The organism is Pseudomonas sp. GW821-FHT03E01, from assembly GCF_059420765.1.
On record NZ_JBWKUI010000004.1, the window covers coordinates 112,848 to 342,341 of the forward strand.

General features: G+C 60.5%; 207 protein-coding genes, 1 pseudogene and 1 riboswitch (2 of these 209 running past the window's edge). Of the genes and pseudogenes, 110 read left to right on the top strand and 98 right to left on the bottom strand.

The features are described 5' to 3' along the window. From AC07VO_RS08310 to AC07VO_RS08325, 4 genes are all read left to right on the top strand, one after another. Positions 1–808, top strand: partial view of a polyamine ABC transporter substrate-binding protein gene (locus tag AC07VO_RS08310; RefSeq protein WP_086944379.1) — the 3' portion only. Its footprint begins 290 nt before the window's first position; only the last 808 of its 1,098 coding nucleotides appear in the window; its start codon lies beyond the left edge, outside the window; its stop codon occupies positions 806–808. A gap of 61 nt (positions 809–869) precedes the next feature. Then, a complete protein-coding gene (locus AC07VO_RS08315; RefSeq protein ID WP_018928636.1) occupies positions 870–2,012 on the top strand; it encodes an ABC transporter ATP-binding protein in 1,143 nt (380 codons plus the stop codon). Beyond that, entirely contained in the window at positions 2,009–2,929 is a 921-nt protein-coding gene (locus AC07VO_RS08320; protein WP_018928637.1) for an ABC transporter permease subunit, read from the top strand. Before AC07VO_RS08315 ends, AC07VO_RS08320 begins: the two co-directional genes overlap by 4 nt. Next, complete coding sequence (locus tag AC07VO_RS08325; protein WP_018928638.1) at positions 2,926–3,816, top strand: ABC transporter permease subunit; 891 nt, start codon at positions 2,926–2,928, stop codon at positions 3,814–3,816. Before AC07VO_RS08320 ends, AC07VO_RS08325 begins: the two co-directional genes overlap by 4 nt. 142 nt (positions 3,817–3,958) lie before the next feature. On the opposite strand, the gene AC07VO_RS08330 is transcribed toward AC07VO_RS08325, so the two are convergent. Together AC07VO_RS08330 and AC07VO_RS08335 are read right to left on the bottom strand one after the other, a co-directional pair. Then, on the bottom strand, positions 3,959–6,361 hold the full coding sequence (locus AC07VO_RS08330; RefSeq protein ID WP_086944380.1) for a penicillin acylase family protein: 2,403 nt from the start codon (positions 6,359–6,361) through the stop codon (positions 3,959–3,961). A 103-nt stretch (positions 6,362–6,464) separates the two neighbouring features. Continuing rightward, positions 6,465–7,043 carry a DUF6436 domain-containing protein gene (locus AC07VO_RS08335; RefSeq protein ID WP_086944381.1) on the bottom strand — a complete coding sequence of 193 codons (579 nt, stop codon included), beginning with the start codon at positions 7,041–7,043 and terminating at the stop codon, positions 6,465–6,467. 97 nt (positions 7,044–7,140) lie between these two features. Between AC07VO_RS08335 and bipL the strand changes: the two genes are divergently transcribed. Then, positions 7,141–8,088 carry a phospholipase BipL gene (gene bipL / locus AC07VO_RS08340; protein WP_018928641.1) on the top strand — a complete coding sequence of 316 codons (948 nt, stop codon included), beginning with the start codon at positions 7,141–7,143 and terminating at the stop codon, positions 8,086–8,088. Between the two features lie 42 nt (positions 8,089–8,130). On the opposite strand, the gene AC07VO_RS08345 is transcribed toward bipL, so the two are convergent. Beyond that, positions 8,131–8,883 carry a DUF2059 domain-containing protein gene (locus tag AC07VO_RS08345; RefSeq protein WP_018928642.1) on the bottom strand — a complete coding sequence of 251 codons (753 nt, stop codon included), beginning with the start codon at positions 8,881–8,883 and terminating at the stop codon, positions 8,131–8,133. 133 nt (positions 8,884–9,016) lie between these two features. On the opposite strand from AC07VO_RS08345, the gene AC07VO_RS08350 reads away from it, so the two are divergent. Both AC07VO_RS08350 and AC07VO_RS08355 read left to right on the top strand, forming a co-directional pair. Continuing rightward, the gene (locus tag AC07VO_RS08350) at positions 9,017–9,649 is read left to right on the top strand and encodes a 2OG-Fe(II) oxygenase (RefSeq protein ID WP_018928643.1); all 633 of its coding nucleotides are present in this window, start codon (positions 9,017–9,019) and stop codon (positions 9,647–9,649) included. A 2-nt stretch (positions 9,650–9,651) separates the two neighbouring features. After that, positions 9,652–10,137 (top strand): 2-thiouracil desulfurase family protein, encoded by a 486-nt coding sequence (locus AC07VO_RS08355; protein WP_018928644.1) that lies wholly within the window; start codon positions 9,652–9,654, stop codon positions 10,135–10,137. A gap of 29 nt (positions 10,138–10,166) precedes the next feature. Here AC07VO_RS08355 and AC07VO_RS08360 read toward each other — a convergent pair whose 3' ends face one another. Next, on the bottom strand, positions 10,167–10,751 hold the full coding sequence (locus AC07VO_RS08360; protein WP_064621014.1) for a transporter substrate-binding domain-containing protein: 585 nt from the start codon (positions 10,749–10,751) through the stop codon (positions 10,167–10,169). A gap of 140 nt (positions 10,752–10,891) precedes the next feature. Here AC07VO_RS08360 and AC07VO_RS08365 point away from each other — a divergent pair, with 140 nt between their 5' ends. Next, positions 10,892–11,317: a DUF4399 domain-containing protein gene (locus AC07VO_RS08365; RefSeq protein WP_086944382.1), complete on the top strand. Its 426-nt coding sequence runs from the start codon at positions 10,892–10,894 to the stop codon at positions 11,315–11,317. Positions 11,318–11,394: 77 nt separating this feature from the next. On the opposite strand, the gene serA is transcribed toward AC07VO_RS08365, so the two are convergent. Further along, positions 11,395–12,624 carry a phosphoglycerate dehydrogenase gene (gene serA, locus AC07VO_RS08370; protein ID WP_018928647.1) on the bottom strand — a complete coding sequence of 410 codons (1,230 nt, stop codon included), beginning with the start codon at positions 12,622–12,624 and terminating at the stop codon, positions 11,395–11,397. 204 nt (positions 12,625–12,828) lie between these two features. Here serA and AC07VO_RS08375 point away from each other — a divergent pair, with 204 nt between their 5' ends. The 4 genes from AC07VO_RS08375 (at position 12,829) to AC07VO_RS08390 (ending at position 17,037) form a co-directional block, all read left to right on the top strand. Continuing rightward, positions 12,829–14,223 carry an FAD-binding oxidoreductase gene (locus AC07VO_RS08375; RefSeq protein WP_018928648.1) on the top strand — a complete coding sequence of 465 codons (1,395 nt, stop codon included), beginning with the start codon at positions 12,829–12,831 and terminating at the stop codon, positions 14,221–14,223. Between the two features lie 38 nt (positions 14,224–14,261). After that, positions 14,262–14,927 (top strand): fumarylacetoacetate hydrolase family protein, encoded by a 666-nt coding sequence (locus AC07VO_RS08380; protein ID WP_018928649.1) that lies wholly within the window; start codon positions 14,262–14,264, stop codon positions 14,925–14,927. Positions 14,928–15,108: 181 nt separating this feature from the next. After that, on the top strand, positions 15,109–16,044 hold the full coding sequence (locus tag AC07VO_RS08385) for an SdiA-regulated domain-containing protein (RefSeq protein WP_064621008.1): 936 nt from the start codon (positions 15,109–15,111) through the stop codon (positions 16,042–16,044). 87 nt (positions 16,045–16,131) lie between these two features. Then, the gene (locus tag AC07VO_RS08390; RefSeq protein WP_026286613.1) at positions 16,132–17,037 is read left to right on the top strand and encodes an SdiA-regulated domain-containing protein; all 906 of its coding nucleotides are present in this window, start codon (positions 16,132–16,134) and stop codon (positions 17,035–17,037) included. Positions 17,038–17,098: 61 nt separating this feature from the next. Here the strand turns inward: AC07VO_RS08390 and rpiA are convergent, their stop codons facing one another. Further along, positions 17,099–17,770: a ribose-5-phosphate isomerase RpiA gene (gene rpiA, locus AC07VO_RS08395; protein ID WP_018928652.1), complete on the bottom strand. Its 672-nt coding sequence runs from the start codon at positions 17,768–17,770 to the stop codon at positions 17,099–17,101. Positions 17,771–18,118: 348 nt separating this feature from the next. Between rpiA and ilvA the strand changes: the two genes are divergently transcribed. Further along, the gene (ilvA, locus tag AC07VO_RS08400; RefSeq protein ID WP_086944383.1) at positions 18,119–19,633 is read left to right on the top strand and encodes a threonine ammonia-lyase, biosynthetic; all 1,515 of its coding nucleotides are present in this window, start codon (positions 18,119–18,121) and stop codon (positions 19,631–19,633) included. Between the two features lie 39 nt (positions 19,634–19,672). Further along, entirely contained in the window at positions 19,673–20,101 is a 429-nt protein-coding gene (locus AC07VO_RS08405; protein ID WP_018928654.1) for a DUF2269 domain-containing protein, read from the top strand. Between the two features lie 117 nt (positions 20,102–20,218). Here AC07VO_RS08405 and AC07VO_RS08410 read toward each other — a convergent pair whose 3' ends face one another. Then, entirely contained in the window at positions 20,219–20,875 is a 657-nt protein-coding gene (locus tag AC07VO_RS08410) for a histidinol-phosphatase (protein WP_018928655.1), read from the bottom strand. A 143-nt stretch (positions 20,876–21,018) separates the two neighbouring features. Here AC07VO_RS08410 and AC07VO_RS08415 point away from each other — a divergent pair, with 143 nt between their 5' ends. Together AC07VO_RS08415 and ptsP are read left to right on the top strand one after the other, a co-directional pair. After that, positions 21,019–21,498, top strand: coding sequence for an RNA pyrophosphohydrolase (locus AC07VO_RS08415; protein ID WP_007897732.1), 480 nt, complete (start codon positions 21,019–21,021; stop codon positions 21,496–21,498). A gap of 22 nt (positions 21,499–21,520) precedes the next feature. Further along, complete coding sequence (gene ptsP / locus AC07VO_RS08420) at positions 21,521–23,800, top strand: phosphoenolpyruvate--protein phosphotransferase (RefSeq protein ID WP_018928656.1); 2,280 nt, start codon at positions 21,521–21,523, stop codon at positions 23,798–23,800. 130 nt (positions 23,801–23,930) lie between these two features. Here ptsP and AC07VO_RS08425 read toward each other — a convergent pair whose 3' ends face one another. Further along, a complete protein-coding gene (locus AC07VO_RS08425) occupies positions 23,931–24,677 on the bottom strand; it encodes an NRDE family protein (RefSeq protein WP_086944384.1) in 747 nt (248 codons plus the stop codon). Between the two features lie 134 nt (positions 24,678–24,811). On the opposite strand from AC07VO_RS08425, the gene AC07VO_RS08430 reads away from it, so the two are divergent. The 3 genes from AC07VO_RS08430 (at position 24,812) to AC07VO_RS08440 (ending at position 27,526) form a co-directional block, all read left to right on the top strand. Further along, positions 24,812–25,594, top strand: coding sequence for a sulfite exporter TauE/SafE family protein (locus tag AC07VO_RS08430; RefSeq protein ID WP_018928658.1), 783 nt, complete (start codon positions 24,812–24,814; stop codon positions 25,592–25,594). Positions 25,595–25,677: 83 nt separating this feature from the next. After that, entirely contained in the window at positions 25,678–26,490 is an 813-nt protein-coding gene (gene lgt, locus AC07VO_RS08435; RefSeq protein WP_064621002.1) for a prolipoprotein diacylglyceryl transferase, read from the top strand. A gap of 64 nt (positions 26,491–26,554) precedes the next feature. After that, positions 26,555–27,526, top strand: a complete 972-nt coding sequence (locus tag AC07VO_RS08440; RefSeq protein ID WP_064621000.1) for a thymidylate synthase — start codon at positions 26,555–26,557, stop codon at positions 27,524–27,526. A gap of 84 nt (positions 27,527–27,610) precedes the next feature. On the opposite strand, the gene cadR is transcribed toward AC07VO_RS08440, so the two are convergent. Further along, entirely contained in the window at positions 27,611–28,060 is a 450-nt protein-coding gene (cadR, locus tag AC07VO_RS08445) for a Cd(II)/Pb(II)-responsive transcriptional regulator (protein WP_007897786.1), read from the bottom strand. An 84-nt stretch (positions 28,061–28,144) separates the two neighbouring features. Here cadR and AC07VO_RS08450 point away from each other — a divergent pair, with 84 nt between their 5' ends. The 8 genes from AC07VO_RS08450 to AC07VO_RS08485 all read left to right on the top strand — a co-directional run bounded on the left by AC07VO_RS08450 (position 28,145) and on the right by AC07VO_RS08485 (position 37,686). Further along, positions 28,145–30,448 carry a heavy metal translocating P-type ATPase gene (locus AC07VO_RS08450; protein WP_495007510.1) on the top strand — a complete coding sequence of 768 codons (2,304 nt, stop codon included), beginning with the start codon at positions 28,145–28,147 and terminating at the stop codon, positions 30,446–30,448. Positions 30,449–30,464: 16 nt separating this feature from the next. Continuing rightward, a complete protein-coding gene (locus tag AC07VO_RS08455) occupies positions 30,465–31,328 on the top strand; it encodes a LysR family transcriptional regulator (RefSeq protein WP_086944386.1) in 864 nt (287 codons plus the stop codon). A gap of 227 nt (positions 31,329–31,555) precedes the next feature. Continuing rightward, a complete protein-coding gene (locus tag AC07VO_RS08460) occupies positions 31,556–32,632 on the top strand; it encodes a putative 2-aminoethylphosphonate ABC transporter ATP-binding protein (RefSeq protein ID WP_064620994.1) in 1,077 nt (358 codons plus the stop codon). Further along, on the top strand, positions 32,632–34,356 hold the full coding sequence (locus AC07VO_RS08465; protein ID WP_086944387.1) for a putative 2-aminoethylphosphonate ABC transporter permease subunit: 1,725 nt from the start codon (positions 32,632–32,634) through the stop codon (positions 34,354–34,356). Before AC07VO_RS08460 ends, AC07VO_RS08465 begins: the two co-directional genes overlap by 1 nt. A 32-nt stretch (positions 34,357–34,388) precedes the next feature. Next, positions 34,389–35,414: a putative 2-aminoethylphosphonate ABC transporter substrate-binding protein gene (locus tag AC07VO_RS08470; protein ID WP_086944388.1), complete on the top strand. Its 1,026-nt coding sequence runs from the start codon at positions 34,389–34,391 to the stop codon at positions 35,412–35,414. Between the two features lie 61 nt (positions 35,415–35,475). Next, positions 35,476–36,609, top strand: coding sequence for a TIGR03364 family FAD-dependent oxidoreductase (locus AC07VO_RS08475; RefSeq protein ID WP_086944389.1), 1,134 nt, complete (start codon positions 35,476–35,478; stop codon positions 36,607–36,609). Next, a complete protein-coding gene (locus tag AC07VO_RS08480; RefSeq protein ID WP_086944390.1) occupies positions 36,609–37,175 on the top strand; it encodes a phosphonate degradation HD-domain oxygenase in 567 nt (188 codons plus the stop codon). Before AC07VO_RS08475 ends, AC07VO_RS08480 begins: the two co-directional genes overlap by 1 nt. Positions 37,176–37,260: 85 nt before the next feature. Then, positions 37,261–37,686 (top strand): hypothetical protein, encoded by a 426-nt coding sequence (locus tag AC07VO_RS08485; RefSeq protein ID WP_064620988.1) that lies wholly within the window; start codon positions 37,261–37,263, stop codon positions 37,684–37,686. Between the two features lie 10 nt (positions 37,687–37,696). Here AC07VO_RS08485 and AC07VO_RS08490 read toward each other — a convergent pair whose 3' ends face one another. Both AC07VO_RS08490 and AC07VO_RS08495 read right to left on the bottom strand, forming a co-directional pair. Next, positions 37,697–39,073, bottom strand: a complete 1,377-nt coding sequence (locus AC07VO_RS08490) for a GTPase/DUF3482 domain-containing protein (protein ID WP_086944391.1) — start codon at positions 39,071–39,073, stop codon at positions 37,697–37,699. Beyond that, a complete protein-coding gene (locus AC07VO_RS08495) occupies positions 39,066–40,445 on the bottom strand; it encodes a DUF2868 domain-containing protein (protein ID WP_086944392.1) in 1,380 nt (459 codons plus the stop codon). Before AC07VO_RS08495 ends, AC07VO_RS08490 begins: the two co-directional genes overlap by 8 nt. Positions 40,446–40,530: 85 nt before the next feature. Between AC07VO_RS08495 and AC07VO_RS08500 the strand changes: the two genes are divergently transcribed. Next, positions 40,531–41,043, top strand: a complete 513-nt coding sequence (locus tag AC07VO_RS08500; protein WP_086944393.1) for a dihydrofolate reductase — start codon at positions 40,531–40,533, stop codon at positions 41,041–41,043. Between the two features lie 44 nt (positions 41,044–41,087). On the opposite strand, the gene AC07VO_RS08505 is transcribed toward AC07VO_RS08500, so the two are convergent. Continuing rightward, positions 41,088–42,479, bottom strand: coding sequence for an L-cystine transporter (locus AC07VO_RS08505; protein ID WP_192350804.1), 1,392 nt, complete (start codon positions 42,477–42,479; stop codon positions 41,088–41,090). Between the two features lie 238 nt (positions 42,480–42,717). Between AC07VO_RS08505 and AC07VO_RS08510 the strand changes: the two genes are divergently transcribed. Then, positions 42,718–43,785 (top strand): HAD family hydrolase, encoded by a 1,068-nt coding sequence (locus AC07VO_RS08510; RefSeq protein WP_018928673.1) that lies wholly within the window; start codon positions 42,718–42,720, stop codon positions 43,783–43,785. Positions 43,786–43,876: 91 nt separating this feature from the next. Here AC07VO_RS08510 and ilvD read toward each other — a convergent pair whose 3' ends face one another. From ilvD to AC07VO_RS08535, 5 genes are all read right to left on the bottom strand, one after another. Beyond that, entirely contained in the window at positions 43,877–45,718 is a 1,842-nt protein-coding gene (gene ilvD, locus AC07VO_RS08515; protein WP_018928674.1) for a dihydroxy-acid dehydratase, read from the bottom strand. Between the two features lie 257 nt (positions 45,719–45,975). Next, positions 45,976–47,196: an MFS transporter gene (locus tag AC07VO_RS08520; RefSeq protein WP_086944395.1), complete on the bottom strand. Its 1,221-nt coding sequence runs from the start codon at positions 47,194–47,196 to the stop codon at positions 45,976–45,978. Continuing rightward, positions 47,189–48,166, bottom strand: coding sequence for a diiron oxygenase (locus tag AC07VO_RS08525; RefSeq protein WP_086944396.1), 978 nt, complete (start codon positions 48,164–48,166; stop codon positions 47,189–47,191). Before AC07VO_RS08525 ends, AC07VO_RS08520 begins: the two co-directional genes overlap by 8 nt. Continuing rightward, positions 48,163–49,242, bottom strand: coding sequence for a SagB family peptide dehydrogenase (locus AC07VO_RS08530; protein ID WP_086944397.1), 1,080 nt, complete (start codon positions 49,240–49,242; stop codon positions 48,163–48,165). Before AC07VO_RS08530 ends, AC07VO_RS08525 begins: the two co-directional genes overlap by 4 nt. A 440-nt stretch (positions 49,243–49,682) precedes the next feature. Then, complete coding sequence (locus AC07VO_RS08535; RefSeq protein ID WP_017341306.1) at positions 49,683–50,879, bottom strand: class I SAM-dependent rRNA methyltransferase; 1,197 nt, start codon at positions 50,877–50,879, stop codon at positions 49,683–49,685. A gap of 232 nt (positions 50,880–51,111) precedes the next feature. On the opposite strand from AC07VO_RS08535, the gene AC07VO_RS08540 reads away from it, so the two are divergent. Genes AC07VO_RS08540 through AC07VO_RS08550 form a run of 3 tightly spaced genes read left to right on the top strand, consistent with a single transcriptional unit; the run spans position 51,112 to position 53,145 of the window. Next, positions 51,112–51,924 (top strand): HDOD domain-containing protein, encoded by an 813-nt coding sequence (locus AC07VO_RS08540; RefSeq protein WP_173861133.1) that lies wholly within the window; start codon positions 51,112–51,114, stop codon positions 51,922–51,924. Between the two features lie 30 nt (positions 51,925–51,954). Continuing rightward, entirely contained in the window at positions 51,955–52,767 is an 813-nt protein-coding gene (gene mutM / locus AC07VO_RS08545) for a bifunctional DNA-formamidopyrimidine glycosylase/DNA-(apurinic or apyrimidinic site) lyase (protein WP_018928680.1), read from the top strand. Positions 52,768–52,821: 54 nt separating this feature from the next. Continuing rightward, positions 52,822–53,145: a multidrug transporter gene (locus tag AC07VO_RS08550; protein WP_018928681.1), complete on the top strand. Its 324-nt coding sequence runs from the start codon at positions 52,822–52,824 to the stop codon at positions 53,143–53,145. A gap of 57 nt (positions 53,146–53,202) precedes the next feature. Here AC07VO_RS08550 and AC07VO_RS08555 read toward each other — a convergent pair whose 3' ends face one another. From AC07VO_RS08555 to AC07VO_RS08575, 5 genes are all read right to left on the bottom strand, one after another. Then, positions 53,203–53,454, bottom strand: a complete 252-nt coding sequence (locus AC07VO_RS08555; protein ID WP_003195146.1) for a YfhL family 4Fe-4S dicluster ferredoxin — start codon at positions 53,452–53,454, stop codon at positions 53,203–53,205. 123 nt (positions 53,455–53,577) lie between these two features. Next, complete coding sequence (coaD, locus tag AC07VO_RS08560) at positions 53,578–54,057, bottom strand: pantetheine-phosphate adenylyltransferase (protein WP_007939322.1); 480 nt, start codon at positions 54,055–54,057, stop codon at positions 53,578–53,580. 115 nt (positions 54,058–54,172) lie between these two features. Beyond that, positions 54,173–55,768: a GMC family oxidoreductase gene (locus AC07VO_RS08565; protein WP_086944399.1), complete on the bottom strand. Its 1,596-nt coding sequence runs from the start codon at positions 55,766–55,768 to the stop codon at positions 54,173–54,175. 73 nt (positions 55,769–55,841) lie between these two features. After that, positions 55,842–56,387, bottom strand: coding sequence for a twin-arginine translocation pathway signal protein (locus AC07VO_RS08570; RefSeq protein WP_086944400.1), 546 nt, complete (start codon positions 56,385–56,387; stop codon positions 55,842–55,844). Positions 56,388–56,415: 28 nt separating this feature from the next. Further along, a complete protein-coding gene (locus AC07VO_RS08575) occupies positions 56,416–57,846 on the bottom strand; it encodes a coniferyl aldehyde dehydrogenase (protein ID WP_086944401.1) in 1,431 nt (476 codons plus the stop codon). Between the two features lie 146 nt (positions 57,847–57,992). Between AC07VO_RS08575 and AC07VO_RS08580 the strand changes: the two genes are divergently transcribed. Next, the gene (locus tag AC07VO_RS08580; RefSeq protein WP_018928685.1) at positions 57,993–58,664 is read left to right on the top strand and encodes a TetR/AcrR family transcriptional regulator; all 672 of its coding nucleotides are present in this window, start codon (positions 57,993–57,995) and stop codon (positions 58,662–58,664) included. A gap of 33 nt (positions 58,665–58,697) precedes the next feature. Then, complete coding sequence (locus AC07VO_RS08585) at positions 58,698–59,552, top strand: sulfurtransferase (RefSeq protein ID WP_086944402.1); 855 nt, start codon at positions 58,698–58,700, stop codon at positions 59,550–59,552. 51 nt (positions 59,553–59,603) lie between these two features. Here the strand turns inward: AC07VO_RS08585 and AC07VO_RS08590 are convergent, their stop codons facing one another. From AC07VO_RS08590 to AC07VO_RS08610, 5 genes are all read right to left on the bottom strand, one after another. Beyond that, a complete protein-coding gene (locus AC07VO_RS08590; RefSeq protein ID WP_018928687.1) occupies positions 59,604–60,446 on the bottom strand; it encodes an AraC family transcriptional regulator in 843 nt (280 codons plus the stop codon). Positions 60,447–60,449: 3 nt separating this feature from the next. After that, positions 60,450–61,460 (bottom strand): hydrolase, encoded by a 1,011-nt coding sequence (locus AC07VO_RS08595; protein ID WP_018928688.1) that lies wholly within the window; start codon positions 61,458–61,460, stop codon positions 60,450–60,452. A gap of 73 nt (positions 61,461–61,533) precedes the next feature. Next, positions 61,534–62,145 carry a 16S rRNA (guanine(966)-N(2))-methyltransferase RsmD gene (rsmD, locus tag AC07VO_RS08600; protein WP_018928689.1) on the bottom strand — a complete coding sequence of 204 codons (612 nt, stop codon included), beginning with the start codon at positions 62,143–62,145 and terminating at the stop codon, positions 61,534–61,536. Beyond that, complete coding sequence (locus AC07VO_RS08605; RefSeq protein ID WP_018928690.1) at positions 62,145–63,635, bottom strand: M16 family metallopeptidase; 1,491 nt, start codon at positions 63,633–63,635, stop codon at positions 62,145–62,147. The genes rsmD and AC07VO_RS08605 overlap by 1 nt, the downstream gene beginning before the upstream one ends. Next, the gene (locus AC07VO_RS08610) at positions 63,628–64,983 is read right to left on the bottom strand and encodes a M16 family metallopeptidase (RefSeq protein WP_018928691.1); all 1,356 of its coding nucleotides are present in this window, start codon (positions 64,981–64,983) and stop codon (positions 63,628–63,630) included. Before AC07VO_RS08610 ends, AC07VO_RS08605 begins: the two co-directional genes overlap by 8 nt. Before the next feature lie 345 nt (positions 64,984–65,328). Here AC07VO_RS08610 and ftsY point away from each other — a divergent pair, with 345 nt between their 5' ends. The 4 genes from ftsY (at position 65,329) to rpoH (ending at position 69,510) form a co-directional block, all read left to right on the top strand. Beyond that, positions 65,329–66,852: a signal recognition particle-docking protein FtsY gene (ftsY, locus tag AC07VO_RS08615; RefSeq protein ID WP_192350802.1), complete on the top strand. Its 1,524-nt coding sequence runs from the start codon at positions 65,329–65,331 to the stop codon at positions 66,850–66,852. Further along, positions 66,849–67,520, top strand: a complete 672-nt coding sequence (gene ftsE / locus AC07VO_RS08620; protein WP_018928694.1) for a cell division ATP-binding protein FtsE — start codon at positions 66,849–66,851, stop codon at positions 67,518–67,520. The genes ftsY and ftsE overlap by 4 nt, the downstream gene beginning before the upstream one ends. Beyond that, positions 67,517–68,542 carry a permease-like cell division protein FtsX gene (gene ftsX / locus AC07VO_RS08625; protein ID WP_018928695.1) on the top strand — a complete coding sequence of 342 codons (1,026 nt, stop codon included), beginning with the start codon at positions 67,517–67,519 and terminating at the stop codon, positions 68,540–68,542. The genes ftsE and ftsX overlap by 4 nt, the downstream gene beginning before the upstream one ends. A 113-nt stretch (positions 68,543–68,655) precedes the next feature. Then, a complete protein-coding gene (gene rpoH, locus AC07VO_RS08630; RefSeq protein WP_007897890.1) occupies positions 68,656–69,510 on the top strand; it encodes an RNA polymerase sigma factor RpoH in 855 nt (284 codons plus the stop codon). A gap of 99 nt (positions 69,511–69,609) precedes the next feature. Here the strand turns inward: rpoH and mtgA are convergent, their stop codons facing one another. After that, positions 69,610–70,332 (bottom strand): monofunctional biosynthetic peptidoglycan transglycosylase, encoded by a 723-nt coding sequence (gene mtgA / locus AC07VO_RS08635; protein ID WP_086944404.1) that lies wholly within the window; start codon positions 70,330–70,332, stop codon positions 69,610–69,612. 74 nt (positions 70,333–70,406) lie between these two features. On the opposite strand from mtgA, the gene AC07VO_RS08640 reads away from it, so the two are divergent. From AC07VO_RS08640 to trmB, 4 genes are all read left to right on the top strand, one after another. Further along, a complete protein-coding gene (locus AC07VO_RS08640) occupies positions 70,407–70,778 on the top strand; it encodes a DUF423 domain-containing protein (protein ID WP_019580607.1) in 372 nt (123 codons plus the stop codon). Positions 70,779–70,868: 90 nt separating this feature from the next. Continuing rightward, positions 70,869–71,069 (top strand): sulfur carrier protein ThiS, encoded by a 201-nt coding sequence (thiS, locus tag AC07VO_RS08645; RefSeq protein WP_007897898.1) that lies wholly within the window; start codon positions 70,869–70,871, stop codon positions 71,067–71,069. A 63-nt stretch (positions 71,070–71,132) separates the two neighbouring features. Next, positions 71,133–71,927 (top strand): thiazole synthase, encoded by a 795-nt coding sequence (locus AC07VO_RS08650; RefSeq protein WP_007939343.1) that lies wholly within the window; start codon positions 71,133–71,135, stop codon positions 71,925–71,927. Between the two features lie 9 nt (positions 71,928–71,936). After that, positions 71,937–72,662: a tRNA (guanosine(46)-N7)-methyltransferase TrmB gene (gene trmB, locus AC07VO_RS08655; RefSeq protein ID WP_086944405.1), complete on the top strand. Its 726-nt coding sequence runs from the start codon at positions 71,937–71,939 to the stop codon at positions 72,660–72,662. A gap of 123 nt (positions 72,663–72,785) precedes the next feature. Here trmB and AC07VO_RS08660 read toward each other — a convergent pair whose 3' ends face one another. The 10 genes from AC07VO_RS08660 to AC07VO_RS08705 all read right to left on the bottom strand — a co-directional run bounded on the left by AC07VO_RS08660 (position 72,786) and on the right by AC07VO_RS08705 (position 79,674). Beyond that, complete coding sequence (locus AC07VO_RS08660) at positions 72,786–73,109, bottom strand: DUF3392 domain-containing protein (protein WP_018928699.1); 324 nt, start codon at positions 73,107–73,109, stop codon at positions 72,786–72,788. A gap of 9 nt (positions 73,110–73,118) precedes the next feature. Further along, on the bottom strand, positions 73,119–74,321 hold the full coding sequence (gene hemW / locus AC07VO_RS08665) for a radical SAM family heme chaperone HemW (protein ID WP_064620952.1): 1,203 nt from the start codon (positions 74,319–74,321) through the stop codon (positions 73,119–73,121). Then, positions 74,318–74,914, bottom strand: a complete 597-nt coding sequence (rdgB, locus tag AC07VO_RS08670; protein ID WP_007939349.1) for an RdgB/HAM1 family non-canonical purine NTP pyrophosphatase — start codon at positions 74,912–74,914, stop codon at positions 74,318–74,320. The genes hemW and rdgB overlap by 4 nt, the downstream gene beginning before the upstream one ends. Then, the gene (locus tag AC07VO_RS08675; protein WP_018928701.1) at positions 74,911–75,345 is read right to left on the bottom strand and encodes a DUF4426 domain-containing protein; all 435 of its coding nucleotides are present in this window, start codon (positions 75,343–75,345) and stop codon (positions 74,911–74,913) included. Before AC07VO_RS08675 ends, rdgB begins: the two co-directional genes overlap by 4 nt. Positions 75,346–75,371: 26 nt before the next feature. Further along, positions 75,372–75,992 carry a methionine biosynthesis protein MetW gene (gene metW / locus AC07VO_RS08680; protein ID WP_007939351.1) on the bottom strand — a complete coding sequence of 207 codons (621 nt, stop codon included), beginning with the start codon at positions 75,990–75,992 and terminating at the stop codon, positions 75,372–75,374. Between the two features lie 7 nt (positions 75,993–75,999). Continuing rightward, the gene (gene metX / locus AC07VO_RS08685) at positions 76,000–77,139 is read right to left on the bottom strand and encodes a homoserine O-succinyltransferase MetX (protein ID WP_018928702.1); all 1,140 of its coding nucleotides are present in this window, start codon (positions 77,137–77,139) and stop codon (positions 76,000–76,002) included. Positions 77,140–77,235: 96 nt separating this feature from the next. After that, positions 77,236–77,529 carry a DUF167 domain-containing protein gene (locus tag AC07VO_RS08690; RefSeq protein ID WP_018928703.1) on the bottom strand — a complete coding sequence of 98 codons (294 nt, stop codon included), beginning with the start codon at positions 77,527–77,529 and terminating at the stop codon, positions 77,236–77,238. A 4-nt stretch (positions 77,530–77,533) separates the two neighbouring features. Next, positions 77,534–78,124: a YggT family protein gene (locus AC07VO_RS08695; protein ID WP_019580613.1), complete on the bottom strand. Its 591-nt coding sequence runs from the start codon at positions 78,122–78,124 to the stop codon at positions 77,534–77,536. Positions 78,125–78,134: 10 nt separating this feature from the next. Further along, entirely contained in the window at positions 78,135–78,953 is an 819-nt protein-coding gene (gene proC / locus AC07VO_RS08700) for a pyrroline-5-carboxylate reductase (protein WP_086944406.1), read from the bottom strand. Between the two features lie 34 nt (positions 78,954–78,987). Further along, the gene (locus AC07VO_RS08705) at positions 78,988–79,674 is read right to left on the bottom strand and encodes a YggS family pyridoxal phosphate-dependent enzyme (protein ID WP_018928706.1); all 687 of its coding nucleotides are present in this window, start codon (positions 79,672–79,674) and stop codon (positions 78,988–78,990) included. 56 nt (positions 79,675–79,730) lie between these two features. Here AC07VO_RS08705 and AC07VO_RS08710 point away from each other — a divergent pair, with 56 nt between their 5' ends. Next, positions 79,731–80,765, top strand: coding sequence for a type IV pilus twitching motility protein PilT (locus tag AC07VO_RS08710; RefSeq protein WP_064620948.1), 1,035 nt, complete (start codon positions 79,731–79,733; stop codon positions 80,763–80,765). A 155-nt stretch (positions 80,766–80,920) separates the two neighbouring features. Here AC07VO_RS08710 and AC07VO_RS08715 read toward each other — a convergent pair whose 3' ends face one another. Beyond that, positions 80,921–81,541: a C40 family peptidase gene (locus tag AC07VO_RS08715; RefSeq protein WP_018928708.1), complete on the bottom strand. Its 621-nt coding sequence runs from the start codon at positions 81,539–81,541 to the stop codon at positions 80,921–80,923. Between the two features lie 250 nt (positions 81,542–81,791). Between AC07VO_RS08715 and AC07VO_RS08720 the strand changes: the two genes are divergently transcribed. Beyond that, positions 81,792–82,223 (top strand): NINE protein, encoded by a 432-nt coding sequence (locus tag AC07VO_RS08720; RefSeq protein WP_018928709.1) that lies wholly within the window; start codon positions 81,792–81,794, stop codon positions 82,221–82,223. A 37-nt stretch (positions 82,224–82,260) separates the two neighbouring features. Here AC07VO_RS08720 and AC07VO_RS08725 read toward each other — a convergent pair whose 3' ends face one another. The 7 genes from AC07VO_RS08725 to gshB form a co-directional block, all read right to left on the bottom strand. Further along, a complete protein-coding gene (locus AC07VO_RS08725; protein ID WP_018928710.1) occupies positions 82,261–83,532 on the bottom strand; it encodes a dihydroorotase in 1,272 nt (423 codons plus the stop codon). After that, positions 83,529–84,533 carry an aspartate carbamoyltransferase catalytic subunit gene (locus AC07VO_RS08730; protein ID WP_007939362.1) on the bottom strand — a complete coding sequence of 335 codons (1,005 nt, stop codon included), beginning with the start codon at positions 84,531–84,533 and terminating at the stop codon, positions 83,529–83,531. The genes AC07VO_RS08725 and AC07VO_RS08730 overlap by 4 nt, the downstream gene beginning before the upstream one ends. 27 nt (positions 84,534–84,560) lie before the next feature. Then, positions 84,561–85,064 carry a bifunctional pyr operon transcriptional regulator/uracil phosphoribosyltransferase PyrR gene (pyrR, locus tag AC07VO_RS08735; protein ID WP_086944407.1) on the bottom strand — a complete coding sequence of 168 codons (504 nt, stop codon included), beginning with the start codon at positions 85,062–85,064 and terminating at the stop codon, positions 84,561–84,563. A 99-nt stretch (positions 85,065–85,163) separates the two neighbouring features. Next, the gene (gene ruvX / locus AC07VO_RS08740) at positions 85,164–85,610 is read right to left on the bottom strand and encodes a Holliday junction resolvase RuvX (protein ID WP_018928712.1); all 447 of its coding nucleotides are present in this window, start codon (positions 85,608–85,610) and stop codon (positions 85,164–85,166) included. Next, positions 85,610–86,182 carry a YqgE/AlgH family protein gene (locus tag AC07VO_RS08745; protein ID WP_018928713.1) on the bottom strand — a complete coding sequence of 191 codons (573 nt, stop codon included), beginning with the start codon at positions 86,180–86,182 and terminating at the stop codon, positions 85,610–85,612. Before AC07VO_RS08745 ends, ruvX begins: the two co-directional genes overlap by 1 nt. Positions 86,183–86,309: 127 nt before the next feature. Beyond that, entirely contained in the window at positions 86,310–87,209 is a 900-nt protein-coding gene (locus AC07VO_RS08750) for an energy transducer TonB (RefSeq protein ID WP_026286615.1), read from the bottom strand. 77 nt (positions 87,210–87,286) lie between these two features. Next, positions 87,287–88,240, bottom strand: coding sequence for a glutathione synthase (gene gshB, locus AC07VO_RS08755; RefSeq protein ID WP_018928715.1), 954 nt, complete (start codon positions 88,238–88,240; stop codon positions 87,287–87,289). Positions 88,241–88,462: 222 nt separating this feature from the next. Between gshB and pilG the strand changes: the two genes are divergently transcribed. Genes pilG through AC07VO_RS08785 form a run of 6 tightly spaced genes read left to right on the top strand, consistent with a single transcriptional unit; the run spans position 88,463 to position 98,341 of the window. Further along, on the top strand, positions 88,463–88,867 hold the full coding sequence (gene pilG, locus AC07VO_RS08760; RefSeq protein ID WP_007897954.1) for a twitching motility response regulator PilG: 405 nt from the start codon (positions 88,463–88,465) through the stop codon (positions 88,865–88,867). A 57-nt stretch (positions 88,868–88,924) separates the two neighbouring features. Beyond that, positions 88,925–89,290: a twitching motility response regulator PilH gene (gene pilH, locus AC07VO_RS08765; protein ID WP_007897961.1), complete on the top strand. Its 366-nt coding sequence runs from the start codon at positions 88,925–88,927 to the stop codon at positions 89,288–89,290. Positions 89,291–89,300: 10 nt separating this feature from the next. Continuing rightward, positions 89,301–89,855, top strand: coding sequence for a chemotaxis protein CheW (locus AC07VO_RS08770; RefSeq protein ID WP_018928716.1), 555 nt, complete (start codon positions 89,301–89,303; stop codon positions 89,853–89,855). A gap of 40 nt (positions 89,856–89,895) precedes the next feature. Further along, a complete protein-coding gene (locus tag AC07VO_RS08775) occupies positions 89,896–91,953 on the top strand; it encodes a methyl-accepting chemotaxis protein (RefSeq protein WP_018928717.1) in 2,058 nt (685 codons plus the stop codon). 36 nt (positions 91,954–91,989) lie between these two features. Then, positions 91,990–97,893: an Hpt domain-containing protein gene (locus tag AC07VO_RS08780; RefSeq protein WP_495007511.1), complete on the top strand. Its 5,904-nt coding sequence runs from the start codon at positions 91,990–91,992 to the stop codon at positions 97,891–97,893. Then, positions 97,886–98,341 carry a chemotaxis protein CheW gene (locus AC07VO_RS08785; protein WP_086944409.1) on the top strand — a complete coding sequence of 152 codons (456 nt, stop codon included), beginning with the start codon at positions 97,886–97,888 and terminating at the stop codon, positions 98,339–98,341. The genes AC07VO_RS08780 and AC07VO_RS08785 overlap by 8 nt, the downstream gene beginning before the upstream one ends. Before the next feature lie 153 nt (positions 98,342–98,494). Here the strand turns inward: AC07VO_RS08785 and AC07VO_RS08790 are convergent, their stop codons facing one another. Next, positions 98,495–98,872, bottom strand: a complete 378-nt coding sequence (locus AC07VO_RS08790) for a DUF6124 family protein (RefSeq protein WP_086944410.1) — start codon at positions 98,870–98,872, stop codon at positions 98,495–98,497. 590 nt (positions 98,873–99,462) lie between these two features. On the opposite strand from AC07VO_RS08790, the gene AC07VO_RS08795 reads away from it, so the two are divergent. The 11 genes from AC07VO_RS08795 (at position 99,463) to madM (ending at position 107,755) form a co-directional block, all read left to right on the top strand. Continuing rightward, the gene (locus AC07VO_RS08795; RefSeq protein ID WP_026331824.1) at positions 99,463–100,092 is read left to right on the top strand and encodes a nucleotidyltransferase domain-containing protein; all 630 of its coding nucleotides are present in this window, start codon (positions 99,463–99,465) and stop codon (positions 100,090–100,092) included. Continuing rightward, on the top strand, positions 100,055–100,453 hold the full coding sequence (locus tag AC07VO_RS08800; RefSeq protein WP_086944411.1) for a hypothetical protein: 399 nt from the start codon (positions 100,055–100,057) through the stop codon (positions 100,451–100,453). The genes AC07VO_RS08795 and AC07VO_RS08800 overlap by 38 nt, the downstream gene beginning before the upstream one ends. A gap of 30 nt (positions 100,454–100,483) precedes the next feature. Then, positions 100,484–102,154 (top strand): malonate decarboxylase subunit alpha, encoded by a 1,671-nt coding sequence (gene mdcA / locus AC07VO_RS08805; RefSeq protein ID WP_019580630.1) that lies wholly within the window; start codon positions 100,484–100,486, stop codon positions 102,152–102,154. Continuing rightward, positions 102,154–103,029: a triphosphoribosyl-dephospho-CoA synthase gene (locus AC07VO_RS08810; RefSeq protein WP_086944412.1), complete on the top strand. Its 876-nt coding sequence runs from the start codon at positions 102,154–102,156 to the stop codon at positions 103,027–103,029. Before mdcA ends, AC07VO_RS08810 begins: the two co-directional genes overlap by 1 nt. Next, positions 103,029–103,328: a malonate decarboxylase subunit delta gene (locus AC07VO_RS08815; RefSeq protein ID WP_007941972.1), complete on the top strand. Its 300-nt coding sequence runs from the start codon at positions 103,029–103,031 to the stop codon at positions 103,326–103,328. The genes AC07VO_RS08810 and AC07VO_RS08815 overlap by 1 nt, the downstream gene beginning before the upstream one ends. Then, the gene (locus AC07VO_RS08820) at positions 103,321–104,184 is read left to right on the top strand and encodes a biotin-independent malonate decarboxylase subunit beta (protein WP_086944413.1); all 864 of its coding nucleotides are present in this window, start codon (positions 103,321–103,323) and stop codon (positions 104,182–104,184) included. The genes AC07VO_RS08815 and AC07VO_RS08820 overlap by 8 nt, the downstream gene beginning before the upstream one ends. Continuing rightward, positions 104,181–104,984, top strand: coding sequence for a biotin-independent malonate decarboxylase subunit gamma (mdcE, locus tag AC07VO_RS08825; RefSeq protein ID WP_019650241.1), 804 nt, complete (start codon positions 104,181–104,183; stop codon positions 104,982–104,984). Before AC07VO_RS08820 ends, mdcE begins: the two co-directional genes overlap by 4 nt. Then, a complete protein-coding gene (locus AC07VO_RS08830; RefSeq protein ID WP_086944414.1) occupies positions 104,978–105,598 on the top strand; it encodes a malonate decarboxylase holo-ACP synthase in 621 nt (206 codons plus the stop codon). The genes mdcE and AC07VO_RS08830 overlap by 7 nt, the downstream gene beginning before the upstream one ends. Continuing rightward, positions 105,595–106,506 carry a malonate decarboxylase subunit epsilon gene (gene mdcH / locus AC07VO_RS08835; RefSeq protein WP_086944415.1) on the top strand — a complete coding sequence of 304 codons (912 nt, stop codon included), beginning with the start codon at positions 105,595–105,597 and terminating at the stop codon, positions 106,504–106,506. The genes AC07VO_RS08830 and mdcH overlap by 4 nt, the downstream gene beginning before the upstream one ends. A 66-nt stretch (positions 106,507–106,572) precedes the next feature. Next, positions 106,573–106,989 carry a malonate transporter subunit MadL gene (madL, locus tag AC07VO_RS08840; RefSeq protein WP_018928727.1) on the top strand — a complete coding sequence of 139 codons (417 nt, stop codon included), beginning with the start codon at positions 106,573–106,575 and terminating at the stop codon, positions 106,987–106,989. Position 106,990: 1 nt separating this feature from the next. Further along, complete coding sequence (madM, locus tag AC07VO_RS08845) at positions 106,991–107,755, top strand: malonate transporter subunit MadM (protein WP_018928728.1); 765 nt, start codon at positions 106,991–106,993, stop codon at positions 107,753–107,755. Between the two features lie 149 nt (positions 107,756–107,904). On the opposite strand, the gene AC07VO_RS08850 is transcribed toward madM, so the two are convergent. After that, positions 107,905–108,819 carry a LysR family transcriptional regulator gene (locus AC07VO_RS08850; RefSeq protein ID WP_019580637.1) on the bottom strand — a complete coding sequence of 305 codons (915 nt, stop codon included), beginning with the start codon at positions 108,817–108,819 and terminating at the stop codon, positions 107,905–107,907. A gap of 158 nt (positions 108,820–108,977) precedes the next feature. Here AC07VO_RS08850 and trhA point away from each other — a divergent pair, with 158 nt between their 5' ends. Next, complete coding sequence (trhA, locus tag AC07VO_RS08855; RefSeq protein ID WP_018928730.1) at positions 108,978–109,595, top strand: PAQR family membrane homeostasis protein TrhA; 618 nt, start codon at positions 108,978–108,980, stop codon at positions 109,593–109,595. A gap of 42 nt (positions 109,596–109,637) precedes the next feature. Here the strand turns inward: trhA and AC07VO_RS08860 are convergent, their stop codons facing one another. Both AC07VO_RS08860 and AC07VO_RS08865 read right to left on the bottom strand, forming a co-directional pair. Continuing rightward, positions 109,638–110,357, bottom strand: a complete 720-nt coding sequence (locus AC07VO_RS08860) for a 16S rRNA (uracil(1498)-N(3))-methyltransferase (RefSeq protein WP_064620925.1) — start codon at positions 110,355–110,357, stop codon at positions 109,638–109,640. Between the two features lie 178 nt (positions 110,358–110,535). Then, complete coding sequence (locus AC07VO_RS08865; RefSeq protein WP_018928732.1) at positions 110,536–111,942, bottom strand: adenosylmethionine--8-amino-7-oxononanoate transaminase; 1,407 nt, start codon at positions 111,940–111,942, stop codon at positions 110,536–110,538. Positions 111,943–112,164: 222 nt separating this feature from the next. Between AC07VO_RS08865 and AC07VO_RS08870 the strand changes: the two genes are divergently transcribed. Continuing rightward, positions 112,165–114,033, top strand: coding sequence for a flavin monoamine oxidase family protein (locus AC07VO_RS08870; RefSeq protein WP_192350798.1), 1,869 nt, complete (start codon positions 112,165–112,167; stop codon positions 114,031–114,033). 87 nt (positions 114,034–114,120) lie between these two features. Here the strand turns inward: AC07VO_RS08870 and AC07VO_RS08875 are convergent, their stop codons facing one another. Beyond that, on the bottom strand, positions 114,121–114,969 hold the full coding sequence (locus AC07VO_RS08875) for a YncE family protein (protein WP_018928734.1): 849 nt from the start codon (positions 114,967–114,969) through the stop codon (positions 114,121–114,123). Positions 114,970–115,332: 363 nt separating this feature from the next. Between AC07VO_RS08875 and AC07VO_RS08880 the strand changes: the two genes are divergently transcribed. Both AC07VO_RS08880 and AC07VO_RS08885 read left to right on the top strand, forming a co-directional pair. Further along, on the top strand, positions 115,333–115,884 hold the full coding sequence (locus tag AC07VO_RS08880) for a cytochrome b (protein ID WP_018928735.1): 552 nt from the start codon (positions 115,333–115,335) through the stop codon (positions 115,882–115,884). 32 nt (positions 115,885–115,916) lie between these two features. Beyond that, positions 115,917–116,510 (top strand): YceI family protein, encoded by a 594-nt coding sequence (locus tag AC07VO_RS08885; RefSeq protein WP_018928736.1) that lies wholly within the window; start codon positions 115,917–115,919, stop codon positions 116,508–116,510. A 142-nt stretch (positions 116,511–116,652) separates the two neighbouring features. Here the strand turns inward: AC07VO_RS08885 and rhlE2 are convergent, their stop codons facing one another. The 4 genes from rhlE2 to ahcY all read right to left on the bottom strand — a co-directional run bounded on the left by rhlE2 (position 116,653) and on the right by ahcY (position 122,161). Beyond that, positions 116,653–118,509 carry an RNA helicase RhlE2 gene (gene rhlE2 / locus AC07VO_RS08890; protein WP_018928737.1) on the bottom strand — a complete coding sequence of 619 codons (1,857 nt, stop codon included), beginning with the start codon at positions 118,507–118,509 and terminating at the stop codon, positions 116,653–116,655. Between the two features lie 222 nt (positions 118,510–118,731). After that, positions 118,732–119,547: a substrate-binding periplasmic protein gene (locus AC07VO_RS08895; protein WP_018928738.1), complete on the bottom strand. Its 816-nt coding sequence runs from the start codon at positions 119,545–119,547 to the stop codon at positions 118,732–118,734. 168 nt (positions 119,548–119,715) lie between these two features. Next, on the bottom strand, positions 119,716–120,561 hold the full coding sequence (gene metF / locus AC07VO_RS08900) for a methylenetetrahydrofolate reductase [NAD(P)H] (protein ID WP_086944417.1): 846 nt from the start codon (positions 120,559–120,561) through the stop codon (positions 119,716–119,718). A 190-nt stretch (positions 120,562–120,751) separates the two neighbouring features. Beyond that, entirely contained in the window at positions 120,752–122,161 is a 1,410-nt protein-coding gene (ahcY, locus tag AC07VO_RS08905) for an adenosylhomocysteinase (protein ID WP_018928740.1), read from the bottom strand. Positions 122,162–122,184: 23 nt separating this feature from the next. Then, a riboswitch (S-adenosyl-L-homocysteine riboswitch) is annotated at positions 122,185–122,283 on the bottom strand. A 198-nt stretch (positions 122,284–122,481) separates the two neighbouring features. On the opposite strand from ahcY, the gene AC07VO_RS08910 reads away from it, so the two are divergent. Both AC07VO_RS08910 and AC07VO_RS08915 read left to right on the top strand, forming a co-directional pair. Beyond that, a complete protein-coding gene (locus AC07VO_RS08910; protein WP_064620913.1) occupies positions 122,482–122,886 on the top strand; it encodes an acyl-CoA thioesterase in 405 nt (134 codons plus the stop codon). Between the two features lie 242 nt (positions 122,887–123,128). Then, positions 123,129–124,016 carry a formate/nitrite transporter family protein gene (locus AC07VO_RS08915; RefSeq protein WP_018928742.1) on the top strand — a complete coding sequence of 296 codons (888 nt, stop codon included), beginning with the start codon at positions 123,129–123,131 and terminating at the stop codon, positions 124,014–124,016. A gap of 6 nt (positions 124,017–124,022) precedes the next feature. Here the strand turns inward: AC07VO_RS08915 and AC07VO_RS08920 are convergent, their stop codons facing one another. Continuing rightward, entirely contained in the window at positions 124,023–125,192 is a 1,170-nt protein-coding gene (locus AC07VO_RS08920) for an MFS transporter (RefSeq protein ID WP_086944418.1), read from the bottom strand. Between the two features lie 210 nt (positions 125,193–125,402). On the opposite strand from AC07VO_RS08920, the gene AC07VO_RS08925 reads away from it, so the two are divergent. Both AC07VO_RS08925 and AC07VO_RS08930 read left to right on the top strand, forming a co-directional pair. After that, positions 125,403–126,236, top strand: a complete 834-nt coding sequence (locus AC07VO_RS08925) for an EamA family transporter (protein ID WP_018928744.1) — start codon at positions 125,403–125,405, stop codon at positions 126,234–126,236. Between the two features lie 50 nt (positions 126,237–126,286). After that, positions 126,287–126,673, top strand: coding sequence for an MAPEG family protein (locus tag AC07VO_RS08930; RefSeq protein WP_018928745.1), 387 nt, complete (start codon positions 126,287–126,289; stop codon positions 126,671–126,673). 116 nt (positions 126,674–126,789) lie between these two features. Here the strand turns inward: AC07VO_RS08930 and mltA are convergent, their stop codons facing one another. Further along, positions 126,790–127,962: a murein transglycosylase A gene (gene mltA / locus AC07VO_RS08935; protein ID WP_086944419.1), complete on the bottom strand. Its 1,173-nt coding sequence runs from the start codon at positions 127,960–127,962 to the stop codon at positions 126,790–126,792. Between the two features lie 128 nt (positions 127,963–128,090). Between mltA and AC07VO_RS08940 the strand changes: the two genes are divergently transcribed. Further along, positions 128,091–128,540, top strand: a complete 450-nt coding sequence (locus tag AC07VO_RS08940) for a c-type cytochrome (protein WP_086944420.1) — start codon at positions 128,091–128,093, stop codon at positions 128,538–128,540. Between the two features lie 20 nt (positions 128,541–128,560). Here AC07VO_RS08940 and AC07VO_RS08945 read toward each other — a convergent pair whose 3' ends face one another. From AC07VO_RS08945 to AC07VO_RS08960, 4 genes are all read right to left on the bottom strand, one after another. Then, positions 128,561–128,956, bottom strand: coding sequence for a DUF1090 domain-containing protein (locus AC07VO_RS08945; protein ID WP_018928748.1), 396 nt, complete (start codon positions 128,954–128,956; stop codon positions 128,561–128,563). Between the two features lie 91 nt (positions 128,957–129,047). Continuing rightward, positions 129,048–130,727 carry an NAD-dependent DNA ligase LigB gene (ligB, locus tag AC07VO_RS08950; RefSeq protein WP_086944421.1) on the bottom strand — a complete coding sequence of 560 codons (1,680 nt, stop codon included), beginning with the start codon at positions 130,725–130,727 and terminating at the stop codon, positions 129,048–129,050. A gap of 157 nt (positions 130,728–130,884) precedes the next feature. Then, entirely contained in the window at positions 130,885–132,075 is a 1,191-nt protein-coding gene (gene metK / locus AC07VO_RS08955) for a methionine adenosyltransferase (protein ID WP_007937912.1), read from the bottom strand. Between the two features lie 18 nt (positions 132,076–132,093). After that, positions 132,094–133,089: an ArsR/SmtB family transcription factor gene (locus tag AC07VO_RS08960; protein ID WP_064620901.1), complete on the bottom strand. Its 996-nt coding sequence runs from the start codon at positions 133,087–133,089 to the stop codon at positions 132,094–132,096. 273 nt (positions 133,090–133,362) lie between these two features. On the opposite strand from AC07VO_RS08960, the gene tkt reads away from it, so the two are divergent. From tkt to fba, 6 genes are all read left to right on the top strand, one after another. After that, on the top strand, positions 133,363–135,360 hold the full coding sequence (gene tkt / locus AC07VO_RS08965) for a transketolase (protein WP_086944422.1): 1,998 nt from the start codon (positions 133,363–133,365) through the stop codon (positions 135,358–135,360). A gap of 163 nt (positions 135,361–135,523) precedes the next feature. Beyond that, positions 135,524–136,597 (top strand): erythrose-4-phosphate dehydrogenase, encoded by a 1,074-nt coding sequence (epd, locus tag AC07VO_RS08970; RefSeq protein WP_086944423.1) that lies wholly within the window; start codon positions 135,524–135,526, stop codon positions 136,595–136,597. A 25-nt stretch (positions 136,598–136,622) separates the two neighbouring features. Continuing rightward, complete coding sequence (locus AC07VO_RS08975; RefSeq protein WP_086944424.1) at positions 136,623–137,786, top strand: phosphoglycerate kinase; 1,164 nt, start codon at positions 136,623–136,625, stop codon at positions 137,784–137,786. 34 nt (positions 137,787–137,820) lie between these two features. Beyond that, complete coding sequence (locus AC07VO_RS08980) at positions 137,821–138,042, top strand: hypothetical protein (RefSeq protein WP_064620894.1); 222 nt, start codon at positions 137,821–137,823, stop codon at positions 138,040–138,042. 57 nt (positions 138,043–138,099) lie between these two features. After that, positions 138,100–138,432: an MliC family protein gene (locus AC07VO_RS08985; protein ID WP_086944425.1), complete on the top strand. Its 333-nt coding sequence runs from the start codon at positions 138,100–138,102 to the stop codon at positions 138,430–138,432. A 295-nt stretch (positions 138,433–138,727) separates the two neighbouring features. Next, positions 138,728–139,792 carry a class II fructose-bisphosphate aldolase gene (gene fba / locus AC07VO_RS08990; protein WP_018928755.1) on the top strand — a complete coding sequence of 355 codons (1,065 nt, stop codon included), beginning with the start codon at positions 138,728–138,730 and terminating at the stop codon, positions 139,790–139,792. 95 nt (positions 139,793–139,887) lie between these two features. On the opposite strand, the gene AC07VO_RS08995 is transcribed toward fba, so the two are convergent. Next, positions 139,888–140,250 carry a DUF6124 family protein gene (locus AC07VO_RS08995; RefSeq protein WP_086944426.1) on the bottom strand — a complete coding sequence of 121 codons (363 nt, stop codon included), beginning with the start codon at positions 140,248–140,250 and terminating at the stop codon, positions 139,888–139,890. A 523-nt stretch (positions 140,251–140,773) separates the two neighbouring features. Further along, complete coding sequence (locus tag AC07VO_RS09000) at positions 140,774–141,442, bottom strand: polysaccharide lyase family 7 protein (protein WP_018928757.1); 669 nt, start codon at positions 141,440–141,442, stop codon at positions 140,774–140,776. A gap of 319 nt (positions 141,443–141,761) precedes the next feature. Between AC07VO_RS09000 and AC07VO_RS09005 the strand changes: the two genes are divergently transcribed. The 3 genes from AC07VO_RS09005 to AC07VO_RS09015 are packed head-to-tail and all read left to right on the top strand — an operon-like array spanning position 141,762 to position 144,750. Further along, on the top strand, positions 141,762–143,885 hold the full coding sequence (locus tag AC07VO_RS09005; protein WP_018928758.1) for a putative bifunctional diguanylate cyclase/phosphodiesterase: 2,124 nt from the start codon (positions 141,762–141,764) through the stop codon (positions 143,883–143,885). 45 nt (positions 143,886–143,930) lie between these two features. Then, positions 143,931–144,422: a M48 metallopeptidase family protein gene (locus tag AC07VO_RS09010; RefSeq protein WP_007937938.1), complete on the top strand. Its 492-nt coding sequence runs from the start codon at positions 143,931–143,933 to the stop codon at positions 144,420–144,422. A gap of 31 nt (positions 144,423–144,453) precedes the next feature. Then, positions 144,454–144,750, top strand: a complete 297-nt coding sequence (locus AC07VO_RS09015) for a winged helix-turn-helix domain-containing protein (protein ID WP_007937940.1) — start codon at positions 144,454–144,456, stop codon at positions 144,748–144,750. Between the two features lie 52 nt (positions 144,751–144,802). Here AC07VO_RS09015 and AC07VO_RS09020 read toward each other — a convergent pair whose 3' ends face one another. Continuing rightward, on the bottom strand, positions 144,803–145,255 hold the full coding sequence (locus AC07VO_RS09020) for a GNAT family N-acetyltransferase (RefSeq protein ID WP_086944427.1): 453 nt from the start codon (positions 145,253–145,255) through the stop codon (positions 144,803–144,805). Between the two features lie 256 nt (positions 145,256–145,511). On the opposite strand from AC07VO_RS09020, the gene AC07VO_RS09025 reads away from it, so the two are divergent. Continuing rightward, positions 145,512–146,249, top strand: a complete 738-nt coding sequence (locus tag AC07VO_RS09025) for a substrate-binding periplasmic protein (RefSeq protein ID WP_018928760.1) — start codon at positions 145,512–145,514, stop codon at positions 146,247–146,249. Positions 146,250–146,310: 61 nt separating this feature from the next. On the opposite strand, the gene yccS is transcribed toward AC07VO_RS09025, so the two are convergent. The 9 genes from yccS to betI form a co-directional block, all read right to left on the bottom strand. Next, a complete protein-coding gene (yccS, locus tag AC07VO_RS09030; protein ID WP_086944428.1) occupies positions 146,311–148,494 on the bottom strand; it encodes a YccS family putative transporter in 2,184 nt (727 codons plus the stop codon). Between the two features lie 212 nt (positions 148,495–148,706). Next, positions 148,707–149,885, bottom strand: coding sequence for a BaiN/RdsA family NAD(P)/FAD-dependent oxidoreductase (locus AC07VO_RS09035; RefSeq protein ID WP_018928762.1), 1,179 nt, complete (start codon positions 149,883–149,885; stop codon positions 148,707–148,709). A 148-nt stretch (positions 149,886–150,033) separates the two neighbouring features. Continuing rightward, positions 150,034–151,371 carry an ATP-dependent RNA helicase DbpA gene (dbpA, locus tag AC07VO_RS09040; RefSeq protein ID WP_230139067.1) on the bottom strand — a complete coding sequence of 446 codons (1,338 nt, stop codon included), beginning with the start codon at positions 151,369–151,371 and terminating at the stop codon, positions 150,034–150,036. 231 nt (positions 151,372–151,602) lie between these two features. Further along, on the bottom strand, positions 151,603–153,144 hold the full coding sequence (gene mdtD / locus AC07VO_RS09045) for a multidrug transporter subunit MdtD (RefSeq protein WP_457326869.1): 1,542 nt from the start codon (positions 153,142–153,144) through the stop codon (positions 151,603–151,605). Positions 153,145–153,156: 12 nt separating this feature from the next. Further along, positions 153,157–154,506: a TldD/PmbA family protein gene (locus tag AC07VO_RS09050; protein WP_086944430.1), complete on the bottom strand. Its 1,350-nt coding sequence runs from the start codon at positions 154,504–154,506 to the stop codon at positions 153,157–153,159. Beyond that, the gene (locus AC07VO_RS09055) at positions 154,506–155,948 is read right to left on the bottom strand and encodes a TldD/PmbA family protein (RefSeq protein ID WP_086944431.1); all 1,443 of its coding nucleotides are present in this window, start codon (positions 155,946–155,948) and stop codon (positions 154,506–154,508) included. The genes AC07VO_RS09050 and AC07VO_RS09055 overlap by 1 nt, the downstream gene beginning before the upstream one ends. 259 nt (positions 155,949–156,207) lie before the next feature. Next, positions 156,208–157,905, bottom strand: coding sequence for a choline dehydrogenase (betA, locus tag AC07VO_RS09060; protein WP_064620863.1), 1,698 nt, complete (start codon positions 157,903–157,905; stop codon positions 156,208–156,210). 214 nt (positions 157,906–158,119) lie between these two features. Beyond that, entirely contained in the window at positions 158,120–159,592 is a 1,473-nt protein-coding gene (gene betB / locus AC07VO_RS09065) for a betaine-aldehyde dehydrogenase (RefSeq protein ID WP_018928768.1), read from the bottom strand. Between the two features lie 110 nt (positions 159,593–159,702). Next, complete coding sequence (betI, locus tag AC07VO_RS09070) at positions 159,703–160,296, bottom strand: transcriptional regulator BetI (protein ID WP_018928769.1); 594 nt, start codon at positions 160,294–160,296, stop codon at positions 159,703–159,705. A gap of 380 nt (positions 160,297–160,676) precedes the next feature. Here betI and AC07VO_RS09075 point away from each other — a divergent pair, with 380 nt between their 5' ends. Next, complete coding sequence (locus tag AC07VO_RS09075; RefSeq protein ID WP_245846248.1) at positions 160,677–162,626, top strand: BCCT family transporter; 1,950 nt, start codon at positions 160,677–160,679, stop codon at positions 162,624–162,626. Between the two features lie 256 nt (positions 162,627–162,882). Here the strand turns inward: AC07VO_RS09075 and choV are convergent, their stop codons facing one another. The 3 genes from choV to AC07VO_RS09090 form a co-directional block, all read right to left on the bottom strand. Continuing rightward, entirely contained in the window at positions 162,883–164,061 is a 1,179-nt protein-coding gene (choV, locus tag AC07VO_RS09080; protein WP_018928771.1) for a choline ABC transporter ATP-binding protein, read from the bottom strand. Next, positions 164,058–164,903, bottom strand: a complete 846-nt coding sequence (gene choW / locus AC07VO_RS09085; protein WP_018928772.1) for a choline ABC transporter permease subunit — start codon at positions 164,901–164,903, stop codon at positions 164,058–164,060. Before choW ends, choV begins: the two co-directional genes overlap by 4 nt. A 66-nt stretch (positions 164,904–164,969) precedes the next feature. Continuing rightward, positions 164,970–165,917 carry a choline ABC transporter substrate-binding protein gene (locus AC07VO_RS09090; RefSeq protein WP_018928773.1) on the bottom strand — a complete coding sequence of 316 codons (948 nt, stop codon included), beginning with the start codon at positions 165,915–165,917 and terminating at the stop codon, positions 164,970–164,972. Positions 165,918–166,353: 436 nt separating this feature from the next. Between AC07VO_RS09090 and AC07VO_RS09095 the strand changes: the two genes are divergently transcribed. Both AC07VO_RS09095 and gbdR read left to right on the top strand, forming a co-directional pair. Further along, complete coding sequence (locus AC07VO_RS09095; RefSeq protein ID WP_018928774.1) at positions 166,354–167,730, top strand: L-serine ammonia-lyase; 1,377 nt, start codon at positions 166,354–166,356, stop codon at positions 167,728–167,730. 490 nt (positions 167,731–168,220) lie between these two features. Further along, positions 168,221–169,324 carry a choline metabolism transcriptional regulator GbdR gene (gene gbdR / locus AC07VO_RS09100; RefSeq protein ID WP_007975492.1) on the top strand — a complete coding sequence of 368 codons (1,104 nt, stop codon included), beginning with the start codon at positions 168,221–168,223 and terminating at the stop codon, positions 169,322–169,324. Positions 169,325–169,388: 64 nt separating this feature from the next. Here the strand turns inward: gbdR and AC07VO_RS09105 are convergent, their stop codons facing one another. From AC07VO_RS09105 to AC07VO_RS09130, 6 genes are all read right to left on the bottom strand, one after another. Continuing rightward, on the bottom strand, positions 169,389–169,652 hold the full coding sequence (locus AC07VO_RS09105; RefSeq protein ID WP_019580667.1) for a hypothetical protein: 264 nt from the start codon (positions 169,650–169,652) through the stop codon (positions 169,389–169,391). 372 nt (positions 169,653–170,024) lie between these two features. Beyond that, positions 170,025–171,188 (bottom strand): gamma-butyrobetaine dioxygenase, encoded by a 1,164-nt coding sequence (locus AC07VO_RS09110; RefSeq protein ID WP_018928776.1) that lies wholly within the window; start codon positions 171,186–171,188, stop codon positions 170,025–170,027. Positions 171,189–171,201: 13 nt separating this feature from the next. Then, complete coding sequence (locus AC07VO_RS09115) at positions 171,202–171,672, bottom strand: thioesterase family protein (protein WP_064620857.1); 471 nt, start codon at positions 171,670–171,672, stop codon at positions 171,202–171,204. 179 nt (positions 171,673–171,851) lie between these two features. Then, on the bottom strand, positions 171,852–172,817 hold the full coding sequence (locus AC07VO_RS09120; RefSeq protein WP_018928778.1) for an L-carnitine dehydrogenase: 966 nt from the start codon (positions 172,815–172,817) through the stop codon (positions 171,852–171,854). A gap of 141 nt (positions 172,818–172,958) precedes the next feature. After that, the gene (gene cdhC, locus AC07VO_RS09125; protein ID WP_086944434.1) at positions 172,959–173,846 is read right to left on the bottom strand and encodes a 3-dehydrocarnitine:acetyl-CoA trimethylamine transferase CdhC; all 888 of its coding nucleotides are present in this window, start codon (positions 173,844–173,846) and stop codon (positions 172,959–172,961) included. Positions 173,847–173,946: 100 nt separating this feature from the next. After that, positions 173,947–174,891 (bottom strand): choline ABC transporter substrate-binding protein, encoded by a 945-nt coding sequence (locus AC07VO_RS09130; RefSeq protein ID WP_086944435.1) that lies wholly within the window; start codon positions 174,889–174,891, stop codon positions 173,947–173,949. A 210-nt stretch (positions 174,892–175,101) separates the two neighbouring features. Between AC07VO_RS09130 and AC07VO_RS09135 the strand changes: the two genes are divergently transcribed. After that, positions 175,102–176,049 carry a GlxA family transcriptional regulator gene (locus tag AC07VO_RS09135; protein WP_064620848.1) on the top strand — a complete coding sequence of 316 codons (948 nt, stop codon included), beginning with the start codon at positions 175,102–175,104 and terminating at the stop codon, positions 176,047–176,049. 117 nt (positions 176,050–176,166) lie between these two features. Here AC07VO_RS09135 and AC07VO_RS09140 read toward each other — a convergent pair whose 3' ends face one another. The 3 genes and pseudogenes from AC07VO_RS09140 to AC07VO_RS09150 form a co-directional block, all read right to left on the bottom strand. Further along, the gene (locus tag AC07VO_RS09140) at positions 176,167–176,583 is read right to left on the bottom strand and encodes a DUF3010 family protein (RefSeq protein ID WP_019580672.1); all 417 of its coding nucleotides are present in this window, start codon (positions 176,581–176,583) and stop codon (positions 176,167–176,169) included. 31 nt (positions 176,584–176,614) lie between these two features. Further along, positions 176,615–176,848 (bottom strand): annotated as a pseudogene (locus tag AC07VO_RS09145) (helix-turn-helix domain-containing protein); the annotation flags it as partial. A gap of 7 nt (positions 176,849–176,855) precedes the next feature. Continuing rightward, complete coding sequence (locus tag AC07VO_RS09150) at positions 176,856–177,257, bottom strand: lysozyme inhibitor LprI family protein (protein WP_018928783.1); 402 nt, start codon at positions 177,255–177,257, stop codon at positions 176,856–176,858. A gap of 235 nt (positions 177,258–177,492) precedes the next feature. On the opposite strand from AC07VO_RS09150, the gene AC07VO_RS09155 reads away from it, so the two are divergent. The 10 genes from AC07VO_RS09155 (at position 177,493) to AC07VO_RS09200 (ending at position 194,546) form a co-directional block, all read left to right on the top strand. Then, complete coding sequence (locus AC07VO_RS09155; RefSeq protein ID WP_007907542.1) at positions 177,493–178,470, top strand: dipeptidase; 978 nt, start codon at positions 177,493–177,495, stop codon at positions 178,468–178,470. Between the two features lie 79 nt (positions 178,471–178,549). Further along, positions 178,550–179,080 (top strand): DUF5943 domain-containing protein, encoded by a 531-nt coding sequence (locus AC07VO_RS09160; RefSeq protein WP_007926354.1) that lies wholly within the window; start codon positions 178,550–178,552, stop codon positions 179,078–179,080. A gap of 15 nt (positions 179,081–179,095) precedes the next feature. After that, positions 179,096–181,156, top strand: a complete 2,061-nt coding sequence (gene dgcA / locus AC07VO_RS09165) for a dimethylglycine demethylation protein DgcA (RefSeq protein ID WP_086944436.1) — start codon at positions 179,096–179,098, stop codon at positions 181,154–181,156. Between the two features lie 210 nt (positions 181,157–181,366). Then, positions 181,367–183,316 carry a dimethylglycine demethylation protein DgcB gene (gene dgcB / locus AC07VO_RS09170; protein ID WP_018928784.1) on the top strand — a complete coding sequence of 650 codons (1,950 nt, stop codon included), beginning with the start codon at positions 181,367–181,369 and terminating at the stop codon, positions 183,314–183,316. Further along, positions 183,316–184,536: an electron transfer flavoprotein subunit alpha gene (etfA, locus tag AC07VO_RS09175; RefSeq protein WP_064620846.1), complete on the top strand. Its 1,221-nt coding sequence runs from the start codon at positions 183,316–183,318 to the stop codon at positions 184,534–184,536. Before dgcB ends, etfA begins: the two co-directional genes overlap by 1 nt. A gap of 15 nt (positions 184,537–184,551) precedes the next feature. Further along, on the top strand, positions 184,552–185,322 hold the full coding sequence (gene etfB / locus AC07VO_RS09180; RefSeq protein ID WP_019650283.1) for an electron transfer flavoprotein subunit beta: 771 nt from the start codon (positions 184,552–184,554) through the stop codon (positions 185,320–185,322). Between the two features lie 206 nt (positions 185,323–185,528). Continuing rightward, positions 185,529–186,095, top strand: a complete 567-nt coding sequence (locus tag AC07VO_RS09185) for a GNAT family N-acetyltransferase (RefSeq protein ID WP_018928787.1) — start codon at positions 185,529–185,531, stop codon at positions 186,093–186,095. 1,642 nt (positions 186,096–187,737) lie between these two features. Next, complete coding sequence (locus AC07VO_RS09190; protein WP_086944437.1) at positions 187,738–191,190, top strand: GMC family oxidoreductase N-terminal domain-containing protein; 3,453 nt, start codon at positions 187,738–187,740, stop codon at positions 191,188–191,190. Positions 191,191–191,406: 216 nt separating this feature from the next. After that, positions 191,407–193,275: a c-type cytochrome gene (locus tag AC07VO_RS09195; protein ID WP_064620840.1), complete on the top strand. Its 1,869-nt coding sequence runs from the start codon at positions 191,407–191,409 to the stop codon at positions 193,273–193,275. Between the two features lie 26 nt (positions 193,276–193,301). Next, entirely contained in the window at positions 193,302–194,546 is a 1,245-nt protein-coding gene (locus AC07VO_RS09200; RefSeq protein ID WP_086944438.1) for a metallophosphoesterase family protein, read from the top strand. A gap of 48 nt (positions 194,547–194,594) precedes the next feature. On the opposite strand, the gene gbca is transcribed toward AC07VO_RS09200, so the two are convergent. Beyond that, on the bottom strand, positions 194,595–195,890 hold the full coding sequence (gbca, locus tag AC07VO_RS09205; RefSeq protein WP_018928791.1) for a glycine betaine monooxygenase oxygenase subunit: 1,296 nt from the start codon (positions 195,888–195,890) through the stop codon (positions 194,595–194,597). A gap of 283 nt (positions 195,891–196,173) precedes the next feature. Here gbca and gbcB point away from each other — a divergent pair, with 283 nt between their 5' ends. Beyond that, positions 196,174–197,274 (top strand): glycine betaine monooxygenase reductase subunit, encoded by a 1,101-nt coding sequence (gbcB, locus tag AC07VO_RS09210; RefSeq protein WP_018928792.1) that lies wholly within the window; start codon positions 196,174–196,176, stop codon positions 197,272–197,274. A gap of 71 nt (positions 197,275–197,345) precedes the next feature. Here the strand turns inward: gbcB and AC07VO_RS09215 are convergent, their stop codons facing one another. Beyond that, a complete protein-coding gene (locus tag AC07VO_RS09215; protein WP_086944439.1) occupies positions 197,346–198,170 on the bottom strand; it encodes an SDR family oxidoreductase in 825 nt (274 codons plus the stop codon). 343 nt (positions 198,171–198,513) lie between these two features. After that, positions 198,514–199,554 (bottom strand): threonine aldolase family protein, encoded by a 1,041-nt coding sequence (locus tag AC07VO_RS09220; RefSeq protein ID WP_018928794.1) that lies wholly within the window; start codon positions 199,552–199,554, stop codon positions 198,514–198,516. 127 nt (positions 199,555–199,681) lie between these two features. On the opposite strand from AC07VO_RS09220, the gene AC07VO_RS09225 reads away from it, so the two are divergent. The 9 genes from AC07VO_RS09225 to AC07VO_RS09265 all read left to right on the top strand — a co-directional run bounded on the left by AC07VO_RS09225 (position 199,682) and on the right by AC07VO_RS09265 (position 210,650). After that, positions 199,682–200,398 (top strand): TraX family protein, encoded by a 717-nt coding sequence (locus AC07VO_RS09225; protein WP_064620833.1) that lies wholly within the window; start codon positions 199,682–199,684, stop codon positions 200,396–200,398. 316 nt (positions 200,399–200,714) lie between these two features. Next, positions 200,715–201,968 (top strand): serine hydroxymethyltransferase, encoded by a 1,254-nt coding sequence (glyA, locus tag AC07VO_RS09230; RefSeq protein WP_018928796.1) that lies wholly within the window; start codon positions 200,715–200,717, stop codon positions 201,966–201,968. A gap of 23 nt (positions 201,969–201,991) precedes the next feature. Then, a complete protein-coding gene (locus tag AC07VO_RS09235; RefSeq protein WP_007936415.1) occupies positions 201,992–203,242 on the top strand; it encodes a sarcosine oxidase subunit beta in 1,251 nt (416 codons plus the stop codon). Between the two features lie 14 nt (positions 203,243–203,256). After that, positions 203,257–203,586, top strand: coding sequence for a sarcosine oxidase subunit delta (locus tag AC07VO_RS09240; RefSeq protein ID WP_007907563.1), 330 nt, complete (start codon positions 203,257–203,259; stop codon positions 203,584–203,586). After that, entirely contained in the window at positions 203,583–206,600 is a 3,018-nt protein-coding gene (locus AC07VO_RS09245; RefSeq protein ID WP_019650294.1) for a sarcosine oxidase subunit alpha, read from the top strand. Before AC07VO_RS09240 ends, AC07VO_RS09245 begins: the two co-directional genes overlap by 4 nt. Positions 206,601–206,663: 63 nt before the next feature. Next, positions 206,664–207,296, top strand: coding sequence for a sarcosine oxidase subunit gamma (locus AC07VO_RS09250; RefSeq protein WP_018928798.1), 633 nt, complete (start codon positions 206,664–206,666; stop codon positions 207,294–207,296). A gap of 178 nt (positions 207,297–207,474) precedes the next feature. After that, positions 207,475–208,332 (top strand): formyltetrahydrofolate deformylase, encoded by an 858-nt coding sequence (purU, locus tag AC07VO_RS09255; protein WP_018928799.1) that lies wholly within the window; start codon positions 207,475–207,477, stop codon positions 208,330–208,332. Between the two features lie 152 nt (positions 208,333–208,484). Continuing rightward, positions 208,485–209,684 (top strand): formaldehyde dehydrogenase, glutathione-independent, encoded by a 1,200-nt coding sequence (fdhA, locus tag AC07VO_RS09260; RefSeq protein WP_018928800.1) that lies wholly within the window; start codon positions 208,485–208,487, stop codon positions 209,682–209,684. A 351-nt stretch (positions 209,685–210,035) separates the two neighbouring features. Further along, entirely contained in the window at positions 210,036–210,650 is a 615-nt protein-coding gene (locus tag AC07VO_RS09265; protein WP_018928801.1) for a DUF2780 domain-containing protein, read from the top strand. A gap of 1 nt (position 210,651) precedes the next feature. Here the strand turns inward: AC07VO_RS09265 and yihG are convergent, their stop codons facing one another. Next, positions 210,652–211,536, bottom strand: a complete 885-nt coding sequence (gene yihG, locus AC07VO_RS09270; protein ID WP_018928802.1) for a 1-acylglycerol-3-phosphate O-acyltransferase, YihG family — start codon at positions 211,534–211,536, stop codon at positions 210,652–210,654. 337 nt (positions 211,537–211,873) lie between these two features. Between yihG and rloA2 the strand changes: the two genes are divergently transcribed. From rloA2 to creD, 4 genes are all read left to right on the top strand, one after another. Beyond that, positions 211,874–212,380, top strand: coding sequence for a retropepsin-like aspartic peptidase RloA2 (gene rloA2, locus AC07VO_RS09275; protein WP_018928803.1), 507 nt, complete (start codon positions 211,874–211,876; stop codon positions 212,378–212,380). 59 nt (positions 212,381–212,439) lie between these two features. Further along, positions 212,440–213,129, top strand: coding sequence for a two-component system response regulator CreB (creB, locus tag AC07VO_RS09280; RefSeq protein WP_086944440.1), 690 nt, complete (start codon positions 212,440–212,442; stop codon positions 213,127–213,129). Continuing rightward, positions 213,129–214,556 carry a two-component system sensor histidine kinase CreC gene (creC, locus tag AC07VO_RS09285; RefSeq protein WP_086944441.1) on the top strand — a complete coding sequence of 476 codons (1,428 nt, stop codon included), beginning with the start codon at positions 213,129–213,131 and terminating at the stop codon, positions 214,554–214,556. The genes creB and creC overlap by 1 nt, the downstream gene beginning before the upstream one ends. Positions 214,557–214,675: 119 nt before the next feature. Further along, the gene (gene creD, locus AC07VO_RS09290) at positions 214,676–216,046 is read left to right on the top strand and encodes a cell envelope integrity protein CreD (protein WP_064620818.1); all 1,371 of its coding nucleotides are present in this window, start codon (positions 214,676–214,678) and stop codon (positions 216,044–216,046) included. 210 nt (positions 216,047–216,256) lie between these two features. Here creD and AC07VO_RS09295 read toward each other — a convergent pair whose 3' ends face one another. The 3 genes from AC07VO_RS09295 to AC07VO_RS09305 all read right to left on the bottom strand — a co-directional run bounded on the left by AC07VO_RS09295 (position 216,257) and on the right by AC07VO_RS09305 (position 219,737). Continuing rightward, entirely contained in the window at positions 216,257–216,886 is a 630-nt protein-coding gene (locus tag AC07VO_RS09295; protein ID WP_018928807.1) for a glutathione S-transferase, read from the bottom strand. A 206-nt stretch (positions 216,887–217,092) separates the two neighbouring features. Then, a complete protein-coding gene (locus AC07VO_RS09300) occupies positions 217,093–217,800 on the bottom strand; it encodes a 3'-5' exonuclease (RefSeq protein WP_018928808.1) in 708 nt (235 codons plus the stop codon). Further along, complete coding sequence (locus AC07VO_RS09305) at positions 217,797–219,737, bottom strand: putative nucleotidyltransferase substrate binding domain-containing protein (protein WP_018928809.1); 1,941 nt, start codon at positions 219,735–219,737, stop codon at positions 217,797–217,799. The genes AC07VO_RS09300 and AC07VO_RS09305 overlap by 4 nt, the downstream gene beginning before the upstream one ends. 265 nt (positions 219,738–220,002) lie before the next feature. On the opposite strand from AC07VO_RS09305, the gene AC07VO_RS09310 reads away from it, so the two are divergent. Further along, the gene (locus tag AC07VO_RS09310) at positions 220,003–220,449 is read left to right on the top strand and encodes a response regulator (RefSeq protein ID WP_018928810.1); all 447 of its coding nucleotides are present in this window, start codon (positions 220,003–220,005) and stop codon (positions 220,447–220,449) included. A 278-nt stretch (positions 220,450–220,727) separates the two neighbouring features. On the opposite strand, the gene AC07VO_RS09315 is transcribed toward AC07VO_RS09310, so the two are convergent. After that, positions 220,728–222,905, bottom strand: coding sequence for a malate synthase G (locus tag AC07VO_RS09315; RefSeq protein ID WP_086944442.1), 2,178 nt, complete (start codon positions 222,903–222,905; stop codon positions 220,728–220,730). A gap of 580 nt (positions 222,906–223,485) precedes the next feature. Here AC07VO_RS09315 and AC07VO_RS09320 point away from each other — a divergent pair. Further along, positions 223,486–224,004, top strand: coding sequence for a glycine cleavage system transcriptional repressor (locus tag AC07VO_RS09320; RefSeq protein ID WP_007936467.1), 519 nt, complete (start codon positions 223,486–223,488; stop codon positions 224,002–224,004). 215 nt (positions 224,005–224,219) lie between these two features. Here the strand turns inward: AC07VO_RS09320 and rarD are convergent, their stop codons facing one another. The 5 genes from rarD to AC07VO_RS09345 all read right to left on the bottom strand — a co-directional run. Beyond that, positions 224,220–225,107: an EamA family transporter RarD gene (gene rarD, locus AC07VO_RS09325; protein WP_018928812.1), complete on the bottom strand. Its 888-nt coding sequence runs from the start codon at positions 225,105–225,107 to the stop codon at positions 224,220–224,222. A gap of 176 nt (positions 225,108–225,283) precedes the next feature. Further along, positions 225,284–226,258: a serine/threonine protein kinase gene (locus AC07VO_RS09330; protein ID WP_018928813.1), complete on the bottom strand. Its 975-nt coding sequence runs from the start codon at positions 226,256–226,258 to the stop codon at positions 225,284–225,286. Positions 226,259–226,421: 163 nt separating this feature from the next. Beyond that, entirely contained in the window at positions 226,422–228,323 is a 1,902-nt protein-coding gene (locus tag AC07VO_RS09335; protein ID WP_086944443.1) for a PhoX family protein, read from the bottom strand. A gap of 72 nt (positions 228,324–228,395) precedes the next feature. Next, on the bottom strand, positions 228,396–229,160 hold the full coding sequence (locus AC07VO_RS09340; RefSeq protein WP_018928815.1) for a TOBE domain-containing protein: 765 nt from the start codon (positions 229,158–229,160) through the stop codon (positions 228,396–228,398). A 63-nt stretch (positions 229,161–229,223) separates the two neighbouring features. After that, positions 229,224–229,494 carry the final stretch of a ComF family protein gene (locus AC07VO_RS09345; RefSeq protein ID WP_086944444.1) on the bottom strand. Its footprint extends 470 nt past the window's final position, so only the last 271 of its 741 coding nucleotides appear in the window; its start codon lies off the right edge, out of view; its stop codon occupies positions 229,224–229,226.

Below are 229,494 nucleotides of genomic sequence, written 5' to 3' on the forward strand. Positions count from 1 at the left end.
GCTCGACAAGTCTAAGCTAGGCAACTATTCCAACCTCGACCCGGTGTTGCTCAAGCGCCTGGAGCAGAACGATCCGGGTAACCAATATGCCGTGCCATATCTGTGGGGCACCAACGGCATCGGTTACAACGTCGACAAGATCAAGGCTGTGCTGGGGCTCGACAAGATCGACTCCTGGGATGTGGTGTTCGAGCCGCAAAACATCAAGAAGCTGCACAGCTGCGGCGTCGCGTTCCTCGACTCCGCCGATGAAATGATGCCCACGGTCCTCAATTACATGGGCCTGAACGCCAATAGCACCAACCCCGAAGACTACAAAAAGGCCGAGGCTAAATTGCTGGCGGTGCGGCCTTATGTGACGTACTTCCACTCATCCAAATACATCGCGGACCTGGCCAACGGCGATATCTGCGTTGCAATCGGTTTTTCCGGCGATATGTTCCAGGCCAAGGCCCGCGCGGCTGAAGCCGGTAAAGGCATAAACATCGCCTACTCGATTCCAAAAGAGGGTGGCGCGCTCTGGTTTGACATGCTGGCGATTCCCAAGGATGCGGCCAACGTCAAGGAAGCCCACGCCTTCATCAACTATTTGCTCAAGCCTGAGGTGATCGCCAAGGTCAGCGATACCGTGGGCTACGCCAACCCAAACCCTGGGTCGGACAAACTGATGGAACAATCCATACGCACCGACGCGTCGGTTTATCCGCCGCAAGCGGTCCTCGACAAGATGTACGTGTCCATCGAGTTACCGCCGAACATTCAACGTTTGATGACGCGCAGCTGGACCAAGGTCAAGTCGGGCAAATAGCGTCAAACTATCCAGGTTCGCCACGTTGAGCGAACTGCAAATTCTGTTGGGAGTTTCGTAAATGGCAGTTGCCTCCGGCGCCTATAAGAAAGCCCTCGAGGGCGACCAATCACCTAAACAGGTGTTGGTCAAAATCGACCGGGTCACCAAAAAGTTCGACGAGACGATTGCCGTGGACGACGTGTCCCTGGAAATCAAGAAAGGCGAAATCTTCGCCTTGCTCGGCGGCTCGGGTTCGGGCAAATCCACCTTGCTGCGGATGCTGGCAGGTTTCGAACGGCCCACGGAGGGGCGCATTTTCCTCGATGGTGTAGACATCACTGACATGCCGCCGTACGAGCGGCCGATCAACATGATGTTCCAGTCCTATGCGTTGTTCCCGCACATGACCGTGGCGCAGAACATCGCCTTCGGCCTCAAGCAGGACAAGATCCCGACGGCCGAGGTCGATGCCCGCGTGGCCGAGATGCTCAAGCTGGTGCAGATGAGCGAGTACGCCAAGCGCAAACCGCATCAGCTGTCCGGTGGTCAGCGTCAGCGCGTGGCCCTGGCGCGTTCGTTGGCCAAGCGGCCGAAGCTGTTGTTGCTCGACGAACCGATGGGCGCGCTGGACAAGAAGCTGCGTTCGCAAATGCAGCTGGAACTGGTCGAGATCATCGAACGCGTCGGCGTAACCTGCGTCATGGTGACCCACGACCAGGAAGAGGCCATGACCATGGCCGAGCGCATCGCGATCATGCACCTGGGCTGGATCGCCCAGATCGGCAGCCCGATCGACATCTACGAAACCCCGACCAGCCGCCTGGTCTGCGAATTCATCGGCAACGTCAACATCTTCGAAGGTGAAGTGGTGGACGACGCCGAGGGCCATGCACTGATCACCTGCAAGGATCTGGACCGCAACATTTACGTGGGTCACGGCATCAGCACCTCGGTGCAGGACAAGTCCGTTACCTATGCGATCCGTCCGGAAAAACTGCTGGTGACGGCCGAAATGCCGACCTGCGAACACAACTGGTCCAGCGGCAAGGTGCACGACATCGCCTACCTCGGCGGCCATTCGGTGTTCTACGTCGAACTGCCGAGCGGCAAGCTGGTGCAGTCCTTCGTCGCCAACGCCGAGCGCCGTGGCCAGCGCCCGACCTGGGGTGACCAGGTTTACGTGTGGTGGGAAGACGACAGCGGCGTGGTACTTCGCTCATGAACATGCGCAAACTCAAACGCCGGCTCAATCGAATACTTCCCGGTGGCCGTCAGCTGGTCATCGGGGTTCCGTTCATCTGGCTGTTCATGTTCTTCATGCTGCCGTTCTTCATCGTCCTGAAGATCAGCTTCGCTGAAGCCGACGTGGCCATTCCGCCGTACACCGAGATCTACACCTTCGTTGACCAGAAACTGCAGGTGCTGCTCAACCTGGCCAACTACGCGATGCTGGGCGATGACGAGTTGTACATCGCCGCTTACCTAGGCTCGCTGAAGATGGCGCTGTTCAGCACCATCCTCTGTCTGCTGATCGGCTACCCGATGGCCTATGGCATTGCCACCGCCCGCAAAGAGCTGCAAACGGTGCTGGTGCTGCTGATCATGATGCCGACCTGGACCGCGATCCTGATCCGCGTGTATGCGTGGATGGGCATCCTCAGCAACAACGGGCTGCTCAATGGTTTTCTGATGAGCATGGGCTGGATCGACGAGCCGTTGCAGATCCTCAATACCAACCTGGCGGTTTATATCGGGGTTGTTTACTCCTATCTGCCGTTCATGATCCTGCCGCTCTACGCCAACCTGGTGAAACACGATCACAGCCTGCTGGAAGCCGCATCGGACCTCGGTTCGAGCAACTTCAACAGCTTCTGGAAGATCACCGTGCCGCTGTCGAAAAACGGCATTATCGCCGGCTGCATGCTGGTGTTCATCCCGGTGGTGGGGGAGTTCGTGATCCCGGAACTGCTCGGTGGTCCGGAAACCCTGATGATCGGTAAAGTGCTCTGGCAAGAGTTCTTCAACAACCGCGACTGGCCGGTGGCGTCTGCCCTGGCGGTGGTGATGCTGGCAATCCTGATTGTGCCGATCATCCTGTTCAACCGCAGTCAGGCCAAGGAAATGGAGGGTAAAGAATGAAGCGCTTCCGTTTCTCGAACCTGATGCTGGTGCTGGGTCTGCTGTTCATCTACGCGCCAATGCTGATCCTGGTGATCTACTCGTTCAACGCCTCGAAACTGGTAACGGTGTGGGGCGGCTGGTCGGTGAAGTGGTACGTCGGCCTGCTCGACAACACGCAACTGATGGGCTCAGTGGTGCGCTCGCTGGAAATCGCTTGCTACACGGCGATAGCGGCGGTGGCATTGGGGACGCTGGCGGCGTTCGTGCTGACCCGCATCACCCGCTTCAAGGGCCGCACACTGTTTGGCGGCCTGGTGACGGCGCCGCTGGTGATGCCGGAAGTGATCACCGGTCTGTCGCTGTTGCTGCTGTTCGTGGCCATGGCGCAGATGATCGGCTGGCCGCAGGAGCGCGGCATCGTCACCATCTGGATCGCTCACACCACATTCTGTGCAGCCTATGTGGCGGTGGTGGTGTCGGCGCGCTTGCGTGAATTGGATTTGTCCATCGAAGAAGCGGCCATGGACCTCGGTGCGCGGCCATGGAAAGTGTTCTTCCTGATCACCATCCCGATGATCGCGCCGTCACTGGCGGCCGGCGGCATGATGTCGTTTGCCTTGTCGCTGGATGATTTGGTGTTGGCGAGCTTTGTTTCGGGGCCAGGGTCGACGACCCTGCCGATGGAAGTGTTCTCGGCGGTGCGTTTGGGCGTGAAGCCTGAGATCAATGCCGTGGCCAGCCTGATTCTGCTGGCGGTGTCGCTGGTGACCTTCCTGGTCTGGTTCTTCAGCCGTCGCGCCGAAGAAAGCCGCAAGCGTGCGATCCAGCAAGCCATCGAGGAAGCCGCTGCCGACTCCTGGAAACAACCGGACGTACGTCGGGCGCAGGCACCGGAAGCGGCTTAAAACTGCTGCCGATCAAAAGATCGCAACCTGCGGCAGCTCCTACAGTGGAATGTGAATCCCGTAAGAGTTGCCGCAGGCTGCGATCTTTTGACTTTATGGCCCAGAGTTTTGCGGCGAAGGCGTCAGCCCGGCCAGAAAAAATCTACCGCGCCGGCAACAGCTTCAAGGTGCTGCGGGTATTGGCCATCACTTCTTCCTCATTGAAATTCGCCTGGTAATAAACCCCTTCGATATACGCCTCGGCTTGGTCGGCATAATGGCTGTCGAACGGCACGCCGCTCTGGCCCACCGGGTTGATGGTCAGGCTGTGGGCCGGGTCGGCGAAGTCGATCAGCCGCCGGGTCGACGGGCCGTAGGTCACGGGCCACGGCGCCGGGCCGATCTTGGCCGAGAGGTTGTTCGGTACTTCGTGGGTGCCGGGGGCCGCGAATGGGCCAACGTTGAAAATCTGGTCCAGGGGCTTTTGCATCCCCAGCGGATGGCCGTGGGTCAGGGTGTGCGCCTTGCCCCACTGCCATTGCGCGGAATCGGCGCCAAGGGTGGCTTTGAGATGAGCCATGCTCGCTTGCCAGGCCACCTTGACCGTATCGGCGCGGGTTTCCTTGCCAGGGGTGTTGCGGTTGTCCCACCACGGCGAGTCGGCGGAGGCCGCCAGGCGCGGCAGCGCGGCATCGATCACCCGGGTCGGGAGCAGCGTTTCGAAGAAGTCATTGCCCAGTTCATCGCGCAGCGCCGCGTCGGCGAGGTTGAACAGGAACTGGTTGAACAGGGTGGCGCTGATGGAGTCCAGCGGGTAATCGCCGCTCCACTGCGCCAGTTGCTCCACCAGTTTGAGTTCGGCCGGATCGCTCACCACTTCACGCAGTACCGGCAGCAAAGGCGCCAGCAAGCGCGGCCCGTAGGCGGTGGTGGTACCCAGTTGCAGCTTCTGGTTGGCCGCGTTGTCCCACTTCACGTTCTTGTCGCTGAGCTGGCGATTGAGCTGCTGCCCGCGATCGGCGAGGTTGTAGTAGCCGGGAATTTCCATGCCGGTCGGCGACACCGGTTGGAAGTTGGCCGAGACGATGTAGCCCCGCGCCGGGTTCTCTTCCTGCGGGTTGGCACTGAACGGGTAAAAACCTTCCTTGTCCGCCTGAGGGGTGCTGCCGTCGAGGATGAAACCGGGCTTCACCCCGGCCGGACGCTTGGGCAGCAACGCCGAGGCCCACCAGCCGATGTCGCCCTTGGCGTTGGCGTAGACGATGTTCAGCCCCGGTGCCTGAACCTTGGCGGCCGCGGCGCGGGCCTTGGCCAGGGTGTCGGCGCGGTTGAGCTGGTAGAAACCGTCGAGGATCGGATTCGGGGTTTCGAGGAACGCCCACCACATGGCAACCGGCGTCTTGCCGGCGGCAGTGCCAAGCGCATCGTTGACGATCGGGCCATGGGGCGACTGGCGCAGCGTCAATGTGACCGGTGACTGGCCTTTCACTGCGATCTGTTGTTCGGTGGTGACCATGTCCACCCACTTGCCGCGATACCAGACCTGGTCCGGGTTGTCCGGGTTGACCTTCTCGGCGATCAGGTCCAGATCGTCGTTCTGGAACATCGTCAGGCTCCAGCCGAAGTCCAGGTTGTGGCCGAGAAATGCAAACGGCACCAGCGCCTGATGGTAGCCATACAGCTCGAAGCCTGGCGCCGACAGGTGCGCCTCGTACCACACTGACGGCACCGAGAAGCGTATGTGCGGGTCACCGGCCAGCAGCGGCTTGCCGCTTTTGCTGCGGTTGCCGGAAATCACCCAGGCGTTGCTGCCTTCGAATTGCGGCAGGCCGTGGTCGGCCAGAGCCTGCTCACTCAGACGGGCAAGGGCGTTCAGGTCTTTCCAGTCACTGGCGGCGAGGACCGGCGCGGGGCTGGGGCGCCTTTTGGCCAGCAGGCCCTTGGGCTGCCAGTCGAGGTCGAAGATGTTCAGGTAATCGGCGCCCAGTTGGTCACGCACGTAAGTCAGCAAGGGTTCGGTGCGAAACGCCGCGGCAAAGCTGTAGGCCATGTAGCCGGCGATGCTGATGCTGTCTTCGGCGGTGAAAGGGCGCTTGGGGATTCCCAGCACGTCGAACTCTACTGGCGCGGCGTGGCTGTCCTGATATTGATTGATGCCGTCCAGATAGGCTTGCAGGGCCTTCCACGCCGGCGACTCACGATCCAGCGCGGCCACGTAACTGTCAGCACGTTCGCGGATGCGCAGGCTGCGAAACAGTTTGTCGGTGTCGAGCAGTTTCGGGCCGAGGACTTCGGCCAGCTCACCACGGGCCAGGCGCCGCACGGCTTCCATCTGGAATAGTCGGTCCTGGGCCTGCACGTAGCCGAGGGCGCGGTAGAGGTCGGTTTCGTTTTCGGCGCGGATATGCGGCACGCCGCGCTCGTCGTAGCGCACGGTCACTGAGCCTTGCAGATGCTGCAACGCCACCTGGCCCTGGCGCGTCGGTTGTTTGCTGTACACATACCAGCCGCCCCCGGCGGCGAGCGCGACGATCAGCAAGGCAAGTACGGTCAGGACGCGTTTCATGGTGGCTCCTTGTTCTTTCGGGATTGCCGCCCGTGTGGGCTGCAAACGTGTAGCACAGACCTCCTGTGCCGGGCATCGCGGTCCTGGAAAAGTCAGGAATGCCTTACTTCGCCACCGCGGGCCACGGGCAGTAGCAACCCACCGCCATCGTATGGGTGGCGTTCACCGCCCTGCCTGCGTTCAGCGCTTGCAGGATAGGCTCGATAAAACTGTTGCTCGAATTGCAGGTCAGGCCTTCGCTGTACGGGCCGAAATATGCCAGCTTGCCGTCGCGGTCCCATATCGCCACTGCCGGACTGGCGGGAATCTGTTCGGAGCCAGGCAGGACAGCGAGGGTTTTCAGGCGGCTCAAGGTGCCGGGCAACTGGCCGTGACTGCCGGGCTTTTGTACCGTATAGAACTCGACGCCCTGCGGTACATATTGCTCAACCAGTTCAGTCAGGTGTTGTTGGTTGCCGACATTGCATGGGCAGGCCGGGTCCCAGAAGTGCACCAGGCGAATGGCGCCGGGGCCGGCGAGTTCGTCGGGCAGGCGCAACGGGTCGCCGGAGAACACGGCGGTGTGCGAACTGAAGGCTCGCAGGTAGCGTCCCTGAAACCAGTCGTAAGCGGCCCACAGCACACTGGCACACACAAGGGCGAGCAGGCTGGCAAGCAGTGTGGTGCGATAGGCCGGGCGCATGGGTTTCAATCCTCGAAGGTCGGCTAGCTTGCCATGCTTGCTGCGACAGATGAATATCGCAGGCCGATAAAGTCCGTTTAGCGCTCTGGAATAGCCCATGTCTGCCACTTTCGACCCCGATCATTTGCGTGCCAGCCTGCGGCCGTTGGCCGAGTGGCGGCCGCTGTCGACGGAGGCCATGGCCTATCAGCGTTTTTACGGGCTGGATTTTCCACAGCGGACCCTGCGCCGTGGCTTGGGGCGTTTCGAGATCGATGGTTATGAAGTGGTCAGCCAGCTCTGGTGGCCCGAGCGGGCGAAGGCGACGCTGTTTCTATTTCACGGCTTCTACGATCACACCGGGCTCTACCGGCATGTGATTGAGTGGGCGCTGGACCAAGGGTTTGCGGTAATCGCCTGCGACCTGCCGGGGCATGGCTTGTCCAGTGGCGAACGGGCGAGTATCAAGGACTTCGCCGAGTACCAGAGCGCCCTGCAAGGCCTGCTGGCCGAGGCGCAGTCGTTGGGCCTTCCGCAGCCCTGGCACTTGTGCGGGCAAAGCACCGGCGGGGCGATTGTGATCGACCATGTACTCAATCAAGGTGCGAGCAGCCCGGCCCAGGGGCAAGTGATTCTGCTGTCGCCCTTGGTGCGGCCGCGAGCCTGGGGTTGGTCGCGGCTCAGTTATTACCTGCTCAAGCCGTTTGTCAAAGGCATCGCCCGGCGCTTCAGCGAGAATTCCAACGACCCTGACTTCCTCGCGTTCCTGCAGGCCGATCCGCTGCAACCGCTGCGTCTGCCAACGGCCTGGGTCGGTGCGCTGGGACGGTGGATCAAGCGTATCGAAGCGGCACCGAGCAGCCCGCGGCGGCCGCTGATCGTGCAGGGGCAGGCGGACATGACCGTGGATTGGGAGCACAACCTTGAAGTGCTGCGAGGCAAGTTCGATCGGCCCCAGGTGTTGATGCTGCCTGAGGCGCGGCATCATCTGGCGAATGAGTCGCCGGGGCTGCGGCAGGAGTATTTCGGGTTTTTGACCAAGCGCATGAGTCGGGATCGGCGGTGACATTTCGATAGTCTTCGCGGGCCATTTCACGGACGCCAAAAATTACTGGGTCAGGCTCGACGTACTTTGCCCCACTGCCAACCCCGCCCGAATCGCCGCCAATGCCGCTTGGTAATAAGCCTTGCCTTCAGAGGACTCGGCAAAGGTCGAAAACTCTTCCAGTTCGTCATCCGACAGGTCGCGATAGACATACAGCAGCGTGTTGTTCAGGTCGGCGCCGATCTGCTCCATCAGGCGCTGGCGCTGACCGTTCAACATGCCTTGAGCCTGACCGTTGCCGAGCAGGCCGGGGATCATCGAACTCAGGCTGTCGGCCGCGACGCCTGCGATCGCCAGGCTGACTTCAGCGCCGGCCTCGCGGGCGGGCAGGGCCTGGGCCAGGTGGCCGATGATCAGTTGACGGGTATCGCTGGCTTGCATCTTCGGCAAGCCCTTGGCGTTTTTCGCCAATTGATCGCGACGGGTCGCCAGCAGTTCGGCGGCGACGATTTTCTTGCCCAGGGGCGATTGAAAGAAGGTCAGCGCAGGTTTCGGGTCGGCGAGCTTCTTGCGCAGTTGCGCTTCGGCGCGCTGGTCCATGGCCTTGGGGGCGAACCGCAGATTGCTGTTGTCGACCAGGGCCTGGAACACTGCCGGTGGCAAGCTGTTCTGATAGCGCTGCTGAGCGGCCGAGAGAGCATCGTTGAAATGCGCGCGTTGTTCTGGCCAACCGGCGACCTTGTACAACTGGTCGTGGCCGTCCGCCCAGGCGGGCAAAACGCAGAACATCAACAGTGAGAAAAGCAAGCGACGCATAGGGACTCCTGTCAGCAGGCGACTATTCTCCGTGCGGCATTCGTACTTGTCGAGAATTCGTATCAGGTTGAGTACCTTATCCGACCAATCCTCCGCTGCGTGGCTCTGTCGGATTTGCGGGCACAGGAATACTATGCGCGCCATGCACATACCCTCTGATCATCCACTGCTGTTACGTATCGTCGACGACCTGGCCGAACACGGCTGGTCGCAGCAGAATATTTTCCTGCCCCTGGACCTGACCCGGGCGCTGGCCGCCGAATGTCGTAAACGTGCCGCCGAGGGTGAGCTCGCCCCGGCCGCCGTGGGGCGCGGGGCGTTTTCGGAGATTCGCGAGGGCATTCGCGGCGACCATATCCAGTGGCTCGAACCCGGCCAGGCCGAGTCCTGCGACAGCTACCTGGGGTTGATGGACAGCCTGCGTGAGGCGATGAATCGTGGTTTGTTCCTGGGCCTGGAAGATTTCGAAAGCCATTTCGCCCTATACCCGCCCGGCGCTTTCTACCTCAAGCATGTCGACCGTTTCCGTGACGACGACCGGCGCATGGTCTCGGCGGTGATCTACCTCAACGACGCCTGGCTGCCCGAGCATGGCGGTCAGTTGCGCATGTACCTGGACGAAGGCGTCGAGCACGATGTGGTGCCCACCGGCGGATGCCTGGTGGTGTTCCTGTCGGGCGACGTGCCCCACGAAGTCCTGCCCGCGACCCGAGAACGCCTGTCCTTGACGGGCTGGTTCCGCCGTCGTGGCAACGAGCCGTTCTAATCATGCAAAAAATTCTGGTAAGCCGCTGTTTGCTCGGTCACCGCGTCCGTTACGACGGCGGGGCCAGCGGGCCGTTCGATCTGTTGGAACAGTGGATTGCCGAGGGCCGGGTGGTGCCGTTGTGTCCGGAAGTCGCCGGCGGGTTGCCGACACCCAGGGCTGCGGCGGAAATTCCCGGCGGGCAGGGCGGTGAAGTGCTTGATGGCCTTGCATCGGTCATCACCACCGAGGGCGAGGACGTCAGTGCCGAGTTTCTATCGGGGGCTTCTCAGGCGCTGGAGCTGGTGCAACAGCACGGCATCCGGATTGCCGTGCTCAAGGCCAACAGCCCGTCTTGCGGGAATCTGCTGACCTATGACGGGACGTTCAGTGGAGTGAAGGTCAGCGGTGAGGGCGTGACCGCCGCGCTGCTCAAGCGCCATGGTGTGCAAGTCTTCAGCGAGCTGGAGTTGCCGCAAGCGGCGCAGGCCCTGGCAACCCTGAAGTAACAGCCCGCAGGGTTACTCATTCGCCCGAATCAAGGTTTCGGCGCCACACCCGCATCTGCCCCAAACCACTTTTGCTCCAGCGCCTCCAGCCGGCCATCGGCCTTGATCCGCTGCATTGCATTCTCAAGGCTGGCATGAAATGCCGGATTACCCTTCTGAAACGGAATCGCCAGGCTCACAGGGGTGGCCTTCGGTTTTTGTTCCGTCAGCGACTGCACCAACAGGATTGATCGCGGTTGCTCTTCTTTCTGCGCGATCAATTGTGCGTTGGTGTGAATGTAAGGTTCGCTGAAGTCGAAACGATCCTTCAGGTCCGGGGTCAGTGCTATGTGATTGATGGCAACGTCGTATTTGCCGCTTTCGACGCCGGTCATCAGATCGTCGGAATCGGTGACGACGAAGTCGGCCCGTACATCCAGCTCATTGGCCAGCAGTTGACCCAACTCGACCTCGAACCCGGTCAGTTTGCCGTCATCCTTGAAATTGAAGGGCGGTGTATTAGCCTCAAGAGCAATGCGCAATTCGCCGCGGTCGTTTACATCGTCCATCAGTTCGGCATGAGCCAAAGGGCTCAAAAGGGGTAGCAGGCAGATCAGGCCAGGCAAAAAGCGCATGGTCACTCCTTTGAATTCATTTATCTATCGCGACGCGCTGTTCAGGCTCGCTTTGCTATGGTTATTGAGTGCCTTCGACAACGAATGGCCGTTAAGTTGTTCACGGTCGAGCGAATTTTACGGAAAAACTGGAGAAGAGAATGAAAAGCTTTATGTCACGAGCAGCATTGGCTGGTGTGCTGATGGGTGTTTCGGTGCTGGCCGGTGCCGCCACCCCGGCTCCGAAGGGGGCAGAAGTGTTCATCGTATCTCCTGCGGACGGAGCCACGGTCGCGCAAACCTTTACAGTGAATTTCGGCGTCAAGGAAATCGCACTGGCACCAGCGGGCGACACCACCAAAAACACTGGGCACCACCATCTGCTGATCGATGTCGACAAACTACCGGCTGCCGGCGCTCCGATTCCAAACGATGCCAATCACATGCACTTTGGCAAAGCGCAGACTCACGCTGAAATCAAACTGGCACCGGGCAAGCACACCTTGCAGCTCGAACTGGGCGACAGCGGTCACATGCCGTTCGATCCGCCGATCGTGTCGAAGAAAATCACCGTGACGGTGAAGTAGCTTTTCCACAGCGATGAAAAAGCAGCCGTAAAAAAGGGAGCTCCGAGGAGCTCCCTTTTTTGTCGCTCAAGTCGCGATCAGAACAACACGCGGCAACGAATGGTGCCGTTGATGTGCTGCAGCTTCTCTTGCGCCATTTCCGAGTAATCGGCATCCACGTCGATCACGACGTAGCCGACTTTCTCGTTGGTCTGCAGGAACTGACCGGAAATGTTGATGCCGTTTTCGGCGAAGACCTTGTTGATCTCGCTCATCACACCCGGAATGTTTTCGTGGATGTGCAGCAGACGGTGCTTGCCAGGGTGAGCCGGCAAGGCCACTTCCGGGAAGTTCACGGACGATACCGACGTACCGTTGTCGCTGTACTTGACCAGTTTTTCCGCCACTTCCAGGCCGATGTTGGCCTGCGCTTCAGCGGTAGAACCACCGATGTGCGGGGTCAGGATCACGTTGTCCAGGCCACGCAGCGGGCTTTCGAACTCTTCTTCGTTGGAGCGTGGCTCCACCGGGAATACGTCGATGGCCGCGCCGATCAGGTGCTTGTCCTTGATCGCGTCCGCCAGGGCGTCCAGTTCGACCACGGTGCCGCGCGCGGCGTTGATCAGGATGCCGCCCTTCTTGATGGCGCGGATTTCCTTCTCGCCGATCATCCACTGGGTGGCAGCGGTTTCCGGAACGTGCAGGGTGACGATGTCGGACATGCCCAACAGCTCGTGCAGGTTGCCGACCTGGGTGGCGTTGCCCAATGGCAGCTTGGTCACGGTGTCGTAGAAGTAAACCTGCATGCCCAGGCCTTCCGCCAGGACCGACAGTTGAGTGCCGATCGAGCCGTAACCGACGATACCCAGCTTTTTACCGCGGATTTCGAAGGAGTTGGCTGCGCTTTTGATCCAGCCGCCACGGTGGCAGGAAGCGTTCTTCTCAGGGATGCCGCGCAGCAACAGAATCGCCTCGGCCAGCACCAGCTCGGCAACGGAGCGAGTGTTGGAGTACGGCGCGTTGAATACCGCGATACCGCGTTCGCGAGCCGCGTTGAGGTCGACCTGGTTGGTGCCGATGCAGAAACAGCCGACAGCCACCAGTTTCTTCGCGTGATCGAAGATCTCTTCGGTCAGTTGAGTGCGGGAGCGAATGCCGATGAAGTGAGCATCAGCGATCTTTTCCTTCAGCTGGGCGTCCGGCAGAGAACCTGTGAGGTACTCGATGCTGGTGTAGCCCGCCGCCTTGAGGACGTCGACAGCCGATTGGTGGACGCCTTCGAGAAGAAGGAACTTGATCTTGCTCTTATCGAGAGAAGTCTTGCTCATCTGCGTAAACCTGTGTCCCGGAGAAAAAATGGCAGGGAAGGGAGCAGCCAGAGCTGACCCGGACGGCAGGAAAGCCGTCGCCGCAGAACAGCCTTTGGGCACTATCCTGCGGGGTCGGTATGCTAGCATATGCGACCTGCTAACACTCATTCTGCGACGTGAAGCGTACTCAGGATGACCATGAATTGTTCGAGAGTTCTGTCGATGACCAATCCTGCGCTGATTGATGAGCTGAAGACCCTGGTTGAGCCTGGCAAGGTGCTGACCGACGCCGACTCCCTGAACGCTTACGGCAAGGATTGGACCAAACATTTCGCCCCGGCCCCGACGGCCATTGTGTTCCCCAAGACCATCGAGCAGGTCCAGGCCATTGTCCGTTGGGCCAATGAACACAAGGTTGCGCTGGTGCCGTCCGGCGGTCGTACCGGGCTTTCTGCCGCAGCAGTGGCGGCCAATGGCGAAGTGGTCGTGTCCTTCGACTACATGAACCAGATTCTCGACGTGAACCTCACCGATCGCACCGTTGTTTGTCAGCCGGGCGTGGTTACCGAACAATTACAGAACAAGGCTGAAGAGCACGGTTTGTACTATCCGGTGGACTTCGCTTCGGCAGGTTCCAGCCAGATAGGTGGCAATATCGGCACCAATGCCGGCGGGATCAAGGTGATTCGCTACGGCATGACCCGTAACTGGGTGGCCGGCATGAAAGTCGTCACCGGCAAGGGCGATCTGCTGGAACTGAACAAAGACCTGATCAAGAACGCCACCGGCTACGACCTGCGTCAGCTGTTCATCGGCGCTGAAGGCACCCTGGGTTTTGTCGTCGAAGCCACCATGCGTCTGGACCGTGCGCCGAAAAACCTCACCGCGATGGTGCTCGGTACAGCCGATTTCGATTCGATCATGCCGGTATTGCACGCGTTCCAGAGCAAACTTGACCTGACTGCCTTCGAATTCTTTTCCGACAAAGCCCTGGCCAAGGTCATGGCACGCGGCGATGTGCCGGCGCCATTCGAATCCGACTGCCCGTTCTATGCGCTGCTGGAATTCGAAGCGACCACCGATGAAGTAGCCAACCACGCCCTGGAAACCTTCGAGCACTGCGTCGAGCAGGGCTGGGTGCTGGACGGCGTGATGAGCCAGAGCGAAACCCAGTTGCAGAACCTCTGGAAGCTGCGCGAGTACATCTCCGAAACCATTTCCCACTGGACGCCGTACAAAAACGACATTTCGGTCACTGTGTCGAAAGTCCCGGGGTTCCTGAAGGAAATCGACGCGATCGTCGGCGAACACTACCCGGACTTCGAAATCGTCTGGTTCGGCCACATCGGCGACGGCAACCTGCACTTGAACATCCTCAAGCCGGATAACCTGAGCAAGGATGAGTTCTTCGCCAAGTGCGCCACCGTCAACAAGTGGGTGTTCGAAACCGTCGAGAAGTACAACGGTTCGATTTCCGCCGAACACGGCGTGGGCATGACCAAACGTGACTACTTGACCTATAGCCGCTCACCGGTTGAGATCGAGTACATGAAAGCCGTCAAGGCGGTGTTCGACCCGAACGGCATCATGAACCCGGGCAAGATTTTCGCTGTTTGATTCTTCGAATTTTAAGAGCACGAAGCAGGAGTCGGTCAATGAGCTATCAGCACCAGTATGTCGACGGAACGCGTATTCATTTTCCGCTGGGGAAAGTGGTGTGCATCGGCCGCAACTACGCCGAACACGCCAAGGAACTGGACAACCCGGTGCCCACCGAACCACTGCTGTTCATCAAGCCCGGCAGCTGCGTGGTGCCACTGGAAGGCAGCTTCAGCATTCCGACCGAGCGCGGTTCGGTGCATTACGAAGCAGAAATAGCGGTGCTGATCGGCAAGCCATTGTCGACCAAGCCGAGCCGCGAAGAAGTGCTGGATGCCATCTCCGGCTTCGCCCCGGCCCTGGACCTGACCCTGCGCGACAAGCAGGCCGAGCTTAAAGCCAAGGGCCTGCCGTGGGAAATCGCCAAGTGCTTTGACGGTGCGGCGGTGATTGCGCCATTCGTGGCTGGCAGCACGTTTACCGACCTGACCGACATCGGCATCCGCCTGACCATCAATGGTGAAGTCCGCCAGGATGGCAACACCAAGGACATGCTCAATCCGATCGTGCCAATGATCCAGTACATGGCCGGCTGCTTCTCGCTGCAGGCCGGTGACGTGATCCTCACTGGCACGCCGGTGGGCGTTGGCCCGCTGAACGTCGGTGACGAACTGGTGCTCGAATTGCCGGGTGTCAGCCGCTTTACCAGTAGCGTTCTCTAAAAAGCAAAAAACCGCAGCCTGCCGCAGGCTGCGATCTTTTGATCTTGGCTGCCCACACAGGGCAATCCGGCCATTTCCCGTTTTTTTCACATTTTGTCTGGATAATTCCGGGGCTTATGGCATCTGAGCCTGTCCCAATGTGCTATTACCCATAGCCTGAATTTCTGGAACGCATCCCTGAATGGCCATCGAATCGCTGCCCAAGCTGAAAACTGCCCGCCGCTCGCGCTTTGTCATGCGTTGGTATTCCTGGCTTTTACTGGTGGCGGTCGCCGCTTATGGCCTTGCGTTTGCGATGCATTGGGATGATCGCGGTGTGCTCTGGGTGAAGGAGCGCTTCGAAAGCCCTGCCGAACGAAAAGAGAGTGTCTGGCTGCCGGACTATCGGGCGGTGATCGACGCCAAACTGCTGCCGGGCATGGAGAAGGACGAAGCGTCGGACGTGTCTTACGACCCGCAGACCAAAACCCTGTTCTCCGTGATGGGCAAGAACCCGTTCCTGGTCGAGCTGACGTTGCAAGGCGACGTGTTGCGCAAAATGCCGCTGGTGGGGTGGAGCAACCCGGAAGGGGTGACGGTAATGGGCAATGGTTTGCTGGCGATTACCGATGAGCGCGAACACCTGCTCTCGATCGTCAAGGTCGATGCCGATACGCGCGAGCTGAACATCGCCAATTTCCCGAAGTACGATCTCGGTCCCTCGAAAAACCAGAATAAAGGCTTCGAAGCCGTCGTCTGGGATGCCCGTCGCCAGCAACTGCTGCTGGGTGAAGAGCGTCCACCAGCGCTGTTCAGCTGGAAAAGCGATGGCAGCCAGATCCTGAAGGGGGACAAGCAGAAACTCTCCAGCGACGCACTGGATGTCCGTAACCTGTCGGCCCTGGCCATCGATCCGCGCACCGGTCACACCCTGGTGCTGTCCGCCGACTCTCACTTGTTGCTGGAACTGGACGAGAAGGGCGAGCAGGTCAGTTTCATGACCTTGCTCGGAGGGTTCAATGGCCTGAAGAAAACCATTCCCCGTGCCGAAGGCGTCACCATGGACGAAGCAGGCACGCTGTACATGGTGAGCGAGCCGAACCTGTTCTACCGCTTCGAAAAGCAACAGGTTCGGTAGTTGCGGTAGAAGGTCGCGGGCCATTAGGGTTTTAATTCAGGCAGCCGTGGTGTTTCATCCGCCCGTCCTGTTTCCGAGTTTGCCTGAATGCGTCGACTTGTCCGCCCCAAACCCCTGATGCTGATCCTGTCGGTCATTGCCCTGATCGTGTTGGTTGCCGTCGGCCAGTACCAGCGCCTGTTCGAACGCAGCGGGTTCAATGTGCAGGCGCTATGGCAGCCGATGAATACCCGATCCATTGGCCTGGACCAGTATCAGGTGGCGATCGAGGCGCGAGTCATTGACGGTCTGGACGACGATGTTTCAGCGCTGACCTTCGATCCCGTGCGCAAAAGCCTGTTCACGGTCACCCAAAAAAACGCCGAGCTGATCGAGTTGTCCCTGGAAGGCAAAATCCTGCGGCGTGTGGCGCTGGTCGGATTCGGCGACCCGGAAGCAGTGGAGTTCATTAGCGCTGACACTTACGTGATCACCGATGAGCGTGAGCAACGGCTGATCAAGATTCATCTGCGCAAGGGCACGACGTTCCTCGATGCCGCGGACGCCGAGCAGATGACCCTCGGCGTGCACATGAGCGGCAACAAGGGATTCGAGGGGTTGGCCTATGACTCGGTGGGCAAGCGCTTGTTCGTCGCCAAGGAGCGCGACCCGATGCTGATCTACGAAGTGCAGGGCTTTCCCCATTACAACCCGGAGAAGTCCTACGCGGTGCACGTGGTGAACAATCCCAAGCGCGATGGCGGAATGTTCGTGCGAGACCTGTCGAGCCTGCAATATGACGAGCGCAGCGGCCATTTGCTGGCACTGTCCGATGAGTCGCGGTTGATTCTTGAACTGGATGTGGACGGGCGACCGCTGAGCACCCTGTCACTGAGCAAGGGTCGTCAGGGATTGCACAAGCCGGAAGGCATTGCCATGGATGACGACGGCACCCTGTACCTCGTCAGCGAGCCGAACCTGTTCTACGTCTTCAAAAAACCGGCACAGCCCTGACCAACACCGCAAAACCAATTGTAGGAGCGAGCAAGCTTCGCTCCTACAAATGGGTGTGGCATCAGGCCTTGAGGGTTTTCACGCCTTCGCTCGTGCCCAACAGCAGCAAGTCCGCCGGGCGCGCCGCGAACAAACCGTTGGTGACCACGCCGACGATGGCGTTGATCTGTGCTTCCAGCTCCACCGGGTTGGTGATCTGCATGTTGTGCACGTCAAGGATGATGTTGCCGTTATCGGTCAGCACACCTTCACGGTAAACCGGGTCGCCGCCCAGCTTCACCAGTTCGCGGGCCACGTGGCTGCGAGCCATCGGGATCACTTCCACCGGCAATGGGAACGCACCGAGCACCGGCACCAGTTTGCTGGCGTCGGCGATGCAGATGAAGGTCTTGGCCACGGCCGCCACGATCTTCTCGCGGGTCAGGGCTGCACCGCCGCCTTTGATCAGGTGCAGGTGCTCGTCGCTTTCATCGGCGCCGTCGACGTAGAACTCCAGATCGCTGACGGTATTGAGCTCATACACCGGAATCCCGTGGCCCTTGAGGCGCGCGGCGGTGGCTTCGGAACTGGCCACTGCGCCGTCAAACGCGCCTTTGTGCTTGGCCAGGGCGTCGATGAAGCAATTGGCGGTAGAGCCGGTGCCGACCCCGACGATGCTCTTGTCATCGAGTTTAGGGAGGATGAAGTCGACGGCGGCCTGAGCCACTGCCTGTTTGAGTTGATCCTGGGTCATGCGGGCTCCGAGGTGCCGAAGAGGGGGACGAAAGGCCGGCATTATAGGCCTCGCGATGTGGAAGGTCATTGCCAGTGTGTCGAATGGAGACGAGGGGGCTTGTCTGTGGCGAGGGAGCTTGCTCCCGCTCGGCTGCGCAGCAGTCGTAAACCTGCCAATACAGTGTGTTTGAAGAAACGGGCTGCCTGTTTTGGGGAGCACTTCGCACTCCAGCGGGAGCAAGCTCCCTCGCCACAATGAGTCTCTTGCGTTTGCGAGTGGCTAAAACCACCTGTTTAGTGTGGTCGCCCGCCCGAAAGCCGGGTTAGACTCCTTGGCCCTGCCCAACCCGTTCAGTGATGCTTTCCGATGCTCGAACAGTACGTCAAAAAGATCCTCACCTCGCGCGTTTATGACGTTGCCGTAGAAACCCCATTGCAGACTGCTCGCCAGCTCTCCGAGCGGCTGGGCAACGAGATTTGGCTCAAGCGTGAAGACTTGCAGCCGGTGTTCTCGTTCAAGATTCGCGGCGCTTACAACAAGCTGACGCAACTGAGCGATGAAGAGCGCGCCCGTGGCGTGGTCACCGCTTCGGCGGGCAACCATGCGCAAGGCCTGGCCCTGGCAGCCAAAGTGCTGGGCGTGAAAGCGACCATCGTGATGCCCAAGACCACCCCGGAGATCAAGGTCGAGGGCGTGCGTTCGCGCGGCGGCAAAGTGGTACTGCACGGCGATTCGTTCCCGGAAGCCCTGGCCTACTCGCTGAAACTGGTCGACGAAAAAGGCTACGTCTACATTCACCCCTACGACGATCCCCACACCATTGCCGGGCAGGGCACGGTGGCCATGGAGATTCTGCGCCAGCACCCGGGGCGTCTGGATGCGATCTTCGTTCCGGTGGGCGGTGGCGGATTGATCGCCGGGATTGCGGCGTACGTGAAATACCTGCGTCCGGACGTCAAGATCATCGGCGTCGAACCGGATGACTCCAACTGCCTGCAAGCCGCCATGGCGGCCGGTGAGCGCGTGGTGTTGCCGACCGTGGGCCTGTTTGCCGATGGCGTCGCGGTGGCGCAGATCGGCCAGCACACCTTCGATATCTGCAAAGACTACGTTGATGAAGTGATCACCGTCAGCACCGATGAAATCTGTGCGGCGATCAAGGATATCTACGACGATACCCGCTCGATCACTGAACCTGCCGGCGCCTTGGGCGTGGCCGGGATCAAGAAATACGTCGAGCAACGTGGCGTCACCGGCCACACCTTCGTGGCCATCGATTCCGGCGCCAACGTCAACTTCGACCGCTTGCGACACGTCGCCGAGCGTGCCGAGCTGGGCGAGGGCCGCGAAGCTATCATCGCCGTGACCATCCCCGAGAAACCGGGCAGCTTCAAGGCGTTCTGCGAAGCCATCGGCAAGCGCCAGATCACCGAATTCAACTACCGCTACAACACCGGCAGCGAAGCGCACATCTTTGTCGGCGTGCAGACCCATCCGGAAAACGACCCGCGCAGTGCGCTGCTCGCCAGCCTGACCGAGCAGGGTTTCCCGGTACTCGACCTGACCGACAACGAACTGGCCAAATTGCACATTCGCCATATGGTTGGCGGGCGTGCCGCCCAGGTGGTCGATGAGGTGGTGCTGCGCTTCGAGTTCCCGGAGCGTCCGGGTGCGTTGTTCAACTTCCTCAACAAGCTCGGTGGGCGCTGGAACATTTCGATGTTCCACTACCGCAACCACGGCGCGGCGGATGGCCGTGTGGTCGCGGGCCTGCAAGTGCCCCACGACGAGCGTCATCTGGTACCGGCGGCGCTGGAAGAAATCGGCTACCCGTACTGGGACGAAAGCGACAACCCGGCCTATCAGCTGTTTCTCGGCTGAGCGGCTACGCTGATGGGCAGCCTATAAGGAATTCGAACAATGGAAACGTTAACCGCCCTCAAAGTCGCGCATGGCGTGGCGACGGTGCTGCTGTTGATCAGCGCACTGGGGCTGGCAATCTGGGTCTGGCGCACTCGTCGTAACGGTGATGCGACGGCGCCTGCGCGTACCTTGCAGCGACCGCAGGTGTTCATCTGGTTGTTGATGGGCCTGGCGCTGTTGAGCATGCCGTTTACCGGCTGGTGGATGGTGCATCTGGTGGGCTGGCCGTTGGGGCAGACCTGGTTGCTGGCGTCCAGTGTGCTGTACACCGTGGCGGCGCTGGGCTGGTTCTGGCTGCTGGTGCGGCTCAATCGGCTGCGCAAGGCGCCGGCGGCGGGGAATGGGAAGTTTACGTTGGCGTTGGCGTTGTTCAGTTTTGTCTGCTTGATCGCCATTGCGGGGTTGATGGGGGCCAAGCCGGTATAGCGCGGAATCTGTAGCTGCTGCGAGGTGCGAGGCTGCGATGGGCTGCGAAGCGGCCCCGAAGGGCGGTCCTGCGGACCGCAACGCAGCCTCGTACCTCGGTAGCTGCTACAGGCTTAATCAATCGCGCAAACTGATCACCGGCCAGCCACGTTTCTCGGCCTCGGCCCGCAAGTTAGGGTCCGGATCGACCGCGATCGGATTCGTCACTTGCTCCAGCAACGCCAAGTCGTTCATCGAGTCGCTGTAGAAATAACTGTCTTCCAGGCTGTGGCCGGTTTCTTCCAGCCAACGATTCAACCGGGTCACCTTGCCTTCACGGAAGCACGGGATATCGGTGCTGCGCCCGCTGTACCGGCCGTCGATCATTTCGCATTCGGTGGCGATCAGGGTTTCAACGCCTAAACGCGTGGCAATCGGCCCGGTCACAAAACGGTTGGTGGCGGTGATGATGACCAGCTTGTCGCCGGCCTCACGGTGTTGGGCCAACAGTTCGAGGCCCTTGGGCAGCACGAGCGGTTCGATGCAGTCGCGCATGTAATCCAGGTGCCATTGATCCAGTGTCGCCATTTCGGTGCGGCCGAGGACTTCCAGGCAGAAGTTCAGGTAGGCGGCCTGATCCAGCTTGCCGGCCAGGTAGTCCTGATAGAACTCGTCGTTGCGTGCCTTGTAGGCGACGGCGTCGAGGAAACCGCGTTCGCACAGATAATCGCCCCAGGCGTGGTCACTGTCGCCGCCCAGAAGCGTGTTGTCCAAGTCGAATAAAGCCAGCCGCATTGCAGTTACTCGCTGAAAAGTCTGTAGAAAGGTCTCCAGAATACGGACTTTTCACAAGAGTGCACATAAGGTAGGTCGGCTCGTTGCTGCTTTCACAACCTTTGTGGAACAATGCGGCGACATGCGTTTGCGAGGTTGTTGCCGTGATCGACCCCGATGGTTTCCGCCCCAATGTCGGGATCATTCTGACGAATGATGCTGGCCAGGTGCTATGGGCTCGCCGAATCAATCAAGATGCCTGGCAGTTTCCACAGGGCGGGATCAACCCCCAGGAGACGCCGGAAGACGCCTTGTACCGCGAGTTGAACGAAGAAGTGGGCCTGGAGCGCGAAGATGTTGAAATTCTCGCCTGCACCCGGGGCTGGTTGCGTTATCGTTTGCCGCAACGTCTGGTCAGAACGCACAGCCAACCGCTGTGCATCGGCCAGAAGCAGAAATGGTTTCTCCTGCGCCTGATCTCCAACGAGCAGCGGGTGCGGATGGATTTGACCGGTAAACCGGAATTCGATGGCTGGCGCTGGGTCAGCTATTGGTATCCGTTGGGCCAGGTGGTGACATTCAAGCGCGAGGTGTATCGACGCGCTCTCAAAGAGCTTGCCCCGCGCCTTTTAGCGCGCGACTGACGACGGAGTTCGACCCCGAGCCATGCTCAATACGCTGCGCAAGATCGTCCAGGAAGTTAACTCCGCCAAGGATCTCAAGGCGGCGTTGGGGATTATTGTGTTGCGCGTCAAAGAGGCCATGGGCAGCCAGGTCTGCTCGGTCTACCTGCTTGATCCAGAGACCAACCGCTTCGTGCTGATGGCCACCGAGGGCTTGAACAAGCGCTCGATCGGCAAAGTCAGCATGGCACCCAACGAAGGTCTGGTCGGCCTGGTCGGCACGCGTGAAGAACCCCTGAACCTCGAAAACGCCGCGGATCACCCGCGCTACCGTTACTTCGCCGAGACCGGTGAAGAGCGCTACGCGTCGTTCCTCGGGGCGCCGATCATTCACCACCGCCGCGTCGTCGGCGTATTGGTCATTCAACAAAAGGAACGCCGCCAGTTCGATGAGGGTGAAGAAGCCTTCCTCGTGACCATGAGCGCGCAGCTCGCCGGCGTTATCGCCCATGCCGAGGCCACCGGTTCGATCCGTGGCCTGGGCCGTCAGGGCAAAGGTATCCAGGAAGCAAAGTTCGTCGGCGTACCTGGTTCGCCGGGCGCGGCGGTCGGCACCGCAGTCGTCATGCTGCCGCCGGCCGATCTGGATGTGGTGCCGGACAAGACCATCACCGACATCGATGCAGAACTTGGGCTGTTCAAGACGGCCATCGAAGGCGTGCGCGCCGACATGCGTGCCTTGTCCGCCAAGCTGGCAACCCAGCTGCGACCTGAAGAGCGGGCCCTGTTCGACGTCTACTTGATGATGCTCGACGATGCTTCGCTCGGCAGCGAAGTCACCACCGTGATCAAGACCGGTCAGTGGGCCCAGGGCGCGCTGCGTCAGGTGGTTACCGATCACGTCAACCGTTTCGAACTGATGGACGACGCCTACCTGCGTGAGCGGGCCTCGGACGTCAAGGACCTCGGCCGCCGTTTGCTCGCCTACTTGCAGGAAGAGCGGCAGCAGACGCTGGTCTACCCCGACAACACCATTCTGGTCAGCGAAGAACTGACGCCGGCAATGCTCGGCGAGGTACCGGAAGGCAAGCTGGTGGGCCTGGTGTCGGTACTCGGTTCTGGCAACTCCCACGTGGCGATCCTGGCGCGCGCCATGGGTATTCCGACGGTGATGGGCCTGGTCGACCTGCCGTACTCCAAGGTCGACGGCATCCAGATGATCGTCGACGGCTACCACGGCGAGGTCTACACCAACCCGAGTGACGTGCTGCGCAAGCAGTTCGCCGACGTGGTCGAGGAAGAGAAACAACTGGCCCTCGGGCTGGATGCATTACGCGACCTGCCGTGCGTAACGGTTGATGGCCACCGCATGCCGCTGTGGGTCAACACCGGCCTGCTGGCGGACGTGGCACGGGCGCAGAAGCGCGGTGCCGAGGGCGTGGGTCTGTACCGCACCGAAGTGCCGTTCATGATCAACCAGCGTTTCCCGAGCGAAAAGGAACAGCTGGCGATCTATCGCGAGCAACTTGCCGCGTTCCATCCACAACCAGTGACCATGCGTAGCCTGGACATTGGCGGTGACAAGGCGCTGTCGTACTTCCCGATCAAGGAAGACAACCCGTTCCTCGGCTGGCGCGGGATTCGCGTGACCCTCGACCACCCGGAAATCTTCCTGGTGCAGACCCGCGCCATGCTCAAGGCCAGCGAAGGCCTGAACAACCTGCGTATTCTGCTGCCGATGATTTCCGGCACCCATGAACTGGAAGAAGCCTTGCACCTGATCCACCGGGCCTGGGGCGAAGTCCGCGACGAAGGCACCGACGTGCCGATGCCGCCGGTTGGCGTGATGATCGAGATTCCGGCAGCGGTGTATCAGACCAAGGAACTGGCGCGGCAGGTGGACTTCCTGTCGGTCGGCTCCAACGACCTGACCCAGTACCTGCTGGCCGTGGACCGAAACAACCCACGGGTGGCCGACCTCTACGACTACCTGCACCCGGCGGTGCTGCAAGCCCTGCAGAGCGTGGTGCGCGATGCGCATGCCGAAGGCAAACCGGTGAGTATCTGCGGCGAAATGGCCGGTGACCCGGCGGCGGCGGTGCTGTTGATGGCAATGGGCTTCGACAGCCTGTCGATGAACGCCACCAACTTGCCGAAAGTGAAGTGGATGCTGCGTCAGATCAACCTGAGCAAGGCCAAGGAACTGCTCGCCGAGCTGATGACCATCGACAACCCGCAAGTTATCCACAGCTCGCTGCAACTGGCGCTGAAAAACCTTGGGTTGGCACGGATGATCAATCCGGCTTCGGTCAAGACCCTTTAAAAGGCTGATGGCCTCATCGCTGGCAAGCCAGCTCCCACAGGAATTTGGGTCGATTCACTGATTTGTGATCAACACCAAAACCTGTGGGAGCTGGCTTGCCCGCGATGGGGCCAGTCCAGGCAGCACAAAATTAAATCCTGACTTCCACTTCCCCCAAATGCCCCCCATACGGCCCGAAACTCCGCTCGACCATATGCCGCATCCCATTCGCCTGAACAATCAACGCCGTGCTCGCCCGCGTCCCATAAGCCTGGCTCTTGATAAACACGCTCGACAACAACGTCTCGGTGGCTTGCCCCACGCCAGTGTCCGGCAGCTCGGCAAGTGGTGCGATCTGCGGATCGCTCAGCAAGGCCAATAACGCCTGTGGTTGTGGATCGTCCAGGACTTCGCTCAACGCTGCCTTGGCCTTGAGCACTTTTGGCCACGGCGTATTCAGCCCCGCGTTCGATAACCCATAAAGCCCTGGTTCGAGCCTGACCGCCGAGGTTTCCCGAGCGTTGAAGTGCCAGAGCTCTTTGGCATTGCCGATCAGCAGATTGAACCCGGCATATTCAGCCGAACGTGCGATAACGTCGCTTAAATAGTCTTCAATGGGCGTTTCCCCGCTGAGAAACTGCGCCACCAGTTCGCCTCGCGACTTGGCGGCCGGCGGTTGAAGGGGATTACGGATGTTGGTCAGTGCGGCGAAGCGCCCATTGGCGCCGACACCGAGCCACGTACCGCCGGCCTCGAGGTCACGCCCGGCGTAGACATGCGGGGCGTGCGGCCATTGCGCCAGGGGCAGGCTGGGCCGGGCATAGAATTCGTCGCGGTTGGCCGCCACGATCAGCGGCTGGGCATGACCCGGCCGCCAGGCAAAGACAATCAGGCACATAAGGTGGTCCTTGTGTGTTTTTTGCTCACTCTACGCAGACATCGCTCATCGATCCATCGCCATCCGCAGTGGAGCCCGAGGCCATGCATCCGTTACCATGCCGCTCCTGTTTCGGGATGCTTGGGGACGTGGCCATGGAATTTTTGCTCTATCTGGCGCTGGGCGCCTGTGCGGGCGTGCTGGCCGGGCTGTTTGGGGTAGGCGGCGGGATTATCATCGTCCCGGTGCTGGTGTTCAGCTTCACCTTGCAGGGATTTGATCCGTCGATCCTGACGCATCTTGCAGTCGGTACTTCCCTGGCGACGATCATTTTTACGTCGGTCAATGCGGTTCGCGAACATCATCGCCGCGGCGCCGTGCGTTGGCCGATTTTTGCCTGGATGACTCTCGGCATTCTGATCGGTGCCGGTTTCGGCGCGCTGACCGCCGAAGCGATCTCCGGGCCGAATCTGCAGAAGATCATCGGCATATTCGCGTTGATCATCGCTGTTCAACTCGCCTTGGACTTCAAACCCAAGGCCAGCCGAACGGTGCCCGGTAAAGTCGGTCTGACCGTGGCCGGCAGTGTGATTGGCTGGGCTTCGGCGATTTTCGGGATCGGCGGCGGCTCGCTGACCGTGCCATTCCTGACCTGGCGCAGCGTTCCGATGCAACAAGCGGTGGCCACATCGTCGGCCTGTGGCCTGCCCATCGCTTTGGCAAGTGCATTAAGTTTCATGATTCTGGGCTGGCACGATCCACTGCTGCCGGCCCATAGTCTCGGTTTTGTTTATTTGCCGGCGCTGCTGGGGATCGCTCTGACCAGCATGGTCTTCGCCCGCCTCGGTGCACGACTGGCCCACAGGCTGTCGCCACGCTTGCTGAAAAGACTGTTTGCCGCTTTGCTGTTTTGCGTCGGCTTGAACTTCCTGCTCTGACACCTAACGCAATCCTGGCTTAATCCTGGCGTGACAGCGTCGCCCGGGAATTTTGAAGGTTTCAACTCTAACGAGGAGTCGCAATGCTGCCTTACCCGCAGATCGACCCGGTGGCCCTGGCCATCGGTCCGCTGAAAATCCACTGGTACGGCCTGATGTATCTGGTCGGCATCGGCGGCGCGTGGCTGCTGGCGTCCCGTCGGCTGAACCGCTTCGACCCGACCTGGACCAAGGAGAAACTCTCCGACATGGTGTTCTGGATGTCGATGGGCGTCATCGTCGGCGGCCGTCTGGGTTATGTGCTGTTTTATGATCTGAGCGCTTACCTGGCCAACCCGATGTTGATCTTCGAAGTGTGGAAGGGCGGCATGTCGTTCCACGGTGGCTTCATCGGTGTGATGCTCGCAGCGTTGTGGTTTGGTAAAAAGAACAACAAGTCGTTCTTCCAGCTGATGGACTTCGTTGCGCCGATGGTGCCGATCGGTCTGGGTGCCGGGCGCATCGGCAACTTCATCAACGCCGAGTTGTGGGGCAAGCCGACCGACGTGCCGTGGGCGATGATCTTCCCGCCGTTCAGCGACCCGGCGCAGTTGCCGCGTCACCCGTCGCAGCTGTACCAGTTTGCGCTGGAAGGTGTGGCGCTGTTCCTGATCCTCTGGCTGTTCTCGCGCAAGCCACGGCCGACCATGGCGGTATCCGGGATGTTTGCGCTGTTCTATGGCATTTTCCGTTTCATCGTCGAGTTCGTCCGCGTTCCGGATGCGCAACTGGGCTATCTGGCGTGGAACTGGCTGACCATGGGCCAGGTGCTGTGCGTACCGATGATCGTCGGCGGTCTATTCCTGATCTGGCTGGCTTATCGACGCGCCCCGGCGGCCCCCGCAGCGGCTGTATAAGCAGCTGGCGCAAAAAATTCGAACCCCGGGGCGACGGCTCCGGGTTCAAGGACACAGGTAATTCATGAAGCAATATCTCGATCTGGTCGCCCACGTCATCAAGAACGGCACCAAACAGGCCAACCGCACCGGCGTGAACACCATCAGCTTTCCGGGTGCGATGCTGCGCTTCGATTTGCAGGAAGGTTTCCCGGCGATCACCACCCGCAAGATGGCCTTCAAGTCGGCCATCGGCGAGATGTGCGGTTTTCTGCGCGGGGTGAACAACGCCGCTGAATTCCGTGCGCTGGGTTGCAAGGTCTGGGACCAGAACGCCAACGAAAACGCCCAGTGGCTGGCCAACCCGTTCCGTCAGGGTGAAGACGACCTCGGCGAGATCTACGGCGTGCAATGGCGCAAATGGCCGGCGTACAAGCAGATCCCGGTCAGCAACCAGGCCGCCATCGAGCAGACCCTGAGCCAGGGTTATCGGCAGATTGCTGAAGGCGAAGAAGATGGCCAGGCGTATGTGGTGTTGTACAAGGCGATCGACCAGATCCGCCAGTGCGTCGACACCATCATCAAGGACCCGGGCAGCCGTCGCATTCTGTTCCACGGCTGGAACGTTGCGCAGCTCGATGAAATGGCCCTGCCGCCGTGCCACTTGCTGTACCAGTTCCACCCGAATGTCGAGACCAGGGAAATCTCCCTGACCCTCTACATCCGCTCCAACGACCTGGGCCTGGGCACGCCGTTCAACCTCACCGAAGGCGCCGCGCTGCTGAGCCTGATCGGTCGCCTGACCGGTTACACGCCGCGCTGGTTCACCTATTTCATCGGTGATGCCCACGTCTACGAAAACCACCTGGACATGCTCAACGAACAGCTCAAGCGCGAGCCATTCGCCATGCCGAAGCTGAAGATCTCCGACCGTGTGCCAGAGTTTGCCAAGACCGGTGTGTATCAGCCGGAGTGGCTGGAGCTGATCGAGCCAAGTGATTTCTCGCTCGAAGGCTATGAGCACCACGCTCCGATGACGGCGCCGATGGCGGTCTGAGTCTGGCACCGCTTCGCGGGCAAGCCTCGCTCCTACAGGTTCACACGATACCTGTAGGAGCGAGGCTTGCCCGCGAAGGCATTCTTAATGCCCATGGCTTCGGCCGACATGGGAATGCTCAACCTCCGTCGCCACAACCCCGCCACTCACCTCCAGCCGCTGCAAAATCCCGCACTGATCGATATCCGGCCCTTCGCTGCAGCGTTGGCGCAGGTCGAGCAGTTGTGTCTGCAAGGCCAGCAAACCGTCGATTCGTGCCTTCACATGATGGATATGTTCGTCGATCAACGCGTTGACGTTTTCACATTGATCCTGCGGGCTGTCGCGCAGGGCCAACAGGCTGCGGATTTCCTCCAGGGTCATGTCGAGGGTCCGGCAATTGCGGATGAAGGTCAGGCGTTCGGCGTGGGCCTGGGTGTAGACGCGGTAATTGCCGTCGCTGCGGGCCGGTTCCGGCAGCAGGTTTTCGCGCTCGTAGTAGCGGATGGTTTCCACGGCGCAGTCGGTGAGTTTCGCCAGTTCTCCTATTTTCATCGCGTCAATCTCCAAAAGGGTGCTTGACCCTATAGTGGCTACAGGGTCTTTACTTGGCAACAGGCACCTTCATGGACGCGACCAATGAGCGATTCTCTTCACACCCACAAACCCGAGGCTGATCACGATCACGATCACGATCACGATCACGATCACAGCCACAAGCTGCAGCCTGCGTCCCAGCATGCCCATGGTAGCCATGATCATGGCGGCCACGGCGATTCCTGCTGTTCCTCCAAAGCCGCGGCGCCATCGCTGATCAAGTTGAGCGAGACACCGACCGCCGGCGCGCGGCTGAGCAGCTTCCGCATCGAGGCCATGGACTGCCCGACCGAGCAGACGCTGATCCAGAACAAACTCGGCAAGCTTGCGGGCGTACAGCAACTGGAGTTCAACCTGATCAACCGGGTGTTGGGCGTGACCCATGACCTGCCAGGCACCGCGCCGATCATCGAGGCGATCAAGTCCCTCGGCATGCACGCCGAGCCGCTGGAACAAGGCGTCGAAGCGCCAATACCTGTGCCAGAGAAAAAACCTTGGTGGCCATTGGCGCTGTCCGGCGTTGGTGCGTTGGCGGCTGAAGTGATCCACTTCACTAACGCGGCGCCCACTTGGGTGGTGGCGGTGATTGCGCTGATCTCAATCCTCAGTGGCGGCCTGGGTACCTATAAAAAGGGCTGGATCGCCCTGAAAAACCTCAACCTGAACATCAACGCGCTGATGAGCATCGCGGTGACCGGTGCGGTCCTGATCGGCCAGTGGCCGGAAGCGGCAATGGTGATGTTCCTGTTTACCGTCGCCGAGTTGATCGAAGCCAGGTCCCTGGACCGGGCGCGCAACGCCATCGGCGGACTGATGCAGATGGCGCCCGAGCAAGCCACGGTGCAACAAGCCGACGGCAGTTGGGTCGCACAACCGGTGAAAAGCATCGAACTGGGCGCACGGGTGCGGGTGCGTCCCGGTGAGCGGATCGGTCTGGACGGCGAAGTGTTGTCTGGCAGCTCGACCATCAACCAGGCGCCGATCACCGGTGAAAGCCTGCCGGTCGAAAAAACCATCGGCGACAAAGTGTTCGCCGGCACCATCAACCAGTCCGGTTCACTGGAATACACCGTGACCGCAGCGGCCGACCACTCGACCCTCGCGCGGATCATCCACGCCGTCGAACAGGCCCAGGGCGCGCGGGCGCCGACCCAGCGTTTCGTCGACAGCTTTTCGAAAATCTACACACCGGCGGTGTTCATCCTGGCCCTCGCCGTGGCGGTGATCCCGCCGCTGTTCATGGATGCGCTGTGGTTCGACTGGATCTATCGGGCGCTGGTGTTGCTGGTGGTCGCCTGCCCATGCGCCTTGGTGATTTCCACTCCGGTGACCATTGTCAGCGGCCTCGCGGCAGCGGCGCGCAAAGGGATTCTGGTCAAGGGCGGCGTCTACCTGGAGCACGGCTACAAACTCGACTACCTGGCCCTCGACAAGACCGGCACCCTCACGCATGGCAAACCGGTGCAGACCGACTATTTGTCCCTCGACCCGACCGCCGATCAAACAGCCCCGGCCCTTGCGGCGGCGCTGGCTGGTCGCTCGGATCACCCGGTGTCGCTGGCCATCGCCAACGCGGCAGTTGTGGATAACCAGCGCGCGCCGCTGACTGTGGATAACTTCGAAGCCTTGGCGGGGCGTGGAGTACGCGGTGAGATCAATGGTGAGCTCTATCACCTGGGCAACCATCGACTGGTGGAAGACTTGGGCCTGTGTTCTCCAGCGCTGGAAGAAAAACTGTTTGCTCTGGAGAAACAGGGCAAGTCGGTGGTGCTGTTGCTCGACAAGTCGGGTCCGCTGGCCTTGTTTGCCGTCGCGGACACCGTGAAAGCGACCAGTCGCGAAGCGATCCAGCAGTTGCATGAACTGGGCATCAAAACCCTGATGCTGACCGGTGACAACGTTCACACCGCCGAGGTCATCGCCGCCCATGTGGGCATCGATCAGGCGCAAGGCGATCTGTTGCCGAGCGAGAAGCTGCAGGCCATCGAAACGCTGTATGCCCAGGGCTATCGCGTGGGGATGGTCGGCGACGGCATCAACGACGCTCCTGCACTGGCGCGGGCCGAGATCGGTTTCGCCATGGCGGCCGCCGGGACCGACACCGCCATCGAAACCGCCGATGTCGCCCTGATGGACGACGATCTGCGCAAGATCCCGGCCTTCATCAGCCTGTCGCGGCAGACCTCCAATATCCTCAAACAGAACATTGCCCTGGCATTGGTCATCAAAGCGATCTTTCTTGGGGTAACCTTCGCCGGGATCGCCACCATGTGGATGGCGGTGTTCGCCGACATGGGCGTGAGCCTGCTGGTGGTGTTCAACGGTTTGCGCCTGTTGCGCAAATAGACGATGGGGAAAGGGTGTGCTGAGTGCCGAGCTGAAGGCGTTTTACATGGTGGCCCGGCTGGGCAGCATTACCCTGGCGGCGAAAAAGCTCGGCCTGAGCCAACCGACGGTGACGACCCAGATCCGGCACCTGGAAAGCCAGTATTCGGTTGAGCTGTTCTACCGTGGCGGCCGCCGCCTCAGCGTCAGCGACGAAGGTGCGCGGCTGTTGCCGATGGTCAAGGCACTGCTGCAGCAGGAAGCCGATATCGAGTTCTTCCTGCGTAACAGCGGTCAGGTCCAGGGCACGTTGCGCATCGCCGCCACGGCGCCGTATTACATCCTCGATCTGGTGAAGACCTTTCGCGAGCGCTTGCCGCAGGTGGAGGTGTCGGTGGAAATCGGCAACTCCCAGCAGGTGCTCGAAGCGCTGGAGGATTACCGGGTCGATGTTGCCGCGTCCTCGCAGTTGCTCGACGATGCGCGGTTGATTCGCCGGGTGCTCGGCAGCGATCCGCTGGTGTTGGCGGTGCATCGAAATCATCCGCTGGCGGTGCATGACCATGTGCCGCTCAGTGCGTTGGCTGGGCATACCTTGTTGATGCGCGAGTCGGGCTCGACCACCCGGCGCTTGACCGAAGAGTTGCTGGCCAGTGCCGGGGTGAGTTTCGGGCCGCTGCTGGAGATTGGCAGCCGCGAGTCGATCCGTGAAGCGGTGCTGCGCAACATCGGCATCAGCATCATCGCGCGGCAGGAAGTGCCGCACGATCCGCAATTGCGGGTGCTGACCCTCGAGAATGCGCCGCAGATTCCCGAGTACCTGTACTGCCTCAAGGAGCGAAGAGGCGCCCGGCTGCCGGCGGCGTTTCTCGGACTGGCGCAGGAAATGGCCCCGGCGTAGATCCTTGTGGCGAGGGAGCTTGCTCCCGCTGGACTGCGCAGCAGGCCCATTTTCTGGGGCCGCTTCGCAACCCAGCGGGAGCAAGCTCCCTCGCCACAGGTTACTCATCGCTCGTTCTACCCAACCCAAATCCTTGAATACCACTATCGGCCGTTTTTGCCTCGTTGCCACATGACGGACGCATTGCAAACCTAGGATGGCCCTCATCTGCTTGATGAGGCCTGTCCATGAACCACTCGATCGCAACTGCCCTGACCAACCCCGGCGCGCCGATGAAAGTGCGCGGCGTGCAGAAGCGCTTCGGCGCGTTCACCGCGCTGGATAACGTTTCCCTCGACGTGGCAGCCGGTGAACTGGTGTGTCTGCTGGGGCCGTCGGGTTGCGGCAAGACCACCTTGCTGCGTTGCATCGCCGGCCTTGAGCGCCAGGACAGCGGCGAGTTATACCTCGGTGATCGCGACGTTTCCCACCTGGCGCCTCAGGCCCGGGACTACGGCATTCTCTTCCAGTCCTACGCGCTGTTTCCCAATCTCACCGTCGAAGCGAACATCGCCTACGGCCTCGCCGGCAGCGGTCGCGATGAGGTGCGCAAGCGTGTCGGTCAGATGCTGGAGCTGGTTGGCCTCACCGGCAGCGAGAAAAAATACCCCGGCCAGTTGTCCGGCGGTCAGCAGCAACGCGTAGCGCTGGCCCGGGCTCTGGCGCCGGCCCCTTCCTTGTTGCTGCTGGACGAACCGATGTCGGCGCTCGATGCCCGGGTCCGCGAGCATCTGTGCACCGAGTTGCGCCAATTGCAGCGCAACCTCGGCATCACCACCCTGATGGTCACGCACAATCAGGACGAAGCCATGCTGATGGCCGACCGCATCGCCGTGATGAACAACGGCAAGGTCGAGCAGTACGCCACACCGCAGGACATCTACGACCGCCCGGCCACACCGTTTGTGGCGGAGTTCGTCGGTCAGGGCAACTGGCTGCCGTTCCGCCGTAGCAGCGACAGTCATGCCCTGGTCGGCGGGATGCACATGCGCCTGGCCGAAGGCAGTGCGAAAACCGCGTCGGGCCGCTTGTTCTGCCGCCCCGAAGCGATCAACGTCAACCCGCTGGTGCATGAAGAAAACCTGTTCCCGGCCAAGGTTCGCGAAATCACTTTCCTCGGCAATCGTTGCCGCATGAGCTTCGAACTCGATCAGCTGCCGGGTCATGCATTGCTGGCGGAACTGGCGCCGGAAGCGATGCCGCGTCTCGGTGCGCAGCAGATCATGGTCGCCTTGCCGCCGCGTAGCCTGCAGGTGTTCGCCTGATGAGCGCGAACGTCGCGCTGCCGATACCGCACAAGCAGCTTCGGCAGGCCTCGCGTGCCGAGATCGGCGACCGGCTGTTCGTGGTCGGCGGCAAGCTGCTGTTGTTGGTGTTGCTCTGTGTGGCAGTGTTGATGCCGTTACTGGCGATCTTCTGGCGCGGGTTCAGTTCGCAGGCCGGGCAGGGCGGTGGTCTGGTGGCTGCCGGTGAATTGCTGACCGGTGCGAATTTCCATTGGTTGCTGGGTAACAGCCTGAAGGTTTCCCTCAGCGTGGCGGCGATTGTCGTACCGTTGGCCTACCTGTTTGCCTACGCCCTGCAACGCACGTTGATTCCCGGCAAAGGTATCTGGCGCGGCATGTCGCTGCTGCCGTTGATGGCGCCGTCGATGTTGCCGGGGATTGCGCTGGTTTATCTGTTCGGTAATCAGGGCCTGTTGCGCGGTCTGTTCTCGGACAATATCTACGGTTTCTGGGGCATTGTGCTCGGCGAGGTCATCTACACCTTCCCGCACGCCTTGATGATTTTGCTGTCAGCGCTGTCCCTGGCGGATGCGCGACTGTTCGATGCCGCCTCCAGCATGGGCGCGAGCCCGGCGAAAGCCTTTCGCAGCATCACTTGGCCGGCGACGCGTCAGGCGGTGTTCGCAGCGTTCTGTCTGGTGTTCACCCTGACCATCACCGACTTCGGTGTGCCCGTGGTGGTCGGTGGCGACTATCAGGTATTGGCGCTGGAAGCCTACAAAGCGGTGGTCGGCCAGCAACAATTCGGTCGCGGCGCACTGATCGGCATGGTTCTGCTGCTGCCGGCGCTGTTCAGCTTTGGTGTCGACGCCTGGCTGCGTCGGCGTCATGGCGATTCCATGAGTGGTCGGGCGCAAGTCTTTCAGCCAATGCCGTCGAGGCTGCGCGACGGTTGTTATCTGGCCATCGTGCTGCTGATCTGTGCGGTGTTGCTGCTGGTGTTCGGCATGGCGGTGTACTCGTCGCTGGTGAAGTTCTGGCCGTACAACCTGTCGCTGTCGCTCAACCATTACCAGTTCAACGACACCGCGGGCGGCGGCTGGCTGGCCTACGGCAACAGCGTGAAGATGGCGTTGTGCACGGCGTTGATCGGCAGCGTGCTGATCTTCACCGGCGCCTACCTGATGGAGAAAACCCGTGGCCAGCGCGGCCTGAATCTGACACTGCGCATGCTCAGTTTCGTACCGATGGCGGTGCCGGGTCTGGTGCTGGGCCTGGGTTACGTCTTCTTCTTCAACCTCAGCGGCAATCCGCTGCATGTGCTCTACGGCAGCATGACGCTGCTGGTGGTTTGCACCATTGCTCACTATTTGACCACCGCGCAAATGACCGCCACCACCGCGCTGCGCCAGCTCGACGCCGAGTTCGAAGCCGCCGCGCTGTCGCTCAAGGCGCCGCTGTATCGGCATTACCTGCGAGTCACCGTGCCGATCTGCCTGCCGGCGTTGCTGGACATCGTGCGCTACCTGTTCGTCTCGGCCATGACCACCGTTTCGGCGGCAATCTTCCTCTACAGCCCTGACACCATCCTCGCGGCGGTGGCGGTGCTGAACATGGACGACGCCGGCAACGTCGGCGGTGCGGCGGCGATGTCGACCCTGATTCTGTTCACCTCGGCGGGCGTGTCCCTGCTGCTGGCCTGGGCCTCGCGCGGTTTATTGCGCCGCTCCCAGGCCTGGCGGCAGACCGCGCCCGGTCTTTGATTCACACCTTCAACTCACACAGGAATTGCACCATGTTCAAGCCCTTGGCCCTGGCCGCTGCTGTCCTCACCGCTTTCAGCCTGAACGCCTTCGCTGCGAAAACCGAGTTGACGGTGTACACCGCCCTCGAAGCCGAACAACTGAAGACCTACAAAGAAGCCTTCGAGAAGGCCAACCCGGACGTCGAGATCAAGTGGGTGCGCGATTCCACCGGCATCATCACCGCCAAGCTACTGGCCGAAAAAGCTCGCCCGCAAGCCGACGCGGTGTGGGGTCTGGCGGCATCGAGCCTGGCGATCCTCGATCAGCAAGGCATGCTGCAAAGCTACGCGCCGAAGGACCTGGGCAAGATCGGCGGTAACTACCGTGATGTTGCCAACCCACCGGCCTGGGTCGGCATGGACGTGTGGGCGGCGACCATTTGCTTCAACACCGTCGAAGCCGAAAAGCAGGGGCTGAGCAAACCGGTCAGCTGGCAGGACCTGACCAAGCCTGAGTACAAAGGCAAGATCGTCATGCCCAACCCGGCCTCGTCCGGCACCGGTTTCCTCGACGTCAGCGCCTGGCTGCAAACCTTCGGCGAGAAGCAGGGCTGGCAGTACATGGACGACCTGCACCAGAACATCGGCCAGTACGTTCACTCCGGTTCCAAGCCGTGCAAGCTCGCCGCTGCCGGTGAATTCCCGATCGGTATTTCCTTCGAATACCCGGCTGTTCAACTGAAGCGCCAAGGCGCGCCGCTGGACATCATCCTGCCGAAAGAAGGCCTGGGCTGGGAGATCGAAGCGACTGCCGTGATCAAAGGCACCGCGCATGAAGAAGCAGCGAAGAAACTGGCCGACTTCTCTGCAAGCCCGGCGGCGATGGAGCTTTATAAAGAGAACTTCGCAGTGCTCGCACAACCGGGTATCGCCAAGCCACAGACCGAATTGCCGGCGGACTATGAGCAGCGCTTGATCAAGAACGACTTTGCCTGGGCCTCGAAGAATCGCGACGAGATCCTGACTGAATGGCGCAAGCGCTATGACGGCAAGTCCGAGAAAGTGGCTGCCAAGTAACTGACTCACACCTTGTGGCGAGGGAGCAAGCTCCCTCGCCACAAAAAGCGGGATTATCTTCATGACACACCACAGCGACATGCTGATCGTCGGCGCCGGCATTCTAGGCCTGTCCCACGCCTATGCCGCCGCCAGGCGCGGCCTCAAGGTCAAAGTCTTCGAGCGCAGCGCCACACCATTGGGCGCATCTGTACGCAACTTCGGTCAGGCACTGGTCACCGGCCAGCCACCAGGGCCGATGCTCGAATTGGCCAGGGCCAGTCGAGAAATCTGGGGCCGATGGGCAGAACTTGCCGGCCTGCACCTCAAGCGCAACGGCTCGTACCTGTTCGCGCGTACCGAAGCGGAAGAATACCTGCTGGAAGCCTTCTGCGCCGGGCGTGCCGTGGAGCACGGTTACCGTGTCGAGCTGTTGCGCGGCAACCCATTGCGGGATTTATACGGCGGTCAATTCAGCCATCACCGCGCCGCGTTGCACGGCATGGACGATCAACAGCTGTATTCCCGCGAGGCGATTCCGGCATTGATCGACTACCTGCGCCGTGAGTGGGGTGTCGAGTTTCACTTCTCCACCCTGGTGCGCGACATCGAGCCGGGCCGCTTGCACAGCACCGCCGGCACCTTCAGCGCCGAGCAGATCATCGTTTGCTCCGGCCACGATTATCAAACTTTGCTGGCCGAGCCGATTGCCGAACTCAACCCGCAAATCTGCCGCCTGCAAATGCTCCGCGCCCGGCCGCAGATCAACCTCAACCTGCAACACGCACTGCTCACCGGTCTGAGTTGCGTGCACTACGGCGCCTTCGCCGATCTGCCGGAAGCTGCGGCGGTACAGGCGCAAATTCTGCGCGAGGCGCCCCATCTGCATGAAAACGGCATTCACCTGCTGATCAGCCCGACACCGTACGGTGAGTTGATCATCGGCGACTCCCACCATTACGGCAGCGATCCATCACCGTTCAATGCCGAACAGGTGGACGACTGGATGCTCGAACTGGCCGAGCAGACGTTGGGCTGCAAAGTGCAAGTGGTCGAGCGTTGGCAGGGTGTTTACGGTTCACGCGGCCCCGGCCCGTTTTCTTTTCTGCGTCCGATGCCGGGTGTGAGCGTGGCGCTGATGCACTCCGGTGTCGGCATGAGCGTCGGGCCGGCGTTGGCGGAACGTAATGTCGCCAGCTTATTGGGAGACAGGTGATGGACCGCCATCAGAAAGTGATCGCCGAGGTGTTCGGTCTGTACGAACGGTTTGGCGATCACGACTACATCGGTGAACCGGTGTCGCAGATCGAGCACATGTCGCAAGCGGCCGAACTGGCGATGGCCGAGGGCTTCGATGATGAAGTGGTACTGGCGGCGTTCTTTCACGACATCGGGCATCTCTGTGCCGAGGGGGTCGAGAGCATGGGTGGCTTCGGGGTGGTCAGCCATGAGCGTTTGGGCGCTGATTATTTGCGTCGGGCCGGTTTCAGCGAACGCATGGCGCGGCTGGTGGAATATCACGTGCAGGCCAAGCGTTATCTGACGCTCAGAGAGCCTGGGTACTACGAGCGTTTGAGTGAAGCCAGTCGGCGGACGCTGGAGTATCAGGGTGGGGTGATGAGTGCTGAAGAGGCTGAGGCTTTTGAGCTCGATCCATTGTGCGAGGTCAGTCTGCGGATGCGTCAGTGGGATGAGTGCGCCAAGGACATGGACGTGCCGGTGATGGACCTCGACGTCTTGAAACGCAAGGCTGCGGGCCTGTTGTCCGGCGTTCTGCGCTGAGTTGTCTGACACACGATAGGGAATCGGTTTATGGATCAACGCGCGTCGAAGCATCAATCTGGCCTTTTCGCAAAGGAGCGCATGGATGCATTTTTTGAAAGTGATTGCACAGGATCGAAGCGGGAAGGGCTCGGCAGATACCGTCGTTTTCCAGTTCTTTGAAGGTGAACAGTTGCAGCGCGAGGCGACGGACGCGGATCGTCAACAGCTCAAGTCGTTTGGCAAGACGTACTTGAAATGCGCCTGGTATAACGCGGATGAAGCTGAGGAGCGGCACTTGCGCATCTTCTCGCAGAATCCATCCGCTGACGGTACGCCTGAGACGGTACGACTGCATTTTCATGACGGACCGAGGATTGCCTACAAGGCTGCGGTCCGCGATCTGGATAACGATGGGGTTTTTGAGTGGGTGTTGAGCTCGGATGTGGACAATGACGGGCGAGCGAACAGGACCGATCGTAGCCGTGTGAAGGCATTGGCCAAAGAGTTTCTGAAACTGGATTGGCGCTGACGATCGTTGGTTAGAGCTGCTGCGCCAACACCTCAACCTGCTCCTGCCGCTCCGCCTGATTCACCTTCGAATGAGGATTGAGCGACGACCACAGCGGATGTGCCCGCGCCTTGTTCAGCGCTTCCGGCAGTTTGCCTTCGCGCCAGGTTTTGTCCTGTGGTGTGGCGACCTGAATGCTGTCCATCGCCGCGTGCCCGCGCTGGTTCAGGGCTTGCAACAGTTGTCGCTGACGCAGGGCCAACAACCGCAGCACGCTGTCGTCGACAGTCAGTTCTCGCTGGCCCTTGATCTTGCCCAGCAGGCGGCTGCCGTAACTGCGGGCGGTTTGCAGGGCGCCGCCGGCAATCGCTCCGGCCAGTGCCGCCGCGCCGAGGGTCAGGCCGCCCACCAGCAAATCGACGCCGGCCCCGGCCGCCGCGCCAGCCGCGATGCCACCGCCGACTCGCACACCGAGCTGCTTCAGGGTTTCCGGGTTGAACAGGTCATCGCCCCAGCGGCCATCGAGCAGCGGCAGGTCACTGGCCGCCGCGTCCTGTGGGCGGAAGGCGTAGAGCTTGAGCAAGGCTTCGACGCAACGTTGTTCACGCTGACGCACCGCTTTGCGCAGTTCGCTGATCGCTTGCTGTTCCTGCTCCGCCTCGCTGGCGACACTGCGGCGGCAGGCGGCGCAATCGATCAATAAATCGGCAATCAACTGCGCTGCACTCTGCTGACGGGCCAGGCGTTGGGCCTGCTGATCGGCGATCAGGCGTTCCAATTGTTCGCGGGAGTTTTCCAGCAGCAGCGCGAGGCTTTCATACAGTCGGCGTTCGCCATCTTCCGGCGGCGCGACGCTGTCGAACCGCACCAAGGCATGCAAGCCCAACCGCGCCAGGGCTTCACGCCAATCCGGTTCGCGCTGCTGGGCGCTGCTGACAAAATTCAGCACTGGCAGCAGCGGTTTGCCGCAACTGGCCAGCACTTGCAGTTCGTCGCGGTACTTGGCCAGCACTGGCTCCCGAGCGTCGATCACATAGAGGCCGGCGTCGGAGGCGAGCAATTGTCGCAACACCTTGGCTTCCTGTTCGAAGCGCTGCCGGGCTTCGCTGCCCTCAAGGAAGCGCGCCAGCCGCGCCGGGCCGTCGAGGCGTTCACCGGGTCGCTCCAGGCGCTCGAGGTAGTCGAGCAGGGCGATGGCATCTTCCAGGCCCGGCGTGTCGAACAGATCGAGCAACGGCTCGCCGTCTACCGACAATCGCGCGCCTTCGACGTGGCGCGTGGTGCTGGGGCGATGGGAGACTTCGCCGAAGCCGACATCCCGCGTCAGCGTTCGCAGTAACGAGGTTTTGCCGACGTTGGTGTGGCCGACCACGGCGAGTTTCAATGGCCGTTTCCAGGCATCAGTCATGACCCGTCTCCAGCCAGCTCAACGGCGCGCAATCGGCGAATGGCAAGTCCAGTTGTTGCAGCGCAACGTGCCAGTCGCCCAGGCGTTCGGCATCCAGCGCTTCGCCGGGCGGCGCTTGCAGCAACCACACGCGGGTGGCGGTGGCGCTGCGAGCCAGTTCGGCAATCAGCGCGAGGCTGCCACGGTCCGGCGAACGCCGTGGATCGCAGGCGATGGCCAGGCGGGCCGGGGGAAAGCGACTCAGCTGTTCGAGCAGTTTGTGCCGGGATTCGCGGCTGTCGAGGATGCCGGCGTCGTTGACGCTTTTCGGCAGCTGCGGCGGCCAGGGGCGTTGATCGTCCAGCTCGATGGCCACCAACAGTGCGCCATCGCTTTGCAGATCGCTGGCCGCGTTTTCAACCCGGTGAAGTTGCTCAGGCGCGGCATCGCTAATACCCAGGCGTTCGCTGGTGGGCATCAGCCGTTCGCGCAGTTGGGCGTAGCCGGGCAGGTTCAAGTCCAGATGCAAGGCTGCCTGGCCGGTTTTCCAGCGCCACCGGCAGAACAATGCGAGCAGCAAACGCGGTAACACGCCGTACACCAGCAGCACGCCCACCAGCCACGCCGCCCAAGCCTGGCGGGCGCTTTCGATGTTCAGCGCGGCATCGCCGCTGGCGCGGATCATCTCCACGCTGGGCACACTTAAACCGAGCAAGGCCGGCAGGGCGCCGAGGGCCTGGGTCATGGCGACGAAGGTGTCGGCGCCGAGAATGGTGGTCTCCCAGACGAAGCCATAGCGCCGGGTCGCCATCAGCGTCAGCAGCATCACCAAGGCACTGAGCATCGCCAACAACCACAAGCCGTTGACCAGCACACCCAGCGCCCACCGATTGAGTTTCTGCCGTTGCAGTAACAGCAGCAGGGCTGGCGCCAGTTGCGCGGCGTTGGCATCGCGGGCGAGTTTTTCACTGAGCCACAACCACAAGCGTCCGAGAGCGGCGCCCTGTTCGCCGGCGAACACAAGGCCCAGGGCCCAGCTCAATAGCAGAATCAGGTTCAGCCCCAGCAGGCTGCCCAAGGCCCAGAACACATTGACCGGGGACTGGCCGTCGCCCAGCGCGGCAAACGCCAGGCCGGCGCCACTGATCACGGCCAGCACGGCGAGCACGATCAACGCCAGTCGCGCGCCTTGCAGCCAGTGTTTGAGGGCGCGGGTCTGCCCGTCGCGCTCGGCCAGCCACCGGGCGCGGCATTGAATACGCGTCGGCAGGTCGCCGCCGGCGCTACGGGCGACTCGGTTGGCTTCCAGATCATCCAGGGGGCCGGCGTGTTCTTCACGCAGGCGTATGGTTTCGCTCAGCCAGAGGTTTTGCAGGGGCGTCAGTTCAGTCACGCGGCATCCCGTCGCTTCATTGAGCGATGAGCATAACCGCTGTGACGCTTATCGGGGTAAGGGAGGCTCTGGTATCCTCGCCGGCATGACTAAATCACTCCCCCTCAGCCTGATCGCAGCCCTCGGTGAAAACCGTGTGATCGGCGTCGACAACAGCATGCCCTGGCACTTGCCGGGGGACTTCAAATACTTCAAGGCCACCACCCTCGGCAAGCCGATCATCATGGGGCGCAAGACCTGGGATTCCCTCGGTCGTCCGCTGCCGGGCCGGTTGAACATCGTGGTCAGTCGCCAGGCGGATCTGCAGCTGGAAGGCGCGGAGGTTTATCCGTCACTGGAGACGGCCGTGGTTCGCGCCGAGGAATGGGCGCTGGAGCAGGGTGCCAATGAGTTGATGTTGATTGGTGGTGCGCAGTTGTATGCGCAAGGTCTGGAGCAGGCCGATCGGCTATACCTGACGCGCGTGGCGCTGAGCCCGGAAGGGGATGCGTGGTTTCCGGAGTTTGATGTGAACCAGTGGAAGCTGGTGTCGAATGTTCCGAATCCGGCAGAAGGCGACAAACCGGCGTATAGCTTTGAGGTTTGGGAGAAGGCCTGAGCGCATCGCGGGCAAGCCCGCGATAGCGATCCATCAGGCGCCAATCAAGCCTGAGCCAACGCCCCATGCTCATCTGCGTCCAACAGCGCTTTATCCGTCTGCTGCATGATCTGGCTGGTGATCGCCCCAGCGGTGATCGAGCCACTGACGTTCAACGCCGTGCGACCCATGTCGATCAGCGGTTCAACGGAAATCAGCAACGCCACCAGTGACACCGGCAAACCCATGGCCGGCAACACGATCAGCGCGGCGAAGGTTGCACCGCCACCAACCCCGGCCACCCCGGCCGAACTCAGCGTCACAATCGCCACCAACGTCGCGATCCACAGCGGGTCCAGCGGGTTGATGCCCACGGTTGGCGCAACCATCACCGCCAGCATTGCCGGGTACAGACCGGCACAGCCGTTCTGGCCAATGGTCGCGCCAAACGAGGCAGCGAAACTGGCGATGGACTGTGGAATACCCAAACGGCTGGTCTGGGCTTCGATGCTCAGCGGAATGGTGGCGGCGCTGGAGCGGCTGGTGAAGGCGAACGTCAGCACTGGCCAGATCTTGCGGAAGAAGCGCAACGGGTTGATCCCGGCGGCCGACACCAGCACGCCATGGATCACAAACATCAGGCCCAGGCCGATGTACGACACCACCACGAAACTGCCGAGCTTGATGATGTCTTGCAGGTTGGAGCCGGCGACCACTTTGGTCATCAGCGCCAACACGCCGTATGGGGTCAGCTTCATCACCAGGCGCACCAGACGCATCACCCAGGCTTGCAGGGTGTCGATGGCGTTGATCACTTTCTGACCTTTCTCGACATCATCCTTGAGCAGTTGCAGCGCCGCGACCCCAAGGAATGCGGCGAAGATCACCACACTGATGATCGACGTCGGTTTGGCGCGAGCGAGGTCGGCGAACGGGTTCTGCGGGATGAACGACAACAACAGTTGCGGCACATTCAGGTCGGCGACCTTGCCCGCATAGTCGGTCTGGATGGTTTGCAGACGCGCCATTTCCTGGGTGCCGGCGACCAGACCTTCGGCGGTGAGGCCGAACAGGTTGGTCAGGCCGATACCGATCAGCGCCGCGATGGCGGTGGTGAACAGCAGCGTGCCGATGGTCAGGAAGCTGATCTTGCCCAGCGACGAAGCGTTGTGCAGACGGGCCACGGCACTGAGGATCGAGGCGAACACCAGCGGGATCACGATCATCTGCAGCAACTGCACGTAACCATTGCCCACCAGATCGAACCAACCGATCGAAGCTTTCAACACCGGGTTGCCCGCACCATAAATCGTGTGCAGGGCGATACCGAATACCACGCCCAGCACCAGCGCCAGCAACACCTTTTTCGCCAGGCTCCAGGTGGTGTGACGGGTTTGCGCCAGGCCAAAGAGCAAGGCGAGGAATACCAGCAGATTGAGGATCAGCGGCAGATTCATAGAGGCTCCATAGACTTGTGCCAGCCACCTTCGTGTGTGACTGCGAACCGGTGAGCCTAACAGCTTGATATGTAATGATTTAATATCAAAAACAGCGGTCAACTGTCGTTTTTGGAATAAGCCAATGCCGCTATAAGGAATGCCGCTGACGGAATCAGGATGCAAGCGGTCGCGGGCAGGCGAGGACTGTCACACTTATTTGTTAGCGTCGATTTCTTTGAACCGGGGAGAAACGCCGATGAAGCTTGCACCGAAATTTCTTGCTGCTGCACTTGGATTGGGTTTGAGTCTTGGCCTTGCCGGCCAGGCGTTCGCTACCGACCTGAAGCACTGGCCAGCGGATCAGGCCAAGGCGCTGGACGCGATGATCGCGGCCAATGCCAACAAGGGTAACTTCGCGGTGTTCGACATGGACAACACCAGTTACCGCTACGACCTCGAAGAGTCATTGTTGCCGTTCATGGAAAACAAGGGCCTGATCACCCGCGAGAGCCTCGACCCCTCGCTGAAACTGATCCCGTTCAAAGACACCGCCGACCACAAGGAGAGCCTGTTCAGCTACTACTATCGTCTCTGCGAAATCGACGACATGGTCTGCTATCCATGGGTCGCCCAAGTGTTTTCCGGCTTCACGCTTCAAGAGCTCAAGGGCTACGTCGATGAGCTGATGGCGTCTGGCAAACCGGTGCCGAGCACTTATTACGACGGCGATGTGGTCAAGACCATCGACGTCCAGCCGCCGAAAGTCTTCACCGGCCAGGCCGAGCTCTACAACAAGCTGATGGAAAATGGCATTGAGGTCTACGTGATGACCGCTGCCTCCGAAGAATTGGTGCGCATGGTCGCTGCCGATCCGAAGTACGGCTACAACGTCAAACCGCAGAACGTGATCGGTGTGACCACGATGCTCAAGGACCGCAAGACTGGTGAACTGACCACGGCGCGTAAGCAGATCACTGCGGGCAAGTATGACGAGAAGGCCAACCTTGGCCTCGAGTTGACCCCGTACCTGTGGACTCCGGCAACCTGGATGGCCGGCAAGCAAGCGGCGATCCTGACCTACATCGATGAATGGAAAAAACCGGTCCTGGTGGGTGGTGATACGCCGAGCAGCGACGGTTACATGCTGTTCCACAGCGTCGACGTGTCCAAGGGCGGCATCCATTTGTGGGTCAACCGCAAAGACAAGTACATGACCCAGATTAACGGCATGATGGCCAAGCACGCAGCGGCCCAGGCGAAAGAAGGGTTGGCGGTGACGGCGGACAAGAACTGGGTGATCGTCAAACCGGAAGAGATTCAATAAGCGCTGTGATCTCGTTCCCACGCTCTGCGTGGGAACGATCAAAAAAATGCCCCGCACTTGGCGGGGCATTTTTTTGTTCGACGGTTAAGTATTACAGCCCGTCGAGCATCGCTTTGTTACGCACGGCACCCTTGTCGGCGCTGGTCGCCAACAGGGCATAGGCTTTCAGAGCGGTGGTCACTTTACGTGGACGCTTTTCCACCGGCTTCCAGCCTTTCTTGTCCTGCTCGACCCGGCGCGCGGCCAGTTCTTCGTCGCTGACCAACAGGTTGATCGAGCGGTTCGGAATGTCGATCAGGACCTTGTCGCCGTCCTGCACCAGACCAATCGCGCCACCGGCAGCGGCTTCTGGCGAAGCGTGGCCGATGGACAGGCCCGAAGTGCCGCCGGAGAAACGGCCGTCGGTCAGCAGGGCGCAGGCTTTGCCCAGGCCTTTGGATTTCAGGTAAGAGGTCGGGTAGAGCATTTCCTGCATGCCCGGGCCGCCTTTCGGGCCTTCGTAACGAATGATCACGATGTCGCCAGCCTTCACTTCGTCGGCGAGGATGCCGCGTACGGCGCTGTCCTGGCTTTCGAAGATCTTCGCGTTGCCTTCGAAGACGTGGATCGACTCGTCGACACCGGCGGTTTTCACCACGCAACCGTCCAGCGCGATGTTGCCGTACAGAACGGCCAGGCCGCCTTCTTTCGAGTAAGCGTGTTCGACACTGCGGATGCAGCCGTTTTCACGGTCGTCGTCCAGGGTTTCCCAGCGGGTCGACTGGCTGAACGCGGTTTGCGTCGGGATGCCCGCCGGGCCAGCCTTGAAGAAGTGATGCACCGCTTCGTCGTTGGTCTGGGTGATGTCCCACTTGGCGATACCTTCGGCCATGGTCTTGCTGTGTACGGTCGGCAGGTCGGTGTGCAACAGGCCGCCACGGGCCAGGGAGCCGAGGATGCTGAAGATCCCGCCGGCGCGGTGCACGTCTTCCATGTGGTACTTCTGGATGTTCGGCGCGACCTTGCACAGTTGCGGTACATGGCGGGAGAGGCGGTCGATGTCGCGCAGGTCGAAATCGATCTCGGCTTCCTGGGCCGCGGCCAGCAAGTGCAGGATGGTGTTGGTGGAACCGCCCATGGCGATGTCCAGGGTCATGGCGTTTTCGAACGCCTTGAAGTTGGCGATGTTGCGCGGCAACACCGACTCGTCGTTCTCGCCGTAGTAACGCTTGCACAGCTCGACGATGGTGCGGCCGGCTTGCAGGAACAGCTGTTCGCGGTCGCTGTGGGTGGCCAGGGTCGAACCGTTGCCCGGCAATGCGAGACCCAGGGCTTCGGTCAGGCAGTTCATCGAGTTGGCGGTGAACATGCCGGAGCAGGAGCCACAAGTAGGGCAGGCGCTACGCTCGTACTCGGCGACCTTCTCGTCAGAGGCGCTGGAGTCGGCGGCGATCACCATGGCGTCGACCAGGTCGAGACCGTGGCTGGCCAGTTTGGTCTTGCCGGCTTCCATCGGGCCGCCGGACACGAAGATTACCGGGATGTTCAGGCGCAAGGCGGCCATCAGCATGCCAGGGGTGATCTTGTCGCAGTTGGAAATGCAGACAATGGCGTCGGCGCAGTGGGCGTTGACCATGTATTCGACGGAGTCGGCGATGATCTCGCGGCTCGGCAGCGAATAGAGCATGCCGTCGTGGCCCATGGCAATGCCGTCATCCACGGCGATGGTGTTGAATTCTTTGGCTACACCGCCGGCCCGTTCGATTTCACGTGCGACCAGTTGACCCAGATCCTTCAGGTGCACATGGCCCGGTACGAATTGGGTAAAGGAGTTGGCAATAGCGATGATCGGCTTCTTGAAGTCGTCATCTTTCATCCCCGTGGCGCGCCACAGTGCGCGAGCACCGGCCATGTTGCGACCGTGGGTGGATGTTTTCGAGCGGTAATCAGGCATGGAGCACTCCGGGCGGCAAATCAGGTATCAAAAGGGAAGTGAGCTTCTATTGACGTCTGGAACACTCAGAAATGGCCGTGTGTCCGGAAGTTGCCGATAACTTTGCGGGATCGCCGCGCGCCTCAGCTTGAGCTCATAAACCCGCCGGGGGATGACTGGCGATGAATCTCGCGATTCTACACCGCTGGCGTCAGGAGGGAATGCCGGAAAACGTTGATCCAGTGCTGACGGGGCGTGTGGGATGACGACTGGCAGGATTATTCGACGCTTGGGCTGGCTCCCGGGCTCTTGGCTCGGCTATGGATACGACTGTTGAGTACCAGCGCCACGCTGCTCAGGATGATAAAGCTGTATCCCAGCGTGGATTGCAGGTTGGCCGGGCTCAGGCTGATGAGCGCACTGATCAACCCGCCACAGATGAAAATCACCGTACTGCCGGCCGACGCCGAAGTTCCCGCATTTTCAGGGAACAGGCTCATGGCTTTGGACGTGGCGGCCGGTCGGGCAATGGTGGTGCCGGCGGTACAGATGAGCATCGGTACCAGGACGGTGATCGGGGACAACGCAAAGTGGCTTGAGAGGTAAAGCATGATCAGGCCGGACAGCAGGATCAGGCTCAGCCCGCTGATGACTTGATGGCCGGGACTGAGACGTTTACCCAGCAGCGTCGCAACCATGCCGCCGATAATGTAGGCGCCGCCGTATGCCAGCAGGACCAGGGAGAAGTCATAGGCCGATAGCTGCAGTCGATCCATGAAAATCAGCGGCGAAATCACGATGAAGGAAAAATGGCAGGCGAAAGCAAAGGCTGAAATCAGCCAGTAGGACAGAAAGTCGACATCGCACAAGACCCGGCGGTAGGGCTGGAAGATATTCGATAGCGCCCTGGTTGCCGCAGGCCGAGTGTTTTCGAGAAAAAAACAGGCCTTGAGCAGTACTATTCCAGCCAGTGCGATAAACACCACAAAGCTGCCCTGCCAGCCCAGCGTGGCTTGCAGGAACGTGCCGGCCAACGGTGAGACCGAGATGAAAACGCCGGTGGCAGTCACCATCAGGATCCGCAAGCGGTCACGCTCCTCGCCCTCGAACAGGTCCTGGATCAATGCTTGTGACAGCACGAAACACCCGCAGCCGAGTGCCTGAATCACACGGAACAACAGGAAGTGAACATAGTCCGTGGTCAGCGTGCAGCCCACTGCACCCAGCATCGAGATGGTTATTCCAGCGAGCAACAGTCCTTTGCGCCCGATCACATCCGACAGCGGCCCGATCAGCAGTTGGGAGACCGCTATGCCGACGGCAAACAGACTGATCGACAGCGCAATGTCGGCGGGTGTGCTGCGAAAGTGTTCGGCGAGCGCCGGGAAAGAGGGCAGCAGGACATCCAGCGGGAACACGCCAAGCAGTACCATGGCCAACAAAAGGCTGACCGCCCCCCGACGTTGTTTGACGGTCGCCGCGGATTGTCCTTCAGCCATCGATAAGCCCTGCCTTCATGAACAGTTGCTGGTTGGAGGGCAGGTCGAAGAAACCAGCCTTTTTTAACGCCTGAAGCGTTGCGCCAGCACCGGATCGCGCCCGTTGATGGGTGGCTTGGGGGCTGGTCAGTCCGCCAAGAATTTCCGTGATGGAGGTCTCGCCAAGACCCGCGCTGAGCAGGCTTTCGCGCATCCATCGCTCATCGGCTTCGAAGAACATCCGGATGATGTCCAGCAGCGCTTTGGCGACAAACGTGCGTTGAGGGCTGTTCAGCGTCAGCCACAGGTAATGGAACACTTCAGAGAAATAGCGACTATGGCGCGCCTCGTCCGCCAGATGATCCCTGAGCATTGCCTGGACGCTGGAAACCAGGTCGTTACGGCAGACATCGAGCAGTTCCTTGGCAATGATCGTCTCCGACACGAACCCGACGAGGAACCAGGCCAGCGCCCTGTATCTTTCCGGGGCGCCGTCAAGCAGGGCGTTCAATCGCATGATGCGGTGGGGCATGACCGGACGTCGGCTGATCCCGTAGAAACTGGCTACTTGCTCGGCAAGGCTGTTGGAAAACAGGGCGTGATAACCCTCGTCGGTATAAAGCTGAAGCGCGGCGGTCTTCATTCGTGCGGGAATGTGGACGTTCAGTTCATCATGGATGATGGTTTCCACGGAGCGGTTGACGATGCGGTGCTCAAGCAAGGTGGTGTAGTCGAGGAAGTACACCAGATGACTGGCCGACAACCGATGGATGACGGTTTGACCTGCCGCCTGGATGGCCGGGTGAGTCAGGTAAGCCAGGAAGCCTGGAGGAAACCAGTGGCGCGTTTCCAGTTGCTGTTCCAGGTCTGGTGGTAATAGATAGTCGTGTTCGCTGGTGCGCACTGACGCACGGGTATTCCAGTCGCCCAGGGTGTAACGATGAGCCCAGGACACGGGCTGCTCCAACGGGGCAATGATGGGAGTGGTCATTGTTGCGGCTCCCGACTGCTCAGAAGATCTTTCAATTCCTTGCACATCACTTGTCCGTCGCTGTAGCCACAGCCGACAAAAAACAAAGGTTGTTCCGCGCTGTTCTCGATCCCCAGCAAGACCTCGACCTGATCATCGGCCAGCGCCCCCGTCAGCCAGGTGTTCAACCCCAGTGCAGTGGCCACCAGTTGGAATGTTTGCGAGATATGCCCTGCTTCCACGAAGGCCATTCGGTAGGCTCGCGAGTGTTCATATTTCCACCACAGCTTGTCGAACCGACTGGTGATGAACAGGCCCACGGGCAGGTTGTTGATGAAGTGCTGTCCACACAGCAACTGCCCCAGTGGTGAGTCAGGTGTCGGGTTGACGAAACTCAAGGCGTGGTCGGTGGGGTGATAGGCGTAGAGCCCGGGTTTCAGGCCGCTGACGTTGTGTACATGAAGAAAGCCTTCGCAGGCATTCAGCCCGCCACCGGATGGGCTGCTGCGCCGGGCATCGAGACCTTCGACAAGGGTTTCGTCGACATCGTTTTCGCGCTCATGCAAGTAGCCAAGGGACAGGTAAAGCAGCGTGCCGATAGCTTCCAGTGAAACTGCTGCGTCCGTGAAGGTGCGGCAGGTTTTTCGGCCGATCAGGACGTTGGCAAGAGACCCTTCCGGCAGGCAGGAAGGCTTTGGCAGGCCAATCAGCTCCCGCGCCTGGCGTTCTGTGGGCCGGTTGCTCGGCGCAGGAGCGGCCAGCACTTCGGTGCAGTGGTCCAGGTAGTGTCTGGACCATTCATGAATATCCTGAGGGATATGTTCGCAGGGGATGTTTTTGGTACCGATATGGAATATCTTCGACAGTTCATCCCAGCCCCATTCAACAGTACCTTGTATTGATGTTGTCAGTATTCCTGCGTTCAGGAGTTGAGTGTCAACTATGTTGCTGTCGTTATAAAGTTCGGGGTTGTTGATTAGTTGCGTAAGTCTGCTTGAGTACTCAAGGCTTAGTTCAAATTGTTTGTGATTTTTGTAATCCCAGACTATTTGGCCAGGAGTGCGAGGAAGTATGAATAAATATGGGTTTATCTGCATGGTGGGGCGGTTCGCTCTGGACGGGTGCCATAGAACACGCTGGGTAGCCGGCACTCCCCAGCGTCTCATTTACTTAGCGGGCTTTTGGTGCAACCAGAAAAGCCAGGTTGGCGATTTTGTTAGCTTCCAGAGTAATTGCTTTCATGTTGTTGACTCCTTGTCATTTGATAGTGAGTGTCACTTCGAGGTGACAACTCAATCATAGGCTTTAATAGGCTCTTATCAAGGGGGGATTAAGTAGGAATATTCCAGTAATTTTGTCGGAGCGGTCTTGGGGTTGGAGAAAGTTTGTAAGTTATATTCTTTCAAATCAAATGTGCAGGGAAACGTCCTGCAAGTTTGTAGGACTGCAAGAGTAAGACGATGGGGCGGGAGAGGAGATGTCGCGGCGTCAGAATGGCTGACGGAGAGCCTGTCGGCTCCCCGTCAAACCGGCGTACTCAGCTGTTTGGCAGCAGACGGCAGGTAATGCTCTTGATGTAGCGGGTTTCGGCAATGGCTGGGTGAACCGGGTGATCCGGGCCTTGTCCGCCGCGCTCCAGCATCTGGATGTTGCGGTCCAGGTGACGGGCGCTGGTCAGCAGGATGTTCTGCAAATCGTCTTCCGGCAGGTGCATCGAGCACGATGCGCTGACCAGGATGCCGTCCTTGCTGAGCAGGCGCATGGCTTGTTCGTTCAGGCGACGGTAGGCACCTTCACCGTTTTTCATGTCTTTCTTGCGTTTGATGAATGCAGGAGGGTCGGCCACGATGACGTCGAAACGTTCTTCGCTGGCTTTCAGCTCTTTGAGGGCTTCGAACACGTCGCCTTCAATGCAGGTCATTTTTTCGGCGAAACCGTTCAGTGCGGCGTTGCGCTCGACGCCGTCGAGGGCGAAGGCCGACGCATCGACGCAGAACACTTCACTGGCGCCGAAGGCGGCCGCTTGCACGCCCCAGCCGCCGATGTAGCTGTACAAGTCCAGCACGCGTTTGCCTTTGGCATAAGGTGCCAGACGCGCGCGGTTCATGCGGTGGTCATAGAACCAGCCGGTTTTCTGGCCCTGGATGACCGGCGCTTCGAACTTCACGCCGTTTTCTTCCAGCGCCACCCACTCCGGCACCAGGCCGAACACGGTTTCGACGTAACGGTTGAGGCCTTCGGCGTCACGGGCTGCGGAGTCGTTCTTGAACAGGATGCCGCTTGGCTTGAGCACTTGGGTCAGGGCCGCGATCACGTCATCTTTGTGAGCTTCCATGGTCGCCGAAGCGATCTGGACCACCAGGATGTCGCCGAAACGGTCGACCACCAGGCCTGGCAGCAGGTCGGAGTCGCCGTAGACCAGACGATAGAACGGCTTGTCGAACAGGCGATCGCGCAGCGACAGGGCGACGTTCAGGCGATGCACCAGCAGCGATTTGTCCAGCGGCAACTTGATGTCGCGCGACAGCAGGCGGGCGCAGATCAGATTGTTCGGGCTCATGGCAACGATGCCCAGCGGCTTGCCGCCGGCGGCTTCGAGGATCGCCTGATCGCCAGCCTTGAAGCCGTGCAATGGGGTGGCGGCTACATCGATTTCGTTGCTGTAGACCCACAGGTGACCGTTGCGCAGGCGTCGGTCGGCGTTGGCTTTGAGGCGCAGGCTAGGCAGGGACATGACGTCGCTCCGGAAAAAAGAGCGGGAGTATAGCGTGTTGAGGGAGTGGCGGGTTTGACGGACGATGAAACGCGCATGGCGCCATCGCGGGCCCGCACACATATGGATTGAGTTTGACTGGCTGTCGGATCGATCTTTTTAAGGGTTAGAATCCCCGCCTGACCCGGAGTGCGTACTTATGTCCCAAGAGCTGTCTTCTGAACAGATTCAACAGTCCCTGCAAGGCATCAGTGTGCCGGCCCAGCCGCAGATCATGGTGGATCTGCAGATGGAGCAATATATGCCCGACCCGGACCTGGAGGTGATCGCCAAACTGATCTCCCAGGATCCAGGCCTTTCGGGCGCCTTGTTGAAAATCGTCAATTCGCCGTACTACGGCTTGAGTAACAAGATCACCGCGATCCAGCGTGCAGTAAACCTGTTGGGCAGTCGTTCGATCATCAACCTGATCAACGCGCAGTCGATCAAGGGCGAGCTGAACGACGAGACCATCGTCACCCTTAACCGTTTCTGGGACACGGCGCAGGACGTGGCGATGACCTGCCTGAGCCTGGCCAAGCGCGTCGGTGTCCAGGCTGGCGATGAAGCTTATGCGCTGGGCCTGTTCCACGATTGCGGCATTCCGCTGATGCTCAAGAAATTCCCCGATTACATGAAAGTGCTGGAGCAGGCCTATGCCAACGCCAGCGTCGAATGCCGCGTGGTGGATACCGAGAACAAGCACTACAACACCAACCACGCCGTGGTCGGGTATTACACCGCCAAGTCCTGGCGTCTGCCGGAACATGTCACCCAGGCCATTGCCAACCATCACAATGCCCTGGCCATTTTCAGCGATGAGTCATGCCGCAATACGCCGCTGAAAAACCTGCTGGCAATCCTGAAGATGGCCGAGCACATTTGCGCCTCCTATCGGGTGTTGGGCAACCAGGCCGAAGACCACGAATGGAACAATGTCGGGCATCTGGTGCTCGATTACATCGGTCTATCGGAATACGATTTCGAAACCCAGAAACAAGAAATTCGCGACCTCGCCACACGTTGAGTGTCGAACCTCGCCTGATTCGAGAGCCCCATGCCAGAACTGCCGGAAGTCGAAACCACCCGCCGCGGAATTGCACCGCACCTGGAAGGCCAGCGCGTCAGCCGGGTGATCGTGCGTGAGCGCCGTCTGCGCTGGCCGATCCCCGAAGACCTGGATGTGCGGCTGTCGGGCCAGCGCATCGTGCTGGTGGAACGGCGGGCCAAGTATTTACTGATCAATGCCGAAGTCGGCACGTTGATCAGCCATTTGGGCATGTCGGGGAATCTGCGGCTGGTGGAAGCTGGCTTGCCGGCGGCCAAGCATGAGCATGTGGACATCGAGCTGGAATCGGGCCTGGCCCTGCGTTACACGGACCCGCGTCGGTTCGGGGCGATGCTCTGGAGTCTGGACCCGCTGAATCACGAACTGCTGGTTCGCCTGGGGCCGGAGCCGTTGACCGATCTGTTCGATGGCGAGCGTCTGTTCCAGCTGTCCCGCGGGCGATCCATGGCGGTCAAGCCGTTCATCATGGACAACGCGGTGGTGGTTGGCGTCGGCAATATCTACGCGACCGAAGCGCTGTTTGCTGCCGGCATCGACCCGCGCCGCGAGGCCAAGAGCATTTCCCGGGGGCGTTATTTGAAGCTGGCGATCGAGATCAAGCGCATCCTGGCGCTCGCCATCGAACGGGGCGGCACCACGTTGCGGGATTTTATCGGCGGCGACGGCCAGCCGGGGTACTTCCAGCAGGAGCTGTTCGTGTACGGGCGTGGTGGTGAACACTGCAAGGTCTGTGGCACGGGGCTGCGGGAAGTCAAACTCGGGCAGCGCGCCAGTGTCTTTTGTCCGCGCTGTCAGAGCTGATATCGGCTACGGTCTATAGTCAGTGTTCTCACTGCCTAGCCGAAGGACCGTGCCATGAATCTGTTTCGAACCTTTGTCGTCACGCTGCTGCTGAGCATCGCTGCGCCCACGCTGGCTACTGAGAACGGCAGCGGCGACCCGCGTTACACCATCCAGAATCCACCGGCCTACGCCATGCTTGGCGATCTGCTGATTGCCCGACCGTTGCTGGTGGTGGCGACAGTGATCGGTGCCGGGGCGTTTGTGGTGTCGCTGCCATTTACCGCGCTGGGCGGCGGCATTGGCGATGCAGGGCAGGCGCTGGTGGTCGACCCGGCGAAAGCGGCGTTTGTGCGGTGTCTGGGGTGCGTCGGGGAAGGGTTTGAGCAGCGGGAGTGAGGCATAAAAAAGATCGTCCGAAGGTTCGGGCCGCCTTCGGACGATCTTTCCAGGCTTTCAAGCCTTACCGGTAATCTTCCGGTACTTCTCCATCAACTGTTCTTCAGTTTCCGGATGGGCCTCGTCCAGTGGAATGCAATCCACAGGGCAGACCTGCTGGCACTGCGGTTCGTCGTAGTGGCCGACACATTGCGTGCACAGGTTCGGGTCGATCACGTAGATCTCTTCGCCCTGGGAAATGGCGGCGTTCGGGCACTCGGGTTCGCAGACGTCGCAGTTGATGCAATCGTCGGTGATGATCAGGGACATGCTAACTCCAGCCGGGGCGGCAGGCCCTGGCGCAATAAACCAATGCGCACAATTGTGCCGCATTGGCGCCCGCAGTGCACGCGGGCGCGATCAAGTGCAGCAGATCGCAGCCTTCGGCAGCGCCTACTTTTTGAAGCGTTCGGTGAGGGCATCGGCCACCACCGGGTGGACGAACTTGGTGATATCGCCGCCCAGGGCCGCGATTTCACGGACCAGTGTCGAGGAAATGAACGAATAACGCTCGGACGGGGTAAGAAACAGGCTTTCCACATCCGGTGCCAGTTGGCGGTTCATATTGGCCAGCTGGAATTCATATTCGAAGTCCGACACCGCGCGCAAACCACGCAGGAACACATTGGCGTTCTGCTCTTTGGCGAAATGCGCGAGCAGCGTCGAGAAGCCGACGACTTCAACGTTCGGCAAATGTTTGGTGACCTCGCGGGCCAGCTCCACACGTTGTTCCAAGGGAAACAGCGGGTTTTTCTTCGGGCTGGCGGCGACGGCGATGATCACGTGATCGAACAGGCGCGAGGCGCGTTCGACCAGATCGCCATGGCCCTTGGTAATAGGGTCGAAGGTACCTGGGTACAACACTCGGTTCATCGCGTCGTCCTGGCGGGAGTCCGTTGGGGAGTCGGATGGTATCGCAGCCTTCCCGGTCGGCCAAGTCGCCTGTTGGGTAAGAAAGCACTATAGACGATGGGAATATTCCTCGTTTTCATGGGTTTTTCAAACGCTGGGCCAGTGAATTCGCCAGTTGTGCCGTCAGTCCGTAGACCGACAATTGTGGGTTTGCACCAATGCTGGTGGGGAATAGCGAGCCGTCGTGAATCGATAGATTGTGCAGTTGGTGATGTCGGCCGAGGCTATCGGTCACGGCGTTTTTCGGGTCTTCACCCATGGCACAACCGCCCATTACATGAGCACTGCCCAGGCGCGTGCGATACAGCTCAAGGCTCAATCCATCGATCAAGGCACGCGCTTCGGTGAGGGTTCTGACGTAACGGGCGTCGGCATGCATCGGCATCACGGCGTTGGCGCCACCGGCGAACTGGATCTCGGCCATGCTATGGAACGCCCGACGCAACCCGTCCCAGGCATACGATGAAACCTGATAGTCGAGCACCGGCGTGCCGTCACTGCGCAATTCGACATTGCCGCCGGGGCTGTCCGGGTGAAAGCCGTCTCGCAGCAATGCCAGCATGGCGTGGGTATGCGGAAGGTTTTCCATGTGCCGGGCGTTTTCCGTGCCGAAGCCACCGAGCAGGGTGGTGGCCAGCGCCGGGTGCAGCGGTGGGACCTCCAATTTGTAGGACATCTTGCCGGTGATGCCGTCCTGCCACTGGAAATGGTCGGAATAAATCGACTGCGGCGCGCCGTAGAACGGGTTGATCACCTCGTCGAACAGCCCGGCGGACATGTTGACCAAATGCAGGAACGTCCGTTTTCCCAGTCGCTCATGGGGATCCGGCGCCTCTGAACGCAATAGCAGCGCCGGGCTGTTGATCCCGCCGCCGGCCAGCACGTAATGCCGTGCCTTGACCGTGATTGTGCGTCCGGTAGGGGCAACGCAACGCTCATCCATCGCCACACAGTGCAGACCCGTGACCCTGGCGTCCTTGATCGACAACTTTTCAGCGCGGGCTAGATAGAGCAGCTCGCCACCTTTTTCCAGGGTCGCCGGGATGGTCGTGACCAGCATCGATTGTTTGGCGTTGGTCGGGCAACCCATGCCGCAGTAGCCGATGTTCCAGCAGCCGCGCACGTTGCGCGGGATCACATGCCAGGCGTAGCCGAGTTTTTCGCAGCCTTTGCGGATGACGTCGTTGTTGGCGTTGGGCGGCACTAGCCACGGGGCGACGCCCAGGCGTTGTTCCATTTTCTCGAACCAGGGCGCCATCTCGGCCGGTGTGTGGCCTACGACGTCATGTTCTTTGGCCCAGTGTTCGAGCGTCTGATCCGGGGTGCGAAAGCTCGAAGTCCAGTTGATCAGCGTGGTACCGCCCACCGCCCGGCCCTGGAGGATGGTGATCGCACCGTCCTTGCTCATGCGCCCGATGCCTTCCTGATAGAGGCTGGTGTAGGCCTGATCTTCGAGCATCTTGAAGTCGCTGCTGGTCTTGAGTGGGCCTTCTTCGATGAGCAAGACCTTGTAGCCTGCGGCGCTGAGGATTTCGGCGGTGGTTCCGCCGCCGGCACCGCTGCCGATGATCGCCACATCCGCTTCGAGGGTCAGGTCCTGGGGCAATTGCGAACCGTTATAGGTTTTCCAGCCACGGGCCAGGCCTTCGCGAAACGGATCGGGTACGGGCATGTTCGGGTTCTCTTGTTGTTATGTTTTGGGTGCGATGGTGAGGCGGCTTGCCCGCGAAAGGGACGCCACGGTTTCAGACCGTAGGCGGCCCCGGATACCCACAATGCGCCCAAGACTCCGCCCGGCTGTACCACGCCATCATCACCATTTGCAGCAACGAGCTATGGCCCATGCGCAGCAGGCTCAACGAGCTGTTTTCCCAACGGTCGAGAAAATGTCGGATGGCTTCGCTGCTGGCGTTTTCCCAGCTGCCCCAGATCCCGGTCAGTGGGCCGCGGGTGATGCTCATCCCCAGCGCATCGAACAATTGTCGGGTCAGCTTGAGCATTTCCGGCGACAGGTGATCGAGGCTGTAATCCAGGCTTTTGAGGGTGCCTTCGACGGCGGCCGGCATTTTCTCGACGGCCAAGGCTCCGTCGAGCATCACCGGGATCAGTGCCCGCAGAAACAACAGGTCACCGCTGCGCAGAGTCGCGAAACCGCTGGCCGCCGTGCTCGACGAGCAGCCGCTGAGGCTCGCGCCGAATCCGGCTGTGGCCAGAAAGGCGCTGGCGCCCAGGCTGAATTTAAGCAGGCCGCGCCGTGACAGCGCGGGTGTGTCGGACAGGCTTGGGCTCATTATTGTTATTACCCGGCGGTGTTGATCGTTAGCGGATAAACAGCTTCTGGATCAGTTTCTGAATGGATTTGCCGTACGGCGGATAGATCAGCTTCGCCGCGTTGAAGCGCTGTTTGATCAGCACGCCCTTGGCCTTGCTGAAGGTCAGGAAACCCTCATGGCCGTGGTAGTGGCCCATGCCCGAGGCGCCGATGCCGCCGAACGGCATGTCGTCCTGGGCAACGTGCAGCAAGGTGTCATTGAGGCATACGCCGCCGGAATGGGTTTCGTGGAGAACGCGGTTTTGCTCGCGCTTGTCGTAGCCGAAGTAATACAGCGCCAGCGGACGAGGCCGTTGGTTGATGTAGGCAAATGCTTCATCGAGATCCTTGTAGGGGACGATCGGCAACAGCGGGCCGAAAATTTCGTCCTGCATCACCGTCATGTCGTCGCTGACGTTGAGCAGCAGGCTATGACCCATGCGCCGGCCCTGGCCCTGATCGAACAGCGGAATCAGCAGCGCGCCCTTGCTGGTAGCGTCGCTGAGGTAACCGTTGAGCCGCGCCAGTTGTCGGTCATTGATGATGGCGGTGTAGTCCGGATTGTCGGACAGGGTCGGATAAAACCCGCGAATTGCCTGGCGATAGGCTTCGACGAAGGAGCCGACGCGGTCTTCCGGCACCAGCACGTAGTCCGGGGCGACACAGGTTTGCCCGGCGTTGAGGGTCTTGCCGAAAGCGATGCGTTCGGCGGCATCCTTGAGCGGCACATCGCGGGAAACGATGGCCGGGGACTTGCCGCCCAGTTCGAGGGTCACTGGAGTCAGGTTCTCGGCGGCTGCGCGCATCACGTGTTTGCCGATGCTGGTGGCGCCGGTGAACAGCAGGTGATCGAAGCGCAACCGGGAGAACGCCACGCCGATGTCGGCCTCGCCGAGCACCACGCAGACCAGGTCTTGAGGGAATATCCGCCCCAGCAATTCCTTGAGCAGCAAACCGGTGGCGGGGGTCGATTCGCTGAGTTTGAGCATCACCCGGTTACCCGCCGACAGCGCCCCCACCAGTGGCCCGATGGCCAGATACAACGGGTAGTTCCACGGCACGATCACCCCGACTACGCCCAGCGGTTGATAAACGACTTTGGCCGAGGCGGGTTGAAAGGCGATGCCGACTTTACGCCGCGAGGCCTTCATCCAGCTTTTGAGGTGTTGGCTGGCGTAGTGAATACCATGCAGACTGGGCATCAATTCGGCGAGCAAGGTTTCGTCGGCGCTGCGGTGGCTGAAATCCTGGCTGATGGCGTCGATCAAGGCCTGGCGCTCATTGCTCAACAGGTCCCGCAATGCCTTTAGCCATTGTTGGCGCTGAGCTGCCGGCGGCATCGGGTTGCCTGTATACGCAGCGCGTTGAGCATCGAACAGGGTTTGGAGCTCGTCCAGAGGCTGCTGCAAGTTCTTCAGGTAGGCGATGTCAGCAGGCATGGTCGGCTCCGGATTTATTGTAATGAGGGGATTTTTAGAGTCAGTACTCTAAAAAGTCAAATGACATCCTGACGCAGCTTTGTTTTATCCACCCGCGGATAGGTCGTAAGATGCCCGTCACCGCACTCTGAATTAAAGCTCAAGCCATGGCCCCTCGGATCAAAACCAGCGAGCGCATCGTGCAGAACAGCCTGGAGCTGTTCAATCAGCAGGGCGAGCGCAGCATCAGCACCAACCACATTGCTGCCCACATGGAGATTTCTCCGGGCAACCTGTACTACCACTTCCCCAACAAGCAGGCGATCATCGCTGTGCTGTTCAGTGAGTACGAAAGCCTGGTGGACAGCTTCCTGCGCCCACCCCAGGGCCGCGCCGCGACGGTCGAAGACAAGCGCTTCTACCTCAAGGAATTGCTCGCCGCCATGTGGCGTTACCGTTTTTTGCATCGCGACCTCGAGCACTTGCTCGACAGCGATCCCGAGCTGGCCGCCCGTTACCGGCGCTTTTCCCAGCGCTGCCTGATCCAGGGCACCGCCATTTACGAAGGGTTCGTCGCCGCTGGCATCCTGAACATGGATAAGGTTCAGATCGAGTCCCTGACGCTGAACGCCTGGATCATCCTCACGTCGTGGGTGCGGTTTCTGTGCACCACGCGGGAAAACTCCAACCACTTGAGCGAACAGGCTATTAAGCGCGGCGTGTATCAGGTGTTGGTGCTTGAGGCCGGGTTCGTCACCGATCAATCGCGCGACGCGGTAAATGCGCTGTTCGACGAATTTTACGTGCCACTGGCCCAGGCGCTGGAAGAAGTGCATTAGGATTCAAGACTGACAACATCACAGGAGCCCGTTATGCCCATTGCGCAACTGATCAGCCCGCAAGCGTTGGACCTGAAAAAGGAGACCCCGGGGCTGGTGATTCTGGATTGTCGTTTTGCCCTCGAAGACCCGGATTATGGTCAGCGCAGTTATGCCGAAGGGCATATTGCCGGGTCGAGTTTTGCCGATCTCGAGCGTGATCTGAGCGGGGCGGTGGTCAAGGGGGTTACCGGGCGTCATCCGTTGCCTGAACCCGAAAAGCTGATCGAGCGCCTGCAAGCCTGGGGCATCAATGCCGACAGCGAAGTGGTTTTGTACGATGACGGTCCAGGCGCCTACGCGGCGCGGGCCTGGTGGTTGCTGGCCTGGCTGGGCAAGCGCGACGGTGTGTTCATTCTCGATGGCGGGCTGAAAGCCTGGCATGCCGCCGGATTACCCCTGAGTCTTGATCCGCCGTCGATCAATCGCGGCACCTTCACCGGGACGCCGGATGCTTCGCTGGTGCTCAGCGCCAAACAGCTCCAGAAACGTCTCGGCCAGCCCGCGTTGACCTTGCTCGACGCCCGCGCCCTGCCGCGCTTCAAGGGCGAAGTGGAACCGATCGATCCGATTGCCGGGCACATTCCCGGCGCACAATGCGCCGCGTTCACCGAAAACCTGGGCAGCGACGGACGTTTTCTGCCCGCCGATCAGCTCAAGCAGCGGTTTGCCGCGAAGCTCGGTGATCGTTCGCCGACGGAGCTGGTCGCGTATTGCGGTTCCGGCGTGACGGCCTGCCACAACCTGTTCGCCCTGTGCCTGGCGGGTTATCCATTGGGGGCGTTGTATGCCGGTTCGTGGAGTGAGTGGATCAACGACCCTGCACGAGGCGTCGCCACCGGCGAGTAAGCGCAGAGCAGATGTGGGAGCGGGCCTGCTCCCACATTTGGATCTTCGTTGTCATCTATGGTCGGGCAATTGCCGCGCGCTGCGATACGCTCCCGGTCCAACGCCATAAACCTGCTTGAATTGCCGACTCAGATGACTTTGGTCGGCAAAACCCAGTTGCGTCGCGACTTCCAGCGGCAGACAGCCGTCCTGTAACAACGCCCGTGCCCGAGCGATACGCTGCTGCATCAGCCAGGCGTGCGGCGGCATGCCGGTGGTGCGGCGGAACACCCGGGCGAAGTGGAAAGGGGACAGGTTCACCGTCGCCGCCAGTTCTTCCAGCGAGGGCGGCGCCGCCAATTGCGATTGCAGCCGTTCTTTGGCCAAGGTCACCGCGCGGTGTTCCTTGCCGGGTTTGCCGGCGATCGGGACAGCTGCGTGGCGTTGCAACAGCGACAACATCATTTCCCGCCAGACCGTTTGCTGCTGCAGGGCCGTGGACGGACTTTCCAGCAGTCGATGCAGTTGGCAGAACCCCCTCACCAGATCCGGGTCGCGGTACAGCGTGGCGCCAAACACCGGCAAGGTGTCGCTCGGCAGTTCAAGCTCTTCCAGCAGCGAGAGAATTTGCCCGCTGTCGGGATAAAACGCCCGGTACAACCAACCGTCTTCCGTACCTTTGTGGCCGGTGTGCAGTTCGTCCGGATTGATCAGCACCAGCGTGCCGCTGCCCGCCAGATGCTCGGCACCGCGATAGCGATAACGCTGGGCGCCGGCCATGATCATGCCGATCACATAGCCGTCATGCACATGCGGGGCGAAACGGTGTTCGATGTAGCGCGCAGACAACAACTCGACCCCGGCCAGCGGTGCCGTTTGCCAGAAGTGGATCGACTCGCCCTGATCGACTTCCACTGGTTACTTGCGTCCTGTGGCGGCCAGCCATTGGGGAATGCGCCGTTCCAGGTAGTAACCCGGTTGCCTGAACGAACCCTCGACGAAACCGACATGCCCGCCCTTGGCCTGCAGCTCGAATTGAGTGCTGGCGGACAATTCGTCGGCTTGCGGCAGGCTATGCGGAAACACAAACGGATCGTCAGCCGCCTGGATAATCAGGGTCGGCGTGCGAATCTCTCCAAGGAAATAACGACTCGAAGCGCGACGATAGTAATCCGCGGCATCGGCGAAACCATTGAGCGGTGCGGTGACCCGGCCGTCGAAATCCCAGAAGGTACGCAAGTTCTCCAAAGAGCCCAGCGCCTCCAATGCCGCCAGGCCATCCTCATGTCCCTCATGCTGGAATCTGCGTTGCTTGTTCTTGATGTAGGCGACCATCTCTCGCATGAAATGCGCTTGGTAGAACTGGGAAAAACCCTGGCTGATACGATCGGCACAGTGATCGAGGCGAAACGGCACCGACACTGCCACCGCACCGAGTACACCGCTGTTGCTGCCGGTTTCACCCAGATGCTTGAGCAACACGTTACCGCCCATGGAATAACCGACCGCATACAGCGGCGCGAGGGGGCGTTGGGTGCGCAGGTGCCTGATGGTTTCGGCCAAGTCTTCACTGGCCCCGGAATGGTAGCTGCGCGGCAACAGATTGGGCTCGCCGGAGCAGCCTCGCCAGTTCAACGCGACGCTGGCCCAACCCTGGGCACCCAACGCTTTCTGCATGCCGGCCACATAAGGCGAATTCGACGAGCCGGTCAGGCCGTGCAATACCAGCACCAACGGTGCATTCGCGCTGTGTGGGCCGTGCCAGTCCAGGTCAAGGAAATCGCCATCTTCAAGCCACAATCGCTCGCGCTCACGCTCGATATGTGTGGTTTTGCGCCATAGCGGTCCCCACAAGGTTTGTAAGTGCGGATTACCCAGGCCGTAGGCGGGCGTGAAGGCAGGGGTGAAACGTTCTGGCAGATGGGACACGATTGCTCTCGATGCTGCGGCGCGTACCCGCAGCGTTAGCTGACTGAGCTTCGCACCGTTTTCTCAGGCCGGACTAGCCGGCGATCCCTGCCATACGTTGCCACAACGCGTAGTACACACGTCCCGATTTTTGCTCCCGATGCAGGCGCCAATTTTCTGGCAAACCCAATATCGACGGTGCGCTTTCGCTTTCAGTGTAGACCCACGCATCGTCGGCCAGCCAATGACGTTCTTCGAGCAGAGTGCAAACCACAGGCAACAGATTCTGATTGAACGGCGGGTCGAGGAATACCAGGTCGAACGCCGTGGCCGGTTGGGTTTCCAGATAGCGCAAGGCGTCGGCAGTCTGTACCTGGCCGTTGGTGCAGCGCAGGGTGCCCAGATGTTCTTTCAGGCTGGACACCGCGATGTTGCTGGCGTCCAGCGCCTGGCCCATGGCGGCGCCACGGGACAAGGCTTCCAGGAACAGCGCGCCGCTGCCGGCAAACGGATCGAGTACCTTGGCCCCGGCGACGTAAGGCGCGAGCCAGTTGAACAGGGTTTCCCGCACCCGGTCCGGCGTCGGGCGCAGGCCCGGAGCATCCGGGAAGCTCAGCTTTCGGCTGCGCCATTCGCCACCGATGATGCGCAGTTGGTTCACACCGTTATGCACGTTATGGACAGGTTTTTTTGGGCGAGTGGCCATTAATGCTCCGGAACCCCGAGCGGCTGCTCGGCAGGTTTGTCAGTAGGGGCCGGCAACGGCTTTTGTGGCACGGTCGGGCCAGCGCTGACGATGACCAGTTTATCCGTGCTCAGGTGTTTGTTCAGTGCGGCTTTGACTTGCTCGACGGTCAGGCTCTGGGACTGTTGCATGAAGTCTTCCAGGTAGCTCAGCGGCAAGTTGTAAAAGCCCATGGCGCCGAGCTGACCGACGATATCGGCGTTGCTGGCGGTGGACAGCGGGAAGCTGCCGGCCAGTTCACGCTTGGCGTCGTCGAGTTCTTTCTCGGTGGGGCCGGTCTTAAGGTAGTCGGCGAGCACATCCTGCACCAGTTTCAGGGTGCCTTCGCTCATTTCGGCGCGGGTTTGCAGGTTGATCATGAACGGGCCGCGAGCCTGCATCGGGCTGAAACCCGAATACACGCCATACGACAAGCCACGCTTCTCGCGCACTTCGCTCATCAGCCGGGTGCCGAAACCGCCGCCGCCAAGAATCTGGTTGCCCATGGACAGCGCTGCGTAATCCGGATCGTCACGGTCGATACCCAGTTGCGCGATCATCAGGTTGGTCTGTTTGGACGGAAACTCAATGTGGCCGATGCTGGGCTTGGGGTCGGTCGGTTGTTCGATTTTCGCCAGGGCCGGGCCTTTGGGCAGGTCGGCGGACACTTGTGCGGCAACTGCCTCTGCCTCGGCACGCGACAGGTCGCCTACCAGCGCAATCACCACGTTGCCGGCGGCGTAGGCTTTCTGATGGAAGGCTCGCAACTGCGCCAGGGTAATCGGGGGAATACTCTTGGCTGTGCCGTCGCTGGAGTGTGCGTACGGATGATCGCCGTACAAACGGTTCATCAGCTCCAGGCTGGCGAGTTTGCCGGGGTTCTGTTTCTGGTATTCGAAGCCGGCGAGCATCTGGTTCTTGATGCGCGCAAACGAGTCGGCGGGGAAGGTCGGCTTGCCGACGACTTCAGCGAACAGCTTCAAGGCAGGCTCGCGCTTGTCCACGGCACTGAGGCTGCGCAGGGAGGCAAGCGCCATGTCCTTGTACGCGCCGTTGCTGAAGTCGGCGCCCAATCCTTCGAAGCCCTGAGCGATGGCGCCGACATCTTTGCCGGCCACACCTTCGTTGAGCATGGCGTTGGTCAGCAATGCCAGGCCGGGTGCATCACCGTCCTGGCTGCTGCCGGCGGCGAAGATCAGGCGCATGTCGAACATCGGCAGTTCACGGGCTTCAACGAACAATACCTTGGCGCCTTCGGCGGTATTCCAGGTCTGCACGTTCAGCGAGCGATGGCTTGGGGCCTTGCCGTCGAGTTCGGCCAGCGATTGCAGCTTTTGGCTGGACTTGGCCTTGTCGAGGGCTTCGCTGGCGTTGGACTCGTCGGGTTTTGACAGATAGAAGGCGGCAGACCCGATCAGTGCAACAGCGATCAGGCCGATCAGGGCCAGACGCGACTTTTTACGCTCACTCATGAGTCGTCTCCTGTGGCAGTACATGGGCGACGCTGAGACGTTCGCGGGTGAAATACAGCTTGGCGGCCTTCTGGATATCTTGCGGGGTCACGCTTTCCAGGTCGGCGAGTTCGGTGTCCATCAGTTTCCAGGACAGGCCGACGGTTTCCAACTGACCGATGGCGGTGGCCTGGCTGGTGATCGAGTCACGCTCAAAAACCAGGCCGGCAATGACCTGCGCTCGTACCCGCTCCAGTTCTTCAGCGGATGGCGCGGTGGTTTTCAGTTGTTCGAGCAGTTTCCACAGGCCGGCTTCGGCCTGGGCCATGGTTTTATTTTTCTGGGTGTTCGGCGAAGCCGACAAGGTGAACAGGCTGTCGCCACGGGTATAGGCGTCGTAGCTCGACGACCCGCCGGACACCAGCTCTTCGCCGCGTTCCAGTTGCGTCGGGATGCGGCCGCTGTAGCCGCCGTCAAGCAGGGCGGAAATCAAGCGCAGGGCGTTCACCGAGCGTTTGTCTTCGGCGGTGGCAATGCTCGGCACGTTGAAGGCCAGCATCAGGCTCGGCAATTGGGTCTGCACATGCAGGGTGATCTTGCGTTCGCCGGGCTCAGCCAGCTCCAGCGGGATTTTCGCCGGTGGCACGTCGCGCTTGGCGATCGGGCCGAAGTAACGCTGGGCCAGGGTTTTGACTTCGTCCGGGGTCACATCGCCGACCACCACCAGAGTGGCGTTGTTCGGCACATACCAGGACTGGTACCAATGGCGCAGTTCTTCGACTTTCATGCGGTCGAGGTCGGCCATCCAGCCGATGGTCGGCGTGTGGTAACCGCTGGCGGGGTAGGCCATGGCCATGAAACGTTCGTAGGCCTTGGACATCGGCTTGTCGTCGGTGCGCAGGCGACGCTCTTCTTTGATCACCTCGATTTCGCGGGTGAACTCGTCGGCCGGCAGGCGCAGGTTGGCCATGCGGTCGGCTTCCAGTTCGAAGGCCACGCCCAGACGGTCGCGGGCCAGCACCTGGTAATACGCGGTGAAGTCGTCGCTGGTGAAGGCGTTCTCCTCGGCGCCGAGGTCACGCAGGATCAGCGAGGCTTCGCCGGGGCCGACTTTCTCGCTGCCCTTGAACATCATGTGTTCCAGTGCGTGGGACAACCCGGTCTGGCCCGGGGTCTCGTAGCTGGAGCCGACCTTGTACCAGATCTGGGAAACGACGACCGGCGCACGATGGTCTTCGCGCACGACAACCTTCAGGCCGTTGTCGAGGGTGAATTCGTGGGTCGGTTGTGGATCGGCAGCCAGGGCCGAGAGGGGCAGACAAACTGTGCTGAGCAGCAGGCCTGCAGCGCGGCGGGCTAGAGCATTCATTCGTTTTTAAACCTGTTGGGCTGCCCGCTTGGTCTTAGCGTCGGCGGGCGAGAGGGTGCTAGGATACTGATCCGTTTTACTGGCGGCCACGCCTATCAAGCCTTTGATCGGCTTGCAGGTTGTATGGGTTACCGGCAGAAGCTTTGAGTTTGTCAGCTAAACTCTGCGTTTTCGCCGACGATGCCGTTCCAGTCCTTCGTATTAGTCGACCTTTGAGGCGCCGTTGGCTCCTCGACAAAATGTTGCGCGTGAACAAGCTGGATGAATCGCAGTCTGTTCAGCATCGAATTATTTATTTGCCGAGGCGCCTTTTGGCGCGTCGCTACCGTGAGATAGCCGTCCTCCATGTTTGGTTCCAACGACGACAAGAAGACCCCAGCTGCGGCTGGTGAGAAGAAAAGCCTGTTCGGATGGCTGCGCAAAAAGCCGCAGGAACCCGTTGTCGAACAGCCACAGCCACTTTCTGAGCCAACCCCGGCACCGGTTATAGAGCAAAAGCCTGCGCCGATTGCCGAGCCGGTGCTGCAACCTGCGGCCGCGCTCGTACCTGAAACCGAAGTCGCGGCCCCATTGCCGCTGACGCCAGTTGCCACGCCGTGGCTGACTTTGCCGGTAGCGGAAGAGCCGGTGGCGTTGGTTGAAGATGAGCAAGCGCCGCACATCACGCCACCGATTCCGGCCCCGACTGCGTTTGCGCCGGAGCCGGTTCGGGCGCCAGTGGTTGAGCCGGCAGTCGTTGCACCGGCAGCCGTTGCGCCCGTGTTCGTGGCCGAACCTGCTCCAGTGGTTCCAGAGCCGGCAGTGCCAGCATTTGTTGCTCCGGTTGCTCCGGTTGCTCCGGTTGCTCCAGCGCCTGCACCCGTCATCGCTCCTGTTGCCGCCACACCGGTTGCGCCCCTCGAAACTCCAGTCGAGCCTGTGCGTACCGAAGAGACCAAAGCCGGTTTCTTCGCCCGTCTCAAGCAAGGCCTGTCCAAGACCAGTGCCAGCATTGGCGAGGGCATGGCCAGCCTGTTCCTCGGCAAGAAAACCATTGATGACGAACTGCTCGAAGACATCGAAACCCGTCTGCTGACCGCCGATGTCGGCGTCGAAGCGACGTCGGTGATCATTCAGCGCCTGACTCAGAAAGTCGCCCGCAAGGAGCTGGCCGATGCCGACGCGCTGTACAAATCCCTGCAAGCCGAATTGGCAGCGATGCTCAAACCGGTCGAGCAGCCGCTGAAAATCACCTCGCAGAACAAGCCGTTCGTGATTCTGGTGGTCGGCGTCAACGGTGCCGGCAAAACCACCACCATCGGCAAGCTGGCGAAGAAGCTGCAACTGGAAGGTAAGAAAGTCATGCTCGCCGCCGGTGACACCTTCCGCGCCGCAGCGGTCGAGCAACTGCAGGTCTGGGGCGAGCGCAACAAGATTCCGGTGATCGCCCAGCACACCGGCGCCGACTCGGCTTCGGTAATTTTCGACGCTGTGCAGGCCGCCAAGGCCCGTGGCATTGATGTGTTGATCGCCGACACCGCCGGTCGCCTGCACACCAAAGACAATTTGATGGAAGAGTTGAAGAAGGTTCGCCGGGTGATCGGCAAGCTCGATGCCGACGCGCCTCATGAGGTGCTGTTGGTGCTCGACGCCGGTACCGGCCAGAACGCCATCAACCAGGCCAAGCAATTCAACCAGACCGTCGAATTGACCGGCCTGGCGCTGACCAAACTCGACGGCACGGCCAAGGGTGGGGTGATTTTCGCCCTGGCCAAGCAGTTTGGCTTGCCGATCCGTTACATCGGCGTTGGTGAAGGCATCGACGATTTGCGTACTTTTGAAGCAGAACCCTTTGTCCAGGCATTGTTTGCCGAGCGGGAGCGTTCATGATTCGTTTCGAACAGGTCGGTAAACGCTACCCGAACGGTCACGTCGGCTTGCATGAGCTGAGCTTTCGAGTCCGTCGGGGCGAATTCTTGTTTGTCACCGGCCATTCCGGCGCCGGTAAAAGCACCTTGTTGCGGCTGTTGCTGGCCATGGAGCGTCCGACCACCGGCAAATTGCTGCTGGCCGGGCAAGACCTGAGCACCATCAGCAATGCGCAGATTCCGTTCCTGCGCCGACAGATCGGCGTGGTGTTCCAGAACCACCAGTTGCTGTTCGATCGCACGGTGTTCAATAACGTCGCGTTGCCGTTGCAGATCCTTGGCCTGTCCAAGGCCGAGGTCGTCAAGCGCGTGGACTCGGCCCTGGAGCGCGTGGCGCTCTCGGACAAAACCGATCTCTACCCTGGCGACCTGTCTACCGGCCAGCAACAGCGCGTCGGCATCGCTCGCGCCATCGTTCACCGCCCGGCCTTGCTGCTGGCGGATGAACCGACCGGTAACCTCGACCCGCGTCTGGCGGCAGAAATCATGGGCGTGTTCGAAGACATCAACCGTCTGGGCACCAGCGTGCTGATCGCCAGTCACGACCTGGCGCTGATTGCCCGCATGCGTCATCGCATGCTGACCCTGCAGCGTGGCCGATTGATCGGCGACGGGGAGGCTGGCGTATGAGTGCGACACGTAGCCCCAAGGTTTCCGAGCGTGTGGCCCCGAAGGCCGCCGACCCGCAACCACAGCAGAAGAAAAAACGCGACGATGACGATGGCCCGGATTTCGCCACGCTGTTCCGCGCCTGGATCGAAAGTCATCGCGCCAGTTTGCTGGACAGCTTGCGTCGCTTGGGCAAGCACCCGATCGGCAGCTTCTTCACCTGCATGGTGATGGCGGTGGCCCTGAGCTTGCCGATGGGTCTGTCACTTTTGCTGAATAACGTCGAGCGTCTCGGTGGCTCCTGGCAGCGTGCGGCGCAGATTTCCCTGTATCTGCAACTTGAGGCCAGCCCTGCCGAGGGTGAGTCGTTGCGTGAGCAGATCAAAGGCATGCCGGGCGTAGCGGATGCCGAATACGTGGGTCGCGATCAGGCGCTGGAAGAATTCCAGCAGCAGTCCGGTCTGGGCGAAGCCCTTAAGGAACTGCCGGAAAACCCGCTCCCGGGCGTGGTCCTGGTGACTCCGAAAGAGGTCGACAAGCCTGCGCTTGAAGCATTACGACAAAAACTTTCCGAGTTGCCGAAGGTACAACAGGCGCAACTTGATCTAGTCTGGGTCGAGCGTCTGGCGGCCATTCTCAAGCTGGGCGACCGTTTTGTCTTCGGTCTGACCGTGCTTTTGGTTTCTGCATTACTTTTGGTGATAGGCAATACCATTCGTCTTCATATTGAAAACCGCCGCACAGAGATAGAAGTGATTAAACTCGTCGGCGGCACGGACAGTTATGTGCGCAGGCCCTTTCTGTACATGGGCGCGCTATATGGCTTCGGTGCGGGGATTCTTTCCTGGGGCGTATTGGCGTTCGGCCTGAACTGGCTGAACGACGCGGTGGTTGGACTGGCCGGTTTGTACGGCAGTGATTTTGCGCTGGCCGGAGTGCCAGTTGCCGACGGTCTGTCGCTCTTGCTTGGCGCGGTGCTGTTGGGGTATATCGGTGCATGGATTGCAGTCGCACGCCACCTGCGGGAGCTTGCGCCAAAGTAATATCATTTTGCTCGTATTGACCTTTCAGCGTTTATGGGAACTTGTTTTTTGGTTTCCGGTCAATTTTCGCAGTGCTGAACTGCACGAGTTATGTAAGTCGGAGGTTTTTTCGTATGACCAATTCTTTGCAACCTGCATATGCTCTGGTCCCGGGTGCGAACCTGGAGGCCTATGTGCACACGGTGAACAGCATTCCATTGCTGACGCCGGAGCAGGAGCGTGAACTGGCCGAGAGTCTCTATTATGAGCAGGATTTGGGGGCGGCTCGGCAGATGGTGCTCGCCCACCTGCGTTTTGTCGTACACATTGCCCGTAGCTATTCCGGTTACGGCCTGGCCCAGGCTGACCTGATCCAGGAAGGCAACGTCGGCCTGATGAAAGCGGTCAAGCGTTTCAACCCGGAAATGGGTGTGCGCCTGGTGTCCTTTGCGGTGCACTGGATCAAGGCGGAAATCCACGAGTTCATCCTGCGCAACTGGCGGATCGTCAAAGTCGCGACCACCAAGGCTCAGCGCAAGCTGTTCTTCAACCTGCGCAGCCAGAAGAAACGTCTGGCCTGGCTGAACAACGAGGAAGTCCACCGTGTGGCGGAAAGCCTCGGCGTAGAGCCGCGGGAAGTGCGCGAGATGGAAAGTCGCCTGACCGGCCATGACATGGCCTTCGACCCGGCCGCGGAAGCGGACGACGACAGTGCCTTCCAATCGCCGGCCAACTACCTGGAAGACCACCGGTACGATCCGGCCCGTCAACTGGAAGATGCCGACTGGAGCGACAACTCCAACCACAACCTGCACGAAGCGCTTGAAGTGCTGGACGACCGCAGCCGCGACATTCTCTATCAGCGCTGGCTGGCAGAAGAAAAAGCCACGCTGCACGACCTGGCGCAGAAGTACAACGTGTCGGCCGAGCGTATTCGTCAGCTCGAGAAGAGCGCGATGAACAAGCTCAAGTTGTCGATCGCTGCGTAACTGCGGCAACGGCAATAAAAAACGCCCCGATCATTGATCGGGGCGTTTTTGTTTCTGCCCAATTTCCGGTTTAGCGTCGACTTTGTGGGATCTTCGGTGTCATTGAGCCCATGGCGCCCGGCGGGAATCGTTGAGGCCGACCAGATAGCTGTCCCCGCCCAACTGATTCATCTGCTGGCGAATCCACCCCGCCCGCCTTGCAACGTAAGAAGTCGGATGGCTGGCACTCCACACCCGCGGGTTCGGCAGTACCGCGGCCAACAAACTTGCCTGCTGCCGGGACAGCGAACCAGCGCCCACGCCAAAGTGATGCCGGGCCGCTGCTTCGGCGCCGAACACACCTTCATCCCACTCGACGCTATTAAGGTATACCTCAAGAATCCGCTGCTTGGGCCAGAACACTTCGATCAGCCCGGTAAACCAGGCTTCCAGGCCTTTACGCAGCCAGCTGCGGCCAGACCACAGAAACAGGTTTTTCGACACTTGCTGGCTCAGGGTGCTTGCGCCGCGAATCGAGCCGCCGCGCTCGTTATGTGCAAACGCCGCCTGAATCGCGCTGAAATCAAAGCCCCAATGCTCGGCAAACTTCTGGTCTTCACCGGCAATCACCGCGACTTTCAGGTCGTCGGAGATTTCATCCCAGGGTTTCCAGGTGCGTTGCAGATCGATGGGCTCGCCGTCGACCCAGGATTCGATCTTGCGCTCGACCATCAATGCCGTTCCCGGTGGCGGCACCACCCGAAACAGCAGAACCAGCAAAACACTGCCGACCGCGAACCAGAGCAGGGCCTTTGTGAAACGACGGAAAATTAACTGCAGCATAGAGATGGCTTGGCCGAACCCGTTGAGCCGGCCATTATACAGACCCTGCTGATCGAGTCTGACTGGAGTTCTTCATGCTGCGTGGCTTTCTGATGCTTGCCGCTTTCTTCGGATTCACCGGCGTTGCCTTGGGCGCATTCGCCGCCCACGGCCTGAAAAACCGCCTGACGCCTGAGTATTTGGCGATTTTCCACACGGGCGTCACTTATCAACTGGTGCATACCCTGGCGTTGCTGGGTGTTGCATTGCTGGCCACGCAGATTCCCGGTCGTCTGATTACCTGGGCCGGCGCGTCTTTTGCTCTCGGCATTGTGTTGTTTTCCGGCAGCCTGTACCTGCTGACGATGACCGGCGTCAGCAAGCTCGGGATCGTTACACCGTTCGGCGGCCTCGCGTTTCTGGTCGGCTGGGTTTGCCTGGGGCTAGCCGCCTGGCGGCTGAGCTGACCACGCAGTCCATTTCGTGACGAATGGCTTGGGTCGCCAAGTCTGATCGGGCTAGAATGCCAGCCCCTAAAAATGATGGCGGCATTCGGCATGCGCATTCAGTTGAACGGCGAATCCCTTGAACTGCCCGACGGTGAAACCGTTGCGGCCCTGCTGACCCGTCTGGAACTGACCGGGCGCCGGGTGGCGGTCGAGCTCAATCTGGATATCGTCCCGCGCAGCCAGCACGCTGAAACCACGCTGAACGACGGCGACTCGGTCGAAGTGGTACACGCCATCGGCGGCGGCTAGCCGCCCGGCCCGAGCGGCCACAGAATCATTGTGCAAGAACCTCACCCCAACAGAGGATTTCCCATGAGCATCGTTCGTAGCGACAAGCCCTTCGTCCTGGCCGGTCGTACTTACCAGTCGCGTTTGCTGGTAGGCACCGGCAAGTACCGTGACATGGAAGAAACCCGCTTGGCCATCGAGGCTTCGGGTGCCGAGATCGTCACCTTCGCCGTGCGCCGGACCAACCTCGGCCAGAACCCGGGCGAACCGAACCTGCTCGAAGTCCTGTCGCCGGATCGCTACACCTTCCTGCCGAACACTGCCGGTTGCTACGACGCCATTGAAGCCGTGCGCACCTGCCGCCTGGCCCGTGAGCTGCTCGACGGCCACAACCTGGTGAAGCTGGAAGTGCTGGCGGATCAGAAAACCCTGTTCCCCAACGTGATCGAAACCCTCAAGGCCGCCGAAGTGCTGGTCAAGGAAGGTTTCGACGTGATGGTGTACACCAGCGATGATCCGATCATTGCCCGTCAACTGGCGGAAATCGGCTGTATCGCGGTCATGCCGCTGGCTGGTCTGATCGGCTCGGGCCTGGGGATCTGCAACCCGTACAACCTGCAGATCATCCTCGAAGAGGCGAAAATTCCGGTGCTGGTGGATGCCGGTGTCGGTACTGCCTCCGACGCCACCATCGCCATGGAGCTGGGCTGTGAAGCGGTGCTGATGAACTCGGCCATCGCCCATGCCCAGCAGCCGATCATGATGGCTGAAGCCATGAAACACGCCATCGTGGCAGGTCGTCTGGCCTACCTCGCGGGCCGCATGCCGAAAAAACTATATGCCAGCGCCTCCTCGCCGCTGGATGGTCTGATCAAGTAAGAGCCATTGATGACTGAATCAAACGACACGCCTATCCAGCAGGAAGAAGGCGAAGAGCGCCAACACCGCCGCATCAAGAGTTTCGTGATGCGCGCCGGGCGCATGACCGAAGGCCAGCAACGCGGCCTGGAGCAGGGCGCTCCGCTGTTCGTGCTGCCTCTGGCCGATGCGCCGGTGGATTTCGACCAGGTGTTCGGCCGTTCGGCGCCGCGCTCGCTGGAAATCGGTTTCGGCATGGGCCATTCGCTGTTGGAAATGGCCGCGGCCTCGCCGGAGCAGGATTTCATTGGCGTTGAAGTTCACCGTCCGGGTGTTGGCGCGCTGCTCAATGGCGTGCTGACTCAGGGCCTGACCAACCTGCGTGTCTACGATTGCGATGCGATCGAAGTGCTCAACCGTTGCATCGCCGACAACAGCCTCGACCGCCTGATGCTGTTTTTCCCGGATCCGTGGCACAAGAGCCGTCACCACAAGCGTCGTATCGTTCAGGCATCGTTCGCTGAGCTGGTGCGCAGCAAGTTGAAGGTCGGCGGTGTGTTGCACATGGCCACCGACTGGGAGCCGTACGCCGAGTACATGCTGGAAGTGATGAACGTCGCTCCGGGCTATCGCAACCTCGCCGAAGACGGCAAGTGCGTCCCGCGCCCGGCCGAACGCCCGATCACCAAGTTCGAACGCCGCGGCGAACGTCTTGGGCATGGCGTGTGGGATCTGAAGTTCGAAAAGCAGAACTGACCGACCTGAAATCCGTAGGAGCGAGGCTTGCCCGCGAAGGGGACGCCGCGGTGTAACTGATACACCGTGTCATCGTTCTTCGCGGGCAAGCCTCGCTCCTACGGGATTTGTGTTGTGCCCGGCTTAGCGGCGGTCTGCCACAACCCCGATCAACACCAGCACCACCAACAACACCGGCGCCAGGCTGTAGTTGTTGAACTGGCTCAAGCCTTTGATGATCCATGGCGTGGCATAGATCAGTGCTACGCCGCTGCCGACCATGCACAGCAGGGCCATCAGCGGGATGCGCAAGGCGCCGGCGATGCTGCCCAGGCGTTGGTCGACCCAGCCCTTGAGGTCGGCGCCAAACAGCACGAGCAGGCAGCCCACCAGTGCCAGAGAGATTTCCGACAGGTTGCTACGGCTCCAGCGGGACACGGTGGCGAGCAGGTCGAGTACCAGATCCATTCGATTTCCTTATGTCAGAAAAGTCTGCAGCAAGTCATTGAGAAAGAGTTGTCCGCGCATCGTGGCTGCCAGACGTGACGGTTCGACCTGCAACAAGCCACTTTGTTCGGCCTCTCGGCGGCCTTCGGCAAGGCTTTCCAGGGGCAGCCCGGTGCGCTCCGTATACAACCGCGCTTCGACGCCCTCGGTCAGGCGCAAGGCGTTCATCAGGAACTCGAACGGCAGTTCTTCGTTGGTCAGCGCTTTCTCGCCAGCCTTGAAGCTTTTGGCCGGATTGAGGTAATCCTTCGGCAGGCGAGTCTTCCAGGTGCGTACGATGCGCCCGTCCGGATGGCTGAGCTTGCCGTGGGCACCGGCGCCGATGCCGATGAAGTCGCCGAAACTCCAGTAATTGAGGTTATGCCGCGCCGGACGGCCGGGCTGGGCATAGGCCGAGACTTCGTACTGCGCGTAACCGTGCTCGGCCAACAGCGCCTGGCCGGCCTCTTGAATGTCCCACAGGGCGTCATCTTCCGGCAGCGTCGGCGGCTGGTTCCAGAACACCGTGTTCGGCTCCAGGGTCAGCTGATACCAGGACAGGTGCGTCGGCTTCAGGGCGATGGCCTGGCGCAGGTCGCTCAGGGCATCGTCCAGCGTCTGATCGGGCAAACCGTGCATCAGGTCCAGATTGAAGTTGTCGAAGCCAGCCTGGCGCGCCATGTCGGCGGCACGCACGGCTTCATCGCCGTTGTGGATCCGCCCCAGCGCCTTGAGTTTTTCTTCCTGAAAGCTCTGGATACCGATCGACAGGCGATTGATGCCCAGCGCCCGGTAGGCGCGGAATTTCTCCTGCTCGAACGTTCCTGGATTGGCTTCCAGGGTGATTTCTATGTCGCTGGCAAACGGAATACGTTGCTCGACACCCTTGAGCAAACGGCCCAACGCCTCGGCGCTGAACAGGCTCGGCGTACCGCCACCAAAGAAGATCGAACTCAGTTCGCGGCCATAGACCGCATGCAGGTCCTGATCGAGGTCGGAGAGCAGGGCGTCCACATACTCTTGTTCCGGCAGCACTGGGCTGGCGGTGTGGGAGTTGAAGTCGCAATAAGGGCATTTGCGTACACACCACGGGATGTGGATGTACAGCGCCAAGGGCGGCAGCACAGGCAAAGCGGCCCGAGGCGAATGCGCGCCGCCGAAGATCAGCGGCGACGCGGACGATTCAATGGTCATTTCAAGCCCAGACGCTGGCGCAGCAGATCCATTGCACGGGCGCGGTGACTGATCTGGTTCTTGTCGCTGGGCTTAAGCTCGGCGCTGGAGCACTCGCGTTCTGGCACCCAGAACAGCGGATCGTAGCCAAAACCGTGCTCACCGCTGGCCTGGGTCAGGATGCGCCCATGCCACAGGCCTTCGCAGAGGATTGGCAACGGATCGTCGGCATGACGCACCAGCGCCAACACGCAGACGAATTGCGCGCCGCGCTCCGCTTGTGGCACGTCTTTCATGACGTCGAGCAGTTTGGCGTTATTCGCCGCATCGCCCTTGCCGTCGGCATAACGGGCCGAATAGATACCCGGCGCACCGCCGAGGAAATCCACCGCCAGCCCCGAATCGTCGGCCAAGGCCGGCAGGCCGGAAATACGCGAGGCATTGCGGGCCTTGAGAATGGCGTTTTCGACGAACGACAGGCCGGTTTCTTCAGGCTCAACGCTGCTGAACTCGCCGATCGAGCGCAAGTGCACCGATTCGCCCAGCATGGCCTGGAGTTCCTTGAGTTTGCCGGCGTTATGGCTGGCCAGTACGAGTTGCGTGAAATTGATCATTCGCCGGGGAAGAGCTCTTGGTTGAAATTGATGGTGTTGATTTTGTCACCGGTCTGCACCTTGATTTCAAAGGTGCGGATTTCCTGCTGTGGCACCGGATACTGGGCGATGTAGTAGACCGCGCCGGTTTCGGTGATCTGTTTGAACTGCAATGGGACGCTTTGGCTGGTCAGGTCTTTGACCGTCCCGCTGACTTGTGCGGTTTGCGGTTTGCCGTCCTTGATCACCGACACGTTGATCACGCCCTGGTTCTTGCTGCGGATCAGCTCGGCAGCCTTGGCGATGTCCGGTGTCAGATAAGTCGAGTTGAAGGTGTTGTAGTGCACTGTCACATCGCCAAATGTTTCCTGGCGTTCGCTTTTGATGACGTCGGCGGCCATGGCGGTGACGCTCAGGCAGGCAGTAAGTACAAACAGCGCTAGACGACCCATGATCGTTCTCCTCGAAGTGTCGTGATTCAGACCGCGACCTTGTGGTCCGGCAGACCGGGGCTGCTGACGCGATAGATACCGATCTCACCTAACAGATTAGGCCATAGCTTACTGGCCCACCCGTGTCGATGCTGTTGATCCACGGCAAGTCGATCAATGACCTTGGCTTCACGTTCGCGACACAGCGCTTCAAAGTCTTCGAAGGTGCAGAAGTGAATGTTTGGCGTGTTGTACCAGGTGTACGGCAGAAACTCCGAAACCGGCATCCGGCCCTTGCTCGCCAGGTACCAGCGGCAGCGCCAGTGGCCAAAGTTGGGGAAGGTGATGATGCACTGGCGACCGACCCGCAGCATTTCGTCGAGGATCTTGTCCGGGTAATGCACGGCTTGCAGGGCCTGGGTCATGACCACGATGTCGAAACTGTTGCTGGCAAAGTTGCCCAGGCCCTTGTCCAGGTCCTGCTCGATGACGTTGATGCCTTTGGCGACGCACTCGGCAATGTTGTCCGGGTCGTTTTCCAGGCCATAGCCGGTGACCTGCTTGTGGTCACGCAGCCAGGTCAGCAGCTCGCCGTCACCGCAGCCGAGGTCGAGCACGCGGCTGCCGGCGGGGATCCATTCCTGGATGATTTCCAGATCGGCTCTCATGTCTTCCTCAAAGCGATATGCGGTTCATGTAATTGCTGAAGGCCTGCAAGTAACGCGGGATCGGAATCAGGAAGGCATCGTGGCCTTGCGGAGCGTCGATCTCCAGATAGCAGACGTCTTTCCTGGCCGCCATCAGCGCGTCCACCAGCTCCCGCGAGCGGGCAGGGGAGAAACGCCAGTCGGTGGTGAAGGACATCACGCAGAACTTGGCTTTCGCGCCTTCGAAGGTTTTCGCCAGGTCATCGTCGAAGTTCGCCGCAGGATCGAAGTAGTCCAGCGCCTTGGTCATCAGCAGGTAGGTGTTGGCGTCGAAACGTCCGGAAAACTCCTCGCCTTGATAGCGCAGGTAGCTTTCGACCTGGAACTCGACACTGTGGAAGTCGTAGTTGAGCTTTTCGCTCTTCAGACCGCGGCCGAATTTTTCGCCCATGGAGTCATCGGACAGGTATGTGATGTGCCCGACCATTCGCGCCAGCATCAGCCCGCGCTTGGGGATTACCCCGTATTCCTGGAACGAACCGCCGTGGAACTCCGGGTCGGTAAGAATCGCCTGGCGTGCGACTTCGTTGAACGCGATGTTCTGCGCCGACAGTTTCGGTGCCGAGGCGATCGCCAGGCAGTGCCGCACGCGATCCGGATAGGTGATGGTCCACTGCAAGGCCTGCATGCCGCCCAGACTGCCGCCGATCACCGCCGCCCATTGGCCGATGCCGAGCAGGTCGGCAAGGCGTGCCTGGCTGTGCACCCAGTCTTCCACGGTCAGTACAGGGAAGTCGGCGCCAAACGGCTTGCCGGTTTCCGGATTGACGCTGCTGGGGCCGGTGGAGCCGTTGCAACCGCCGAGGTTGTTCAGGCTGACCACGAAGAATTTGCGGGTGTCGATCGGTTTGCCGGGGCCGATGCAGCTGTCCCACCAACCGGGTTTGCGGTCGTCGGGGCTGTGGAAGCCGGCGGCGTGATGGTGACCGGACAAGGCATGGCAGATCAGCACGGCATTGCTCGCCGTGGCGTTCAGCGTGCCATAGGTTTCATAGATCAGGTCATAAGCGGGCAGCGAACGACCGCAGGCCAGGGCCAGGGGTTCACTGAAGTGCGCCACTTGCGGCGTCACCAGACCAACAGAATCGGGGGGGAAGGCAGCTGGCATCGACCCTGCTCTCATTGAAATGAGGCGTAAGTCTAAAGACCGCTGTGGCTAGCGGCAAGCAAAGGCCGGGCCTGATTTTCCCTCGCCACATTGAGGTCAGGCCGGGCGCACCAGATCCGGCAAATCCGGCAGCTTCTTCGGCGAACAGATCCGCACTCGCTTCTGCCGGTTCAACTCGCCGCTGATCAGGCTGACCTGGCTCTTGGAAACCCCGAACGCCTTGGCCAGAAACGCCATCAGGTACGCATTGGCCTTGCCCTCGACCGGCGGCGCCGTCAGACGGATCTTCAGGCGATCACCGTGCAGTCCGCAGAAATCATCGCTGCGGGCCGCAGGTTGCAGGTGACATTCCAGAATCAGGTCATCACCGTCCCAGCGAAAGTAGCTCACCGGATCAGATCAGCAGGCGCAGGATCTGCGGCATCATGGTCAAGGCTGCGAGGTTGTTGATCACCAGCATGTCGATCAGCTTGAGCACCATGAACGCCAGGATCGGCGAGATATCCAGGCCGCCGAGGTTTGGCAGAATCTTGCGGAACGGCGCCAGGGCCGGCTCGCAGATCTGGTTCACCAGCTCGGCGCCGGGGTTGTGGCTGCCCGGCGCGACCCAGGACAGGATCACGCTGATGATCAGGGCATAGAAGAAGATATTCAGGAACAGCGCCGTTACGCCGATCAGCGACCAGATCAGCAATTGCAGCGGGTTACCGGTGGTGCCGAAGGTCAGCAGCAGGGTCAGGGCCATCAACGCCAGTTGCACGAGGATTGCCAACACCAGCGAGGACATGTCCAGGCCGAACAGGCTCGGGATGATCCGGCGCAGTGGCTTGAGCAGTGGCTGGGTGGCTTTCACGGCGAACTGGCACAGCGGGTTGTAGAAGTTTGCGCGCACCAGTTGCAGCACGAAACGCAGCAGCACGATCAGCAGGTACAAACTGCCGAGGGTTTGCAGCACGTAAATCGCCGCAGTGTTCAATCCAATCATGTAAGGCTCCTTATTTGCCCAGTTGTTCGGCCATCTCGGCCGAGCGGTGCGCGGCGGCGCCGAGTGCTTTTTCCACCAGGGCTTCGAAGCCGCCGGCCTGGAACGCTTTGATCGCCGCTTCGGTGGTGCCCGCAGGCGAGGTCACGCGGCGACGCAGTTCAGCGGCGTCGACATCACTGGCGACTGCCATGTGTGCAGCGCCCAGCGCGGTTTGCACGGTCAGTTGTGCAGCGATTTCGGGTGGCAGGCCGAGCTTCACGCCAGCGGCGGTCATGGCTTCGATCAGCAGGAAGAAATACGCAGGGCCAGAGCCGGAAACGGCGGTGACCGCGTCCAGTTGCTGTTCTTCGTCCAGCCACAAAGCGATGCCGACTGCCGACAGCAGCTCTTGGGCCTGCTGGCGTTGCTCGGCGCTCACTTGGGCGGTGGCGTACAAACCGCTCACACCCTGGCGCACCAGCGCCGGGGTGTTGGGCATGCAGCGCACGATCGGCTGGGCACCCAGCCAGTTGTTCATGCTGGCGCAGGTGATGCCGGCCGCAATCGACACCACCAGCTGGTTCGGCTTGAGGCTTGGGCGAATGGCTTCGCAAACGGCTTTCATCGCCTGTGGCTTGACCGCCAGCACGACCACGTCCACGCCCTCAATGGCTTGGGCGTTGTCGGCAAACACTTCGATGCCGTGTTCGGCTTTCACGCGGGTACGGGTTTCTTCGCCCGGATCGCTGGCGCGGATCTGCGCGGCGTCCAGACCTTTGGCGCGCAGGCCGCCGATCAGGCTGGCGGCCATGTTGCCGGCTCCGATAAAGGCAATACGAGTCTTGCTCATGTCAGGTCCTTATAGAGAGGTGAGTCAGCCATGTTCATGGTCGACTGTAATCGCGGGCGCCAAACAGGGCCGTACCGATACGGACCCAAGTGGCGCCCTGGGCGATGGCCGACTCGAGGTCGTGGCTCATGCCCATGGAAAGTGTGTCGAGTGGCAGGTTCAGGCTGGCTTGCAGGCTCTGCACGGCAGCAAAAGCGGCGTCCTGGGCGGCGCGATCTTCAGTCGGCTCGGGAATCGCCATCAGCCCGCGCAATTTCAAACGCGGCAGCGCACTGATGGCATCGGCCAGGGCGGGCAGGTCGGCCGGGGTGCAGCCGGATTTGCTGGCTTCACCACTGACGTTGACCTGGATGCAGATGTTCAAGGGCGGCAAATCGGCAGGGCGCTGTTCGGACAGGCGTTGTGCGATTTTCAAACGATCCACGGAGTGCACCCAGTCGAAATGCTCGGCGATAGCACGAGTCTTGTTCGATTGAATGGGGCCGATGAAGTGCCAGATCAAGGGCAGGTCGGCCAATTCGAGCTGTTTGCCCAAGGCTTCCTGCAGGTAGTTTTCGCCAAAGTCGCGGATCCCGGCGGCATAGGCTTCACGCAGGGCCTCGGCGGGCTTGGTTTTGCTCACGGCCAATAGCTGGATGCTGTTCTCATCGCGGTGGGCGGCTTTGGCTGCTGCCTGGATGCGTGAACTAACCTGAAGAGTGTTGTCTGCTATCGTGGACATCAAGAGGCGCCAGCGGTCTGAAGGTTCGCGGCATTCTACTGGAATTGAGGAGCGCTATGGATATCACTGAGCTGCTGGCTTTCAGCGCCAAACAAGGCGCGTCCGACCTGCACCTGTCCGCCGGTCTGCCACCGATGATCCGTGTCGATGGCGATGTGCGACGCATCAACTTGCCGGCCCTGGACCACAAGGAAGTGCATGACCTGATCTACGACATCATGAACGACCTCCAGCGGGTGGACTTCGAGAAGCATCTTGAAACCGACTTTTCCTTCGAAGTGCCCGGCGTGGCGCGTTTCCGGGTCAATGCCTTCAACCAGAATCGTGGCGCGGGCGCGGTGTTCCGGACCATTCCGTCGAAGGTCCTGAGCATGGACGATCTGGGCATGGGGGACGTGTTTCGCAAGATTACCGAAGCGCCCCGGGGCCTGGTGCTGGTGACCGGCCCGACCGGCTCCGGCAAGTCCACCACGCTGGCGGCGATGATCGATTACCTGAACAACCATCGCCATCACCACATCCTCACCATCGAAGACCCCATCGAGTTCGTCCACGAATCGCGCAAATGCCTGATCAATCAGCGTGAAGTCCATCGCGATACCCGCAGCTTCGCCACGGCCCTGCGCTCGGCCCTGCGTGAAGACCCGGACGTGATTCTGGTGGGGGAAATGCGTGACCTGGAGACTATTCGGCTGGCGTTGACCGCCGCCGAGACCGGCCACCTGGTATTCGGCACGCTACACACCACCTCGGCGGCGAAAACCATCGACCGGGTGGTGGACGTGTTTCCGGGTGACGAGAAATCGATGGTGCGCTCGATGCTCTCCGAGTCGTTGCTGGCGGTGGTGTCCCAGGCACTGATCAAGAAAATCGGCGGCGGGCGGATTGCCGCCCACGAAATCATGCTCGGCACCTCGGCGATCCGTAACCTGATCCGTGAAGACAAGGTGGCGCAGATGTACTCGTCGATTCAGACCGGTGGGTCGCTGGGGATGCAGACGCTGGATATGTGCCTGAAGGATCTGGTGACCAAGGGTGTGATCAGTCGCGAGCATGCGCGGGAGAAGGCGCGGTCGCCGGATAATTTTTGAGGGTTGGAGCGCGACCTGTGGCGAGGGGGCTTGCCCCCGTTCGGCTGCGAAGCAGTCGCAAACTCGGGCGATGCGGTCTTTCTAGTAACGCTTGGTGGCAGGTTTTGGGGCCGCTCCGCGGCCCAACGGGGGCAAGCCCCCTCACCACAATCGGATCAGCGCTGTACGACGCGCAGTTGATTCGGTTCTTTTGGCAGAACCCGCTTGGCAACCACGTAGTGGTTATCCCAATACGGCTTCTTCAGGGTGTCGATGCTTACCGACTTGCCACGGCGTGGTGCGTGGATGAAGCGGTCGTTGCCCAGGTAGATGGCCACATGGTTGACCCGGCGGCTCTTGATGTTGAAGAAAATCAGGTCGCCTGGCTTCAGTTCGTTGCGATCGACTTTCTCACCGTGACCGCTGGCCATGGCATTGGAGGTGCGTGGCAGGTCGAAGGTCGCGTCGTTGAACGCGTATTTCACCAGGCCGCTGCAATCGAACCCTTTACTTGGGCTGCTGCCACCCCAACGATAAGGTGTGCCGAGCACGTTTACCGCGCGGCTCAACACGTTGCTGCTTTCCTTGGTCGCCATCGGCGGAACCAGCTTGCCGTTGGCGCGGCTCAGTTGGGTGGAGCGTTTTACCGTCTGTTGGTTTTTGCTCGAAGGAGCAGAAACATGGGATTTTGGGGTGTAACCATTAACGTTCGGAAGACGTTGCTCACGATTGGTGGCGTGGGCGGCCAGGGGCAATAATAGGCAAATGGTTAGCCATGTCTTGAAAAATGGACGCATTAGGCAAGGCTCGTATGGGTTAGCGCGCAACTTTATAACAGCTTTTTTGTCCCTTCCGAGGCCGTTGGTCGATTCAACCTTGGGGTCAACGGAACCAAATAAGCGGAAAAAGGACGCAATTGTCTGACACAAGTCAGGCGGTACAGGGCTTTGACGGAAGTGAAGGTAGCATTTGCCGTATGTCGGCTGCCTGTAAAAAAGTCACAAAGAATTCAAGAATATTTCTCTATCGCGTGAATCGAGGTCATCCATGAACACCTATCGACAACCCGTTTCACAACAAGACACGCACAGCAAAGTGATCGGTTACCTGCTGTGGATTTTCGGTTTTACCGGGGCTCACCGCTTCTATTACGGCAAGCCGGTGACCGGGACGATCTGGTTTTTGACCTTGGGCCTACTGGGTATTGGCTGGTTGATCGACGTGTTCCTGATTCCGGCCATGGATCGTGAAGCAGACCTGCGCTTTACCGCCGGCCCCATCGAATACAACGTCGCGTGGATTCTGCTGACGTTCCTTGGGGTATTCGGCGTACACCGGATGTATCAGGGGAAGTGGATCAGCGGGTTGCTGTACCTGGTCACGGGCGGGTTGTTCTTTCTGGGGGTGTTGTATGACTTCTGGACGCTGAACGATCAGATTTCAATTCGTAACGCGCAGAACAGAGGCGCCTTCCAGTAAGTAGCGGCGAGGGAGCAAGCTCCCTCGCCACAGGGTTTTACGCCTGGTGGCTGATCCGCCCATCCACCAGGGTATAACGCACCACGCCCGGCAGGCTGTGGCCAATGAACGGGCAGTTTTCGCCCTTGGACAGCCAGGTTTCACCGGCCACGGTCGAGGCCGTCGGGTCAAACAGCACGATGTCTGCCGCGCCACCTACTGCCAATTTCCCTGCCGGCAGGCGCAACGCCTCGGCAGGGCCGGCACTCAGGCGTGCCAACAGCGTCGGCAGGTCGAGCAAACCGTCTTCCACCAAGGTCATCGCCAGCGGCAGCAGCAGTTCAACGCTGCTGATGCCCGGTTCGGTCGCGCCGAACGGTGCCAGCTTGGCGTCGCGCTCATGGGGCTGGTGATGGCTGGAGATGGCGGATACCACACCGGACTTCACCGCTGCCCGCAGGCCGTCGCGGTCGGCGCGGGTGCGCAGCGGCGGCTGGACGTGATAGAGGCTGCTGAAGTCGATCAGCGCTTCGTCGGTGAGGATCAGTTGATACAACGCCACATCCGCCGTGACCTTCAGCCCGCGAGCCTGGGCCTGAGCGATCAGCGCTACGCCGCGCGCGCTGGTGAGCTGGCTGAAGTGCGCACGTACGCCGCTTTGCTCGACCAGCAGCAGATCCCGGGCCAGGGCCACGGTTTCGGCGGTTTCCGGAATGCCCGGCAGACCGAGGAAGCTTGCGGTCGGGCCTTCATGGGCCAGGCCACCTTCGGCCAAGTCGTGATCCTGCGAGTTGAAAATCACCGTCAGGTCGAACGTCGCCGCGTACTCCAGCGCCCGGCACAGGGTGCGGGTGTTGCGGAAGCTCTCCAGGCCATTGCCGAAAGCCACGCAGCCGGCATCGCGCAAGGCGACCAGTTCGGCCAGCTGCTCGCCGTCCAGGCCTTTGCTCAGGGCGCCGATCGGGAAGACTTTGGTGTTGCCGGCCTCACGAGCACGGTCGAGGATCAATTCGGCCACGGCCGAGGTGTCCAGCACCGGTTTGGTTTTCGGCGGGCAGCACAGGCTGGTCACGCCGCCGGCGGCAGCTGCGCGGGTTTCGCTGGCGATCGAGCCTTTGCGGCTGTAGCCCGGCTCGCGCAGGGCAACGTTCAGGTCAACCAGGCCCGGGGCGGCCACCAGGCCCTTGGCGTCGATGGTGTCGACGGCAACAAAACCGGCCGGAGCGGCGCCAAGGGCGACGATCTTGCAGGCTTCAACATGGATGTCAGTCACTTGATCCAGGCCGCTGGCCGGATCGATAACGCGTGCGCCGAGAATGCTGAGCTTCACTGGGCGTTCTCCTGCTCGAATTGGCGCTGGGCTGTTTGCCCGCTCATGGCCATGGACAGCACGGCCATACGAATCGCGATGCCGTAGGTCACTTGGTTGAGAATCACCGAGTGCGGACCGTCGGCCACCGCCGACTCAATCTCCACCCCACGATTGATCGGCCCAGGGTGCATCACGATGGCATCGGGTTTGGCACCGGCCAGGCGCGCGGTGGTCAGGCCGAACAGGCGGTAGAACTCGCCTTCGCTCGGCAGCAGGCCGCCGGTCATGCGCTCACGCTGCAAGCGCAGCATGATCACTACGTCGACGTCTTTCAGGCCTTCGGTCATGTCGGTGTAGACCTTCACACCGTATTGCTCGATGCCGATCGGCAGCAGGGTTTTCGGCGCGATCACGCGGATGTCCGGGCAGCCGAGGGTTTTCAGGGCCAGCATGTTCGAGCGCGCCACCCGCGAGTGCAGGATGTCGCCGACGATGGCCACCGAGAGGTTTTCGAAGCCACCCTTGTGCCGACGAATGGTGAGCATGTCGAGCATGCCCTGGGTCGGGTGCGCGTGACGGCCGTCGCCACCGTTGATGATCGCCACTTGCGGGCAGACATGTTCGGCAATGAAGTGCGCCGCGCCGGAATCACCGTGACGCACGACGAACATGTCGGCGGCCATGGCTTCGAGGTTGCGCAGGGTGTCGAGCAGGGTTTCGCCCTTGCTCGCCGATGACGTGGACACGTTCAGGGTGATCACGTCGGCCGACAGCCGCTGGGCTGCCAGTTCGAAGGTGGTGCGGGTGCGGGTGGAGTTCTCGAAGAACACATTGCACACGGTCTTGCCGCGCAACAACGGGACTTTTTTCACCGCCCGGGCGCCGACTTCGAGGAACGAGTCGGCGGTGTCGAGGATTTCCGTCAGCAGCTCGCGGCGCAAACCGTCGAGCGAGAGGAAGTGGCGTAGCTGGCCCTGATCATTGAGCTGCAGCGGGCGCTTGGTTTCTAGAGGCGTCATCGCGAGGGGGACTCTCAATAGGGCGAATTAAAGGGCGAGGTCTTGCAGTTCGAGCTTGAGCTCCGGGCCGGACAGCTTCACCCGTTCGTGGGCCGCCAGCGACAAGGTCGCGCCAACCACGTTCGGGCGGATCGGCAGCTCGCCGGCGTCCAGGTCCAGCAGGCACACCAGCGTTACGCTGGCCGGGCGGCCGTAGTCGAACAGTTCGTTCATCGCGGCACGGATCGTCCGACCGCTCATCAGTACGTCGTCGATCAGCACCAGATGCTGGCCTTCGATCTCGAAGGGCAGCGCCGAAGGGCGTACTTGCGGGTGCAGGCCGCTCTGGCTGAAGTCGTCGCGGTAGAAGGACACATCAAGGGTGCCCAGCGGCGCGTCGCTGCCCAACTCCTTGAGCAACGCCTGAGCGACCCAGATGCCACCGGTCCGAATACCGATATAACGCGGTTCGCTGATGCCACGGTTTTCCAGGTAAGCCTTGAGACGGATCGCCATCTGGCTGATCAGTTCGGCGGGATTAGGCAGGCTCATGGTTTGCTCCTTCTTGGTCCCGAGCCCTGCTTTTGGGGTATAGCGCCTGGGTGGGGGCTCGGGTTGTAGCTAAAAGAGACGCGCAGCGACTCGTCAGGATCAGGTGCTTGAGGATTCGAACAGTGCGGTGTTTTCGTCGAGCCAGCCTTGCAGTAGCAGGGCGGCGGCGATGGCATCGACCGGGTTGTCGCGGTAACTGCCTTTCTGGCCGCCACGGACCAGGCGTTCGCCTTTGGCCTCGAAGGTGGTCAGGCGTTCGTCGTGAGTATAGAAGGGCAGGTTGTAGCGGCCGTTCAGGCGCCGGGCGAATTTTTCGGCCCGCAGGCACATGTCGCTGGGCGTGCCGTCCATGTTCAACGGCAGGCCGACCACCACGGCGTCGGGTTTCCACTCTTTGATCAGGGCTTCGACCTGATTCCAGTCGGGAATGCCATTTTGTGCCTTCAAGGTGCACAGCTCGCGGGCCTGGCCGGTAATCACCTGGCCGACCGCAACGCCGATCTGCTTGGTGCCGTAGTCGAAACCCAGAATCAGCCGCAGGGCCATCAGGCGTGCCCCGCCTGGCTGGTGAGCAGGCTGAGGTTGATACCCAGGTGCTTGGCCGCCGCTTCGAGACGTAACTCGCTGCTGGTGTTGAACAGGATGTCGGCATGGAACGGGCAAGTCAGCCAGGCGTTGTCGGCCAGTTCGGCTTCCAGTTGCCCGGCTTCCCAACCGGCATAGCCGAGGGTGATCAAACTTTTCGCGGGGCCGACGCCATCGGCGATGGCGAACAGCACGTCCTGGGAGGTCGACAGCGACAACTCGCCATCCAGATCAACGGTAGCCTGATAGGTTTTTCCCGACGGGTGCAGGACAAAGCCGCGATCGGTTTGCACCGGGCCGCCGATAAAGATCGGCACGTGCTGGCAGAGCACTGGCGGTTCGATATCGGGGCGCAATTGCTCGAGGATATCGGCCAGGTTCAGGTCCTGCGGACGGTTGACCACCAGCCCCATGGCACCATTGGCCGTGTGCTCGACGATGTAGGTCAAGGTGTGCGCAAAGTTCGGGTCGGCCATGTGGGGCATGGCGATCAGGAAGTGATGCTTGAGGTAGCTGGGGCTGACGTTCTTCATGAGCGCTAGTGTGGCGTTGGAGGGGCGAACTGACAAGCTGAGGATGCACAGGAAATGCCTGTGCAGGTGTCTTTTTGATCCGGGCTTGCCCGCGAAGGCATTGGCTCGATCACTGCAAATCTTCCGGCTAATTACTGGACAACCGGTCCCCGCGCGCAAACCTCCAGGTGCGGATGATTTCCAGGCGGTCGATGTCCGACAGATCCCCGGTAAACGGTGCGAACGGCGCGGCCAGCCGCACGATGCGCTGCGCCGCCTGATCCAGCAGCGGTTGGCCGGACGATTCCAGCACCAACACTTCATACAGCGAGCCGTCGCGGTTGATCGAGACCATCAGGCGCAAATTGCCATAAATCTGTTTGCGTCGGGCCTCGTCGGGGTAGTTGAGGTTGCCGATGCGCTCGACCTTCTTGCGCCATTCATCCTTGTACCAGGCACCCTTGTCGCGCATGGTCGACGCGGCGCTCAAGCGGTGGATGCGCGGGCGCTTGGCGTACAGCTGTTGCTCGTTGGCCAGTTCCGCTTCCAGGCTGGCGATGTCGCTGGACAACTGTGAGCTGTCGAAGGTCGGTGCTTCGACCTTGGGCTTGGTCTCGGTCTTGACGTCTTCCTGCTTGGTCGCGGCTTTTTTCGGCTTCGGCGCGACCGTCGTCACGGCGGCCTTGGGCGCGGCTTCCTGCACTTGGGGTTTGGCGGTTGGCGGCGGAGTGACCGTCTGCACCTTGTTGTCCTGGAAGGGCGCGACCTCGGTGGTCTTTGGAATGGCCTTTTTATCCAGGGTGCCGCTGCCTTGCTGATTCTCTTGAGCGAGGAAATCGGCTTTTTTCGGCTTGGTTTCGCTTTTGAAGGTGGCGAGGGTGATTTCCAGGGTTTTGCTGATTTGCTTGGGTTCGACCATGGTGAACCCGACGCCCAACAGCAAGGCCAGGTGAATCAGCGCCGCGAGAAACAGGGTAAAACCGAGGCGATCGGCCGGGCGCACGCCACGATGGGCGAGTTCAGGGGGCAGATCGGACGGGAGTGTCATGACAAGAAAACCAACATCGCGTTTTTTACAGGCCGGCGATGATAACGCAATGTTGGTTGTCTCTTGGCTGTTCTCGATCAACGAGCCTTGAGCTTCTGATCGATGGCATCCATCAACTGGCCGCCGATGTCGGTGCCGAACGCGTTATCGATCTCGCGAATGCAGGTCGGGCTGGTGACGTTGATTTCGGTCAGGTGCTCACCGATCACGTCGAGACCGACGAACAGCAAGCCCTTCTCGCGCAGGGTCGGGCCGACTTGCGCGGCGATCCAGCGATCTTTCTCGGTCAGCGGTCGGGCTTCGCCACGGCCACCGGCGGCGAGGTTGCCACGGGTTTCGCCTGCTGCTGGAATCCGCGCCAGGCAATAATCCACAGGCTCGCCGTCGATCATCAGGATGCGCTTGTCGCCATCAACGATCGCCGGCAGGTAGCCCTGGATCATGATCTGCTGTTTGCCATGCAGGGTCAGGGTTTCAAGAATCACCGACAGGTTCGGGTGGCCGGCGGTATGACGGAAGATCGACGAACCGCCCATGCCGTCCAGCGGCTTGAGGATCACGTCACCGTGATGGTCGGCGAATTCACGCAACACGTCCGGGCGACGGCTGACGATGGTCGGCGGCGTGCACTGCGGGAACAGCGTGGCGAACAGCTTCTCGTTGCAGTCACGCAGGCTTTGCGGCTTGTTGACCACCAGCACGCCAGCGTTCTCGGCTTGCTCCAGCAGGTAAGTGGAGTAGACGAACTCCATGTCGAACGGCGGATCCTTGCGCATCAGAATCACGTCCAGGTCGCTCAGCAGTGCGTCGGATTCGGCGCCCAGCTCGAACCACTTGTGCGGGTCGGCGAAGACTTTCAGCGGACGCATCCGCGCGCGCGCCTGGCCCTCGGCCTGATACAAATCGCGCTGTTCCATATAGAACAGTTCCCAGCCACGCTTTTGCGCGGCCAACAGCATGGCCAGCGAGCTATCCTTTTTATAGGAGATGCTGGCGATAGGATCCATGACAATCCCGACGCGAACGCTCATGGGGTTTTCCTCGAAATTGGGGTGGAAAGTGCGATGAAAAAGTGGCGTCAGAGTGGCGCTGAGTGGGTTCCCGGTCAAGGAAAAACCACCGCACAGGTCACCCGATAGATTGGACGGGGAGACTGTGCTAAAAAGGCTGCCATGCCGTCTTGGCCCTTGAGTATCAAGGGTTTCGGGCCGCAAACGGACAAATTGATTCACAAAGGCGACGGTAGAGCCCCTATGGAACAGCATTCCAGCGCCTTGAAGGTCATGGTGATCGATGATTCGAAAACGATTCGTCGCACCGCCGAAACGCTGTTGAAAAACGTGGGCTGTGAAGTCATCACCGCAATCGATGGTTTCGATGCCCTGGCCAAGATTGCCGACAATCACCCAGGCATCATCTTTGTCGACATCATGATGCCGCGTCTGGATGGCTATCAGACCTGCGCGTTGATCAAGAACAACAGTGCGTTCAAGTCCACGCCAGTGATTATGCTGTCGTCCAGGGACGGGTTGTTCGACAAGGCCAAGGGGCGGATCGTCGGCTCCGACCAGTTTTTGACCAAGCCTTTCAGCAAGGAAGAACTGCTGAACGCGATTCAGGCCCACGTACCGGGCTTTGCTGTCGTTTCGCCGCAGTAGGACACGCACAGTGACGCTCGGCCAGTGGGCCTTGCGTCGACAAGAATGGGGAAGACCATGGCACGTATTCTGATCGTCGATGATTCGCCGACCGAAATGTACAAACTGACCGGCATGCTCGAAAAGCACGGTCATGAAGTGTTGAAAGCCGAAAACGGCGCCGACGGCGTGGCCCTGGCCCGTCAGGAAAAACCCGACGCGGTACTGATGGACATCGTCATGCCCGGCCTCAATGGTTTCCAGGCGACCCGTCAGCTGACCAAAGACCCGGAAACCGGGCACATCCCGGTGATCATCATCACCACTAAGGATCAGGAAACCGACAAAGTCTGGGGCACGCGCCAGGGCGCCAAGGACTACCTGACCAAACCGGTCGATGAAGACACCCTGATCAAGACGCTGAACAACGTGCTGGCCGGTTGATCGTCCGGCCATGACCGAGTCGCTGACGGCCTTCGAACTGCTGCTGCAGATTGATCAACGTTGTCGTCTGCTGGCGGCGGACCTGCCGTCCCAGCCGACTCGACAGGACAGCTGGAGCGGCATCGGTTTTCGCTTGGGCGAGCACGGGTACGTCGCGCCCATGGGCGAAGTCAGCGAAGTCCTGCACGAACCGCGCGTTACCCAAATGCCGGGGGTCAAGCCCTGGGTCAAGGGCGTAGCGAACCTGCGTGGGCGGCTGCTGCCGATCATGGATGTGTACGGCTTCTTTTATGGTTATGAGGCCGGCCATGAACTGTCGGCCCTGCGCAAGCAGCGGCGGATACTGGTGGTGGAGCACAACGACGTGTTCGCCGGGTTGCTGGTCGATGAGGTCTTCGGCTTGCAGCACTTTGCCCAGGACAGCCTGGAGCCGGTGCCCATGGACGAGCTGCAGGGGCCGATCGCGCCGTTCGTCAAAGGCCGCTTTCAGCGTGAACAGAATTGGCAGGTGTTCAGCCCGTTTGCGTTGGCGCAGTCGCAAGGTTTCATGAATGTAGCGCTGTAGCCGGGGAGTAGGTTGAATTGGGCAGGACAGGCGAGGACCGATGATTAAAGCAAACGCAGGTACGCCGGAAGGGTCGCGCAGCCGGTCGCAGATCATCGTGCTGTTCATCGCGCTGATCATCTTCATCATGCTGCTGTTCGCCAACTTCGCGTACCTCAACACCCAGGCGAATTACGACAAGCAGTACATCGGCCACGCCGGTGAGCTGCGGGTGCTGTCGCAACGCATCGCCAAGAACGCCACCGAAGCCGCCGCTGGCAAGGCCGCGGCGTTCAAGTTGCTCAGCGATGCGCGCAACGACTTCGCCCTGCGTTGGGGCTATCTGAAGAAAGGCGATCCCTCCACCGGCCTGCCGCCGGCACCGTCCACCGTGCGCCCGGAAATGCGCGCGGTACAGCTGGATTGGGAGCGGCTGCTGAAAAACACCGACGCCATTCTCTCCAGCGAACAGACCGTATTGTCGTTGCATCAAGTCGCCGCGACCCTGGCCGAAACCGTGCCGCAGTTGCAGGTCGAGTATGAAAAGGTCGTCGAAACCCTCCTGCAACGTGGCGCCCCGGCCGCTCAGGTGGCGATGGCCCAGCGTCAGTCGCTGCTGGCCGAGCGGATTCTCGGTGCAGTGAACACCGTGCTGTCCGGCGACGAAAACTCGCAGCAGGCCGCCGACGCCTTCGGTCGCGACGCGGCGCGTTTCGGCCAGGTACTCAACGGCATGCTTCAAGGCAATGCGGCCCTGAAAATCAGCCAGGTCGAAGACCGCGATGCCCGTGCCCGGTTGACCGAGATTTCCGAGCTGTTTGAATTCGTGTCGGGCTCGGTGGACGAAATCCTCGAAACCTCGCCGGAGCTGTTCAAGGTCCGCGAATCGGCCAGCAACATTTTTACCCTGTCGCAAACCCTGCTCGATGAAGCTTCGCACTTGGCCAGCCGTTTCGAAAACCTCGCCGGCGGGCGCAACACCGATACCATCGGCGGCTACGTGCTGGGTTTGCTCGCGTTGATGTCGATCATTCTCATTGGCCTGGTGATGGTGCGCGAAACCAACCGTCAGTTGCGTGAAACCGCTGAGAAGAACGAGCGCAATCAGAGCGCGATCATGCGCCTGCTGGACGAAATTGAAGACCTGGCCGACGGTGACCTGACCGTGACCGCCTCGGTGACCGAAGACTTCACCGGGACCATCGCCGACTCGATCAACTATTCCGTCGACCAACTGCGCGATCTGGTGGCGACCATCAACCTCACCGCCGGCCAGGTCGCCGCCGCCGTGCAGGAAACCCAGGCCACCGCGATGCACCTGGCCCAGGCCTCGGAGCATCAGGCGCAGCAGATTTCCGAAGCCTCCATGGCGATCAACGACATGGCCGAGTCCATCGATCAGGTCTCGGCCAATGCCGCCGAATCCTCAGCGGTGGCCGAGCGCTCGGTGGAAATTGCCAACAAGGGCAACGAAGTGGTGCACAACACCATCCACGGCATGGACAATATTCGCGAGCAGATCCAGGACACCGCCAAGCGCATCAAGCGCCTCGGTGAGTCTTCTCAGGAAATCGGCGACATTGTCAGCCTGATCGATGACATTGCCGATCAGACCAACATCCTCGCCCTCAACGCGGCCATTCAGGCGTCCATGGCCGGTGACGCCGGGCGCGGTTTTGCGGTGGTGGCCGACGAAGTACAGCGGCTGGCCGAGCGCTCGTCCGCGGCGACCCGGCAGATCGAAACGCTGGTGCGGGCAATTCAGACCGACACCAACGAAGCGGTGATTTCCATGGAGCAGACCACCACCGAAGTGGTGCGCGGCGCGCGTCTGGCGCAGGATGCCGGAGTGGCCCTGGAAGAAATCGAAGGCGTATCGAAGACCCTCGCGGCATTGATCCAGAGTATTTCCAACGCCGCGCAGCAACAGACGTCTTCGGCCGGCCAGATTTCCCTGACGATGAACGTGATCCAGCAGATCACCACGCAGACCTCGTCCGGCTCCACCGCCACTGCCGAGAGCATTGGCAACCTGGCGAAAATGGCCAGCCAGCTGCGGCGTTCGGTGTCCGGTTTCACCTTGCCGGCCAAGCCTGCGCAAGCTGCGGACAACGCTTGAACCGCCTCAGGGCGTATGCATTTGATTGGAGTAGTTATGGGTGATCGGCACGACTATGTGGCCCTCGAATGGGTCAAAGGCGAGATTGCCGAAACGCTGAAGCAGGCTCATCGGGCGATAGAAACCCTGATCGACGACCCGCAGGCGACGCACGTGCTGAGTGAGTGTCTGGCCTGTGTCCATCAGGTGCACGGCAGTTTGCAGATGGTCGAGTTCTACGGCGCGGCGCTGCTCGCCGAAGAGATCGAGCAACTGACCTGCGCCTTGCAGCAGAACCGCGTCAGCCATCGCGACGAGGCCATTCGTTTGCTGCTGCATGCCCTGGGGCAATTGCCGACTTACCTCGACCGGGTGCAAGGCGCCCGGCGTGACCTGCCGCTGGTGGTGTTGCCGCTGATCAACGACCTGCGCAGTGCCCGTGGCGAAAGCCTGTTGTCGGAAACCAGCCTGTTCAGCCCGCAACTGCCGGAACTGCCGCCCCTGAGCGAAGAAGCCCTGGCGCTGCTGGAGCCGTCCGACTTGCCGGATGTGCTGCGCAAGTTGCGGCAAATGCTGCAGATGGCGCTGGTCGGCTTGCTGCGCGAGCAGGATGACGAAACCCACTTGGCTTACCTGGCCAGGGTTTTTGCACGCCTTGAAGGGCTGTGCGGCAATGCGCCGCTGAGCCCGTTATGGCACGTCGCTTCGGCGCTGGTCGAAGGCATGCGCAATGGCTCGATTGCCAACAGCCCCGCGTTGCGCAGTCTGTTCAAGGACGCCGACAAAGAGCTCAAGCGTCTGCTCGAGCAAGGCATGCCCGCGATCAATCAACCGGCACCGCCAGAGCTGCTCAAGAGTTTGTTGTTCTATATTGCCAAGGCCGAACACCCCACCGGGCAGATGCTGACCATGAAAGATCGCTACTCACTGGACGACGCGCTACCCGACAGTGCGATGGTCGATGAAGAACGGGCGAGGCTGGCCGGCCCTGATCGCGATGCCATGCGTTCGGTATTGGCGGCGTTGTGCGAAGAGCTGGTGCGGGTCAAGGAGCGCCTGGACCTGTTCGTGCGCAGCGACCGCCAGCACACCTCGGACCTCGAAAGCCTGCTGGCGCCCCTGCGGCAAATCGCCGACACCCTGGCGGTGCTCGGTTTCGGCCAGCCGCGCAAGGTCATCATCGATCAACTGGCGGTGGTGCTGAGCCTCGCCCAGGGCCAGCGCGAACCTAACGACGCGACCCTCATGGACGTCGCCGGGGCCTTGCTCTACGTCGAAGCGACCCTGGCCGGCATGGTCGGCACCGTGGAGCCGGAAAGCCAGGAAGACAGCCGTCTGCCGACCACCGACCTGACGCAGATCCACCAGATCGTGATCAAGGAAGCGCGCATCTGCCTGCAGCAGGCCAAGGACATGATCGTCGACTACATCGACGCCGACTGGGACCGTCAGCATTTGCAACCGTTGCCGGCATTGCTGACCCAAGTGCGCGGTGCGCTGGCGATGATTCCGTTGGCCCGCGCGGCGAGCCTGGTCGAGGCCTGTAACGGTTTCATCCGCGAGCATCTATTGGTGGACCCGGGGCAGCCCGGCTGGCAGCAACTGGACAGCCTGGCTGACGTCATCACCAGCATCGAGTATTACCTGGAGCGTCTCAGCGACGACCCCGAAGCGCCCGGTGAACAACTGCTCGACGTTGCGGAAAAAGGCCTGGCCGCACTCGGCTGTTTCCCCAGCGAACAGCACGTGCCGAAGCTTGAGGATGTGCTCAGCCCCAGTGAAGCCCTGGTGATGCAGGACATGCAGGAGCTGGACGACCCCGAAACCGTCCAGTCGTTGGCCGATGTACTGGCCAGCCCGGTGTCGTCCGTCAACCCGCCGGCACTGACGATGCCCGGTAGTCTGTTGCCGCCGCCCGCCGATGAACAACCGGTGGACGATGAACTGCGGGAAGTCTTCCTCGAAGAAACCGACGAAGTTCTGGAAATCCTCCAGGAGTACCTGCCGCGCTGGTCGGCCAATCCCGACAGCACATCGGTTTTGAGTGAATTACGCCGCGCCTTCCACACCCTCAAGGGCAGTGGCCGGATGGTCCGCGCGTTGGTGCTGGGCGAGCTGGCCTGGGCGGTGGAAAACCTGCTCAACCGCGTGCTTGAACACAGCGTTGCACCTTTGCCTGCAGTGCAGCAACTGGTGGGCGACGCGCTGAAGTTGCTGCCGGAACTGGTGGCCGAGTTCGCCGCCAACGCCCAGCGCCAGCGCAACGATGTCGATCAATTGGCCGCCCGCGCCCATGCCCTCGCCAAGGGTTATGAACCGCTGTCCGATGAGGACGCGCAGGATGTCGCGGCGCTCGATCCGCTGTTGCTGGAGATCTTCCGCAACGAAGCCGAAACCCATTTGAACAGCCTCAATCGCTTCCTCGATCAGGCCGCCGAGCACGTACCGCTGCAGGCCAGCGACGAGTTGCAGCGAGCCTTGCACACCCTCAAGGGCAGCGCGTCGATGGCCGGCGTGCTGCCGATTGCCGAGCTGGCGGCGTCGCTGGATCAACTGGCCCGGGAGTACAAGGCGCACCGGATTGCCCTCGACCTGGACGAAGTCGAGTTGCTGCTGGAAGCCGAAGGCTTGTTCCGCCTGGGGCTGCGACAGCTCAAGAGCGACCCGCTGGCCGAAATCCCCGGCGCCCGTTCGTTGATTGAACGCACCCGGACATTGCTGGCCGAACATTTGCAAAGTCTGTCGAGCGCGCCCGGCACGGGGCTGCGGATCAAACGCGACCCGCAACTGATCAACAACTTCCTCGCCCAGGGCATGGACATCCTGCTGGACGCCGAAAGCCTGTTGCAGCGCTGGCAGCAGCATCCCGGCGAGCGCCAGGAACTCAGCGCACTGCTGGACGAATTGACGACACTCGGCGAAGGCGCGCACCTGGCCGACCTGCATCCGGTGGATGAACTCTGTGAAGCCTTGCTCGATCTCTATGGCGCTGTGGAAGAAAGCAGCCTGGCGGTCAGCGACAGGTTCTTCCACGAAGCACAAAGTGCCCACGAAGCGCTGATCAACATGCTCGATGAACTGGCTGCCGGCCAGGAAGTCACTGCGCAACCGCAGCGGGTGCGGGCCTTGCGCGACTTGCTGGATGAGAGTCTCGACCCATCCGCCATGGGCCTGATTCGCAGTGATGGCAGCCGCACCCTGAGTATTCGAGAACTGGGCAGCGCCACGGCCGAGCTGGAGCAGGCCGCGACTGAGGTGGATCTGGACGACGAAATCGTTTCGATCTTTCTTGAGGAAGCGGTGGATATCCTTGAAAGCGCCGGCCAGGCCTTGCAACGCTGGTTGAGCGACCCGGAAAACGCCGCGCCGCTACTGTCTTTACAGCGCGATTTGCACACCCTCAAGGGCGGTGCGCGGATGGCCGAGGTCGAGCCGGTCGGCGATCTGGCCCATGAACTGGAAAGCCTTTACGAAGGCCTGGTGGACCGCCGTTACAGCCACAGCGAAGCGCTGGCGCAGTTGCTGCAACAGAGCCATGACCGACTGGCCGTGTTCCTCGAACAGTTGCAGCACAACCGTCCGTTGGGCGATCCGGGCGAATTGATCGAGGCCATTCGTGAGTTTCGTCTGGGTAATGCCGGCAGTGCCGAGGTGATCGAACCGGCGGCCAGCAACGACTCGCCGGGGCATGATCCCGAGCTTCTGGACATCTTCCTCGAAGAAGGTTTCGACATCATCGAAAACTCCGGCGCGGCGCTGTTGCGCTGGCAGGCCGAGCCTTCGAATCGTCAGGAAGTGGAAACCCTGCTGCGCGACCTGCATACCCTCAAGGGTGGCGCGCGAATGGTGGAAATCGCGACGATCGGCGACCTGGCCCATGAGCTGGAATTCCTCTACGAAGGCTTGTCCGCTGGCGCGCTGCAACCGACCGCGGCGCTGTTCACGCTGTTGCAAAGCAGCCATGACCGACTGGCGCAGATGCTCGACGCCACCCGCGCCGGTCAGCCACTTCCACCGGCCGATCAGCTGATCGAGGCGATCAAGAATTTCAGCCACCCGGCGGTGCCGGAAACACCGACACCGGCGGCGATGCCCGCAGCGCCCAAAGCCGAGCCAGCCGCGTTGCAACCCGAAGGCGCCGACACGGTCAAGGTCTCGGCGGAGTTGCTCGACGATCTGGTCAACCTGGCCGGGGAGACTTCGATCTTCCGTGGCCGTATCGAACAACAGGTCAACGATGCACGGGTGGCCCTGAGCGAAATGGAAACCACCATCGAGCGCATGCGCGACCAGTTGCGCCGCCTCGATACCGAAACCCAGGGGCGGATTCTCAGCCGTCAGCAAGTCGAGGCCGAGCGCCTGGGTTATGAAGAGTTCGACCCGCTGGAGATGGACCGTCACTCGCAGTTGCAACAGCTGTCGCGGGCATTGTTCGAGTCCGCCTCCGACCTGCTTGACCTCAAGGAAACCCTCGACCGGCGCAATCAGGATGCGGAAAACCTGCTGCAACAGCAGGGCCGCATCAACACCGAATTGCAGGAAGGCCTGATGCGCACGCGCATGGTGCCGTTCGAACGAATGCTGCCGCGTTTGAAACGCATCGTGCGTCAGGTTTCCAGCGAACTGGGCAAGGATGTGGAGTTCATCGTTGGCAACGCCGAAGGCGAGATGGACCGCAACGTCCTCGAGCGCATGGCCGCGCCGCTGGAACACATGCTGCGCAACGCCGTCGACCATGGGCTGGAATCGGCCGAGGTACGGATCGCGGCCGGGAAACCGGCTCAAGGCAAGATCACCCTCGACTTGTCGCGAGAGGGTGGCGACATCATTTTCGACATCTGCGACGACGGTGCCGGCGTGCCGCTGGACGCCGTGCGGCGCAAGGCGATCAAGCGCGGCTTGCTCGCCCCGGACAGCGACATCAGCGACCGCGACGTGCTGCAATTCATCCTGCAACCGGGGTTTTCCACCGCCGAGAAAATCACCCAGATCTCCGGGCGTGGCGTCGGCATGGACGTGGTTCACGAAGAAGTCCGGCAGCTCGGCGGGACCATGAGCATCGACTCGACGTCGGGGCAGGGCGTGCATTTCCGGATTCGCCTGCCGTTCACCGTGTCGGTCAACCGCGCGCTGATGGTGCAGTGCGGGGAGGATCAATACGCGATCCCGCTGAACACCATCGATGGCATCGTTCGCGTGCTGCCCAACGAACTCGAAGGGCATTACCGGCTCGATCCACCGAGCTACGAATACGCCGGGCAACGCTATGAGCTGTGCTACCTCGGCGATCTGCTGAAAACCAGTACCCGCCCGAAACTGCTGGGCCAGAGCCTGCCGTTGCCGGTATTGCTGGTGCAGTGCAACGAACGGCACGTTGCGGTGCAGGTGGACGCCATGGCCGGCACCCGGGAAATCGTGGTCAAAAGCCTCGGCCCGCAATTTGCCGCAGTGCAGGGTTTGTCCGGTGCGACGATTCTCGGCGATGGTCGGGTGGTGCTGATTCTCGACTTGCTGGCGCCGATCCGCGCGATGCAAGCGCAGGTGCCGCAACGACCGGTGACACAGGACGTCGAGCCCGAGGCGCAACGGCCGTTGCTGGTGCTGGTGGTCGATGATTCGGTCACCGTGCGCAAGGTCACCAGCCGTCTGCTGGAGCGCCACGGCATGAACGTACTGACCGCCAAGGACGGTGTCGACGCCATGCTACTGCTGGAAGAACACATGCCCGACCTGATGCTGCTGGACATCGAAATGCCACGCATGGACGGCTTCGAAGTGGCGACCCAAGTGCGCGCCGACGAACGCTTGCAGCATCTGCCGATCATCATGATCACCTCCCGCACGGGTCAAAAACACCGCGACCGCGCCATGGCCATCGGCGTCAACGACTACCTCGGCAAGCCGTATCAGGAATCGGTGCTGCTCGACAGCATCGCCCGCTGGAGCAAAACCCATGCATGAGCACCGCTCCAGCAACCTCACCGGTTTGCTGCTGCCCCTGGCCGACCGCAACCTGATCCTGCCCAACGTCGCCGTCGCCGAACTCATCGATTACCAACCCGGCGCCTTCGACCTCGACACCCCTGCGTGGTACTTGGGGCGGGTGACGTGGCGGGAACGGCAGATTCCGTTACTCAGTTTTGAGTCGGCATGTGGCAGCAAAGTGGTGATCGGCGAGCGGGCGCGGATCGTCATCCTCAATGCCCTTGGCGGGCGGCCTGAGTTGAAGTTCATTGCGCTGCTGGTGCAGGGGATTCCGCGTTCTTACAAGCTCGACAGTCAGTTGAGTTATGTTGACGTGCCGTTGTGTTCGCTGGAGAAGGCGGCGGTGCAGGTGGGGGAGCAAGTGGCCAAGGTGCCTGACTTGCTCGCGCTGGAAGACCTGCTTGTGAATGCGGGTCTGGTCTGACCGGACCCTGTGGCGAGGGGGCTTGCCCCCGTTCGGCTGCGCAGCAGTCGTAAAACCATTGTTCTCGGTTTACCTGATACAGCTCGGTTGCAGGTTTTGGGGCTGCTTCGCAACCCAACGGGGGCAAGCCCCCTCGCCACAGGGGGTGGTGCGTTAAACCCCGGCCCGAGCCTTCATCTGCAACGACTCATGATGATCCAGCACCCGCTCCACCAACAACTGCACGCCATCGGCCAAACGGCTGAGCGCCAAGGCTACAGAGCGGCGTGAGCCTTCCACATCGTCCGCGAGATCGGCAGCAATGGCGCTGATGGACAGCAGGTCTTCGGAGGCATTGGCCAGAAGGGCTTCGGTGTCGATGTCGGGGGAGACGCTGAAGAGGCGGAGTTTGCGGCGTTTGGCCGGTTTTTCGTGGAGCGGAGGGAAGTAATGGGAGAAGGCGCGGTCGGCGGCTTCCTTCATTTTTTCTGCATCGAGGGATGCTTGGGAATCGACGCCGGTTTCCGGGGGATTGGGAGTAGCTTTGAACATAGTGAATCACCGTATAGGGTTGGAGCTGGCCCATTCGGTTTCCAAGACGAAGGGGTGACAGCTGTACGCAGGCTGGAAACCCGGGGTACGGCAACCCGGTCGACCCGAAGGTCTCCCGCGCACAGCCGCCATAACGGAGTGCACACTTTGAAAGGTGCGCAAGCATACGTTATGAAGGGCGCTTTGGCGCCAGTAACTCATCGGGGTTTCCAGTCCCGGTCGCTGAGGTTGTCAGCGACACACAAACGATAAAGATCAACGCAAAACCTCACCAGTCAGCGGCTTCCGGCATTGCTGTAGGCAGCGACGCACGACTGTGTAGCCTCACACCGTTCCTGCTGACATACCTTTAAACACAAAACCCCAAGCGGTCGGACCTTTCTGTGGCGAGGGAGCTTGCTCCCGCTGGGTTGCGAAGCAGCCCCAAAACCTGCAATCGAGGTGTATCAGGTACACCGAGAACAATGGTTTTACGACTGCTTCGCAGCCGAACGGGGGCAAGCCCCCTCGCCACAAAGGTTTCTGCATTAGGTTGAAGATTCCCAAAAAGGGACCTATCGTTCCTTTTTTGGGACTTATCGGTCGTTGCCGTGAAAAACCTGTCATTGAGTGAAGCCTTGTTCACCACCACCCAGCAAAAAGTGCTCGGCCTGCTGTTTGGTAAACCCGACCGAAGTTTTTACGCCAACGAGATCGCCCGCTGGGCTCAAGTGGGTAAAGGCAGCCTCATGCGCGAGCTGGATCGGTTGCAGCGGGCAGGCGTGCTGACCATGACCCGTCAGGGCAACCAGACCCACTATCAAGCCAATCCCGACTGCCCGATCTATGCCGAACTGCTGGGCATTGCCCGCAAAACCTTTGGTATTACCGAGCCTCTGCGTCAGGCGCTTCAACCCTTTGCCGAACAGATCACCTGGGCATTTGTGTACGGCTCTATCGCCAAGGATCAGGCAAACGCATCCAGTGACATTGATCTCATGCTGATCGGCGAGGGCCTGCACTACAGTGAAGTGATGGAGCGGCTTATACCAATGGAGGAGCAGTTGGGCCGCGTCCTCAACCCGACGCTCTACACCCCCGACGACTGGGCCGCAAAACTGGCGGCTGAAAATAGTTTTGTCGTGCGGGTAGCGCAGCAGGACAAGATCAATCTGATGGGGGCAAACCCTTTGGAGTCCAAGGATGGGCAGCAACGAGAACCTGGAAAACCTGTTACGTAGTGGTGGACTGAAAGCTGAGCCGCCGGATCGCAAGGAATGCGAAGGGCTGATGCGTTCGGCTGTGGATCGATTGAAGGACGCCCAAACGTCTTCACTTTCCTTCGCGAGTCGTTTCGACCTGGCATACAACGCTGCCCATGCCCTTGCACTGACGGCTCTTCGTTTGTGCGGCTACCGTTCAGACAAACGCTATCTGGTGTTTCAGTGCCTGGTTCATACCGCTGATATTGGCAAAGTACAGGTTCGGCTATTCGCCCTGTGTCATGAGCGACGAAACCTGGCGGTGTTCGATCATTACGGTCAGCGTAATGATCCGTCTCTCTGCTTGATTGATGCCCCCCACCCAACACTCCTAAGGTGACTCCCACGACAGCGAACCCGTGGAGTGGTCATGACAACAACAATATCCCCCGACTCGCGATGGACGCGGCGGCGCAGCGAAAAGCAGCGGCGTCTCGAATTGGTGAAGGGGCTTGCCGACGGTGTGGTGTTGCCCACCGACAAGATCGTGGCAGCGCTGGAGGCGTTGATTCTGCCCGGCGACCGTGTGGTGCTGGAGGGCAATAACCAGAAGCAGGCGGATTTCCTTTCCCGCTCCCTGGCCAAGGCCGATCCGGGCAAGCTGCATGATTTGCACATGATCATGCCCAGCGTCGGGCGCTCCGAGCACCTGGATCTGTTCGAACGCGGCATCGCGCGCAAGCTCGATTTCTCGTTCGCCGGTACCCAGAGCCTGCGCATCAGCCAGTTGCTCGAAGACGGTTTGCTGGAAATCGGCGCGATCCACACCTACATCGAACTCTATGCGCGGCTGGTGGTGGACCTGATCCCCAACGTCGTGCTCTCGGCCGGTTTCATGGCCGACCGCGCCGGCAACATCTACACCGGCCCAAGCACCGAAGACACGCCCGCGTTGATCGAACCGGCGGCCTTCAGTGACGGCATCGTCATCGTCCAGGTCAATCAACTGGTGGACGATGTCAGCGACCTGCCTCGCGTGGATATCCCCGCCTCCTGGGTCGACTTCGTGGTGGTGGCGGACAAGCCGTTCTACATCGAGCCGTTGTTCACCCGCGACCCACGGCACATCAAGCCTGTGCACGTGTTGATGGCGATGATGGCGATCCGCGGGATCTACGAAAAACACAATGTTCAGTCGCTGAACCACGGCATCGGCTTCAACACCGCCGCCATCGAATTGATCCTGCCGACCTACGGCGAATCCCTCGGCTTGAAGGGCAAGATCTGCCGCAACTGGACGCTCAATCCGCACCCAACCCTGATTCCGGCCATCGAAAGTGGCTGGGTCGAAAGCGTGCATTGCTTCGGCACCGAACTGGGCATGGAAAACTACATCGCCGCCCGGCCTGATGTGTTCTTCACCGGCCGCGATGGCTCCCTGCGCTCCAACCGGATGTTCAGTCAGCTCGCCGGGCAATACGCGGTGGACCTGTTCATCGGCGCGACCCTGCAAGTCGATGGCGACGGTCATTCTTCGACAGTGACTCGCGGTCGCCTGGCCGGTTTCGGTGGCGCGCCGAACATGGGGCACGACCCGCGCGGGCGTCGTCACGGCACACCCGCCTGGCTCGACATGCGCCACACCGACGTGGCCGAGCCGATGCTCGAACGCGGCAAGAAACTCGTGGTGCAAATGGTCGAGACCTTCCAGGAGGGCGGCAAACCGACCTTCGTCGAAACCCTCGACGCGGTGGAGGTGGCGAAGAAAAGCGGCATGCCGCTGGCGCCGATCATGATCTATGGCGACGACGTCACCCACCTGCTCACCGAAGAAGGCATCGCCTATCTGTACAAGGCCCGTTCCCTCGAGGAACGCCAGGCGATGATCGCTGCCGTCGCCGGGGTGACCGCCATCGGCTTGCGCCACAACCCCAAAGACACCGCGCGCATGCGCCGCGAAGGGCTGATCGCCTTGCCCGAAGACCTCGGCATCCGCCGCACCGACGCCACTCGCGAACTGCTCGCAGCGAAAAGCGTGGCCGATCTGGTGGAATGGTCCGGTGGCCTCTACAACCCGCCCGCCAAGTTCAGGAGCTGGTAATGCACGCATTCAACCTGCAACCGAAAACGTTAACCCTGGCCGAACGGCTGGCGGACCTGGCGGTGGACGCGCTGATCGACGAAGCGGACCTGTCGCCGAAACCGGCGCTGGTGGACCGTCGCGGCAATGGTGCGCACACCGATTTGCACCTTGGGCTGATGCACGCTTCGGCGTTGTCCCTGTGGCCGGCGTTCAAGGCAATGGCGGACGCGGCCATCGAGTTCGGTGAAGTCGGCCTGCCCCTGCGTGAAGCTGTCGGGTGCATTGGTCGTGAAGGCGAGCAAGTGATGCTCGCTACTACAGGCGGTGTGAACACCCATCGTGGGGCGATCTGGGCCTTGGGGCTTCTGGTCACTGCCGCCGCGCTGGAACCTGAATCCTGTGCCGCAAGCTCAATCGCTTTGCGCGCTGCACGCCTGGCCTTACTCGACGACCGTTACTCGCCACGTCCTTTAAGCCACGGTGCCCAGGTCGCCCAACGCTACGGCGTTCGCGGTGCCCGTGAAGAGGCGCAGCTTGGTTTCCCGGCGGTGCTGCACCGTGGTTTGCCGCAACTAAAACGCAGCCGTGCTGCAGGCCATGGCGAACAGAACGCCCGGCTCGATGCTCTGCTGGCGATCATGACGACACTGGCCGACACCTGCGTCCTTTACCGCGCAGGCGAACAAGGCCTGCACACCATGCAACTCGGCGCGCAAGCCGTGCTCGATGCCGGCGGCAGCGCCAGCCTCGCCGGTCGCCGTCGTTTGCATGAGCTGGACCAACAATTAATCGCGTTGAATGCCTCGCCCGGTGGCGCTGCGGACTTGCTCGCAGCCTGCCTGTTCATCGACCGCATTGAGTCGCGCGACGGCATCTCCCAGGGAGCGTTTTGATGGAAACCTTATCCTTTGAATTCCCCGCCGGGCAGCCGCCACGGGGCAGGGCGCTGGTGGGCTGTGTGGGCTCGGGCGATCTGGAAGTGCTGATCGAACCAGGGCTGGCGGGCAAGTTGACGATCCAGGTGCAGACCTCGGTCAATGGCAGTGAACAACGCTGGCAGCATCTGTTCGCACGGATGTTCGATGGCCAGACACCGCCCGCGATGGCGATCGATATCCACGATTTCGGCGCCACCCCCGGTGTAGTGCGCTTGCGTCTGGAACAGGGCTTTGAGGAGATCGGTCATGACTGACAGCGCAGCGCTTCTCAACCCATTCCTTGAAAGGCAGAGCTTCGTCGAACTCGGTGCCCGGCAACGGGCAAAAGCGCTGCTCGATGCCGGCACCTTCCGCGAATTGCTCGACCCGTTTCAGCGCGTCATGTCGCCCTGGCTGTCGCGCCAGGGCGTGGTGCCGCAAGCCGATGACGGGGTGGTGATCGCCAAGGGCAGCATTGGCGGTTTGCCGGTGGTGATCGCGGCCATCGAAGGCGCGTTTCAGGGCGGCAGCCTGGGTGAAGTCGGCGGGGCGAAGATTGCCGGTGCGCTGGAACTGGCCGCCGAGGATAACCGCAAAGGCATTCCCACCCGTGCCGTGTTGCTGCTGGAAACCGGCGGCGTGCGTTTGCAGGAAGCCAATCTCGGGCTGGCGGCGATTGCCGATATTCATGCGGCGATCGTCGATCTGCGCCAGTACCAACCCGTGGTTGGCGTGGTCGCTGGCAGCGTCGGCTGCTTTGGCGGGATGTCGATTGCTGCCGGGCTGTGCAGCTATTTGCTGGTGACCCAGGAGGCGCGCCTGGGCCTGAACGGTCCGCAAGTGATCGAACAGGAAGCCGGGCTTGAGGAATACGACTCCCGGGATCGTCCTTTCATCTGGAGCCTGACCGGTGGCGAGCAGCGTTTCGCCAGCGGTTTGGTGGATAGTTTTGTTGCCGACGATGTGGCGCAGGTGCAACAACAGGTCAGCCAATTGCTCAAGCGCGGTTTGCCAGCGCAGCAGCGCAGTCGTCAGGCCGAGTTGTACCTGCAACGGCTGGCTCGTCTGGACGCCGCACCGCAAATCGAGCCGTCAGTGGTTCGCGATCTGTATCAAGGAGAGCGCTCATGAGCACGTATTCCCTCAGAGGCCTGAACTGGTTCAACGCCTTGAGTGCAGGCGCAAAACCGGTGGAGGGTTTGCCGGCTTCATTGAAAGTGGCTGACGGCGTCTTGGGTGACCGGCCCGTTCGCTTCATCGCTGTGGTGGCTGATCCTGACAACCGGTTCGTTCGTGCGCGCAATGGCGAGGTCGGGCTGCTGGAAGGCTGGGGGTTGGCCAAGGCGGTGGATGACGTCATCACCGCTGATGCTGACAAAGCGCACAAACGCGCCTTGATCGCCATCGTCGATGTGCCGAGTCAGGCTTACGGTCGGCGCGAAGAAGCCCTTGGCATTCATCAGGCCCTGGCCGGTGCGGCGGACAGTTATGCCCGCGCCCGACTGGCCGGCCATGCGGTGATCGGTTTGCTGGTGGGCAAGGCGATGTCCGGGGCGTTTCTGGCTCACGGGTATCAGGCCAACCGGCTGATTGCGTTGCGCGATCCGGGGGTGATGGTGCATGCGATGGGCAAGGCGTCGGCGGCGCGGGTGACGTTGCGCAGTGTCGAAGAGCTGGAGGCGTTGGCCGCCAGCGTGCCGCCGATGGCCTATGACATCGACAGCTATGCCAGCCTGGGCTTGCTCTGGGAAACCTTGTCGGTGGAGCAGATCGAGCAGCCGACGACGGCGGATCTGGCTCGCGTGACGGAGTGCCTGAGCCAGGCGATTGGCGATGTCGCTGCCAGCGGTCGCGATCTGAGCAGCCGCTTGGGCGCGAGTAACCGCGCAGCGTCGAGCAAGGTTCGTCAACTGCTGAGAGCGCAGTGGTGAACACGTTTCTGGCCCACGACCTGCTTTGGGGGATGACCCTGGAGCAGTTGCCGGCGGATGCACCTGCGTGGGTGGTCGAGTCGATCAGCGCGGGTCAGCCGGTGGTAGTCCGGCGCGCGATCACCGCGCCGGATCAGATCGCGGTCGGGGTGCGTGGGCGCTTGCGCGAGCAGCGTTATGCAACGTCGATGGCGATCGCGGTGATTTCGAATCGGGTAAGGCCGGAAGACCTTTGCCATGCAGAGTCGACTCGCGACCTGCCGGCCCTGCGAGCGCTGGCGCAACTGCGGCCGATGCTCGACGCCTGCGGTTGGGTGTGGGGTGTCAGCGGCAGCGCCGGGTTCGAATTGGCCAGCGGTTTTACGGCGCTCCATGAGCGCAGCGACCTCGACTTGATCCTGCGTACACCGCAGCCGTTGAGCCGTACTCAAGCGCGGGCATTGATGATGCTTCTCGGCAGCGCCGAGTGTTTGGTGGACATGCAATTGCAGGCGCCGAATGGCGCTGTCGCCCTGCGCGAATGGGCTAGCCCGTCGCAACGGGTTCTACTCAAAAACGCCCATGAAGCGTGTTTGGTCAACGATCCCTGGAACCCGCAGGAGCAAGCAGCGTGAGCAGCTTGCTGGTGTTCCCCGGCCAGGGCGCGCAGCAGCCGGGCATGCTCCATCGTTTACCTTGGGAAACGCTGATCGAGGCCAGCGAGGTGCTTGGCGAAGACGTCTTGCTGCTCGATTCTGCCGAGGCGTTGCAGTCGACAAGGGCGGTTCAGCTGTGCCTGCTGATTGCCGGCGTCGCCGCTTCGCGTCAGTTATCAATGGCACCGGATTACGTGGCGGGACTGTCCATCGGTGCCTACCCGGCGGCGGTGGTTGCGGGCGCCTTGAGTTTCAGTGATGCGCTGCATCTGGTCAGCCTGCGCGGTGAGCTGATGCAGCAGGCTTATCCTCAGGGCTACGGCATGACCGCGATCATCGGTCTGGAATTGGCGACGGTGGAAGGGTTGCTGGCGCAGGTTCACAGTGTTGATACACCGGTTTACCTGGCCAACATCAACGCCGATAACCAGGTGGTGATTGCTGGCAGTGATTCGGCGATGAAAGCAGTTGCCGACCTGGCGCGCAGCCGTGGCGCCGGTCTGGCCAAGCGTCTGGCGGTCAGCGTGCCGTCCCATTGCCCGCTGCTGGAAACACCGGCGAAAACTCTGGCCGAAGCCTTCGCCAAGGTGCAATTGAAAACGCCGACCCTGGGTTACCTGAGCGGCAGTCGAGCCCGGCCCGTCATCAACACGGATGCCTTGCGCGACGACCTGGCGTTCAACATGTGCCGCGTCGTCGATTGGCGCGGTACGGTGCAAAGCGCTTACGAGCGCGGCGTGCGTTTACAGATCGAACTGCCGCCCGGTGCGGTGTTGACCGGGCTGGCGCGCCGGGTGTTCGAGCAGGGCACCGTGATTGCCTACGACGGTGCACGGCTCGATACCTTGCAGGCGCTGTTGCGTGAGGAGGGAAGCCGCCAACCCTAGATCACCGACTCAGGTTGCGAACTACAAAAACAACAATTCCGACGATGCACTTTGAGGACTACAACAATGATTATTTACGGTGTGGCGCTGTTGGCGATCTGTACGCTGGCAGGGGTGATCATGGGTGACATGCTCGGCGTGTTGCTGGGTGTGAAATCCAACGTCGGCGGGGTCGGGATCGCGATGATCCTGCTGATTTGCGCGCGGTTGTGGATGCAAAAACGCGGCGGCATGACCAAGGATTGCGAGATGGGCGTCGGCTTCTGGGGCGCCATGTACATTCCGGTGGTGGTTGCCATGGCGGCGCAACAGAACGTGGTCACCGCCCTGCACGGCGGCCCGGTGGCGGTGCTGGCGGCGATCGGTTCGGTGGTGCTCTGCGGCTGCACCATTGCGTTGATCAGCCGAACCCACAAAGGCGAACCCTTGCCCGATGAACCGGTGGACATAACACCGGTCGGCACGCCAGTAGGAGGTCGCTGATATGTGGGAACTCATTGAGAAAGGCCTGGTAAATAACAGTCTGGTCACGGCATTCGCGTTTGTTGGCGTAATCATGTGGGTGTCGGTGATTCTGTCCAAGCGCCTGACTTTCGGGCGGATTCATGGCTCGGCGATTGCCATCGTCATCGGCCTGGTGCTGGCCTGGGTTGGCGGCACCATGACCGGCGGGCAAAAAGGCCTGGCGGATCTGTCACTGTTTTCCGGCATCGGCTTGATGGGCGGCGCCATGTTGCGTGACTTCGCCATCGTTGCCACGGCGTTCGAGGTGCAGGCCACCGAAGCGAAAAAGGCCGGGATGATTGGCGTCATCGCGCTGCTGCTGGGCACGATTCTGCCGTTCATTGTCGGGGCGAGCATTGCCTGGGTGTTCGGTTATCGCGATGCGATCAGCATGACCACCATTGGCGCGGGTGCGGTGACGTACATCGTCGGGCCGGTGACGGGTGCTGCGATTGGGGCCTCATCCGATGTGATGGCGCTGTCGATTGCCACCGGGTTGATCAAGGCGATTCTGGTGATGGTCGGCACGCCGGTGGCGGCGCGCTGGATGGGCCTGGATAACCCGCGCTCGGCGATGGTATTTGGCGGCTTGGCCGGGACGGTGAGTGGTGTGACTGCCGGGTTGGCGGCGACGGATCGGCGGTTGGTGCCGTATGGCGCGCTGACGGCGACGTTCCATACCGGGCTTGGGTGCTTGCTTGGGCCTTCGTTGCTGTACTTCGTTGTTCGCGGGATTGTTGGTTAACGAATGACTGCTTCTTGTGGCGAGGGAGCTTGCTCCCGCTGGGCTGCGCAGTAGCCCCAACTTCTACCACCGAGGTGTATCAGGTAAATCCGGTGGCCTGGTTTTGCGGGCGCTCCGCACCCGAGCGGGAGCAAGCTCCCTCGCCACATTCAAGCCTGGCGATTGGCATACATCCGGCACTCCGCCAACAGCGCCAGCAGATTCGGGTCACGCTCCTTGGCCTTGAGAAACACCACGCCAATGTGCTGCTGCAACCGGTACTTTTCCTGCAATGGAATCAGCTTCACCCGGTTCTCATACACCGCCGCAATCCGCCCCGGCAGCAACGCATAACCCACCCCCGAGCTGACCATGCTCAGCAGGGTGAAGATGTCGTTGACCTGCATCGCCACCTTCGGCTCGAACCCCGCCTGCTTGAACACTCGAATGCCGTCCTGGTGCGTGGCGAAGCCTTGGGTCAAGGTGATGAACGTTTCGTCGCGCACCTCGGCCAGGTCGACTTCGCTCCGCTGGGCAAAGGGCGAGTCCGCCGGGGTGGCGAGGAAGATGTCATCGGAAAACAGCGGGATCTGTTCGCAGTCCGGGTCGTTGACGCTGTCGTCCAGTGACACCAGGATCGCGTCGACTTCCATGTTCTTGAGTTTGTACAGCAGGTCGATGTTCGAACCCAGGATCAGGTCGATATTGAGTTCGCTGCGGCGGATTTTCAGGCCCATGATCAGCTGCGGCACAGTCTTCACCGTCAGCGAATACAGCGAGCCGAGCTTGAAGCGTTCGGCGGAGAACCCGGCGGCTTCGCGGGTCAGGCGCACGGTTTCGAGCACGTCCTGAATCAGCTTCTGCGCCCGCTCTTCCAGCACATAAGCGCTTTCCAACGGGGTCAGGTTGCGCCCTTCGTGCTTGAATAGCGGGCAACGCAGGGCGCTTTCCAGGGAGTGGATGGCGCGGTGCACGCTGACGTTGCTGGTCTGCAACTCGACGGCGGCGCGGGCCAGGTTGCCGGTGCGCATGAAGGCCAGGAACACTTCGAGTTTTTTCAGGGTCAACTCTTCATCGATCAACATGGGCCAGACTCTTATTCGTATGTCTCGATTGTGCCCAATTGGCTAACGTTTGGCTCGATGGCTTTCGTAGGGGGGCATTGTGTTCTGAAACATTGCGCTTTTAACCTTGAGGCCTGAGCCTTGCGCGCGGCGGTAATGAACGTAGAGGTGAGCAACACATGTATCACGGGGAAAGATTGAACGCCTGGACGCATTTGGTTGGGGCGGTGGCGGCATTGGTCGGGGGCGTGTGGCTGCTGGTGATCGCCAGTATGGATGGCAGTCCGTGGAAGATCGTCAGTGTGGCGATTTACGCGTTTACCTTGCTGGTGCTCTACAGCGCCTCGACCGTGTACCACAGCGTGCGTGGGCGCAAGAAAGCGATCATGCAGAAGGTCGATCACTTTTCGATCTACTTGCTGATTGCCGGTAGTTACACGCCGTTCTGCCTGGTGACCCTGCGCGGGCCATGGGGCTGGACCTTGTTCGGGATTGTCTGGGGGCTGGCGCTGATCGGTATCCTGCAAGAGATCAAACCGCGCTCGGAAGCACGGATTCTGTCGGTCGTGATTTACGCGGTGATGGGCTGGATCGTGCTGGTGGCGGTCAAGCCGTTACTGGCGGCACTGGGCCCTGTCGGCTTTACCTTGCTGGCGTCGGGCGGGGTGTTGTACACTGTGGGGATTATCTTTTTTGCCCTCGACCATCGTCTGCGCCACGCCCATGGGATCTGGCATCTGTTCGTGATAGCCGGGAGTTTGCTGCACTTTGTGGCGATTTGGTTCTACGTCTTGTGACTGCTTTTGTGGCGAGGGGGCTTGCCCCCTCGCCACAAGGCCCTAGAAGTCACCCCAGAGTTGTTGGGCCACCGCCAATGCCACCACCGGCGCGGTTTCGGTGCGCAGCACGCGCGGGCCGAGGCGGGCGGCGTGGAAACCGCCAGCCTTGGCCTGTTCGACTTCGACGTCCGACAAGCCGCCCTCCGGACCGATCAGGAACGCCAGGCTTGCAGGTTTGGCGTGGCTCACCAGCGGCTCGGCCACCGGATGCAGCACCAGTTTCAATTCGGCCGCGGTCTGCTTCAACCAGTCAGCCAACAGCAATGGCGGATGAATCACCGGCACCCGTGAACGCCCACACTGCTCGCAGGCGCTGATCGCCACCTGACGCCAGTGCATCAGGCGTTTGTCGGCGCGTTCGTCCTTGAGGCGGACCTCGCAGCGGTCGGTGAAAATCGGGGTGATTTCGGTGACGCCCAGTTCGGTGGCTTTTTGAATCGCCCAGTCCATCCGCTCGCCACGGGACAAACCCTGGCCGAGATGGACCGCCAGCGACGACTCGACCTGACCGGTAAAGCTTTCATCGATTTGCACCACCACGCGCTTCTTGCCGACTTCCACCAGTGTGCCGCGAAACTCATGGCCCGAGCCGTCGAACAGTTGCACCGCATCACCCTCGGCCATGCGCAGCACACGGCCGATGTAATGCGCCTGGGCTTCGGGCAACTCGTGTTCGCCGGTGCTCAAAGGGGCGTCGATAAAGAAGCGGGACAGTCTCATCTTGGGTCTCTACGGTAAGTTCGGATCGAGTTGCTTTTGTGGCGAGGGAGCTTGCTCCCGTTCGAGCGCGAAGCGGTCGCAAGGTTTACCTGACACTCCTCAGTGTCAGGTTTTTGGGGCTGCTACGCAGCCCAGCGGGAGCAAGCTCCCTCGCCACAGGGTTACTACTCAGTGGCAGCTAGCCCGGATCGCGATAGCCCGGATGAAAGTCCTTCGGTACCGCCACGCTGACGCTGTCACGGGTGGCGATGTCGATGCCTTCGCTGGCCACTTCGGCCAGAAAATCGATCTGCTCCGGGGTAATCACGTAAGGCGGCAGGAAATACACCACGCTGCCCAACGGCCTCAGTAAAGCACCTCGTTGCAGTGCATGCTGGAACACGGTCAAACCGCGACGTTCCTGCCACGGGTAAGCGGTCTTGCTGGCCTTGTCCTTGACCATCTCGATCGCCAGCACCATGCCGGTCTGGCGCACTTCAGAGACGTTCGGGTGATCGGCCAGGTGCGCGGTGGAGGAGGCCATGCGCTGGGCCAGAGCCTTGTTGTTCTCGATGACGTTGTCTTCTTCGAAGATATCCAGCGTCGCCAATGCCGCCGCGCAGGCCAGCGGATTGCCGGTATAGCTGTGGGAATGCAGGAAGGCGCGCAGGGTCGGGTAGTCGTCGTAGAACGCGCTGTAGACCTCATCGGTGGTCAGGCAGGCCGCCAACGGCAGGTAACCGCCAGTCAGGGCCTTGGACAGGCAGAGGAAGTCCGGGCGGATACCAGCCTGTTCGCAGGCGAACATTGTGCCGGTACGACCGAAGCCGACGGCGATTTCATCGTGGATCAGGTGCACGCCATAACGATCACAGGCGTCGCGCAGCAGCTTGAGGTACACCGGGTGATACATGCGCATGCCGCCGGCGCCCTGAATCAGCGGCTCCAGAATCACGGCGGCCACGGTATCGTGGTTGTCGGCCAGGGTCTGCTCCATGGCGGCGAACATGTTGCGTGAGTGTTCTTCCCAGCTCATGCCCTCGGGGCGCAGGTAGCAATCGGGGCTCGGCACCTTGATGGTGTCCATCAGCAGGGCTTTGTAGGTTTCGGTAAACAGCGGCACGTCGCCCACTGCCATCGCCGCCATGGTCTCGCCGTGGTAGCCGTTGGTGAGGGTGACGAAGCGTTTCTTGTTCGGCTGGCCGCGGTTGAGCCAGTAGTGGAAGCTCATTTTCAGCGCGACTTCAATGCACGATGAACCGTTATCGGCGTAGAAACACCGGGTCAGGCCTTCGGGCGTCATCTTCACCAGACGCTCGGACAGCTCGATCACCGGCTGATGGCTGAAACCGGCGAGGATCACGTGTTCCAGCTGATCGACCTGATCCTTGATGCGCTGGTTGATCCGCGGGTTGGCGTGGCCGAACACATTGACCCACCAGGAGCTGACGGCGTCGAGGTAGCGTTTGCCTTCGAAGTCTTCCAGCCACACGCCTTCACCGCGCTTGATCGGGATCAGCGGCAGCTGTTCGTGGTCTTTCATCTGGGTGCAGGGATGCCATAACACGGCGAGATCGCGTTCCATCCACTGTTTATTCAGGCCCATTTTCTGTCTCCTCGAGGCTACCCGTGACGTAGGCGGGTAAACAATCGCGCAAGCCTATGCAATGCGCGTCACGGGGACAACCCATTGTGTCGATTGAGCTACTTTGTATAGGACGATAGACGTCGCTGGCGGCGTTTTGATGGCTGACGTATTCTTCGCGGCTCTTTGAGTCGTCTGACTCGTAAAACCGCTATTTCCTCGTGTATTTCCGGAGTTCTCTGAATGTCTGCTGGTTGGCTGCGCGCCTGTGCGCTGGTGATGTTAGGACTGTTCAGCGTTTCGGCGCTGGCCAAGGATAAAACGGCGATCGTGGTCGGCGGCGGGCTTTCGGGCCTCACCGCGGCGTACGAACTGCAGAGCAAAGGCTGGCAGGTCACCTTGCTGGAAGCCAAACCGACCCTGGGCGGTCGTTCCGGCATGGCCACCAGCGAGTGGATCGGCAACGACAAGACCCAACCGGTTTTGAACAAGTACATCTCGACGTTCAAGCTGAGCACCACGCCAGCCCCCGAGTTCGTGCGGACCCCGGGTTACCTGATCGACGGTGAATACTTCAGCGCCGCCGATCTGGCGACTAAACAGCCGGCCACCAGCGACGCGCTGAAACGCTACGAAAAGACTCTGGATGACCTGGCGCGCTCGATCGAAGACCCGCAAAACCCGGCCGCCAACAGCACGCTGTTCGCCCTGGACCAGATCAACGTGGCCAACTGGCTCGATCGCCTGAATCTGCCTGCCACTGCGCGTCAGTTGGTGAATCAGGAGATTCGTACCCGTTACGACGAACCTTCGCGCCTGTCGCTGCTGTATTTTGCCCAACAAAGCCGCGTCTACCGTGGCATTGCTGACCGTGACCTGCGCGCCTCGCGCCTGCCCGGCGGCAGCCCGGTGCTAGCCCAGGCCTTCGTCAAACAACTGAAAACCATCAAGACCGGTTCCCCGGTTTCGTCCATTACCCAGGACAAGGATGGCGTGAGTGTCAAGGTCGGCAGCGTTGGCTATCAGGCGGACTACGTCGTGCTGGCCGTGCCGTTGCGCGCACTGAGCAAGATCCAGATGACTCCGGCGCTGGACGCCCAGCACATGGGCGCCATCAAGGGCACCAACTACGGCTGGCGTGACCAGATCATGCTGAAGTTCAAGACGCCAGTGTGGGAAAGCAAGGCGCGCATGTCTGGCGAGATCTACAGCAACGCCGGTCTGGGCATGTTGTGGATCGAGCCGGCCTTGAAGGGCGGCGCCAACGTGGTGATCAACATTTCCGGCGACAACGCGCGGGTGATGCAGGCCTTTGGCGACAAGCAAATGGCCGATCAGGTGCTGATTCGTCTGCACGCCTTTTATCCACAGGCACGCGGTTCGTTCACCGGTTATGAAATCCGCCGCTACAGCACCGACCCATCAATGGGCGGCGCTTACCTGGCCTTCGGTCCGGGGCAGATCAGCAAATACTGGCGCCTGTGGGAGCGTCCGCTGCAACGTGTAGCCTTTGCCGGCGAACACACTGACACCTTGTACCCAGGCACCCTGGAAGGCGCCTTGCGCACCGGTCAGCGTGCAGCCAGTCAGCTGGAAGACCTGGCAGCGGGCAAATCGTTTGAACCGGCGAAAGTTGTGCCGGCAGCGACCGCTGCGGCGGCAGGCGCGGTAGTGGCGAAGAAAGGCAATTTCTTCAGCAACATGTTCGGTGGTTCGTCCGATAAAGCGGCCGACAAGGCAGAACCTGCGAAGGTTGAAGCGAAAGCTGAAGAGACCAAGCCTGGCTTCTTCTCGCGGATGTTTGGTGGTGGCTCCGACAAGGCTCCGGCCAAGGCGCCAGAACCCGTGGCCCCCGTTGCTCCGGCACCCGCGCCAGTTGCTGCGCCGGCTCCGGCACCTGCACCGGTTGAGGCACCGAAGCCAGTGGTGCCGGCGCAAGCCGAGCCGGTGAAGAAAGCACCGGCCAAAGCGCCAGTGAAAAAGCCTGCTGCCAAAACCGGGGCCAAAAAGGCTCCGGCCAAGGCAACGGCGAAAAAGGCTGAGCCAGTGAAGAAACCAGTGGCGAGTACCGCTGCGAAGGCACCGGTGGCGACTGAAACCAAGACACAGTAAGTCTTGGGATCAAAAAAAAGCGCGGCAGAGATGCCGCGCTTTTTTTATGTCTTTGCACCCTCGTAGAGGCCGGCTGATTCTTTGGTACTAAGGTAGATCGACGATATGGACTTCGTCGCCTTGGTAGTCGCTGATATAGGCGCAGTTATGATGATCAAGAACCATATGATGCGGGTCGATAGCCCCAGGGATGGGAAACCTGCGAACAATCTTATGGGTGGCGGTATTCACTTCCACGACCTCTTTTTCGGTGTGATCAACGGCGTAAGCGTTCTTTTTGCTAAACACTATTTCCCCTTCGCAAGCCACAAAATCGAAATGCCGGGTGGTCAGTGACCGGGTGTCCAACACGGTCAGTCTTCGAGCGTCCAGACCCACGATATACACTTTTCTACCGTCGGGACTGACAGTAACGGCTGACGGATATTTTTCGGTTTTGATGATGTTGATGACTTCGAACGTCTTGCTGCTGATGACCGTGAGCGCGTCCTGAAAAGGGCGACCAGGGGAATCGGTACTGGAAATATAGAGACGCGAATCGTCCTGGCTGATGTCCACACTTATGGACGGTGAAGGTAACCCTCGGACTCTGCTCACCACATAAGTGCGAGCGTCAATTATCGCCAGCCACTCTTTATCCTGCCGTACGGTGACGTAAACATGCCTCCCGTCCCGGCTCGCGACGACTCCCCAAGGGTGTCTACCCACCGTGATGTTACCCACCGCGTATGTTTCGGTATCAATAACCGAAACCGAACTTGAACCGTAGTTGGTCACGTAAGCTCTTTTCCCCTCATGGCCAAGGGCAATGCTTCGGGGATACTGCTCCACGGCGATGGTGCGGATTACCTTTTTGTTCCGGGTGTCGATGACGGACACATTGTCCGACATGTAATTGCAAACAAATACACGTGATCCATCGTTGCTGATGGCCATCCCTCGCGGTCCTTCCCCTACGGGTATTGAATTGGATTGACTGCGTGTTATCACGGGGGATGAACTCGAATTGTGACTCATGGTAGAACTCCTGTTCAGACACTTGGACTGACGTCCAAGTTCAAGTTCATCAATGACCTGCAATGAAAGCCACTGTTAAATGTGACAGTTCTGACGAGTGGTATCGGCTCATAAATGAATATAAGGAGGGTGCGTGAAGGTTTTTTCCTTCGGTTAACACTCTCTTAACCTCCCGGCCCCAAGGTCTTGATCGTATTTCTCGATATTTCAGAGCGAAATTTTCCGCTTTAAATCGATAGATAACTCGATAGTCTTGGGCGCAGTTCTTACAGGATTTGGGCAATGCAGCTACGTAACTCTTCTTCCCGCTACGGTTGGGTCAGCATCTTTATGCACTGGGGTGTGGCGTTGGCCGTCTTCGGCCTGTTTGCGTTGGGGTTGTGGATGGTCGGTCTCGATTACTACAGCACCTGGCGTAAAGACGCGCCGGATCTGCACAAGAGCATTGGTCTGGTGTTATTTGCCGTGATGTTGCTGCGGGTAGTGTGGCGCTTCATCAGCCCACCGCCGCCGCTCTTGCCAAGCTATAGCCGCATGACCCGCCTTGGCGCCAAGTTCGGCCATTCGTTCCTTTATCTCAGTCTGTTCGCTGTGATGATCGCCGGTTACCTGATTTCCACCGCAGACGGTGTCGGGATTCCGGTGTTTGGCCTGTTTGAAATTCCTGCACTGGTTTCCGGACTACCGGACCAGGCAGACACCGCGGGTGTGATTCATTTGTACCTGGCCTGGCTGCTGGTAATTTTTTCCGGTTTCCATGCGTTGGCTGCATTGAAGCACCACTTTATCGATCGTGATGCGACCCTGACGCGAATGCTGGGGCGCAAAGCCTGATGTTCTACCTCGACTCCAAAGGAATAGAAAGCATGTTGAAAAAGACGCTCGCCGCTCTGGCAATCGGTTCTGCTCTGCTGTCGGCTAACGTGATGGCGGCCGACTATGTGGTCGACAAAGAAGGCCAGCACGCCTTTGTTGACTTCAAGATCAGCCACTTGGGCTACAGCTACATCATCGGTACCTTCAAGGATATCGACGGCAAGTTCAGCTTCGACGCTGCCAAGCCTGAAGACAGCAAGATCGAGTTCAATGTGCGCACCGCCAGCGTGTTCACCAACCACGCCGAACGCGACAAGCACATCGCCAGCGGTGACTTCCTGAACGTGGGCAAATTCGCCGACGCCAAGTTCGTCTCCACCAGCGTCAAACCTACCGGTAAAAACGCCGCAGGCAAAGACACTGCCGACGTGACCGGCAACCTGACCCTGCTGGGCGTGACCAAGCCAATCGTGGTCAAAGCCACGTTCCTGGGTGAAGGCAAGGATCCATGGGGCGGCTACCGTGCCGGCTTCGAAGGCACCACCAGCATCAAGCGTTCCGATTTTGGCAAGCAGAAAGACCTGGGCCCAGCGTCCGACGCAGTCGATCTGTACGTGACGTTTGAAGGTGTCAAAGCGAAATAATCTTCGCACCTGACACAAAAACGCCCCCGATCTCACGATCGCGGGCGTTTTTTATGGTCGGAGAAAATCTGCAGGGATGTTCTCAACTGAAATGAAAATGCCCCGATCGCAAGATCAGGGCATTTTTTATAACGGTGCTAACTCAGCGGTTGCGGGTCAGCAATGCTGGTTTTTCGCCGCGCGGACGGCCTGGCAGTTGATCCAGTTGCTCAGGGGTCGGGAAGCGATCGCTTTTCGACTCCTTGTGAATGATCTTCGGTGCCGGGCTCCGCGGGTTCTGCACGGCCGGTTCCGAACGAGACTGGTCGTCACGGGCCGGACGGCGGTTGCGTGACTCTTCGCGACGGGCCTGGCCGTCACGTGGAGCGCCGTTGCGCGGGCCACTGCGCTTGGCCGGTGGGGTGCCGGTGGTTGCGCCGCTGCTGTTGCGCGGACCGTTCTGGCGACCTTGTGGCTGACCGGCGCGCGGAGCGCCAGCGCCTTGTGCCGGTGCGCCCGGACGGCGGCCACGGCCCTGAGCCGGTTTGGCTTGAGGCACGTAGTCGACGCGGTTACCGAAGTTATCGATATCGTCGTCCAGGAACTCGTCCGGAGCACGGTCGGCGGCGGCGCGAGGGGCCGGGCGCTGTTGCTCGCGGGCCGGAGTGCCTTCGCGTGGCTTGTGTTCACGGGCCGGGCGCTCGCCACGGCCGGCGGCAGGTTTTTCCTTGCCACCCTTGTCCTTGCCTTTGTCTTTACGACCGCCACCACCACCGCTGCCGTTCGGGCCGTCGCCGCGTGGGCCACGTGGGGCGCGCGGGTTACGCACATCCGGACGCTCGCGGACCTCCGGTTTCTCGGCTTCCACAGCGCTGGAGTCGAAGCCCATCAGGTCGCCGTCGGCGATTTTCTGCTTGGTCATGCGCTCGATGCTTTTCAGCAGTTTTTCTTCGTCCGGAGCGACCAGCGAGATCGCCTCGCCCGAACGACCGGCACGGCCGGTACGACCGATACGGTGCACGTAATCTTCGTCGACGTTTGGCAGTTCGAAGTTGACCACATGAGGCAACTGGTCGATGTCGAGGCCACGAGCAGCGATGTCGGTGGCGACCAGGATGCGCACTTCACCGGCCTTGAAGTCGGCCAGGGCCTTGGTGCGGGCGTTCTGGCTCTTGTTGCCGTGGATCGCGACGGCGGTGAGGCCGTGTTTGTCCAGGTACTCGGCCAGGCGGTTGGCGCCGTGCTTGGTGCGAGTGAATACCAGCACCTGTTCCCAGGCGCCGGCAGTAATCAGGTGTGCCAGCAACGAACGCTTGTGGCTGGCGGCCAGACGGAATACGCGTTGTTCGATCCGCTCGACCGTGGTGTTCGGTGGCGTGACTTCGATGCGTTCCGGGTTGTGCAGCAGCTTGCCGGCGAGGTCGGTGATGTCTTTGGAGAACGTCGCCGAGAACAACAGGTTCTGCCGTTTGGCCGGGAGGCGGGCGAGGACCTTTTTCACGTCATGGACAAAGCCCATGTCGAGCATGCGGTCGGCTTCGTCCAGCACGAGGATTTCCACGTGGGACAAATCGACACTGCCTTGGCCGGCGAGGTCGAGCAGGCGACCTGGGCAGGCCACCAGCACGTCGACACCACGGGACATGGCTTGAACCTGCGGGTTCATGCCGACGCCACCGAAGATGCAGGCGCTGACGAACTTCAGGTCACGGGCATAGACCTTGAAGCTCTCGTGCACCTGAGCCGCGAGTTCGCGGGTTGGGGTCAGGACCAGTACGCGTGGTTGGCGCGGGCCGTGACGCTGGGATTTGTCCGGGTGACCGTTGGGAAACAACCGCTCCAGAATCGGAAGGGCGAAGCCACCGGTTTTACCAGTACCTGTCTGAGCCGCAACCATCAGGTCGCGACCTTGCAACACGGCGGGAATGGCCCGCTGTTGCACCGGAGTAGGCTCGGTATAGCCCGCTGCCTCGATGGCGCGGACTAAAGCCTCGGAGAGACCGAGGGAAGCAAAGGACATGAGTAATCCTGTTTTAGTTAGGGCTTGGCCCAATGGGAGTCTTGCCTGGCGCGAATGGCGTTTAAGAGGACGCAATCCCGTCCGGTCCTGCTGGGCCTCGAAGGCTCGTCTGGAGCGCTCGCGCGGGCTGAAAAGCTGCGCTGTAGCGGGATCGAGATGCCTTGAACAAGTCCGAGCGTCCGGGCGTGAGCCTGGCGGGAAGGCCGGAGTATAACAGAGCAATCACTGTGCGCCGCTTTCCTGCTGCTCAACGGTTTTTCCGCCGGTTGCGGTGGCGCTGGCGGCCCGGGCTTCGGCAGCCGGACCGGCACCATAGCGGGCGCTCAGTTCGGCGTAGGCCGGTTCGCGCTTGAAGCGCTTGAGCTCGGCGCCGAAACGCTGCACCAACAAATCCATCCCGGCATTGCGGCGCACCGCCAGGTACTGGCTCTGCTGGCTGATGACGGTCGGGTTCTCGGTGATCTTGTCGCGGATGTCCAGTTGATCGAGCAAGTGCTGGCCGACCCGGCGATCGGTGATCAACAGGTCGATCCGCCCGCGCACCAGTTTGCCGAAGTTGGCTTCATGGGTAGGCGCCGGTTCCCGGGTAAACAACGTCGATTCGCTGAAATCCTTGCTGTACAGGTAGCCCGGCGAGGTGCCGATGGTCAGGCCTTTCAGGTCGTCCAGGGTGCGAAACGGGAACGGCCGTTCATTGGCGTAGAACATCACGAATTCGACTTGCGAGAGCGGTTCGCTGGGGTAGAGCAGGGTCGCTTCGCGTTCATCGCTGTGGAAAATATCCAGCACACCGTCCGCCTGGCCTTGCTCAAGCATCGACAGGCAGCGCTTCCACGGCAGGAACTGCCATTCCACGTCAATCCCGAGGCGTTTGAAGACGATGGCCGTGGTTTCGTAGTCGAGCCCGAGGTTCTTGCCACCTTCTTCATAGACGTAAGGCGCCCAGGGTTCGGTGACAATACGCAGCTTCTCGCCGCGAGCGGTGAAGCTCAGGCAAGTGAATAGAAGCACGGTCAGTAACTGGGTGATCAGGGGCATGGCTTGAGATTACGACGAGAAATCATAAAGAGCCAGAAACCGGATCCAGAAGCTCTGGATCGGGCATTAAAAGCAAAAGATCGCAGCCTTCGGCGGCGCCTGCAGAGGTACATATTCCCCTGGAGGCGCTGCCAAAGACTGCGATCTCTTGATTTGCGTTAACGGCTATTAGCGCGGCAACTTCAGGTTATTCCATACCGCCAGGCTCGGTTCAGCCTGGTTCAGTGTGTAGAAGTGCAGCCCCGGTGCGCCACCTTGCAACAGGCGTTCGCACATCTCGGTGACGACTTGCTCACCAAAGCTTTGAATGCTCTGGGTGTCGTCGCCGTAGGCTTCCAGTTGCTTGCGGATCCAGCGCGGGATTTCCGCGCCGCAAGCGTCGGAGAAGCGCGCCAGCTTGCTGTAGTTGGTGATCGGCATGATCCCCGGCACGATCGGGATGTTCACACCCTTCGCCTGTACACGCTCGACGAAGTAGAAATAACTGTCGGCGTTGAAGAAGTACTGGGTGATCGCACTGTTGGCACCGGCGTTGGCCTTGCGCACGAAGTTGTTGAGATCGTCTTCGAAATTGCGCGCTTGCGGATGCATTTCCGGGTAAGCGGCGATTTCGATGTGGAAATGATCGCCAGTCTCTTCACGAATGAATTCAACCAGGTCATTGGCGTGACGCAACTCGCCGCTGGCCATGCCCATGCCCGAGGGCAGGTCACCGCGAAGCGCGACGATTCGCTGGATGCCGGCTGCCTTGTACTGGGTCAGCAGGCCGCGCAGATCGTTCTTGCTGTCACCCACGCAAGACAGATGCGGAGCGGCAGGGACTTTGACTTCACTTTCCAGCTGCAACACGGTGTTGAGGGTGCGATCACGAGTCGAACCGCCAGCGCCGTAGGTGCAGGAGAAGAAGTCGGGATTGTAGGTCGCCAGCTGACGGGCAGTGGCGATCAGTTTTTCATGCCCAGCATCGGTCTTCGTCGGGAAGAATTCGAAGCTGTAGCGACGTTCTTGGGACATGGTCATATCCTTGGAAACACGTAAGCCTTGTAGGCGCCGTGCTTCCTGTAGGAGCGAAGCTTGCTCGCGAAGCAGGCGCCGCGGTCTTTCAGCAGCACCGCGGTGAAGCGTTCGCGAGCAAGCTTCGCTCCTACAGGAAGCGTGGTTCCTGCATAAGTCCGCTCCCATGGGGAGCGGACTGCTGGACCGATCAGTAGCGGTAAGCGTGCGGCTTGAACGGGCCTTCGACGGTAACGCCGATGTAGTCAGCCTGTTGCTTGGTCAGTTGAGTGACCACGCCGCCGAAACCGCGGACCATTTCCAGGGCCACTTCTTCGTCGAGTTTCTTCGGCAGTACTTCAACGGTCAGGCGCTCGGCTTTCTGGGCTGGCGACAGGTCGGCGTACTTCTGGCCGAACAGGAAGATCTGCGCCAGAACCTGGTTGGCGAACGAACCGTCCATGATGCGGCTTGGGTGACCAGTGGCGTTACCCAGGTTAACCAGACGGCCTTCGGCCAGCAGGATCAGGTAGTCGTCGTTCTGAGCGTCGAAAGCGCCTGGACCGGTGCGGTGAACCTTGTGAACCTGCGGCTTCACTTCTTCCCATGCCCAGTTCTTGCGCATGAAAGCGGTGTCGATTTCGTTGTCGAAGTGACCGATGTTGCAGACCACAGCGCGTTTCTTCAGGGCTTTGAGCATGTTTGCGTCGCAAACATTGACGTTGCCGGTGGTGGTCACGATCAGGTCGATCTTGCCCAGCAGCGCTTTGTCGATACTCGCTTCGGTACCGTTGTTGATACCGTCGATGAACGGCGAAACCAGTTCGAAACCGTCCATGCAGGCTTGCATGGCGCAGATCGGGTCGACTTCGGAGACTTTAACGATCATGCCTTCCTGACGCAGGGACTGGGCCGAGCCCTTGCCCACGTCACCGTAACCGATGACCAGCGCTTGCTTGCCGGACAGCAGGTGGTCGGTGCCGCGCTTGATCGCGTCGTTCAGGCTGTGACGGCAGCCGTACTTGTTGTCGTTCTTGCTCTTGGTCACCGAGTCGTTGACGTTGATGGCCGGGATTTTCAGCTCGCCCTTGGCCAGCATGTCCAGCAGACGGTGAACGCCGGTGGTGGTTTCTTCGGTGACGCCGTGGACGCGGTCCAGTACTTGTGGGTACTTCTTGTGCAGCAGCTCGGTCAGGTCGCCGCCGTCGTCGAGGATCATGTTGGCATCCCAAGGCTGGCCATCCTTGAGGATGGTTTGCTCCAGGCACCACTCGTACTCTTCTTCAGTCTCGCCTTTCCAGGCGAACACCGGGATGCCGGCAGCGGCGATGGAAGCGGCGGCCTGATCCTGAGTCGAGAAAATGTTGCAGGACGACCAGCGTACTTCGGCACCCAGGGCAACCAGGGTTTCGATCAGCACGGCAGTCTGAATAGTCATGTGGATGCAGCCGAGAATCTTCGCGCCCTTGAGCGGTTGCTCGACGGAGTACTTGCGGCGCAGACCCATCAGGGCCGGCATTTCGGATTCGGCGATGATGGTTTCGCGACGGCCCCAGGCAGCCAGGGACATGTCGGCGACTTTGTAATCGTTAAAATCTGCAGGCGTGATAACAGCGCTCATGAAGAGCCTCCATTCGTAATGTATGCGAATGGGCGCCGTTGTGCGTTTAGTGTCTGGCCGTGGCCAGTCAACGCCCCATCCGAGCCTGACAGGTTGAACCTGCTGCAGCGCCCCTCGGACAGGTGGCGGGAAAACGGTATCAATCAAACATGACCGTTTTGAAACGGGGGCGATTATAGCGGGCTATGCTGATCTTCCAAAGCGTTTCTGTTGGTCAATGTCCGAACGGTAATCGAGACCATAGTCGATGCTTGATAGAGCTCTAGTCCGGGCTCTGCCATGATGGCCGGCATCAATCGGCAAGACGGTCAGGAGTGAGTATGAATTTCCACACCCGCAAATGGGTAAAACCCGAAGACCTCAACCCCAACGGCACGCTGTTCGGCGGCAGCCTGCTGCGCTGGATCGACGAAGAAGCGGCGATCTACGCCATCGTCCAGTTGGGTAATCAGCGCGTGGTCACCAAGTACATTTCCGAAATCAACTTCGTCAGCGCCTCGCGTCAGGGCGACATCATCGAGTTGGGCATCACCGCCACCGAGTTCGGTCGCACCTCGATCACTCTGACCTGCGAAGTGCGCAACAAGATCACTCGCAAGAGCATTTTGACGGTAGAGAAGATGGTGTTCGTGAACCTGGGCGAAGACGGCCTGCCCATGCCGCACGGCCGGACCGAGATCAGGTACGTCAAAGACCAGTTCAAGGATGATGACATTGGCGAGTAGTTGCCGCTCTGTGGCGAGGGAGCTTGCTCCCGTTGGGCCGGGCTGGCGCTCCAGCGCGAAGCGGCCCTGAAATCTATCATTGGGTTCTTTCAGGCAGGCTTCACGTCAGCTTACGACTGCTTCGCAGCCGAGCGGGAGCAAGCTCCCTCGCCACAGGGTTTGCTGCGTTCCCCCGGTAGTGAACAGCTCCGAACCCCGCGTGTCGTACGTAAACGACACGCCACCGGTTCAGGAGCAGCCTTATGGACACGCCCAACGACGGCAAGACCCCGGACCTCTCGGCACAGGAACAGCGCGAGGTCGATAAAAACCAGCCCCCGCGTGCGGCGGTGTTGCACGAAATCATTCGCACCCAAGGCGATCAGGAACTCGAACGTAGCGTTGCGGCGCTGTGGTGGTCGGCGCTGGCTGCCGGCCTGACCATGGGCCTGTCGCTGATGGGCATGGGACTGCTCAACTCGCGCCTGCCGGACGGCGAAGGCTACAAGGTGATCGCCAGCTTCGGTTATTGCGCCGGTTTTCTAGCGGTGATTCTCGCCCGTCAGCAACTCTTCACCGAAAACACCCTGACCGCCGTGCTGCCGATCATGAGCAAGCCAACGTTGGGTAATGTCGGTCGGTTGCTGCGGCTGTGGACGGTGGTGCTGGTGGGCAACCTCTGCGGCACCTTGCTGGTGGCATATGTGATGCTGCACCTGCCGATATTCGACAGCAAGACCGATCTGGCCTTCCTTGAGATCGGGCGCAAGGTCATGGAGAACGATGCCGGCAAGATGCTCGCCAAAGGCATCATCTCCGGCTGGATGATCGCCACCATGGTCTGGATGATCCCGTCCATGGAAAGCGCCAAGATGTGGATCATCATCCTCATCACCTATTTCATGGCGCTGGGCGATTTCACCCACATCGTGGTCGGATCGGTCGAGGTTTCTTACCTGGTGTTTGCCGGCGAGTTGCCGTGGAAGGATTTCTGGTGGGTGTTCGCAGGTCCCACGCTGGTGGGGAACATTATTGGCGGCAGTTTTATCTTCGCGCTGATCAGTCACGCGCAGATTCGCAGTGAAAGCGGGCCGCCGAAGACCTCTGCGGAGCGGGCTCAGGAATCCGAACCGCAGAAGATCAAAAAATGATCAATGTCAGCTAGAGACGTTGATTGCGGCAGCACTGCGACGTTGCAGGTAGATGAAGAACAGCGCCGTCAGCAGCGTGAATACGCTGACCAGTGCGCCGGTCCACGGCAAGTCCGCCAGGTCCGCGCCACTGGCCACCACCAGTCCGCCAATCCAAGCCCCGGCGGCGTTGCCGAGATTGAATGCGCTTTGATTCAACGTCGACCCGAGGTTTGGCGCCTCATGGGCCTGATCGATAATCAGCAATTGCAGGATCGGGCACAGCGCGAAGGCGAAGATGCCCCACAACACCAGCGTGATCGCCGCCGGTATCACTGAATGGCTGGTTTGGCTGAAGGCGGCCAGCACGATGGCCACGGCCAATGTCATCCCCACCAGCGAAGGCAGCAAACGACTGTCCGCCAATCGGCCGCCGAGCATGCTGCCCCCGGTCAAGCCGACCCCGAACAACAGCAACATGATGGTTACGCCATGCGGACTGACGCCGGTGATGTCCTGCAGGATCGGCGCAATGTAAGTGAACACGCTGAACAGGCTGGTAGACGCCAGCACGCTCATGCCCAGCGCCAGCAGCACATTGACCTTGCCCAGCACTTTGAATTCGCTGGCCAGGTTGGCTTTGTCCATGGGGATTTCCTTGGGCAGCCAGACCCACTGCGCAATGGCTGCAATCACGCCAATCACCGACACTGCCCAGAAGGTCGAGCGCCAGCCGGCGTATTGCCCCAGAGCAGTGCCCAATGGCACGCCCAGCACGTTGGCCAAGGTCAGGCCGGTGAACATCATGGCAATTGCCTGGGCTCGTTTGTTCGGTGCCACCAGACTGGTAGCGACCACTGAGCCGATGCCGAAAAACGCGCCATGGCACAGCGCGGTGATCACTCGTGCGGCCATCAAGGTGGCGTAGTTCGGCGCCAGGGCGCAGAGGATGTTGCCGAGAATGAACATCAGCGTCATGCCCAGCAGTGTGGCTTTGCGCGGCATGTTGGCGGTGCCGACCGCGAGAATCGGCGCACCGAACACCACGCCCAGGGCATAACCGGTGATGAGCAGGCCAGCATGAGGAATGCTCACGGCGAGGTCGCGGGCGACATCGGGCAGCAAGCCCATGATGACGAACTCAGTGGTGCCGATGCCGAAAGCGGCAACGGCCAGTGCAAGCAAGGCGAGTGGCATGCGCAAGGTCTCTGTCGGTAGTCTTGACGCTTTGATCAGGCATACGCAGGCCGACGACCGTTCTCGATGAGAGCGGGCAGAGGCAGGAGTTATTGGAATTAGTCTGTGCGCAACTGAGTGCGGCGTGGTCGCTTGCAGTATAAACAGCTGCGGACATATGGCGAATCAAATCTCTGTCCCGCGATGTAGGGGCAATACAAGGAGTGTGCCGTGCTTGCGACAATTCTGGTGTTGGTGGCGGCGCTGTTGCACGCGGCGTGGAATACCCTGATCAAGTTCAGCGCGGAGCGGCTGTTGGTGGTGGCCTGCATGGACAGCGTGGCGTTGCTGTTTGTCGCGCTGATGCTACCCTTCGTGGCGCTGCCGCCACTGGATATGTGGCCGTGGATTCTTGCGTCGGCGGCATTCGAGTTGCTCTATCGCTACCTGTTGATCCAGGCCTATCGGGTCGGCGATCTCGGCCTGGTCTATCCGTTGATGCGTGGCCTGTCACCGTTGGTGGTGCTGGCGCTGACGCTGATCTTCGCCGGTGAAGTGCTGACGGCTCAGCAGATCTTCGGGATTTTGCTCATCCCGTTCGGCATGGTGTGCCTGCTCTGGCAGGGCGGTGGCGGGGTGCGCCTGCCGTGGTCGATGCTGCCGGTGGTGGCGCTGATCGGGTTGTGCATCGGTTGCTACACCTTCATCGATGGCCAGGCCTTGCGGCGCTGGTCCCATCCGCTGGACTACCTGGTTTGGGTCACAGTGCTCAGTGCCTGGCCGTTCCCATTGCTGGCGCTGGTGCGCAAACGCCCGGCGTTCATGTTGTTCTGGCGTGAGCAGTGGCGGTTGGGGTTGGCGGTCGGGTTCTGCGTATTGTTCAGCTACGCTCTGGTGCTGTGGGCCATGCAGCTCGGATCGATTGCCGAGGCTGCGGCGCTGCGCGAGATCAGCGTGATTCTGGTGGTGCTGTTCGGCATGCGCTACCTCAAAGAACCTTTTGGCAGGCCACGGCTCTTAGCCTGTGGACTGGTATTGATCGGCATGTTGGTGATGAAGTTTTAGTCGCCGCTGATGGAATTCGATTCTCTACAACTTGAAGAAGGGACTGCGTTATGACGGTTGCTCTGTGGTGCATTTTGATTGCGATCTGCTTGCCTTATCTGTGCACAGGCGTCGCCAAGTTCAGCAATGGCAAGTTCGGGCTGAAACAGAATCACGACCCAAGGGCGTTTCTGGATTCGCTCGAAGGCGTGGCCAGGCGTGCGCATTCGGCGCAGTTGAACAGCTTCGAAGTGACCCCGGCGTTTGCCGCGGCGGTGATCGTGGCGCATCTGGCCGGCAATGCCGAACTGGTGACGATCAATGTGCTATCGGTGCTGTTCATCACCAGTCGGCTGCTGTACATCATTTGCTATCTGGCGGACTGGGCGATTCTGCGGTCGCTGGTGTGGGCCATTGGCATGGGGCTGATTGTCAGTTTCTTTGTGGTGTCTGTTTAACGGCAAGATCAAAGGATCGCAGGCTGCGCCATTCCCAGCAGGGATCGATGTTCATTCGCGATATTGCGACGAACGCTCTCGATGTTGAAGCTGGCGCAGCCTGCGATCTTTTGCTTCTAAAGTTTGTCAGCCACCTGCGGCACCTGAGGCAACGCCGCCCCTTTAGGCCAGAGCATCCAGATCTGCCCCTGCTGTTTCATGTCGCCGGCCAATTGCCCGGCGGCTTCGCCCGTGCCCCAGAACAGGTCTGCGCGGACCTCGCCGGCAATCGCGCCGCCGGTATCTTGAGCGGCCACCGGACGCACCAGTGCGCTGCCGTCCGGTCGCGTCGTCGATAACCACAACAGGCTACCGAGCGGAATCACCTTGCGATCCACTGCCGCGCTATAACCTGCGGTCAATGGCACATTCAGCGAACCGCGCGGCCCTTCGTTGCTGTCCGGGTTGCGATTGAAGAACACGTAGCTGGGGTTGCTGCCGAGCAGTTCGGGAATGCGCGTCGGATTGGCCTTGGCCCAGTTATCGATGGCGCTCATGGTTACCTCTTCTTTCTTCAGCTCGCCCTGATCCACCAGCCAGCGGCCGATAGGTCGATAGGGGTGGCCGTTCTGGTCGGCATAACCAATGCGCAATTGACGGCCATCATCGAGCTGGATGCGCCCCGAACCCTGGATTTGCAGGAACTGCAGGTTCATCGGGTCGGTCAGCCAGGCAATCACTGGCGCCTTCACGCCATTGGTTTCAATGGTTGCCGCATCGTCATAAGGCTTGAGCACGCGACCTTCGAGTCGTCCGCGCAGGCGTTTGCCTTTGAGTTCCGGGTAAATGCTGTCCAGCGAGACGATGATCATGTCCTCGGGCACGCCGTACACCGGGATGTTCGCTTGCTCGGTCTGGGTCAGGCTGCCGGGATACACCGGTTCGTAGTAACCGGTGATCAGGCCGTTGGGGTTGTCATTGGCGGCGCGCAAGCCGTAAACATCGAGGTTTTGCTTGAGGAAGCCGCGGATTTCGCTGGCGGTTGGCTGAACATTGGCGGAAGCGGCGCAGGTGCCACCCCAGACCGGGTCGGCCTTGAGTCGGGTGCAGGCGCTGCGCCACGAGCCAAAACCGGCGACGAGGTCATTGTCGGACACCGCTGGAAGGGCTTCCCAGGTAGCGCTGGAGTAGGTCGCCAGTGCGTGGGTTTTCGGTTTGCTACTGTCGCCACCGGTGCAGCCAGCAAGTATGGCCACCATCGGAAGGGTCCAGGCCAGGTTGTGACGCCACGCCTTGAAACGGCTGTTCATGGAGTAATTCCTTTGCCGGTTGCCTGAGTGCTCCATGCGCTCAAACAACCCGTATTGATAATAGGGCTATTGGTCTTTGCCGGTGACGCGAGGATACTGGCTGCCGTTTCCAGTGATCTGAAGCCACCATGACTCTTAAAAGACTCTCTGTTGTATTGCTGGCCTGCCTGACCTTGTCCGCCTGCGGCGGTGTCGACCCGAACTCGCCTCTGGGCCAGCGCAAGGCGATCTTCAAGCAAATGCTCAAGACCGGCGAAGACCTGGGTGGCATGTTGCGTGGGCGTATTCCGTTCGATGGCCCGAAATTCGCCGACGGTGCCGTGAAGCTCGACGCGTTGTCCCATGAGCCGTGGAAACATTTCCCGCAGGTGCGCGAAGCAGATCACACCAGCGCCAAGGACGATGTCTGGCAGAAGCAGGCACGCTTCCAGGAAATGGCCCGCACCCTTGAAGGCGCCACCGGTGAACTGGTGATCGCCAGCCAGGTTCAACCCTACAAGGCCAGCAACCTGGGGCCGGCGGTGCAGAAAGTCGAAGACGCCTGTAGTGCCTGCCATAAAGAGTTTCGGGATCATTGAGGTGGCGTGTTCAAACCGGATTACTTATCCAGCTCGTCGAGCGCGTCCTGTAAATCCTTGCGCGATTGAGCCAGTTTGTCTTTGCGTTTGTTGATCTTCTCGGCGTCGCCTTTTTTCATCGCCTTGTCGAGGTCGGCCTGACGCCGGCTGACTTCGTGCTTGGCGTCGAGCACCTTGTTTTCCCGTTCCTTCTTCAAGGAAGCGTCGGTGCAATGGGCGGTGACCTCGCTCAGGGCGGTTTCCAGGCCTGCCTGTTGATCGGCGTTGCCGTGAGATTTGGCCAGTTCGATCTGGTTGATGATGCCTTGTTTTTTGGCGGCGCAGCCGGTCAGGCCCGGGGCGTCTTCGTCGGCCATTAATGGAGCGGCCATCACGCTGCACAGGGTCAACAAGGCGAGCGGTGAAAGAAGTTTCATAAAGGCTCCAGGTGAAAAAATCGATGTAGCGATGGGCTGTTTGAGCGCATCGGTACCTATGGGTTCCCAGGCTGACGGGCGTCGCCGGCTGCTAAAAACCGTCAATCCCGGCAACACGTAATGTCTCGCTCAAGGCCAGGACCTGCGGGTCGCGGAAAAATGCGCTCAGTTGCGCCGCGCGTCCCGGGCCGATGCCGGTTTCGGCCTGCCATTGTTCGGTGTTTCGTTGCGCCAGCACCTGCCATGAATCGGCGAGATGTGCCTGGCCGGTCGGCGGCAAGCCCAGGGCTTTGAGCCAGCGAGCGAACGGTCGTTGCCGGGCGCTGTTGAAACTGTTCAAAAGACGAGCACTGCTGCGTTCGCCGAAGCCGTCAATGTTAGCAAGCTCTTGCTCATCGAGGGTCAACCAATCGAGCAGGTTGTCGAGACGTTCGGCCTTGAGCAGTTTCTCCCAGGTGCCCGGCCCGACATGCGGCAAGGCCAGCCCCTGTTTGCCGCTGAGCCAGGCCAGCCGTGCGAGAAACTGGCTTTCGCATCCGGGTGTCGGCTGCCAGCAACTCAACGGATGAAAATCTGCTGCCAGCGGTGCGTTCAATTCAGGACGTTCGGTGCTGCGCAATACCACACCGTCGAGCCTGGGGATGGTCAGCCCGGCCAGGCTGATGGCGACCTGATCGCCGGGACGAATGTCCAGCGCTTCCCAGCGCTGCAGGGAGCTGACGCTGACACGCTTGATCTGCCGGTCATCGAGCATCACCGGTGCCAGATCCAGCACCGGTGTGATCCGGCCGGTCCGTCCAATCTTGAAGTGGACCTTGCGCACCTCGGCCAACGCCTGGGCGAAGGGGTACTTCCAGGCGACACTCCAGAAAGGCGTTTTCGCCTGCCAGCGCTCGGCGGGTGGGCGCTGGTTCTGTCGTAAAACGACGCCGTCGCTGGCAAAGGGCAGGGGCGAGCGATACCAGTAATCGCGCCAGCGTTCGGCGTCGGCGAAGGCCTCGATCGGCTGGCTGTAGGGCGCGGTGCTCGGGAATCCCAGCTCATCCAGAGCCGCCACGCGGGCGGGCAGGCTTTTCGGGCCTTGTGGCCAGTCCCAGACGAACACGCCGATACCGGCGGCTTGCTCGGGGTTCAGCGTCTTGCGTGCCATTAACCCGGCCACCGTGGCGCGGGCATTGAGGCTGCCGGCCTCGGCTTGCACGTGTTCGGTCAGGCGCCAATAGAGTTCGCCTTGCAACAGCAGGTCGAGCGGTTGTGGAAGTTTTTGAGGGATGGCGGCGATCTGGCGCGCTGAGGCAGTCCAGTCGTGGCCGGTTATCCCGTCACCACGACTGATCGCCTGGTGCAGCCAGCCGTTGCGATAGATCAACGTCACAGCCACACCGTCGACCTTGGGTTGAATCCAGACCTCATCCCGATTTTTCAGCCAGGCTTCGACGGCGCGCCCATCGCGCAGTTTTTCCAGGCCGGTGTGGGCGATGGGGTGAGCAATCGTGCCACGGGCAGTGCGCAACGGTTCGGCTGAAGGGCCTGAGTCAAAACACTCGCGCCATTCGCTTAGTCGTATGCGGGATTGATCATAGAGTTCATCGGCGACCAAAGAGCGTCCTTCGCGATGATAGCTGTCGTCCCAGAGGTCGATTCGCTTTTGCAGTGCGTTGATTTCGTCCAGAGCGCGGGCCGGCGGCCAATCGGGGCAGTCGGCGGCATTGGCGGTCAGGCAGGTGAGGGTCAGCAGGAAACCGAAAAACAGGCGCAGGTTGGGCAGCATCGAGAGCGTCCTTGCTCGTTGGGATGCTTTCAAGGCTAGTCAGGTTTCGAGTGTGGAGTGCAGAGGTGTAATTCTGCGTGTTTCGAGGTGGGATCTTCTTCATGAAAAAGCCCCGCACGGCGAACCGTGCGGGGCTTTTTGTACAACCGGAGAAGTCTTACAGGCCGGCAGCAGAACGCAGAGCGTCGGCGCGGTCGGTTTTTTCCCAGGTGAACGTGGTGAACGTATCGTCGCCCACGGTTTTGGTTTCCGGGGTGCGACCGAAGTGGCCGTACGCCGCGGTGTCCTGGTACATCGGGTGCAGCAGGTCGAGCATGGTGGTGATCGCGTATGGACGCAGGTCGAACACTTCGCGGACCAGTTTGACGATCTTGTCGTCGCTGATCTTGCCGGTGCCGAAGGTGTTCAACGAAATCGAAGTTGGTTGAGCGACGCCGATTGCGTAGGAAACCTGAATCTCGCAACGCTCGGCCAGGCCGGCAGCCACGATGTTCTTGGCCACATAACGACCGGCGTAGGCCGCCGAACGGTCAACCTTCGATGGATCTTTACCGGAGAACGCGCCGCCGCCGTGACGGGCCATGCCGCCGTAGCTGTCAACGATGATCTTGCGACCGGTCAGGCCGCAGTCGCCCACCGGGCCGCCAATGATGAACTGGCCAGTCGGGTTGATGTGGAACTGGGTGTCCTTGGACAGCAGTTCGGCAGGCAGCACGTGCTTGACGATCAGTTCCATCACGCCTTCGCGCAGGTCTTTGTAGGACACTTCCGGGTTGTGCTGGGTCGACAGTACAACGGCGTCGATACCGACAACCTTGCCGTTTTCGTAGCGGCAGGTCACTTGCGACTTGGCGTCTGGACGCAACCAAGGCAGCAGGCCGGACTTGCGGGCTTCGGCCTGGCGCTGAACCAGTTGGTGCGAGAAGGTGATCGGTGCTGGCATCAGCACGTCGGTTTCGTTGCTGGCATAGCCGAACATCAGGCCCTGGTCGCCGGCGCCCTGGTCTTCAGGCTTGGCACGGTCAACACCCTGGTTGATGTCGGGGGACTGCTTGCCGATGATGTTCATCACGCCGCAGGTCGCGCCGTCGAAGCCGACATTGGAGCTGTTGTAGCCGATGTCGAGAATCACGTTACGGACGATGTCTTCCAGATCGACCCAGGCCGACGTGGTGACTTCACCTGCGATGATTGCCACGCCGGTTTTCACCAGAGTCTCGCACGCCACGCGGGCGAACTTGTCTTCAGCAATGATGGCGTCCAGCACCGCATCGGAAATCTGGTCGGCGATTTTGTCCGGATGCCCTTCAGACACGGACTCGGAGGTGAAGAGGGAGTATTCGCTCATCTCGATTTTTTCCTGAATTTACCGATGGTGAGTGTCGCCAGCCGGTCGCTGAAAATGGCGGACCTGTATCTGGAAACCATTACGTAAGCCTACATAGAGGCTTTCCCCGGGAACGAGTCCCGCAGCGGTGGCCCAACGGGCCAGATCGTCCTGTTCAAACCCCAACCAGAGATCACCGCAGGCCTCCCTGGCCCAACTCTGGTTGTGGCTACATAACTCTGTCACTAACAGGCTACCGCCTGGTTGCAGCAAACCGGCCATGTGCTTGAGCGCTTCGGCCGGCGCGGCAAAATGGTGCAGCACCATGTTCAATACAACGCAGTCGGCCTGAAGGTTTACACCGTTCAATGCATCGGCCAATTGCAGGCTGACGTTAGCCAGCGTTTCACGTTCGCAGACCTGGCGGGCCAGTTCGAGCATCGCCGGGCTGTTGTCCAGCGCCGTGACCTGAGTGAAGCGACGCGCCAGCTCCGGCAGAAAGGCACCATCGCCGGGGCCTACTTCGATGGCCGTGGCGCCGGGGCCGAAACTCAGCTTGTCGAGCAGGGCCACCACGCTTTCGCGGTATTGCGGCAGGCCGGCGATCAAGTCTTGCTGGGCGCGAAACTTCTCCGCGACCCGCGAGAAAAAGTCCTGGCTGGCCGCCTCACGTTGCCCGTGGACCTGACCGATCCGCGCCTGGACGTCAGTCGGCAGGGTCAGGTTATCCACTTCTTCGAGCAGCGCGGCATGCAGCTTGCCGCCCAGCAGATCGGTGTGGGGCAGGGCACGACGGTAGAAAATCGCATTGCCTTCACGGCGGGTCGCCACCAGTTCGGCCTGGGCCAATACCTTGAGGTGATGACTCATGCCGGACTGACCGATGCCGAAGATCTGCGCTAGTTCCAGTACGCCGAACGAATCGTTGGCCAGCGCGCGCAATACATTCAGCCGCAGAGGATCGCCGCCGGCCTTGCACAGGGCCGCCAGCTCATCGCAATCGTCATGTTGAATGGAAGGCACGCGCAGATTCATAAGGCCAGCAGTCTAGTGACGGTAAGAAAACACCGCAAGAGCAATATCAAAAAGTTTTGATATTGGTCGATAGATGGCACTTCTTAACGTTAGTTTCAGTCCACAAACCAACAGCGGAAAGGTTTCATCAGTCGAATACGCCGTTATCCATTGGAAAAACGCCTTCGGATGACTATCTGTCATTGCCCCGAGGCGGGTCGGTGAGGGAAAATGCTCGCCTTTTTTCCGTTTCGTTTTATTCACTCTCGATTCAATATCCGCAGGAGATCAGCGATGCCCAGCCGTCGTGAGCGCGCCAACGCCATTCGTGCCCTCAGCATGGATGCCGTGCAAAAAGCCAACAGCGGCCATCCCGGTGCCCCTATGGGTATGGCGGATATCGCCGAAGTACTTTGGCGTGACTACCTGAAGCACAACCCGAGCAATCCATCGTTCGCCGACCGTGACCGCTTCGTGCTGTCCAACGGTCACGGCTCGATGTTGATCTACTCGCTGCTGCACCTGACCGGCTACGACCTGTCGATCGATGACCTGAAAAACTTCCGCCAGCTGCACAGCCGTACCCCGGGTCACCCGGAATATGGCTACACCCCGGGCGTTGAAACCACCACCGGTCCACTGGGCCAAGGCCTGGCCAACGCAGTCGGTTTCGCCCTGGCGGAAAAAGTCCTGGCGGCGCAGTTCAATCGTCCTGGCCATAACGTCGTCGATCACCACACCTACGTATTCCTGGGTGATGGCTGCATGATGGAAGGCATTTCCCACGAAGTCAGTTCCCTGGCCGGTACGCTGGGCCTGGGCAAACTGATCGCCTTCTACGATGACAATGGCATCTCCATCGACGGTGAAGTCGAAGGCTGGTTCACCGACGACACGCCGAAGCGTTTCGAATCCTACAACTGGCAAGTGATCCGCAATGTCGACGGTCACGATCCGGAAGAAATCAAGATCGCGATCGAAACCGCGCGCAAAAGCGCACAACCGACGCTGATCTGCTGCAAGACCACCATCGGCTTCGGCTCGCCGAACAAGCAAGGCAAGGAAGATTGCCACGGCGCCCCGTTGGGTGACGCGGAAATCGCCCTGACCCGTGAAGCGCTGAAGTGGAACCACGGCCCGTTCGAAATTCCGGCTGATATCTATGCCGAGTGGGACGCCAAGGAAGCCGGTCGCGCTGCCGAAGCCGAGTGGGACCAGCGTTTCGCTGCTTACTCTGCTGAATTCCCTGAGCTGGCCAATGAACTGGTTCGTCGCCTGAGTGGTGACCTGCCGGAGGATTTCGCCGAGAAGGCCCAGGCCTACATCGCTGAAGTCGCGGCCAAAGGCGAATCCATCGCCAGCCGTAAAGCCAGCCAGAACGCCCTGAACGCCTTCGGCCCGCTGCTGCCTGAACTGCTCGGTGGTTCGGCTGACCTGGCCGGCTCCAACCTGACCCTGTGGAAAGGTTGCAAAGGCGTCACCGCCGAAGACGCCAGCGGCAACTACATGTACTACGGCGTTCGCGAGTTCGGCATGAGCGCGATCATGAACGGCGTGGCCCTGCACGGCGGCCTGGTGCCTTACGGCGCGACCTTCCTGATGTTCATGGAATACGCCCGCAACGCAGTGCGCATGTCGGCGCTGATGAAAAAACGCATCGTCTACGTGTTCACCCACGACTCTATCGGTCTGGGCGAAGACGGCCCGACTCACCAGCCGATCGAGCAACTGGCCAGCCTGCGCTGCACGCCGAACCTCGACACCTGGCGTCCGGCCGATGCCGTTGAATCGGCGGTGGCCTGGAAGTTCGCCCTGGAGCGTGACGACGGTCCTTCGGCACTGATCTTCTCCCGTCAGAACCTGCAACACCAAACCCGCAACGCGATCCAGATCGAAGAGATCGCCCGTGGCGGTTACGTGTTGAAGGACTGCGCAGGCGAGCCTGAGCTGATCCTGATCGCCACCGGTTCGGAAGTCGGCCTGGCCGTTCAAGCCTTCGACAAACTGACTGAGCAAGGCCGCAAGGTTCGTGTGGTGTCGATGCCATGCACCAGCGTCTTCGAAGCCCAGGACGCCGGCTACAAGCAATCGGTTCTGCCATTGCAGGTCAGCGCGCGTATTGCCATCGAAGCCGCCCACGCGGACTACTGGTACAAGTACGTGGGCCTGGAAGGTCGCGTGATCGGCATGACCACCTACGGCGAGTCGGCGCCTGCGCCGGCCTTGTTCGAAGAGTTCGGCTTCACCCTGGAAAACATCCTGGGTCAGGCTGAAGAGCTGCTGGAAGACTAAGGCACGCCGCGGTGGTTTTATGGCCACCGCGTTCCCTGTGTAGGAGCTGCCGCAGGCTGCGATCTTTTGATCTTAAAAGATCGCAGCCTCGTTTCACTCGACAGCTCCTACAGGGATTTGTGTTGTTAGCAAGAATTCGTCTGCCGCGACTATCGAGAACCCCATGCCTCAACCGCGTCCTTACAAAGTTGCACTCAACGGCTACGGCCGGATTGGTCGTTGTGTCTTGCGTGCGTTGTTTGAGCGAGGCTCGACGGCTGGGTTTGAAATTGTCGCGATCAACGATCTGGCCGACATGGCCAGCATCGAATACCTGACACGCTTCGACTCCACTCACGGGCGGTTTCCCGGTGAAGTGAGGGTTGAGGGCGATTGTCTGCATATTAAGGGCGACTGCGTGAAGGTCCTGCGCAGTGCCACCCCCGAAGGCATCGATTGGGCGTCGTTGGGCGTCGATCTGGTGCTGGAGTGCTCCGGCGCTTATCACACCCGTCAGGATGGCCAGCGTTTTCTCGACGCCGGTGCGCCACGGGTGCTGTTTTCCCAGCCGATGGCCAGCGAGGCGGATGTCGACGCCACCATCGTCTACGGCGTGAACCAGGATTGCCTGACCGGTGACGAGCTGCTGGTGTCCAACGCGTCCTGCACCACCAACTGCGGCGTGCCGCTGTTGCGCCTGCTGGATCAGGCCATTGGTCTGGAATACGTGTCGATCACCACCATCCACTCGGCGATGAACGATCAGCCGGTGATCGACGCCTATCACCACGAAGACCTGCGCCGCACCCGTTCGGCGTTCCAGTCGGTGATTCCGGTGTCCACTGGTCTGGCGCGAGGCATTGAACGCTTGCTGCCGGAACTTGCCGGGCGAATTCAGGCCAAAGCCGTGCGGGTGCCGACGGTTAACGTGTCCTGCCTCGATATTACGATGCAGACCGTAAGCGATACCGACGCCACCGAGGTCAACCGGATTCTGCGCGAGGCCGCCACCCATGGCCCGCTCAAAGGCCTTCTGGCCTACACCGAGTTGCCTCACGCCAGTTGTGATTTCAATCATGACCCCCATTCGGCCATTGTCGATGCCAGTCAGACCCGCGTTTCCGGCCCACGGCTGGTGAACATCCTGGCCTGGTTCGACAACGAATGGGGTTTTGCCAATCGAATGCTGGACGTTGCAGAACACTATTTACAAGCAGTTGCTACTCCACAATCTGTCTTTCAAAAACCTGCTCTCTAAAACAGCTATCCAGGAATTGCGACCCATGACCGTGTTGAAGATGACCGACCTCGATCTGCAAGGTAAGCGCGTACTGATCCGCGAAGACCTCAACGTCCCAGTCAAGGACGGTGTTGTCACCAGCGATGCGCGTATCCTGGCTTCGCTGCCGACCATCAAGCTGGCCCTGGAAAAAGGCGCGGCAGTGATGGTCTGCTCGCACCTTGGCCGTCCGACCGAAGGCGAGTTCTCGGCCGAGAACAGCCTCAAGCCAGTGGCTGACTACCTGAGCAAGGCCCTGGGCCGTGAAGTGCCGCTGGTGTCCGATTACCTGGGCGGCGTCGACGTGAAAGCCGGCGACATCGTGTTGTTCGAAAACGTGCGCTTCAACAAGGGCGAGAAAAAGAACGCCGACGAACTGGCCAAGCAATACGCCGCCCTGTGCGACGTGTTCGTAATGGACGCTTTCGGCACCGCTCACCGTGCCGAGGGCTCGACCCATGGCGTGGCCAAATTCGCCAAAGTCGCCGCTGCTGGCCCGTTGCTCGCCGCCGAACTGGACGCACTGGGCAAGGCCCTGGGCTCCCCGGCCCAGCCAATGGCCGCCATTGTTGCCGGCTCCAAAGTGTCGACCAAACTCGACGTACTCAACAGCCTGAGCCAGATCTGCAACCAGCTGATCGTTGGTGGCGGCATCGCCAACACCTTCCTGGCCGCTGCCGGTCACCCGGTTGGCAAATCGCTGTACGAGCCGGACCTGCTGGACACTGCCCGTGAAATTGCGGCGAAAGTCAGCGTGCCATTGCCAGTGGACGTGGTGGTCGCCAAGGAATTCGCTGAAAGCGCGACCGCGACTGTCAAGCTGATCGCCGACGTGGCTGCAGACGACATGATCCTGGACATCGGTCCACAGACCGCGGCGAATTTCGCCGAGCTGCTGAAGTCGTCCAAGACCATCCTGTGGAACGGCCCGGTGGGCGTGTTCGAATTCGACCAGTTCGGTAACGGCACCAAAGTGCTGGCCCAGGCCATCGCGGAAAGCACGGCGTTCTCCATTGCCGGCGGTGGCGACACCCTGGCGGCCATCGATAAGTATGGCGTTGCCGAGCAAATCTCCTACATTTCTACCGGCGGCGGCGCGTTCCTCGAATTCGTCGAAGGCAAAGTGCTGCCGGCCGTTGAAGTCCTGGAAAGCCGGGCCAAGGCCTGAGGCCGCTCATTTGACCAGGCAAAGGAGTGTTCAGATGGTCAGGACATTAATGCTGTTGATCGCCGCGGGTATGCTGGCGGCTTGCGGGAGTAACCCGAAAGCCACGCCGGAGCCCGCGCCATCCGCGTCGGATAAAGGCTGCTACCAGGCTGACTGGCAAGCGGAAACCAACCCGGTGATCAACAAGCGGTCCGGGCCCGATGGCCTGGACAAATACGAGACACAGACCCCGACCAAGGAACATGGCTGCCCTTGACGGGTCTGACTCTTTAACTCAGGGCTGGCGGCGTGTGCTGTCAGTCGAGGAACACGGATGAAACGCTTTATTGCCGTTGCGGCAGTGGCATTGCTGGCAGGTTGTTCGAATTTCGAACTGTTCAAGCCTGCCGAATCAACGGGCAACTGGACCACCTGGACCTGCGACAGCCAGGCCAAAGTGCTCTGGCGCTACACTGATGTGAGCCGCAAGGCAGTCGATGTTCGTTTGGGCGGCGCCGATCAGGTCTACCGCCTGAAGCTTGAACCGGGCGCCGAAGGCTCGCTGTACAGCAACGACATGCTGGCGTTTCACATAAAGGGTGAGGAAGGCCTGGTGTACTGGGTCGCCACCAATGATTTGATTGGCCGCGGTTGTAAAGCGCAGTAACAACGCCGATCGCAGGACTATTGTTGTGGCGAGGGAGCTTGCTCCCGCTGGAGCGCGAAGCGGTCCCAAAGCCAGTCGATTTGGTGTTTCAGAAGGACCGAGTCGACGGGTTTACGACTGCTTCGCAGCCGAACGCGAGCAAGCTCGCTCGCCACAGGTTCTTCGTTACGCACAGGTTTTTGTTGTACCGAATTCGCAGCCCGGGCCAACCCCCGATCTGCAATAACTTGAATAGCCGCCGCCGCTACGGCAGGCTGGCACGATTAACGACCCTCAACCGGGAGAGACACACACAATGGCACTTATCAGCATGCGCCAGATGCTGGACCACGCAGCCGAGTTCGGCTACGGCGTTCCAGCCTTCAACGTCAACAACCTTGAGCAGATGCGCGCCATCATGGAAGCCGCTGACAAGACTGACTCCCCGGTGATCGTCCAGGCTTCGGCCGGTGCTCGCAAATACGCAGGCGCCCCGTTCCTGCGTCACCTGATCCTGGCGGCCATCGAAGAATTCCCGCACATCCCGGTGTGCATGCACCAGGACCACGGCACCAGCCCTGACGTCTGCCAGCGCTCCATTCAACTGGGCTTCAGCTCGGTCATGATGGACGGCTCCCTGGGCGAAGACGGCAAGACCCCGACCGACTACGAGTACAACGTTCGCGTTACCCAACAAACCGTGGCCATGGCTCACGCCTGCGGCGTATCGGTGGAAGGCGAGCTGGGCTGCCTGGGTTCGCTGGAAACCGGCATGGCTGGTGAAGAAGACGGCATCGGCGCCGAAGGCGTTCTGGATCACAGCCAAATGCTGACCGACCCGGAAGAAGCCGCGGACTTCGTCAAGAAGACCCAGGTCGACGCCCTGGCCATCGCCATCGGCACCAGCCACGGCGCCTACAAGTTCACCAAGCCACCTACCGGCGACGTGCTGGCCATCGACCGCATCAAGGAAATCCACAAACGCATCCCGAACACCCACCTGGTGATGCACGGTTCGTCTTCGGTTCCGCAAGAGTGGCTGGCGATCATCAACCAGTACGGCGGCGACATCAAAGAAACCTACGGCGTACCGGTTGAAGAAATCGTCGAAGGCATCAAGCACGGCGTGCGCAAGGTCAACATCGACACCGACCTGCGTTTGGCGTCCACCGGTGCGATGCGTCGCCTGATGGCCACCAACCCGAGCGAGTTCGACCCGCGTAAATTCTTCGGCGCGACTGTTACTGCGATGCGTGACGTGTGTATTGCGCGTTATGAGCAGTTTGGTACTGCCGGTAATGCTTCGAAGATCAAGCCGATTTCGTTGGAAGCGATGTTCCAGCGTTACCTGAAAGGCGAGTTGAACGCTAAGGTTAACTGAGCCTGAGCGTTAAGCTGCGTTGAATAAGAAACCCGCCGAGAGGCGGGTTTTTTATTGGAAGAAAGTTTGCTCGCCTTGCACCAACCGAGCCGCGATTACTCCTTCGGTTCGACGTGATCCAGCGCCAGATTCACCGCCAGTTCACCGAGCATGACCACTTGGGCAATGCCCAGCAGGGTCTTGCGATGTGAGGTTTCCAGCAGCGCGGCGAAATTATTGAGCATGAGGGTGGCCGAGCCGAGTGTTTCGCTGGCGTTGGCCAGCAGGGCTTCGGTGTTGTACTTCGGATTGGCGAGGTACATGGGCTCGGGTTCGTGGGTGGTGGCCATGATTTGGGCGGCGGGGTTGAGGTAGTGGTCGAGGGCGCGCTCGGCGGCTTCGTGGAGTTTTTTTGAATCGAGGGATTCGTAGGGGGATGCCGGGTCTGTGACCGGCGGATGCGGCGTTGATTTAGTCATTTGCTCGAAACCTGATTGGAGTGCCCCTCTCTGGCTACTAATCAAAGTGGAGGCAACTGTACGCAGGTTAGTAGACCGGGGTTTCGAGCAAGCCGGCGCACCCGAAGGTGCCCTGCGCACAGTTACCATCAAGCGCAGGAATCGAAATCCCTGACTGACAGATGCTTGTGCACCAAGCTCGAAACCACGGGCTACTAAACCCGATCACTGCGAATCAGTGACACGAATCAAGTTACCGATGGCCTCCCAGACGCACAAGCCGGCGGATTCTGGCGTACCCGTAGGCAGTGACGCAAGCCGATGTAGGCCTCATGAAGTAACGCTGCGTGTCTTTAAACGTTGGCGTTTAAGTGGGGGCTGATGCCGGTCAGTGAAGAGATGGAGTTGGACATAAAGAACCTGTGGCGAGGGAGCTTGCTCCCGCTGGGCCGCGAAGCGGCCCCCAAAAAGAGGGTCTGCTGCGCAGCCCAACGGGAGCAAGCTCCCTCGCCACAAAGGGTGGATTCCTGCGGTCTTTCAGGGATTACGTATTGTGATCGATATCCAGATGGCTGAACGTCACTTCCCCGCCTTCAGTGGTGTACCCGGTGTTGTCCTGCACATAAACCCCGGCCTTGAAATACAGCGGCTTATCACGCCACATCGTGCTGATGTCGGTGTCCCATTGGTACCCCGCTGCACTGATGCCTAATGCACCGCCCGGGCTGAGGTGGATGAGGTAGGAGAATTCCTGATTGAGTTTCACGCCGGTGGCGATGGTGATGACCCGGGCGGTGTCGTCGTCGGGGTGCATGCGGACTTTGGCGACGATGTTGCCGGTCGAGGTGGAGGTTTTGTATTGATACTCGACCTTCACCAAGGGCTTCTGGCTCTTATAGGCGTGAATCTGACCAATGACGATCTTGCCCGAACTGGGCACCTGGCTGACCGAGAGGGTGGCACGCAGGGTGTTGTCCGCGTCAGGGTAGTACCAGTTTTTCAGCGTGCCGTTGCTGTAGGTTTCGCGCAGTTCGGTGCGCGGGTAGATCGCGTTTTCGGTTTTGGAGCCGGTGACCGGGGACCAGAAAAATAAAGTGCCGGTGTCGGAGTGGAAGTATTGATCCTTGAAGCCGTCCACCAGCTTGGTGGTTTCGACAGTGTACGGCGGGCTGCCGACGGGAACACTGAGGTTCCAGGTTGCGAGATCGATCATAATTCAAGCTTCCACTTTTTTACTGCACGTGCGTGCCAGAAGCTCTAGCTCGCGCCTTCGGGTGGGTCTTTATAAGCGTAGAAGGCCTCTTTGTTAATGCCCTTCTGGCAGATGATTGGCGTCAACAACCTGTCGAAATGCCATCCTTCCCGGTTTATAAGGCCTGCAGGGCTGACCGTTAGTCGGCTATATGAAACTTTACCGAAGTGATGGGATACGAGCGGCTTCTGCTTTAAGGGATCCGGGTCTAGAGTGAAGTCGCAATAGGTGACCGGTTTTAACAAAAGGCCGGCCTGAGGCCCCGAAAAAGAGATGCAGCATGGAATGCGCACAATCTAAGCCAGCTGAAGGCAACTCAATCCTGTTAATTGTTGATGATTACCCTGAAAACCTGATCAGCATGCGCGCGTTGTTACAGCGCCAGGATTGGCAGGTCATGACCGCGGCTTCCGGTTTTGAAGCCCTTGGCCTGTTACTCGAACACGATGTCGACCTGGTGCTGCTGGATGTGCAGATGCCGGGCATGGACGGTTTTGAAGTGGCGCGCTTGATGCGCGGCAGCCAGCGAACCCGTCTTACGCCAATCATTTTTCTTACCGCCAACGAACAGTCCCAGGACGCCGTGATCAAGGGCTACGCCAGTGGCGCGGTGGATTACCTGTTCAAGCCGTTCGATCCGCAAATTCTCAAGCCTAAAGTCCAGGCGTTGCTCGAGCACCAGCGTAATCGCCGTGCCTTGCAGCGGTTGAGCCATGATCTGGAAGTCGCCCGGGCCTTCAATGCCTCGGTGCTGGATAACGCCGCCGAAGGCATTTTGGTGGTGAGTGAGGACGGGCTGATTCGCTTCGCCAACCCGGCGATGTCTCGCTTGCTCAATGCCACGGTGAACGACCTGCAAGGCAAGGAGTTTCTGGATTTCCTGCAAAAACCGCACATTCCGATCTGGGCCGATTCCGAGTTGTTTGCCGGTTACAAACGCGGTGAAACCCTGCGCTTGCACGATGCGCTGCTGCGTACCGCGCCCGGCCAGCAAGTGCCCGTGGCGTTGTCTTGCGCGCCTTTGCCCGCCGAACAACATGCGATGGTGGTGACGGTGCTGGACATGTCGGTGGTGCGCCATCTGCATCAGCAGTTGGAGTTCCAGGCGGTGACCGACCCGCTGACCGGGCTGCTCAATCGCCGGGGTTTCTACCAGACCGTTGAAAACCTGCTGCTGCGCGGCGAACGTTCCGACAGCACTTGGGTGCTGTTGTACCTGGACCTCGACGGCTTCAAGCGGGTCAATGATTCCCTCGGCCACGATGCCGGCGACCGGGTGCTGCGTTGGGTGTCCGAGCAGTTGAAGGCATGCCTGCGGCCCTTCGATATTCTGGCGCGGATGGGGGGCGATGAGTTCACTGCGTTGCTGGATCTTGAGCTCCCCGAGCAGGCGGCAAAGATTGCCGAGAAGCTCATCGAGCGGGTGTCGATCTGTCAGCAGATCGAAGGCATGGACATCGCCTTGGGTGCCAGCATCGGCATCGCCACTTATCCCGATTGCGGGTCTAATCTGGACGGGCTGATGCGCGCCTCCGACATTGCCATGTACGAAGCCAAGCGCGCCGGGCGTCAGCAATATCGCTTCTACGATCACGAAATGAACGGCCGGGCACGCTCGCGGCTGATGCTTGAAGAGAGCGTGCGCACGGCCATCGAGAACCGCGATTTCAACCTGGTGTATCAGCCCCAGGTGGCGATTGCCGATGGGCAGATCCGCGGGTTCGAAGCGTTGTTGCGCTGGCAGCATCCGAGTGTCGGCGATGTACCGCCGGGGCTGTTTTTGCCGTTGCTGGAAGAGGCGCGGTTGATCAGTCGCCTGGGTAGCTGGATTTATCATCGCGGGGCCAAACAGCGCAAAGCCTGGGAAACCTTGTTTGCCGAAGATCTGGTGCTGGGCGTCAGCTTGAGCAGCACCCAATTCGGGTTGCCCAACCTGGTCACCGAGCTGCGTCAGGTGCTGGAGCGCCATGGCCTGAAGCCGCAGCAGCTGGAAGTCGAGGTCACGGAAGAGGCCTTGATGTCTAACCCCGACGAGACCCGCAAACAACTGCGTTTGCTGCGCAATCTGGGGGTACGGGTGGCGCTGGATGACTTCGGCTCCGGGGCTTGTTCGCTGGCGCATTTGCGCGACCTGGAACTGGACACGCTCAAGCTCGACCGGCATTTGATCGCCCGGTTGCCAGGGTCCGAACGGGATGCGGCGCTGGCACGCAGTGTCATCGATTTGTGCAACCGGTTAGGGCTGTTGGTGATCGCCGAAGGGGTTGAAACGGTGGCGCAATATGAGTGGCTGCAAGCCAACGGTTGCCAGTATGTGCAGGGTTTCCTGGTGGCGCGGCCGTTGATGGCCGAGGATACCGGTCACTTTGTCGAGCCGTTCGACTGGGGCGCGCTGACGAGTTGAATTCGCTACACTGGCAACCTTTTCGTGATGCGTGTTGCCGCTCCAATGACTGTGTTGAAATACCTCCAGGCTTATCCTGCCGCGTTGCAGGACCAGGTGCGCCAACTGATCGCCGAAGGTCGGCTGGGCGATTACCTGAGCCAGCGCTATCCGGAAAAACACGGGGTGCAGAGCGACAAGGCGCTGTACGCCTATGCCCTGGACCTCAAGCAGGAATACCTGCGTAACGCCCCGGCCATCGACAAGGTGTTGTTCGACAACCGTCTGGACCTGACCCACCGCGCGCTCGGTCTGCACACCGCGATCTCACGGGTGCAGGGTGGCAAGCTCAAGGCCAAGAAAGAAATTCGCATCGCCTCGCTGTTCAAGGACGCGGCGCCGCAGTTTCTGAAGATGATCGTGGTGCATGAGCTGGCGCACTTCAAAGAGTCGGATCACAACAAGGCGTTCTACAAGCTGTGCGAGCACATGTTGCCGGGGTATCACCAGGTGGAGTTCGATTTGCGGGTATACCTGACGTGGCGGGATATGCACTGAACAAATCTGCTAATTAATCGGGAGCGCATGGATGGACGTGAGCAAGACCAAGAGCAGCTTCTACCGCCGATTGTACGTGGCGTACCTGATCGACAGTGGGCTGGCCAGTAACGTCCCTGCATTGACCGAGGTGACCGGCATGCCCCGACGCACGGCTCAGGACACCATCGCGGCGTTGGCGGATCTGGATATCGTTTGTGAATTCGAGCAGGAAGAAGGCGCACGTAACCACGCGGGGCGCTATCGGATTCGCGAGTGGGGGGCGATTGATCGGGGGTGGATCGAGCGTAATCTGCGGCAGATCAAAGCGGTGCTTGAATACCCCTGAATTCCCGACCCCGATCATTCCCACGCAGAGCGTGGGAACGCTCATAGGGGCCTCAGGAACGGCGCATCCCGATATGCGGAATCTGATCCTCGAGGTATTCCTCACCCACCACCACAAACCCGTACCGCCCGTAGTACCCCTGCAAATGCGCCTGGGCCGAGAGGTAGATCGGCACCTCGGGCCAGTGCTTCTCGGCCTGTTTCAACGCCTGGCTCATCAACTCATGCCCAAGCCCGGCACCGCGTGCCTGGGGTGCAATGATCACCCGGCCAATCACCACGTCGCCGCCCTGCAATTGCGGGTCGAGCAATCGCAGGTAGGCCACCAGCCGATCCCCGTCCCAGCCCATCAAATGGCAAGTGTCACCTTCCAGGTCCTGGCCATCGATGTCTTGATAAGCGCATTTCTGCTCGACGACAAACACTTCGGCGCGCAGTTGCAAAATGGCATACAGCTGCTCTTTACCCAGATCGCTGTGGTGTTTGCAGACCCAATCGATTGTCATCTTCACATTCCTTGAACAACGTTGTTCCGATACTAAGCGCCCTGAGGCGGGATGTCTTTATCGCAGGGAATCTGTGATAAAGACCAAAATGCCATCATTCATTTCTCGCGAAGTTGTCTTCTTTGTGTAATCTGCGATGAAGCGCTGTGCAATGGCCTCAATGAGCTAATGTTAGGACCTGGGTTCGCCGGTAGAGGAATCTTGGAGTTTTGGCTGAAAAACACGTCGGGCAGCCCGCCCGCTAAGGATTTCTGGCATGCCGCGGTTTCATCGAGCGTTTGCTTTGATCGGATTGCTGTTGCTGACACAGGCCGAGGCTGCGGAAAAGCTGCGTCTGGTCGCCGATGCCTGGCCACCCTTTACCGACGCCACGCTGGTCAATGGCGGTGTGGCCACGGACATCGTCAGCACCGCGCTGGCCCGGGCCGGTTACGCCAGCGATTTCGAACAAGTGCCGTGGGCCCGGGCCTTGTTTGGGGTGGGCGAGGGACGTTACGACGTACTGGTCAACACCTGGTACACCGACGAGCGCACGAAGCTGGGGCAATTTTCCGGCGAGTACCTGCTCAACCGCGTGCGCTTTCTCAAGCGCAAAGACACGCCAATCGAATACAACAACCTGCAACAACTGCACACCTACCCGATAGCGGTGGTACGCGGTTATGCCTATTCGCAGGAATTTGATGAGGATGTGTCGTTGCAGAAGGTCCCGGTGCATAACTTCGCCATGGCTGTGCGCATGGTCGCGGCCGATCGGGTCAAGCTGACTTTGGAAGACGAGTTCGTCGCCCGGTATTACCTGGCGCGGGAATCACCCAAAGTGCGCAATGCCGTGGAGTTCCTGCCCAAGCCGTTGAGCGAGAACAGTCTGCATATTCTGGTGAGCCTGAAGAACCCGGAGCATGAACAGATCGTCGCCGGTTTCGATCGCGAGATTGCGGCGATGAAGGCTGACGGGAGTTATGAGAAGTTGCTCAGGCAGCATGGGATGTGATCTGAAAGGCCTGCAGTGTCCGAGCTGAAGCCTTCGCGGGCAAGCCCGGTCGCTGCACATTTCAGGCTTCGTTAGTGTCCTTGATCAAATGCGCCGCCAACGTCCGCAACGGCCCCAGTTGCCGACAGATCAACGCCAGTTGTGTCTGTACCAGCCGCTGGCCTTCATCGATTTCATCCGGCATCTGCTCAAGCGCATTGGCCAGTGCTTCTTCCTCATCACTCTGAATCGCAATCGGCTGTTTGCTCGCCAGGCCCTGGGCAATGTCGTCGAGGCTGGCGGCCACGCTCACGCCCGCACCGTCGATCAGGTGCTCGCGCACATCCGACGGCAGTTGGGTTTCACGGTGTGCCCCAAGCCCCGACAAATAGCTGAGCAGGGTGTGCGACAGCACCAGGAATCGGAACCCGACATCGGCTTCCTTACGGAAGTGCCCCGGCTCCATCAGCATGTTGGCCAGTGTCGTCGACAACGCCGCGTCGGCGTTGTGCGCGTTACGTCGGGCCAGGCGGTAAGCCAGGTCGTCGCTTTTACCGGCGGCGTATTGCTGCATGATCTGGCGCAGGTAAATGCTGTTGCAGGTCAGGGTATTGGCCAGCACTTTGTTCAGGCGTCGGCCCTGCCAGTCCGGCAGGAACAGGAATACCGCCAGGCCGGCGATCAGGCTGCCGAGCAAGGTATCGAACAGTCGCGGCAGAAGCAGCCCGTAACCGTCGCCCACCTGGTTGAAGCAGAACAGCACCATGATCGTAATGGCGGCTGTCGCCAGGGTGTAGCGGGTGGTGCGGTTGGTAAAGAACACCACCCCGGCGACGATGGCGAAGCTCGACTGGATCAACGGGTTGGGGAACAGATCGAACAGCGCCCAGGCCACGGTCAGGCCGATGGCGGTGCCGATGATCCGTTGGCCCAGTTTGCGGCGGGTGGCGCCGTAGTTCGGCTGACAGACAAACAACGTGGTGAGGATGATCCAGTAACCTTGCGAGGGGTGGATCAAATGCACCATCGCGTAGCCGATGCTCAATGCCAGGGGCAGGCGCAGGGCGTGGCGGAATAGCAAGGACGTTGGCGTCAGCTGTGTGCGCAAGCGAATCCACACATCCTTGAGGCTGCGTGGCGAACGGTCGAGCAGGCTGCTGTCGGTGGCGTCTGCAAGCGCATCGGGGTTGCTGGCGTCGCTGAGCAAACGGTCGAGGGTGCCGAGGTTGGCGGCCAATGCCCGCAACGAGCGCAACAGACCGCGCCAGGCCGGATTGCTCTGGATGCGCAGGTGTTCGAGGGAGGCGTGCAGGTCGCTCAAGGCTTCGGCGAAGCTGGCGTCATAGATGAACGGCTGGCGCATCTGGATCGATTCGGCCAGCGCGCGGCACACCTTGCCTTGTTGGCGCAGCAGGCGCTGACAGCGGAACAGTACGTCGCTGTGGAAGAACGCCTCGGCCAGCGCGTTGTAAGGGTAGTGCGAGGAGCTGGCGCGCTCGTGGATGTCCTGGGCGAGGAAGTACAGCTTCAGGTAACGGCTGAGTTTCGCCCCCGGCCGGCCATCGCCGACCCGGTGCAGAATGATTTCCTTGGCGGCGTTCAGGGCTGCCACCACCCGACCGTTCTGCTGGGCCAGTTCCAGGCGGCGCGCTTCCACGTCCAACTGCCGGATCGGTTCGAACAACGACGATTTCAGTTTCAGGTAATAACCCAGTTCACGGAACAACCGCGCCAGGCTCTGTTGCACCGGCTGGTTAGAAAACAGCACCTGCCACAACACCGAGAGCAAGCCATACCACGCCGCACCCGCCACCAGCAGTACCGGCTCGTGCCAGAAATCAGTGACTGCGCCGCCGCGCTGGTCCACGCCGATCATGGTGTAGACCGACAGAATCAGCGTCGCTGACGCAATCGCGCCATAACGCTCGCCCAGCGCGCCGAGCATGGTCAGGCAGAAGCTGGCCAGGGCAAAGGCGATGATAAAGAGGATGGGGTAGGGGAAGAGCAGTTCGACGGACAGGGCGGCGACCATAAAACACACCAGCGTCACGGCCAGTGCGTTGAGGCGGCCCTGCCAACTGTCGTCGGTTTCGGCCAGGGCGCTGGCGATGATCCCCAGGAACAACGGGATCAGCAGCCCCATTTGATCCTGAGACCAACACAGCGCCATGGTGCCGGTCAGGGCGATGAATACCCGAACGCTGTAACTGAATTTATCCAGCGCCCAGAGGCGACGCAGAGACTGCCGAAATGTGGTCGATGACATGAAGTGCGAAGGCCTTCCGAGGCAATGACGCTAAATTGAGCCACTAATGACGCCGACGCAATGGCGCCGATCACATCAGACAGCAAAATCTGTTCCTTCCTCGTTCTGTGTTGCCTGTCAGGACGTCTTCGCGGGCAAGCCTCGCTCCTACAGGGATTTAGGTGACCCTTGTAGGAGCGAGGCTTGCCCGCGAAGAACGATAACGCGATCGGTCAGACGTATTGCGCCGCCGCGTAACCGGAGGCCCAGGCCCATTGGAAGTTGAAACCACCCAGATGCCCGGTGACGTCGAGCACTTCACCGACGAAGTACAGGCCAGGGCTTTTCAGCGATTCCATGGTCTTGGACGACACCTCGCGCGTGTCGACGCCACCCAGGGTCACTTCGGCCGTGCGGTAGCCCTCGGTGCCGGCCGGCACGACTTTCCAGCTCGCCAGTTTTTCAGCGATGTCTGCAATTTCTGCGTGGGTGTATTGCTTCATCGGTTTGGAGACGAACCAGTTGTCTGCCAGCAAGTTGGCCATCTTTTTGGTGAAGATTTCACCGAGCAGGGTTTTCAGCTCACTGTTGGGGCGTTCGACTTGCTGCTGTTGCAGCCAGCTCGGTACGTCGTGATCCGGCATCAGGTTGATCTCTACCGTGTCGCCGGATTCCCAGAACGAAGAAATCTGCAAAATCGCCGGGCCGCTGAGACCGCGGTGGGTGAACAGGATGTTCTCGCGGAAACTCTGGTCGTTGCAGCTCACCAGGCAATCCACCGACGTACCGGACAGCTCGGTGCACAGCTCCTTGAGCTGATCGGTGATGGTGAACGGTACAAGACCGGCGCGGGTCGGCAGCAGGTCGTGGCCGAACTGCTTGGCCACCTGATAGCCGAAACCGGTGGCGCCGAGGGTCGGAATCGACAGGCCGCCAGTGGCGATCACCAAGGATTGGCAAGTGATCTGGTCCAGCGTGGTATCCAGCAGATAACCGCTTTCGAGCTTCTCGATGGTCTGGATCGAGGTGTCCAGGTGCAGGCTGACGCCAACCTGATTGCACTCGTCGAGCAGCATGTCGAGGATGTCGCTGGATTTGTTATCGCAGAACAACTGGCCGAGTTTCTTCTCGTGGTACGGCACGCCGTGTTTGGCCACCAGACCGATGAAGTCCCACTGGGTGTAACGTGCCAACGCAGATTTGCAGAAATGTGCGTTCTGCGAGAGGAAATTGCTCGGCTCGGTGTACATGTTGGTGAAATTGCAGCGGCCACCGCCCGACATCAGGATTTTCTTGCCGGCCTTGTTGGCATGGTCAAGCAACATCACCTTGCGCCCGCGCCCGGCGGCGGTCAGCGCACACATCAACCCTGCGGCGCCAGCGCCAATGATCACGACTTCGGTAGAGCGCAAAACGGTGTCCTCACATAAATCTCAGAGCTAACGGCGATCCCGTAGGAGCGAGGCTTGCCCGCGAAGAACGATAACGCGTTGCATCAGGTGTACCGAGTTTTCGTTCTTCGCGGGCAAGCCTCGCTCCTACAGGGGGGGCGGTGCGGTTTTACAAAATGCGTACGCGCAGCGAACGGCCTTTGATTTTACCGTCGTTCAGACGCTGCAAGGCTTGCTTGGCGATCCCGCGTTCCACGGCCACATAGGCCTGGAAGTCGAAAATCGCGATCTTGCCGACCTGGGCGCCGGGAATGCCCGCCTCACCGGTCAGTGCGCCGAGAATGTCGCCTGGACGGACTTTGTCTTTACGGCCCGCACCAATGCACAGCGTGCTCATCAGCGGCAGCAGCGGACCGCCGCCCTGGGACGTGAGGTTATCCACCTGATCCCAATTCAACGGCGACTTCTGCAGTTGCTCGATGGCTTGGGCGCGATGGGCTTCGGACGGTGCGACCAGGCTGATCGCAATGCCTTTCTCACCGGCACGACCGGTACGGCCGACACGGTGAATGTGGATTTCCGAGTCACGGGCCAGTTCGACGTTGATCACCATGTCCAGCGCATCGATGTCCAGGCCGCGTGCGGCGACGTCGGTGGCAACCAGTACCGACGTACTGCGGTTGGCGAACATGGCCAACACCTGGTCGCGGTCACGCTGTTCCAGATCGCCGTGCAGGCCGACGGCGGAGATGCCTTTGGACGTCAGGTGATCGACGGTTTCCTGCACCTGCTGCTTGGTGAAGCAGAACGCCACGCAGGACGCCGGACGGAAGTGGCCGAGCACCTTGGTCACCGCGCTCATGCGCTCTTCCGGGGAGATTTCGTAGAAGCGCTGCTCGATCTGCGTGTCGTCGTGGAACGCCTCGGCCTTCACTTGCTGCGGATTACGCATGAACTTCGACGCCAACTGCTTGATGCCCACCGGATAGGTGGCGGAGAACAGCAGGGTCTGGCGACGTTCCGGGCACTGGGCGATGATTTCTTCGATGGAATCGTAGAAACCCATGTCGAGCATGCGGTCGGCTTCGTCGAGGATCAGCGTGTTCAGGCCGTGAAGCACCAGCGAACCCTTGCGCAGGTGTTGCTGGATGCGCCCTGGAGTGCCGACGATGATGTGCGCGCCGTGCTCCAGCGAGCCGATCTGCGGGCCGAAAGACACACCGCCGCACAGGGTCAGGACCTTGATGTTGTCTTCGGCACGGGCCAGGCGACGGATTTCCTTGGCGACCTGGTCGGCCAGCTCACGGGTCGGGCAGATGACCAGTGCCTGGCAACCGAAGAAGCGCGGATTGATCGGGTTCAACAGGCCGATACCGAAGGCGGCGGTCTTGCCGCTGCCGGTCTTGGCCTGGGCGATCAGGTCCATCCCCTTGAGGATCACCGGCAAGCTTTGCGCCTGGATCGGCGTCATCTGGGCATAACCGAGGGAGTCGAGGTTAGCCAGCATGGCGGCGGACAGCGGCAAAGTATTAAAAGCGGTGGCGATGGTGGTCACGGGACTGGCCTGCAAAACAAAATGTCGCGCAGTGTATCAGTCCCAGGCTCTCCACCTGCAAATTCTGGACGAATAGCCGTAGCAGCTGTCGAGGTACGGGGCTGCGTTGCGTGTCCGCAGGACCGCCCCGGCTGGGCCGCTTCGCAGCCCAACGCAGCCTCGTGCCTCGGCAGCTGCTACGGGTCAGTGCTCGATATCGTGCTCACGGCTGACCATCCGTCGGCCATCCTTTGGTGAAAGCTGCGAGAAGATGGTTGCAGCCAGCATCGCCATGACGCCGACCGTCACAAAAGTCAGCTGGAACGCGCCCAGCACCGTGTCCACGTCGTCATTGCCCATCTCCGCCGTGAATCCGCCGAGCAGCGCACCGGCGCACGCCACGCCCAGGCTCAGGGACAATTGCGCTACCACCGACAGCAAACTGTTGCCGCTGCTGGCGCTGGCGTCGTCGAGGTCGATCAGTGTCACGGTATTCATCGCGGTGAACTGCAAGGAGTTGATCGCCCCCAGAATCGCCAACTGGCCCAGCAACAGCCAATACGGTGTCTGCTCGCTGACCAGGCCCATGCTTGCCAGCATGATCCCCAGCGCCAGTGTGTTGCCGGTCAGCACGATGCGGTAGCCGAAACGTTCGATCAACGGCCGCGCCACCGATTTGGCGACCATCGCGGCCGCGGCCAGGGGCAGCATGCTCATCCCGGCCTGTGACGGCGAATAGCCCAGCGCCACTTGCAGCAGCAACGGCACCAGGAACGGCAATGCGCCGCTGCCCAACCGGGCGAACAGGTTGCCGAGGATGCCCACGGCGAAGGTCCGGGTCTTGAACAGCGATGGCGCAAACAGTGGATTGTCGATGTGCCCGGCCCGCAGCCAATAGGCCGCCAGACAGGCCATGCCGGCAAACAACAGCAACATCACCCGCAAGTGCGGCAGACGCAGTTCGCCGAGGCCTTCCATGGCGATGGTGATCAGCACCATCGCCGCGCCGAACAGCAAGAAGCCCAGGCTATCGAAGCGGGTGCGCTCGCTGCCGCGCAAGTCGGGGATGAATTTCCATACCGCGTAGCAACCGAGAACGCCCACCGGCAGGTTGATCAGGAAGATCCAGTGCCAGGTCAGGTATTGCACCATCCAGCCGCCCATGGTCGGGCCGATCAGCGGGCCGAGCAGGCCGGGAATGGTGATGAACCCCATGATCCGCACCAGATCCGAGCGCGGATACGCGCGCAGCACTACCAAGCGTCCGACCGGCAACATCAAGGCGCCGCCCAGGCCCTGGATCACCCGGGCGCCGATCAGCATGCTCAGGGTGCTCGACAAGGCGCAGAGCAATGAGCCGATGCTGAACAACAGGATGGCGCCGAAGAAAATTTTCTTGGTGCCGAAACGGTCGGCGATCCAGCCGGAGGCGGGAATCAGCAAGGCGACGGTGAGCATGTAGGCGATGATCACACCCTGCATGCGCAGCGGGTCTTCGGCCAGGTCCCGGGCCATGGCGGGGAGGGCGGTGTTGAGGATTGTCCCGTCGAGGGACTGCATGAAGAAGGCAATGGCCACGACCCATGGCAACCAGCGGGCGGTGACGGCGTCGAGAGGTGGGCGGTTGGGCATGGGGCCTCTTGTTAATGCAGATTCGTGGCTGGCGCTGAACCCTGTGGCGAGGGAGCTTGCTCCTGCCGGTCTGGGGCCGCTTCGCAGCCCAGCGGGAGCAAGCTCCCTCGCCACAGGTTTTTGTGTTTACAGGGTCAAGGTCAATCGGCTGACGAGCGCTCCCGGCAGCAATGCCGAAGACGTGTTCCGCTGACTGTAGGTGCTGGCCGACAACATCAGCTCGCGTTCCTCGGTCAACGCTTCCAGCTGCGAACCGAGCAGGCTGTAGGCGCTGTCATCGAAACGCATGGTGCTGACCGGTGCCTGAATCTCGCCGTTCTCGACCCAGAAGGTCGCGAACCGTGTCATGCCGGTCAGGCGCGCCGCCGGTTGGTCCGAGTAGTTCAGGTACCACAGGTTGCTGATATACAAACCGGTGCCCAGTTGCTTGAGGATCTCGGCGTCAGGCAACGAGCCGGCCGCCATGTTCAACGCACTTGGCGCTTCACCGCCGCCAGCACCGTTGGCGGTCAGGCCGTACTCGGCGGCGCTGCGTGAACCGACCAGTTGCTCACCCGCCTTGCCCTCAACAATCAGCCGCAGATCACTGCGCGGATAACCTTCACCGGAGAACGCTGGGCTCAGGGAGCCGCTGACTTTTTCATCCAGGGACACCAACGGGCTGAACGAGCTGTCGCCACCGTAGAGCTTCTGCAACGGACTGCTCTTGCTGGCAATCGACTGCGCCGAGAACCCGCCCCAGCTGAGCATGCCCATGATTTCTTCCAGGGCTGCCGGCGCGAGGTAGGCGCGGTACTGACCCGGCGCCAGCGTGCGCAATGGCCGCCCGAGAAACGCCAACTGCTCGCGGGCCTGCTGGAAACGCCGGGCAAAGCCTTCGCTGTTCCAGTCGTGCCCGGCATAGCTGGCTTTCACCGCCTGACCGTTTTCATGGAACAGGCTGAAATCGAAGTTGAAGCTGTTGGCCTGATGCCAGCCGAACGCGCCCGAAGAACTGGCGAAACCGCGACTGATCGGCCCGGCGGCATAGAAACCGACCAGATCCAGCCCCTCGCCGGCCTGAGTGATTTCAGCGACCACCTGCTCGGTGTCCGGCAGCGGATGATCCTGCACGTTGTTGCTCTGCCAGTCGTCATGGTTGAGCAGCAGGTACGGGTCCTGAGGCAGCAACGGCAGGGTTTCGCGCAACTGTTGTAGCCCATCGGCCAGACGCTGAAGGTCGACTTCCGGATCGCCCGACAACGTGATATCGAGGTCGGCGTGGCGGCCGTCGTTGATCAGTTTGAAGCCGATGCTTGCCTGCTGCACCTGCCCGGCCTGACGCACCTTGGCGTGGTTGAAACGCACGAAGGCCGACGATTCGGCGGCGTAGCTGAGGGTGAACTGCTCAGGCGTGCGCAGTGCATCGCGCAGCCAGTTGACCAAGGCCTTGAACGAATCGGCCTGGTTTTTTGAAGTGCTCGTGGACGTACTCATCAGGCATCTCCCCCAAACACATCAACATTGCTGAACACACAGGCCGGCGACGCATGGCCGACACGGATCACCTGGTTCGGTTCGCCCTTGCCGCAGTTCGGCGTCCCCAGCACCTTGAAGGTGCTGGCGTCACCGACGGCGCGCAGGCTCTTCCAGAATTGCGCGGAAATCGCCCGGTAGTTCGGGTTCTTCACCACGCCTTTGAGTTCGCCGTTTTCGATCAACTGGCCCCATTCGCAACCGAACTGGAATTTGTTGCGCGCATCGTCGATGGACCACGAACGGTTGGTGCTCATCAAAATGCCGTGCTCGATGTTGCCGATCAGTTGCTCAAGCGGCTGATCGCCGGGCTCGATGTTGAGGTTGGCCATGCGGTCGATCGGCGGACGGTTCCAGCCGCAGGCGCGGCTGTTGGCCACGCCGTCGAGGCTGGCCCGGAACTGCGAGAGCGCGCCGCCCAATGGTCGCAGCAGCAAACCTTGCTTGATCAGGAATTGCTTGCTGGCGGCGGTGCCTTCGTCGTCATGGCCGTAGCTGGCGAGCTGTTCGGGGATGTCCGGGTCGAATGTCACGTTGAGCAGTTCGGAGCCGTATTGCAGGCGGCCGAAGTCTTGCGCCTTGACGAAACTGGTGCCGGCGTAATTGCGCTCGTCGCCCAGGATGCGGTCCAGTTCCAGCGGGTGACCGATGGACTCGTGGATCTGCAGCATCATCTGGTCGGGCATCAGCAACAGGTCGCGCGGGCCTTGCGGGGTGTTCGGTGCCAGCAGCAATTGCAACGCCTGGTCGGCGACTTTCGGGCCGGCGCCGATCAGGCCGCAGCGGCTGATCACATCAAAGCCGCCCTGCTGACCGAAATTCTCGCGGCCGAGGGTGCGGGTCTGGCTGTCGCTACCGTCGTAGGCGGTGACGTCCATGCTCGGGTAGACGAAGCGCTGGGCCTGGCGCAGTTCGGCGCCGGCGCTGTTGAGGTAGATCTGCTCGACGTTGGTGATACCGATGCTCGCCTGCCAGTTCACCAGGCGTTCGTCCTTGGGCACGGCGGCAGATTCGGCGCCGAGCAGTTGGTAGCAATCGCTGAGAGACGGGAAGGGTTGGTCGAGGCTCGGCGAGAAATAGTCGGCGCGCTCGCTGGAAACCGCTTGCTCACGCAAGTCGAGGAGGGCGTGTGGCTTGAGTCGACGGGCTTGTTGCTCGGCCTTCTCCAGCGCGGCTTGCAGCCCGGACTGAGACAAATCGTTGGTCGCGGCATAGGCTTCGACGCCGTTGACCCGAACGGTCAGCATCGCACCTTCGTCCCGGCTCAGGCTCGGTGGTTCGGCGACGTTCTTGCGCACTGAAAGATACTGACCGGATTCGCGAACATAACGCAGCGAAAAGAATTCAGCGCCCGTGCGCAACGCAGCGAAGCGCTGCTTGAGCTGGGGGTGGAAATCGAACATTCGGGAACCTCCTTGGTATGGAGTGGCGGCGAATCGGTGTTGCGAGGGGGGGGAACGTTTGCGTGGCGCTAGATTAGGCCTGCGTGGGGGGTAGGATCAAGTGAAGAGCGGTGTAGGAAGAGTTGAGGTTGGGTGAGTCAGGAATTTATCTTATTGCTTGGGCGGACGCTTTCGCGGGCAAGCCTCGCTCCTACAGGGCGAATGCGATTCCCTGTAGGAGCGAGGCTTGCCCGCGAAGGCCGCGCCTCGGTGTTACGGCTTACTGAGCGCTCACATCCCGCAACGGCTTGCCCTTCACCGGTGCACCGCCGGCCACGTAGTATTTGGCCTTGCTGCGCGGCAATGGTTTGCGACCGCGGATCTTGTCGGCGATTTTCTCGGCCATCATGATCGTTGGTGCGTTCAGGTTGCCGGTGGTGATGATCGGCATGATCGAGGCATCGACCACGCGCAGGCCTTGCATGCCATGCACACGACCTTCGCCATCGACCACGGCCATTTCGTCGGTGCCCATCTTGCACGAGCAGGACGGGTGGAACGCGGTTTCGGCGTGCTCGCGGATGAACTTGTCCAGCTGCTCGTCGGTTTGCACGTCGATGCCGGGGCTGATTTCGCGACCACGGAAGGCATCCAGCGCCGGCTGTTGCATGATTTCACGGGTCAGGCGGATGCCATCGCGGAATTCCTGCCAGTCCTGCTCGGTGGCCATGTAGTTGAACAGGATGCTCGGGTATTCGCGCGGATCCTTGGACTTGGCCTGGATGCGACCGCGGCTTGGCGAACGCATGGAACCCATGTGCGCCTGGAAGCCGTGCTCTTTCACGCCGTTGCTGCCGTTGTAGTTAATCGCTACCGGCAGGAAGTGATACTGGATGTTCGGCCATTCGAATTCCGGGCGGGTACGAATGAAACCGCCGGCTTCGAACTGGTTGCTGGCGCCGATGCCGGTGCCGTTGAACAGCCACTCGGCACCGATGGCCGGCTGGTTGTGCAGGAGCAGCGACGGGTACAGCGAGACCGGTTGGGTGCAGGCGTATTGCAGGTACAACTCGAGGTGATCCTGCAGGTTTTCACCGACGCCCGGCAGGTCGTGGACCACCGGAATATCAAGCTTTTTCAGCAGTTCGGCCGGGCCGACACCGGAGCGTTGCAGGATCTGCGGCGACGCGATGGCGCCGGAGCACAGCAACACTTCTTTGCGGGCACGGACTTCAACGCGTTCTTCGGCGGCACCGATCAGGTAACGCACGCCGACTGCACGCTTGCCTTCGAACAGAATCTTGTCGGTCAGGGCGTGGGTGACGATGGTCAGGGTCGAACGCTTCTTGGCGATGTCCAGGTAACCGCGAGCGGTACTGGAGCGACGGCCTTTCGGCGTCACGGTGCGGTCCATCGGGCCGAAACCTTCCTGCTGGTAACCGTTCAAGTCTTCGGTACGCGGGTAACCGGCCTGCACGCCTGCTTCAACCATCGCGCTGAACAGCGGGTTGTTGCCGGCTTTGGGCGTGGTCACGCTGACCGGACCGTCGCCACCGTGGTAGTCGTTCGGGCCGATGTCACGGGTTTCCGCCTTGCGGAAATACGGCAGGCAGTCGAGGTAAGTCCAGTCTTCCAGGCCTGGCAGTTTCGCCCAGTTGTCGTAGTCCATGGCGTTGCCGCGGATGTAGCACATGCCGTTGATCAGCGAAGAACCACCCAGGCCCTTGCCGCGACCGCATTCCATCCGGCGACCGTCCATGTGTGGCTCTGGATCGGTTTCGTACGCCCAGTTGTAGCGACGACCTTGCAGCGGGAACGCCAAAGCCGCCGGCATTTGTGTGCGGAAATCCAGACGGTAATCCGGGCCGCCCGCTTCGAGCAGCAGGACGGTGACGCCTTCGTCTTCAGTCAGACGGGTCGCCAGGGTGTTACCGGCCGAGCCGGCACCGATGATGATGTAATCGAATACTTGGGACATTGAATGCACCCTCTTTGAAGTTGGTCAGGTCGCGGTCGCGGATTTGTCACTTACTGTGGCGAGGGAGCTTGCTCCCGCTCGGCTGCGCAGCAGTCGCAAATCAGCGACCGTGTTCTGTCTGAATGAGCGCTGAACCTGAAGTTGGGGCTGCTTCGCAGCCCAGCGGGAGCAAGCTCCCTCGCCACAAAGGCCCCAGCTTCAGGTTCGCGTCAGATCAGAACACCGAGGCGTAATCGCCCAGTTCGACCTGTACCGATTTGATGCGTGTGAAGTTGTTCAGCGAGCTGATGCCGTTCTCACGGCCCACGCCCGACTGCTTGTAGCCGCCGACCGGCATCTTGGCGTCGGACTCGCCCCAGGCGTTGATCCAGCAGATACCGGCTTCCAGTTGATGAATCACGCGGTGCGCGCGGTTCAGGTCTTTGGTAACAACGCCGGCAGCCAGACCGAAGTCGGTGTCGTTGGCGCGACGGATCACTTCTTCTTCGGTTTCGTAGGTCAGGATGCTCATCACCGGGCCGAAGATTTCTTCGCGCACGATGGTCATCTCGTCGGTGCAGTCGGTGAACACGGTCGGGGCCACGAATGCGCCTTTGGCGAATTCGCCGTCGGTCAGACGAGCGCCGCCGCACAGCAGGCGAGCACCTTCTTCCTTACCTTTGGCGATGTAACCCAGCACGCTTTCCATGTGGGCGAAGCTGACCAGCGGGCCGAAGTTGGTGTTTTCGTCTTCCGGGTTGCCAACGCGGATGCGCGCAACGCGCTCAACGATCTTGGCTTCGAACGCGGCTTTCAGGTGGCTCGGGACGAACACGCGAGTGCCGTTGGTGCAGACCTGACCGGAGCTGTAGAAGTTGGCCATCATCGCGGTGTCGGCGGCGCGATCGAGGTCGGCGTCGTCGAAAATGATCAGCGGGGATTTGCCGCCCAGTTCCATGGTCACGTCTTTCAGCGTGGAAGCGGAAGCGCTGGCCATGACTTTCTTGCCGGTGTCGGTGCCGCCGGTGAAGGAGACTTTTTCGATGCGTGGGTGTTCGGTCAGCCAGGTGCCGACTTCACGGCCGCTGCCGGTCAACACGTTGAACACACCAGCCGGCAGGCCGGCTTCGGTGTAGATCTCGGCCAGTTTCAGGGTGGTCAGCGAGGTGACTTCGCTTGGCTTGAAGATCATCGCGTTGCCGGCCGCCAGGGCTGGAGCGGATTTCCACAGGGCGATCTGGATCGGGTAGTTCCACGCGCCAATACCGGCCACGATGCCCAGCGGCTCGCGACGGGTGTAGACAAAAGAGGTGGTGCGCAGCGGAATCTGCTCGCCTTCGATGGCCGGTACCAGACCTGCGTAGTATTCCAGCACGTCAGCGCCGGTGACGATGTCGACGTAACGGGTTTCGGAGTACGCCTTGCCGGTGTCCAGGGTTTCCAGGGCGGCCAGTTCATCGTTGCGCTCGCGCAGGATGTCGACGGCACGACGCAGGATGCGTGAACGCTCCATGGCGGTCATCGCGGCCCAGATTTTCTGGCCCTTTTCGGCACTGACCACTGCACGCTCGACGTCTTCCTTGGTCGCACGCTGTACGGTTGCGAGGACTTCACCGTTAGCCGGGTTGATGGCTTCGAAGGTGGCGTCGCTGCTGGCGTCACTGTAACCGCCGTCGATGTAGAGTTTTTGCAGTTCGAAACGGGCCATAAAGTCCTCGCAAGTGCATAAGTTGGTTGGCGTTAACCACTGGGACGTGCCGTGTAGCGTTGGCGACGCTGATCAGTGGCGTTCAGGGGCTGAGCGGTTTTATGTGTGCTCTAACTCACCTGCTTGGCCAATTGGATATCCATGTATTCGTAAGCGATTCTTTGCGCCTGCTCGGTGTCGAAAGCATCTCCCGACAACGCGCCGCGCAACCACAAACCGTCGATGAGGGCTGCCAGGCCCCGGGCGGCGCTGCGCGCTTGATCAAGCGGCAACGCACGGCGGAACTGGCAGCACAGGTTGGAATACAGACGGTGATCGTTGATCCGCTGCAACCTGTGCAAAGACGGCTGGTGCATGCTGGTGGCCCAGAAGGCCAACCAGGTTTTCATTGCCGGGCCATTGACCTGGCTGGCGTCGAAGTTGCCTTCGATAATCACCTGCAGATGCGCCCGTGGGCTGTCATCTGCCATCGCCTGACGGCGCGCGGTGACGTTCTCGCTGAGGACGCTCATCAGATACCGCATCGTGGCGGCGATCAGGCCATTCTTGTCCTGAAAGTAGTGACTGATGATGCCATTCGAGACACCGGCCAAACGGGCGATCAGCGCAATGCTGGCGTCCCCCATGCCGACCTGATCGACGGCCTGTAGCGTGGCTTCGATCAATTGCTGGCGGCGGATGGGTTGCATACCGACCTTGGGCATCTTGCACATCTCCTTAGGCCTCCCGGTGGACGAAATACGCCTACCGGATTGAGGGCCAGTCTATTTTGTTTTGATTGAACGTTCAATCAACAAAGAATAAGATCTGCGACAATTCGTCGCTGCCTACAGGTTTTTCCTACGTGTAGTGGGCGGAAAAACGACATCTGAACATGCTCGAAACCCACGCGCACTGGCGTTCCATGGGTTTCGGGCTTTTTTCGGGGTGTCTTTATATCACCCGCCGGTCGGCTGCCAACTAATCGATTGGTCGGGTATCGCGTTGCCTTGTGTTCTTCTCTCGCACTGCCCGGAGCATCTGTGCCATGAGTTCTGCCTCTCTAATAAAGACCCCACCCGAGAAGGTGATGGTCAACGGTTGGGTGTTCTACACCTCTACCGCGTTGATTCTGTTGTTGACCGCCATTCTGATCATCGCCCCGCAAGAGGCCGGCAGAATGCTCGGCATTGCCCAGGCGTGGTTGTCCCGCAGCTTCGGCTGGTACTACATGGTAGTGATCGCCGCCTACCTGGTGTTCGTGGTTGGCCTGGCGTTTTCGTCTTATGGCAAGCTCAAGCTGGGCAGCAAGGACGATACCCCGGACTTCAGCTACGGCGCCTGGGCGGGGATGCTGTTCTCGTCGGGTATCGGCATCTCGCTGTTGTACTTCGGTGCGTCCGAGCCGCTGGACCATTACTTCAACCCGCCGGAAGGCGTCGCCGGCAGCAACCTTGCCGCACGTCAGGCAGTGCAGCTGACGTTCCTGCATTGGGGCCTGCATGGCTGGGCGATCTACGCCTTGGTCGGCCTGGCCGTGGCGTACTTTGCTTACCGTCATAACCAGCCGTTGGCATTGCGTTCGGCGCTTTATCCGCTGGTCGGCGAGCGTTGGGTCAAAGGCGCGGCCGGTCATGCGGTGGACGGCTTTGGCATGTTCGTGACCCTGCTGGGGCTGGTGACGAACCTGGGGATCGGTTCGCTGCAAGTGTCGTCGGGGCTGGAAAACCTGTTCGGCATGGCGCACAGCAACACCAACTTGCTGATCGTGATCATCGTGATGAGCACCGTGGCGACCATCGCCGCTGTGTCCGGCGTGGAAAACGGCATTCGCCGTCTGTCCAACCTGAACATCGTGCTGTTCAGCGGTCTGCTGATTTTCGTGCTGTTGTTCGGCCCGACTCTGCACCTGCTCAACGGCTTTGTGCAGAACATCGGTGACTACCTCAATGGCGTGGTGCTGAAGACCTTCGACCTCTACGTGTATGAAGGCGACAGTGAGAAGTCTGACCGCTGGCTGGGCCTGTGGACCCTGTTCTACTGGGCCTGGTGGATTTCCTGGGCGCCATTTGTCGGCATGTTCATCGCGCGTATTTCCCGTGGTCGCACGGTGCGTGAGCTGGTCGCCGGCGTGCTGCTGATTCCGCTGGGTTTCACCCTGGCATGGCTGTCGATCTTCGGTAACTCGGCCCTGGACCTGGTGATGAACCATGGGGCGGTGGAGCTCGGGAAGACGGCGCTGGAACAGCCATCGATGGCGATCTACCAGTTGCTTGAGCATTACCCGGCGTCGAAAGTTGTCATTGGCGTGTCGATTTTTGTCGGTTTCGTGCTGTTCCTGACCCCGGCGGACTCCGGCGCGGTGATGATGGCCAACCTTTCGTGCAAGGGCGGCAACGTCGACGAAGACGCGCCGCACTGGCTGCGGATTTTCTGGTCGGTGGTGATCACCCTGGTGACCATCGGTCTGCTGTTCGCCGGTAACTTCGAAGCCATGCAAACCATGGTGGTGCTGGCGGGGCTGCCGTTCTCGGTGGTGCTGGTGTTCTTCATGTTCGGTTTGCACAAGGCCATGCGCCAGGACGTGCAGATCGAACAGGAGCAAGCGGAACTGGCAGCGCGTGGTCGTCGTGGTTTCAGCGAGCGTCTGACCCAGCTGGATCTGCAGCCGAATCAGTCGATTGTTCAGCGTTTCATGGACAAACAAGTCAGCCCGGCGCTGGAAGAGGCCGTGGTTCAACTGCGTGGCAAGGGCCTGAACGTGCAAACGTTGCTGGGTAAAGCCAAGCGTTGCATGGGCCTGCGGATCGAGATGGAAGAGGGCAACCCTTTTGTCTACGAAGTGAGCCTGGACGGTTATCTGGCGGCGGCGAGTGAAGCGGTGTCGGCCGAAAGTGCCGATGAACCGCGCGCACGTTACTACCGCGCTGAGGTGTACCTGCACAACGGCAGCCAGGACTATGACTTGATGGGCTTCACTCAGGATCAAATCACCCGTGACGTGCTCGATCAGTTTGAAAGCCATCGGCAGCTGCTAGGCCGGGTTTATAGCTGAGGTTTGAGGTGATGCGGTGCAGTGAATGCACCGCATCTCCATTGTGGCGAGGGAGCTCGCTCCCGTTCGGCTGCGAAGCAGTCGTAGATCCTGGTTACGCGATCTATCTGAAATACCGTGGTGTCTGGATTGGGGTCGCTCCGCAACCCAGCGGGAGCAAGCTCCCTCGCCACAGTTGTCGGTATTCCAGACCTGATATCTGCACAAACAAAAACGCCGCGATCATCTCGCGGCGTTTTTGTGTCTGCTGTCTTGCTTACCCCAGGTTCTTGCCGAGCAGCGCGTGGTACAGCTCGCTGTCGCCCAGGATCCCGACCACTTTGTTGTTGTCGTGCAGCACCAGCTTGTTGCCGGTCTGGTAACGAATCTGCAGCGCATCACGCATGCCGATGTTGGAGTCCACCAGTGTTGGCCGACGGCCCAGGGCTTCAACCGCTTGCCCAGGTATCCATTTCTGCAGATCCAGGCTCGAGCCGTTCTGGCGCGCGCCTTTGATGGTGTTGCCTTCGGCCAGGTCCAGCCACGAATCGCCGCCCGGATCCAGGCACACCGAACCGTTGATGCGTTTGCAGTTGTCCAGGGTGCGCATCAGGCTGCGACCACACAATACGTTCAGCGGATTGGTGTGGGCGACGAAGGTGCGCACATAATCGTCCGCAGGGTTCAGGACGATTTCTTCCGGCACGCTGTACTGGATGATCCGGCCGTCTTTCATGATCGCGATACGGCTGCCCAGCTTCAGGGCTTCATCGAGGTCGTGGCTCACGAAGACGATGGTCTTGCTCAGCTTGTTTTGCAGTTCCAGCAGTTCATCTTGCAGGCCTTGGCGAATCAGCGGGTCGAGGGCCGAGAACGGTTCGTCCATCAGCAAGATGTCGGCGTCCATCGCCAGCGCACGGGCCAGGCCGACACGCTGCTGCATGCCGCCGGAGAGCTCATTGGGTTTCTTGTTGCGCCACTGGGTCAGGCCCACCAGCTCAAGCTTCTCGTCCACCAGTTTGCGGCGTTCTTTCTCGGGGCGACCCTGCATTTCCAGACCGAAGCTGATGTTCTCGCGCACCGTCAGCCAAGGCATCAGGGCGAACTTCTGGAACACCATCGCGATGCGCTTGGTGCGCATCATCTTCAGTTCCGCCGGGGTGCAGGACGCGATGTCGATCTGCCGGCCTTCGTGTTCGACGAACAACTTGCCACGGCTAACGGTGTTGAGGCCGTTGATGCAGCGCAACAGGCTGGATTTGCCGGAGCCGGACAAACCCATCAGTACGCAGATTTCACCTTTCTCGATGTCCAGGCTGGCCTTTTCGACACCGACGATTTGCCCGGTCTTTTTCAGAATCTCGTTGCGGGTCATGCCCTGGTCGAGCAGTTTGAGAGCGGCGCGTGGATCTTTGGAGAAGATCACGTCCACGTCTTCGAAGCGAATAATGCTCATGCGTCACCCCCTACTTTGGCTTCGGGTTGTTTGCAGATACGGTCGAGCATGATCGCCAGCAGTACGATCGCCAGGCCTGCTTCGAAGCCCAGTGCGATATCAGCAGTGTTCAGTGCGTTGACCACAGGTTTGCCCAGGCCGTCGGCGCCCACCAGTGCCGCAATCACCACCATCGACAACGACAGCATGATGCACTGGGTGATACCGGCCGCGATGCTTGGCATGGCGTGGGGCAGTTCGATGCGCGAGAGCAACTGACGGCGCGAGCAGCCAAAGGCTTTGCCGGCGTCCATCAGTTCGTCCGGAACATCGCGGATACCCAGGTAGGTCAGGCGGATGGGCGCGGCAATCGCGAACACCACCGTCGAGATCAGACCCGGGACCACACCCAGACCGAAGAGGGTCAGGGTAGGAATGAGGTACACGAAAGTCGGTACGGTCTGCATCAGATCGAGCACCGGCCGCATCAGTGTGTAGAACATCGGTTTGTGCGCGGCGACGATACCCAACGGCACGCCGATCACTACGCAGACCAGGGTGGCGAACAACACCTGGGCGAGGGTTTCCATGGTTTCCTGCCAGTACCCCAGATTGAGGATCAGCAGGAAGGAGGCGATGACGAAAACGGTCAGGCCCCATTTGCGTTGGATGAAATGTGCCAGTAGTGCGATGAGGCCGATCAATGCCAGCGGGTTGAACCAGGTCAGCGCAAAAGTCACGCCGTGGATCATCGTTTCCAGTGACACGGCGATGGCGTCGAAGGTGCTGGCGCCGTGTTGCGTCAACCATTCAACGAAGCTCGCGATGTACTGGCCTAAGGGTATTTTCTGATCAATCAGCATGGTAGTGAACGTCCGCATGCAAGGAAATAAACAGCCCGGGCAGGCGAGCCTGCCCGGCGTAAGCGATTACTGCGCGAGCTTGGCTTTCACGGCCTCCAGGCCTGGTTTACCGTCAATGGTGGTCACGCCAGCGAGCCAGGTATCGAGCACCTGTGGGTTCTTTTTCAGCCAGGCCTTGGCGGCCGCTTCAGGCTTCATCTTGTCGTCCAGGATGTTGCCCATCAGCGTACTCTCCATGTCGACGGTGAACTCCAGGTTTTTCAGCAGTTGGCCGACGTTGCTGCACTCTTGGGTATACCCCTTGCGAGTGTTGGTCGCAACGGTGGCAGCACCGAAATCCGGGCCGAAGAAGTCATCGCCACCGGTCAAGTACTGAATCTTGAAACGTTTGTTCATCGGGTGCGGTGCCCAGCCGAGGAACACCACGGCGGTGTCGCGTTTTTGCGCACGGTCGACTTGCGACAACATGCCCGCTTCGCTGGACTCGACGACTTTGAAACCGGCGGTTTTGAGACCGAAGGCGTCTTTGTCGATCATGCTCTGGATCAGACGGTTGCCGTCGTTGCCTGGCTCGATACCGTAGATCTTGCCGTCGAGTTCTTTCTTGAATTTGGCGATGTCGGCAAAGTCATGCAGCCCTTTGTCGTACAGCGCTTGTGGTACGGCGAGGGTGTATTTGGCACCTTTGAGGTTGGTGCGCACGGTTTCCACGGTGCCGGCATCCCGATAGGCCTTGATGTCGTTTTCCATGGTCGGCATCCAGTTACCCAGGAACACGTCCATGTTCTTGCCGTCGGCCAGGGACTTGTAGGTCACCGGCACGGAAATCATCGTGGTCTTGGTCTTGTAGCCGAGGGCGTTGAGCACAACGCTGGTGGTCGCGGTGGTCGCGGTAATGTCCGTCCAGCCGACATCGGAGAAGTTTACGGTGCTGCATTGGGCCGGCTCTGCGGCTTGAGCCAGGAACGGCAGACTCAGCATGGCGGCCAACAACAACGACGGGGAACCTTTCATAGGGGCGACTCCTAAGTGTTTTTTTTGGCAGTGTTCCGACTGGACCACCGCACTTATCTGTTGCGGTTGGATGGCGTTTTGGAGACAGCTCTACCACAGCGCCTTGCAATCGAGTCGATACGATCATGTACCAGTGAAAATCTGACGCCTACAGGGTGCGTCGTAACCAGTACAGGGATGGTCGCATCCAGTGTCGGTGACGTCGTTTACAGCTTTTTTCAGCCCGATTTGCCCCGCTGATCCGCAAAAAAACGGCGAAAACATTGCGTAAGAGACCTGCGGCGCTAGTGGGCATGAGTGCGTCGGTGTGAGACGTTGAACGACATGGTAAAAGCCTGATGATGCGGCCATCTCGACGGATTGCAGCTTGAGCGTAGCAGCTCCGTCACTGGGCGCTTTTGCGCCTGGAGCAGGCACATCCAGGAGTTCAGCAGTAATGGCTATCAGCGTTTTCGACTTGTTCAAAATCGGCATCGGCCCTTCCAGTTCGCACACCGTGGGGCCTATGCGCGCCGCGGCGCTGTTCGTGCAAGGTTTGCGCGAGCGGGGGCTTCTGGAGCAGGTGTGTCGCATCGAAGTTCAGCTATACGGATCGCTCTCGGCCACCGGCATCGGCCACGGCAGCGACAACGCGGTGATCATGGGGTTGATGGGCGAGTGGCCCGACGCGATCGATCCGTCGCAAATCGGCATCCGTATAGAAGCCTTGCGTGAAACTCACACGCTATTGCTCGACGGCCGCTTGTCGGTCCCGTTCATCTGGGCTCGGGACATGCGCCTGATCGACGAGAACCTGCCGTTCCATCCGAACGCCATGACCCTGGTCGCCGAAGGCGATCACGGCGAGCTGCATCGCGATACCTATTATTCCATCGGCGGCGGTTTTGTCGTCGACGAGGCGCAAGCTTCCAGCGGTGTGGTGGATCTGGATAACACCGTACTGCCTTACGACTTCTCCAGTGCCGTCGAATTGCTCAGCCTGTGCAAGAAGCACAACCTGCGCGTGGCCGAATTGATGATGGCCAACGAGAAAGTCTGGCGCAGCGAAGAAGAAATCCGCAGTGGCCTGATGAAGCTCTGGCGCGCCATGCAGGATTGTGTGGAGCAAGGCCTCAAGCACGAAGGCATCCTGCCCGGCGGTCTCAATGTGCGCCGTCGCGCGGCCAAGTTGCACCGCAGCTTGCAAGAGCTGAACAAGCCCAACGTGATCGGCTCGACCTTGAGCGCGATGGAGTGGGTCAACCTGTTCGCGTTGGCGGTCAACGAAGAAAACGCTGCCGGCGGGCGCATGGTCACGGCGCCGACCAACGGTGCGGCGGGGATCATTCCGGCGGTGTTGCACTACTTTATGAAATTCAGCGAGGCGGTGACCGACGCCAATGTGGTCGATTACTTCCTCAGTGCCGCGGCGGTGGGGATTCTGTGCAAAAAGAACGCCTCGATCTCCGGTGCCGAAGTCGGTTGCCAGGGTGAAGTCGGTTCGGCTTGCGCCATGGCGGCGGCCGGGTTGGCGGAGGTTCTTGGTGCCACGCCGGAGCAGTTGTGTAACGCGGCGGAAATCGGCCTGGAGCATAACCTCGGCTTGACCTGCGACCCGGTGGGCGGGCTGGTGCAGGTACCGTGCATCGAGCGCAATGCGATTGCTGCGGTGAAAGCGATCAACGCCGCGCAGATGGCGCTGCGCGGTGACGGCCAGCACTTTATCTCGCTGGACCGGGTGATCCGCACCATGCGTGATACCGGTGCCGACATGCACGACAAATATAAAGAGACGTCGCGCGGTGGCTTGGCGGTTAGCGCGGTGGAGTGCTGAAACCGAGTTGACCTGTGGAGAGGGGGCAAGCCTGCTCTCCACAAAGACCTCATGTGCTACACCAGACCAGTCAAAACTGCGCACCAAGTGAACACGCGCACTAAAACGCGCCACGTTTTGGCGCGTCGCAAACAGGCAAGCCCGGCTCCCCGGTCGGGGATCAAATTCAAACCCTGACCGTTCGTCACCTGTGCCAGCGGTGACACTCTTGACCGCCGCGTCGCAGACCTGTTCCCACAAGTGCTACCGATTTGCTCACACGCAACGGGGGCACGGGTTTGGGGCCTTTGATGGCACTTTTAACCTCTTATCTCTGCGCGCCATATCTAGACGCATCGCGACGTCGTTTTCAGGAGTTATTGAACGCGCATTCAATTTAGGCATGGCAATTGCTCTGTCATTACAAAGCCCGTCTCCCACGCGAGAACGATGGCAATAAAAAGAGCCTCCGCCTGAGGCCATCACCCGCTTTGTGTGAGGAGATACCGCGATGACGACGTTCAACTCCGGGGCCCAACCCCAGAACCGTGCGCCTCAATCCATCGGCTTTCTGCTGCTGGACAATTTCACGCTGATTTCTCTGGCCTCCGCAGTAGAACCCCTGCGCATGGCCAACCAATTGTCCGGTCGCGAGCTGTACCGCTGGACCACGCTCACCGTCGATGGCGGTCAGGTCTGGGCCAGTGACGGCCTGCAGATCACCCCCGACGCCTCCATGCACAAAGCACCACCCATGGACACCGTCATTGTCTGCGGCGGCATCGGCATTCAGCGCACCGTAACCCGTGAGCATGTGTCGTGGCTGCAAAGCCAGGCGCGTCAGTCCCGTCGTCTCGGCGCGGTCTGCACCGGCAGCTGGGCCCTGGCGTGCGCCGGCCTGCTGGACGGTTTCGATTGCAGCGTGCACTGGGAATGTCTGGCCGCTATGCAGGAAGCTTTCCCGCGAGTGGCCATGAGCACCCGGCTGTTCACCCTCGACCGTAACCGGTTCACCAGCTCCGGCGGCACCGCGCCGCTGGACATGATGCTGCACCTGATCAGCCGTGATCACGGTCGTGAGCTGTCGGCCGCGATTTCGGAGATGTTCGTCTACGAGCGCATCCGCAACGAGCAGGATCACCAGCGCGTGCCGCTCAAGCACATGCTCGGCACCAACCAGCCGAAACTGCAGGAAATCGTGGCGCTGATGGAGGCTAACCTCGAAGAGCCGATCGATCTTGATGAACTGGCGGTTTATGTCGCCGTTTCGCGTCGTCAGCTGGAGCGGCTGTTCCAGAAATACCTGCACTGCTCGCCGTCGCGTTACTACCTGAAACTGCGCCTGATCCGTGCTCGGCAATTGCTCAAGCAAACGCCGATGTCGATCATCGAAGTGGCGTCGGTGTGCGGGTTCGTGTCCACGCCGCACTTCTCCAAGTGCTACCGCGAATACTTCGGCATTCCACCGCGTGACGAGCGCGTAGGCTCCAATACCACGCAACAAGTGGCGATGATGCCGCTGCCGCAAGCACTGGTGCTGTCGCCGTTGTCCGGGCCGCTGTCGGCGTTGAGCCAGGCGCGTAATGAATCGACGTTTGCCAGCGTAAGGCTCTAAACCAGGCAAACTATTGTGGCGAGGGAGCTTGCTCCCTCGCCACAAAGTGTTCACACCCCGGAAATCAGGCGCTATGGCTCTGTTGGTACTGCGCCAATGCCGGTAACAGTTGCTTGTCAATGGCCTGACGCACGGCCGGCTGGATTGACGCGCTGCTGGTGTACATCTGCTTGACCATGGTCCGCAGTTCCATTGCCCGCTCGTTGTTCAAACCCCGTACTGCGCATTCGCAGGCTTGCTCGGCGGTTGCGCCGGGGGGCACTGAAAACCCCAACGCTTTCAGCTGGCTCAACAGGTCTTCCTGGTCTATCAAATCGGCGTACATCATGACGCAATCCTTCTTCAGGGAACGGTGTCGTGGTTCGATTCTGGTAGGGGCTGTAGGCGTCGGCAAGGACGATTTGTCGCAATGGCCGCAATACCTATGAACAGGTCGTTTTCGGCTAACTTGCTAAGGATGGGAGTAGGCACACTGGACTCAGCTGGCATCACGAAGGTTTGGTCACCCTCGCGCAACAGCTCCTCAACAGTACCCTCCTCAGCTCCGATCTTGTCACGGCTTGATCGGGGTTTTTTTTGCCTGTGAATCGGTAATGGACGTGTTGATTGGGCTGACGCTTTCGCGGGCAAGCCTCGCTCCTACAGGGATCGCGAATACCCTGTAGGAGCGAGGCTTGCCCGCGATGAACGATGACGCGGTCTAGCGTTGTAAAACGAGAATGCGCGACAGCAATTCATCCCGGTCGACATAGCAACCCTGGAAATGCCGGGCGCCGGTGGCGGGGTCGAAGGCGTTGCGGGCGTGGAGGGTGCGGCGGTTGTCGAAGCACCACAACTCGCCGGGGTTGAGCCGTGTCATCACCCGGAAGCGCGGCTCGCGGGTCATCGCAATGAAACGCCGGTAAGCGCGATACAGCCTGGGCATCTGCTCCACTGAAGCATCGAATGGCCCGCGCAGAAAGTTCGCCATGCGGATTTCCGACACTTGCCCGAATGCATCCAGCGCGATGATCGGTGCCAGGCAGCGGTAGTCGCTGTGGCGGTCCTTGTTGCGGAACTCCACGGGGATTTCACACAAGGCTTGAAACGCCTCTGGATCTTCCTGACGCAAAGCTTGGGCGATGGCAAAACCGTCGACGAAAATACTTTCGCCACCGTCGGCGTCATTCACCAGGCAATGCAGAAATTGCAGCCCCGGTTGCAACTCCCGGGTCGGCAAATCGCTGTGCAGTGGCAGGTTGAAGGCGGTGTAGGCATTGCTGTCGGCATCGGCCTTGGATTGCACGTTGAACAGCACGCCGAAATTGCTCTCGCGGATGAACGAAATCCGTTGGGCGATCAGCTTCAGCGAGCCCGGCTCGGTGGGGACTCCGCGCACTTGAGTCAGGCCGATATCGCGCACGGCCAGCAGCCATTGCAACAAGGCGTCGTTGTTCTCCATCAGGGCCTGGTATTCGAACACTGGCAGCTGCAAATCGCTGTGCCAAAGCCTGGCTTTCGGTTTTCCGGCTTGGCGTTCGGCGCGGGACTCGTCGTCATAGGCATGGGCCCGCAGCCAGCCCGGATCGAAGCGGCTGAGGTGGCCATCCTGCCAATCGACGCACAGGCAGCCTTCGGCATCGACGGTGGCGTTTTCAGGCATCAGGTGCTCTGCGACATCGACGATTTCCAGCACTTGCTCGCGCGTCACCGTGTAGACGCACTGTGGGCACGGGCAGTTGTCCCGCAGCCATTGATGATGAAAAGGGCTGACCCGACCGTCCGCCCACTTCACTTGAATTCGGTCCGCCAGGGTGTGCACGGCGGTCAACGCGCTGATCAATGGATAGGTGCGGAAATCGGCAAAAGCGGCGGCGGTGTTCATGGCGGGCTCCTTATTATTTTGGTAAAGCAATCACTCGGCCGATCCAGGCGGGTGCGGGCAAGTCGGTTTGATCGGCGACGATGGCCTGCAGCTTGCTCAAGGTTGCTTCGCTGAACGGTGCGGATCGCGGTCCGGCGAGGTCGACGTGCAGCAGCATCTGTTCATTGCCCGCCAGCTCCTTGTCACCGCCCACCAGATGCAGGCTGTGGTAGAGGTGCAGGCGCTTGCGGTCGTGGCCGATGATCTGCGTATGCACTTCGACGTCGGCATCGAGTTTCACTTCGTGCAGGTAATTGAGGTGCAGTTCGAGGGTAAACAGCGAGTGGCCGCTGGCCTCGCGGTTGTTGCTGTCCATACCCAGCCGGTCCATCAACGCGTCAGTGGCGTAGCTGAAAATCAGCAGGTAGAAGGCATCGCGCAGATGGCCGTTGTAGTCGACCCAGTCGGGGATGATTCTGGTTTGGTAGGTGGTGAGGGTGGGCATGGTGGAACTCCACAGATAATCGCTGGTGTACACATGTGTGGCGAGGGAGCTTGCTCCCGCTGGACTGCGAAGCAGTCCCAAAACCGGTGGATGCGAGGTATCAGTCAAATCGCGTTTGCTGGTTTTACGACCGCTTCGCGGCCGAGCCGGAGCAAGCTCCCTCGCCACAGGGTGTGTGTTTATTCGCTGAAGGCCATCCCATGCTTCTCTTTGGTGGTTTTCACCGCCTCCAGCACCGCCAACAAGCAATCGTCACGATAGCGTTCCAGTGCCGAGATGCTGTGTGTGCCCAACTGATCGCTGGTGCCATCCACCACATCGTCAATCAACTTGTCGGTCAGCTCCGGTGCCGGCAGGTACGTCCAGGGCAGCTGCAATGCTGGTCCGAACTGCGCCATGAAGTGCCGCATCCCGGCATCGCCGCCTGCCAGGGTGTAAGTCAGGAAGGTGCCCATGAACGACCAGCGCAGACCCGCGCCAAAACGAATCGCATCGTCGATTTCACCCGTGGTCGCCACGCCGTCGTTGACCAGGTGCAGCGCCTCACGCCACAAGGCTTCGAGCAAACGGTCGGCGATAAATCCCGGTACTTCCTTGCGCACATGCAGCGGGCGCATCCCCAGGGATTCATAGACTTTCATCGCCGCTTGCACCGCTTCTGGCGCGGTGTTCTTGCCGCCGACCACTTCCACCAATGGCAGCAGATAAACCGGGTTGAACGGGTGCCCGACCACGCAGCGTTCCGGGTGCGTCGAACTCTCGTAAAACTCGCTCGGCAACAGTCCCGAGGTGCTGGAACCGATCAACGCATTGGGCTTGGCCGCCGCGCTGATTTTGCTGTGCAGTTCCAGTTTCAGGTCCAGGCGCTCAGGGGCGCTTTCCTGAATGAAATCCGCGTCGCGAACACATTCTTCGATGGTGGCGACAAAGCGCAGCCGATCCTGCGATGCGCCGGGTGCCAGGCCTTGTTTCTCCAGCGCGCCCCAGGCATTGGCGACACGTTTGCGCAGCGCCGCTTCGGCACCGGGTGCCGGATCCCAGGCCACCACATCGAGGCCGTGGGCGAGGGCGCGGGACACCCAGCCGCTGCCGATGACACCGCTGCCCAGTGCTGCGAAGGTTTTGATATCAGTGATAAAGCTCATGGCGACTTCCTGAATTTGGCTCAAAAAAAAGTGGGAGCGAACCTGCTCGCGATGACGCCGGTACAACCGATGCGTTATCTGCGGCAGGACAACCGTCATCGCGAGCAAACTCGCTCCCACAGGGGGAAAGGGTGATTTGTTTCAACCGCGCTTGGTCAGGCCCATTTTTGCCCGGCCTTCGGCCGGGGTCAGAACGCGGGCGCCGAGGCGGCTGAGGATTTCCGAGGCGCGTTCGACCAGTTGGCCGTTGGTCGCCAGTACGCCCTTGTCCAGCCACAGGTTGTCTTCCAGACCGACACGCACGTTGCCACCGAGCAGCACGGCCTGTGCGGCCATTGGCATCTGCATGCGACCGATGCCGAACGCGGCCCAGACCGCGTCGGCCGGCAGGTTGTCGACCATGGCTTTCATGGTGGTGGTATCTGCTGGCGCACCCCACGGGATGCCCAGGCACAGCTGGAACAACGGGTTATCCAGCAGACCTTCCTTGATCATCTGCTTGGCGAACCACAGGTGACCGGTGTCGAAAATTTCCAGCTCAGGCTTGACGCCCAGCTCTTGAATTCGCTTCGCGCCGGCCCGGAGTTGCGCCGGGGTGGAGACGTAAATGGTGTCGCCGTCGCCGAAGTTCAGGGTGCCGCAATCCAGGGTGCAGATTTCTGGCAGCAATTCTTCAACGTGGGCCAGACGGGTCAGTGGGCCGACCAGATCGGTGTTCGGACCGAACTCCATCGGGTTCTCGCCTGCGCCGATTTCCAGGTCGCCGCCCATGCCGGCAGTGAGGTTGACGATGATGTCGACGTCCGCCTCGCGGATGCGCTCCATCACTTCGCGGTACAGCGCCACGTCACGGCTGAACTTGCCGGTTTGTGGGTCGCGAACGTGGCAGTGGACCACGGTAGCGCCCGCCTTGGCGGCTTCCACGGCGGCGGCAGCGATTTGTTTCGGGGTGACCGGCACGTGTGGGCTCTTGGCGGTCGTGTCGCCAGCACCGGTGAGTGCGCAGGTGATGATGACGTCGTGGTTCATGAGGCGGTTTCCTTCAGGCTTGAGTTTTTTGGTGGAGCTTGGGCGTGGCGATTCCGCTCGCAGCCCGCATCGGGCTGCGAATCGGTGGTTCATTTCGGTTCTATTTGCTGGTCAGTTTCAGGTTTTCAGCGGCCGGCTTGCCATCGAATGTGGTCACGCCTTCAAGCCAGCGTTGCTTGTCTTGCGGGTGATCCTTGAGCCACTGTTTGGCCGATTCGAAAGCGTCCTTGTGATCCAGCAGCGGCTGCATCATCCGGCTCTCGTCTTCGGCGGTGAACGTCAGGTTGCTCAGCAGGCGACCGACGTTCGGGCATTGCTGCGCGTAGTTCGGCGAGGTGACGGTCCAGACCGTGGCCATGCCTTCGTTCGGACCGAGGGCGTCGTCGCTGCCGGTGAGGTAGGTCATCTTCACGTTGACGTTCATCGGGTGCGGCGCCCAGCCGAAGAACACCACGGCTTCCTTGCGGCGTACCGCGCGATCTACTGCCGCCAGCATGCCGGCTTCGCTGGACTCGACCAGCTGGAACTTGCCGAGGCCGAACTGGTTCTTGGCGATCATCGCCTTGATCTGGGTGTTGGCGCCCGAGCCAGGTTCGATGCCGTAAATCTTGCCGCCCAGTTCTTTTTCAAACTTGGCGATGTCGGCGAAAGTTTTCAGGCCCTTTTCGGCAAGGTAAGTCGGTACTGCCAGGGTGGCGCGGGCGTCCTTGAGGCTTGGCGCTTCAAGCACTTTGACCTGCTTGGCATCGACAAACGGCGTGATGGTCTGGGTCATCAGCGGGTTCCAGTAGCCCAGGAACAAATCCAGGCGCTGGTCGCGAATGCCGGCAAAGACGATTTGCTGGGAGGCGCTGGTTTGTTTGGTGCTGTAGCCGAGGCCGTCGAGCAGGACCTGGGTCATGGCGCTGGTGGCGATCACGTCGGTCCAGTTCACTACGCCCATGCGCACGTTCTGGCACGAGGCGGGTTCGGCTGCCATGACACTGGCGCTCAAGAAAGCGGTACCGCTGAGTGCAAGAACACAGCTGCTGATCAGTCGTTTCATGTCGGGGTTCCTCGGCAGGTCGTTTATTGTGGGTTCCGGTGTCTGATGCGCCGGTGATGCCAAGTTACGCAGCAAAGCCCCCGTGAAAACGCACTGCGGCGACCAGCTCTTGCACTGCGGCGACCTGCGCACTTGAATGCTGCTTGCAAGTGGCGTATCAACGTCCACACGCTTCCCGCCCTCTCGTTGCCTGCCAGTCGAGTGCGCTCCATGTCCCAGGATTTCTACTTCTTGTTGATGCCGGGTTTTTCGGCGATCGGTTTTATCTCGGCGATCGAGCCGCTGCGGGTCGCCAATCGCTTTCGCGGCGAGTTGTACCGCTGGCATGTGTTGAGCGCCGATGGCGGGGCGGTTCTGGCCAGTAACGGCATGTCGGTCAACGCCGATGCAGCGCTGGAGCCGCTGAAGAAAGGCGCAACCCTGTTGGTGGTCGCCGGTTTCGAACCGCTGAAGTTCGCCACCCCGGCCCTGGAGCATTGGTTACGTCGCCTGGACAACGAAGGCGTGACGCTCGGCGCCATCGACACCGGCAGCTTCATCCTCGCCGAAGCCGGCCTGCTCGACGGTCATCGCCTGACCCTGCACTGGGAAGCCATCGACGCCTTCAAGGAATCTTATCCACAGCTGAGCGTCACCCAGGAACTGTTCGAGATCGACCGACGGCGTATCACCTCCGCCGGCGGTACCGCCTCGATCGACCTGATGCTTGACCTCATCGGTCAGGCCCATGGCCCGGAACTGGCGATTCAGGTCAGCGAACAATTCGTACTCGGGCGCATTCGCCCGCGCAAAGATCACCAACGCATGGAAGTCGCCACGCGATATGGCATCAGCAACAAGAAACTGGTGCATGTCATTGGGGAGATGGAACAGCACAGCGAACCGCCGCTCAGCACTTTGGAGCTGGCGGAATCGATCAAAGTGACCCGGCGTCAGCTAGAGCGCCTGTTTCGCCTGCACCTGCACGACACGCCGAGCAATTTCTATCTGCGACTAAGGTTGGAGAAGGCGCGGCAGCTGCTGCGCCAGACGGACATGAGCGTGTTGGAGGTGAGTATCGCCTGCGGGTTTGAATCGCCGTCGTATTTCACCCGCAGTTATCGGGCGAGGTTTGAGCGGTGCCCGCGGGAGGATCGCCGACAAAGCCAGAAGGCCTGAAACCGACCCCTGTAGGAGCGAGGCTTGCCCGCGAAGAGGCCGGCACATTCGAAATCATTGTTGTCTGACACGACGCCTTCGCGGGCAAGCCTCGCTCCTACAGGAGATGTGTCGTTTTTACTTCTTCATCAGCGCCGAGCAGGCCGCTTTGTAAGCCTCGTGCTGATACTTGTTCAGCGTGGCCGGCAGTTCAAAGTCGAACTTTTTGTTCTGCGCATTGATGGTTTGCGGCGACAGCAGCGTCACCTCGCAATTTTCCAGCAACTGGAAAACCCCTTCGATCTTGAAGGTGGTCGGCCCACCGGCGAACTCACCTTTCTTGCTGCGCTTTTTGATCGCGATGCGGTCGATTGAATTCTCACGAATAAACGACGCCACCTGAGCGGCAAAGACTTTGACGTTGGCGGCTTCGTCGTCATCGTCGAGGGCGATTTTCTTGGTGGCCAGCGCGACGTGGGTCAGCCCCTGATCGTCGAGGGAGGCCACGGCAAGGATTGCTTCGCTGCCTTTGATTTCGATACCGCAGATTTTCATTTCAATCCCTTTTCCGATGTTGGCGTGCAGCTTACAGCTCTAGTTGATTGGCGGTGATGCCAAAAGCCGCGGCGATTTTCTCACGCGTGGCCTTGCGGGGCTTGGCAACCGTTTCCTGCTGGGCAAAGGCTGGTTGGGAGATGCCCATGCGTCTGGCCACTTCATCCTGCGTAAGGTTCAGGTGTTCACGCCAGGCACGAACAGGGGGGGCGCCATCGACGATGCGGCTGACTACTTCGTGTGGGATCAAATGATTCTCCATTTTTATGTTTTTATTCCTGCCCAATCGACTCCAAAAACTCCGACCGCTCGTCACTCATCCGCGCCACGCAATCATTTTGCGCAATGTTGAAGGCTTTACTGCCGCTCGTCGCCGGGAACGCTTCCACCGCGCAATCGGCATCCCGGGTCTTCAGCCATTGTTGTTGCGCAGTTTTGATTTTTGCGGTGATGTCGGCCAGTTGCGCCTTGTTACTGCCGTAGCGCGTTTGCATGCGTTCGTTCAGGCCTTGGTAGTTGTCGCTCAGCAGCTGTTCGGCGGTGTTTCTGCTGTAAGCCGAGCATTCCAGGGTCTGGACTTCGTTTTCGACGGCGTCACAGGGGTTGTCGTCGGCCCCTTCGGCCGCCTGTACGCCGGTCGCTATCAGTGCCAAAGCCAAGAAGATGGATTTCATTGCGTCGCCGCCCTTAATTCAGTGAAACATTCGGTGATGCGACGAATTCTGGCCCATGCGAACGGGCTTGAACAGGTAGGCAATCATGTCGGTTGGCGACCCTTTGTCGCGGATTGACGCTTTCGGCAATTCCCCTGTCGTTTTTGCACCCGGCTGCACCGTCCCTCAGGCATATGCTGGCCCCAAAGCGCCGGCACACGATTCGGCGCATGAATCGTTAATAGGGGACTGCCTGATGAGCCCAGCCGAATTACACGCCGACAGCATCGTTATCGACGGCCTGATTATTGCCAAGTGGAACCGTGAGCTGTTCGAAGACATGCGCAAGGGCGGTCTGACCGCGGCCAACTGCACCGTGTCGGTGTGGGAGGGCTTCCAGGCCACCGTCAACAACATCGCCGCCAGTCAGAAGCTGATTCGCGAGAACAGCGACCTGGTGATCCCGGTGCGCACTACCGCCGACATCCGCAAAGCCAAGGAGCAGGGCAAGACCGGCATCCTGTTCGGCTTCCAGAACGCTCACGCCTTCGAAGACCAGATCGGCTATGTCGAGGTTTTCAAGCAGCTGGGCGTCGGTATTGTGCAGATGTGCTACAACACCCAGAACCTGGTCGGTACCGGTTGCTATGAGCGCGATGGCGGCCTGTCGGGTTTCGGTCGTGAAATCGTTGCCGAGATGAACCGCGTCGGTGTCATGTGCGACCTGTCCCACGTCGGCTCGAAGACCTCCGAAGAAGTCATCCTCGAATCCAAGAAGCCGGTCTGCTACTCCCATTGCCTGCCGTCGGGCCTGAAAGTGCACCCGCGCAACAAGTCCGATGAAGAACTGAAGTTCATCGCCGATCACGGCGGTTTCGTCGGCGTGACCATGTTCGCGCCGTTCCTGGCCAAGGGTATCGATTCGACCATCGACGATTACGCCGAAGCCATCGAATACACCATGAACATCGTCGGCGAAGACGCCATCGGCATCGGCACCGACTTCACCCAGGGTCATGGCCAGGACTTCTTCGAATACCTGACCCATGACAAGGGCTACGCCCGCCGTCTGACCAGCTTCGGCAAGATCATCAACCCGCTGGGCATCCGCACCGTGGGCGAGTTCCCGAACCTGACCGAAACCCTGCTCAAGCGCGGCCATTCCGAGCGCGTGGTGCGCAAGATCATGGGCGAAAACTGGGTCAACGTTTTGAAAGACGTTTGGGGCGAATAAGCCGCCGCATCTGAAGAATCCTTTCCCCCGGCCGTCCGTGCCGGGGGCAACACAACGAATTTTCTGGAGTTAAGTTTCCATGGCCAAGATCGCCCCGCAATTGCCAATCGAAGTCGACAGCGAAACCGGTGTCTGGACCTCCGACGCCCTACCGATGCTGTATGTGCCGCGTCACTTCTTCGTCAACAACCACATGGGCATCGAGGAAGTGCTGGGCGCCGACGCCTACGCCGAAATCCTCTACAAGGCCGGCTACAAGTCCGCTTGGCACTGGTGTGAAAAAGAAGCTGAATGCCATGGCCTGGAAGGCGTCGCGGTGTTCGAGCACTACATGAAGCGCCTGTCGCAGCGCGGCTGGGGTCTGTTCAAGATCCAGGACATCGACCTCGACAAAGGCACCGCCAGCGTCAAGCTCGAACACTCCGCATTCGTCTACGTGTACGGCAAGGTCGGGCGCAAGGTCGACTACATGTTCACTGGCTGGTTCGCCGGCGCCATGGACCAGATCCTGGCTGCTCGCGGCAGCAAGATCCGCACCGTCGCCGAACAAGTTTACGGTGGCTCCGAAGAAGGCCACGACGACGGTTTGTTCACCGTCAAGCCGTTGTAAGTCGAGGAACCCGCCATGGCTTTCGAAGCAATGTTCCAGCCGATCCAGATCGGCAAACTGACCATCCGCAACCGCGTGCTCAGCACCGCGCACGCTGAGGTCTACGCCACCGACGGCGGCATGACCACCGATCGGTACGTCAAGTATTACGAAGAGAAAGCCAAGGGCGGGATCGGCCTGGCGATTTGCGGCGGTTCCTCCAGCGTGGCCATCGACAGCCCGCAAGGCTGGTGGAAGTCGGTCAACCTGGCCGACGACCGGATTATTCCGCACTTCCAGAATCTGGCCGATGCCATGCACAAGCATGGCGCCAAGATCATGATCCAGATTACCCACATGGGTCGCCGCTCCCGCTGGGACGGTGAGCATTGGCCAACCCTGCTGTCGCCGTCGGGCATCCGCGAGCCGGTGCACCGCGCGACCTGCAAAACCATCGAGCCGGAAGAAATCTGGCGGGTGATCGGCAACTACGCCAGTGCCGCAGCACGGGCCAAGGCCGGTGGCCTGGATGGCGTCGAGCTGTCTGCCGTGCACCAGCACATGATCGACCAGTTCTGGAGCCCGCGAGTCAACAAGCGTACCGACGAATGGGGCGGCAGCTTCGAGAACCGCATGCGTTTCGGCCTGGAAGTGATCAAGGCTGTGCGCAAGGAAGTCGGTCCGGACTTCTGCGTTGGTATCCGTATCTGTGGTGACGAATTCCACCCTGATGGCCTGAGCCATGAGGACATGAAGCAGATCGCCAAGTACTACGACGACACCGGCATGATCGACTTCATCGGTGTCGTGGGCTCGGGTTGCGATACCCACAACACCCTGGCCAACGTTATTCCCAACATGAGTTATCCACCGGAGCCGTTCCTGCACCTGGCCGCCGGTATCAAGGAAGTGGTGAAGGCTCCTGTGCTGCACGCGCAGAACATCAAGGACCCGAACCAGGCAACCCGTATTCTGGAAGGCGGTTACGTCGACATGGTCGGCATGACCCGCGCTCACATCGCCGACCCGCACCTGATCGCCAAGATCAAGATGGGCCAGGTCGACCAGATCAAACAGTGCGTGGGCGCCAACTACTGCATCGACCGTCAGTACCAGGGCCTGGACGTCTTGTGCATCCAGAACGCCGCGACCTCCCGTGAATACATGGGCGTGCCGCACATCATCGAGAAATCCACCGGGCCGAAGCGCAAAGTTGTGGTCGTTGGTGCCGGCCCTGCCGGGATGGAAGCTGCTCGTGTATCCGCTGAACGTGGCCACGACGTGACCCTGTTCGAGAAGAAAGAATTCATCGGCGGGCAGATCACTACCGCCTCGAAAGCCCCGCAACGGGACCAGATCGCCGGTATCACCCGTTGGTTCCAGCTGGAACTGGCGCGTTTGAAAGTCGACCTGCGCCTGGGCGTGGCGGCGGATGCGGCGACCATTCTCGACCTGCGTCCGGACGTCGTGGTGCTCGCCGTTGGCGGCCATCCGTTCCTGGAGCAGAACGAGCACTGGGGTGCGGCTGAAGGCCTGGTGGTCAGCAGCTGGGACATCCTCGACGGCAAAGTGGCGCCGGGCAAGAACGTGCTGGTCTACGACACCATTTGCGAGTTCACCGGGATGTCGACAGCCGACTTCCTCGCCGACAAAGGCAGCCAGGTCGAGATCGTCACTGACGACATCAAGCCGGGCGTGGCCATCGGCGGTACGTCGTTCCCGACTTACTACCGCAGCATGTACCCGAAAGAAGTGATCATGACCGGCGACATGATGCTGGAAAAGGTCTATCGCGAAGGCGACAAGCTGGTGGCGGTACTGGAAAACGAATACACCGGCGCCAAAGAGGAGCGGGTGGTTGACCAGGTGGTCGTCGAGAACGGCGTGCGTCCGGACGAAGAAATCTACTACGCCATGAAGGAAGGCTCGCGCAACAAAGGCCAGATGGACATCGAAGCCCTGTTCGCGATCAAGCCACAACCTTCGCTGAGCCAGGCGGGCGACGGCTACTTGCTGTTCCGCATCGGTGACTGCGTGGCCCAGCGCAACACTCACGCGGCGATCTACGACGCGCTGCGGTTGTGCAAGGATTTCTAACGGATTTACCACCATCACCTGTGGCGAGGGAGCTTGCTCCCGCTGGGCTGCGAAGCAGCCCCAAAACCTGCAGTCGAGGTGTATCAGGTGTACACCTGAGACTGTTTTGGGAGCGCTTCGCACTCCAGCGGGAGCAAGCTCCCTCGCCACAAGTAGGTGCGTCGCTCTCATCGGCACGCACATGACCCCGAGGTCTTTGGGAGCTCCACCATGTTGAACACCCTTCTTCCAATCCTGTTGTTCGCTGCCCTGGGCCTGGCTGTCCTGGGCGCGTTGCGGCGGGTGGCTATGTGGCGTCAGGGCCGGGCTTCGAAAGTCGACCTGATCGGCGGTCTGTTCGCCATGCCCAAGCGTTACATGGTCGATTTGCACCACGTCGTCGCGCGGGACAAATACATCGCCAATACTCACGTCGCCACGGCCGGTGGTGCGGTGGCGTCCATTGTGCTGGCGATTCTGGTTCACGGTTTCGGCCTGCATAACCGCATCCTCGGTTATGCACTGCTGTTGATGACGGCAGTGATGTTCGTCGGTGCGATCTTTGTCTTCCTGCGCCGCCGCAACCCACCGGCCCGCTTGTCCAAAGGTCCGTGGATGCGCCTGCCGAAAAGCCTGCTGGCATTCTCGGCGTCGTTCTTCCTGTTGACCCTGCCGGTGGCGGGCATCCTTCCGGAAAACTTCGGTGGCTGGGTACTGGCGGCGATTCTCGGCGTCGGTGTGCTGTGGGGCGTGTCGGAACTGTTCTTCGGCATGACCTGGGGCGGGCCGATGAAGCACGCCTTCGCCGGTGCCTTGCACCTGGCTTGGCACCGTCGCTCCGAACGGTTTGGCGGCGGTCGTTCCACTGGCTTGAAGCCGCTGGATCTGAACGACCCGACCGCGCCACTGGGCGTGGAAAAACCCAAGGATTTCACCTGGAACCAACTGCTCGGCTTCGACGCCTGCGTGCAGTGCGGTAAATGTGAAGCTGCGTGCCCGGCGTTCGCCGCCGGCCAGCCGCTGAACCCGAAAAAACTGATTCAGGACATGGTCGTCGGCCTGGCCGGTGGTACGGATGCCAAGTTTGCCGGCAGCCCTTACCCAGGCAAGCCGATCGGTGAGCACGCCGGTAATCCGCATCAACCGATCGTCAACGGTCTGGTGGACGCTGAAACCCTGTGGTCCTGCACCACCTGCCGCGCCTGCGTCGAGGAGTGCCCGATGATGATCGAGCACGTCGATGCCATCGTCGACATGCGCCGCCATCTGACTCTGGAAAAAGGCGCGACCCCGAACAAGGGCGCCGAGGTCCTGGAAAACCTGATCGCCACCGACAACCCTGGCGGCTTCGCGCCGGGCGGGCGGATGAACTGGGCGGCGGATCTGAACCTGAACCTGCTCAGCGAAAAGAAAACCACCGACGTGCTGTTCTGGGTCGGCGACGGTGCCTTCGACATGCGCAACCAGCGCACCCTGCGTGCCTTCGTCAAAGTGCTGAAAGCGGCCAAGGTCGACTTCGCAGTGCTGGGCCTTGAAGAGCGCGACAGCGGTGACGTGGCCCGGCGTCTGGGCGACGAGGCGACGTTCCAGCTGTTGGCCAAACGCAACATCCAGACCCTGGCCAAATACCGCTTCAACCGCATCGTCACCTGCGACCCGCACAGCTTCCATGTGCTGAAAAACGAATACGGCGCCTTCGATGGCAACTACCTCGTGCAGCACCACAGCACTTACATGGCGGAGATCATTGGCGAAGGCGCACTGAACCTCGGTCAGCACAAAGGCAACAGCGTGACTTATCACGACCCGTGCTACCTCGGCCGCTACAACGGCGAATACGAGGCGCCACGCGAAGTGCTGCGCGCCCTGGGCATCGAGATCAAGGAAATGCAACGCTCCGGTTTCCGTTCGCGCTGCTGCGGCGGCGGTGGCGGTGCGCCGATCACCGACATTCCGGGCAAGCAACGGATCCCTGACATGCGCATGGAAGACATCCGCGAAACCGGCGCCGAACTGGTGGCCGTGGGTTGTCCACAGTGCACCGCGATGCTTGAGGGCGTGGTCGAGCCACGGCCATTGATCAAGGACATCGCCGAACTGGTGGCTGATGCGCTGCTTGAAGACGCCGCGCCGGGAAAGCCTTCGGCACCGGCCAAACGTGAACCTGCGGAGGTGCATTGATGAGCGACATTATCCGCCGCGACCCTCGCGCTGAATGGATCGCCCGCAACCGTCTGCACCCGCTGCACGCGGCCATGCAACCGGTGCAACACAGCTGGATGGGGCCTAACGGCGTCATCCGCAAGAATCCCCACGGGATCGGTTTTATCGGTCCCAACGGGATCAAACGGATCGACCGCAGTGGCGCTCAGCAGGGCGGGGCAACTAAACGCTCGGCCGCGGTTGAAGTGCAATTGCCGCTGCATCAAGTGGCTGCACCCGCGTTCTACATCAGCGTGGTGCCGGACATGGTCGGCGGCCGCTTGAGCAGCCACGACCGCGATTTGCTCGGCCTGGCCCATCAGTTGGCCGGCAAGGACGGCGCGGTACTGGCGGTGGTCTTCGGTGAGCACAAGGAAAACGCCTTCGCCACGGCAGGCGTTGACCGCTTGCTGGTACTGGAAGGCGACGAATTCAGTGGTTATGCACCGGAACAACGCGTCCAGGGCCTGCGGGCTGTGGATAACCAGTTCAGCCCGCGTCACTGGCTGCTGCCGGACAGCCGCAGTGGTGGCGGCGAACTGGGTCGACGCTTTGCTGCCGCACTGGGCGAACGTCCGGCCACACGGGTCTGGCAGGTCAAGGATCAGGAATGCATCGGCCGTGCCGGTGCCGGTTTGCAGGACCTTGCGCGGCCGGTGGCCCGCTTGATTCTGGCGGCTGCCGAATGCGCCGAACCGGTCAGCGAAACCCGTCACGAAGCGTTGCCGGTGGAGTTATCCACAACGGTCGCTCGCAGCCTGTCGCGGATCGAAGATCTGGGCGCGGTGGCGGTGGACCCGGCGGCGATTCCGATGGCCGAAGCCGAGTTCATCTTCTCTGGCGGCAACGGTGTCAAGGACTGGGGACTTTTCCACAGGACGGCCGAAGCGTTGGGCGCGACCGAAGGTGCGTCGCGGGTGGCGGTGGACGATGGTTTCATGGCGCGCGACCGTCAGGTCGGCGCGTCCGGCACCTGGGTAACCGCGCGGGTTTACGTGGCGGTGGGGATTTCCGGGGCGATCCAGCACCTGCAAGGCATCGGTGCCTGCGACAAGGTGGTGGCGATCAACCTCGATCCGGGTTGCGACATGATCAAACGGGCCGACCTGTCGGTGATCGGCGAGAGCGCCGAGATTCTTCAAGCCTTGATCGATGCGGTAGAGGCTTACCGCAACGACGCCAAGCGCGATGCGGCTTAAGGGAAGGAAAGGGTTATGAGCACGAAAATCATCAGCCTGGTGTCCATCGGTGCCCACCCGACCTCCGGCCGGCCACGCCGCGCCGAGCAGGACGCGCGGGCCGTTGAGCTGGGTCTGCAGCTGGCTGGGGATAACCTGCAAGTGCTGCACGCCGGCGACGTTGCGGAACCGGCGCTGCGTGCCTATCTGGGCATGGGCCTGGAACAGTTGCATGTGCTGGAACAACCGGTCGGCGCAGATGCGCTGCCAGCGTTGACCGACTATTTGCGTGACGCCGGGGCGCAGGTGGTGTTGACCGGCAGCCAGGCGGAAACCGGTGAAGGCTCGGGCATGTTGCCGTTCCTGCTGGCCGAAAGCCTCGGCTGGCCGCTGGTGGTGGGTTTGGCGCAAGTCGAATCCATCGACGGTGGTTCGGCGCTGGTTCTGCAGGCCTTGCCGCGCGGTCAGCGCCGTCGCTTGAAAGTGCGCCTGCCGTTTCTGGCGACTGTGGATAACGCAGCGCCCAAGCCTCGGCAAAGTGCCTACGGTCCGGCGCGACGCGGGGTATTGCAGGCAGATGAAGTTGAAGTGGTCGACGATGAACTGCTGGCAGTGGCCACGCTGCAACCGGCCAAGCCACGACCCAAGCGCCTGAAAGTGATCAAGGCCAAGAGCGGTGCTGACCGCATGAAGGCCGCGACGGCCAAGGCCAGTGGCGGCGGTGGGCAAGTGCTCAAGGGCGTGACCGCGCAGGCGGGCGCCGAAGCCATCCTCAAGTTGCTGATTGAAGAAGGCGTGGTTCGCTGACAAGTAGTCACCATCGATGTGGGAGCCTGTGTGGCGAGGGGGCTTGCCCCCGTTGGGCTGCGCAGCAGTCCTGAAATCTCTGATGTACCAAAGATCCTGTGAGTGCTACGCACTCAAACGGGGGCAAGCCCCCTCGCCACAAAGTGCTCCTGACGTGCTGGAGACGCAGGTCTGAAAACCATCTCACCGAAGTTAATGGGGAAATAATGGAAGTTGAATTTCGTCCGGCATTGCGCACGGATGCGCGGGAGATTGCCCGTTTGTTCCAGATTTCGTCAGAGGGGGCTTCGGATTACATCTGGAGCCAGCTGGCGGAGCCCGGGCAGGATCTGTTGGAAGTGGGGGCCATTCGTTACGCCCGTGAAGATGTCGATTTCTCCTATCAGAACTGCGTTATCGCGCAGGCACAGGGGCGGGTCATCGGCATGATGCACAGTTACGTGACGCGTCACGATCCGTTGGCAGCTCCCGTGACTGATCCGGTCCTGGCGCCTTACGCCGACATGGAAGTTCCCGATACCCTCTATATTTCGAGCCTGGCCCTGCATGAAGGTTGGCGCAACAAAGGCTTGGGTGTGCGCTTTCTCGAGCATGCTCAACAGCGCGCCGATCAACTGGAACTCAACGGCCTGAGCCTGATCGACTATGCAGCGAATACCGGGGCCCGGCGTTTTTATGAGCGCCATGGTTTTGGGATCGTCAAAACTTGTCAGGTCGTTCCTCATCCGATGATTCGGGTGACGGGTGATGCCTATCTCATGCATCGGCCTTAGGGGCTTCCCGGTTTTGATTGTGCACATATCCGTTGCTGCGGTAATGGCGACTGGCGGTTTCGCTCTTACAGCGAGTCACTTTCGAAAAGCCGGAATGCCGGCCCAGGCGAAAGTAACCAAAGCGCTCTTGCCCCTTTCGTTCGGCGCCTCGCCTAGGCTCGGCATGCCCTCGTTCCGGTCCTGCTCCGTGGGCCCACTGCGCAGAACCTCCACTCGGCCTCTCGAGGGGGCGGTGCGTCAAAATCAAAAGCAAGGCGGCCTACCGGCCGGCCTGATCTCACGTGCACGCATTTCCCTGTAGGAGCTGTCGAGCGAAGCGAGGTGGCGATCTTTTGATCTTGCTTTTGCTTTGCTTTGCTTTGGTTTTTGATCTTGATCTGTACGCCCCTTTCCCAGAGGCCGAACGCAGGCGTTGCGCAGGGGGCACCGCGGCAAGGATGCCGCGGTAGCCGCCCCCGGCCATGGATGGCCGATGGCGGCGGGCCCCCGGAGCAATGCCGGAGTGAGGGTATGCCGAGCCTAGGCGAGGCACCGAATGGCGGGGCAAAAGCGTTTTGGTTACTTTGGCGCTTTTCCAAAGTGACCCGCTGTAAGAGCGGAACCATAAGCCGCCGTTACCGCTGAAACGGATATGTACTCCTAACGCACTTGGGTTACCCACAATCCCTGTTAGCGCTTCTGTGGATAACATGTTCGCCCCTCGCTACACCCCATGCCAATCAAGCCCTGCAGCCCTCCGTACAAAAAACAACCAGCCTAACCCACGGTTTTTTCGGGCTTTTTCCACAGAGTAACGTCGCTCACTGGCCGACACTTGCCCCCAATCTCTGTTGGCGCTTCTGTGGATAAGATGTTCGCTGTCCGCTACAGGCCATACAGATAGCGGCTTTCATTGGGTTGATCAAATATTGTTCAATTCGACGTTTTCCTCCGCTAATCGTCCCGTAAACCCGGAATACTCGCGGGTTTCAGCGGTTTTCCACAGAGACCGCAAAGTTGCCCCCAAAGTCTGTTGGTGCTTCTGTGGATAAGGTGTTCGCCATCCCCTGCACGCTATGTAAAACGTGGTCTGCAAGCTTCTGATTAAAAAACAACCAGTGCCTGGCTAAAACCCTGCTTCTGGATAAGTCACGGTTTTTCTTCGGTTTTTGTGAATAGATTTAGCCTGTCATCCACAGTTGTCCCCATTTGCTGTGGGTGGAGATGTGGATAACTTGTTCGCTGAACCCTGTAAGCCACGGCCCGTATAGGCCGGAACGCGATAGATCAGATTTCATACAGTTCTAAGGCACTTCCTTGACTTCGATCTGTCGCCTGTCTTCACTCTCATCGCATAAGGACAACTGTCACTTATCCACATCTGGTTCAGGGAGAACGCGTGATGGATAGCCAGCCACATCGCTCGCAGCCACATTCGCACCCCAGCCCCTGCGTGACCTGTGTTCCGACATCCGCCACCTCGTTGCACAAGCGGATTCATCGTCGCGCCGCCAATCAGCGCGCTCGTCTATAGCGCCTGGCCCCCTTATGCCATAACACCGCTGCCATTGAGGCCCGACCGTGCCCGGTGACCAGGCGTTTGTTCGTCTATCGATTGCAGGCAACCGCAGAGTTGCCCCATCTGCCCGAGAGGAAATGACCCATGACACGGATCGCCACGCCCATCAGCGATATCAAGGAACATTACGACGTGATCGTCATTGGCTCCGGCTACGGCGGCGGGATCGCGGCGTCGCGCCTGTCCCGGGCCGGCAAGCGGGTATGCCTGCTGGAGCGAGGCCGGGAAATCCAGCCCGGCGAATACCCCAATACGATGCTGGCGGCCACTGAAGAGCTGCAAGTGCATGACCCGGACGGGCACATCGGCTCGCGCACCGGGCTGTTCGACCTGCACGTCAACGCCCAGCAGAACGTAGTGGTCGGTTGCGGCCTGGGCGGCACGTCGCTGATCAACGCCAACGTCGCGCTGGAACCTGAACCCGGTGTGTTCGATGATCCGCGTTGGCCGTTGGCGGTGCGTGAACATCGCGACACGCTGCTCAAAGACGGTTACGCCCGGGCTCGGGAGATGCTCAAGCCCAATCCCTATCCGAAAACCGCTCCGACCTTGCCCAAACTCGAGGCTAACCAGAAGTCCGCCGATTACCTCAAGCAAGGCGCACACTTCTACAAGCCGCCGATCAACGTGACCTTCGACAAACTGCCGAACAACCTCAACCACGTCGGCGTCGAGCAATTGCCGTGCAACCACTGCGGCGACTGCGTTTCGGGCTGTAACAACAAGGCCAAGAACACCACGTTGATGAATTACCTGCCGGATGCCTGCAACCACGGCGCAGAGATTTTCTGCCAGGCCGAGGTCCGGCATCTGGAGCGCGACGGCGATGGCTGGATCGTGCACTTCCAATACCTGGACAGCGGCCGCGAGAAATTCTCCGCGCCGACGCTGTTCGTCAAGGCGGACATCGTCGTGGTGTCGGCCGGCACTCTGGGTTCCACCGAAATCCTCCTGCGCTCTCGGGACAAAGGCCTGTCGACGTCCAATCAGCTTGGCGAAAACATGAGCGGCAACGGCGACATCCTCGGTTTCGGCCACAACTGCGATGAAACGATCAACGGCATCGGTTTCGGTGCCCATCCGGCGAAGGAAATGAAACCGGTCGGCCCGTGCATCACCTCGATCATCGACATGCGCACCGAAGGCGACTGGCGCAGCCGCATGGTCATCGAAGAAGGCTCGATCCCCGGCGCACTCGGCCGGCCCATGGTGCCGAGCATGGCCACATTCGCCGGGTTGATCGGCAAACCCACCGATGACAGCTTCACCGGCAAGCTCAAATATGCCGAGCGCGAAGCCGAAAGCTTCCTGCGCGGCCCGTACCACGGCGCCCTGCACAACATGCAGACCTACCTGATCATGAGCCACGACGACGGCAAGGGGCGCATGGTGCTCGACAGCAAGGATCAGCTGCGCATCGACTGGCCGGGCGTTGGCGAGCAGGAAAACGTCAAGATCGGCAACGAGCGCCTGCACCAGAGCACCAAGGCCTTGGGCGGGATCTGGGTGGAAAACCCGATCTGGACCGAGCTGCTCAAACACAGCATCGTTTCCGTGCACCCATTGGGCGGTTGTGTGATGGGCGAGGATGCGACGCAGGGCGTGGTCAACCACAAGGGCCAGGTGTTCAGCGGCGTCAGCGGCACTGATGTCTATGCCGGGTTGTACGTAGCCGACGGCGCGGTGATTCCGACCTCCCTGGCGGTCAATCCACTGCTGACCATCTCTGCCGTGAGCGAGCGCAATATGAGCCTGCTGGCCGCCGATCGCGGGTGGCACATCGACTACACGTTGCCCTCGGCACCGCGCAAACCGGTGGTGGCACCGACCCTCGGCGTGCAGTTCACCGAAACCATGAAGGGCTATTTCTCCAAAGATTTCACCCAGCCCCAGGGCACCGATCTCAAACTCTACGAAGCGGCGGCCAAACGCGGCAAGTCGGATAACTCGCCGATCGAATTCACCTTGACCATCACCGCCAACGACCTCAATCGCATGATCAAGGAGCCGGAACATGCCGCGACACTGGTCGGCACCCTGGATGCGCCGGGCCTGTCGCCAGAGCCGCTGACCGCCAGCAATGGCGTGTTCAATCTGTTCGAGGAATATCAGGAACAGGTCGGCGTGCGGCACATGAATTACGACATGAAACTGACCGCCGAGGACGGCAGCGATTATTACTTCAGCGCATTCAAGACCGTGCCCGAAGACAACGGCGTGCTGAACGTCTGGCACGACACCAGTACGCTCTATGTGACGCTGTATCGCGGGCCGGACAAGACGGGCGAAGTGATCGGCTCGGGGGTGATGCACATCGAGCCGGCCGATTTCGCCAAGCAGATGACCACCATGAAGGTGCTCAACGCGCGCAACGAACGCGAGCGCATTGAGGGGCTGGCGCGGTTCGGCAAGTTCTTCGCCGGCATCTTGTGGGAGAGCTACGGCGGGGTATTCGCCGGCGACATCTACTTCAACCCCGATGCGCCGCCCCGGCAGAAACGGCCGCTGGATGCACCGACGCCAAGCGTGCAGTTCTTCCAGACCGAAGACAGCGTCCAGCTACGCCTGACCCGCTATCAGGGCGGCACCAAGGGGCCGGTGATGCTGGTGCATGGTTTGGGTGTGGGCTCGAATATTTTCTCCACCGACACCATCCAGACCAACCTGCTGGAGTACCTGTGCAAGCACGAGTACGACGTCTGGCTCCTGGATTTCCGGGTCAGCATCCTGCTGCCGGCCAGCAAACATGAATGGAACGGCGACCAGATTGCCCAGTACGACTTCAAGGCCGCCATCGAGCATATCCAGCAGGCAACCCTCGCCGCTGACGTGCAGTGCGTGGTGCATTGCTATGGCGCGACGACCTTCTTCATGTCGCTGCTGGCCGGGTTGCAGGGCGTGCGTTCGGTGGTCTGTTCGCAGATCGCCGCGGACACGGTGGTCGCCACGGCAACGGGGCTCAAGGCCGGTCTGCATTTGCCGGGGATGCTCGACGCCATCGGCATTAAATCCCTCACCGCGTATGCCGACAACAAGGAGAGCTGGTTCAACAAACTCTACGACAAGGCCCTCAACATCTACGCCCGCATCGAGGCTCAAGGTTACTGCACCAACCCGGTGTGCCACCGCATCACCTTCATGTACGCGTCGCTGTACCGCCACGACACACTCAACGAAACCCTGCACGACAACCTGCACGAGTTGTTCGGCGAGTCGAACATACAGACCTTCGAGCACCTGGCGCTGATCCTGCGCAAAGGCCATCTGGTGGACTTCAAGGGCCAGGACGTCTACATGCCGCACTTCGACCGGCTGACCATGCCGATCTGCTTCATCAGTGGCGAAGACAACCAGTGCTACTTGCCCGAAAGCACGCTCAGGACCTATGAGCGCGTATGCAAAATCCATGGACCGGAACGCTACAGCCGGCATGTGGTGCCGGGTTATGGGCATATCGACTGCATGTTCGGCAAGAACGCGGTGGTCGATGTGTACCCGATCATCCTGCAGCACCTGGAGAAAACCGCCCTCGGCTAGCACTGCTCACCTGTGGCTTGGGGCTTGTTGTGGCGAGGGGGCTTGCCCCCGTTGGGCTGCGAAGCGGCCCCAAATCGGCAAATGCGGTCATTCAGGAACATTGCGATTGCATGTTTCACGACTGCTTCGCAGCCGAGCGGGGGCAAGCCCCCTCGCCACGGGTATGTGCCCACTCAAGATTCGTTGGTGGCTAGGGACAAAAAGGAAATGGATGCCATGGACAGTTACATCCGCTGGTTTCAACGCTTCATCTGGATAGGCATCGCAATGAACATGGTCTTCGCGATTCCGGCGCTGTTCGCGCCGGCGTTGCTGACCTCGATGCTCGGGATGCCTCCGCAGCTCTCCGATCCTTGGCTGGAGAACGCCGGCATGTTGCTGGTGGGGATCAGCCTTTTTTACATGCCGTCAGGCTTCAATGCCCCCAAATACGTGGTGCATTCGTGGCTGTGCGTATTGTCACGGTTGGTCGCCGTGGCGTTCTGGATTTACCTGATCAACACCAGCAACCAGGCCCAGGTGTTCGTGCCGATGCTGCTGGGCGATCTGGGCATGTTCCTGATCCTCGGGATTCTGCTGTACCTGGGCAGCGCGCCGGCCAATCGGCCGTTCGCCCTGCTTCGCGATGGCTGGCGTGAGTGGTGCGCAGCGTGGGCGCGACGCTGGCGGCGGCACAGCTTCAAGGTCGCCACGCTGGTCGTGGTGCTGGCGCTGGGGTTTATCGGTTACGAAACCTGGTACCAGATGCTGCGGGTGGTGCCGGCCGAGCAATACGCTTCTGACGAAGACCACTACAAATACGCCGCCATCGGCCTGGGCATCGAAGCACGGATTCCCTATTACCTGTTCGCCGTGTTGCCGCAGATGTGCCCGGAGAAACTGCCGAAGCCCGGGGGTTACGAAGTGTTCGGTTTCCTCTACGAGAACGGCAAGGACCTGCCGATCGGCATGGCCAAGCGGCAGATCGGCTACCCGACCGTGGAGCCCAACTGCGCCTTGTGCCACACCGGCTCCTACCGCGCCAATGCCAGCGATGTTGCTACCCCGGTGGCCTCCGCACCGGCCAATACCCTGCAACTGCAGGCCTTCCAGTGGTTCGCCTACGATTGCGCGAGCGACCCCAAATTCACCCCCGACGCGGTGATGACTGCGATCAACAGCAAGTTCCAGCTCGGGTTTTTCGAGCGCCTGTACAACCGCTACCTGATCATCCCGATGGCCACCAGCGCGCTGATCAAACAGAAGCAGGCCTATGCCTGGCAGAAGCTGCGCGCACCGCAGGGGCCGGGGCGTACCGACACTTTCAACCCGACGAAAATGGTGGTGTTCGGCTTCCCGGATGACTCGACCATCGGCACCGTCGACTTGCCGCAAGTCTGGAACCAGAAACCCCGGGAATCGCTGTACCTGCACTGGGACGGCAACAACAACGATATCCATGAGCGCAACTACGCGGCGGCCATGGCCGTGGGTGCGACGCCGGAGTCGGTGCTGCCGGACAGTTTCAACCGGGTGACCAATTGGCTGCTGGGCCACAAGGCACCGGCCTGGCCGTTCGCGCTGGATCAGGCCAAGGTCGCCCGGGGCAAGCCGGTCTGGGAAAAAAATTGTGCCGGTTGCCATGACTTCGGCCGCACCGACACCGGTCAGGTCACCACCACGATTGATGAACTGGGCACCGATCCCCATCGGCTGAACTCGTTCACCACCGGTTTAGTGACAGCCTTCCACGGCTTCAAGAAACCGCCGTTCGACTTTGGTGCTTACCGCAAGACCCAGAGCTACAGCAATACGCCCACTGACGGTATCTGGTTGCGCGCGCCGTACTTGCACAACGGCTCGGTGCCGACCCTATGGGATTTGCTGCAGCCGCCGGAACTGCGGCCGCAGGTGTTCTTCACCGGTTCCGACATTTACGACAAGGACAAGGTCGGCTTCATCACCAGTGGCGAGCAGGTGAAAGCCTCGGCGGACTTCAAATACGACACGCGCCTGGAGGGCAACCACAACGGTGGCCACCTGTACGGCACGCAGTTGTCGGAACTCGATAAGCGGGCGCTCATCGAGTTCATGAAAACCCTGTGATTCCACTACGGATGGAGGAAAGCGACATGTCATTGGTCAGACATTGGGAACATGAATACGACAAGGTGAAGGTGCGCCTGCACGGGCTGTTCACACGGATGGAAATGGCCTGGAAGAAGCTCGTCAGCGAGCTTGAACCGGAGGAGTACCAAGCCATCGTCGCGCTGCTGCAGCGGGGGCACGATCAGGCGCAATACGTGCTCAAGCACGGCGACTTGCCGGACGATCAACCGAGTGTGCCGTGGGAGTTGTCCCACGGTTTGTCGATCCTGCACATCGGCAACGCCAGCCCCTTGCCGCAATCGGTAGATGAGCTGCAGACCCAAGTGCTCAAGGATGGCAGCCTGCTCGGTTGTCGCAAATGGGAGCTGCTGGATCTGTTGTGGAGCGAAGCGTTGCTCAAGTGGATCGAGAACCTGCGGCATCACGCACCGTTCGCTACCAACCCGGCGTTGATGCGCATGGACAGTGACGTGACCCTGGCCATTGCCGGCGACTGGGGCACCGGGCCGTTCGACAGTCATGCCCCGGCAGTGGCGGTGGCCGATCAGATGCAACTGGCCCAGGCCGACTTCACCATTCATCTGGGGGATGTGTATTACGCCGGCACCCGCTCCCAGGAAGACGTCGACATGGTCGGTTGGCCGATGGGCAAGCAGGGCTCATTCACTCTCAACTCCAACCACGAGATGTACAGCGGCGCCCATGGCTACTTCAAGGAACTGGCCAAACGTTTCCCGGCGCAGCAGGGCACCAGTTATTTTGCGTTGTACAACGATGACTGGCTGGTGGTCGGGATCGACTCGGCTTATGCCTCCAGTCCAATCAACCTGTATATGGACGGCGCGCTGAACAAGCAGCAGATCGACTGGATGAAAGACCTGCCCAAACGCAAGAAGATCATGGTGCTCAGTCATCACCAGGGCTTTGACATTACCGGGCGTGACAAGACCGCGTTGTACAAACCGGTCTGCGATGCCTTGGGGCGCGAGCCGGATTACTGGTATTGGGGGCATTTGCATAACGGCATCTGCTATGCCACTCAAGGTGGCTTGCATGCACGTTGCGCCGGGCACGGGGCGATTCCCTATGGCAATGCCAGCGAGCTGAACGGGCATCCGGGGGTGCTGTGGTCGGAAACGCAAAATGCGCGGGATGAGGCGTACCCGGATCGGGTGTTGAACGGTTATGTGAAGGTGCGGCTGGTGGGGGAGAACATCGAAGAGACGTTTATTGGCGAGGATGGTTCGGTGCGGTGGTCTTCAATTTAGCGAGGAAGGATCGTTCCCACGCCTGGCGTGGGAACGATCAGATTTCGATTAACCCTGAACCGGAACACCTTTGAGGTAAGGCGCAGGCTCGGCCCCCAGGTTGTTCAGCATCCGCTCGCTGTACCAGTCCACGAAGTTCACCACGCCGAACTCATAGGTCTTGGAGTAAGGCCCTGGCTGGTACGCGGTGGAGTTGATCCCGCGCTGGTTCTCTTCGGCCAGGCGACGGTCCTGGTCGTTGGTCGCATCCCAGACCTGGCGCATGCGCTCCACGTCGTAGTCCACGCCTTCGACCGCGTCCTTGTGGACGATCCACTTGGTGGTGACCATGGTTTCCTGGGCGCTGATCGGCCACACGGTGAACACGATGATGTGGTCGCCCATGCAGTGGTTCCACGAGTGCGGCAGGTGCAGGATGCGCATCGAGCCCAGGTCCGGGTTCTTGATGCGGCCCATCAGTTTGGCGCAGCCTTGTTTGCCGTCCATGGTCATCGATACGGTGCCCTTGAGCAGCGGCATGCGCACGATACGGTTACGCAGGCCGAAACTGGCGTGGGCGTAAGGGATCTTCTCGGCTTCCCAGGCAGCGGCGGAAGCGGCTACGTGGTCCTTGAAGGCCTGGTCGGCACGCGGATCGGTGACGTCGTCCCATTCCAGCAGGGTTTTCAGCAATTCCGGGTGTGAACCGCCGCAGTGGTAGCACTCGCGGTTGTTTTCCAGCACCAGTTTCCAGTTGGCCTTTTCCATCAAGGTGGTTTGCACCGCCACCTTGGTGTTCTCCATGTCGTACGGTTCCATGTAATGGCTGAGCGTCGACAGGAAGTCATCGATGGCCGGCGGGTTTTCTGCCAGGCTGATGAAGATGTAACCGCCGGCGGTCTTCACGTTCACCGGTTTGAGGCCGTATTGCTTCATGTCGAAGTCGGCGCCCATTTCGGTGCCGGCGAACAGCAGGCGACCGTCCAGCTCGTACGTCCACTGGTGGTAGTGGCAGACCAGTTTGGCGACCTTGCCTTTTTCACTGGTGCACAGGCGTGAACCACGGTGGCGGCAGACGTTGTGGAACGCATGGACCACGCCATCGGCGCCACGAATCACGATGATCGGGTTCTTGCCGACTTGCAGGGTCAGGTAGTTGCCCTTGGTCGGGATCTCGCAGGTCATGCCGGCAATCAACCACTCTTTCTGGAAGATTTCCTGCATGTCGATATCAAACAGCCGCTCGTCAGAGTAAAACGGCTGCGGCAGCGAGAAAGTGCGCTCGCGCTCTTGCAGCATCTGCGCAGTGGCCTTGCGTGCGGGTTCCAGTGGATCGCCCAGGCTCAGGGTAGTGGTGACGTCCATCGTTTAATCCTCAAGGCCATTCTGTGTGGCCGGCGAAAGTGGCTAATCAGGTTTGCTACGCAAGGTGTAAAGGTTGTGTCTTGGTATGGGGCGAGTGTGGGGCCGGCGCTCCCCGGAACCTTATCCATGGGCGACATGGCCCAATCTGTTCCCGACGCCCAACCCCCGGTAATTGGGGGCTGGTCGCGATAAGTATGTCAATGTCGCAGATAGGTAAATGGCGGGGCTGCGCTATACGCAGAATCGCCAACATAAAGGCCGGTAGTCGGCCGTGGAGATCAGCATGTCCAACAACTTCCTGAACCCGGTAACCACCCAGACCTGGGCCAATGGTCGACACATTGTCCGTTGCGTCAAAGTCATCCAGGAAACCTGGGATGTGCGCACCTTCTGCTTTATGGCCGACCAGCCGATCATGTTCTTCTTCAAGCCGGGGCAATTCGTCACCCTGGAGCTGGAAATCGAAGGCCAGCAGATCATGCGTTCGTACACCATTTCCAGCTCGCCGTCGGTGCCGTACAGCTTCTCGGTGACGATCAAGCGCGTACCGGGCGGCAAGGTCTCGAACTGGTTGCATGACACCCTGCATGAAGGCTACGAACTGGCGGTGCACGGCCCGGTCGGGCTGTTCAACGCCATCGACTTTCCGAACCCGAAAGTGCTGTACCTCAGCGGCGGCGTGGGCATCACCCCGGTGATGTCCATGGCGCGCTGGTTCTTCGATACCAACGGCAATGTCGATATGGCCTTCATCCACAGCGCCCGCTCGCCGAAAGACATCATTTATCACCGCGAGCTGGAGCACATGGCGGCGCGGATCGAAAACTTCAGCCTGCACCTGATCTGCGAGAAACACGGTTTCGGTGAGCCGTGGGCCGGATACCGCGGTTATCTCAACCACAAGATGCTCGAACTGATGGTCCCGGACTTCCTTGAGCGGGAAGTGTTCTGCTGCGGCCCGACGCCCTACATGAATGCGGTCAAGCGTTTGCTGGAAAACGCCGGCTTCAATATGAAGCGCTACCACGAAGAGTCCTTCGGCGCCACACCGCCAGAGGCTATCGCCGATGCAGAGGAACACGCTGAACAAGCGGCCGACGCCCCTGCAATCGACGCCGCCGACCTGCACCAGGTGGAATTCACCGCCTCCGGCAAGAGCATCCGCGTGGCTCCGGGCGAAACCGTCCACGCCGCTGCCGCCAAGCTGGGCCTGATGATCCCCAAGGCCTGCGGCATGGGGATCTGCGGTACCTGCAAGGTAATGAAGCTTGCCGGCGAAGTGGCAATGGAACACAACGGCGGGATTACCGAGGAAGACGAAGCCGAAGGGTTCATCCTGTCTTGCTGCAGCGTGCCGAAGGGTGACGTGCGGATCGAGTATTGATCGGTCGGATGATCGCTGAATAACCTCTACAGGAGCAGCCTTCGGCAGCGCCTGTAGAGGGCGCGCTTCAGTCAGTCGACAAACAGGTCTGGCATCAGTTTGTCGGTGGAATCAGGCGCATACCGATACCTTTCAAAATCCGTCACCCCTTGCTCGCGCAAAATCTCCTCATCGATCAGCAACCGACCGGTAATGCTGCGACCGCTGCTGTCGAGAATGACGTGGGCGGCATCCGCCATGATCGCGGGTGTGCGGGCATGTTTGAAAGATTCTCGCGATCCGAGCTGAAACTCGATCGCGGCCGTGGCGATCATGGTCTGCGGCCATAGAGAGTTGACGCTGATACCGTAGGCGGCGAATTCCTCGCTCATGCCCAGGGTGAGCATGCTCATGCCGTACTTGGTGACGGTGTAGGGGCTGTATTGGGCGAACCATTTGGTGGCCAGGTTCAACGGCGGTGACAGGTTGAGGATGTGGCCGCTGGATTTTTTCAGATAGGGCAGGGCGGCCTGGCTGCACAGCAGCACGGCGCGGGTGTTGATCTGGTGCATCAGGTCGAAGCGCTTGAGTTCGATGTGCTGCACGCCGGTCAGCTTGATCGCTCCTGCATTGTTGACCAGCGCGTCGATGCCGCCGAAATGCTCATTGGCGTCAGCCAGGGCCTGGCGCACGATGGTTTCATCGCGCACATCCACCTCCAGGGCCAGCGCCTTGCCACCCGCGGCTTCGACTTCCGCTGCCACGCTGAAGATGGTGCCAGGCAGTTTGGGGTGAGGGGCGGCGCTTTTCGCGGCAATCACGATGTTGGCCCCGTCGCGCGCGGCCCGCAGCGCAATCTCACGCCCGATCCCGCGACTGGCGCCGGTGATGAACAGGGTTTTGCCTTGTAGTGACATGCGGACGCTCCCGATTGGCGTGATCCGAGCGGATCGAAACGGCTCGCAGTCAATGTAGACCAACTCGTGCGGGACTGTGGCAAGGGGGGGCAAGCCCCCTCGCCATAAGATCTCTTGCCAATCAAATAGCTGAGGTCGAGCGCAGAACCTGTGGCGAGGGAGCTTGCTCCCGTTGGGTTGCGAAGCAGCCCCAAAGCCTGAGCATGCGGTCTGTCAGGTGGACCGCGTTGGCTGGTTTTACGACTGCTGCGCAGCCGAGCGGGAGCAAGCTCCCTCGCCACAAAGTCGCACTTCAACCAAATAGCTGAGGTGGAACACAGAGCCTGTGGCTAGGGGGAGGGAGTCAGGCTGTCATCACGTGCCGAATATCCGCCGCCAGTTCCCGCACGCGTTCTTCTTCGGTGTCCCACGAGCACATGAACCGTGCGCCGCCGTTGCCGATGAAGGTGTAGAAGCGCCAGCCCTTGGCGGTCAGTGCGGCGATGGCCGGCTCGGAGAGTTGCAGGAACACACCGTTGGCCTGCACCGGGAACATCAGCTCGACGCCAGGAATGTCGCTCACCAGTTCGGCCAGCAACTGCGCGCAGTGGTTGGCGTGGCGGGCGTATTTGAGCCAGGCGTCGTTTTCAAGAATCCCGACCCAGGGGGCCGAGAGGAAGCGCATCTTCGACGCCAGTTGCCCGGCCTGTTTGCAGCGGTAGTCGAAGTCTTCAGCCAGTTTGTGGTTGAAGAACAGAATCGCTTCGCCCACCGCCATGCCGTTTTTCGTACCGCCAAAGCACAGCACGTCGACGCCGGCCTTCCAGGTCAGGTCGGCTGGCGAGCAACCCAGATAAGCGCAGGCGTTGGAGAAACGGGCACCGTCCATGTGCAGGTTCAAGCCCAGTTCTTTACAGGTGACGCTGATGGCGCGGATTTCTTCCGGGGTGTACACGCTGCCGACTTCAGTGGCCTGGGTCAGGGTCACGACGCGCGGTTTCGGGTAGTGGATATCCTGGCGCTTGAGGGCAATTTCGCGGATCGATTCCGGGGTCAGCTTGCCGTTTTCGGTGCGGGCGATGAGCAGCTTGGAACCGTTGGAGAAAAACTCCGGAGCGCCGCATTCGTCGGTTTCGACGTGGGCGGTTTCCGAGCAGATCACGCTGTGGTAACTCTGGCACAGCGACGACAGGGCCAACGAGTTGGCCGCGGTGCCGTTGAAGGCGAAGAACACTTCGCAGTCGGTTTCGAACAGTTTGCGGAATTGATCCGCGGCGCGTGCGGTCCACTCATCGTCGCCATAAGCGCGCTGGTGTCCGTGGTTGGCCTGTTCCATGGCAGCCCAGGCTTCAGGGCAAATACCGGAATAGTTGTCGCTGGCGAATTGTTGGCTCTTGTCGGTCATGGCCGGCTTCCGTGATCGAGGCGCTTGTGGCGCTTCGTTGGTCAATGATGATGTGCACTTTACCGAAGATCGTCCGGGGAGCACACGGGATGAGTCTGTCAGAAAAATACAAATGCCTCGGGCAATTATGCACATGACGCAGAGGGACGGTGCACTGGATCTGCTCAAGTGGCTGGCGCTGTTGAGCATGGTGCTCGATCACCTGCGATATGTCGGTTATTCCCTCGATCTGCTGTATGTGCCGGGCAGATTGGCGTTCCCGTGGTTCTGTCTGGCGATGGCGGCGAACCTGGCGCGTGTCCGTACAGTGACGACCGACGGCCAGTGGCGCTACCTCGGTTGGTTGTTGCTGTTCAGTGCCCTGAGCGAAATTCCGTATCGGATGTACATTCCTGATCACGACACCTTGAATGTATTGCCTACGCTGGTCATGGGGTTGCTGGTGGCCCGTGGCTGGCAGCACGGGCCAGTTCAGTCGCGTCTGTTGGCGGTCGTTGCCTTGGTGCTGGCGGCACTGTTCCCGCAGCGATTGATGTTCGGCTTTTTCGGCGTGCTGTTGCCACTGGCGATGTTGCTGGTGATCCAGCGGCCCTGGTATTTCGGCCTGTTGCCGGGGCTGGTGTGCCTGGCGGCCAATCAATGGCAAGTGCTGTACTCCGCTGCCTGGTTCGGCAGCGGTGCGGCGATTTTGGGTATTGTCGTTTGTCTGATTGCGCCATTCTCGGGCCTGCTGCTATTGCGACATGCCCAAGGCATCCAGCCACCGCCGATGCGCCGCTGGGCCTACGCCCTTTATCCCGGGCATTTCCTCGTACTTTTGGCCTTGCGCCAACTCATCGCCTGACGCCCGTCCCCTGTGGCGAGGGGGCTTGCCCCCGTTGGGCTGCGAAGCGGCCCTAAACCCTCAGAGCGTGGTTTATCAGGCAAACCCCGTTTGTTGATTTTGCGACTACTGCGCAGTCGAACGGGGGCAAGCCCCCTCGCCACAAGAGCCTTCCTGGCTCAGCCTTCTCGGCCCATGTCGTAAACGCACCTTTGCGTGGCGTCCATAGGCATTTGACCTGTCTGCGCCGGTCATACCATCGCTATCAAAGGGCACTGCCGAAATGCCAGTGCCTCACCGAGACGAAAGGCGCACCGCCGCCGCTGGGAGAGACGCGATGTTCAGCAAGCAAGACCAGATTCAGGGTTACGACGATGCACTGCTGGCGGCGATGAATGCCGAGGAGCAACGCCAGGAAGATCACATCGAGCTGATCGCGTCAGAGAACTACACCAGCAAGCGCGTGATGGAAGCGCAAGGCAGTGGCCTGACCAACAAATACGCCGAAGGCTATCCGGGCAAGCGCTACTACGGTGGTTGCGAGCACGTCGACAAGGTTGAAGCCCTGGCCATCGAACGCGCCAAGCAATTGTTCGGTGCCGATTACGCCAACGTGCAGCCGCACTCCGGTTCTTCGGCCAACAGCGCCGTTTACCTGGCCCTGCTGCAAGCCGGCGACACCATTCTGGGCATGAGCCTGGCCCACGGCGGTCACCTGACCCACGGTGCCAAAGTGTCGTCCTCGGGCAAGCTGTACAACGCCGTGCAGTACGGCATCGACACCAAAACCGGCCTGATCGACTACGACGAAGTCGAGCGTCTGGCCGTCGAATGCAAGCCGAAGATGATCGTCGCCGGTTTCTCGGCCTACTCCAAGACCCTCGATTTCCCGCGTTTCCGCCAGATCGCTGACAAGGTCGGTGCCCTGCTGTTCGTCGACATGGCTCACGTTGCCGGTCTGGTCGCCGCTGGCCTGTACCCGAACCCGCTGCCATACGCCGACGTGGTGACCACCACCACCCACAAGACCCTGCGCGGTCCGCGTGGTGGCCTGATCCTGGCCAAGGCCAACGAAGAAATCGAGAAGAAGCTCAACGCCGCGGTATTCCCTGGTGCCCAGGGCGGTCCGTTGATGCACGTCATCGCCGGTAAAGCAGTGTGCTTCAAGGAAGCACTGGAGCCTGGCTTCAAGGCCTACCAGCAACAAGTGATCGACAACGCCAAGGCAATGGCCGGCGTATTTATCAAACGCGGCTACGATGTAGTGTCCGGCGGTACCGATAACCACCTGTTCCTGGTCAGCCTGATCCGTCAGGGCCTCACCGGTAAAGAGGCGGACGCAGCACTCGGTCGCGCCCACATCACCGTGAACAAGAACGCTGTCCCGAACGATCCACAGTCGCCGTTCGTGACCTCCGGCCTGCGTATCGGCACCCCGGCGGTGACCACTCGCGGCTTCAAGGTTACCCAGTGTGTTGAACTGGCCGGCTGGATCTGCGACATCCTCGACAACCTCGGCGACGCCGATGTCGAGGCCAATGTCGCGCAGCATGTGGCAGCCCTGTGCGCGGACTTCCCGGTTTATCGCTGAGCGCGGTTTTGGAGTAAATGACTATGCAACGCTATTCGGGCTTCGGCCTCTTCAAACACTCCCTCAGCCACCATGAAAACTGGCAGCGCATGTGGCGTACGCCGACCCCGAAAAAGGTCTACGACGTGGTCATCGTCGGCGGTGGCGGGCATGGTCTGGCGACCGCCTACTACCTGGCCAAGGAACACGGCATCACCAACGTGGCCGTGGTCGAGAAGGGCTGGCTGGGCGGCGGTAACACCGCGCGCAACACCACCATCGTGCGCTCCAACTACCTGTGGGACGAGTCGGCACATCTGTACGAACACGCGATGAAATTGTGGGAAGGCCTGTCCCAGGACCTGAACTACAACGTGATGTTCTCCCAGCGTGGCGTCTACAACCTGTGCCACACCCTGCAGGACATTCGTGATTCCGAGCGTCGGGTCAGCGCCAACCGCCTCAACGGCGTGGACGGCGAACTGCTCGATGCCAAGCAAGTGGCAGACGAGATCCCGTACCTCGACTGCTCCAAGAACACCCGCTACCCGGTGATGGGCGCTACCGTCCAGCGTCGCGGCGGCGTGGCCCGTCACGATGCCGTGGCGTGGGGCTTTGCCCGTGCCGCCGACGCCTTGGGCGTGGACCTGATCCAGCAGACCGAAGTGATCGGTTTCCGTAAGGAAAACGGTGTGTGCATCGGTGTTGAAACCAACAAGGGCTTCATCGGCGCCAAGCGCGTCGGTGTGGTGACTGCCGGTAACTCCGGGCACATGGCCAAACTCGCCGGTTTCCGCCTGCCGATCGAATCGCACCCGCTGCAAGCGCTGGTGTCCGAGCCGATCAAGCCGATTATCGACAGCGTGATCATGTCCAACGCCGTACACGGTTACATCAGCCAGTCCGACAAGGGCGACCTGGTGATCGGCGCCGGTATCGACGGCTACAACGGCTACGGCCAGCGTGGTTCGTACCCGGTGATCGAGCACACCATCCAGGCCATCGTCGAGATGTTCCCGGTGCTGTCGCGCGTACGCATGAACCGTCAGTGGGGCGGCATCGTCGACACCACGCCGGATGCGTGCCCGATCATCTCGAAGACTCCGGTACCGAACATGTTCTTCAACTGCGGTTGGGGCACCGGTGGCTTCAAGGCTACACCTGGCTCGGGCAACGTGTTTGCCGCAAGCCTGGCCAAGGGTGAAATGCACCCATTGGCTGCACCTTTCTCCATCGACCGCTTCCACAGCGGTGCGTTGATCGACGAACACGGCGCTGCAGCAGTCGCCCACTAACAGGAGAAATCCCTATGTTGCATATCTTCTGTCCTCACTGTGGCGAACTGCGCTCCGAAGAGGAATTCCATGCATCCGGCCAGGCGCACATCCCGCGTCCACTGGATCCGAACAGCTGCACCGACGAGGAGTGGGGCGACTACATGTTCTTCCGCGATAACCCTCGCGGTCTGCACCACGAACTGTGGGATCACGTCGCCGGTTGCCGTCAGTATTTCAACGTGACCCGTGACACCGTGACCTACGAGATTCTCGAAACCTACAAGATCGGCACCAAGCCGCAGTTCACCGACAAGACCGACAGCCCGAAAGCGGCCGCCACGGCTCTGGGAGAGAAGGTATGAGCCAGATCAATCGCCTGTCCAACGGCGGACGCATCGACCGCAACAAAGTGCTGAGCTTCACCTTCAACGGCCAGGTCTACAAAGGCTTTGAAGGCGACTCGCTGGCCGCAGCCTTGCTGGCCAACGGTGTCGATATCGTCGGCCGCAGCTTCAAGTATTCGCGCCCACGCGGCATCTTCGCCGCCGGTGCCGAAGAGCCGAACGCCGTGCTGCAGATCGGTGCGACCGAAGCCACGCAGATTCCGAACGTACGCGCCACGCAACAAGCGCTGTATCAAGGCCTGGTCGCCACCAGCACCAACGGCTGGCCAAGCGTGAACAACGACATGATGGGGATTCTCGGCAAGGTCGGCGGCAAGCTGATGCCACCGGGCTTCTACTACAAAACCTTCATGTACCCGCAATCGTTCTGGATGACTTACGAGAAGTACATTCGTAAGGCAGCCGGTCTTGGCCGTTCGCCGACCGAGAACGATCCGGACACCTACGACTACATGAACCAGCACTGCGACGTGCTGATCGTCGGCGCTGGCCCTGCGGGTCTGGCGGCTGCACTGGCGGCTGCCCGCAGCGGCGCCCGTGTGATCCTGGCCGATGAGCAGGAAGAGTTCGGCGGCAGCCTGCTCGACTCCCGCGAAAGCCTCGATGGCAAACCAGCTACCGAGTGGGTTGCCAGCGTCATCGCCGAGCTGAAAAACACCCCTGACGTGCTGCTGTTGCCGCGCGCCACGGTCAACGGTTACCACGACCATAACTTCCTGACCATTCACGAGCGCCTCACCGATCACCTCGGCGACCGCGCTCCGATCGGCCAGGTGCGTCAGCGCATCCACCGGGTTCGCGCCAAGCGCGTGGTGCTGGCGACAGGCAGCCACGAGCGTCCACTGGTTTACGGCAACAACGACGTGCCGGGCAACATGCTCGCCGGCGCTGTGTCGACCTACGTGCGTCGCTACGGTGTGGCACCGGGCAAGAAACTGGTGCTGTCGACCAACAACGACCACGCCTACCGCGTTGCCCTGGACTGGCTCGACGCCAGCCTGCAAGTGGTGGCCATCGCCGACGCCCGCAGCAACCCTCGCGGTGCGCTGGTGGAAGAAGCGCGCGCCAAAGGCATTCGCATCCTGACCGGCAGCGCCGTGATCGAGGCCCGTGGCAGCAAGCACGTGACCGCCGCTCGCGTTGCAGCGATTGATGTAAAAGCACACACCGTGACCAGCCCGGGCGAATGGCTCGATTGCGACCTGGTCGCCAGCTCCGGCGGCTACAGCCCGGTGGTTCACCTGGCTTCGCACCTGGGTGGCAAGCCGATCTGGCGTGAAGACATCCTCGGTTTCGTACCGGGCGAAGCACCGCAGAAACGCGTGTGCGTCGGTGGCATCAACGGCGTCTACAGCCTCGGCGATTCGTTGGCCGATGGTTTTGAAGGCGGTGCTCGCGCTGCCAGCGAAGCTGGATTCGGCAAGGTCGAAGGCGTACTGCCCAAAGCCCTGAGCCGACTCGAAGAGCCGACGCTGGCGCTGTTCCAGGTGCCTCACGAAAAAGCCACTGCCCGTGCGCCGAAGCAATTCGTCGACCTGCAGAACGACGTCACCGCAGCCGCCATCGAACTGGCGACCCGCGAAGGCTTCGAGTCGGTCGAGCACGTCAAGCGCTACACCGCACTGGGCTTCGGCACCGATCAGGGCAAGCTCGGCAACGTCAACGGCCTGGCCATCGCTGCCCGTTCGCTGAACGTGACCATCCCGCAGATGGGCACCACCATGTTCCGCCCGAACTACACGCCGGTGACTTTCGGCGCCGTGGCCGGTCGTCACTGTGGGCACATCTTCGAGCCGGTTCGCTTCACCGCGCTGCATCACTGGCACGTTAAGAATGGCGCCGAGTTCGAAGACGTCGGTCAGTGGAAACGTCCTTGGTACTTCCCGAAAAACGGTGAAGACCTGCATGCCGCCGTCAAACGCGAATGCAAAGCCGTGCGCGACAGCGTCGGCCTGCTGGACGCTTCGACCCTGGGCAAGATCGACATCCAGGGCCCGGACTCCCGCGAGTTCCTCAACCGTATCTACACCAACGCCTGGACCAAGCTCGACGTGGGCAAGGCGCGCTACGGCCTGATGTGTAAAGAAGACGGCATGGTGTTCGACGACGGCGTGACTGCATGCCTGGCCGACAACCATTTCGTGATGACCACCACCACCGGCGGCGCTGCGCGCGTGCTGCAATGGCTGGAAATCTACCACCAGACCGAATGGCCAGACCTGAAGGTGTACTTCACTTCCGTGACGGATCACTGGGCAACCATGACCCTGTCCGGGCCGAACAGCCGCAAGCTGCTCAGCGAAGTCACCGACGCCGACCTGAGCAACGAAGCCTTCCCGTTCATGACCTGGAAAGAAGCCCTGGTCGGTGGCGTGCCGGCGCGGATTTTCCGGATTTCGTTTACCGGTGAGCTGTCGTACGAAGTCAACGTGCAGGCCGACTATGCGATGGGCGTGCTGGAAAAAATTGTTGATGCTGGCAAGAAGTACAACCTGACGCCATATGGCACTGAAACCATGCACGTACTGCGGGCCGAGAAGGGCTTCATCATCGTCGGTCAGGATACTGACAGCTCGATGACCCCGGACGACCTGAACATGGGCTGGTGTGTCGGTCGCACCAAACCGTTCTCGTGGATCGGCTGGCGTGGCATGAACCGCGAAGACTGTGTGCGTGATCAGCGCAAACAGCTGGTTGGCCTGAAGCCGATCGATCCGACCAAATGGCTGCCGGAAGGTGCGCAACTGGTGTTCAACACCAAGCAAGCGATTCCGATGACCATGGTGGGTCACGTGACTTCCAGTTACTTGCACAACTCCCTGGGCTATTCGTTTGCCATGGGCGTGGTCAAGGGCGGCTTGAAGCGCATGGGTGAGCGGGTGTTCGCACCGCTGGCCGACGGCAGCGTGATCGAGGCGGAAATCGTTTCTTCGGTGTTCTTCGATCCGAAAGGCGATCGCCAGAACGTGTAATCGATCACCCCCCGCGCCAGGCGCGGGGGGCGACAAAGAATTCAAGTTCAAGACAGGTGCTTTATGACCGCAGCCAATGTTTACCAACAACGCCCAACCACCGGGGCCAAGGCCGAGTCGTCGCTGCATCATGCCGACCTCGCCAGCCTGGTGGGCAAGGGTCGCAAGAACGCCGGCGTGATCGTGCGTGAGAAAAAACTCCTCGGTCACCTGACTATCCGTGGCGATGGCCACGACGCCGCGTTCGCCGCTGGTGTGCACAAGGCCCTTGGCATCGAGTTGCCAGGTGCGCTGACCGTGATCATCAAAGGCGAAACCAGCCTGCAATGGATGGGGCCGGATGAATGGCTGCTGGTCGTGCCGACCGGTGAAGAATTCGCCGCCGAGAAAAAACTCCGTGAAGCGCTGGGCGACCTGCACATCCAGATCGTCAACGTCAGCGGTGGCCAGCAGATCCTCGAACTCAGCGGCCCGAACGTGCGTCAGGTGCTGATGAAGTCCACCAGCTACGACGTGCACCCCAACAACTTCCCGGTGGGCAAGGCTGTGGGCACGGTGTTCGCCAAGTCGCAACTGATGATCCGCCATACCGCCGAAGACACCTGGGAACTGCTGATTCGCCGCAGCTTCTCGGATTACTGGTGGTTGTGGTTGCAGGATGCGTCGGCTGAGTACGGGCTTAGCGTCCAGGCGTAATTGTGGCGAGGGAGCTTGCTCCCGCTCGGCTGCGCAGCAGTCGTAAAACCTGAATCCGCGTTCCTTCTGCAGGAATGCGGTTGCTGACATAGGGGTCGCTTCGCAACCCAGCGGGAGCAAGCTCCCTCGCCACAGAGTTCTCTCTGATCACAGATGTAGCAGCAGGAGTCACCGCACTATGAGCCGCGCCCCAGACACATGGATTCTGACCGCCGACTGCCCAAGCGTCCTCGGCACCGTGGATGCGGTGACCCGCTTTCTGTTCGAGCAGGGCTGCTACGTCACCGAGCACCACTCCTTTGATGACCGGCTCTCAGGCCGTTTCTTCATCCGAGTGGAGTTTCGGCAACCCGACGCTTTCGACGAACAAGCCTTCCGCGCAGGCCTGGCGGAGCGTGGTGCCGCCTTCGGGATGGTCTTCGAGCTGACCCCGCCGAACTACCGGCCGAAAGTGGTGATCATGGTCTCCAAGGCCGATCACTGCCTCAACGACTTGCTCTACCGCCAGCGCATCGGCCAGTTGTCGATGGACGTGGTCGCGGTGGTCTCCAACCACCCGGACCTCAAGCCGTTGGCCGACTGGCACCAGATTCCGTACTACCACTTTCCGCTGGACCCCAACGACAAACCATCGCAAGAGCGCCAGGTCTGGCAGGTGATCGAAGAGGCCGGCGCCGAGCTGGTGATCCTTGCCCGCTACATGCAGGTTCTGTCGCCAGAGCTGTGCCGCAAACTCGACGGCAAGGCGATCAACATTCACCACTCCCTGCTGCCGGGCTTCAAGGGCGCCAAGCCGTATCACCAGGCCTACAACAAAGGCGTGAAACTGGTCGGCGCCACGGCGCATTACATCAACAACGATCTGGATGAAGGTCCGATCATCGCCCAGGGCGTGGAAGCCGTGGATCACAGCCACTATCCCGAAGACTTGATCGCCAAGGGGCGGGATATCGAAGGGCTGACGTTGGCGCGGGCGGTGGGTTATCACATTGAAAGACGCGTGTTCCTTAACGCTAACAGGACAGTTGTTCTCTAGCGTTTTTACTGCCTGAAAAGATCGCCTGCCTCTGTAGACGCTGCCGAAGGTTCGGGCCGCGTTCGGACGATCTTTTGATTTATCGAGCAATCAACGCGCCGCCGTTTCCTGGCGACGCGACCGCTACATAAAAACAACAGCGAGGTGAAAGCATGTCTGGTAATCGTGGTGTGGTGTATCTCGGCGCAGGCAAGGTCGAAGTACAGAAAATCGACTATCCCAAAATGCAGGACCCGCGCGGCAGGAAGATCGAGCACGGTGTCATCCTGCGCGTAGTTTCCACCAACATCTGTGGTTCCGATCAGCACATGGTGCGCGGGCGTACCACCGCTCAGACCGGTCTGGTGCTGGGCCACGAGATCACGGGTGAAGTGATCGAGAAGGGCAGCGGTGTCGAGAACCTGCAGATCGGCGACTTGGTGTCGGTACCTTTCAACGTTGCCTGTGGCCGTTGCCGTTCGTGCAAAGAGCAACATACTGGCGTCTGCCTGAGCGTTAACCCGGCGCGTCCGGGCGGTGCCTATGGTTATGTCGACATGGGTGACTGGACCGGTGGCCAGGCCGAATACGCGTTTGTACCGTATGCCGACTTCAACCTGCTGAAACTTCCAGATCGCGACCGGGCCATGGAAAAAATCCGTGACCTGACCTGTCTCTCCGACATCCTGCCCACCGGTTACCACGGCGCAGTGACTGCCGGCGTCGGCCCTGGCAGCACCGTGTACATTGCCGGCGCCGGCCCGGTTGGCCTGGCAGCTGCCGCTTCCGCTCGCCTGTTGGGTGCTGCTGTGGTGATCATCGGTGACGTCAACCCGATCCGCCTGGCCCATGCCAAGGCTCAGGGTTTCGAAATCGCCGACCTGTCGACAGACACCCCACTGCACGAACAAATCGCTGCACTGTTGGGCGAACCAGAAGTGGACTGCGCCGTCGATGCCGTAGGCTTCGAAGCTCGCGGTCACGGCCATGCCGGCGTGAAGCACGAGGCTCCCGCCACCGTACTCAACTCGCTGATGGGCGTGGTTCGCGTCGCTGGCAAAATCGGTATTCCTGGCCTGTACGTCACCGAAGATCCGGGTGCAGTGGACGCTGCCGCGAAAATGGGCAGCCTGAGCATTCGCTTCGGCCTGGGCTGGGCCAAATCCCACAGCTTCCACACCGGCCAGACGCCAGTGATGAAGTACAACCGCCAGCTGATGCAGGCGATCATGTGGGACCGCATCAAGATTGCCGAAATCGTCGGCGTGGAAGTCATCAGCCTGGATGACGCGCCACGGGGTTACGGCGAGTTCGACGCGGGCGTGCCGAAGAAGTTTGTGATCGATCCGCACAAGTTGTTTAGTGCGGCGTAAGGCCTGGAGCAAGACGGAAAAAAGGGCGACAGTGATGTCGCCCTTTTTTATGGCGAGTGGCACGTAATTGCTCAGAGAAAATGAGCGATCACCAATGGAACTCGAACGATAATCTGATTTGCTCCATGCCGTAGACGTCGCTTTCCAGTTGACCTCATTGTCCAGAACTCAGATGCAGCCGGTTCGGTCATACCGTTCATCGGTTGCGTCCCAGGAGGCACGTTTTATAGACGCCACCTGGGGATAAATGCCCACGCAAACGAGGAACATGCTGGCGTACATCCGGTCCAATCAGCAGTTTTGCCGCCCCGCCGTTACCGGGCGGCTTTCATGGCACAAGAGGATGTCTGGATGAACGTTTCACGCTGTTTTGCACTGGCATCGCTCATGGCTGTCGCTTCGTTGACGACGCTGGCCGCCAGCCCGGCCTTTGCACAGTTAAGCCTCAGCGATGCGGTCAAGGCGGTGTCATCGATGCAGGACGACGAGGATGTCGAGGGTGTCGAGGCCGATGATGTCGATGGCATCGTGGCGGCGGCGCCCAAGGCCGCCGGTTTGCTCAATACCCTGGGTTCGCAGCTCGACATTACCCCGGAGCAGGCCATCGGCGGCGCCGGTGCGATGCTGGGCCTGGCGAGGAATCAGCTCAGCGGCCAGGACTTCTCCGAACTGAGCAAAACCGTGCCGGGCCTCGCTCAGATCGCCGGCAACAGCGCGATCAGTAGCCTGACTGGCTTGGGTGGGTTGCTCGGCACGGGCTCGGACAAGAATGCGTTGCTCGATGGCTTGCTGGGTAACGTCAAAGACACCAAGGACCTGAACAACGCCTTCAGCGCCCTGGGCATGGACACCGGGATGGTTGGCGTGTTTGCCCCGGTGATCCTGCAATACCTCGGTCAGCAAGGCGTTGCCGGTTCGCTGTTGCAAAACCTCGGCGGGATCTGGGGCACCGGCGCCGGTAGCTGAGTCAGCCCTCGGCGCGTAGTGCCTGGATGCGCCGGTCCTTCACGATCCAGAGCTGGTTGACCCAGTTCTGGATTGTTTCGCGAAACTCCGGATCGTTTTCGTAATCGCCTTGCCACAGTGCCGGGTCCAGTTCGCGGGTGTGGATGTCGATGATCACTTTGGGCACGTTGCCACTAAGCAAATCCCAGAACCCCGGAATCTTCTGCTGCGGATACACCACCGTCACATCGAGAATGGCGTCCAACTGTTCGCCCATCGCCGCCAGCACGAACGCCACGCCGCCCGCCTTGGGCTTGAGCAGGTGGGTGAACGGTGACTGTTGTTGGGCGCTTTTCGCCGCGGTGTAGCGGGTGCCTTCCAGGTAGTTGACCACGGTCACCGGCTGGCGCTTGTACAACTCGCAAGCTTGTTTAGTGATCTCCAGGTCCTTGCCGGCCAGCTCCGGGTGCTTCTCCAGGAACGCCTTGCTGTAGCGCTTCATGAACGGATAGTCCAACGCCCACCAGGCGAGGCCCAGGAATGGCACCCAGATCAGTTCTTTCTTGAGGAAGAACTTGAAGAACGGCGTGCGCCGGTTCAGTGCCTGGATCAGCGCCGGGATATCGACCCAGGACTGATGGTTACCGATCACCAGATACGAGGTGTCGCCGCGCAGCTCATCGCCGCCGCGAATGTCCCATTGGGTGGGAATGCACAGGCGGAAGATCAGCTTGTCGATCTCGGCCCAGGTTTCGGCAATCCACATCACCGCCCACGAGGCGTAATCGCGAAAGCGCCCGGGCAGGAGCAGTTTGAGCAGCGCGAACACCATCAAAGGCCCGAACAGGACCAGCGTGTTGAGCAATAGCAGCAGGGTAACGAAACAGCCGGTGAGCAGGCGGCGCATAGATAACTCTTGAAAGCGTGTGGGCGCGCCATGATAAGCAGCTTCGGTTGGCAGGCCAAATCGGTGGTGACGAATGTTTCACCTTGGTAGCGGTATGCTCTCAGCGTATCGCTGTTGCCTTTGTGGCGAGGGAGCTTGCTCCCGCTGGGTTGCGCAGCGGCCCTAAAACCAGGCGCCGCGATTTTCAGGTATACCGCAGGCAACGGTTTTACGAGCGCTGCGCCCCCCAACGGAAGCAAGCTACCTCGCCACAAAAGTGGGAAGTGGTCCAACTATCGTTGTTTTTTGCGGTCTAGAATTCGGCCATGCGTCCACATCCCTCAAGGAAGCCCCTTACGTGAAATCTCTCCTTGCACTGCTTGCCCTCGTGACCCTGCCGGTCCTGGCCGCCGAGCCGACCCTGTACGGGCGTTACGAATACATCGCGCTGCCGGAAATCGGCGGTGAAGTCCTCAAGGCCAAAATGGACACCGGCGCCCTGACCGCGTCGCTGTCGGCCAAAGACATCGAAACCTTCACCCGCGACGGCGACGAGTGGGTACGTTTCCGTCTCGCCACCAAAGGCGCGAGCAACAAGGTCTACGAACACAAGGTCGCGCGGATCAGCAAGATCAAGAACCGTGCCGATGAAGAAGATGAAGACAAGGCCGTGAGCGAAGTGACCAAGCGTCCGGTGGTCGATCTGGAACTGTGCCTGGGCAACGTCAAGCGTACCGTCGAGGTCAACCTCACCGACCGCAGCAGCTTCAACTATCCACTGCTGATCGGCGCCAAAGCCCTGCGCGAATTCGGCGCAGCAGTGAACCCGGCGCGTCGCTTTACAGCCGACAAACCCGACTGCTGATTGACGGCGAATCAGCCTTGGGGCACCGTTCGCCCACTTAACCAGTGGGCTCGGACGCCATGCCTCATATCCTGATTGTCGAAGACGAAGCGGCGATTGCCGACACCCTGATTTTCGCCTTGCAGGGCGAGGGCTTTACCACCACCTGGTTGAGCCTTGGCGCGGCGGCGCTCGAACATCAGCGCGCCACGCCGGCCGACCTGATCATTCTCGATATCGGCCTGCCGGATATCAGCGGCTTCGAGACCTGCAAGCAATTGCGGCGTTTCAGTGACGTGCCGGTGATGTTCCTCAGTGCCCGTGACGCCGAGATCGACCGCGTGGTGGGCCTGGAAATCGGCGCCGACGACTACGTGGTCAAGCCGTTCAGCCCTCGGGAAGTGGCGGCGCGGGTCCGGGCGATTCTCAAGCGCATGGCGCCACGACCGGTGGCGGAGGTGTCGGAGGTGGCTTCAGCGCTGTTTCGCATCGACGGCGATCGGGTGCAGATCAGCTATCGCAACCAGCCGCTGAGCCTGACTCGCCATGAGTTTCGTTTGCTGCAATGCCTGTTGGAACAACCTGAGCGAGTCTTCAGCCGCGAGCAATTGCTCGATGCGCTGGGCGTGGCCGCCGATGCCGGTTACGAGCGCAGCATCGACAGCCACATCAAGAGCGTGCGCGCCAAGTTGCGCCTGGTGAAGGCCGACGCCGAGCCGATCCAGACTCATCGTGGCCTCGGCTACAGCTACAGCCCGGGGCACAGCTGATGTCACTGGGGATCCGGATTTTTCTGGTTTACGTGCTGTTCATCGGCCTGACCGGTTACTTCGTGCTCAACACCGTGATGGAAGAAATCCGCCCCGGTGTGCGCCAGTCCACCGAAGAAACCCTGGTGGACACCGCCAACCTGATGGCCGAGATCCTGCGCGACGACTTCAAGGCCGGCACCCTCAGCCAGAACCGCTGGCCCGAGTTGCTCAAGGCTTATGGCGAGCGACAACCGCAGGCGAAAATCTGGGGCCTGTCGAAGAATCAGGTCAATCACCGCATTTACGTCACCGATGCCAAAGGCATCGTGGTGCTGGATTCCAGCGGGATTGCGGTGGGCCAGGACTACTCGCGCTGGAATGACGTCTACCTGACCCTGCGTGGCGAGTACGGTGCGCGTTCGACGCGCAGCAACCCCGATGACTCGAACTCGTCGGTGATGCACGTCGGGGCACCGATTCGCGACAACGGCCAGATCATCGGCGTGGTGACGGTGGCCAAACCCAACAGCTCACTGCAGCCTTACGTCGATCGCACCGAGCGCCGATTGTTGGCATATGGCGCCGGGTTGATCGGCCTCGGTTTGTTGTTCGGTGCGCTGTTGTCCTGGTGGCTGAGCGCGGCGCTGCGGCGGTTGACGGCCTATGCCCAGGCCGTCAGTGAAGGCCGCCGGGTCGAGGTGCCGCATTACCGCGGGGGCGAACTGGAACAACTGGCCACGGCGCTGGAGCACATGCGTACCCAACTCGAGGGCAAAGCCTACGTCGAGCGTTATGTGCACACCCTGACCCATGAATTGAAAAGCCCGCTGGCGGCGATTCGTGGCGCAGCGGAGCTGCTGCAAGGCGAAATGCCGCCAGCCCAGCAGCAGCGCTTCGTCAGTAACATCGACAGCGAAAGTGCGCGCATGCAGCAGTTGATCGAGCGACTGTTGAACCTGGCGCAGGTTGAGCAACGCCAAGGGTTGGAGGAGCGGGTGGTGGTGCCGTTGGCGGGCTTGGTGGAAGAACTGTTGAACGCGCAGGCTGCACGAATCGAAGGCAAGCAATTGCGTGTGGAACGGCAAATTGCGGCGGATCTGAATCTGCTTGGCGAGCCGTTCCTATTGCGCCAGGCGCTGGGCAATCTACTGGAGAATGCCTTGGACTTCACCCCAGCGAACGGCGTGCTGCGATTGTGTGCCGAACGAGTCGGTGAGCAGATCGAGTTCAAGCTGTTCAACCAGGCCGAAGCGATTCCCGACTATGCGTTGCCACGCTTGAGCGAGCGCTTCTACTCACTGCCGCGTCCGGACAGTGGACGCAAGAGCACCGGTTTGGGGCTCAACTTCGTTGAGGAAGTGGTCAAGTTGCATGGTGGTGTGATGAGTATCGGCAACGTCGACGGCGGTGTTCAAGTGCGTTTGCGGTTGCCTTCAAGCCGCTGAAGATCGCAGCCTTCGGCAGCTGCTGCGCCGAGCGCAAATTCCACACACTCTCCACATTCCTCCCACAAAACCCCCACATACCCAATCCAGACTTTCCCCATCCAAACAGGGAGAGTCCCATGAACCGAAGCCTGACCCTAAAACTCGGGGCAATTGCCCTGCTGATTCTGTTGCTGCTGATCCCGCTACTGATGATCAACGGCGTGATCCAGGAGCGCCAGCAACTGCGTGACGGTGTACTCGAAGACATCGCCCGCAGTTCCAGTTACAGCCAGCAATTGAGCGGCCCGCTGATGGTGGTGCCCTATCGCAAAACAGTGCGCACCTGGAAAACCAACGAAAAAACCAACCAGCGTTATCAGGATGTCGGCGAGGAGCGTGGACGTTTGTATTTCTTGCCGGAGCGTTTCGAACTCGACGGCCAGGTCCAGACAGAGCTGCGCTCCCGGGGCATCTACGAGGCGCGACTGTTCCATGCCGATAACCGCATCAGCGGGCATTTTTCGGTTCCGGCACAACTGGGCATCAAGGAAGACTTCGCCGATTACCGCTTCGATCAGCCGTTCCTGGCTGTTGGCATCAGCGACATCCGCGGCATCGAAAATGCGCTGAAACTCGAACTCAATGGCCAGAAGCTGGATTTTGTACCGGGTAGCCAGGTGGGCTGGCTGGGCGAGGGTGTGCATGTGACGTTGCCGGCGCTGGACACCCAACAGGCCACGGAGCTGGCCTTCGGTTTCGACTTGCGTCTGCAAGGCACCGGCCAGTTACAGGTTCTGCCGGTGGGCAAGACCAGCAAGGTTTCACTGGCGGCCAATTGGCCTCACCCCAGCTTCATCGGCAATTACCTGCCGGCCCAGCGGGAAATCACCGATCAGGGCTTTACCGCCAACTGGCAGACCTCGTTTTTCTCCACCAACCTGCAAGAAGCGTTGAACAGTTGCGTGTCGGGCGGTCATTGCGAGGCGTTCAGCGGTCGTAGTTTCGGCGTGAGTTTCATCGACCCGGTGGACCAGTACCTGAAAAGCGACCGGGCAATCAAATATGCATTGCTGTTTATCGTCCTGACCTTCGCCGGTTTCTTCCTGTTCGAAGTGTTGAAAAGCCTGGCGGTGCACCCGGTGCAGTATGCCTTGGTGGGTGTAGCGCTGGCGTTCTTCTACCTGTTGCTGTTGTCGCTGTCCGAACACATCGGCTTTGCCCTGGCGTATCTGCTGTCGGCGAGTAGCTGTGTGGCGTTGATCGGTTTTTATGTCTGCCATGTGCTGCGCAGCGTGCGTCACGGTTTGAGCTTTTCGGCGGGGTTGGCGGCGTTATACGGGCTGCTTTACGGCTTGTTGAGCGCCGAGGATTACGCGCTGTTGATGGGCTCGCTGCTGTTGTTCGGGCTACTGGGTGTGTTCATGGTGCTGACCCGCAAGCTGGACTGGTACGGGATCGGGCAGAAAACCGCGAAGCCCTTGGACTTTGATATAGGTGCCGTGGAATGAGCCGGTGGTTGGGGTTGCGCGAGGATCAGCGAGTGGGTGAGGTGTTGGCGACGCGGATTTGCCAGTTATTTCCGTCAGATCCGGTGTGGTGCCATCGCGAGCAGGCTCGCTCCCACATTGGAACTCAGTTGCGCACCGATGGTGTGAACAACACAAATCCCCTGTGGGAGCGAGCCGGCTTGCGATGAGGCCGGTACAGCCAGCGAAGATTTAAGCCTTGGGCATCGTCGCGATCATCGAAGGCCGCTGACTCACTTCGAAATACCACTCGGCCAACTTTGGATTTTCCTTGCGCCATTCCAGATCCGGATGGCGCAAATCCAGATAACCCAAGGCACAGGCCACGCTGATCGCTGCCACATCGAAATGGCTGGTCAGCTCGGCAATCGCATCGGCCTCCAACAGCGCCAGGGCGCGACGAATCTTGTCGCGTTGACCGTCGAGCCATGCGTCCCAATGTTTCTCCGGTGAGCGCAGTGCCACTTCATAGCGAATCATCACGGCGGCATCCATGATCCCGTCTGCCAGAGAAGCCAGGGTCAAGCGCCGCCAGCGCGCCGAGCCTTCACGAGGAATCAGCGGATTGCCGACGTGCTGGTGATCGAGGTAATCGAGGATCACCCGGCTGTCGTACAACACATTGCCGTCGGCCAGGCGCAGCGCCGGAATCTTGCCCAGCGGGTTGTCTTTGTTGAGAGCCTGATCCGGGCTGACCGGCGTGAGCTGGCAGGCTTGCAGCGCCACGCGGTTCGTTTGGCCGGTCTCGTGCAGCAGCACCATGACTTTGCGAACAAAGGGCGAGGCGGGGTTGTGGAACAAGGTCATGCTGGGGGCGGACATGGCGGCATCTCGATCATGGGCAGTGTCGGGAGCATAGCGCTTTGGTGTTTGAGTGTGGGAGCGAGCTTGTGGCGAGGGGGCTTGCCCCCGTTCGGCTGCGCAGCAGTCGTAAAACCGCCGAATGCGGTTTATATGGCGAAATGCAGGGGGCCGCTTCACGACCCAACGGGGCGGTGCGGCGGTCCGACAAGCCCCCTCGCCACAGGTCAGAAAGAAGGCGCTTGCCGCCGCCGCTTCCACTGACTCAGCCGCTGCTGCAGGTTCAACGGGCTATGAATCTGTTGCTGCCGCGCGCGGCTGAACAAAATCAGCATCAGCTCCGCCGTCGCCAAGGCATCGGCGCTGGCGTTATGCCGTTCGAAGACCTCCAGCTTGAACCAGTCGATCCACTCATCCAGCCCGGCCTCGCGAAAGTGTGCCTGGGGACAAAGCAGCGGGGCGATGTCTGCCACGTCCAGAAACGGATGCTGCAGCTTGTAACCCAGATGTTCTTTCAGTGCGCGCCCGAGCATGTGCTGATCGAACGGCGCATGAAACGCCAACACCGGGCTGTCGCCGACAAATTCCATGAATTCGAGCAGGGCCTGCGCGGGGTCGCTGCCGGCGGCAATGGCGCTCGGACCCAGCCCATGAATCAGCACGCTGGGGCCGAGTTTGAGTTCGGTGCATTGCAGCGTGCGCTCGAACTGCTGGCTGAAGTCGATCGCGCCGTCCTCGATCACCACGGCCCCGATGGACAACAGCCGATCCTTGTTCAGATTCAGCCCGGTGGTTTCCAGGTCGAGCACCACCCAGCGTTGCTCGCGCAGGCTGCAGTCGCTCAGTTGGGCCACGGCCGGCAAGCGATCCAGACGGTGTTGCAGTTCGCCGGGCAAAACGGGACTGGCCGGGCGCAGCCATGAAAACAGGCTCATAACTGATACCGCAGGGTCAGGCTGCTTTGCAGGCGTTGGGCCTGGCGCAGGGATTCACGCAGGATGCGTCGGTCCAGATGATTGAGGCTGTCGGGATCGACCCGGTTGGAGTAGGGCAAGTTCTCACGGGTCTGTAGCTGATGTTGCTGCATGCGGGTTTGCTGGATGAAGTGATACGCCTCTTCATAGGCCGCGCCGTCCAGCTGATCGATGACCTCTTTTTCCACCAATTGGCGAAAACGCTCCAGGGTGTTGTTGGCGTCGATGCCGTGGGCCAGGGCCAGCACTCGCGCGCCGTCGACGAATGGCGTCAGGCCCTGGAGTTTCAGGTCGAGGGTGGCTTTCTCGCCATTCTTGCGCGCCAGGACGAATTCGCGGAAACGTCCTACGGGCGGGCGGTTGCGCAGGGCGTTCTCGGCCATCATGCGCTGGAACAACCGGTTGTCGCCGACCTGATCGAGAATGCCCCGGCGCAGTTGCTCGCAGCCTCGCTCATCGCCCCAGACCACGCGCAGATCGAAATAGATACTCGACCCCAACAGGTTTTCCGGGGTCGCCTCGCGGATAAATGCCGCAAAGCGTCGTGCCCACTCGATCCGGGACAAACACAGCTCGGGGTTGCCGGCCATGATGTTGCCTTTGCACAAGGTAAAGCCGCACAGCGCCAGGCTCTGATTGACCTGCTGGGCGATGGGCAACAACTTGCCGCGAATTTCGGCGGCGTGGGCCGCATCGCGAGCTTCGAACAGAATGCCGTTGTCCTGATCGGTGTGCAGCGTCTGCTCGCGGCGGCCTTCGCTGCCGAAGCAAAGCCAACTGAACGGCACACCGGGATCACCTTTCTCCGCGATGGCCAGTTCGATCACCCGGCAGACGGTGTGGTCGTTGAGCAGGGTGATGATATGGGTGATCTGCGTCGAGGACGCGCCGTGGGCTAGCATCCGCTCGACCAATTGGCCGATTTCGCCGCGGATCGCCACCAGGTTTTCCACCCGCTGGGCGCTGCGAATGGTCCGCGCCAGGTGCACCAGATCGACCCTTTGCAGGGAAAACAGGTCACGCTCCGAAACCACGCCACACAGGCGCTGGTCCTTGACCAGGCAGACGTGGGCGATGTGTCGCTCGGTCATGGCGATAGCTGCGTCGAAGGCACTGTGGTCCGGCGACAGGAAAAACGGCGCCCGGGTCATGTGCCGCTCGATGGATTCATTGAAATCGCTGGTGCCGTTGGCCACCACATGCCGCAAATCGCGCAGGGTGAAAATGCCCAGCGGCGCCTTTTGCTCATCGACCACCACAATGCTGCCGACTTGCTGATCGTGCATCAGCGTCACCGCTTCACGCAGAGGTGTGATCGGGCTGCAGGTTACCGGGTGACGCATGGCCAATTCGCCCAGCCGGGTATTGAGCGAGTATTGGGTGCCGAGGGTTTCCACGGCTTTTTGCTGGACTTGCTGATTGACCTGGTCCAGCAAGCTGCTGACACCCCGTAGGGCAAAGTCGCGGAACGGATTGGACAGTGCGAACAGTTTGATGAACGCGAGCTTGTTCAGCTGTAGGCAAAAGGTATCTTCGGCCGCCAGATGTTCGGTGCGGGTTGCACGTTCGCCCAGCAGCGCGGCAAGGGGGAAACACTCGCCGGTGGTGATTTCGAAAGTGGTTTCGGTGCCGCCCTTGGCCGTGTGCGGGCGCTCCCCCACGACCCGGCCCTGTTTGACGATGTAGAAATGCTCGATCGGGCCATCGGCAGGTTTGATGATGCTTTCGCCGGGGGCATAAAAACGCAGCTGACATTGCTCGACCAGATAGGCCAGGTGAGCGTTTTCCATCTGATTGAAGGGTGGGAAGCGCTGCAGGAATTGCAAAGTGCCCTGGATGTTCTGCAACACCGCGGTTTTCCCTGCCTGGGTGAAGGCGTCCGCTTTACTCATAACCATTACCGCAGTCTTTTTCTGATTGTTGTGTCGGATCGTTGTTTCAGATCGTTCCAGGCATGGTCGACCCCTGCGGGCAGGGTGCCCATTGGACGTAAGTCTAGGTAGGCAGTGCAGCGGCCGGAATATGGGAAATGTCTGACACAACGGTGGGAAAAACCTCCTACATTGTCTATTGGAAAAGATTCCGACGAAGTGCACATTGAAGTCAGCTGAGCGATGTCTGACACCCTGTGTCAGGGATCGCATTGAAAACGTTGAGAACGCCATGTCCGACCACGATATTTTGAGTGATGCCGAGCGCGAAGCGCTCAGCGCCGTCATGCTGGAACCAGACTTGCCGCCGCAGCGGGTGCTGATCGTCGATGACGATAAGGATGCCCGCGAATTGCTGTCGGAAATTCTGGGGCTCGATGGCATTCACTGCATGACGGCGGCCAGTGGCGAAACGGCGCTCAAAATGCTGGAAGAGAAGCCATCGATCGGTCTGGTGATTACCGACCTGCGGATGGGGCACGTCGATGGCCTGGAACTGATCCGCCAAGTGCGTGAGTCGGCACGTGCGGCATTGCCGATCATCATCGTTTCCGGCGACGCCGACGTGAAGGATGCGATCGAAGCCATGCATTTGCACGTCGTGGACTTTTTGCTCAAGCCCATCGATAGCGAAAAATTGCTTGAATTGGTCAAGCATGAGCTGGGGATGGATCTGTAGCGCGGACTTCCAGGTTGGCAGCTTTTGTGGCGAGGGAGCTTGCTCCCGTTGGGTTGCGAAGCAGCCCCAAAAACTGCGATCCCAATGTCCCTGATACACCGCATACACCGGATTTACGACTGCTGCGCAGTCGAGCGGGAGCAAGCTCCCTCGCCACAGGGGACCGCAGCGTGTCTAGTCCTGAAACAGGTGTGAACCTATTTCAGGACTAGACAGCGTAAATGAAAAAGCCCTGATCTCTCGATCAGGGCTTTTTCACGTCCGGCATCAGCGTTTACTCAAAGGCCATTGGCAGCTTTGAACTCGCGACGACGACGGTGCAGAACCGGCTCGGTGTAGCCGTTCGGCTGTTTAGTGCCTTCGACCACCAGCTCGACCGCCGCCTGGAAGGCGATGTTGCTGTCGAAGTTCGGTGCCAGCGGGCGGTACAACGGGTCGTTGGCATTCTGACGGTCAACCACCGGCGCCATGCGCTTGAGGCTTTCCATCACTTGCGCTTCGGTAACGATGCCGTGGCGCAGCCAGTTGGCGATGTGCTGGCTGGAAATACGCAGCGTCGCACGGTCTTCCATCAGGCCGACGTCGTTGATGTCCGGCACTTTCGAGCAACCTACGCCCTGGTCGATCCAGCGCACCACGTAACCGAGAATGCCTTGGGCGTTGTTGTCCAGTTCGTTCTTGATCTGTTCCGCAGTCCAGCTCGGATTCACAGCCAGCGGGATAGTCAGGATGTCGTCCACCGAAGCACGCGCACGTTTGGCCAGTTCGGCCTGACGGGCGAACACGTCGACCTTGTGGTAGTGCAACGCGTGCAGCGCAGCAGCTGTCGGCGATGGAACCCAGGCGGTGTTGGCACCGGCCAATGGGTGAGCGATTTTCTGTTCCAGCATGGCGGCCATCAGGTCGGGCATGGCCCACATGCCTTTACCGATCTGGGCACGACCTTGCAGGCCGGTGCTCAAACCGATGTCGACGTTCCAGTTCTCGTAGGCACTGATCCACTTCTCGGCCTTCATGTCGGCCTTGCGCACCATCGGGCCGGCTTCCATGGAGGTGTGGATTTCATCGCCCGTGCGGTCGAGGAAACCGGTGTTGATGAACACTACGCGCTCGCTGGCAGCCTTGATGCAGGCCTTGAGGTTGACCGTAGTACGGCGCTCCTCGTCCATGATCCCGACTTTCAGCGTATTGCGCGGCAGGCCGAGGACGTCTTCGATGCGACCGAACAGCTCGTTGGTAAACGCGGCTTCTTCCGGGCCGTGCATCTTCGGCTTCACGATGTAGACCGAACCGGTACGGCTGTTCTTGCGCGAGCTGTTGCCGTTGAGGCTATGGATCGCCGCGAGGCAAGTCACCAGACCGTCGAGAATGCCTTCTGGCACTTCGTTGCCGTCTTTGTCGAGGATCGCGTCAATGGTCATCAGGTGACCGACGTTGCGCACGAACAACAGCGAGCGACCGTGCAGGCTCAGTTCGCTGCCATCGAGAGCGGTGTAGGTGCGGTCGGCGTTCATGGTGCGGGTAAAGGTCTGACCGCCCTTGGAGACTTCTTCCGACAGATCGCCCTTCATCAGGCCGAGCCAGTTGCGGTAGATCACCACTTTGTCATCGGCATCGACGGCGGCGACCGAGTCTTCGCAGTCCATGATGGTGGTCAGCGCGGCTTCCATCAGGATGTCTTTGACACCGGCCGCGTCGGTCTGGCCGACCGGGGTGCTGGCGTCGATCTGGATTTCGAAGTGCAGGCCGTTGTTCTTCAGCAGGATCGCGGTCGGAGCCGCTGCATCGCCGTGGAAACCGATCAGTTGGGCATCGTTGCGCAAGCCGGTGTTGCTACCACCCTTGAGGGCGACAACCAGTTTGCCGTCAACGATCTTGTAGCCGGTGGAATCGACGTGGGAGCCGGCAGCCAATGGCGCGGCTTCGTCGAGGAACGCACGGGCGAAGGCAATAACCTTGTCGCCACGTACCTTGTTGTAGCCTTTGCCCTTTTCCGCGCCATCCGCTTCGCTGATGGCGTCGGTGCCGTAGAGCGCGTCATACAGCGAACCCCAGCGGGCGTTCGAGGCGTTGAGCGCGAAGCGCGCGTTCATCACCGGCACCACCAACTGTGGGCCGGCCATGCGGGCGATTTCGTCATCGACGTTTTGTGTCGTTGCCTGGAAATCGGCCGCTTCTGGCAGCAGATAACCGATGTCTTGCAGGAAGGCTTTGTAGGCCACCGCATCGTGCGCAACACCTGCACGAGCCTGGTGCCAGGCATCAATGCGAGCCTGGAAATCATCGCGTTTGGCGAGTAGGGCTTTGTTCTTCGGTGCCAGGTCATGGATGACCTTGTCGGCACCGGCCCAGAACGTGTCGGCGGTGAGGCCGGTACCGGGAATGGCTTCGTTGTTCACGAAGTCGAACAGGACTTTGGCGACCTGCAGGCCACCGACTTGAACGTGTTCAGTCATTGCTTGCCTCACTCTGCTCAGCTATTTCGCTTTTCAGCTCTTCAATTTAACAATGAAGCCTCTGGCCATTTAAACCACAAACCCTTCTACCAGTACATGCCATTGCTGGCGGCTGGGTTCGTTCCGATCAACGGCATTGCGGCCTTGCTGACGGGGCTTTCAGGGTTGCGAGTGTGCCTGCGGCAGACATCGATCCAACGTTATGTAGTGCGCGCTGCGGCATACTACATGATGAATTGCGGTTGTGAAAATTAGACTAATTACGTCGTTCTGCGACCCCATGACGCATTGCAGTCATGTCGGGGGACGGGATGTTCTCAAAAAACTATTGGATTGTTCCAGCTAAATATAAAAACTTGTACACATAATCTTCGATGCCCTGCTATGGGGCATTGCCTTTGTGGCGAGGGGGCTTGCCCCCGTTCGGCTGCGAAGCAGTCGTAGATCGCCTGATGCGAACACGCTGGAGAAACTCAAGGGGCCGCTTTGCGACCCAACGGGGGCAAGCCCCCTCGCCACATCCAGCCCCTTGCCTATACTTGCCTTTCCATAACAAAAGTCATGACAAGAGGGCTGCGCCATGGACCATCTCGTACTCACGGTATTCGCCCCGGACAAGCCTGGGCAGGTCGAGCGCATTGCCCAATGCATTGCCGAGCATGGCGGCAACTGGCTGGAGAGCCGAATGTCGCGCATGGCCGGGCAGTTCGCCGGGATTCTTCGGGTAGGCGTACCGGCCGAAGCCTACGATGAACTGGTAGACGCCCTACAGGGACTGTCGACCCAGGGCATCCGCGTGATGATCGCCGAAAGCAGCATCGAACAATCCTGCACCTGGAAGCCGATTGCCATGGAACTGGTGGGCAATGATCGTCCGGGCATTGTGCGGGACATTACGCGTCTGCTGAGTGAGCAAGGGGTGAGCCTGGAGCGGCTGGTGACCGAAGTGCGTCCGGCGCCGATGAGCAGTGAGCCGTTGTTCCATGCCGAAGCAATCCTCGCGGTGCCCCTGACTTTGTCGCTGGAGGTGCTGCAATCGCGCCTGGAAACCCTGGCGGACGACCTGATGGTCGAATTGGTACTGCGCAGCGAACCTTGAACAGGTTATCCAAGTTATACGTGCACCTGCCTGTGGATAACCTGTAGAGACACCCCGCCAGCCCACGCCGGCCGGGGCTCTTCAGGATCTGATCAAAAAACCAGCAGTTTCAGTGACTTGCGCACAAACGCCGGGGATCACGTTGTGGATAACCTTGGGAAGGATGGATGCAGGCCACGGGAGACGTGGCCTGTAGAGATTTGTACGTTTTCTGATCAACTGCGGCGGCGCAGACTTATCCACGCGTCGACGCTGTAAACCGCCAGACCTGCCCAGATAAAGATGAACGCCACCAGCGTGCTGGACGACAAGTGTTCGCCAAACAGCAGTACGGCTTGCAACAGCACCAGCGTCGGCGCCAGGTACTGGAGAAATCCGAGGGTGGTGTAGGGCAAGTGCCGTGCGGCGGCGTTGAAACACACCAGCGGCACCAGCGTCACCGGACCGGCGGCTACCAGCCACCAGGCTTCGGAGCTGGTCCAGAATGCGGCTTGCGCGCTGGTCGCCGTCGGGTTGAACAGCAGCCAGGCGACAGCAATCGGCACCAGCATCCAGGTTTCCACCACCAGCCCCGGCAACGCCTTGACCGGTGCCTGCTTGCGGATCAGGCCGTAGAAGCCAAAGGTCAATGCCAACACCAGCGACACCCACGGCAGGCTGCCGACCTGCCACACTTGCTGCGCGACACCGACCGCCGCCAGCCCCACCGCGATCCACTGCATGCGCCTTAGCCGTTCGCCGAGGATCAGCATCCCCAGCAGCACGTTTACCAACGGGTTGATGTAGTAACCGAGGCTGGCCTCAAGCATGCGTCCGTTGTTCACCGACCAGACGTAAGTCAGCCAGTTGGCCGCGATCAGCGTGCCGCTCAGGGCTAGGATCGCCAGCCGCCGTGGATTTTCACGCAGCTCACGCCACCAGCCGGGATGTTTCCAGACGAGCAACAGCAAGGCGCCGAACAACGCGGACCAAAGCACTCGGTGGATGATGATCTCCACGGCGGGCACGCTGGCGATGGCTTTGAAGTAGAGCGGGAAAAGTCCCCAGATGATGTAGGCACTCAGGCCCAGGATGTACCCGCGACGCAGGTTGGCGGCTTGCATGAGAATCCTTGCTTAGGCAGCTAACAAAGAAGGGATTGTATAGATGTGTGGCCTTTTTTGTAGGAGCGAGGCTTGCCCGCGAAGAACGATGACTCGGTATGTCAGGCAAACCGCATTATCGTTCTTCGCGGACAAGTCGGATCGCCGCACCGCTCGCTCCTACAGGGACGCGGTGTTTAGAAGAGTTTCAATGGCTCTTCATTCAGTGCCGCCAATTGCTCACGCAACGCCAACACTTGATCGCCCCAATAGCGCTCGGTGCCGAACCACGGAAAGCTGCGAGGGAAGGCCGGGTCGTCCCAGCGACGGGCGAGCCAGGCGCTGTAGTGCATCAACCGCAAGGCGCGCAGCGGTTCGATCAGTGCCAGTTCCCGCGGGTCGAAGTCGTGGAATTCGCTGTAGCCGTCCATCAGTTCCGACAGTTGCCCCAGACATTCCTGGCGGTCACCCGCCAGCATCATCCAGATATCCTGCACCGCCGGGCCCATGCGGCAGTCGTCGAGGTCGACGATGTGGAACATTTCATCGCGGCACATCATGTTGCCGGGGTGGCAATCGCCATGTATGCGGATGTTCTGGTGTGGCGTGGCCTGGTAGACCTCTTCCACGCGCTTGAGCAAGTCGCGGGCGACGGACTCGTAGGCCGGCAGCAGACTGCGCGGTACGAAATTGCCTTCGAGCAAGGTGGCCAATGAGTCGTGACCGAAGTTTTTCACCCCAAGCACTTCACGGTGTTCGAACGGTTTTGTAGCGCCGACCGCATGCAGACGACCCAGCAGTTGGCCCAGGCGATACAGCTGATCAAGGTTGCCTGGCTCCGGTGCGCGACCACCCCGGCGCGGGAACAGGGTGAAACGGAATCCGGCATGTTCGTGCAGGCTTTCATCGTTGTGGATCAGCGGCGCGACCACCGGTATATCGCACTCGGCGAGTTCGAAGGTGAATTGGTGTTCTTCGAGAATCGCTTCGTTGGTCCAGCGCAACGGACGGTAAAACTTGGCGATCAGCGGCTCGGAGTCTTCGATGCCGACCTGATAGACACGGTTCTCGTAGCTGTTGAGCGCCAGAATACGGGCGTCGCTGAGAAAGCCGATGCTTTCGACGGCATCGAGCACGAGGTCTGGGGTGAGGGTTTCAAACGGGTGGGCCATGCTGACTCCTGCGCGCGGCAGGCTGCCGCGTCCGGCCAAGCATGGTAGCGCAGACGGGGCCTCTTTAGGGGGTGGGCTTGAGGTAAGTGTGGTTTGGGCTGACGCTTTCGCGGGCAAGCCTTGCTCCTGCAGTAGGCGCGAGACTTGCCGCGAAGAGGCCCTGTCAGGCGCCGACGATTCCGCCATCCTCGCGGGTAATCGCCATCACCGAAGACCGCGGCTTGCCATTGGGCAGGTGTTCAGGGAATGTCGACCCGCCGTTTTCCCCCGGATGCTGAATCCCGACAAACAAGGTCTTCTGATCCGGCGAGAAGCTGATCCCCGTCACCTCACAGCCCACCGGCCCGACCATGAAACGGCGGATCTCACCGGTTGCCGGGTCGGCGCACAGCATCTGGTTATTGCCCATGCCCGCGAAGTCGCCCGCATTGCTCGTGTCGCCGTCGGTCAGAATCCACAAGCGTCCGGCCTTGTCGAAGCCCAGGCCGTCCGGGCTGTTGAACATGTTCTGCGGGGTGATGTTTGACGAGCCGGCCTTCGGCGTGCCGGCGTGGACGCCCGGGTTGCCGGCGACCACAAACAGGTCCCAGGCAAAGCTATTCGAACCGTGATCGTCGCGGTCGGTGCGCCAGCGCAGGATCTGCCCGTAGACGTTCTTCTCGCGTGGGTTCGGGCCGCCCACCGGTTGGCCTTCTTCGCCGCGCTTGGCGTTGTTGGTCAGGGTGCAATAGACCTGGCCGTCCTTGGGGCTGACGACGATCCATTCCGGGCGGTCCATGCGCGTGGCGGTTACCACACTGGCTGCGAGACGTGCATGAATCAGCACTTCGGCCTGATCGGCAAAGCCGCTGCTGGCGTCGATGCCGTTTTTGCCGTGGGTCAGTTCGATCCACTGGCCCTGGCCTTTCGGATGATCGGCGCTGCCGTCGCCCGCATCGAAACGCGCCACGTACAAGGTGCCGTGGTCCAGCAGATCGCGGTTGGCTTTGGGGTTTTTGTGGTTGATCTTGTCGCGGCTGACGAATTTATAGATGAACTCGCCACGTTCGTCGTCGCCCATGTACACCACGGCGCGACCGTCGTTGGTTTCGGCCAGGGCAGCGTTTTCATGTTTGAAGCGGCCCAGCGCGGTGCGTTTGACCGGCGTCGATTGCGGATCGAACGGGTCGATTTCCACCACCCAGCCGTGGCGGTTGAGTTCGTTGGGATTTTTCGCCAGGTCGAAGCGTGGATCGTGTTGATGCCAGTTGATGTCTTTGCTGGTTGCCACTGCGCCGTAGCGTTTCTGCGCGGCGTCGAATTTTTGCTCGGCATTGCTGCTGCCGAAGCAGTCGGTGAAGTTCTCTTCGCAGGTCAGATAAGTGCCCCACGGCGTTTTGCCGTTGGCGCAGTTCTGGAAGGTGCCGAGGACTTTCTTGCCGTGTTTGTCGGCACTGGTTTTCAGCAGATCGTGACCCGCTGCGGGGCCGCTCAGTTTGATGGGCGCATTACCGTGAATGCGCCGGTTGTAGCGCGAGCCCTGGACGAACTGCCACTGGCCGTTCTTGCGCTGCACTTCGATCACTGACACGCCTTCGCAGGCCAGGGCCTTGCGCACATCTTCCGCCGATTGCGGCATGCCGCCGTGGGGGTAGAGGTAGCGGTAATTGGTGTATTCGTTGTTGATCGCCATCAGCGCCCGGTCTTTGTCACCGGGGAATTCGAACAGGCTCATGCCGTCGTTGTTGTCGCCGAACTGGACTTCCTGCGCCTGGGCCGTGCCGTTACCGCTAGGATCGAATGCCGGGCCATTCTTTTGCAGCGGCTGGCCCCAGCTAATCAAAACCGAGGACTTGTAGCCCGGCGGCAGGGTGATGGTATCGGTCGTGGCGACGGCAATGCTGTCGAAGCCCAACAGTTTGCTGGAACCGGCGCTGACGCTGGCGGCCAGCACGCTGCGACTCAACAGGTTGCCACCGAGAAACATCGCCGCACCGCAGAGGGCGCCGGCGCTGATGAAACCACGACGGCTGAGGCCGACCATTTTTTCGAGGTCGGTGGGTTGGTTGTCTTCTAATAGGCTCACATCAGGCTCCCTGCGGGTTTTTGCAGCCACCTTAAGGGCGGTTGATGAAGCTTTTGTTGCAGCGCCTGCAGGCTAGAGCGGTGTACCCAGCAGGATGTTCGATGGCGCGAACTGCACCTGCACCGGTTTACCGGCGGCAAGCCCGAGGTTTTTCAGGTGCAGCGGCTCGGCCAGGGCGCAAAGTGTCTGGCCATTGGGCAGGCCGATGCGCACTTCGCTGGGGCTGTCTTCAGCGTCGAGGATTTCTTCGATCGTGCCCTTCAGGCAATTGTTGCCATGTGTTGCAGCTTGATCGATGCCAAGCAGTTCCAGCCAACCGGCCTTGATCAGTGCGACCACTTCGGTACCCGTTTCCAGCTCCAGGCGCAGGGTGCTGTCGTGAGTGATCTGCGCGTCAATGAGCAAGCCTTCGGCCAGTTCAAGGCGGATCCGGTCGTTGCGCCCCTGTGCATCGATCGCCACGACCTTGCCGTGCAATTGATTGCGCGCGCTGGTTCTGAGCATCAGCCGACCGAGCAAGTCCAGGTCGCTGGCCTCTTCGGCGGCTTCCAGAACCTGAGCCTGCAACGCTTGCAGCTTTTGATACAGGCGCAACACGCGCTCGCCTTCGCTGGACAATTTGGCGCCACCGCCGCCCTTGCCACCAACGCTGCGCTCCACCAGTGGTTTCTGCGCGAGGTTGTTCAGCTCGTCGATGGCGTCCCACGCGGCCTTGTAACTCAGGCCGGCGCTTTTTGCGGCGCGGGTGATCGAGCCCTGTTCGGCGATGTGTTGCAGCAACGCGATGCGCTGCGGACGACGGACAATGTGCTGGGACAACAACGTAGGCAAGGACATGGCAAGGCGCTTTGGGCTGTGGCGATGGATGGGACGTTGGCGACTTGGCGTGCGGGAGTCAAGTCAGGCCCCATCGCCAGGTTTGGGGGTACGGGCCAGGCAGTAGACGTCGACCCGCGTCGCACCCGCCGCCATTAACAGCCGGGCCAGGGCCTGTGCGGTGGCGCCGGTGGTCAGCACATCGTCCACCAGTGCGAAGTGGCGACCTTTGACCGAAGCCTCGGGCGCCAGGGCGAAGGCGTGGCGCAGGTTCTTTTTACGTGCATCGGCATTAAGGTCTTGTTGCGCGCTGGTGTCCTGAGTCCTCACCAACAGCGTTTCATCACAAAGAATG

Coding starts and splice junctions, on each gene's coding strand:
- AC07VO_RS09185 (WP_018928787.1), top strand. CDS start 185,529: ATGGAAGTTGAATTTCGTCCGGCATTGCGCACGGATGCGCGGGAGATT.
- rpoH (WP_007897890.1), top strand. CDS start 68,656: ATGACCAATTCTTTGCAACCTGCATATGCTCTGGTCCCGGGTGCGAAC.
- AC07VO_RS09195 (WP_064620840.1), top strand. CDS start 191,407: ATGGACAGTTACATCCGCTGGTTTCAACGCTTCATCTGGATAGGCATC.
- AC07VO_RS09295 (WP_018928807.1), bottom strand. CDS start 216,886: ATGTCCGCCCCCAGCATGACCTTGTTCCACAACCCCGCCTCGCCCTTT.
- AC07VO_RS08810 (WP_086944412.1), top strand. CDS start 102,154: ATGCACGCATTCAACCTGCAACCGAAAACGTTAACCCTGGCCGAACGG.
- AC07VO_RS08985 (WP_086944425.1), top strand. CDS start 138,100: ATGAAACGCTTTATTGCCGTTGCGGCAGTGGCATTGCTGGCAGGTTGT.
- AC07VO_RS08945 (WP_018928748.1), bottom strand. CDS start 128,956: ATGAAACTTCTTTCACCGCTCGCCTTGTTGACCCTGTGCAGCGTGATG.
- gbca (WP_018928791.1), bottom strand. CDS start 195,890: ATGGACGTCACCACTACCCTGAGCCTGGGCGATCCACTGGAACCCGCA.
- AC07VO_RS08570 (WP_086944400.1), bottom strand. CDS start 56,387: ATGAGCCCAAGCCTGTCCGACACACCCGCGCTGTCACGGCGCGGCCTG.
- AC07VO_RS08940 (WP_086944420.1), top strand. CDS start 128,091: ATGACTCTTAAAAGACTCTCTGTTGTATTGCTGGCCTGCCTGACCTTG.
- AC07VO_RS09340 (WP_018928815.1), bottom strand. CDS start 229,160: ATGTCCTTGCCTACGTTGTTGTCCCAGCACATTGTCCGTCGTCCGCAG.
- AC07VO_RS08865 (WP_018928732.1), bottom strand. CDS start 111,942: ATGGGCCTGAATAAACAGTGGATGGAACGCGATCTCGCCGTGTTATGG.
- mutM (WP_018928680.1), top strand. CDS start 51,955: ATGCCAGAACTGCCGGAAGTCGAAACCACCCGCCGCGGAATTGCACCG.
- AC07VO_RS08475 (WP_086944389.1), top strand. CDS start 35,476: ATGACACACCACAGCGACATGCTGATCGTCGGCGCCGGCATTCTAGGC.
- AC07VO_RS09265 (WP_018928801.1), top strand. CDS start 210,036: ATGAACGTTTCACGCTGTTTTGCACTGGCATCGCTCATGGCTGTCGCT.
- AC07VO_RS09090 (WP_018928773.1), bottom strand. CDS start 165,917: ATGAAAGGTTCCCCGTCGTTGTTGTTGGCCGCCATGCTGAGTCTGCCG.
- AC07VO_RS08720 (WP_018928709.1), top strand. CDS start 81,792: ATGAACACCTATCGACAACCCGTTTCACAACAAGACACGCACAGCAAA.
- AC07VO_RS09310 (WP_018928810.1), top strand. CDS start 220,003: ATGTCCGACCACGATATTTTGAGTGATGCCGAGCGCGAAGCGCTCAGC.
- AC07VO_RS09095 (WP_018928774.1), top strand. CDS start 166,354: ATGGCTATCAGCGTTTTCGACTTGTTCAAAATCGGCATCGGCCCTTCC.
- AC07VO_RS08785 (WP_086944409.1), top strand. CDS start 97,886: ATGCATGAGCACCGCTCCAGCAACCTCACCGGTTTGCTGCTGCCCCTG.
- AC07VO_RS08875 (WP_018928734.1), bottom strand. CDS start 114,969: ATGGCCATCAGCAACGATGGATCACGTGTATTTGTTTGCAATTACATG.
- mltA (WP_086944419.1), bottom strand. CDS start 127,962: ATGAACAGCCGTTTCAAGGCGTGGCGTCACAACCTGGCCTGGACCCTT.
- proC (WP_086944406.1), bottom strand. CDS start 78,953: ATGAGCAAGACTCGTATTGCCTTTATCGGAGCCGGCAACATGGCCGCC.
- AC07VO_RS08530 (WP_086944397.1), bottom strand. CDS start 49,242: ATGCAGATAAACCCATATTTATTCATACTTCCTCGCACTCCTGGCCAA.
- AC07VO_RS09225 (WP_064620833.1), top strand. CDS start 199,682: ATGCACATGACGCAGAGGGACGGTGCACTGGATCTGCTCAAGTGGCTG.
- AC07VO_RS09135 (WP_064620848.1), top strand. CDS start 175,102: ATGTCCCAGGATTTCTACTTCTTGTTGATGCCGGGTTTTTCGGCGATC.
- AC07VO_RS08520 (WP_086944395.1), bottom strand. CDS start 47,196: ATGGCTGAAGGACAATCCGCGGCGACCGTCAAACAACGTCGGGGGGCG.
- madM (WP_018928728.1), top strand. CDS start 106,991: ATGTGGGAACTCATTGAGAAAGGCCTGGTAAATAACAGTCTGGTCACG.
- AC07VO_RS08610 (WP_018928691.1), bottom strand. CDS start 64,983: ATGAATGCTCTAGCCCGCCGCGCTGCAGGCCTGCTGCTCAGCACAGTT.
- glyA (WP_018928796.1), top strand. CDS start 200,715: ATGTTCAGCAAGCAAGACCAGATTCAGGGTTACGACGATGCACTGCTG.
- AC07VO_RS08345 (WP_018928642.1), bottom strand. CDS start 8,883: ATGCGTCGCTTGCTTTTCTCACTGTTGATGTTCTGCGTTTTGCCCGCC.
- mdcA (WP_019580630.1), top strand. CDS start 100,484: ATGACAACAACAATATCCCCCGACTCGCGATGGACGCGGCGGCGCAGC.
- AC07VO_RS08410 (WP_018928655.1), bottom strand. CDS start 20,875: ATGCGGCTGGCTTTATTCGACTTGGACAACACGCTTCTGGGCGGCGAC.
- AC07VO_RS09055 (WP_086944431.1), bottom strand. CDS start 155,948: ATGTTCGATTTCCACCCCCAGCTCAAGCAGCGCTTCGCTGCGTTGCGC.
- dgcB (WP_018928784.1), top strand. CDS start 181,367: ATGTTGAACACCCTTCTTCCAATCCTGTTGTTCGCTGCCCTGGGCCTG.
- AC07VO_RS09245 (WP_019650294.1), top strand. CDS start 203,583: ATGAGCCAGATCAATCGCCTGTCCAACGGCGGACGCATCGACCGCAAC.
- AC07VO_RS08880 (WP_018928735.1), top strand. CDS start 115,333: ATGCAGCTACGTAACTCTTCTTCCCGCTACGGTTGGGTCAGCATCTTT.
- AC07VO_RS09130 (WP_086944435.1), bottom strand. CDS start 174,891: ATGAAACGACTGATCAGCAGCTGTGTTCTTGCACTCAGCGGTACCGCT.
- epd (WP_086944423.1), top strand. CDS start 135,524: ATGCCTCAACCGCGTCCTTACAAAGTTGCACTCAACGGCTACGGCCGG.
- ptsP (WP_018928656.1), top strand. CDS start 21,521: ATGCTCAATACGCTGCGCAAGATCGTCCAGGAAGTTAACTCCGCCAAG.
- AC07VO_RS08715 (WP_018928708.1), bottom strand. CDS start 81,541: ATGCGTCCATTTTTCAAGACATGGCTAACCATTTGCCTATTATTGCCC.
- AC07VO_RS08390 (WP_026286613.1), top strand. CDS start 16,132: ATGCGTCGACTTGTCCGCCCCAAACCCCTGATGCTGATCCTGTCGGTC.
- AC07VO_RS08895 (WP_018928738.1), bottom strand. CDS start 119,547: ATGCCCCTGATCACCCAGTTACTGACCGTGCTTCTATTCACTTGCCTG.
- AC07VO_RS08745 (WP_018928713.1), bottom strand. CDS start 86,182: ATGAAGAACGTCAGCCCCAGCTACCTCAAGCATCACTTCCTGATCGCC.
- metF (WP_086944417.1), bottom strand. CDS start 120,561: ATGTCCCAAGAACGTCGCTACAGCTTCGAATTCTTCCCGACGAAGACC.
- AC07VO_RS09220 (WP_018928794.1), bottom strand. CDS start 199,554: ATGACCGACAAGAGCCAACAATTCGCCAGCGACAACTATTCCGGTATT.
- pilH (WP_007897961.1), top strand. CDS start 88,925: ATGGCACGTATTCTGATCGTCGATGATTCGCCGACCGAAATGTACAAA.
- serA (WP_018928647.1), bottom strand. CDS start 12,624: ATGAGCAAGACTTCTCTCGATAAGAGCAAGATCAAGTTCCTTCTTCTC.
- AC07VO_RS08920 (WP_086944418.1), bottom strand. CDS start 125,192: ATGCCACTCGCCTTGCTTGCACTGGCCGTTGCCGCTTTCGGCATCGGC.
- metK (WP_007937912.1), bottom strand. CDS start 132,075: ATGAGCGAATACTCCCTCTTCACCTCCGAGTCCGTGTCTGAAGGGCAT.
- AC07VO_RS08915 (WP_018928742.1), top strand. CDS start 123,129: ATGGACACGCCCAACGACGGCAAGACCCCGGACCTCTCGGCACAGGAA.
- AC07VO_RS09190 (WP_086944437.1), top strand. CDS start 187,738: ATGACACGGATCGCCACGCCCATCAGCGATATCAAGGAACATTACGAC.
- AC07VO_RS09215 (WP_086944439.1), bottom strand. CDS start 198,170: ATGTCACTACAAGGCAAAACCCTGTTCATCACCGGCGCCAGTCGCGGG.
- AC07VO_RS08885 (WP_018928736.1), top strand. CDS start 115,917: ATGTTGAAAAAGACGCTCGCCGCTCTGGCAATCGGTTCTGCTCTGCTG.
- AC07VO_RS09050 (WP_086944430.1), bottom strand. CDS start 154,506: ATGAGTACGTCCACGAGCACTTCAAAAAACCAGGCCGATTCGTTCAAG.
- AC07VO_RS08585 (WP_086944402.1), top strand. CDS start 58,698: ATGCCCATTGCGCAACTGATCAGCCCGCAAGCGTTGGACCTGAAAAAG.
- ilvD (WP_018928674.1), bottom strand. CDS start 45,718: ATGCCTGATTACCGCTCGAAAACATCCACCCACGGTCGCAACATGGCC.
- AC07VO_RS09005 (WP_018928758.1), top strand. CDS start 141,762: ATGGAATGCGCACAATCTAAGCCAGCTGAAGGCAACTCAATCCTGTTA.
- AC07VO_RS09015 (WP_007937940.1), top strand. CDS start 144,454: ATGGACGTGAGCAAGACCAAGAGCAGCTTCTACCGCCGATTGTACGTG.
- etfA (WP_064620846.1), top strand. CDS start 183,316: ATGAGCGACATTATCCGCCGCGACCCTCGCGCTGAATGGATCGCCCGC.
- AC07VO_RS08650 (WP_007939343.1), top strand. CDS start 71,133: ATGAGCATCGTTCGTAGCGACAAGCCCTTCGTCCTGGCCGGTCGTACT.
- AC07VO_RS08770 (WP_018928716.1), top strand. CDS start 89,301: ATGACCGAGTCGCTGACGGCCTTCGAACTGCTGCTGCAGATTGATCAA.
- AC07VO_RS08675 (WP_018928701.1), bottom strand. CDS start 75,345: ATGGGTCGTCTAGCGCTGTTTGTACTTACTGCCTGCCTGAGCGTCACC.
- AC07VO_RS08485 (WP_064620988.1), top strand. CDS start 37,261: ATGCATTTTTTGAAAGTGATTGCACAGGATCGAAGCGGGAAGGGCTCG.
- rhlE2 (WP_018928737.1), bottom strand. CDS start 118,509: ATGTCCTTTGCTTCCCTCGGTCTCTCCGAGGCTTTAGTCCGCGCCATC.
- AC07VO_RS09140 (WP_019580672.1), bottom strand. CDS start 176,583: ATGAAAATCTGCGGTATCGAAATCAAAGGCAGCGAAGCAATCCTTGCC.
- AC07VO_RS08505 (WP_192350804.1), bottom strand. CDS start 42,479: ATGAATCTGCCGCTGATCCTCAATCTGCTGGTATTCCTCGCCTTGCTC.
- gbcB (WP_018928792.1), top strand. CDS start 196,174: ATGTCCAACAACTTCCTGAACCCGGTAACCACCCAGACCTGGGCCAAT.
- rdgB (WP_007939349.1), bottom strand. CDS start 74,914: ATGATCAATTTCACGCAACTCGTACTGGCCAGCCATAACGCCGGCAAA.
- choW (WP_018928772.1), bottom strand. CDS start 164,903: ATGCTGATTGATCAGAAAATACCCTTAGGCCAGTACATCGCGAGCTTC.
- AC07VO_RS08330 (WP_086944380.1), bottom strand. CDS start 6,361: ATGAAACGCGTCCTGACCGTACTTGCCTTGCTGATCGTCGCGCTCGCC.
- AC07VO_RS09110 (WP_018928776.1), bottom strand. CDS start 171,188: ATGAACACCGCCGCCGCTTTTGCCGATTTCCGCACCTATCCATTGATC.
- AC07VO_RS08930 (WP_018928745.1), top strand. CDS start 126,287: ATGACGGTTGCTCTGTGGTGCATTTTGATTGCGATCTGCTTGCCTTAT.
- etfB (WP_019650283.1), top strand. CDS start 184,552: ATGAGCACGAAAATCATCAGCCTGGTGTCCATCGGTGCCCACCCGACC.
- pyrR (WP_086944407.1), bottom strand. CDS start 85,064: ATGAGCCTGCCTAATCCCGCCGAACTGATCAGCCAGATGGCGATCCGT.
- AC07VO_RS08860 (WP_064620925.1), bottom strand. CDS start 110,357: ATGAGACTGTCCCGCTTCTTTATCGACGCCCCTTTGAGCACCGGCGAA.
- thiS (WP_007897898.1), top strand. CDS start 70,869: ATGCGCATTCAGTTGAACGGCGAATCCCTTGAACTGCCCGACGGTGAA.
- AC07VO_RS08815 (WP_007941972.1), top strand. CDS start 103,029: ATGGAAACCTTATCCTTTGAATTCCCCGCCGGGCAGCCGCCACGGGGC.
- trhA (WP_018928730.1), top strand. CDS start 108,978: ATGTATCACGGGGAAAGATTGAACGCCTGGACGCATTTGGTTGGGGCG.
- AC07VO_RS08430 (WP_018928658.1), top strand. CDS start 24,812: ATGGAATTTTTGCTCTATCTGGCGCTGGGCGCCTGTGCGGGCGTGCTG.
- rpiA (WP_018928652.1), bottom strand. CDS start 17,770: ATGACCCAGGATCAACTCAAACAGGCAGTGGCTCAGGCCGCCGTCGAC.
- dbpA (WP_230139067.1), bottom strand. CDS start 151,371: ATGCTGGCTAACCTCGACTCCCTCGGTTATGCCCAGATGACGCCGATC.
- ilvA (WP_086944383.1), top strand. CDS start 18,119: ATGCTCGAACAGTACGTCAAAAAGATCCTCACCTCGCGCGTTTATGAC.
- creD (WP_064620818.1), top strand. CDS start 214,676: ATGAACCGAAGCCTGACCCTAAAACTCGGGGCAATTGCCCTGCTGATT.
- creB (WP_086944440.1), top strand. CDS start 212,440: ATGCCTCATATCCTGATTGTCGAAGACGAAGCGGCGATTGCCGACACC.
- AC07VO_RS08405 (WP_018928654.1), top strand. CDS start 19,673: ATGGAAACGTTAACCGCCCTCAAAGTCGCGCATGGCGTGGCGACGGTG.
- AC07VO_RS08480 (WP_086944390.1), top strand. CDS start 36,609: ATGGACCGCCATCAGAAAGTGATCGCCGAGGTGTTCGGTCTGTACGAA.
- AC07VO_RS08355 (WP_018928644.1), top strand. CDS start 9,652: ATGCAAAAAATTCTGGTAAGCCGCTGTTTGCTCGGTCACCGCGTCCGT.
- AC07VO_RS09240 (WP_007907563.1), top strand. CDS start 203,257: ATGTTGCATATCTTCTGTCCTCACTGTGGCGAACTGCGCTCCGAAGAG.
- AC07VO_RS09010 (WP_007937938.1), top strand. CDS start 143,931: ATGACTGTGTTGAAATACCTCCAGGCTTATCCTGCCGCGTTGCAGGAC.
- lgt (WP_064621002.1), top strand. CDS start 25,678: ATGCTGCCTTACCCGCAGATCGACCCGGTGGCCCTGGCCATCGGTCCG.
- AC07VO_RS08695 (WP_019580613.1), bottom strand. CDS start 78,124: ATGATTGGATTGAACACTGCGGCGATTTACGTGCTGCAAACCCTCGGC.
- AC07VO_RS08640 (WP_019580607.1), top strand. CDS start 70,407: ATGCTGCGTGGCTTTCTGATGCTTGCCGCTTTCTTCGGATTCACCGGC.
- betA (WP_064620863.1), bottom strand. CDS start 157,905: ATGTCCCAAGTATTCGATTACATCATCATCGGTGCCGGCTCGGCCGGT.
- mtgA (WP_086944404.1), bottom strand. CDS start 70,332: ATGCTGCAGTTAATTTTCCGTCGTTTCACAAAGGCCCTGCTCTGGTTC.
- AC07VO_RS08820 (WP_086944413.1), top strand. CDS start 103,321: ATGACTGACAGCGCAGCGCTTCTCAACCCATTCCTTGAAAGGCAGAGC.
- AC07VO_RS09330 (WP_018928813.1), bottom strand. CDS start 226,258: ATGGCCCACCCGTTTGAAACCCTCACCCCAGACCTCGTGCTCGATGCC.
- gbdR (WP_007975492.1), top strand. CDS start 168,221: ATGACGACGTTCAACTCCGGGGCCCAACCCCAGAACCGTGCGCCTCAA.
- fdhA (WP_018928800.1), top strand. CDS start 208,485: ATGTCTGGTAATCGTGGTGTGGTGTATCTCGGCGCAGGCAAGGTCGAA.
- AC07VO_RS08575 (WP_086944401.1), bottom strand. CDS start 57,846: ATGCCTGCTGACATCGCCTACCTGAAGAACTTGCAGCAGCCTCTGGAC.
- AC07VO_RS08995 (WP_086944426.1), bottom strand. CDS start 140,250: ATGACTAAATCAACGCCGCATCCGCCGGTCACAGACCCGGCATCCCCC.
- AC07VO_RS08555 (WP_003195146.1), bottom strand. CDS start 53,454: ATGTCCCTGATCATCACCGACGATTGCATCAACTGCGACGTCTGCGAA.
- betI (WP_018928769.1), bottom strand. CDS start 160,296: ATGCCCAAGGTCGGTATGCAACCCATCCGCCGCCAGCAATTGATCGAA.
- AC07VO_RS08360 (WP_064621014.1), bottom strand. CDS start 10,751: ATGCGCTTTTTGCCTGGCCTGATCTGCCTGCTACCCCTTTTGAGCCCT.
- AC07VO_RS08460 (WP_064620994.1), top strand. CDS start 31,556: ATGAACCACTCGATCGCAACTGCCCTGACCAACCCCGGCGCGCCGATG.
- AC07VO_RS09160 (WP_007926354.1), top strand. CDS start 178,550: ATGGCCAAGATCGCCCCGCAATTGCCAATCGAAGTCGACAGCGAAACC.
- AC07VO_RS09320 (WP_007936467.1), top strand. CDS start 223,486: ATGGACCATCTCGTACTCACGGTATTCGCCCCGGACAAGCCTGGGCAG.
- AC07VO_RS08440 (WP_064621000.1), top strand. CDS start 26,555: ATGAAGCAATATCTCGATCTGGTCGCCCACGTCATCAAGAACGGCACC.
- AC07VO_RS08605 (WP_018928690.1), bottom strand. CDS start 63,635: ATGAGTGAGCGTAAAAAGTCGCGTCTGGCCCTGATCGGCCTGATCGCT.
- AC07VO_RS08450 (WP_495007510.1), top strand. CDS start 28,145: ATGAGCGATTCTCTTCACACCCACAAACCCGAGGCTGATCACGATCAC.
- rarD (WP_018928812.1), bottom strand. CDS start 225,107: ATGCAAGCCGCCAACCTGCGTCGCGGGTACATCCTGGGCCTGAGTGCC.
- purU (WP_018928799.1), top strand. CDS start 207,475: ATGAGCCGCGCCCCAGACACATGGATTCTGACCGCCGACTGCCCAAGC.
- AC07VO_RS09105 (WP_019580667.1), bottom strand. CDS start 169,652: ATGATGTACGCCGATTTGATAGACCAGGAAGACCTGTTGAGCCAGCTG.
- AC07VO_RS08335 (WP_086944381.1), bottom strand. CDS start 7,043: ATGCGCCCGGCCTATCGCACCACACTGCTTGCCAGCCTGCTCGCCCTT.
- AC07VO_RS09155 (WP_007907542.1), top strand. CDS start 177,493: ATGAGCCCAGCCGAATTACACGCCGACAGCATCGTTATCGACGGCCTG.
- AC07VO_RS08790 (WP_086944410.1), bottom strand. CDS start 98,872: ATGTTCAAAGCTACTCCCAATCCCCCGGAAACCGGCGTCGATTCCCAA.
- AC07VO_RS08870 (WP_192350798.1), top strand. CDS start 112,165: ATGTCTGCTGGTTGGCTGCGCGCCTGTGCGCTGGTGATGTTAGGACTG.
- AC07VO_RS08850 (WP_019580637.1), bottom strand. CDS start 108,819: ATGTTGATCGATGAAGAGTTGACCCTGAAAAAACTCGAAGTGTTCCTG.
- choV (WP_018928771.1), bottom strand. CDS start 164,061: ATGAGCATTATTCGCTTCGAAGACGTGGACGTGATCTTCTCCAAAGAT.
- gshB (WP_018928715.1), bottom strand. CDS start 88,240: ATGAGCGTTCGCGTCGGGATTGTCATGGATCCTATCGCCAGCATCTCC.
- AC07VO_RS08325 (WP_018928638.1), top strand. CDS start 2,926: ATGAAGCGCTTCCGTTTCTCGAACCTGATGCTGGTGCTGGGTCTGCTG.
- AC07VO_RS08565 (WP_086944399.1), bottom strand. CDS start 55,768: ATGCCCGTACCCGATCCGTTTCGCGAAGGCCTGGCCCGTGGCTGGAAA.
- ahcY (WP_018928740.1), bottom strand. CDS start 122,161: ATGAGCGCTGTTATCACGCCTGCAGATTTTAACGATTACAAAGTCGCC.
- AC07VO_RS08425 (WP_086944384.1), bottom strand. CDS start 24,677: ATGTGCCTGATTGTCTTTGCCTGGCGGCCGGGTCATGCCCAGCCGCTG.
- AC07VO_RS08800 (WP_086944411.1), top strand. CDS start 100,055: ATGGGCAGCAACGAGAACCTGGAAAACCTGTTACGTAGTGGTGGACTG.
- AC07VO_RS09120 (WP_018928778.1), bottom strand. CDS start 172,817: ATGAGCTTTATCACTGATATCAAAACCTTCGCAGCACTGGGCAGCGGT.
- hemW (WP_064620952.1), bottom strand. CDS start 74,321: ATGACCATTGAATCGTCCGCGTCGCCGCTGATCTTCGGCGGCGCGCAT.
- AC07VO_RS09300 (WP_018928808.1), bottom strand. CDS start 217,800: ATGAGCCTGTTTTCATGGCTGCGCCCGGCCAGTCCCGTTTTGCCCGGC.
- AC07VO_RS09200 (WP_086944438.1), top strand. CDS start 193,302: ATGTCATTGGTCAGACATTGGGAACATGAATACGACAAGGTGAAGGTG.
- AC07VO_RS08975 (WP_086944424.1), top strand. CDS start 136,623: ATGACCGTGTTGAAGATGACCGACCTCGATCTGCAAGGTAAGCGCGTA.
- trmB (WP_086944405.1), top strand. CDS start 71,937: ATGACTGAATCAAACGACACGCCTATCCAGCAGGAAGAAGGCGAAGAG.
- AC07VO_RS08580 (WP_018928685.1), top strand. CDS start 57,993: ATGGCCCCTCGGATCAAAACCAGCGAGCGCATCGTGCAGAACAGCCTG.
- AC07VO_RS09025 (WP_018928760.1), top strand. CDS start 145,512: ATGCCGCGGTTTCATCGAGCGTTTGCTTTGATCGGATTGCTGTTGCTG.
- ruvX (WP_018928712.1), bottom strand. CDS start 85,610: ATGGCCCTGCGGCTGATTCTGGGTTTCGACTACGGCACCAAGCAGATC.
- ligB (WP_086944421.1), bottom strand. CDS start 130,727: ATGCTGCCCAACCTGCGCCTGTTTTTCGGTTTCCTGCTGACCCTCACC.
- AC07VO_RS09150 (WP_018928783.1), bottom strand. CDS start 177,257: ATGAAATCCATCTTCTTGGCTTTGGCACTGATAGCGACCGGCGTACAG.
- metW (WP_007939351.1), bottom strand. CDS start 75,992: ATGAGAGCCGATCTGGAAATCATCCAGGAATGGATCCCCGCCGGCAGC.
- pilG (WP_007897954.1), top strand. CDS start 88,463: ATGGAACAGCATTCCAGCGCCTTGAAGGTCATGGTGATCGATGATTCG.
- AC07VO_RS08730 (WP_007939362.1), bottom strand. CDS start 84,533: ATGACGCCTCTAGAAACCAAGCGCCCGCTGCAGCTCAATGATCAGGGC.
- bipL (WP_018928641.1), top strand. CDS start 7,141: ATGTCTGCCACTTTCGACCCCGATCATTTGCGTGCCAGCCTGCGGCCG.
- AC07VO_RS09235 (WP_007936415.1), top strand. CDS start 201,992: ATGCAACGCTATTCGGGCTTCGGCCTCTTCAAACACTCCCTCAGCCAC.
- AC07VO_RS08320 (WP_018928637.1), top strand. CDS start 2,009: ATGAACATGCGCAAACTCAAACGCCGGCTCAATCGAATACTTCCCGGT.
- AC07VO_RS08315 (WP_018928636.1), top strand. CDS start 870: ATGGCAGTTGCCTCCGGCGCCTATAAGAAAGCCCTCGAGGGCGACCAA.
- AC07VO_RS08490 (WP_086944391.1), bottom strand. CDS start 39,073: ATGACTGATGCCTGGAAACGGCCATTGAAACTCGCCGTGGTCGGCCAC.
- AC07VO_RS08710 (WP_064620948.1), top strand. CDS start 79,731: ATGGATATCACTGAGCTGCTGGCTTTCAGCGCCAAACAAGGCGCGTCC.
- ftsY (WP_192350802.1), top strand. CDS start 65,329: ATGTTTGGTTCCAACGACGACAAGAAGACCCCAGCTGCGGCTGGTGAG.
- AC07VO_RS08550 (WP_018928681.1), top strand. CDS start 52,822: ATGAATCTGTTTCGAACCTTTGTCGTCACGCTGCTGCTGAGCATCGCT.
- yihG (WP_018928802.1), bottom strand. CDS start 211,536: ATGCGCCGCCTGCTCACCGGCTGTTTCGTTACCCTGCTGCTATTGCTC.
- AC07VO_RS09250 (WP_018928798.1), top strand. CDS start 206,664: ATGACCGCAGCCAATGTTTACCAACAACGCCCAACCACCGGGGCCAAG.
- AC07VO_RS09000 (WP_018928757.1), bottom strand. CDS start 141,442: ATGATCGATCTCGCAACCTGGAACCTCAGTGTTCCCGTCGGCAGCCCG.
- creC (WP_086944441.1), top strand. CDS start 213,129: ATGTCACTGGGGATCCGGATTTTTCTGGTTTACGTGCTGTTCATCGGC.
- betB (WP_018928768.1), bottom strand. CDS start 159,592: ATGGCCCGTTTCGAACTGCAAAAACTCTACATCGACGGCGGTTACAGT.
- AC07VO_RS08535 (WP_017341306.1), bottom strand. CDS start 50,879: ATGTCCCTGCCTAGCCTGCGCCTCAAAGCCAACGCCGACCGACGCCTG.
- AC07VO_RS08775 (WP_018928717.1), top strand. CDS start 89,896: ATGATTAAAGCAAACGCAGGTACGCCGGAAGGGTCGCGCAGCCGGTCG.
- metX (WP_018928702.1), bottom strand. CDS start 77,139: ATGCCAGCTGCCTTCCCCCCCGATTCTGTTGGTCTGGTGACGCCGCAA.
- AC07VO_RS08960 (WP_064620901.1), bottom strand. CDS start 133,089: ATGAATCTGCGCGTGCCTTCCATTCAACATGACGATTGCGATGAGCTG.
- AC07VO_RS08500 (WP_086944393.1), top strand. CDS start 40,531: ATGACTAAATCACTCCCCCTCAGCCTGATCGCAGCCCTCGGTGAAAAC.
- AC07VO_RS08980 (WP_064620894.1), top strand. CDS start 137,821: ATGGTCAGGACATTAATGCTGTTGATCGCCGCGGGTATGCTGGCGGCT.
- AC07VO_RS08780 (WP_495007511.1), top strand. CDS start 91,990: ATGGGTGATCGGCACGACTATGTGGCCCTCGAATGGGTCAAAGGCGAG.
- fba (WP_018928755.1), top strand. CDS start 138,728: ATGGCACTTATCAGCATGCGCCAGATGCTGGACCACGCAGCCGAGTTC.
- AC07VO_RS08470 (WP_086944388.1), top strand. CDS start 34,389: ATGTTCAAGCCCTTGGCCCTGGCCGCTGCTGTCCTCACCGCTTTCAGC.
- ftsX (WP_018928695.1), top strand. CDS start 67,517: ATGAGTGCGACACGTAGCCCCAAGGTTTCCGAGCGTGTGGCCCCGAAG.
- AC07VO_RS08750 (WP_026286615.1), bottom strand. CDS start 87,209: ATGACACTCCCGTCCGATCTGCCCCCTGAACTCGCCCATCGTGGCGTG.
- AC07VO_RS09315 (WP_086944442.1), bottom strand. CDS start 222,905: ATGACTGAACACGTTCAAGTCGGTGGCCTGCAGGTCGCCAAAGTCCTG.
- AC07VO_RS08465 (WP_086944387.1), top strand. CDS start 32,632: ATGAGCGCGAACGTCGCGCTGCCGATACCGCACAAGCAGCTTCGGCAG.
- cdhC (WP_086944434.1), bottom strand. CDS start 173,846: ATGAACCACGACGTCATCATCACCTGCGCACTCACCGGTGCTGGCGAC.
- AC07VO_RS08510 (WP_018928673.1), top strand. CDS start 42,718: ATGAAGCTTGCACCGAAATTTCTTGCTGCTGCACTTGGATTGGGTTTG.
- AC07VO_RS08660 (WP_018928699.1), bottom strand. CDS start 73,109: ATGGATCTGGTACTCGACCTGCTCGCCACCGTGTCCCGCTGGAGCCGT.
- AC07VO_RS08350 (WP_018928643.1), top strand. CDS start 9,017: ATGCGCGCCATGCACATACCCTCTGATCATCCACTGCTGTTACGTATC.
- AC07VO_RS08380 (WP_018928649.1), top strand. CDS start 14,262: ATGAGCTATCAGCACCAGTATGTCGACGGAACGCGTATTCATTTTCCG.
- madL (WP_018928727.1), top strand. CDS start 106,573: ATGATTATTTACGGTGTGGCGCTGTTGGCGATCTGTACGCTGGCAGGG.
- yccS (WP_086944428.1), bottom strand. CDS start 148,494: ATGTCATCGACCACATTTCGGCAGTCTCTGCGTCGCCTCTGGGCGCTG.
- ftsE (WP_018928694.1), top strand. CDS start 66,849: ATGATTCGTTTCGAACAGGTCGGTAAACGCTACCCGAACGGTCACGTC.
- AC07VO_RS09020 (WP_086944427.1), bottom strand. CDS start 145,255: ATGACAATCGATTGGGTCTGCAAACACCACAGCGATCTGGGTAAAGAG.
- rsmD (WP_018928689.1), bottom strand. CDS start 62,145: ATGGCCACTCGCCCAAAAAAACCTGTCCATAACGTGCATAACGGTGTG.
- cadR (WP_007897786.1), bottom strand. CDS start 28,060: ATGAAAATAGGAGAACTGGCGAAACTCACCGACTGCGCCGTGGAAACC.
- AC07VO_RS09115 (WP_064620857.1), bottom strand. CDS start 171,672: ATGCCCACCCTCACCACCTACCAAACCAGAATCATCCCCGACTGGGTC.
- AC07VO_RS08525 (WP_086944396.1), bottom strand. CDS start 48,166: ATGACCACTCCCATCATTGCCCCGTTGGAGCAGCCCGTGTCCTGGGCT.
- AC07VO_RS08910 (WP_064620913.1), top strand. CDS start 122,482: ATGAATTTCCACACCCGCAAATGGGTAAAACCCGAAGACCTCAACCCC.
- dgcA (WP_086944436.1), top strand. CDS start 179,096: ATGGCTTTCGAAGCAATGTTCCAGCCGATCCAGATCGGCAAACTGACC.
- AC07VO_RS08705 (WP_018928706.1), bottom strand. CDS start 79,674: ATGTCCACGATAGCAGACAACACTCTTCAGGTTAGTTCACGCATCCAG.
- AC07VO_RS09305 (WP_018928809.1), bottom strand. CDS start 219,737: ATGGTTATGAGTAAAGCGGACGCCTTCACCCAGGCAGGGAAAACCGCG.
- AC07VO_RS08365 (WP_086944382.1), top strand. CDS start 10,892: ATGAAAAGCTTTATGTCACGAGCAGCATTGGCTGGTGTGCTGATGGGT.
- tkt (WP_086944422.1), top strand. CDS start 133,363: ATGCCCAGCCGTCGTGAGCGCGCCAACGCCATTCGTGCCCTCAGCATG.
- AC07VO_RS08385 (WP_064621008.1), top strand. CDS start 15,109: ATGGCCATCGAATCGCTGCCCAAGCTGAAAACTGCCCGCCGCTCGCGC.
- coaD (WP_007939322.1), bottom strand. CDS start 54,057: ATGAACCGAGTGTTGTACCCAGGTACCTTCGACCCTATTACCAAGGGC.
- AC07VO_RS08375 (WP_018928648.1), top strand. CDS start 12,829: ATGACCAATCCTGCGCTGATTGATGAGCTGAAGACCCTGGTTGAGCCT.
- mdcE (WP_019650241.1), top strand. CDS start 104,181: ATGAGCACGTATTCCCTCAGAGGCCTGAACTGGTTCAACGCCTTGAGT.